This window comes from Thermocatellispora tengchongensis, assembly GCF_014202315.1.
Lineage (GTDB): Bacteria > Actinomycetota > Actinomycetes > Streptosporangiales > Streptosporangiaceae > Thermocatellispora > Thermocatellispora tengchongensis.
In genome coordinates this window covers 1-230,686 of sequence record NZ_JACHGN010000013.1, presented here as the reverse complement: position 1 = coordinate 230,686, position 230,686 = coordinate 1, and the positions used below count along the sequence as shown (strand labels likewise).

General features: G+C 72.2%; 166 protein-coding genes, 3 tRNA genes and 11 pseudogenes. 66 read left to right on the top strand and 114 right to left on the bottom strand.

All coding sequences use genetic code 11. From position 1 onward, the window contains the following. Positions 1-44 precede the first annotated feature (44 nt). Positions 45-458: a hypothetical protein gene (locus HNP84_RS28980; RefSeq protein ID WP_185053106.1), complete on the top strand. Its 414-nt coding sequence runs from the start codon at positions 45-47 to the stop codon at positions 456-458. An 8-nt stretch (positions 459-466) separates the two neighbouring features. Here HNP84_RS28980 and HNP84_RS28975 read toward each other — a convergent pair whose 3' ends face one another. Beyond that, positions 467-718, bottom strand: coding sequence for a hypothetical protein (locus tag HNP84_RS28975; RefSeq protein WP_185053105.1), 252 nt, complete (start codon positions 716-718; stop codon positions 467-469). A gap of 185 nt (positions 719-903) precedes the next feature. Between HNP84_RS28975 and HNP84_RS28970 the strand changes: the two genes are divergently transcribed. Then, positions 904-1,137: a Flp family type IVb pilin gene (locus HNP84_RS28970; RefSeq protein ID WP_246518833.1), complete on the top strand. Its 234-nt coding sequence runs from the start codon at positions 904-906 to the stop codon at positions 1,135-1,137. 71 nt (positions 1,138-1,208) lie between these two features. On the opposite strand, the gene HNP84_RS28965 is transcribed toward HNP84_RS28970, so the two are convergent. Then, positions 1,209-1,583 carry a hypothetical protein gene (locus tag HNP84_RS28965; protein ID WP_185053104.1) on the bottom strand — a complete coding sequence of 125 codons (375 nt, stop codon included), beginning with the start codon at positions 1,581-1,583 and terminating at the stop codon, positions 1,209-1,211. Positions 1,584-1,907: 324 nt separating this feature from the next. Here HNP84_RS28965 and HNP84_RS51355 point away from each other — a divergent pair, with 324 nt between their 5' ends. Next, on the top strand, positions 1,908-2,681 hold the full coding sequence (locus tag HNP84_RS51355) for a transposase (protein ID WP_221336876.1): 774 nt from the start codon (positions 1,908-1,910) through the stop codon (positions 2,679-2,681). Between the two features lie 226 nt (positions 2,682-2,907). Here the strand turns inward: HNP84_RS51355 and HNP84_RS28950 are convergent. Further along, positions 2,908-2,982 (bottom strand) — tRNA-Val (locus HNP84_RS28950). 551 nt (positions 2,983-3,533) lie between these two features. On the opposite strand from HNP84_RS28950, the gene HNP84_RS28945 reads away from it, so the two are divergent. Further along, positions 3,534-3,950, top strand: a complete 417-nt coding sequence (locus HNP84_RS28945) for an SsgA family sporulation/cell division regulator (protein ID WP_185053103.1) — start codon at positions 3,534-3,536, stop codon at positions 3,948-3,950. On the opposite strand, the gene HNP84_RS28940 is transcribed toward HNP84_RS28945, so the two are convergent. Then, positions 3,947-4,576: a DUF305 domain-containing protein gene (locus tag HNP84_RS28940; RefSeq protein WP_246518832.1), complete on the bottom strand. Its 630-nt coding sequence runs from the start codon at positions 4,574-4,576 to the stop codon at positions 3,947-3,949. The two genes, HNP84_RS28945 and HNP84_RS28940, sit on opposite strands and share 4 nt — an antisense overlap. An 85-nt stretch (positions 4,577-4,661) precedes the next feature. On the opposite strand from HNP84_RS28940, the gene HNP84_RS28935 reads away from it, so the two are divergent. Continuing rightward, positions 4,662-6,080, top strand: a complete 1,419-nt coding sequence (locus tag HNP84_RS28935; protein ID WP_246518830.1) for an LVIVD repeat-containing protein — start codon at positions 4,662-4,664, stop codon at positions 6,078-6,080. A gap of 3 nt (positions 6,081-6,083) precedes the next feature. Here HNP84_RS28935 and HNP84_RS28930 read toward each other — a convergent pair whose 3' ends face one another. The 3 genes from HNP84_RS28930 to hutH all read right to left on the bottom strand — a co-directional run bounded on the left by HNP84_RS28930 (position 6,084) and on the right by hutH (position 9,586). Further along, positions 6,084-6,914: an aminotransferase class IV gene (locus tag HNP84_RS28930; protein WP_185053100.1), complete on the bottom strand. Its 831-nt coding sequence runs from the start codon at positions 6,912-6,914 to the stop codon at positions 6,084-6,086. Between the two features lie 16 nt (positions 6,915-6,930). After that, complete coding sequence (locus HNP84_RS28925) at positions 6,931-7,938, bottom strand: chorismate-binding protein (RefSeq protein ID WP_185053099.1); 1,008 nt, start codon at positions 7,936-7,938, stop codon at positions 6,931-6,933. A gap of 100 nt (positions 7,939-8,038) precedes the next feature. Beyond that, positions 8,039-9,586: a histidine ammonia-lyase gene (gene hutH / locus HNP84_RS28920; RefSeq protein WP_185053185.1), complete on the bottom strand. Its 1,548-nt coding sequence runs from the start codon at positions 9,584-9,586 to the stop codon at positions 8,039-8,041. 315 nt (positions 9,587-9,901) lie between these two features. Here hutH and HNP84_RS28915 point away from each other — a divergent pair. Next, a tRNA-Gly gene (locus HNP84_RS28915) sits at positions 9,902-9,974 on the top strand. Between the two features lie 69 nt (positions 9,975-10,043). Then, a tRNA-Val gene (locus HNP84_RS28910) sits at positions 10,044-10,115 on the top strand. A gap of 420 nt (positions 10,116-10,535) precedes the next feature. On the opposite strand, the gene HNP84_RS28905 is transcribed toward HNP84_RS28910, so the two are convergent. Together HNP84_RS28905 and HNP84_RS28900 are read right to left on the bottom strand one after the other, a co-directional pair. Beyond that, the gene (locus tag HNP84_RS28905) at positions 10,536-11,477 is read right to left on the bottom strand and encodes a tyrosine-type recombinase/integrase (protein WP_185053098.1); all 942 of its coding nucleotides are present in this window, start codon (positions 11,475-11,477) and stop codon (positions 10,536-10,538) included. A 91-nt stretch (positions 11,478-11,568) separates the two neighbouring features. Then, positions 11,569-11,778, bottom strand: a complete 210-nt coding sequence (locus HNP84_RS28900; RefSeq protein ID WP_246518828.1) for a helix-turn-helix domain-containing protein — start codon at positions 11,776-11,778, stop codon at positions 11,569-11,571. Positions 11,779-12,703: 925 nt separating this feature from the next. Here HNP84_RS28900 and HNP84_RS28895 point away from each other — a divergent pair. The 3 genes from HNP84_RS28895 (at position 12,704) to HNP84_RS28885 (ending at position 15,217) form a co-directional block, all read left to right on the top strand. Continuing rightward, the gene (locus HNP84_RS28895) at positions 12,704-13,045 is read left to right on the top strand and encodes a hypothetical protein (RefSeq protein WP_185053096.1); all 342 of its coding nucleotides are present in this window, start codon (positions 12,704-12,706) and stop codon (positions 13,043-13,045) included. Between the two features lie 687 nt (positions 13,046-13,732). Continuing rightward, positions 13,733-14,194: an Atu4866 domain-containing protein gene (locus HNP84_RS28890; RefSeq protein WP_312925906.1), complete on the top strand. Its 462-nt coding sequence runs from the start codon at positions 13,733-13,735 to the stop codon at positions 14,192-14,194. 66 nt (positions 14,195-14,260) lie between these two features. Continuing rightward, on the top strand, positions 14,261-15,217 hold the full coding sequence (locus tag HNP84_RS28885; protein WP_185053095.1) for a phosphotriesterase family protein: 957 nt from the start codon (positions 14,261-14,263) through the stop codon (positions 15,215-15,217). Between the two features lie 134 nt (positions 15,218-15,351). On the opposite strand, the pseudogene HNP84_RS53595 reads toward HNP84_RS28885, so the two are convergent. Beyond that, positions 15,352-15,495 (bottom strand): annotated as a pseudogene (locus HNP84_RS53595) (LuxR family transcriptional regulator); the annotation flags it as partial. Positions 15,496-16,084: 589 nt separating this feature from the next. On the opposite strand from HNP84_RS53595, the pseudogene HNP84_RS28875 reads away from it, so the two are divergent. Continuing rightward, a pseudogene (locus HNP84_RS28875) lies at positions 16,085-17,107 on the top strand (IS256 family transposase); the annotation flags it as partial. A gap of 450 nt (positions 17,108-17,557) precedes the next feature. Here HNP84_RS28875 and HNP84_RS28870 read toward each other — a convergent pair. Further along, complete coding sequence (locus HNP84_RS28870; RefSeq protein WP_185053093.1) at positions 17,558-18,298, bottom strand: SDR family oxidoreductase; 741 nt, start codon at positions 18,296-18,298, stop codon at positions 17,558-17,560. A gap of 99 nt (positions 18,299-18,397) precedes the next feature. Here HNP84_RS28870 and HNP84_RS28865 point away from each other — a divergent pair, with 99 nt between their 5' ends. From HNP84_RS28865 to HNP84_RS28855, 3 genes are all read left to right on the top strand, one after another. Further along, the gene (locus tag HNP84_RS28865; protein ID WP_185053092.1) at positions 18,398-18,949 is read left to right on the top strand and encodes a TetR/AcrR family transcriptional regulator; all 552 of its coding nucleotides are present in this window, start codon (positions 18,398-18,400) and stop codon (positions 18,947-18,949) included. A 272-nt stretch (positions 18,950-19,221) separates the two neighbouring features. Next, positions 19,222-19,620 (top strand): zinc-binding dehydrogenase, encoded by a 399-nt coding sequence (locus HNP84_RS55300; RefSeq protein WP_221336875.1) that lies wholly within the window; start codon positions 19,222-19,224, stop codon positions 19,618-19,620. 111 nt (positions 19,621-19,731) lie between these two features. Next, a complete protein-coding gene (locus tag HNP84_RS28855; protein ID WP_185053091.1) occupies positions 19,732-20,883 on the top strand; it encodes an alpha/beta hydrolase family protein in 1,152 nt (383 codons plus the stop codon). Between the two features lie 348 nt (positions 20,884-21,231). Here HNP84_RS28855 and HNP84_RS28850 read toward each other — a convergent pair whose 3' ends face one another. Beyond that, positions 21,232-22,101, bottom strand: coding sequence for a helix-turn-helix domain-containing protein (locus tag HNP84_RS28850; protein WP_185053090.1), 870 nt, complete (start codon positions 22,099-22,101; stop codon positions 21,232-21,234). A gap of 234 nt (positions 22,102-22,335) precedes the next feature. On the opposite strand from HNP84_RS28850, the gene HNP84_RS28845 reads away from it, so the two are divergent. Continuing rightward, positions 22,336-23,253 carry an alpha/beta hydrolase gene (locus tag HNP84_RS28845; protein WP_185053089.1) on the top strand — a complete coding sequence of 306 codons (918 nt, stop codon included), beginning with the start codon at positions 22,336-22,338 and terminating at the stop codon, positions 23,251-23,253. Between the two features lie 10 nt (positions 23,254-23,263). Here HNP84_RS28845 and HNP84_RS57070 read toward each other — a convergent pair whose 3' ends face one another. Next, positions 23,264-24,757: an amidohydrolase family protein gene (locus HNP84_RS57070; protein ID WP_425586094.1), complete on the bottom strand. Its 1,494-nt coding sequence runs from the start codon at positions 24,755-24,757 to the stop codon at positions 23,264-23,266. Between the two features lie 206 nt (positions 24,758-24,963). On the opposite strand from HNP84_RS57070, the gene HNP84_RS51350 reads away from it, so the two are divergent. After that, positions 24,964-25,113: a helix-turn-helix domain-containing protein gene (locus tag HNP84_RS51350; protein ID WP_221336874.1), complete on the top strand. Its 150-nt coding sequence runs from the start codon at positions 24,964-24,966 to the stop codon at positions 25,111-25,113. A gap of 383 nt (positions 25,114-25,496) precedes the next feature. Here the strand turns inward: HNP84_RS51350 and HNP84_RS51345 are convergent, their stop codons facing one another. The 3 genes and pseudogenes from HNP84_RS51345 to HNP84_RS28825 all read right to left on the bottom strand — a co-directional run bounded on the left by HNP84_RS51345 (position 25,497) and on the right by HNP84_RS28825 (position 27,024). Next, positions 25,497-25,700: a hypothetical protein gene (locus tag HNP84_RS51345; RefSeq protein ID WP_221336873.1), complete on the bottom strand. Its 204-nt coding sequence runs from the start codon at positions 25,698-25,700 to the stop codon at positions 25,497-25,499. Positions 25,701-25,905: 205 nt separating this feature from the next. Then, positions 25,906-26,079: pseudogene (locus HNP84_RS57065) on the bottom strand (zinc finger domain-containing protein); the annotation flags it as partial. A 147-nt stretch (positions 26,080-26,226) separates the two neighbouring features. Continuing rightward, positions 26,227-27,024 carry a TetR/AcrR family transcriptional regulator gene (locus tag HNP84_RS28825; RefSeq protein ID WP_185053088.1) on the bottom strand — a complete coding sequence of 266 codons (798 nt, stop codon included), beginning with the start codon at positions 27,022-27,024 and terminating at the stop codon, positions 26,227-26,229. Between the two features lie 152 nt (positions 27,025-27,176). Between HNP84_RS28825 and HNP84_RS28820 the strand changes: the two genes are divergently transcribed. After that, entirely contained in the window at positions 27,177-27,506 is a 330-nt protein-coding gene (locus HNP84_RS28820) for a putative quinol monooxygenase (RefSeq protein WP_185053087.1), read from the top strand. A gap of 392 nt (positions 27,507-27,898) precedes the next feature. On the opposite strand, the pseudogene HNP84_RS28815 reads toward HNP84_RS28820, so the two are convergent. From HNP84_RS28815 to HNP84_RS28790, 6 genes and pseudogenes are all read right to left on the bottom strand, one after another. After that, positions 27,899-28,559: pseudogene (locus HNP84_RS28815) on the bottom strand (response regulator transcription factor). Positions 28,560-28,694: 135 nt separating this feature from the next. Continuing rightward, positions 28,695-28,811: pseudogene (locus HNP84_RS56275) on the bottom strand (response regulator transcription factor); the annotation flags it as partial. Between the two features lie 203 nt (positions 28,812-29,014). Beyond that, on the bottom strand, positions 29,015-30,277 hold the full coding sequence (locus HNP84_RS55295) for a histidine kinase (RefSeq protein WP_281396292.1): 1,263 nt from the start codon (positions 30,275-30,277) through the stop codon (positions 29,015-29,017). 71 nt (positions 30,278-30,348) lie between these two features. Then, positions 30,349-31,818: a DUF1349 domain-containing protein gene (locus tag HNP84_RS28800; protein ID WP_185053086.1), complete on the bottom strand. Its 1,470-nt coding sequence runs from the start codon at positions 31,816-31,818 to the stop codon at positions 30,349-30,351. A 377-nt stretch (positions 31,819-32,195) separates the two neighbouring features. Further along, positions 32,196-32,465 carry a hypothetical protein gene (locus tag HNP84_RS28795; protein ID WP_185053085.1) on the bottom strand — a complete coding sequence of 90 codons (270 nt, stop codon included), beginning with the start codon at positions 32,463-32,465 and terminating at the stop codon, positions 32,196-32,198. Positions 32,466-32,491: 26 nt separating this feature from the next. Then, positions 32,492-33,223 carry a hypothetical protein gene (locus HNP84_RS28790; protein WP_185053084.1) on the bottom strand — a complete coding sequence of 244 codons (732 nt, stop codon included), beginning with the start codon at positions 33,221-33,223 and terminating at the stop codon, positions 32,492-32,494. A gap of 258 nt (positions 33,224-33,481) precedes the next feature. Between HNP84_RS28790 and HNP84_RS28785 the strand changes: the two genes are divergently transcribed. From HNP84_RS28785 to HNP84_RS55290, 3 genes are all read left to right on the top strand, one after another. After that, positions 33,482-34,306, top strand: coding sequence for a sulfite exporter TauE/SafE family protein (locus HNP84_RS28785; protein ID WP_185053083.1), 825 nt, complete (start codon positions 33,482-33,484; stop codon positions 34,304-34,306). 162 nt (positions 34,307-34,468) lie between these two features. Further along, positions 34,469-35,170: an SAM-dependent methyltransferase gene (locus HNP84_RS28780; RefSeq protein ID WP_185053082.1), complete on the top strand. Its 702-nt coding sequence runs from the start codon at positions 34,469-34,471 to the stop codon at positions 35,168-35,170. Positions 35,171-35,757: 587 nt separating this feature from the next. Further along, the gene (locus tag HNP84_RS55290; RefSeq protein WP_281396291.1) at positions 35,758-35,892 is read left to right on the top strand and encodes a hypothetical protein; all 135 of its coding nucleotides are present in this window, start codon (positions 35,758-35,760) and stop codon (positions 35,890-35,892) included. A 312-nt stretch (positions 35,893-36,204) separates the two neighbouring features. Here HNP84_RS55290 and HNP84_RS28775 read toward each other — a convergent pair whose 3' ends face one another. Further along, entirely contained in the window at positions 36,205-36,666 is a 462-nt protein-coding gene (locus HNP84_RS28775; RefSeq protein WP_185053081.1) for a MarR family winged helix-turn-helix transcriptional regulator, read from the bottom strand. Next, entirely contained in the window at positions 36,663-37,109 is a 447-nt protein-coding gene (locus tag HNP84_RS28770) for a nuclear transport factor 2 family protein (protein ID WP_185053080.1), read from the bottom strand. Before HNP84_RS28770 ends, HNP84_RS28775 begins: the two co-directional genes overlap by 4 nt. 267 nt (positions 37,110-37,376) lie before the next feature. Between HNP84_RS28770 and HNP84_RS28765 the strand changes: the two genes are divergently transcribed. The 3 genes from HNP84_RS28765 (at position 37,377) to HNP84_RS56770 (ending at position 39,881) form a co-directional block, all read left to right on the top strand. Then, the gene (locus tag HNP84_RS28765; protein ID WP_185053079.1) at positions 37,377-37,922 is read left to right on the top strand and encodes a TetR/AcrR family transcriptional regulator; all 546 of its coding nucleotides are present in this window, start codon (positions 37,377-37,379) and stop codon (positions 37,920-37,922) included. Between the two features lie 107 nt (positions 37,923-38,029). Continuing rightward, a complete protein-coding gene (locus tag HNP84_RS28760; protein WP_185053078.1) occupies positions 38,030-39,454 on the top strand; it encodes an MFS transporter in 1,425 nt (474 codons plus the stop codon). A 205-nt stretch (positions 39,455-39,659) separates the two neighbouring features. After that, positions 39,660-39,881: a mycothiol transferase gene (locus HNP84_RS56770; RefSeq protein ID WP_221336871.1), complete on the top strand. Its 222-nt coding sequence runs from the start codon at positions 39,660-39,662 to the stop codon at positions 39,879-39,881. An 87-nt stretch (positions 39,882-39,968) separates the two neighbouring features. Here the strand turns inward: HNP84_RS56770 and mca are convergent. Beyond that, positions 39,969-40,839, bottom strand: a pseudogene (mca, locus tag HNP84_RS28750) (mycothiol conjugate amidase Mca). Between mca and HNP84_RS28745 the strand changes: the two are divergent. Beyond that, the gene (locus HNP84_RS28745; protein WP_185053077.1) at positions 40,822-41,400 is read left to right on the top strand and encodes a TetR family transcriptional regulator; all 579 of its coding nucleotides are present in this window, start codon (positions 40,822-40,824) and stop codon (positions 41,398-41,400) included. The pseudogene mca and the gene HNP84_RS28745 sit on opposite strands and share 18 nt — an antisense overlap. 79 nt (positions 41,401-41,479) lie before the next feature. Here the strand turns inward: HNP84_RS28745 and HNP84_RS28740 are convergent, their stop codons facing one another. From HNP84_RS28740 to HNP84_RS28730, 3 genes are all read right to left on the bottom strand, one after another. After that, positions 41,480-41,914, bottom strand: coding sequence for a hypothetical protein (locus tag HNP84_RS28740; RefSeq protein WP_185053076.1), 435 nt, complete (start codon positions 41,912-41,914; stop codon positions 41,480-41,482). Positions 41,915-42,190: 276 nt separating this feature from the next. Further along, entirely contained in the window at positions 42,191-43,477 is a 1,287-nt protein-coding gene (aspS, locus tag HNP84_RS28735) for an aspartate--tRNA(Asn) ligase (RefSeq protein WP_185053075.1), read from the bottom strand. Between the two features lie 325 nt (positions 43,478-43,802). Next, on the bottom strand, positions 43,803-44,450 hold the full coding sequence (locus HNP84_RS28730) for a TetR/AcrR family transcriptional regulator (protein WP_185053074.1): 648 nt from the start codon (positions 44,448-44,450) through the stop codon (positions 43,803-43,805). 143 nt (positions 44,451-44,593) lie between these two features. Here HNP84_RS28730 and HNP84_RS28725 point away from each other — a divergent pair, with 143 nt between their 5' ends. The 4 genes from HNP84_RS28725 to HNP84_RS28710 are packed head-to-tail and all read left to right on the top strand — an operon-like array spanning position 44,594 to position 49,164. Beyond that, positions 44,594-46,117, top strand: coding sequence for a class I adenylate-forming enzyme family protein (locus tag HNP84_RS28725; RefSeq protein ID WP_185053073.1), 1,524 nt, complete (start codon positions 44,594-44,596; stop codon positions 46,115-46,117). Between the two features lie 26 nt (positions 46,118-46,143). After that, the gene (locus HNP84_RS28720; protein ID WP_185053072.1) at positions 46,144-47,403 is read left to right on the top strand and encodes an MFS transporter; all 1,260 of its coding nucleotides are present in this window, start codon (positions 46,144-46,146) and stop codon (positions 47,401-47,403) included. Beyond that, positions 47,400-48,344: a fumarylacetoacetate hydrolase family protein gene (locus HNP84_RS28715; RefSeq protein WP_185053071.1), complete on the top strand. Its 945-nt coding sequence runs from the start codon at positions 47,400-47,402 to the stop codon at positions 48,342-48,344. The genes HNP84_RS28720 and HNP84_RS28715 overlap by 4 nt, the downstream gene beginning before the upstream one ends. A gap of 19 nt (positions 48,345-48,363) precedes the next feature. Further along, on the top strand, positions 48,364-49,164 hold the full coding sequence (locus HNP84_RS28710; RefSeq protein ID WP_185053070.1) for a cyclase family protein: 801 nt from the start codon (positions 48,364-48,366) through the stop codon (positions 49,162-49,164). Between the two features lie 32 nt (positions 49,165-49,196). On the opposite strand, the gene HNP84_RS28705 is transcribed toward HNP84_RS28710, so the two are convergent. After that, the gene (locus HNP84_RS28705; protein ID WP_185053069.1) at positions 49,197-49,820 is read right to left on the bottom strand and encodes a hypothetical protein; all 624 of its coding nucleotides are present in this window, start codon (positions 49,818-49,820) and stop codon (positions 49,197-49,199) included. A gap of 607 nt (positions 49,821-50,427) precedes the next feature. On the opposite strand from HNP84_RS28705, the gene HNP84_RS28700 reads away from it, so the two are divergent. The 3 genes from HNP84_RS28700 to HNP84_RS28690 all read left to right on the top strand — a co-directional run bounded on the left by HNP84_RS28700 (position 50,428) and on the right by HNP84_RS28690 (position 53,207). Beyond that, positions 50,428-51,387 (top strand): cation diffusion facilitator family transporter, encoded by a 960-nt coding sequence (locus HNP84_RS28700; protein ID WP_312925895.1) that lies wholly within the window; start codon positions 50,428-50,430, stop codon positions 51,385-51,387. 582 nt (positions 51,388-51,969) lie between these two features. Then, a complete protein-coding gene (locus tag HNP84_RS28695) occupies positions 51,970-52,878 on the top strand; it encodes an aldo/keto reductase (protein WP_185053068.1) in 909 nt (302 codons plus the stop codon). Next, positions 52,860-53,207, top strand: coding sequence for a site-specific integrase (locus HNP84_RS28690; protein WP_185053067.1), 348 nt, complete (start codon positions 52,860-52,862; stop codon positions 53,205-53,207). Before HNP84_RS28695 ends, HNP84_RS28690 begins: the two co-directional genes overlap by 19 nt. Here the strand turns inward: HNP84_RS28690 and HNP84_RS28685 are convergent. Further along, positions 53,192-54,190: an NAD(P)/FAD-dependent oxidoreductase gene (locus tag HNP84_RS28685; RefSeq protein WP_185053066.1), complete on the bottom strand. Its 999-nt coding sequence runs from the start codon at positions 54,188-54,190 to the stop codon at positions 53,192-53,194. The genes HNP84_RS28690 and HNP84_RS28685 overlap by 16 nt on opposite strands. 167 nt (positions 54,191-54,357) lie before the next feature. On the opposite strand from HNP84_RS28685, the gene HNP84_RS28680 reads away from it, so the two are divergent. Then, positions 54,358-55,266: an MBL fold metallo-hydrolase gene (locus HNP84_RS28680; RefSeq protein ID WP_185053065.1), complete on the top strand. Its 909-nt coding sequence runs from the start codon at positions 54,358-54,360 to the stop codon at positions 55,264-55,266. A gap of 320 nt (positions 55,267-55,586) precedes the next feature. Here HNP84_RS28680 and HNP84_RS28675 read toward each other — a convergent pair whose 3' ends face one another. Together HNP84_RS28675 and HNP84_RS56265 are read right to left on the bottom strand one after the other, a co-directional pair. After that, a complete protein-coding gene (locus HNP84_RS28675; protein ID WP_185053064.1) occupies positions 55,587-56,432 on the bottom strand; it encodes a sugar phosphate isomerase/epimerase family protein in 846 nt (281 codons plus the stop codon). Between the two features lie 58 nt (positions 56,433-56,490). Next, positions 56,491-58,044, bottom strand: coding sequence for a GMC family oxidoreductase (locus HNP84_RS56265; protein ID WP_312925891.1), 1,554 nt, complete (start codon positions 58,042-58,044; stop codon positions 56,491-56,493). A gap of 270 nt (positions 58,045-58,314) precedes the next feature. Between HNP84_RS56265 and HNP84_RS56260 the strand changes: the two genes are divergently transcribed. Continuing rightward, positions 58,315-58,839: a CHRD domain-containing protein gene (locus HNP84_RS56260; RefSeq protein WP_185053062.1), complete on the top strand. Its 525-nt coding sequence runs from the start codon at positions 58,315-58,317 to the stop codon at positions 58,837-58,839. 25 nt (positions 58,840-58,864) lie between these two features. On the opposite strand, the gene HNP84_RS28660 is transcribed toward HNP84_RS56260, so the two are convergent. From HNP84_RS28660 to HNP84_RS28650, 3 genes are read right to left on the bottom strand one after another with little or no spacing between them, the layout of a single operon-like run. Further along, positions 58,865-59,440, bottom strand: coding sequence for a TetR/AcrR family transcriptional regulator (locus tag HNP84_RS28660; RefSeq protein WP_185053061.1), 576 nt, complete (start codon positions 59,438-59,440; stop codon positions 58,865-58,867). Between the two features lie 28 nt (positions 59,441-59,468). Then, the gene (locus HNP84_RS28655) at positions 59,469-60,860 is read right to left on the bottom strand and encodes an amidase (RefSeq protein ID WP_185053060.1); all 1,392 of its coding nucleotides are present in this window, start codon (positions 60,858-60,860) and stop codon (positions 59,469-59,471) included. After that, on the bottom strand, positions 60,847-61,050 hold the full coding sequence (locus HNP84_RS28650) for a hypothetical protein (protein ID WP_185053059.1): 204 nt from the start codon (positions 61,048-61,050) through the stop codon (positions 60,847-60,849). Before HNP84_RS28650 ends, HNP84_RS28655 begins: the two co-directional genes overlap by 14 nt. Before the next feature lie 105 nt (positions 61,051-61,155). Here HNP84_RS28650 and HNP84_RS28645 point away from each other — a divergent pair, with 105 nt between their 5' ends. Next, the gene (locus tag HNP84_RS28645; protein ID WP_185053058.1) at positions 61,156-62,076 is read left to right on the top strand and encodes an MBL fold metallo-hydrolase; all 921 of its coding nucleotides are present in this window, start codon (positions 61,156-61,158) and stop codon (positions 62,074-62,076) included. A 401-nt stretch (positions 62,077-62,477) separates the two neighbouring features. After that, positions 62,478-63,302 carry an alpha/beta fold hydrolase gene (locus HNP84_RS28640; RefSeq protein ID WP_185053057.1) on the top strand — a complete coding sequence of 275 codons (825 nt, stop codon included), beginning with the start codon at positions 62,478-62,480 and terminating at the stop codon, positions 63,300-63,302. Positions 63,303-63,590: 288 nt separating this feature from the next. Here HNP84_RS28640 and HNP84_RS28635 read toward each other — a convergent pair whose 3' ends face one another. The 4 genes from HNP84_RS28635 to HNP84_RS28620 all read right to left on the bottom strand — a co-directional run bounded on the left by HNP84_RS28635 (position 63,591) and on the right by HNP84_RS28620 (position 68,049). Beyond that, the gene (locus HNP84_RS28635) at positions 63,591-64,310 is read right to left on the bottom strand and encodes a hypothetical protein (RefSeq protein WP_185053056.1); all 720 of its coding nucleotides are present in this window, start codon (positions 64,308-64,310) and stop codon (positions 63,591-63,593) included. 349 nt (positions 64,311-64,659) lie between these two features. Continuing rightward, the gene (locus tag HNP84_RS28630) at positions 64,660-65,481 is read right to left on the bottom strand and encodes a cyclase family protein (RefSeq protein ID WP_185053055.1); all 822 of its coding nucleotides are present in this window, start codon (positions 65,479-65,481) and stop codon (positions 64,660-64,662) included. 16 nt (positions 65,482-65,497) lie between these two features. Continuing rightward, positions 65,498-66,784 carry an MFS transporter gene (locus tag HNP84_RS28625; protein WP_185053054.1) on the bottom strand — a complete coding sequence of 429 codons (1,287 nt, stop codon included), beginning with the start codon at positions 66,782-66,784 and terminating at the stop codon, positions 65,498-65,500. Further along, positions 66,781-68,049 carry a M20 metallopeptidase family protein gene (locus HNP84_RS28620; protein ID WP_185053053.1) on the bottom strand — a complete coding sequence of 423 codons (1,269 nt, stop codon included), beginning with the start codon at positions 68,047-68,049 and terminating at the stop codon, positions 66,781-66,783. Before HNP84_RS28620 ends, HNP84_RS28625 begins: the two co-directional genes overlap by 4 nt. 109 nt (positions 68,050-68,158) lie before the next feature. Between HNP84_RS28620 and HNP84_RS28615 the strand changes: the two genes are divergently transcribed. Next, the gene (locus HNP84_RS28615; protein WP_185053052.1) at positions 68,159-69,190 is read left to right on the top strand and encodes an Lrp/AsnC family transcriptional regulator; all 1,032 of its coding nucleotides are present in this window, start codon (positions 68,159-68,161) and stop codon (positions 69,188-69,190) included. A gap of 965 nt (positions 69,191-70,155) precedes the next feature. Then, on the top strand, positions 70,156-70,950 hold the full coding sequence (locus HNP84_RS56255) for a GNAT family N-acetyltransferase (protein WP_185053051.1): 795 nt from the start codon (positions 70,156-70,158) through the stop codon (positions 70,948-70,950). Between the two features lie 210 nt (positions 70,951-71,160). Here HNP84_RS56255 and HNP84_RS28605 read toward each other — a convergent pair whose 3' ends face one another. Further along, positions 71,161-71,481, bottom strand: a complete 321-nt coding sequence (locus HNP84_RS28605) for an SCO4225 family membrane protein (RefSeq protein WP_185053050.1) — start codon at positions 71,479-71,481, stop codon at positions 71,161-71,163. A 198-nt stretch (positions 71,482-71,679) separates the two neighbouring features. Then, the gene (locus HNP84_RS28600; protein ID WP_221336869.1) at positions 71,680-73,008 is read right to left on the bottom strand and encodes a M14 family zinc carboxypeptidase; all 1,329 of its coding nucleotides are present in this window, start codon (positions 73,006-73,008) and stop codon (positions 71,680-71,682) included. Between the two features lie 32 nt (positions 73,009-73,040). On the opposite strand from HNP84_RS28600, the gene HNP84_RS28595 reads away from it, so the two are divergent. After that, on the top strand, positions 73,041-73,649 hold the full coding sequence (locus HNP84_RS28595) for a TetR/AcrR family transcriptional regulator (RefSeq protein ID WP_185053049.1): 609 nt from the start codon (positions 73,041-73,043) through the stop codon (positions 73,647-73,649). Positions 73,650-74,150: 501 nt separating this feature from the next. Here the strand turns inward: HNP84_RS28595 and HNP84_RS56765 are convergent. Further along, positions 74,151-74,363 (bottom strand): annotated as a pseudogene (locus HNP84_RS56765) (AbgT family transporter); the annotation flags it as partial. A gap of 48 nt (positions 74,364-74,411) precedes the next feature. Beyond that, entirely contained in the window at positions 74,412-75,428 is a 1,017-nt protein-coding gene (locus tag HNP84_RS28585) for an Lrp/AsnC family transcriptional regulator (protein ID WP_185053048.1), read from the bottom strand. 306 nt (positions 75,429-75,734) lie between these two features. On the opposite strand from HNP84_RS28585, the gene HNP84_RS56250 reads away from it, so the two are divergent. Both HNP84_RS56250 and HNP84_RS51335 read left to right on the top strand, forming a co-directional pair. Continuing rightward, complete coding sequence (locus HNP84_RS56250) at positions 75,735-76,136, top strand: amidohydrolase family protein (protein ID WP_221336868.1); 402 nt, start codon at positions 75,735-75,737, stop codon at positions 76,134-76,136. After that, entirely contained in the window at positions 76,133-76,288 is a 156-nt protein-coding gene (locus tag HNP84_RS51335; RefSeq protein ID WP_221336867.1) for a hypothetical protein, read from the top strand. Before HNP84_RS56250 ends, HNP84_RS51335 begins: the two co-directional genes overlap by 4 nt. 793 nt (positions 76,289-77,081) lie before the next feature. On the opposite strand, the gene HNP84_RS28575 is transcribed toward HNP84_RS51335, so the two are convergent. Next, positions 77,082-78,746 (bottom strand): long-chain fatty acid--CoA ligase, encoded by a 1,665-nt coding sequence (locus tag HNP84_RS28575; protein WP_221336866.1) that lies wholly within the window; start codon positions 78,744-78,746, stop codon positions 77,082-77,084. A gap of 797 nt (positions 78,747-79,543) precedes the next feature. On the opposite strand from HNP84_RS28575, the gene HNP84_RS28570 reads away from it, so the two are divergent. Further along, positions 79,544-80,059, top strand: coding sequence for a hypothetical protein (locus HNP84_RS28570; RefSeq protein WP_185053047.1), 516 nt, complete (start codon positions 79,544-79,546; stop codon positions 80,057-80,059). A gap of 39 nt (positions 80,060-80,098) precedes the next feature. Here the strand turns inward: HNP84_RS28570 and HNP84_RS28565 are convergent. From HNP84_RS28565 to HNP84_RS28540, 7 genes and pseudogenes are all read right to left on the bottom strand, one after another. After that, positions 80,099-80,498: pseudogene (locus HNP84_RS28565) on the bottom strand (helix-turn-helix domain-containing protein); the annotation flags it as partial. Positions 80,499-80,639: 141 nt separating this feature from the next. Next, a pseudogene (locus HNP84_RS56760) lies at positions 80,640-80,750 on the bottom strand (IS110 family transposase); the annotation flags it as partial. Positions 80,751-80,823: 73 nt separating this feature from the next. Next, positions 80,824-80,985, bottom strand: a pseudogene (locus tag HNP84_RS56755) (hypothetical protein); the annotation flags it as partial. Positions 80,986-81,061: 76 nt separating this feature from the next. Further along, a complete protein-coding gene (locus tag HNP84_RS28555; protein ID WP_185053046.1) occupies positions 81,062-83,347 on the bottom strand; it encodes a sensor histidine kinase in 2,286 nt (761 codons plus the stop codon). A gap of 206 nt (positions 83,348-83,553) precedes the next feature. Next, positions 83,554-83,778 (bottom strand): hypothetical protein, encoded by a 225-nt coding sequence (locus HNP84_RS28550; protein ID WP_185053045.1) that lies wholly within the window; start codon positions 83,776-83,778, stop codon positions 83,554-83,556. Positions 83,779-83,921: 143 nt separating this feature from the next. Further along, complete coding sequence (locus HNP84_RS56245; RefSeq protein ID WP_185053044.1) at positions 83,922-85,457, bottom strand: SagB family peptide dehydrogenase; 1,536 nt, start codon at positions 85,455-85,457, stop codon at positions 83,922-83,924. Between the two features lie 7 nt (positions 85,458-85,464). After that, positions 85,465-87,717 carry a TOMM precursor leader peptide-binding protein gene (locus HNP84_RS28540; protein WP_312925883.1) on the bottom strand — a complete coding sequence of 751 codons (2,253 nt, stop codon included), beginning with the start codon at positions 87,715-87,717 and terminating at the stop codon, positions 85,465-85,467. Positions 87,718-88,008: 291 nt separating this feature from the next. Between HNP84_RS28540 and HNP84_RS28535 the strand changes: the two genes are divergently transcribed. Genes HNP84_RS28535 through HNP84_RS28520 form a run of 4 tightly spaced genes read left to right on the top strand, consistent with a single transcriptional unit; the run spans position 88,009 to position 92,923 of the window. Then, the gene (locus HNP84_RS28535) at positions 88,009-89,664 is read left to right on the top strand and encodes an AMP-binding protein (protein ID WP_185053042.1); all 1,656 of its coding nucleotides are present in this window, start codon (positions 88,009-88,011) and stop codon (positions 89,662-89,664) included. A 10-nt stretch (positions 89,665-89,674) separates the two neighbouring features. Then, positions 89,675-90,826 (top strand): acyl-CoA dehydrogenase family protein, encoded by a 1,152-nt coding sequence (locus HNP84_RS28530; RefSeq protein ID WP_185053041.1) that lies wholly within the window; start codon positions 89,675-89,677, stop codon positions 90,824-90,826. Positions 90,827-90,843: 17 nt separating this feature from the next. Continuing rightward, positions 90,844-92,403 (top strand): aldehyde dehydrogenase family protein, encoded by a 1,560-nt coding sequence (locus tag HNP84_RS28525; RefSeq protein WP_185053040.1) that lies wholly within the window; start codon positions 90,844-90,846, stop codon positions 92,401-92,403. A 19-nt stretch (positions 92,404-92,422) separates the two neighbouring features. After that, positions 92,423-92,923 carry a type II toxin-antitoxin system RatA family toxin gene (locus tag HNP84_RS28520; protein ID WP_185053039.1) on the top strand — a complete coding sequence of 167 codons (501 nt, stop codon included), beginning with the start codon at positions 92,423-92,425 and terminating at the stop codon, positions 92,921-92,923. Between the two features lie 494 nt (positions 92,924-93,417). Here HNP84_RS28520 and HNP84_RS28515 read toward each other — a convergent pair whose 3' ends face one another. The 20 genes from HNP84_RS28515 to HNP84_RS28420 all read right to left on the bottom strand — a co-directional run bounded on the left by HNP84_RS28515 (position 93,418) and on the right by HNP84_RS28420 (position 115,010). Beyond that, complete coding sequence (locus HNP84_RS28515; RefSeq protein ID WP_185053038.1) at positions 93,418-94,032, bottom strand: response regulator transcription factor; 615 nt, start codon at positions 94,030-94,032, stop codon at positions 93,418-93,420. Positions 94,033-94,162: 130 nt separating this feature from the next. Then, entirely contained in the window at positions 94,163-96,751 is a 2,589-nt protein-coding gene (locus HNP84_RS28510; protein WP_185053037.1) for a glycoside hydrolase family 3 protein, read from the bottom strand. Further along, positions 96,748-97,473 (bottom strand): PIG-L deacetylase family protein, encoded by a 726-nt coding sequence (locus HNP84_RS28505; RefSeq protein ID WP_185053036.1) that lies wholly within the window; start codon positions 97,471-97,473, stop codon positions 96,748-96,750. Before HNP84_RS28505 ends, HNP84_RS28510 begins: the two co-directional genes overlap by 4 nt. Next, entirely contained in the window at positions 97,466-98,371 is a 906-nt protein-coding gene (locus tag HNP84_RS28500) for a glycosyltransferase (RefSeq protein ID WP_185053035.1), read from the bottom strand. The genes HNP84_RS28505 and HNP84_RS28500 overlap by 8 nt, the downstream gene beginning before the upstream one ends. Beyond that, positions 98,368-99,567: a sugar efflux transporter gene (locus tag HNP84_RS28495; RefSeq protein WP_185053034.1), complete on the bottom strand. Its 1,200-nt coding sequence runs from the start codon at positions 99,565-99,567 to the stop codon at positions 98,368-98,370. Before HNP84_RS28495 ends, HNP84_RS28500 begins: the two co-directional genes overlap by 4 nt. Before the next feature lie 39 nt (positions 99,568-99,606). After that, a complete protein-coding gene (locus HNP84_RS28490; RefSeq protein WP_185053033.1) occupies positions 99,607-101,136 on the bottom strand; it encodes a flavin-containing monooxygenase in 1,530 nt (509 codons plus the stop codon). A 17-nt stretch (positions 101,137-101,153) separates the two neighbouring features. Then, positions 101,154-102,290 carry a radical SAM protein gene (locus HNP84_RS28485; protein WP_185053032.1) on the bottom strand — a complete coding sequence of 379 codons (1,137 nt, stop codon included), beginning with the start codon at positions 102,288-102,290 and terminating at the stop codon, positions 101,154-101,156. Further along, on the bottom strand, positions 102,287-103,501 hold the full coding sequence (locus tag HNP84_RS28480) for a glycosyltransferase family 2 protein (protein ID WP_185053030.1): 1,215 nt from the start codon (positions 103,499-103,501) through the stop codon (positions 102,287-102,289). Before HNP84_RS28480 ends, HNP84_RS28485 begins: the two co-directional genes overlap by 4 nt. 105 nt (positions 103,502-103,606) lie before the next feature. Beyond that, complete coding sequence (locus HNP84_RS28475) at positions 103,607-104,875, bottom strand: sulfate adenylyltransferase subunit 1 (protein WP_221336899.1); 1,269 nt, start codon at positions 104,873-104,875, stop codon at positions 103,607-103,609. Then, a complete protein-coding gene (gene cysD, locus HNP84_RS28470; RefSeq protein WP_185053181.1) occupies positions 104,872-105,783 on the bottom strand; it encodes a sulfate adenylyltransferase subunit CysD in 912 nt (303 codons plus the stop codon). The genes HNP84_RS28475 and cysD overlap by 4 nt, the downstream gene beginning before the upstream one ends. Positions 105,784-105,788: 5 nt before the next feature. Then, positions 105,789-106,571 carry an SDR family NAD(P)-dependent oxidoreductase gene (locus HNP84_RS28465; protein WP_185053026.1) on the bottom strand — a complete coding sequence of 261 codons (783 nt, stop codon included), beginning with the start codon at positions 106,569-106,571 and terminating at the stop codon, positions 105,789-105,791. Continuing rightward, a complete protein-coding gene (locus HNP84_RS28460; protein WP_185053024.1) occupies positions 106,556-107,614 on the bottom strand; it encodes a sulfotransferase in 1,059 nt (352 codons plus the stop codon). The genes HNP84_RS28465 and HNP84_RS28460 overlap by 16 nt, the downstream gene beginning before the upstream one ends. After that, complete coding sequence (locus HNP84_RS28455; protein WP_185053022.1) at positions 107,611-108,543, bottom strand: family 3 encapsulin nanocompartment shell protein; 933 nt, start codon at positions 108,541-108,543, stop codon at positions 107,611-107,613. Before HNP84_RS28455 ends, HNP84_RS28460 begins: the two co-directional genes overlap by 4 nt. After that, positions 108,540-109,463 carry a transketolase family protein gene (locus HNP84_RS28450; RefSeq protein ID WP_185053021.1) on the bottom strand — a complete coding sequence of 308 codons (924 nt, stop codon included), beginning with the start codon at positions 109,461-109,463 and terminating at the stop codon, positions 108,540-108,542. The genes HNP84_RS28455 and HNP84_RS28450 overlap by 4 nt, the downstream gene beginning before the upstream one ends. Continuing rightward, positions 109,460-110,233 (bottom strand): thiamine pyrophosphate-binding protein, encoded by a 774-nt coding sequence (locus tag HNP84_RS28445; protein ID WP_185053020.1) that lies wholly within the window; start codon positions 110,231-110,233, stop codon positions 109,460-109,462. Before HNP84_RS28445 ends, HNP84_RS28450 begins: the two co-directional genes overlap by 4 nt. Further along, positions 110,230-112,152 (bottom strand): M20/M25/M40 family metallo-hydrolase, encoded by a 1,923-nt coding sequence (locus HNP84_RS28440; RefSeq protein WP_185053018.1) that lies wholly within the window; start codon positions 112,150-112,152, stop codon positions 110,230-110,232. Before HNP84_RS28440 ends, HNP84_RS28445 begins: the two co-directional genes overlap by 4 nt. Beyond that, positions 112,143-113,180 (bottom strand): N-acetyl-gamma-glutamyl-phosphate reductase, encoded by a 1,038-nt coding sequence (argC, locus tag HNP84_RS28435; RefSeq protein WP_185053016.1) that lies wholly within the window; start codon positions 113,178-113,180, stop codon positions 112,143-112,145. The genes HNP84_RS28440 and argC overlap by 10 nt, the downstream gene beginning before the upstream one ends. After that, complete coding sequence (locus HNP84_RS28430) at positions 113,177-114,082, bottom strand: RimK family alpha-L-glutamate ligase (protein WP_312925877.1); 906 nt, start codon at positions 114,080-114,082, stop codon at positions 113,177-113,179. Before HNP84_RS28430 ends, argC begins: the two co-directional genes overlap by 4 nt. Continuing rightward, positions 114,075-114,260: a lysine biosynthesis protein LysW gene (locus HNP84_RS28425; protein ID WP_185053014.1), complete on the bottom strand. Its 186-nt coding sequence runs from the start codon at positions 114,258-114,260 to the stop codon at positions 114,075-114,077. Before HNP84_RS28425 ends, HNP84_RS28430 begins: the two co-directional genes overlap by 8 nt. Before the next feature lie 36 nt (positions 114,261-114,296). Continuing rightward, entirely contained in the window at positions 114,297-115,010 is a 714-nt protein-coding gene (locus HNP84_RS28420; protein WP_185053012.1) for a 2OG-Fe dioxygenase family protein, read from the bottom strand. A 291-nt stretch (positions 115,011-115,301) separates the two neighbouring features. Between HNP84_RS28420 and HNP84_RS28415 the strand changes: the two genes are divergently transcribed. Then, positions 115,302-118,037, top strand: a complete 2,736-nt coding sequence (locus HNP84_RS28415) for a helix-turn-helix transcriptional regulator (protein WP_185053011.1) — start codon at positions 115,302-115,304, stop codon at positions 118,035-118,037. 413 nt (positions 118,038-118,450) lie between these two features. Here the strand turns inward: HNP84_RS28415 and HNP84_RS28410 are convergent, their stop codons facing one another. From HNP84_RS28410 to HNP84_RS28385, 6 genes are all read right to left on the bottom strand, one after another. Beyond that, on the bottom strand, positions 118,451-119,356 hold the full coding sequence (locus HNP84_RS28410; protein WP_185053009.1) for an alpha/beta hydrolase: 906 nt from the start codon (positions 119,354-119,356) through the stop codon (positions 118,451-118,453). Between the two features lie 47 nt (positions 119,357-119,403). Then, complete coding sequence (locus HNP84_RS28405; RefSeq protein WP_185053008.1) at positions 119,404-120,633, bottom strand: acetyl-CoA acetyltransferase; 1,230 nt, start codon at positions 120,631-120,633, stop codon at positions 119,404-119,406. Between the two features lie 88 nt (positions 120,634-120,721). Further along, positions 120,722-121,714, bottom strand: a complete 993-nt coding sequence (locus HNP84_RS28400; RefSeq protein WP_185053006.1) for an amidohydrolase family protein — start codon at positions 121,712-121,714, stop codon at positions 120,722-120,724. Further along, positions 121,711-123,303, bottom strand: coding sequence for an AMP-binding protein (locus HNP84_RS28395; RefSeq protein ID WP_312925874.1), 1,593 nt, complete (start codon positions 123,301-123,303; stop codon positions 121,711-121,713). The genes HNP84_RS28400 and HNP84_RS28395 overlap by 4 nt, the downstream gene beginning before the upstream one ends. After that, positions 123,300-124,163, bottom strand: a complete 864-nt coding sequence (locus tag HNP84_RS28390; protein ID WP_185053005.1) for an SDR family NAD(P)-dependent oxidoreductase — start codon at positions 124,161-124,163, stop codon at positions 123,300-123,302. The genes HNP84_RS28395 and HNP84_RS28390 overlap by 4 nt, the downstream gene beginning before the upstream one ends. Beyond that, entirely contained in the window at positions 124,160-124,909 is a 750-nt protein-coding gene (locus tag HNP84_RS28385) for an SDR family NAD(P)-dependent oxidoreductase (RefSeq protein ID WP_185053004.1), read from the bottom strand. Before HNP84_RS28385 ends, HNP84_RS28390 begins: the two co-directional genes overlap by 4 nt. An 84-nt stretch (positions 124,910-124,993) precedes the next feature. Between HNP84_RS28385 and HNP84_RS28380 the strand changes: the two genes are divergently transcribed. Next, positions 124,994-125,614 (top strand): QsdR family transcriptional regulator, encoded by a 621-nt coding sequence (locus HNP84_RS28380; protein WP_185053002.1) that lies wholly within the window; start codon positions 124,994-124,996, stop codon positions 125,612-125,614. Positions 125,615-125,709: 95 nt separating this feature from the next. Here the strand turns inward: HNP84_RS28380 and HNP84_RS28375 are convergent, their stop codons facing one another. The 7 genes from HNP84_RS28375 to HNP84_RS28345 all read right to left on the bottom strand — a co-directional run bounded on the left by HNP84_RS28375 (position 125,710) and on the right by HNP84_RS28345 (position 137,010). Then, positions 125,710-126,540 (bottom strand): MBL fold metallo-hydrolase, encoded by an 831-nt coding sequence (locus tag HNP84_RS28375; RefSeq protein WP_185053001.1) that lies wholly within the window; start codon positions 126,538-126,540, stop codon positions 125,710-125,712. 260 nt (positions 126,541-126,800) lie between these two features. Next, positions 126,801-129,380, bottom strand: a complete 2,580-nt coding sequence (locus tag HNP84_RS28370) for a GH116 family glycosyl-hydrolase (protein WP_185052999.1) — start codon at positions 129,378-129,380, stop codon at positions 126,801-126,803. 87 nt (positions 129,381-129,467) lie between these two features. Then, positions 129,468-131,489 (bottom strand): CocE/NonD family hydrolase, encoded by a 2,022-nt coding sequence (locus HNP84_RS28365; protein ID WP_185052997.1) that lies wholly within the window; start codon positions 131,487-131,489, stop codon positions 129,468-129,470. Beyond that, complete coding sequence (locus tag HNP84_RS28360) at positions 131,486-132,523, bottom strand: oligopeptide/dipeptide ABC transporter ATP-binding protein (protein WP_221336863.1); 1,038 nt, start codon at positions 132,521-132,523, stop codon at positions 131,486-131,488. The genes HNP84_RS28365 and HNP84_RS28360 overlap by 4 nt, the downstream gene beginning before the upstream one ends. Positions 132,524-132,546: 23 nt before the next feature. Continuing rightward, on the bottom strand, positions 132,547-134,493 hold the full coding sequence (locus tag HNP84_RS28355) for a dipeptide/oligopeptide/nickel ABC transporter permease/ATP-binding protein (RefSeq protein WP_185052994.1): 1,947 nt from the start codon (positions 134,491-134,493) through the stop codon (positions 132,547-132,549). Beyond that, positions 134,490-135,431, bottom strand: coding sequence for an ABC transporter permease (locus tag HNP84_RS28350; RefSeq protein WP_185052992.1), 942 nt, complete (start codon positions 135,429-135,431; stop codon positions 134,490-134,492). The genes HNP84_RS28355 and HNP84_RS28350 overlap by 4 nt, the downstream gene beginning before the upstream one ends. 25 nt (positions 135,432-135,456) lie before the next feature. Then, positions 135,457-137,010: an ABC transporter substrate-binding protein gene (locus HNP84_RS28345; protein ID WP_185052990.1), complete on the bottom strand. Its 1,554-nt coding sequence runs from the start codon at positions 137,008-137,010 to the stop codon at positions 135,457-135,459. A 137-nt stretch (positions 137,011-137,147) separates the two neighbouring features. On the opposite strand from HNP84_RS28345, the gene HNP84_RS28340 reads away from it, so the two are divergent. After that, entirely contained in the window at positions 137,148-138,137 is a 990-nt protein-coding gene (locus tag HNP84_RS28340; RefSeq protein ID WP_185052989.1) for a LacI family DNA-binding transcriptional regulator, read from the top strand. 6 nt (positions 138,138-138,143) lie between these two features. Here the strand turns inward: HNP84_RS28340 and HNP84_RS28335 are convergent, their stop codons facing one another. From HNP84_RS28335 to HNP84_RS28310, 7 genes and pseudogenes are all read right to left on the bottom strand, one after another. Next, complete coding sequence (locus tag HNP84_RS28335) at positions 138,144-139,322, bottom strand: CaiB/BaiF CoA transferase family protein (protein ID WP_185052988.1); 1,179 nt, start codon at positions 139,320-139,322, stop codon at positions 138,144-138,146. Further along, a complete protein-coding gene (locus HNP84_RS28330; protein WP_185052986.1) occupies positions 139,319-140,461 on the bottom strand; it encodes an acyl-CoA dehydrogenase family protein in 1,143 nt (380 codons plus the stop codon). The genes HNP84_RS28335 and HNP84_RS28330 overlap by 4 nt, the downstream gene beginning before the upstream one ends. Before the next feature lie 102 nt (positions 140,462-140,563). Beyond that, positions 140,564-142,240, bottom strand: coding sequence for a long-chain-fatty-acid--CoA ligase (locus HNP84_RS28325; protein ID WP_185052984.1), 1,677 nt, complete (start codon positions 142,238-142,240; stop codon positions 140,564-140,566). Between the two features lie 64 nt (positions 142,241-142,304). Next, positions 142,305-142,652, bottom strand: coding sequence for a hypothetical protein (locus tag HNP84_RS56240; protein WP_312925945.1), 348 nt, complete (start codon positions 142,650-142,652; stop codon positions 142,305-142,307). 111 nt (positions 142,653-142,763) lie between these two features. Next, positions 142,764-143,434: pseudogene (locus HNP84_RS56235) on the bottom strand (thiolase family protein); the annotation flags it as partial. Positions 143,435-143,606: 172 nt separating this feature from the next. After that, positions 143,607-144,500, bottom strand: coding sequence for an SMP-30/gluconolactonase/LRE family protein (locus HNP84_RS28315; protein ID WP_185052983.1), 894 nt, complete (start codon positions 144,498-144,500; stop codon positions 143,607-143,609). A gap of 318 nt (positions 144,501-144,818) precedes the next feature. Beyond that, a complete protein-coding gene (locus tag HNP84_RS28310) occupies positions 144,819-145,481 on the bottom strand; it encodes a TetR/AcrR family transcriptional regulator (RefSeq protein ID WP_185052981.1) in 663 nt (220 codons plus the stop codon). Positions 145,482-145,637: 156 nt separating this feature from the next. Between HNP84_RS28310 and HNP84_RS28305 the strand changes: the two genes are divergently transcribed. Continuing rightward, positions 145,638-146,684, top strand: a complete 1,047-nt coding sequence (locus HNP84_RS28305; RefSeq protein ID WP_185052980.1) for an LLM class flavin-dependent oxidoreductase — start codon at positions 145,638-145,640, stop codon at positions 146,682-146,684. 174 nt (positions 146,685-146,858) lie between these two features. On the opposite strand, the gene HNP84_RS28300 is transcribed toward HNP84_RS28305, so the two are convergent. The 5 genes from HNP84_RS28300 to HNP84_RS28280 all read right to left on the bottom strand — a co-directional run bounded on the left by HNP84_RS28300 (position 146,859) and on the right by HNP84_RS28280 (position 152,440). Then, positions 146,859-148,376 carry an AMP-binding protein gene (locus HNP84_RS28300; RefSeq protein ID WP_221336862.1) on the bottom strand — a complete coding sequence of 506 codons (1,518 nt, stop codon included), beginning with the start codon at positions 148,374-148,376 and terminating at the stop codon, positions 146,859-146,861. Between the two features lie 132 nt (positions 148,377-148,508). Then, complete coding sequence (locus HNP84_RS28295; protein WP_185052979.1) at positions 148,509-149,699, bottom strand: lipid-transfer protein; 1,191 nt, start codon at positions 149,697-149,699, stop codon at positions 148,509-148,511. A gap of 380 nt (positions 149,700-150,079) precedes the next feature. Then, positions 150,080-151,255, bottom strand: coding sequence for a TetR/AcrR family transcriptional regulator (locus HNP84_RS56230; RefSeq protein ID WP_185052978.1), 1,176 nt, complete (start codon positions 151,253-151,255; stop codon positions 150,080-150,082). Between the two features lie 155 nt (positions 151,256-151,410). Then, positions 151,411-152,199 (bottom strand): enoyl-CoA hydratase/isomerase family protein, encoded by a 789-nt coding sequence (locus HNP84_RS28285; protein ID WP_221336861.1) that lies wholly within the window; start codon positions 152,197-152,199, stop codon positions 151,411-151,413. Between the two features lie 34 nt (positions 152,200-152,233). Beyond that, positions 152,234-152,440, bottom strand: coding sequence for a Clp protease/crotonase-like domain-containing protein (locus HNP84_RS28280; protein WP_185052977.1), 207 nt, complete (start codon positions 152,438-152,440; stop codon positions 152,234-152,236). Between the two features lie 684 nt (positions 152,441-153,124). Between HNP84_RS28280 and HNP84_RS28275 the strand changes: the two genes are divergently transcribed. Genes HNP84_RS28275 through HNP84_RS28250 form a run of 6 tightly spaced genes read left to right on the top strand, consistent with a single transcriptional unit; the run spans position 153,125 to position 159,041 of the window. After that, the gene (locus HNP84_RS28275) at positions 153,125-154,384 is read left to right on the top strand and encodes an ABC transporter substrate-binding protein (protein WP_185052976.1); all 1,260 of its coding nucleotides are present in this window, start codon (positions 153,125-153,127) and stop codon (positions 154,382-154,384) included. Positions 154,385-154,394: 10 nt separating this feature from the next. Further along, a complete protein-coding gene (locus HNP84_RS28270; RefSeq protein ID WP_185052975.1) occupies positions 154,395-155,183 on the top strand; it encodes an ABC transporter ATP-binding protein in 789 nt (262 codons plus the stop codon). Then, positions 155,180-155,890, top strand: a complete 711-nt coding sequence (locus HNP84_RS28265) for an ABC transporter ATP-binding protein (RefSeq protein ID WP_185052974.1) — start codon at positions 155,180-155,182, stop codon at positions 155,888-155,890. The genes HNP84_RS28270 and HNP84_RS28265 overlap by 4 nt, the downstream gene beginning before the upstream one ends. A 10-nt stretch (positions 155,891-155,900) precedes the next feature. Further along, complete coding sequence (locus HNP84_RS28260; RefSeq protein ID WP_221336860.1) at positions 155,901-156,785, top strand: branched-chain amino acid ABC transporter permease; 885 nt, start codon at positions 155,901-155,903, stop codon at positions 156,783-156,785. Continuing rightward, positions 156,782-157,801 carry a branched-chain amino acid ABC transporter permease gene (locus HNP84_RS28255; protein ID WP_185052973.1) on the top strand — a complete coding sequence of 340 codons (1,020 nt, stop codon included), beginning with the start codon at positions 156,782-156,784 and terminating at the stop codon, positions 157,799-157,801. Before HNP84_RS28260 ends, HNP84_RS28255 begins: the two co-directional genes overlap by 4 nt. A gap of 22 nt (positions 157,802-157,823) precedes the next feature. Continuing rightward, complete coding sequence (locus HNP84_RS28250) at positions 157,824-159,041, top strand: thiolase domain-containing protein (RefSeq protein ID WP_221336859.1); 1,218 nt, start codon at positions 157,824-157,826, stop codon at positions 159,039-159,041. A 51-nt stretch (positions 159,042-159,092) separates the two neighbouring features. Here HNP84_RS28250 and HNP84_RS28245 read toward each other — a convergent pair whose 3' ends face one another. Genes HNP84_RS28245 through HNP84_RS28235 form a run of 3 tightly spaced genes read right to left on the bottom strand, consistent with a single transcriptional unit; the run spans position 159,093 to position 162,277 of the window. Next, positions 159,093-159,905 (bottom strand): SDR family NAD(P)-dependent oxidoreductase, encoded by an 813-nt coding sequence (locus HNP84_RS28245; protein WP_185052972.1) that lies wholly within the window; start codon positions 159,903-159,905, stop codon positions 159,093-159,095. A gap of 10 nt (positions 159,906-159,915) precedes the next feature. After that, positions 159,916-160,746: an enoyl-CoA hydratase/isomerase family protein gene (locus HNP84_RS28240; RefSeq protein WP_185052971.1), complete on the bottom strand. Its 831-nt coding sequence runs from the start codon at positions 160,744-160,746 to the stop codon at positions 159,916-159,918. Position 160,747: 1 nt separating this feature from the next. Continuing rightward, positions 160,748-162,277 carry an AMP-binding protein gene (locus HNP84_RS28235; RefSeq protein WP_185052970.1) on the bottom strand — a complete coding sequence of 510 codons (1,530 nt, stop codon included), beginning with the start codon at positions 162,275-162,277 and terminating at the stop codon, positions 160,748-160,750. A gap of 544 nt (positions 162,278-162,821) precedes the next feature. On the opposite strand from HNP84_RS28235, the gene HNP84_RS28230 reads away from it, so the two are divergent. The 4 genes from HNP84_RS28230 to HNP84_RS28215 all read left to right on the top strand — a co-directional run bounded on the left by HNP84_RS28230 (position 162,822) and on the right by HNP84_RS28215 (position 166,729). Then, positions 162,822-163,145 carry a hypothetical protein gene (locus HNP84_RS28230; protein ID WP_185052969.1) on the top strand — a complete coding sequence of 108 codons (324 nt, stop codon included), beginning with the start codon at positions 162,822-162,824 and terminating at the stop codon, positions 163,143-163,145. Positions 163,146-163,284: 139 nt separating this feature from the next. After that, a complete protein-coding gene (gene rox / locus HNP84_RS28225; RefSeq protein ID WP_185052968.1) occupies positions 163,285-164,832 on the top strand; it encodes a rifampin monooxygenase in 1,548 nt (515 codons plus the stop codon). 186 nt (positions 164,833-165,018) lie between these two features. Continuing rightward, positions 165,019-165,519 (top strand): DoxX family protein, encoded by a 501-nt coding sequence (locus HNP84_RS28220; protein WP_185052967.1) that lies wholly within the window; start codon positions 165,019-165,021, stop codon positions 165,517-165,519. After that, a complete protein-coding gene (locus HNP84_RS28215) occupies positions 165,509-166,729 on the top strand; it encodes a trypsin-like peptidase domain-containing protein (protein ID WP_185052966.1) in 1,221 nt (406 codons plus the stop codon). Before HNP84_RS28220 ends, HNP84_RS28215 begins: the two co-directional genes overlap by 11 nt. Positions 166,730-166,779: 50 nt before the next feature. Here HNP84_RS28215 and HNP84_RS28210 read toward each other — a convergent pair whose 3' ends face one another. Then, the gene (locus tag HNP84_RS28210) at positions 166,780-169,614 is read right to left on the bottom strand and encodes a helix-turn-helix transcriptional regulator (RefSeq protein ID WP_221336858.1); all 2,835 of its coding nucleotides are present in this window, start codon (positions 169,612-169,614) and stop codon (positions 166,780-166,782) included. Between the two features lie 419 nt (positions 169,615-170,033). Between HNP84_RS28210 and HNP84_RS28205 the strand changes: the two genes are divergently transcribed. Beyond that, complete coding sequence (locus HNP84_RS28205; RefSeq protein WP_185052964.1) at positions 170,034-171,467, top strand: carboxymuconolactone decarboxylase family protein; 1,434 nt, start codon at positions 170,034-170,036, stop codon at positions 171,465-171,467. Positions 171,468-171,601: 134 nt separating this feature from the next. Here HNP84_RS28205 and HNP84_RS28200 read toward each other — a convergent pair whose 3' ends face one another. After that, positions 171,602-189,415, bottom strand: coding sequence for a type I polyketide synthase (locus HNP84_RS28200; RefSeq protein WP_221336857.1), 17,814 nt, complete (start codon positions 189,413-189,415; stop codon positions 171,602-171,604). A 510-nt stretch (positions 189,416-189,925) separates the two neighbouring features. Further along, the gene (locus HNP84_RS28195; protein WP_376771970.1) at positions 189,926-190,156 is read right to left on the bottom strand and encodes a hypothetical protein; all 231 of its coding nucleotides are present in this window, start codon (positions 190,154-190,156) and stop codon (positions 189,926-189,928) included. Positions 190,157-190,616: 460 nt separating this feature from the next. Between HNP84_RS28195 and HNP84_RS28190 the strand changes: the two genes are divergently transcribed. After that, a complete protein-coding gene (locus HNP84_RS28190; RefSeq protein WP_185052962.1) occupies positions 190,617-193,007 on the top strand; it encodes a hypothetical protein in 2,391 nt (796 codons plus the stop codon). 144 nt (positions 193,008-193,151) lie between these two features. Continuing rightward, a complete protein-coding gene (locus HNP84_RS28185) occupies positions 193,152-193,856 on the top strand; it encodes an HAD family hydrolase (protein WP_185052961.1) in 705 nt (234 codons plus the stop codon). Between the two features lie 64 nt (positions 193,857-193,920). Here HNP84_RS28185 and HNP84_RS28180 read toward each other — a convergent pair whose 3' ends face one another. From HNP84_RS28180 to HNP84_RS28170, 3 genes are all read right to left on the bottom strand, one after another. After that, complete coding sequence (locus HNP84_RS28180) at positions 193,921-197,412, bottom strand: serine/threonine-protein kinase (protein WP_185052960.1); 3,492 nt, start codon at positions 197,410-197,412, stop codon at positions 193,921-193,923. 77 nt (positions 197,413-197,489) lie between these two features. Then, a complete protein-coding gene (rfbA, locus tag HNP84_RS28175) occupies positions 197,490-198,362 on the bottom strand; it encodes a glucose-1-phosphate thymidylyltransferase RfbA (RefSeq protein WP_185052959.1) in 873 nt (290 codons plus the stop codon). A 41-nt stretch (positions 198,363-198,403) separates the two neighbouring features. Continuing rightward, positions 198,404-204,805, bottom strand: coding sequence for a type I polyketide synthase (locus HNP84_RS28170; RefSeq protein ID WP_221336856.1), 6,402 nt, complete (start codon positions 204,803-204,805; stop codon positions 198,404-198,406). Between the two features lie 356 nt (positions 204,806-205,161). Between HNP84_RS28170 and HNP84_RS28165 the strand changes: the two genes are divergently transcribed. From HNP84_RS28165 to HNP84_RS28155, 3 genes are read left to right on the top strand one after another with little or no spacing between them, the layout of a single operon-like run. Then, a complete protein-coding gene (locus HNP84_RS28165; protein WP_185052957.1) occupies positions 205,162-206,247 on the top strand; it encodes an arylcarboxylate reductase in 1,086 nt (361 codons plus the stop codon). A 31-nt stretch (positions 206,248-206,278) separates the two neighbouring features. After that, positions 206,279-207,913: an HAL/PAL/TAL family ammonia-lyase gene (locus HNP84_RS28160; protein ID WP_185052956.1), complete on the top strand. Its 1,635-nt coding sequence runs from the start codon at positions 206,279-206,281 to the stop codon at positions 207,911-207,913. 52 nt (positions 207,914-207,965) lie between these two features. Further along, positions 207,966-208,922, top strand: a complete 957-nt coding sequence (locus tag HNP84_RS28155; protein WP_185052955.1) for an NAD-dependent epimerase/dehydratase family protein — start codon at positions 207,966-207,968, stop codon at positions 208,920-208,922. Positions 208,923-209,013: 91 nt separating this feature from the next. Here the strand turns inward: HNP84_RS28155 and HNP84_RS28150 are convergent, their stop codons facing one another. Both HNP84_RS28150 and HNP84_RS28145 read right to left on the bottom strand, forming a co-directional pair. Beyond that, the gene (locus tag HNP84_RS28150; RefSeq protein WP_185052954.1) at positions 209,014-209,733 is read right to left on the bottom strand and encodes a class I SAM-dependent DNA methyltransferase; all 720 of its coding nucleotides are present in this window, start codon (positions 209,731-209,733) and stop codon (positions 209,014-209,016) included. Positions 209,734-209,759: 26 nt separating this feature from the next. Continuing rightward, positions 209,760-211,031, bottom strand: a complete 1,272-nt coding sequence (locus tag HNP84_RS28145) for an activator-dependent family glycosyltransferase (RefSeq protein WP_185052953.1) — start codon at positions 211,029-211,031, stop codon at positions 209,760-209,762. Between the two features lie 145 nt (positions 211,032-211,176). On the opposite strand from HNP84_RS28145, the gene HNP84_RS28140 reads away from it, so the two are divergent. Further along, positions 211,177-212,394, top strand: coding sequence for a class I SAM-dependent methyltransferase (locus HNP84_RS28140; protein WP_185052952.1), 1,218 nt, complete (start codon positions 211,177-211,179; stop codon positions 212,392-212,394). Positions 212,395-212,491: 97 nt separating this feature from the next. On the opposite strand, the gene HNP84_RS28135 is transcribed toward HNP84_RS28140, so the two are convergent. From HNP84_RS28135 to HNP84_RS28085, 7 genes are all read right to left on the bottom strand, one after another. Beyond that, positions 212,492-213,361, bottom strand: coding sequence for an ACP S-malonyltransferase (locus HNP84_RS28135; RefSeq protein WP_185052951.1), 870 nt, complete (start codon positions 213,359-213,361; stop codon positions 212,492-212,494). Between the two features lie 94 nt (positions 213,362-213,455). Continuing rightward, on the bottom strand, positions 213,456-213,653 hold the full coding sequence (locus HNP84_RS28130) for a DUF5988 family protein (protein ID WP_185052950.1): 198 nt from the start codon (positions 213,651-213,653) through the stop codon (positions 213,456-213,458). A gap of 24 nt (positions 213,654-213,677) precedes the next feature. Beyond that, positions 213,678-214,580 carry a class I SAM-dependent methyltransferase gene (locus HNP84_RS28125; RefSeq protein WP_185052949.1) on the bottom strand — a complete coding sequence of 301 codons (903 nt, stop codon included), beginning with the start codon at positions 214,578-214,580 and terminating at the stop codon, positions 213,678-213,680. 126 nt (positions 214,581-214,706) lie between these two features. Further along, entirely contained in the window at positions 214,707-215,963 is a 1,257-nt protein-coding gene (locus tag HNP84_RS28120) for a cytochrome P450 family protein (RefSeq protein WP_246518815.1), read from the bottom strand. A 4-nt stretch (positions 215,964-215,967) separates the two neighbouring features. Beyond that, the gene (locus HNP84_RS28115; RefSeq protein WP_185052948.1) at positions 215,968-216,360 is read right to left on the bottom strand and encodes a nuclear transport factor 2 family protein; all 393 of its coding nucleotides are present in this window, start codon (positions 216,358-216,360) and stop codon (positions 215,968-215,970) included. Between the two features lie 57 nt (positions 216,361-216,417). Further along, positions 216,418-222,618: a type I polyketide synthase gene (locus tag HNP84_RS53530; RefSeq protein ID WP_246518813.1), complete on the bottom strand. Its 6,201-nt coding sequence runs from the start codon at positions 222,616-222,618 to the stop codon at positions 216,418-216,420. 61 nt (positions 222,619-222,679) lie between these two features. Beyond that, positions 222,680-230,674, bottom strand: a complete 7,995-nt coding sequence (locus HNP84_RS28085) for a type I polyketide synthase (protein WP_246518811.1) — start codon at positions 230,672-230,674, stop codon at positions 222,680-222,682. Between the last annotated feature and the right edge of the window lie 12 nt (positions 230,675-230,686).

Here is a 230,686-nt window from a genome sequence, read left to right as displayed (position 1 = left end):
CGCTTGCGGTGGGCCCCGCCCATGATCCGGCATGGCTTCGGGAGGTGGGTATCGTCGAGGTGGCCCGGGTGTGGGGCGCGGCGGTGCCGTACATGGACGACGACCTCAGCGCCGCCACCGCCGTACGTCTGACGGAACAGCGGCTGCGGCAGTTGCATCCACACGCGATGGAGCACTACGACCGGCTACGTGCCACGGGCCTGGATCACACCCGGGCCATGTTGCGGGCGGCGCCGTTCTTCACCCGTGACCCGAACGTCCGTACCGGCCACCCCGCACCGTCGCGGGCGGCGCTGGAATCGGCCTCCGCCGACCCGGCCGAGGCCGCACGCCTGGCCCAGAGCGACTTCCCGCACCACATACGCCAATCGCTACATACCACGGTGACCGTGGACACCAGCACGATCGCAAGCCGTACCCCGGTTGAGCCTCAGGCCCAGCCACGCCGGTCGCGGTAGCGACGCGGTCAGCGGACGAGCCGGGCCTTCGCCTGCGCCATGGTCGCCGTGGGCAGGCGATCGCCCACCCAGTGGTGCGGCGCCTGCGGCCCGTCGAGGCCGGCGATACGACCTTCGGCGTCCACCTCGCACGTCAGGCCGGTCGGCCACGGTGCAAGCATCAGGCCCAGCACGAGGCATTCGGCCCCGGCCGCGACGGCCCGGCGTAGGTCCTCCACCTCTTCCCCGGGTGCGGCCATCACGAAGGTCCACTGGGGCATCGCCGGGACGGCGTGTTCCCGCTCGCCTCGGTGGTCATCACCCGGACGCCTCGGGCACCCCCGGCACACACGCGGTGGAGCTCCAGATTCCGCCCCGGTTTCACGATCTCCTCACGACCAGGTGGATCACAATTTGCTGATCGAACGTCGCCATCAGTGATCACACCGTCTTGCGAGGACGTGAAATGCGGAAGCCGATCATGCTGGAGCACCCATGGATCATCTACCTGCGGGCCTGCCTGGCCGTGCGCACGCATCGCGCCCGCACAGCCCCGACACGCGGCGCCTCCGCCGTGGAGTGGGCGATCATCACCGCGATCATCGCCGGTGTCGCGCTGGGCCTGGCCACGCTGATCAGCACACTCGTCGAGCAGAAGCAGGCCGACATCCAAAGCCGGCTCGGCGGCACCGAACCCTGACCATCGTCGCATCGGCGGCCTCCCGGTAACACGGGAGGCCGCCAGTGGAGTGATCGTCGCCGGAGTGCAGGTCAGCGGCCACCGGGCCAGACCGCGGCTTTGCAACCGGTCCAGTTGACACGGTTCCCGCCGACGCGCCCGTGACAGAGCTTGAAGACCTTGACCGAACCGAAGAGGGAGGTGTCGGTGGCGCATCCGCCCTGGGGCGCCACCACCTCGAAGGAGTCGCGGGCGTCCAGAGAGTTGTCGTTGTGCCAGACCGCCTTGTACGCGAGGTCGTCCTTCCGCCCGTCGCACACTTTGATCATCGACCGATCGGCCGGCACCGTCACACTGCCGTGCCCGTGAGTATCGCTCCAGCCGGCGCCTCTCGTCGGCGCCGTCGCCGCGAAGACCAGGTTCAGGCCCGTGGCCACCATCGCGATCACTCCGCCGGCTCGGGTCACGCGTCCCCCCTAATTCGTTTCACGCCGTCACACGGTCAGAACGCATAGTAATCAACCGGTGACGGTTCGCATGTGGGGCGGGAGATTTCTTCTTGGCAGCCCCGCAAGCCCTGACCCTTATGGCTGCTCGTGTCGCAGAGATCACGAGTGATGCTTCCATGGCATTCCTCGCTCGTGAGCGGGCCACTAAACGCCAACACCTTTACGTTGTAGATTCATAAAGGCGTTCAGAGGGCAGGGTTATATGGCCTGGCCTGGGAGTGAGCCGGCATACGGTCGTTGCGGTGACAGCTCCGGTGCATGAGGTATCCCGATGGTGGTGGCGTGACCGCCGAGCAGCGATTACGCCGCGAGCAGGTGCGGCTGCGGGCGGCCGACCGCTTCGCCGAAGCCGCCGGTGATGCCCAGGTCGCGCGAGAGTTCCGGGTGTCACGCATACCGGCCAACCGGTGTCGGCGGGCGCTGGAGACCGGCGGACGCGAGGCATTGGTCTTCAAAGGCCCGGGCGGGGCGGGGCGCAGGCTGGACGACGCCCAGCTCGCGCGCCTGGAACAGGCCCTGACCGAAGGGCCGATGGTCTACGGCTGGGACGACCAGTGCTGGACCCTCGCCCGGATCGCCGACGTGATCCAGCACCTGTTCAAGGTCGGCTACACCGTGGCCGGGGTCTGTTCCCCGCTGCACCGGCTCGGCTGGAGTCGGCAGGCCCCTCCCGCCGGGCCTCCGTGGACGCAAAGGGGAACGCCGGGGTTCGCCGAGGCCGGCTATGCCGCGTTGTTCGATGCCGCCCATCAGCAGCTCAGCGGGGCGCTGGTGGTGGTGTGGGACAACCTGAACACCCACAGCTCCGCCGAGATGAGGCGGCTGATCGCCGCACATCCCTGGCTGACGGTCTTCTACCTGCCCGCCTACATCCCCGAGCTGAACCCGGTCGAGGGGGTGTGGGCGCACGCGAAGAAGAGCCTGGCCAACCTCGCCATGCGCACCATCGACCAGCTGATCGCCTTGGTGAGAGACCGGCTCAAGCGCATGCGGTACCGACCGGCGCTGATCGTCGGCTTCCCGGCCAAGACCGGCCTGGATTTCCAACCCCCGTAACCCCAGCCATGAAGTCTCTCTAGCCGCGATGAACGTGGTCAGGTCTCGGCCTGCTGGCGCAGGGGAAGGCCGGTCAGTTGAACATTCCGGACCGGCGGGACCGCGGCGAGGGTGTCGTGACGGTCCGGCGGGGTGGGTGACGGCCGGTCCCACGGTCCAACGACGGTCCAGACACTGCAAAGGCCGGTCGCCTGGGTGGCGAACCGGCCTCTGACCTGCGAGAATCTGGTGGGCGATACTGGGATCGAACCAGTGACCTCTTCGGTGTGAACGAAGCGCTCTCCCGCTGAGCTAATCGCCCTGGTGTGCGGCCCCTTGCGGTGCCGACGGGAAAACCATACCGCACTTCGGGGGGTGGTGGCGAAGCGACGATCGAGAGGGGCGCGGGGCGATGGTCGGGTGGCGGTCGGGAGTGGGCCTGGGCGGCGGTCGGGAGGGGGCCTGAGCGGAGGCGGTGGGGGTTAGTTGGGGGGAATGGTCGCGGATGCGCACGGGGGGAGGGTCGGGTGTCATAGCATCGTGCTGACCCGCGGTGACACGATAGGAACGGAGCTGAGAGCATTCGTCCAGGGACGTCCAGCAGGGAGGGCCGCGCGGGTCCAGCGGCGATCTTCTGCGGGAGGGCCCGGACGAGCCGTAGTGACACGCAAAACCCCGGCGAACACGGGCCTTTCGGTGGTGTTTGACCAGGTAGGGACCCGAATGTCCCGCTGTGATGTGCGTTACAGAAGGGCCTGTAGGCGGAATTCTTCCTACAGGTTTCTTCGTTCCGCGTCATAGCTCAGGACGAAGTCCGTCAGAGCAGTGAAAGCCCCGATGAGGGGACCCGACGACGTAAAGGTTTGGCTGACGATGAACAGCACCACCGTCTCTGCCGAGCTGGGCCTTCGGCTTGTGGTCCCCGACCGTACCACCGTCCCCCTGCTCGCAGGTCTGAGCTACACGGCGGAAGATCCGTATGCGATCCGGATGGCCTTCCATGTGGGGAACGACGAACCGGTCGAGTGGATCTTCGCCCGCGAGTTGCTCACTGTCGGCATCGTGCGACGTGTCGGCGACGGCGACGTGCAGGTGTGGCCGGCGCGGGCCGATGGGGAGCGTACGCTGCACATCAGCTTGACGTCCCCGTTCGGTCAGGCCCTGTTCGAGGTGCCGCTGGCGCCGCTGACCGAGTTCCTGCACCGCACGTACGAGCTGGTGCCCGCAGGGCGCGAGACCGACTTCATGGATCTCGACTCCGAGCTGACGAACATGCTGTGGAGCTCCTAGCCGTCCGTTGATCCCCCTGCCAGGCGGGTCATCCTGGAGATCTCGATGGCCTGGGACGACAGTACGTCCCGGGCCATGAGGCGCATGCGCCTGTCGGCGCCCTCCGCTACCTCGGTCTTGGCCATCGCGAGGGCGCCCCGGTGATGGGCGATCATCAGCTCCAGGAACAGCCTGTCGAAGGACTCTCCCCTGGCCGCCCTGAGCCGGTTCATCTGCGCCAGCGTGGCCATGCCGTACCGGCCCCGCATCTCCTCGTGGGCGTGCGCTCCGGGGACGGGGCGGCCCAGGGCGGTCAGCCAGGCCGACATCGCCTCGATCTCGGGCTGCTGGGAGACCGTGATCCGTTCGGCCAGGGCCAGGATCGCGGTGTCGGTGGTGCGGTCGCCGGCCAGGGCCGCCATCTCCAGGGCCTGGCGGTGGTGGGGGATCATCGACTCGGCGAAGGTGACGTCGGCGGCCGTGGGACGCGCCTCCGACTCGCCCAGGCGCTCCCCCGGCGCCGCCGTACGCCCGGCCTCACCGGGGCCCGCGGGCAGGTTCAGCGGCGCGTCAGAGCCGGCGGTGAGGGGCGCGGGGGCGTCCTGCTGCTGGGTGCAGCCCGTCGCCGTGACGACGATCGCCGCCATAACTGTGACCAAATACCGCCACGTTCGCATGTTCCCCGACATAGCTTCCATACTGGGGCACAACCATGCCGACTATGGGGGGAACTTGAGCAGGTCAGGATGGATCGGAGCGGCGGTCGCGGCCGTGGTGCTGGGGCTGGCCGGGTGCAGCGCGCCGGCGGAGCGGGCGGGCGGCGAGCCCGCGGCGGCCGGGTCGGCCGCGCCCACCACCGCCGGGGAGAACTCGCCGCCGGCCGCGGACGAGGTGAGGAGCAGCGAGAACGTACGGCTGGTCACGAACGTGCCGCTGTCGGCGCCGTTCGACGGCGAGGAGTCTTGGGGGACAGACCTCGCGTTTCAGGATAAATACGCGTATGTCGGCAACTACGATGGCTTCACCATCCACGACATCAGCGACCCCACCAAGCCCGTCACCGTGAGCCGTACGCTGTGCCCCGGCGGCCAGAACGACATCTCCGTGAGCGGCAACCTGCTCTTCCTGTCCATCGACGACCCGCGCACCGACGAGACCTGCGCGAGCAAGCCCGCCCAGGGCTTCGGCGAGAACGCCTGGGAGGGCATCCGGATCTTCGACATCAGCGACAAGGCGCACCCGAAGTACGTCTCCTCCGTCGCCACCGCCTGCGGCTCGCACACCCACTCCATGGTGCCGGGCAAGGACGGCCAGACCCTCTACCTGTACGTCTCCTCTCCCGGCCCCGAGCCGGAGTCCACGACCTGCACTCCCCCGCACAACACGATCTCCATCGTGGAGGTCCCCCTGGCCGACCCCGCCCGCTCGCGGGTCGTGAACGAGCCGGTGGTGTTCAACACCGCGCAGAAGGACGCCGACGCGGGCTTCGGCGGCTGCCACGACGTCACGGCGTACCCGGAGAAGAACCTGGCCGCCGGGGCGTGCTTCGGCGACGGCGTGCTGCTGGACATCAGCGACCCGGTCAGGCCGGTGGTGCTGCAGCAGATCAACGACGAGGAGAACTTCTCGATCTGGCACTCGGCCACGTTCAACGACGACGCCACCAAGGTGGTCTTCACCGACGAGCTGGGCGGCGGCACCGCGGCGACCTGCGACAGCGGCACGCCGCGCACCAAGGGCGCCAACGCGATCTACGACCTGAAGGACAACCGGCTCACGCTGCGGTCCTACTTCAAGATCCCGCGCGAGCAGACCTCGACCGAGAACTGCGTGGCGCACAACGGCTCGCTGATCCCGGTCAAGGGCAAGGACCTGATGGTCCAGGCGTGGTACCAGGGCGGGATCTCGATCTGGGACTTCACCGACTCCGACAACCCCCGCGAGATCGGGTACTTCGAGCGCGGGCCGCTGTCGGGCACCGGGCTCGGCGGCTCGTGGTCGGCGTACTACTACAACGGCTACATCTACTCCAGCGACATCACCAAGGGCCTGGACGTGATCGAGATCAACGACCCGCTGACCGATCCGGCCAAGCAGGTCAAGCTGGACGCGTTCAACGTCCAGACCCAGGTGTCCTACGGCGGCAGGTGACCGTCACGGGTCGAGGTCGGACGCGCTGCGCTCGGCGAAGACCTGCATGGCCTTGGCGGTGATCGGGCCCGGGGCGACCGGGAGGGCGGTGTCGTCCACCAGCCGGATCGGCTGGATGTCACGCGTGGTGGAGGTCAGGAATGCCTCCTCCGCGTCGTACAGGACCGACAGCGGCACGTCCTCCTCGGTGCCGCCGCACCACTCCAGGGTGAGCGCGCGGGTCACCCCGGCCAGGCAGCCGGAGGCGAGGGTCGGGGTGACCAGGCGGCCCCCCTTGACCACGAAGATGTTGCTGCCGGTGCCCTCGCACAGGTTGCCGGCCAGGTTGCCGAAGATCGCCTCACCGCCGCCGCGCTGCTTGGCGTAGGCCAGGGCCTTGGCGTTGTCGCCGTACGAGGTGCTCTTGACCCCGGCCAGCGCGCCGCGCTCGTTGCGCGGCCAGGGGACGACGGTGACGTCGGCGGTGGCCGGGAACGGCTTCTGCTCGCCGACGATCACGATCGCGGTGCAGCCCTCGTCGCCGCGGTCGGAGCCGAGCGGCCCCGGGCCGCTGGTGTAGGTGACGCGGACGCGGCCGAGCGGCCAGCGGGGCGCGGCGGCCAGGCAGGCGCGTACGCCGTCGGCGATGGCCTCGGTGTCGGGTTCGGGCAGGTCCATGCGCTGCGCGGAGAGCCGGAGCCGGTCCAGGTGGCGGGTCAGCGCGAAGGACTCGCCGTTGACGCATTTGATCGTCTCGAACACGCCGTCTCCGACCATCAGGCCGTGGTCGAACACCGAGACGACGGCCTCTGCGGGATCGAGCAGGCGCCCGTTGACCCAGACCGGTACGTTCATCTGTCTCCTCCTATGGTTACACGCCCCCGTACGAGGCGAGCGAGATGAGCCTGGCCGCCTTGAGTTCGGTCTCATGCCACTCACGGCGGGGGTCGGAGCCCCACGTGATGCCCGCCCCCGTGCCGAACCGGATCAGGTGGTCCTCGATCCAGAAGGTGCGGATGCCCACCGCCAGCGATGCCACCCGCCGGTCGGCGTCGACCCAGCCCACGGCACCACAGTACGGCCCCCGGGGCGCTGGTTCGAGCTCATCGATGATCCGCAGCGCGGATGATTTCGGCGCGCCGGTCACCGAGCCCGGCGGGAACGTGGCCGCGAACAGGTCCGGCCACCCGTGTCCGGCGGCCAGGCGGGCGCGTACGGTCGAGACCAGGTGCACCAGGCCCGGGTGCTTCTCGACCGCGCACAGCTCGGGCACGCTCACCGAGCCGACCTCCGCGACCCGGCCGAGGTCGTTGCGGACCAGGTCCACGATCATGACGTTCTCGGCGTGGTCCTTCTCCAGCAGGTCGGCGGCCGTGGCGCCGGTGCCCTTGATCGGGCGCGACTCGATCACGTCGCCGGTGCGCGAAAGGTACAGCTCCGGCGACGCGGACACCACGGCCGTCCCGGGCAGGCTGACGGTGGCCGCGTACGGCGCCGGGTTGCCCTGGGCGAGGAGCGCGGCCAGCGCCGCCGGATCGGCGCCCGGCCCCGGCCGGAGAGGGGCGGTCAGGACGCGGCACAGGTTGGCCTGGTAGACCTCCCCCTGCTCGATGTACGCCCGGATGCGCTCCACCCCGGCCTCGTACGCGGCCTGGTCCAGGGAGGTCCGCCAGTCCTCGGGCGCCGGCCCGTGCCAGGGGGCCGCCGGACGGGGCAGCGGCGCCCGGCGTACGTGGTCGAAGCGGGCGCAGGTGATCTCGCCCTCGTAGGTGGCCACGACCGCCCACCACCCGGAGCCGTCGAGCGCGGCCGGGTCGGTGGTGATGTCGCGCAGCCCGGTCGCCAGGACGCCGCCGACATGGGCGAAACTGTGGTGCACACGGCTATTGTCCCGCTTTGGAGGCGGCGGGCTACGCGGCGTACCGCCACCCCAGGCTCAGGCCGTCTTGCCTTCGGCCGGGAGGACCGCCTGCTCCGGCTCAGGCAAGCGGCCCGGTGACGGACTCGGCGGCGGCGACGAGCGTACCGTCGGCGACCTGCCGTACCACCGACTCGATCTCCGGGGCCAGGAAGCGGTCGGGCCCGGGGCCCGGCACCTCCTGCCGGATCGCGGCGATGACCGCGCCGGTCGCGGGGGCGGGGGCGCTCGGGGCGCGCAGTTCGATGCCGCGGGCCGCGGTGACCAGTTCCACGGCGAGGACGCGGGTCAGCCCGTCGATCGCCCGGCGCAGCTTGCGCGCGGCCGACCAGCCCATCGACACGTGGTCCTCCTGCATCGCCGAACTCGGGATGGAGTCCACGCTCGCCGGCACCGCCAGGCGCTTGAGCTCCGAGACGATCGCGGCCTGGGTGTACTGGGCGATCATGTGCCCGGAGTCGACCCCGGGGTCGTCGGCCAGGAACGCGGGCAGCCCATGGTTGCGCGCGACGTCCAGGAACCGGTCGGTGCGCCGCTCGGACATCGAGGCGAGGTCGGCGACCGCGATGGCCAGGAAGTCCAGCACGTACGCCACGGGCGCGCCGTGGAAGTTGCCGTTGGACTCCACCCGCCCGTCCTCCAGCACCACCGGGTTGTCGATCGCCGAGCACAGCTCGCGCATGGCGACGCTGGCGGCGTGCGACATGGTGTCCCTGGCGGCCCCGGCGACCTGGGGCGCGCAGCGCAGCGAGTAGGCGTCCTGGACCAGGGTGCAGGAGCCGTCGCGGTGCCCGGCCATGATCCCCGAGCCCGCGAGCAGCGTACGCAGGTTGGCGGCGCTCGCCGCCTGCCCGGGGTGGGGCCGCAGCGCCTGCAGGTCGGCGGCGAACACCCGGTCGGTGCCGAGCAGCCCTTCCACGCTCATGGCGGCGGCGATGTCGGCGGTCTTGAGCAGCCGGGCCAGGTCGTCCAGGGCCAGGATCAGCATCCCGAGCATGCCCTCGGTGCCGTTGATCAGCGCCAGGCCCTCCTTGGCGGCGAACTCGACCGGCTCGATCCCGGCCCGCTTCATCGCCTCCCCGGCCTCGACCCGGGCCCCGCCGGCGTCGGTGACCACGCCCTCGCCCATGATCGTAAGCGCGACGTGGGAGAGCGGGGCGAGGTCGCCGGAGCAGCCCAGGCTCCCGTACTCGTGCACGACCGGGGTGATGCGCGCGTTCAGCAGGGCCTCCAGCACCCGCGCGGTCGCGGGCCGGATGCCGGTGTGGCCGGTGGCGAGCGTACGCAGGCGCAGCAGCATCATGGCCCGTACGACCTCGGTCTCGACCTCCGGGCCCGACCCGGCGGCGTGCGAGCGGATCAGCGAGCGCTGCAGCCGGGCCCGCAGCGGCGGCTCGATGTGCCGCGAGGCGAGCGCCCCGAACCCGGTCGAGACGCCGTACGCCGGGGTGGGGCTCTCGGCGAGCTCCTCCACCCGCGAGCGCGCAGCCGTCATGGCGGCGACGGCGTCGTCACTCAACCGGACGGCCGCGCCACCACGGGCTACCCTGACCACATCCTCGAAGCTCAGCGGCTCCGGCCCGACGCTCACGACCCCGTTGTCGCGCATGTCCTCGATCACTTTCTCGATGAGTAACCCTCGTACTGCATGCTAGCCCCTTACCGCATCGGCCCGCGCCGGACGCTTACCCCCCGCGGCCCTCCCTACCCTCCCCTCCCCGGCCGACCGGGGCCACACCCCCGGCGATGATCCCCCCGCCGCCGGCCGTCTCCGGGCACGCGGGCACGAACCGCCGTCACACCAGCTCAGCGCCCCTCCCCCGCCCTCCGCCGAAGCGTTCCCGGCTAATCAGTTTGGGCCCGAGCCCCGAATTCGCTAAAGTTCTCTACGTGAGGCCGAGGCGAAAGCCAAGCGGCCGGCAACGCGGACGTGGCTCAGTTGGTAGAGCATCACCTTGCCAAGGTGAGGGTCGCGGGTTCGAATCCCGTCGTCCGCTCGGCGAACCAACACTCCCCGGGCCCCGCCCACCGGAGTGCCCGCAGCCCTGACCCGGGCCGCGGAACAGGGGCGATTAGCTCAGTGGGAGAGCGCTACCTTGACACGGTAGAGGTCACTGGTTCAATCCCAGTATCGCCCACCCCTCTTTCCCCAGGTCAACGGCCTGGGGATCTTTGTTTTCTCGATCGTTGACCATGGAAGTGGGAGCAAATCGGGAGCAAACTGCTCCCGGAAGATCGCTGCCCGACCCTCGCACGGGTAGAGGTCACGCGCCGCTCCCTACCGGAGTTCCGGTCGCGATCGCCTCCAGGCAGGCGAAGCGGGAGCATGCGCAGGTCCTGGCGCTCCACCTGCTCACCGGGCCGCCTTCCGCATCCGCTCCCAGTACCGCTGCAGGCCCTTCACCAGCCGCGTCCGCATCACCTCGGTGACATGGCTGTAGCGTCCGGAAATGCCCTTCATGCGGTGCCCCATCCGCTCACACGCCAGGACATCGGGCACGTCGAGCTCGTCCAGGATCGTCTTGTGATCGTGGCGCAGCCCATGGAAGACCGCCCCCCTACAGGATCGGCGGGACCGGCTCCTCCGCCGTGGGGTATCCGTCGCAGGCCGGGCGACGCCAGATGCGGCGGCAGAAGTTTGATCGCCGCAGCACTCCCCCATCGGCCGCGGTGAACACCCGATCACCACTTCCGCCCTCGATCACCACACTGAGCATGTCGACCAGGAACGGCGGCAGATCAATGCGACGTGCCGCCGCCGAGCTTTTCGGCGGTCCCAGCCACACCTGCGTCCCCACCTCGTGTAACGCCCCCACATCGGGGTCGATACGCAGGTAGCCGTCCTCCAGATGGCAGTTGACCGGGGCCAGGCCGGCCAACTCGCCCCACCGCATGCCGGTGTAGGCGGCGGTGAGCACCATGGTCGCCGGGCCGTCCCCATGGTCGCTGCGGATGCGCTCGGCGATGGCCACCACGTGCCGCCCGTCCGGAACCGGCCGGGTACGCCGCTTGACTCCGCGGTGCACGTGCGGGCTGGCGTTCAGGCGCAGCCCTTGGATCGGGTTGATGGCCAGCATCCGTTCCTCCACCGCCGCGGTCAGCAGCACCGACAGCAACGTGATGATCCCGCTGACCGTGGCCGGGGCGTACCGGTCGCCCAGCTGGCCGGCCCACTGCTTGACCGCCAGGCGGGCGATGCCGTCCAAGGTGACCTCACCGAAGGCGGGCAGGATGTGGTGGTCCAGGTAGTGGTCGTACTTGGCGGTGGTCGAGGGCGCCACCCGGTGCGCCTTCCGCCATTGGGCGGCCCACTCGGCCAGGTTGATCCGGCCGGCGGACGGGTCGATGAACATTCCGCGCCGCTGATCGGTGTCCAGCGCCTCGGCCGCGGCCAGGGCCTGTTTCTTGGTGCGGTACTTGTCGGGGGTGGTGTTCACCTCGCCGTTGGCGTCGCGCCAGCGCACGCGATACCAGGGGCCCCGCTTTTCCGCCCATGCCATGGTGATGTCCTCCTGTCGTCGCTCTGATCACGACCCGTGCTCAGGTAGTGCACGGGTGCCGGGGAATGCACGCTCGCGTGCGGCGGGCGGCTCAAGTCGGGCCGGGCTCGGCAGGCCGGGCTCCGGCGGCGATGATCGCATCCAGGTCGGCGTGGGAGAAGCGCAGGTGCTTGCCGAGGAAGATGCAGGGAATGGTCCGCTCGGCGGCCTTGCGGCGCAGCCAGGACGGCTTGACGCCCAGCAGGTGGGCGGCCGCTTCGGGGGTGTACAGCAGCCGGCTCTGGTCGGCGTTCGTGCTCATGATCGGGATCGGCGGCATCGGATGGACGTGATGTGCTGCTGCATCGTTACCTCCTGCTCGACAGCTCGGCCTGAGCCGCGATCACGCGCCATTGCACCGGCGGGCGATGGTGACCGCTACCTACCAACAGCAGCCGGCACGCCCCGGCCGGGACAAACGATCAACGGGCTAGGGCGCGACGTGGGCGCGCGATTGGCAAGGGGCTTCCATCGCGCCACTCCGCCACGCCCTTGAAAGGAACGTGCGGTCTGGGCGACGGCAGGCGCGTTGCTCAGCCGGAGTGTGGGACGAGCGACAAAGCGATGAGCGGACTTTAAATGGATGAAACGCCCTGACACAATACGGGCCATCCGAGGGCGGGACCTTGACAAGGGGAAGCGGATGGACGCTTTCAATCTGCTATCGCTGGTGATCCTGATCAAGCACCTTCCTTATGCCCCTCCGTTATCCCCTCAACGCCTCGACCGAAGACAAATGGGCTGAAGCCGAACGCGACGCGTCGACGCAACCCCGCCACCTAAACCATCGGCACCGCCCTGGACAAAGCCCGACAGGTCACCCCACCCTGGAGGGCTTCACGCGTATGGTGATCGAGGAATTCAAGCAAAGGGCTGGGCATGGCGGGTGATGGTGCGCCGAACCGATGCCAGCGGCGTCGTCCACATCTGGATCCGCCGCAACGGCCTGCAGATCAGCCGACATACCGGAGGCCCCCCAACTGACCCCTTCGAACAAACCGACGGCAACGAAGTCGAGCACATCACCGCAGGGCAGGAGCCTCCGGCGCTGTCGCCCCACTCCCCCAAACGGGGGCTTCCGCGGTCGGAGCGACATCCTGACGGTCCGTTTCCTGGGAAAGGGGGAGCGGGATGAGCTTTGAAGCGCTCGTCTACTGGTTTCTGCTGGCCTGTCTGGGCTGATCCTGGTGGGGGCCGCGTATGCGGCGGTCACGAACCGCTCGGTACGGGTGGAGGAGGTCGGCGGGCGGCTGAAGTACTCCTGGGATGAGCCGGAGAAGGTGTGGCGGGTGGGGGTGCTGCCCCGCGATCCGACGCAAGAACAGCAGATCACGGCCGCACGCCCGCAAGTCGCCAAGTGGGCCGAGGAGGCATCCCAGCGCCCCGGAGTGGAATACGCGTGGATCAGCCGTCCCGCCCGGAAAGAGGGGTATGTGGACGTGTGGCTGTGGCACAGCGGGTACCTCAACCGCAGGGAGAAGCACAAGCACGCCGCGTGGTTCCCTGAGGACGCCCGCGACCAAGAGTGACCCGCCCGGCTTCGGCGAAAACCCTCGCAGATGTGATGTGAGCCGATCGCGCCTTGCGCCCCGGACAAGCCGCCAGGTCTCGCCCGCGGAGAGCAACGGCAGCCGTTGCGGTCGAGTGACCGCCTCTGCCGGTCTCCGGTGCTCTCCGTGGTCCGGGGCTGTATCCCGCCGCAGGCAGGAGATACAGCCGGGGTGTCTTTCATGGGCGGCCCCCGGCGGCCAGGTCGGTCGTTCTGCCGGCCGTCGTGCCGCAGCCTGGGTGCAGCGCTCCCAGGAGAGCCGCGGCCTTCTTCCCGCCGTCGCCCTCGTCGAGGGTAGGACCTATGAGAGGCGTGTCCACCATGTTCACCTTCCTGCCGAAGGCCGGCCGCCGCCGGTGGATTCTGCTACCGGTCGTGCTGGTCGTCGGCCTCGCGGTCCCTTCACCACACCCGCGTCCGGCCGGTCAGCCTTCGGCCGGCACGGTCGCACGAGGAGCACAACAGATGACAAGAGGCGATGCCTTCGATGCCGTGGTGGTCATCGACGCCACTGTCCACGTCACACCGTCACAGACCGTACGGGGCGACCTGTGGGCCGAGGGCGGAAGGATCACGCACGTCGGTCTACGCGGGAAGGGGTCCCCTCCGGCCCGGGCCCGGGTGATCGAACGGCGCGTCCGTCGTTCCGCTGCTTGTGGACTCCGCGGTGCACGCACGCCCGGAGGACCAGCGCGGCGTCTACGACCTGACCCCTGGCAACCCGGCGACCTTCGCCGTCACCCGCGAACGCGTGAGCGCGTCACGGATCAGGCAGATGCTGGTCCTCCAGCCGCACGACCTGCTCGCCGTCGTCGTCTCCGGACAGGTCGAGGCGTGGCAGGGCGAACCCACCCGTGCCGCCGGGACCCCCATCCCCGGCGACCGGCCTCAGAGATGGCACGGCGTCTGGGTCGACGACTCGCGGGAGCTGGAGCAGCACCTGCTCCCCGACGGCCGGTACACCGAGACCCGCCACGGCCGGACCGATGCCTACACGGGCAGATACTGGGTCCGCGACGACCGCATCACCTACCTCGACGACACCGGGTTCTGGGCCTTCGGCGAACTGATCGACGGAGTGCTCCACCACGCCGGGTTCGTCATGCGCAAACGACCGATCTCCGGATGAAGGCTCGGACCTTGACAGGATCGGGCCCGCATCCGATGTTGATCGCTGAACAACGAGAGGAGCACCGTGGCCACGATTCCCACCGCGGCCAGCACCATCGACAGCGCCGAGATGGGCAGGACCCTCGCCCACGAGCACGTGTTCGTGCTCGGGACCGAATACCAGCAGAACTATCAGGACTGGGATGAGGAAACACGTGTGGCCGAGGCCGTCACGGCTCTGGCCGAGCTGAAGTCGCTCGGCATCGACAGCATCCTCGACCCGACGGTGCTCGGGCTCGGGCGGTACGTGCCGCGCGTGCGGCGCATCGCCGAGCAGGTGGACCTCAACATCGTGGTCGCGACCGGGCTCTACACCTACTCCGACCTGCCGTTCCAGTTTCACTACAACGGTCCCGGCCTCCTGTTCGACATGCCCGAACCGCTCACCGAGCTGTTCGTCAAGGACCTGACCGAGGGGATCGGGGACACGGGGGTCCGGGCCGCGTTCCTCAAGTGCGCGATCGAGACGCCCGGCCTGACGCCCGGGGTGGAGCGCGTCCTTCGGGCGGTGGGCCAGGCGCATGTGCGCACCGGCGCTCCGGTCATGGTGCACACCAACCCGCACACGCAGTCCGGGCTGGTGGCCCAGCGGGTGCTCGCCGAGGAGGGCGTGGATCTGTCGAAGGTAGTGCTCGCGCACTGCGGCGACTCGACCGACGTCGATCACCTGACCGAGCTCGCCGACGCCGGCTCGCTGCTGGGCATGGACCGCTTCGGGCTCGACGAGCTGCTGCCGTTCGAGCAGCGGGTGGACACGATCGTGCGGCTGGTCGAGCGCGGGTACGGCGACCACATGGTGATCGCGCACGACGCCTCGTGCTATATCGACTGGTACACGCCGCAGGACGCCGCGAGAGTGGCTCCGCGCTGGCACTTCCGGCACATCAGCGAGGACGTCCTGCCGGCGCTGAAGGCGCGCGGGTTGTCCGACGATGACGTGGACACGCTTCTCGTCGCGAACCTGCGGCGGCTGTTCGAGTAGGCCCGCTCGGCTACGAGAGGCGCACGGACCTGAGCTCGCGGCGGGAGGCGATGCCCAGCTTGCCGAAGATGTTGCGCAGGTGCGCGTACGATGGTGCGCGGGCTCAGGAAGAGTTGCGCCGCGACCTCCCTGGAGGTCGCCCCGGCGGCCACGAGCCGCGCAATGCGCAGCTCCTGCGGCGTCAGGGCATCGGCCGGCTGCGCCGCCCGCTTGCGCGGCTGCTCGCCGGTGGCCCGCAGCTCGCGGGCGGCGCGTTCGGCGAACGCCTCCACGCCCATGCCCGAGAGCATCTCGTAAGCGGTGCGGAGCTGTCCTCGGGCGTCCTGGCGCCGGCGCCGTGGCTGCGGGTGCCCTCGATCGCCCAGACCACGGCCGGGCCGGGCGCGTGCTGGGTGCCCAGCGCATCAGCCGTGCATAGCCGTCGGCGTCGGCGGTGACGGTGATGGCGGCCGGCTCGCCGCCGACCGGGTTCACCAGGCAGGCGCTGTGGCTATCGCGGTGGGTGTCGACTCCGACGATGGCATCTGCCCACTCCGACAGCATCGGCATGTGCGGCTCCCTTGTGTCCGTGTGGAGATTCCGTGTGGAGATGGGGGTGGCCTGGGCGAAGTCACCCACGCGGACACATCTGTGAGGAGTCACACCAGCGGCGGACAGGCTTCTGATCAAGTCAGCGAGGGGAGAACCCGGCCGGTATCGGCGAGCCTGAGGACACGTCACGCGCAAGGCACGCCCAAGGCGGCCAGATCCTTCGAGAGTCACCCAAGATCGCCGATACCAAGCCTGTCAGCGCTTCGCCTCAAGCGCCAGCACCAGACTCACAGATCCTTCGAGTAGCAAAGATCAAGATTCGAAGGGAACCAGGCGATGGCCGCAGACCCCAGTGTGACGCCCGAGCAGTGGCCGGCGAAGCGGATCGAGACCGGCGAGCCGGATCTGTTGCGATCCATGGTGAAGACCATGGCCGAGGCGTTGATGTCGGCCGAAGCCGACACCCTCTGCGGAGCCGGCTATGGCGAGCGCAGCGACGAGCGGACCAACTCCCGCAACGGCTACCGCAAGCGCGAGTGGGACACTCGCGCGGGCTCGATAGAGCTGGCCATCCCCAAACTCCGCTCCGGCTCCTACTTCCCCCACTGGCTGCTGGAGCGTCGGCGGCGGGCCGAGCAGGCGCTGATCAGCCTGATCGCGACCAGCTATCTGCTCGGGGTCTCGACCCGGCGGGTGGACAAGCCGGTAGAGCAGCTCGGCATCGAGCACATCTCCAAAAGTCAGGTCTCGCAGATGGCCAAGGTGCTGGATGAGCAGGTCGAGGCGTTCCGCACCCGCGCGCTGGACGCCGGCCCCTGCACCTTCGTGTGGCTGGACGCGCTGACACAGAAGGTCCGCGAAGGCGGCCGCATCATCAACGTGCACGTCCTCGTCGCGACCGCCGTCAACGCCGACGGACGGCGCGAGATCCTCGGCCTGGAGGTCACCAGCGCCGAAGACGGCGCGGGCTGGCCGGCCTTCCTGCGCGGCCTGGTCGCCCGCGGCCTGTCCGGCGTGCAACTGGTCATCTCCGACTGCCACGCCGGACTCGTCGCGGCGATCGGTGCCACGCTGGCCGGCGCGGCCTGGCGAAGGTGTCGCAGTCACTACCTGCGCAACCTGTTGACCTGTGTGAACAAGTCCGCCCAGCCGTTCGTGGCCCCCCTGGTGCGCACCATCTTCGACCAGCCTGATGCCGCCTCGGTGCGGACCCGGCACGCCTGGGTCGTGCAGACCCTGGAGGCCAAGCATCCGGCTGCGGCCGAGCACCTGGACGCCGCCCGGGAAGACCTGATCGCCTTCGCCGCCTTCCCCCGCGAGATCTGGACCCAGATCTGGTCCAATAACCCGCAAGAACGGCGCCAACCGGCGGCCTCGGGGTGAGGGCGGCGTTGACGGCGGCCCGGTCGTGGTCCAGCCCGCGGGTGAAGGCGTGCAGGTCAGGAGCTTCGCCGTGTCTTCCGGCGACTCCACCGGGAAGCGGTGGCTGCCCAGGTCGACGAGCACGATGTCGAGCCGGTCACCGTAGCGGCCGAGCGCGTCCTGCGTGATGAGGTCACGGATCGCGAACACGGTGATCGGCTGCTCGCCGACGTCGCGACCAGCCGCTTCTCCGGTGACGTCGTGGTCCCCGACACCGGAAGCCTCCGCGAGGACCTGGAACGCTTTGCGTACGACCTCGCCAATGACCTCAGCGACCCGGACACTCTCGCGCGCGAATCGGCCCGGCACCACAGCAGGGAGCGCGCCTCGCACCGGTCTGCGCGAGTTGTGCGCGGGGCTTGCCTCGGGACGGACGGGGCGGCCGGCTCAGTTCTGGGTCGTCGGGCGGATGACGATCTCGCCGATCTCCACGTCACGCGGCTGTTCGATGGCGAAGGCGACGGCGCGGGCGACGGCTTCCGGCGCGATGGCGTACCGGTCCATGTTGCGCTGGATCTCCTCGCGGAGCTCGGGGTCGTCGATGGAGCCGGCGAGTTCTGTACGCACGTAGCCCGGCGAGACCGCCGTCGTCCGCAGCACACCGTCGGTCGACTCCTGCCGCAGCCCTTCCAGGAGGGTACGCACGGCGTTCTTGGTCGCGGCGTAGACCGCCATCGTGGGTGTGATCTTCAGACCGGCGGTCGACACGGTGGTCACCAGGTGGCCCTCCCCCTGCGCGCGGAACACCGGCAGCGCGGCGGCGATGCCGTGCAGCACGCCGCGCAGGTTGACGTCGATCATCGCCGACCAGCCGGCCACGTCGAGGTCGGCCACGGGGCCGATCTTGCTGATGCCGGCGTTGCCCACGAGCACGTCGAGCCGCCCGAACTCCGTCACGGCCAGGCCGACGAGCCGTTCGAGGTCGTCGCGGGCGGTGACGTCCACGGCGCGGGTGACGGCGCGCCCGCCGCGGTCGCGGATCTGCCGGGCGATCTCGTCGAGCCGCTCCGCCCGCCGCGCGCCGAGCACGACGGCGGCGCCCCGCTCGGCGAGCAGGCGGGCGGTGGCCTCGCCGATCCCGCTGCTCGCCCCGGTGATGGCCACGACCTTGCCTCTGATGGCTGACATGAGAATCTCCTCCGCGATAAAGTGGACACGTGTCCGCTTAGCTGTTCCCATCGTACCGGACACGTGTCCGCTTAGCTGATCTCGTCATACAGAGGACCGATGAACGCACCCCGCCGCCGAGCCGACGCCGCCGAGAACCGCGCCCGGATCCTCCAGGCCGCGCGAGAGGTCGTCGCGAACGCGGAGGAGGTGAGGCTCAACGAGATCGCGAAACGGGCCGGCGTCGGCCAGGGCACCCTCTACCGCCACTTCCCGACCCGGGAAGCCCTGCTCGCCGAGGTCTACCGCAAGGACGTGGACGACCTCGTGGCCGCCGCACCGGGACTGCTCGCCGAGCACGCGCCGCTGCCCGCCCTGGCCCGCTGGCTGGACCGGGTGGCCGAGTACGCGAAGGTCAAGCGCGGGGTGTTCGCGGCCGTCGAGGCGGGGCTGTGGCAGGACCTGTCCGCGCACAGCCTCGGCCCGATCGGCGAGACGCTGTCCACGTTCCTCGACGCGGGCAAGGCCGAGGGCACCATCCGCCCCGACATCGACGCCTGCGACGTCATCCTGCTCCTCGGCTACCTGACCCGACTGGAGCCCGCGGAGTGGGACGCCCGCGCCCACCGCCTCCTGCACGTCATCCTTGACGGCCTGCGCCATCACGCCTGAGCTCGCGCCACCAGCTCAGGGACACGTGCCTGGCGCAGGCGCCACCGCGCCCGTAGCAGACCACACAGGCGTGGCGGCAGCGACGGGCTCCCGGCCTCGGACGGCGGCCCGGCGACGACCAGGTCGGTAGCACTCGGCGAGGTTCTGGTGATGTTCGCCGACGCGACCGCGGTGCGGGGGCGGCGAGCATGAACGCGTGTCCCCGCAAAGGGGCCTGACAGCCGAACACGCCGAGTGGGGCAGGTTAGGGACGTCCGGCCCGCCGCCGGCCGATGGGAAGGAGTCTTGCCGATGACAACGCAGATGAACGCGGTCGCCGCGCCCACGGTGTGCGCCGGGTACACGGCCTGGGCCGGCATCCGCCGGGCCGATGCCCGGCCAGGGCCCGGGTCGCCATCGTCGGTGTCGGCGGGATCGGCGGGATCGGCCACTTCGCCATCCAGTTCGCCAAGGCTGCCGGGTACCACGTGATCGCGGTGACCGCCAGCGCGGGCAAGCACGCGCCGGCCCGCGAGCTGGGCGCCGACGACGTCGTCGCCGGCGGTGCGGCGCTGAAGGAGGTCGGCTGGAGCGCGTCAACGACGCCTATCCGCGGGTTTCCTCCGGTCAGGTGCGGTTCAAGGCCGTCGTCACGTTCTGACCGGCACCCCGGTGGCCAACAGCAACCGTAACCGGAAGTCCGCCTGGGTCCGCGATGCAAGCCGACTGGTGCCGATTACGACCGCCTATGTGGGCCAATGCGTTCGGTTAGCCTATCCGCTTAGTTGTGAGGGAAATCGTTCATGTGTGACACAGCGCCATGCATAGAGGAATGTTCGAAGCCAAGGAATGGGACGTTCACCCGGCGGGCGGCCCTGATCGGCACCGCGGCGATCGCGGCGAGCGCCGCCGTCGCCGAGCCCGCGCAGGCGAGCCCCACGGGCCCGCACGGGCGCGGAACGGTCACCCTGACCTCGTACGCCGATGCGGGCAACATCCCGGTCAGCGAGCCGAACCAGGTCCTCACCTTCGGCCCGATCGCGTTCGAGGTGCCGGGCCGTCCGGTGCCGCTGGAGATCAAGGTCAACGTCCCCGCGGTCGGCGGGAACCTGCCGATCATCCTGATGTCGCACGGTCACGGCGCCTCGAATTTCCTGTCGTCGCTGCGCGGATACGGCCCGCTCGTCGACTTCTGGACCGCGCACGGTTTCGTGGTCATCCAGCCCACCCACCTCGACTCCACCGTGTTGGGGCTGCGCGACACCGACCACCCCGAGGCGCCACTGTTCTGGAAGACCCGTGCTCAGGACATGAGCTTCATCCTCGATCACCTCGACGAGATCGAGGCCGCCGTTCCCGGCCTGGGACGCTCGGCGTTCATGACCGGCCGCGGTCCTTCGGGTCGCACTCGCCTCGACCGCAGGCGGGTGGCGGTCGTCGGGCATTCGCTGGGCGGGCACACCGCCGCGATGCTGCTCGGTATGAGGACCGCCGACCCGGCCGACGGCAGCCGCGTGCATCTGCCCGACGCCCGGATCAAGGCCGGTGTCATCCTCGCCGCGCCCGGTGTCGCCGACGAGCACACCAACCAGGAGATGCTCGACCGTTACCCGGTCAACAAGTTCACCGATTTCAGCACGATGACCGCGCCGGCGCTGGTGGTCGCGGGGGACAGGGACCTCAACCCGAGGTTCTCCACCCGGCTCAGCTACCGCTGGGACGCGTACACGCTGGCCCCCGGCCCCAAGACGTTGCTGATGATGCACGGCGCGGAGCACATCCTCGGCGGCATCTCCGGCTATGACGCGGCGGAGACCTCCGATGAGAACCCGGCGCGGGTCGCCGTGCTCCGCGCCATGGCCTGGGCGTATTTGCGCTCGCAGCTCTACCCGGGCGATCCGGCCTGGCAGCACGCGGTCGCGGCGCTCGATATCGGCTCTGTCGAATCCAAGTAGGCCGCAGGAGCCGGCGGCCGGCAGTAGCGGCGACCGGTGAGCGGTCCGGGAACCGGAATCTGCGAAATCGTTCGATACCAAGGTGTCGTGCCGCAGATCGGCCCCTGTCCCAGCCGCCGACTTCATCCGGAAGGGGCAACGGGCCCGCCGGCACCAGGCCGGCGGGCCCGTTGTGAACGATCGCGTACCGGTGTGCGTGTCGCCTCTCGGCGAAGGGCGCAACGCGGCTCCAGCCGAACGGTAGTCCGCGAAGGCAATAGGTGAGGCCGGGGACACTGGGCACACCCGTGCGGTCTTCCCGGCCTGGGCCGGGTTGGACGGCCTGCCGCCTCGGAGCGAGGCGAGCCGCTAATCGTCCGCGACGGGGTGGTCGGTGGCTGGTGCGGCCCGTGAGGCGAGGAGGCGCAGACGGTCGTGGCTGAGGGTGCCGGGCTCGGCGGTCAGGGTGATGAGCTGCTGGTCGGGATCGTCGGTGGAGGTGAGGAAGGACCAGTCGAGGGTGAGCGGGCCGACAACCGGATGGTTCAGCGTCTTGGTGCCCGATCCCTGGGGGGCGACGCGGTGGGCGCCCCACCAGCGCCGGAAGTCGGAGTCGTGCAGCGACAACTCACCCACCAGTTCGGCCAGCCGCGGATCTTTCGGATCGCGGGCGGCCTCCATGCGCAGTTGGGCCACGGTCATCTGCGCCACCCATTCCCAGTCCGGGTACAGCGCTCTGATGGCCGGTTCGCAGAAGACCAGCCGCACGAAGTTGCGCTTCTTCTCCGGGATCCGCGCGAAGTCGGTGAACAGGGCGGCCGCCATGGCGTTCCAGGCGAGGATGTCCGTGCGGCGCCCCAGGACGACGGCCGGTGTGGTGGACAGGTCGTCCAGCAGGCGCTGCAGCTGCGGCTGGACCTTCTGCGTGGCGCGCCGACGCGGCCGGGCGGCGTCCCGACCGGACAGTTCGAACATGTAGGCGCGCTCACCGTCGTCGAGCCGGAGGACCCGCGCGAGGGTGTCCAGCACCGGTTCGGAGGCGTGGCGGCGGCCCTGCTCCAGGCGCATGTAGTAGTCGGGGCTGATCGACGCCAGCAACGCCACCTCCTCGCGGCGCAGGCCCTGGACCCTGCGCCTGCCGGCGGTATCAGGCAACCCCACGTCGGCCGGGCTCAGCTGTGTGCGCCGCGCCTTCAGGAAGGCGCCCAGTTCGCTGCGGTGGGCGTTGCTGCTGCTCATGGATACAAGTCTTACAGCCGGCCGGGCCTGCGACAGTGGGCCTGCCGTGTCCCAGGACCGCGGTGTCCGGGGACAGAAGACGCCCCTTACCCGCCCGCGTACCGCGTGCGAGTGTCGGTGACGTGGCCGGCGGACGGACCGCCCGGAGGACGAAGCCCCGCTGGAGGTCCCGCTGGAGGGATCCGCGCCGTCGCGGTCACAGCGCTTCCCCATCTGCGTCAGGAGACACCCACCGTGAAGACCAGCGTCACCTTCCCCAGCAACGCCCTCGACCTCGCCGGGATTCTCTTCACCCCCGACGACCACGTGGACGGCCGGCTGCCGGCCGTCGTCATCTCCCATCCGGGAGGCGGTGTGAAGGAGCAGAGCCCGAGCGTCTACACCGAGCGTCTGGCCCGCGCGGGATTCGCCGCGCTCGTGTTCGACGCCGCCTACCAGGGCGAGAGCGAGGGCGAGCCGCGCGGCATGGAAAACCCGTTCCAGCGCGCCGAGGACGTCAAGTCCGCCGTGACCTACCTGACCACCCGAGACGACATCGATCCGGACCGTATCGGAGCACTGGGCATCTGCGCGTCCGGCGGCTACGTCCCCTACGCCGCGCAGACCGATCACCGCATCAAGAGCGTGGCCACGGTCAGCGCCGTGGACATGGGCTCGGTGATCCGTGAAGGACTGGGCCGCACCCAGGACCCTGCGATCCTCAAGGCCCTGCTCGACCAAGCCGGTGCGGCGCGCACCGCCGAGGCACGTGGCGCGGCCCCGGAGATGGTGGCATGGATTCCCGACAACGCCGAGGAACTGCTGGCGACCGCCACCAGGCAGTTCCGCGAGACGTTCGAGTTCTACCGCACCCCGCGCGGCCACCACCCTCGTGCGGTCCAGGGCTGGGTGCTGCGCAGCGTCGACCAGCTCGCCCAGTACGACTCGTACGCGATGATCGAGCTGATCTCGCCCCGCCCCCTGCTGATGATCGTCGGTTCCGAGGCGGAGAGCGCCTACTTCAGCCGGGAAGCGATCGAGCGGGCGGCCGAGCCCAAGGAACTGGTCGTCATCGACGGCGCCACGCACATCGACCTGTACGACAAGGACGAATACGTCACCCGCGCCGTCGCCAAGCTCGCCGAGTTCTTCGGCAAGCACCTGGCCGGATGAACCACCCGGCCTACGCGCTGACAACGGGGAGGGTTACCTGGTGGTGGCGTTCAGGACGTGCGCGCGCGAGGCCTGCACCTCGTTGCGCAAAGCGGGCAGGTCGACGCCGAGGACGTGGCCGTTCCACTTGCGGGGTTCGCCGTTGACGAGGACGGCGCTGATGTTGCGGGCGTCGGAGCCCAGGACCACAGTGCCGACAGGGTCGTTGAGCGGCATGTTGTTGAGGGCTTCCGCCTGGATGATCTGGAGGTCGGCCTTCTTGCCGGGGGTGAGTGAACCGGTCATGCTCTCCAGTCCGTTGGTGCGGGCGCCCTGACGGGTTGCGAAGTCCAGTACGTCGTGAGTGGTGATCCGGGAGGGCGGCCGGCCGGTGCCGTAGGAGGCGTTGACGGCGCATCCGCTGGATGGCGTGCAGGGCTCGCATCTGGGTGAACATGTCGCTGGCCAGGGCGACTTCGACGTCGATGCTCAGACCGGGGCGGATGCCGGCCGACAGCGCCTCGTCCACTGCGGGGATTGCCGTCTCCAGCCCGATCTGCGCGTCGGAGGTGGGGGCCAGCGCCACTGTGGTGCCCGTTGCCGCCATGGTCTTCCACGCCTCGGTGGTCAGGCCGGTGGCGTGGATGAGGGTGACGCCGGGGTTGAGGATGCCCTCCTCGGCCCAACGCAGTACGGCCTCCGAGGAGGACGTACCGAAGACGGCGTCGACGCTTACGCCGATGCCCAGGTCCTGGGCCACGCGGGCGAGGTCGGGGCCGTAGGCGAGAGCAGGCCCGGCGATCTCGTCCGTGGCCAGGGCCGCCACGCGCAGTGTGAGCAACTGGTCATCGCTGCTGAAGTACTGGCTCTTGAGCCGCCTCAAGTCGCTCGGCCACTGGCGGTCCCAGTCGCCGAAGTGCGGACCCATCGAGGCGTGCACGCCGCGGATGCCGGTGTCGAGGAGGGCCTGGATGGCGGCGTCGGAGTGCTCGGCCGAGCGGGAGTTGTGGGAGAAGTCGAGCATGCAGGTGATGCCACTGTCGATCGCGGTCAGCGCGGCGAGCTTGGTGCCGATGTACATGTCCTCAGGCCGGTACGCACGGGCGTATCCGGCCAAGGTGGCCATGACGTAACCGGCGAGGTCGTCGACGTCCGGCATGATCCGTCGCAGCTGGGCCTCCCAGGCGTGCCGGTGGGTGTCTATGAATCCCGGCGCGACAATCGTGCCGGCGGATTCGACCACGACGGCGTCGTCCGCGCTCAGCGCGGGTCCGACCGCGGCGATCGTATCGCCCTCGACGAGCAGGTCGCCGCGGTCCAGGACGCCTAGAGCCGGGTCCATGGTCACGATCGTCGCACCGGTGAACAGGATGCGCCGCCGAGGGTCCGCGGAGCGGCGCTGGAGCCGCTCCAATACGGCAGCACTGGTGGTGTCGTCGGCATTCATGAGGGGTCCTCTTCTTCGTACGTCCGCGGTCACCCACATGCCCACCACATCGGCGGCGTCCTCGGTGGCCTTCGCCATGGTGGACTCCTTCCATCATCAGTGCGGATCCGTCCCGCACCACCGAGTCTGCGCAGGTCGGTGACCATCGACCAGGACGCGTGCTGCCTGGGTGGGACACACCCAGGCGGCATGCCGCCCCGCGGCATAGCCTGAAGACATGCCTGACAACCATCTGGGAGACTTCCTTCGCGCGCCGGGCGGGCCTGCTCCCGCAGGACGTCGGTATGGCCGGCTACGGCATGCGCAGAGTCACCGGGCTGCGCCGTGAGGAGGTCGCCGTCCTGGCCGGTGTCAACGCCGGCTACTACACCCGCCTCGAACAGGGCCGCGAACGCTCCGATGACGAGCAGGCTCTGCGGGTGTGGCCGGCCTGATGAGCGGTCGGCCGCCACGCCACGGCACGGTGCGGTGCGGTCGGCGGGGGCGGCACCGCTGGATGAGGTCGGCGTCGGCGGTGAGGCGGGCGGAGGTCTCTTCGCCGAGACGGTACGAAGCGGCCGAGGCCGGCCAGGTGCTGGTGGCGGCTCCTGGCCTGGAGCTCGGGCGGTGCGTCCGGCTTGCGCGAGGTGCTGGAGCGCTGAATGACACAGCTGATGCAGGATCCACCCTTGGCGGTGCGGGTCGAGCCATGCGGAGGCGGTCTTGAACAGGTATTCGGCACGCGGGTACGGGTGTCATAAACGGACGTGTCACCAGCCGCGTCGTGGTGCACCAGGTCCACGACCAGGTCGCGGCCGGCGATCGGGGAGCTGACATCTCACGTCCGGCCGTCCCAGGGCCTTGACGGGGCCCGGGGCGGTCCGTTCGCGGCGGTCTGCTGGTCGTGGTCGCGCAGCATGCGCAGGACGGTCGCGGCCGAGGGGTGACGGCCCTTCTTCTTGCCGCTGGTGATGACGAGCCGGGCGGCGGTGTCCCGCAGGCCGAGGTCCTGGTCGCGCAGGTGCAGGGCCATGGGCAGCATGTGCTCGCCGGTGACGCGGCGCCGACGATGGCCTTGCCGCGGGCGCGGGCGGATTGTCGAGCCGGGTGTCCAGGGACCGGCGGACGGTGGAGGCGCGGGCGTGGCCGATCCGCGCGTGCCCGCACGGTCCGGCGTCGGCCGCGACCGGGCGGGGCAGTTCGATCCATGGTGTGCCCGGCTCGCGGATGGCCGGGGCCGGGACGTTGAGCGCCTTGGCGAACGCGGGCACGAGCCGGAAGCGGGCGGTGTGGCACTGGACGGCGGCCTTGCCCTTGCCGGCCCGGCAGGGAGAGCCGGCCGGGGCGGCACATGAGGTCATCGGGCAGGCGTGGGCCTCCACGCGGAGGAAGTCGTCGTCGTGCACCCGGAAGTGTTCCATGAGACCGTTTCAGACGGCCACCCGTTCGCACCGGCTCATGAAACAGGGTTCGCCCTGGACGTGCCCGGCCGGAAGCCCCGTTTCATCGGTGTCCACTTATGAAACAAGCCTCGACAGCCATGATCATCCGATGGGGCGGCACGCTAGTTACATAGCTCCGTGACGTCTTTGCGACACGTGGGAAACCGACGCGTTCGGATCGGAGGCCGACGGGGCGGGTACGCGGCGGCGTGCGTCGGCGAGCAGAGTGTGCATGGCGTTGCGGAAGATCTCCGCCTGTAGCGGGCCGATGAAGGCGGTGTGCCCAAACACCTCCAGGACCACGAGGCCGTGCAGGTGGCCCCAAAGGCTGATGAAGAGGGCGGCGGCCTGCGGCGGAAGTCCGCCGGCCGCCTCGGGCGGCAACTGTGCGAGGTGAGCGCGTAGCTCGGGGCTCAGCGGCGGCAACTCGGTGCGGGCCAGTTGCTCTTGCGTGAACACTCCGAACAACTCGCGGAGGAAGAGCGCCGCGATCCTGCGGGGACCGGCGGTCGTGCGGCCGTCGGCGGGCGCCTGATAGTGGAGGAGCGGCGTTCCGTAGATGAGCTGGAAGCGTGCGGGGTGGTCGAGCCCCCAACGCCGGAATGCCTCCGCGGCGATGACGAACCTCGGCAGGTCGCCATCCGGTGGCGCCGTGTCGAGCGCCGATGCGACGGCGTCGGCGAGCTCGTGGTAGGCCTCGCTGATCAGTGCTGTGATCAGCTCGTCGCGACTGGGGAAGTAGTGGTAGAGCGCCTGCACCGTCATGTCGAGGCTGCGCGCGACCGATCGCAGGGACAGGCCGGAGGGGCCGTGCAGCGCGATTTGCTCCTGCGCCGCATCGAGGATCTCGCGGATCGCGGCGGCCCGCCGGCGCCGGCGGAGCGGTGCCGGGCCGGCGACAGAGGCCGCGGGGTCGTCCGTCATGGAGACACCCTACTGTCTGCCTGACACTGTTAGATAAATTTGGCACTACCAAGCCCGGACGGATGTCGTTAGCGTCCTGTCTCGGCCGCCTCCGGCTGCACCGCGCGGGCCGTGACCGAGAACCGAGACTACTAGTCATCCCTGGAGAAACTGTGCTTCTGAGCGTCGTCAAGTTCACCGTGCGCCCCGAGCAGGACGCGGCGTGGCTCTCGCTGATCGAGGACTTCACCAAGGCCACCCGGGCGGAGCCGGGCAATGTCCTGATCGAGTGGTCCAAGAGCGTGGATGACCCGCACCGCTATGTGGTGATCGAGGGCTACACCAACCCCGAGGCGTTGGCCGCGCACACGGACTCTGAGCACTTCAGGACGACGATGGCCGCACTGCTGGACATGACCGCCGGCGCTCCCGAGATGCTCAACGCCCACAGCGGGCACGACGGCTGGAGCCCGATTCTGGCGGCCGACCCGCCCCAGCGGTGAGCAGCCGAAGCTCCCCGGGCGCGCCCGACACGGTGTTCTCGGCGGCACTCGGGTCCCGAGGTCGCGGATAGGGCCGGGCGCGAGGTCGGACATGGACAAGGTGTAGGTGCCGTGGACGCCGCGGTGGGAGTGGATGCTTGTCCCTTTCTCCCGTACTTGGTCTGCCCCCGAACAGGCCCCGCAGCACAGCGCACCCACCCATCTCAAGCGGCACCGGGTCGGGCGGTTCAGGGTGCCAGCCCCAGCTCACGTAGCTGCGCGGGCCGCAGCGGCCGCCAACCGCTGGTGTCGAGCCTGGCCAGCTCCGCGACGCGATCACTGTTTCCACAGGCGATCGCTCGCAAAGTCCCTCAAAAACCTGCGCACGGTGCAGCGGACGGAGCCCGCGCGGACTATCCGGTGCTGCTCTTGAGGTAGGTCAGCACGGCGAGTACCCGGCGGTTGGTGTCGTCGGTGGGTGGCAGGTCCAGCTTGGCGAAAATGTTGCCGGTGTGTTTGCCCACGGCGGTCTCGGTGATGGTGAGCAACTGGGCGATGGCGGATGTTCGAGTGGCCTTCCGCGATGAGCGCCAGTACCTCGCGCTCGCGGGGAGACAGCCGGGCGAGCGGGTCGCGATGGCGGCGCAGGAGCAGGCGTACCACCTGAGGGGCGACCACGGTCCCTCCGGCGGCCACCTGCCTCAGTGTGGCGACGAACTCCGCCACGTCTACCACCCGATCCTTGAGCAGGTAGCCCACGCCACGCCCGCCGCCGGAGTCGAGCAACTCGGCGGCATACTCGTGCTGGACGTACTGGCTGAGTACGACGACGGCCAGGCTGGGGTCGCGGCGCCGCGGTTCGACTGCGGCGCGCAACCCCTCATCCTGGTAATTCGGAGGCATCCGGATATCGGTCACCACGAGGTCCGGTGCGTGCTCGGCGACGGTCCGGCAGAGCGCATCGGCGTCGCCGACCGCGGCGACGACATCGAAGCCGAATCGCGCCAGCAGGCCGGCCGGCCCTTCCCGGAGCAGGATCCCGTCCTCAGCCAGGACTAGAAGTAGGCGGTCCACTCGATATGGTCGGGCAGGCGGCGGCGACCGGTCAGCGTGGCATGCGGCCGCGCGGATGACCAGACCCGACTCGTAGGCGGCGACCACCGCCTGGGTTCGGTCGCGCAGGCCGAGCTTGTTCAGGACCCGGCTGACGTGGGTCTTCACGGTCTCCTCTGTGACGGTGAGGCGGGCCGCGATCTCGGGGTTGGACAAGCCCTCGGCGACCAGGCGCAGGACCTCGGTCTCGCGGGGCGTCAGGTCGGTGAGCACGGCGGTCTCCCGCTGGGGACGCTGCCGGGCGAACTCGCTGATCAGCCGGCGGGTGACCGTCGGGGCCAGCAGGGCCTCGCCCGCGGCGATCACGCGCACGGCGTCGAACAGGCGCTCGGCCGTGACGTCCTTCGGCAGGAACCCGGCGGCCCCGGCGCGCGGGGCGTCGTAGACGTACTCGTCGAGGTCGAAGGTCGTGAGGATCAGGACCCGGGGCCGCCCTCCAGCCGCCGGGTGGCCTCGATGCCGTCCATGACCGGCATGCGGATGTCCATCAGCACGACGTCCGGCTTGAGCTCGGCGCACATCCGGACCACCTCGGCTCCGTCCTGGGCCGTCCCCGGCTCGCCGCCGGCGGCCAGCGCTCGCTCGCGCATACCGGTCAGGCCGTGGCCCTCCGCGCCGGATGGGCCGGGCCCGTCGTCGCTGATCACCAGCTCGAGCGCCTCGGACGTATAGCGCAGCTCGACGTCCACGGCCGCACCCGGCGCGTGCCGGCGTGCGTTGGTGAGCGCCTCCTGGACGATGCGGTAGGCGGCCAGTTCCACGCCCGGGTCGAGGGGGGCCGGCTCGCCGGTCGTGATCAGGCGGATGTCGTCGCCGCCGACCTCGCGCGCCTCCTCGACCAGCCGGGCGAGCTCGCCCAGGCCGGGCTGCGGCTCGCGCACGGCGACGACGGCCTCGGCGTCCTCGCGAAGCACGCCGAGCAGCCGGCGCATCTCGGTCAGCGCGGCCCGTGCCGTGTCGCCGATGCGTTTGAGCCGCTCCGCGCCCTCCTCCGGCATGCCGGGCGTGGCCAGGCGGGCGGTCTCCGCCTGAACCACGACCATGGAGATGTGATGGGCCACCACGTCGTGGAGCTCGCCCGCGATCCGGGCACGCTCGCCGCGTGCCAGGTGCTCCAGCCGGGTGTCCGCGATGATCTGCTTCTCGGCCGTGATCTGCTCGGTCTCCCGGCGGGTACGCCACCCGATCCCGGCGAGGGCCGCCGCGGGGGCCAGCACGCCCGGCAGCACGCTCATGAAGCGCAGATGATCGTTGACGGCTTCGAGCGGAACCGGGGGAGGCGCCTGCGGGGCCGCGCCGACGGGGACGGGATCGGTCACGGTGGCCGTGCCGATCAGCGCCAAGAGAGCGAACGGCAGCGACAGCACGATCGCCATGACCCGCGATCCGCCGCGTCCCAGCAGGAAGAGGACGATGAGCTGGGCGACCAGCGCGCCGGAGGTGAGCGTCTGGAAGGCGGCGACCGTCAGCGTGTTGACCGCGGTCATCGCGACCGCCGCGGCGACGGGCTGCTTGCGCACGATGGCGAGCGGGAGCGTACCCGCCAGCGCGAGCACGATGAAGGCGACGACGTACACGGCCCGGTCGGGCGGCGGCACCTCCCGCTGCGCCCGGAAGATCGCCTCCGCCACTCCGACCAGGACAAGGCCGATGGACGCCCATCTGATCCATCGCTCCATGCGGGCCATTCTCGCGGCCCCGGCCACGGCCCACATCCCCGGCACGGGGGATCCGCGATCCCCCGTGTCAGCTACGCCCGGTGAAGCGCCCCTCGGCGGGTGAGCGTCGCCGCCCACAGGGCCAGCGCGGCATAAGCGCACAGCACCCCGAAGCCGGCCCACGGCGACAGCGGGAAGTAGCCCGTGATCGGCAGGTAGAAGGCCTGCACGTGCGCGTACTCGCGTACGCTCTGCTGGACCGCGAAACCCGCCGCGGGCGTGAACGCCAGCAGCCACTCCCCCACGCCCGCGAACGCCAGGACGTAGGGCAGGAAGACCACCGTCACGGCCGCCACGATCGCCACGACGGCCCGCTTGATCAGCGCGCCGAGCGCCAGGGACAGCACCGCGACGGCGGCGAACAACAGGCCGGTCCCGACGATCACCTGCAGATATGCCGGCAGGCCGACAGGGACTGGATGGATGCCCTTGGGCGGCAGCATCGCCAGGCTCGCCGGCACCACGACGGCGGCGGGGATCACTCCGGCGAGGAAGGCCACCGTGCCGATCACCACGGACTTGGCCGCGAGATCGGCGCCATGCCGGCGGATCGGCCCGTGCCTGTAGTCGGCGGTCACGAACGTGACCGCCACGACGATCATCACGATCAGTCCCGCGAGCCCGCCGAGGAGCGTCCTTTCGATGGGCTGTCCGTCCACGCTGGGCGCGATGTCGCCGACCCCCGTCACGGTGAACGTGTCACCCGCGCGGGTGAAGGCCCCCGGGTGGTGCGGTGTCACGCCGTCGAGCTCCATCGTGACGCCGATGTCGTCGGGCTTCCAGGCGCCGCCTCGCGGGCTGACCTGGTCGAAGACGGCGGTGGCCTCGGAGAATCGCGACTCGGGCCCTCCTCCGGACATCGTCAGCGCGCCCGGTGAGGCGACGAACAGCCCGATCTCCACCGTCTCCGGCAATCCGTCGAGTCGTGCCTTCCCCACCTCGGTCCACTGCCTGCCGTCGGCCGACTCGAACCCGGTGAGCGTGTCACCGGCACGAGTCAGTCGCAGCCAGCGCGGATGGCCGCCGGCCGAGCCTGCGGTGTCCTCGGTGAAGTTGTGCTGCATCCGCACCCCGTGCCGAGCGGTCACCATGACGGCCGCGTACTGCGAGCCCTGCTTGACGCCGTCCTTGACCATGACGCCCGCCTTCGCCCACGGCACGACGCCCGGAACGGGCACGGGCCCGCCTCCCGTGCCGGGTGGCGGAGGCTCCTTGATCCGTCCTGTCATCGAATTCACTCGGGCGGTGATGCTGCCGTCGCCCCGCAGCGGCTGATGGACGAAGAAGAACCTGTCCTCCACGGCCTGTCCGCCGGGTCCGAGGACGGGCTGCGGACAGGGCTCCTCGATGACCTCGCGCTTCGCGATGTCGAACTTTCCACACGTGGCCCGGACGGTCGCGGCGAGCGTCAGCCCCGACGCCAGCACGATCAGCGCCGCGGCCACCGCGCCGATCACCCGGCCGCGACTCGTCCTGAACCTGGTCCATTCCGCGCGTATCACGACGCCGGCTCCGTGGCAGCCGCCCGTTGCGGCGTCAGGTGGGAGATCGGGGCGTCGAAGGCGGGCCCGCCCAGTTCGATCGTTGTTGTCATGGCGGGCACACTAGGCAGCCGGCCCGGCGGAAGCGTCACGCCGCCGAGCCATCTTCCGCGTCCCTGATGTCAGGGACGCGGATCCCTCGCCGGAGGGACGGCGCCCCGCCGGCCGGCCCGGCTGATCGGTCCGCACGGCGCGGGGCCGGCTGGACTCTCCCCCCGTGGGAGGCTTCATGCTACTCCTGGCGATCCTGGTGGCCGGTCAGGGAAGTGGCGGGAGGGGGACGGTGCGGACCTCATCGCCTTTGCCGTGCAGGCGCAGGTGCCCGGTGCGGGCGGTGATCAGCACGTCGGCGACCTCCAACTGGGCGCATTCTTCCACCCAGGCCCCGGCGTACAGCATGGTGGCCACGATCGCGCGGTCCCGGGCGCCGCGGCGGCCAGGGCCTGGTTGATGGTGGCCGGGGCGGCCTTGGCGATCATCAGGTGCCGGCACCAGGCGGTGACGGCGGCCTCGGCGCAGACGACGTCGGTGAAGGCGTCCTCGTGCTCGGCCCCGTCGGTCTGCAGCCAGGTGACGTACGCGTCGGCCTGCCGCTTGTAGGCGGTCACGGTGCGGGGGGCGAGCTTGCACCGCTTCAGGCGCCGGTGCGCCGCGGCCAGGGCATCGCAGGCGGCGGCCGCGGCGTCGCCGGCGGGGTGGAGCGGGACGACGGGCACGCCCATCGGGCGTCGTCCGCCTCGATGCCCAGGGCGTCCTGGATCGCGGTGTCGCGCAGGTAGCGATCGTAGGCGGCGGCGGTCGTCTGGTCGGCGGCGGCCAGGTCGAGCTGGGTGCGGCCGTCGATGGCCAGCGGCCCGCGCCTGCCCGCCCAGGTCACGGCCGGGCGCGCGTCGGCGTCCAGGAGGGTGATGGCCGGCTCGTCCTCGATCAAGGTGTCGCTGTCCTGCATGTAGGCGCCGACGCGGACGGTGATGCGCTCGACCGTCGCGTCACCCAGGTCCTGGCGCGTCTCCACCACGGACGCCTCCAGGGCGGCCAGCTCGGCCGGGCCGGCGGCGGCGGCGCGGACGTGGCGGGCGTACCCGGCGGCCTTGTAGGCGGCGGTGTCGACCTCGCGCTGCTCCGCGATGTCGCCGATGTGCGCGGCGCGGGCGGCCTGACCGGCGAAGGTGAGGGCCTTGAGGAGCGTCCACATGGCCTCGGTGTAGCCGTCGCCGGAGCCGTGGTCATCGCGGGCGTCGTAGCTGTCGTTCATCGCCGGGCCCAGGGCGGTGCTCATCTGCTCGATCAGGTGCTGGATGGCGGGCAGAGCGCCCATGAGGCGGGGCCCGGGGCGGGGCGTCGTGGTGGGGGTGGTCGCGCTCACGGGCAACCCGCCTTCTTATCCGCTGAGTTTCGCCCCGGGTTCCGGCGCCCCGGCGACGGCATTATCAGCTGCGGGCGATGACGGCCGCCTCACCACGGGTGTCCCGTCTCATCTCACATGAGGCACGTCTCACCGATCATGGTGTATTCGCTCAGTTGCCTCATGATCGGTGAGACGCATCCACCGGCCTCGCGCGGAGTCGTCGGGCCGGGCCGTGAGTAGGGTGCGAGCGCGAGGTGCAAAGGAGCGTGGTTGCCCATGGCCCCGAACGACGACAGCGTGTCCGCTCGTGCAGCGCGCCCGCTGCCGCCGGCCTTCGCTGCTGGGGCGGCAGTGGGCGTGCTGGGCGGGATGATCGGCCTGGGCGGGGCGGAGTTCCGGCTGCCGTTGTTGATCAGTGTGTTCGGGTTCGCCGCCTTGTCGGCGGTCATCATGAACAAGGCCATGAGTCTGGTCGTGGTACTGACTGCGCTGCCCGCCCGTCTGGCCGCTGTCCCTCTCACTGACCTGGGCGCACACTGGACGATTGCGGTCAACCTGCTGGCCGGAAGCCTGATCGGTGCCTGGGCCGGCGCGTCGTGGGCGGTGCGGATGCGTAGCGCCACCCTGTATCGGGTGCTGGCGGTCTTGATGGTGGGCATGGCCGGAGCCCTGGTGCTCACCCACACCAGCGCCCTGGGCACTCTGACCCTACCCGGCCCGGTGCAGACGGCCGCCGGAGTGGCGGCGGGGTTCGGCATCGGTGTGGTCGCCGCGATCATGGGGGTGGCCGGCGGGGAGCTGTTGATCCCCACGATCGTGCTGCTGTACGTCGTGGACATCAAGACCGCGGGCAGCCTATCTCTACTGGTGTCCTTGCCCACGATGCTGGTGGCCTTCGCCCGCTACAGCCGCGATGGCAGCTTCGCCGTGCTGGGCGCCAGCCTACGCTTCGTGGCGGTCATGGTCGCGGGCTCCATCATCGGCGCCCTGCTGGGCGGCCTGCTGCTCGGCGTAATCCCCGACCTCGTCCTCATCCCCGCTCTCGCCGCCATCCTGCTGATCTCCGCAGTGAAGGTAGCCCGGCATGCCTCGCCGAGATGAACAGGAGCGGTACCCTGCGTCTCATCCAATCTGAGGCACCGCAGGTCATGGCGTTTCCATGCCTCAAGTTCGATGAGACGGAGCAACGGGTCCGCCACCCGGCCATCCGCCTCCAGCCCATACCGGAGGAGGCCGGACCACTGACCATCCGCCCTCTCCTGCTTGCGCTTCTCAGCCAGGTCCCGCAGGGCCGAGACATCGCCGGCGTCGGCGGCGGCACGGGCCAGCCGCTCGGCCTCCTCCCGATCCCCCGCCTCCTCGCGCATCCTGGCCAGCCGCCAGTTCCTGGACATCGGCACCGGGCTACCGACCGCCGACAACACCCACGAGGTCGCGCAGCGGATCGCACCGGAATCGCGGATCGTCTACGTCGACAACGACCCGCTCGTACTGGTCCACGCCCAGGCTCTGCTGGTCAGCGCCCCGGAAGGGGTCACCGACTACATCGAGGCCGACGTGCGCGAGCCTGAGGTGATCCTGCGCGGCGCGGCGTCCGACCTGGACTTCGACCAGCCGATCGCGCTGATGATGCTGGGCATCATGGGACAGATCTCCGATGGGGACGATCCCAAAGGGCTGATCGACCGGCTGATGGCCGCCCTGGCGCCGGGTAGTGACCTGGCGCTCAGCGACGGCGTCAACACCAATCCGGCGCTGAACGCGGCGATCAAGGCGTACAACGCCAGATCGGCTAACACCTACCATGTGCGCTCGCCGGAGCAGTTGGCGGGCTTTTTCGAGGGGCTGGATCTGGTCGAACCCGGCGTGGTGGTGACGTCGAGGTGGCGGCCGGACCCGGTGGAGGTGGGCAAGGTGCCGGAGGACCAGGAGGCCGCCATGGGCGGGGTCGCCCGCAAGGCGTGATCTATCCTCCCCACGCCAGGCGCGACCACCGAGCACGGTCACCCGCGGTGCCACGCGGGTAAGGGGCACGCCCGGTCATGCGGATGTCCCTTCAGGCCCGTACTCGCGCAGCAGCAGCGACAGCAGGTCGATGCCGAGCGGGATGTCCATGGCGATCGTCTTCGTCCAGGTCGCGCTGGCCGAGTCCGTCGTGCTGGTGAACGTGCGCGAGAACCCGATCAGCGCTCCCCGCGGTGGCGTCGTTCAACAGCGTTCATGATGAACCCCGCCTGAGGAGGAGCCCGCGCGGGCCGTTCGCCGGCGGGATGGTGGCGGATGTTGAACGCCACGCGACCCGGCCTCCTACAGCAGCACTCATGACCTCGGTATCAACTCACGACCAGCGCCACGACCCCCTCCCCGCTATGGTGACGTAGCGGCAGATTCGATCACGCGTGCGAATGGGCCGAACCCGTACGACGACGCCGCGTTCCCGGTAACGGTCCCGTCGCTGGTCGTCTACACGCCGCCGGGGGAGCTGTTCGAGCGCGGTGTACCTGCTCGCATGGCGCCGCTCCGCGGGGCAGTGGGAGTGCCTGGTGACGTGGGTGGACACGACCCGAACGGAGTCGGGCGCGATCCATCAGAAGCGGGTCGAGTGGGTGCCCGACGATGAGCTGAAGACGATGCGCGCCGAGAAGCTGCGACGCCGGTACAAGGCAGTGCCGCGTTTCGAGCAGTGACCGCATGACGCATTGTCGCGTGTCGCAAGTGTGCGGTTCGCTCCTGACCAGGGAAAGCGCGTCACCAGACGCTAACCGACCTTGTCACAGGGTGCCTGAGCCATGCCATTAACCAGCGGAAATATGCTGTGGCCCAATCCGTGGCACCGAACATCACCCCTATCCCCTACCGTGTCCTTGATTGCTGAAGTTGGCAGTTGCTCACGTTCGTTGTCATGAAGTTGGCAAGTGATCGGCGATCTTGACATGTTGATCATCGCCGCGCGATAGGGACTCGTGCCGGGCGTCGCCTGGGCCCGGCGGTTCCCGCGGTCATCCCGAGCGGGCCGAGCGCTTGCGCGGGGCGGCGGAGCGGGCCGGCCGGGCGCGCATGTGGTCGCGTACGCGGGTCATGATGTCGCCGAGCCGGTGCAGGTCGTCGTCGGGCAAGGGCTCGAACAGCAGGCGGCGGGAGAGCTCGACGTGGCCGGGGAGGATGCGGAGGAACAGGTCGAGCCCGGCTTGAGTGAGCGTGACCAGGGTGGCACGGTCGTCGTCGGGATCGGGCCCGCGCCTGATCAGCCCTGCTTTCTCCAGTAGCCCGGCCTGGCAGGTCAGGCCGCTGCGGCTGTAGACGACACCGTCGGCCAGTTGCGTCATGGTCAGCGACCCCGGCCCGGCCCTTGTGGCGTCCTTCCCGGCCGCGAGCGGCTGCCTGGAACCGGTGCCCTGCGCCTCGGTTCCAGGCACCACGCCGCCGACATCGATGGCCGAGGATGGAGGCCGTCCGATCACTTGGAGACGGTCTCCGGGGTCAGGAGCGGATTCCAGTAGTCGACGTAGCGGCTGATCTTCCCGTCCCTGGTCTCGACGACGGAGATGTAGGTCTGCTCGATCGGTCGGCCGGTCTGGACGAGCCTTCCGACGCTGTTGAACTCGGCGATGACCAGTGAGGGGTCGATCGTCTCGTGGAATCGCAGGTTGACGAACTCGACGTCGAAGGTCGCCGGGAACACCTTGATGTACTCGGCGAGGTTCGCCCGGCCCACGATCTTCTTCTCGTACCCCTCGGCGTCCGGCGCGTAGGGGTGCTCCAGGACGCCGTCCTCGGTGAAGAGCTCCGCCCACTCGTCGGTGCGGCCGGACGAAAGCAGGTCGAGATGATCCCGGAAGACCTGCTGCGCCCGCGCCCGGATGCGGTCGGCGTCGGTGGCCTCGATGGTGGCTCGATCGGTCATGGCGACAGATGTCCCTTCACTCTCGATCATCTTGCTGTTGAGGAAGAGGCAAGTAAGCAGCGAATCGCTTAGTTGCCTTCGGCGCGCTCGACCGCGCCGAGATAGAAGTAATTAATCACTCGCATCCTGGGAGCGTCAAGTCGCGCACATCGAAGGGCGGACCCCGGGCGGAGGGCGCCCTCCATGACCCGATCGCAGGCCATCGCCGGGGCAGAGGAGGAGGGCCGCCGGTTTGACGCCCCGCGATGGAAGTGGTTAATTAATTCCATGACGACGAGGGAGCGGCAGCGCTCGACCGCGGAGGAGCGGCGGGCCACGGTGATGCGTACGGCGATCAGCACCTTCGCCGAGCGCGGGTACTACGGCACGTCCACCATGGAGGTGGCCAAGGCCGCGGGCATCTCGCAGGGCTACCTGTACCGGCTGTTCCCCGACAAGGAGGCGCTGTTCGCCGCGGTGGTCGACTACTGCTCCAAGCGGCTGCTGGAGGCGGCGGCGGCCACGATCAGCTCCGTCCGGAGCACCGATCCGGAGGTGATCCTCAAGGCGCTCGCGTCGTCCTACGGCGACGTGGTCGCCGACCGGGAGCTCCTCATGATCCTCATGCACGGCAACTGCGCCGCCGGCGAGCCGGTCATCGGCGAGGCCGTACGCGCCTGCTACGCCAAGCAGGTCGAGTACATCAGGGCCGCCTCAGGCGCCTCCGACGAGCAGATCCGCCGCTACTTCGCCGACTCCCTGCTCGCCAACGTGGTGCTCGCCGCGGGGATCGGCACCGTGGACGCCCCCTGGGCGCGCACCCTGCGCGGCTAGAGCCGCGACCGCGCCCTCCCGACCCCGTCCCATCCTGTATGGCCGCTTCGGCGGCCTCTCTTTTGACTATTTTTGTAAGCGGTCAACCAATTACCTGGAGGCATGTGATGCCGAAACAGCGCGGGACCGGGGCCCTGCTGGCCCTGCTCGCGTTCGCGCAGTTCATCAGCGCGGTCGACTACAACATCGTCTACGTGGCGCTGCCGGAGATCGGCGACGCGGTGGGCTTCGACGCGCACAGCCTGCAGTGGGTGATCAGCGCCTACGCGGTCGCCTTCGGCGGCTTCCTCCTGCTGGGCGGCAGGGCGGCCGACCTGCTCGGCCACCGGCGCATGTTCACCACCGCGCTCGTGCTGTACGGCCTGTCGTCCCTCGCCGGCGGGCTGGCCGAGGACCCCGGGCCGCTGGTGGCCGCCCGTGCGGTGCAGGGGCTCGGCGGCGCGCTCCTGCTGCCGGCCACGCTCTCCCTCATCAACACGACCTTCGCCGAGGGCGCCGAGCGCAACCGCGCCCTCGCGGCGTGGGGCGGCGCCGGGGCCGTCGGGCTCGCGCTGGGCTCGCTGCTGGGCGGCGTACTGACCAACTACCTGGGCTGGGAGTCGGTCTTCTTCGTCAACGTGCCGCTGGCGCTCGGCGCCACCGCGGTGGCCTTCGGCGTCATCCCCAAGGACCCGCCGCGGGAACGAGGGCGCGGCTTCGATCTCGCCGGCGCGCTCACCGCCACCGTCGGGTTCAGCGCGCTGGTCTTCGGCCTGGTCCAGGGGCCGGAAGCCGGCTGGGGCTCCGCCCAGACCCTCGTGGCACTCGCCGGCAGCGCCCTGCTGATCGGCGCCTTCCTCGCCATCGAGGCCCGTACGGCGCACCCGCTCATGCCGCTGCGCCTGTTCCGGAACCGCAGCCTGGTCACGGCGATGGGCGTCACCTTCGTCTTCATGGGCACCTTCGGGTCCCAGTACTACTTCTTCACGGTGTACCTGCAGAACGCGCACCACTACAGCGCCATGGCCACCGGCCTGGCCTTCCTGCCGTCCGCGCTGATGGGCATGGCCGGCTCGCGGGTGAGCGAAAGACTGCTCGCGGCCACCGGTGTCCGCAACACCATCGTCATCGGCCTCCTGCTGGGCGCCGCGGGCATGACCCTGCTCGCCCTCGCGATGTCGCCCTCCGGCGGGTACCCGGCACTGCTTCCCGGCATCGTCGCGATCAGCCTGGGGCAGGGCATCGCCTGGACCGCCATGTTCGCCGCGGCGGCCACCGGAGTGGACGCCCGGCACCAGGGAATCGCCTCGGCCATGGCCTCGACGACGCAGCAGATCGGCGGCGCGGTCGGTCTGGCCGTCCTGATCGCCGTCGCCACCTCGGGTCTTGACACCGCGACCGGCCCCGCCTTGGTCCCCGGCCTGCGCACCGCCGGGTTCACCGCCGCGGCCCTCACCCTGGCCGGTGTTGCCATCGCCCTTACCCTGCGCCGCCCGGCCCGGCAGACGGCGGCTCGCCCCACCGAGGCGAAGACTCCGGCACGCGTCCCCTGACGATCTCGCCCACCCTCGCCCGCCGTCCGTGCACTCCGGTCCGCCACCGCGCCACGATCCTGGTGACGCCGGTGGCGGAGTCCCGGATGATCACTTGCGTCGCCGGGCCACCGCTCAGCATCGTGAGCACGGTGAGCGACGTGCCCGAGCGGTGGAGCCAGGCCACCGTCTACCCCGACATGTGGGTGGACCCCGACGAAGAGCCGTGGCGGAGCAGGCGCTGGTCGACGCGGCGTTCGCCGATCTCGCTCGTGAACAGGCGGCGACCGATGCGGCGCTGGAGGGGTATCCGGACCTGGGCACGCGAGTGGGCCGCGACGGCATCGCCGTCCGGGAGTTGTGGGTGCACCGGATCGAGGAGTACGCCCGCCACTGCGGGCACGCCGACCTGCTGCGCGAATGCATCGACGGCCGGGTGGGGCAGTAGCGGGGAAAGCCGGCAACGGCGGGAACACCGTCCGTCGCGATCCGCCGCAGGGATCACCGCGCGACCCGAGGCCGGGCGCGGCGACGGTCATGTGCCTGCCCCAGGGACGAGCGCCGCCGGCGGTTCGGGCCGCACCCCGGCGAACAGGTCGTTCTCGGGAAGGGATACCTCCACGTGGGAACGCGCGAGGTAGTAGTCTTCGGTGGGCCACACCTCGCGTTCGATGTCGCGGTCGTGGAGCATAAATCCGGCGTTCGGGTCGATCTGTGGCGTGCGCCAGCAGTGCCCGGTCCCGTAGCGGGAAGTAGTCGGCGCAGGGCACCCGGGTGGTGAACTCCGGTGCCGGAACGTCGTCACCGAACCCGGCGAGCACGGCCTCCATGCCGGAGGCGATGCCACGCGCCGTCATGCCGTCGCGCAACGCCTGGAACCACGCCCTGGACAAAGCGCCGTGATAGTAGAGCTTGAGCGGCCGCCATGGTCGTCCTGCCGCGGGAAACCGGCCGGCATCGCCCGCCGCTTCGAACGCCGCGACGGTCACTTCATGCGTTCTGATGTGATCGGGGTGCGGGTAGCCGCCGGTCTCGTCGTAGGTGACCACCACATGTGGGCGGAACCGGCGCATCAGCGCCACGAGCCGTCCGGCCGCCTCCTCCAGCGGTGTGGCGGCGAAGCAGCCGTCCGGCAGCGGTTCGCCGTCGGCGGGCAGCCCGGAGTCGGCGAAGCCCAGGAACCGCTGCCGGACACCGAGGATCTCGCGGGCGGCGGCCATCTCGGCGCGCCGGATCTCGGCGAGGTTGTCGCGCACGCCGGGCCGGTCCATGGCGGGGTTGAGCACCGTGCCGCGTTCGCCGCCGGTGCAGGTGACCACCAGGACGTCCACGCCCTCGGCGGCGTACTTGGCGAGTGTCGCCGCGCCATTGCTCGACTCGTCGTCGGGATGGGCGTGGACGCTCATCAGGACGGCTTCGAGGCGGTGACCATCGCCGAGATCGCGGCCGCCGCCCAGGTGGCCAAGATGACCGTCACCAACTACTTCCCGCGTAAGGAAGACCTCGCCCTCGACTTCCACGAGACCTTCACCGCGAGCCTGGCCCGTACCGTCGCCTCCCGGCGCGAGGGAGAATCCGCGCTGGCCGCCCTGCGCCGCGAGTACCTTGCCGCCGTCGAGCGGCACGACGCCGTGGCCGGCTTCTCCAGCCCGGCGTTCGCCCAGATGATCGCCGCCAGCCCCACCCTCAACGCCCGGCTGCGCGAACTGCACGACCAGCGTGAGGACACCCTGGCCCACGTGCTCGCCACCGAGACCGGGGCGGCTCCGGGCGACCTCACCCCCAGGGCCGCGGCCGCTCTGCTGGCCGCCGCCCACCGCACCCTGTTCCAGCACGTGATGGACCTGGTCGTGGCGGGCCAGACCCACCAGCAGATCGCCACCACCATGAGCCGGGCGGCCGGCCAGGTCTTCGGACTGCTGGAACCGTCCCTGGCCCACTACGCCGTACGCCAGGCCCGGCGGTAGCGTCGAGCCCCGCCGGGCCGTGTTGTGCGGACCGCCTGCCTGCGCGCGCCGGGGTGACGGCCCGCGCACGGCCGGCCGATCAGAAGACGTCCACCCAAGGGCCGCACTTCAGGCGGTGGTGGACACCGCTGCACACCTTGATGTCGAAGTCCTTCTGGAACTCGAAGTCCTTGATGTAGTAATCGGGGGCGGTGGTCTTCGCGGACCAGGTCTCGAATTTCCCGGTGTCGTCGAAATAGCGGAACTTCACCGTGGTATACGCGCTGCCGCGGTGCCGGTCGTACAGGAGCCCTCCGAAGTAGTAGTCGCCGCCCCTCTTGACCCAGTGCCCCTTGAAGTATCCACGCCTGTCGGGCGCGTGGTAGGTGAACTTCTTTCCCCAGGTGGCCGTGGCCCCCGCCTGAGCATCCGAGACGGCCTGGGTCGTCACGGCCGCCTGGGCCGGGGCCATGGCCGCGAGCGGCCCCAGGGCCACTCCTCCCGCGACGATGGCGCCCGCGAGCATCTTCCGCATGTTCGTCTCCCCTTTTTGTGGACTGCCGGGCGTTGGCCCGCCCCCGTGTTCCGAATCCACATCCTTCGACAGCCCTTATCGGGCGGGAGTTCGCCCGGAAATTGCGGCGAATATCACAGAACCCGAGGCCCGGGCATGGCGCACCGGCGGCTACCGGCCCAAACAGGCCCGCGGCGCCCCGTGCCGCGGGCCTATTTCACCCGGACTGTTTCGTCGCGCAAATTCCCGCCGCCGGAATGCCGGCCGCCCCGGCGAAGTACGGGCCGGGCGGCGCGGTCACGGAGTGAGACGGTGCAGGTCGCGCGGGAACAGGGTGGTCTGGCGCACGTTGGCGGCGCCGGTCACCCGGGAGGTCCAGCGTTCCAGGCCGATGGCGAAGCCGCCGTGCGGCGGCATGCCGTGGGCGAACGCGGCCAGATATCCCTGGTACGCCCGCGGGTCCTCGCCCCGCTCGGCGAGTGCGGCCAGATAGTCGGCGTGGCGATGCAGCCGCTGGCCTCCCGTCACCAGTTCCAGGCCCCGGAAGAGCAGGTCGAAGCTGCGCGAGTACGCCGGGCGGGCCGGGTCGGGATGGGTGTAGAACGGGCGCTTGACCATCGGATACCCGGTGACGAACAGGAACTCCGAGCCATGTTCGCGCAGCGCCCACTCGCCGAGCCGGCGTTCGTGGGCGGGCGCCAGGTCGGGCTCACCGCGGGGATCCTCGCCGGTGTGCCGGGCGAGCAGGTCCTGCGCCTCGGTGAAGTCGATCGCCGGGATCTCCTCCGGGACCTTCGGCACGTCGATGCCCAGGAGGGCGACCGCGTTCACGGCGCGTTCGGCGACGGCGGCGTGCATGCCGGCCAGCGCGCGGGTGAGCACCGCCATGACGTCGCGATGGTCGTGGATGAAGCCCAGCTCGGCGTCCAGGCTGGTGTACTGCGCCAGATGCCGGGCGGTGTCGTGCGGCTCGGCCCGGAAGACCGGCCCGACCTCGTACACCCGCTCGAACACCCCGACCAGGGTCTGCTTGAAGAACTGCGGGGACTGGGCCAGGAACGCGGGCCTGCCGAAGTAGTCGATGCCGAAGACGTTGGCCCCCGACTCCGTCGCCGAGCCCACGATCTTCGGGGTGGACGTCTCGACGAAGCCGAGTCCGTCGAGTGCGGCCCGGAACCCGGCGACCCCGGCGGCCGCGATCTCGAACGGCGCCCGGAGCCGGGGATGCCGCAACGCCACAGGAGCGTGGTCGAGGATCGTGGGCAGAGCGCCGGAGACGACCGGCCGGTACAGGTCGAACGGCGGCGGCTGCACCGGCTCGGACAGTACGTCGATCACCGGGTCGACCAGCTCCGCCCCGCCGGGGGCCTGTGGATTGGCGGCCACAGTGCCGGTGACCTCGACCACGGTCTCCTCCGCCAGGTGGACGGGGCGCCGCAGCACGATCTGGGCGAGTGCGGAGCGGTCCCTGATCACCAGGAACGACACCGATTTGAGTTCGCGGCGGCGGTGCAGCCAGCCGGCGAGGCGGACACGGTCGCCGACGTGCGCGGGCAGGTCGGCGGCCAGGATACGAGAGATCATCACACTCCTCGTGGAATATGAGCGATCCCTTGGGAGTGCGGGGGAGAAGGGTGCTCCCGGTGCCACCGCACTTTCGCCGCCGCCGAGACGGCGGCCTCGTCAAGGCCCGGTCACGGGGGCCGGCCGGCGGGGCATTGGGCGATCTCGCCGTTCCTCCCCGCACTCGGGAGGGTCTTCGTTCCGGGGCGCGAGACCGCCTTCGCAGCTACCGGCGGCTCTCTGACCCGCGTGATCCCGGACCTACTCGTCTCCGTCAACGCGTTGCCGCCCAGTGTACGACGATCACCGCTCCCGGCGCACCGTCCCCGCCTGCGGCCGGGGAGCATCACGGGGCGAGGGCGCCGTCGAGCACGGTGCCGAGCAGCGCGGCGAGTTCCTCTCCGAGGTCGAAGGGGGCGGGCTCGGTCTCGATCCATCGCATGACCGCGGAGAAGTAGCCCAGCGCGAGAAGCCTGCCGACCCGGTGGGGGTCGGCCGGCGGCCGGAGCCGCGCGCCGGCCTCCACCACGAGGTCGGCGAGGTCGCGCGCGAGCGGATGGGCGACGAACACGTCGGTGTTCTGCAGCGTCGGCGGCAGGATGGCGGACGTCTCGGCGCGGGTCTCGTGGTTGAGCTCCGCGAGCGCGGCGAGGTAGCCGCCGAGCAGTTCGCGTACGGGGCGCCCCGCGAGGTCGGCGTCGCCGAACGAGCGCGCCGCCCGCTGCCTGCGCCGCAGCGTCCACTCCTCCAGGAACAGCACCTTGCGGGGGAAGTGGTTGAACACCGTCGTCCGCGCCAGGCCGGAGCGCGCGGCGATGTCGTCCATCGAGGTCTCCTCGAACCCCCGCTCGACGAACAGGGCGATGGCCGCCTGGAACACGCGATCTCGCCGTTCGTTGCGCTTGCGGGTGCGCCGGGTGAGCGGCGGGGCCGTGGCGGCGTCGGCGCCGCCCGCCGCGAGCTCCCGGATCGTGGCGCCGGTCTGAAGATTCATCACGCCCAGTAGACCACACCCGCCCACGAAGTTGTACTCGGGTCTTGCTTCGTGCGCCCGCCGTCGTTTACCGTCGCGTTTCACAAAGTTGTACTCCGGTACGGCTTCGTTGTGATCGGCCAGAACGAACGAAAGGTCGCACGATGGCGACTGCACCGATCCGGCACGACGCGCACACCCTGCTCGCACGCCATGCGGAGACCGATCCTTCGGCACCGTTCCTGCTGTTCGAGGACGAGTCGGGGCGGATCACCGAGATCTCCTACGGCCGGCAGGTACGCCGCGCCGAGGCGACCGCGGCGTTCCTCGCCCGGCACGGCGTGGGCGCCGGTGACCGCGTCCACCTGATGACGGCGAACCGGCCCGAGTTCCTCGACCTGCTGTTCGGCTGCGCCCGCCTCGGCGCGGTGCTCGTCCCGGTGAACCCCCTCTCGGCCGTCGAAGAGGTCGCCCACCAGGTCGCCGACTCGCGCGCGGTGGTGTCGGTCACCGAGCCCGCCTTGCGGGAGACCGTCGCCGCCGCGGCGGAAGGGCTCCCGGTGCTCACCACGGAGGACCTTGTGACCGGACGGCCGGAGGCCGGGCCACCGGCCGCTCCGCGACCGCGGCCGGGGCTCGCCGCGATCATGTTCACCTCCGGCACGACCAGCCGCCCCAAGGGAGTGCGTGTCAGCCACGCCAACTACGTGAGAGTCGGCACCGCGATGCGCGAGCACCTGCGCGTCACCGCGGCCGACCGATGGCTGGTCACCCTCCCGCTCTTCCACGCGAACGCCCAGTACTACTGCGTGATGTCCGCGCTCGTGGCGGGCGCGTCGGTGGCCCTCACCGCGCGGTTCTCGGCGAGCCGATGGCCGCGCCAGGTCCGCACGCTGCGGCCCACCCTGGCGAGCCTGTTCGCGGCCCCGGTACGCATGGTGCTGGCGCGGTCCGAACCGGACCCGGCGGACGCCGACAACGACCTGCGGCTCGTGCTGTTCGCGCAGAACCTCGCCGACGCCCAGGCCCGCGAGTTCGAGGCCCGCTTCGGCGCCCCCCTGGTCCAGCTCTACGGGATGACCGAGACGGTGCTGCCGCCGTTCGTCAATCCGCTCGACGAGCGGCGGCGATGGGATTCGATCGGGCTGCCCCTGCCCGGCGTCCGGGTCCGCGTCGTCGACTCCGACGGCCGGCCGGTGCCCGCCGGGGTGCCCGGCGAACTGCAGGTCGGCGGGGTGCCCGGCGTGGACGTCACCGACGGCTACGACGGCCGTCCCGAGGAGAGCGCCGCCCTCCTCGCCGGCGGCTGGCTGCGCACCGGCGACCTCGTCCGGCTCGACGCCGAGGGCCGTGCCTACTTCGTCGACCGGGCCAAGGACATGGTCAAACGATCGGGCGAGAACGTCGCCGCGAGCGAGGTGGAACGGGTGCTCAACGAGCATCCCGACGTGCTGGAGTCGGCGGTCCACGGCATCCCCGATCCCGTCCACGACGAGGCGATCGTCGCGCACGTCGTGCCCCTGCCGGGACGCCGGCCGGACCCCGGCGACATTCTCGCCTGGTGCCGGGACCGGCTCGCCCGGTTCAAGGTCCCCGGCCACGTCGTGGTCCGCGACGAGCTGCCCAGAACCAGCGTCGGCAAGATCCGCAAGGACGTGCTCCGCGCGGAGATCCTGTCCACCCCCTGATCCCTCCGCCCCGACGGGAGAAATCCATGACCACAGAGCCGTTCCACCCGGCGCCGCTCGGCGCCGGCGCGGAGTTCCGCCGCCACTGGCGGGCCCTGACCGCGGCGACCGTCGGCATCGGGGCCGGCGTCGCCGTCCTGCCCTTCTACACCAACGGGCTGTTCGTCCCCGAGCTCGAGGCCGAGTTCGGCTGGACCCGCGCCCAGCTCTCCGCACTCCAGCTCGCCGGCTCCACGATCACGATCCTGACCGCCCCGCTCGTCGGCATGGTCGTGGACCGCCTCGGCGTGCGGCTGCCCGCCACGATCTCCATGGGAGCGCTCGGCCTGGCCTACTTCCTGCTGTCGGCGAGCGGGCCGTCGTTCCTCGGCTACCTCGCGATCTGGGTGCTGATGTACCTGCTCGCGGCGGCGTCGACCGCGGTCTCGTTCACCCGGACCGTCAACGAGCGCTTCGACCGCGGGCGGGGCCTCGCGCTCGGCATCGCCCTGGGCGGGGCCGGGCTCGTCGCGTTCGTCGTGCCCCAGCTCCTCGGCGCGCGGATCGCGGAGAACTGGCGCTCCGGCTACCAGATCCTGGGTGCCGCCGTGCTCGCCGCCGCACTGGTCGTACTGCTCCTGATGCCCAGGCGCGGCGCCGGGACCACGACCGCGCCTGCGGCCCGCGAGCGCATCGCCCCGGTCCTGCGCGGCGCGTTGTTCGCCCGCCTCGCGCTGGCGTTCCTCGCGCTGGCGCTGGCCGTCGGCGGGATGACCGTGCACCTGGTGCCGATGCTGCGTGACGCGGGCGTCAGCACGGCCTCCGCCGCCACGACCGCCGGGCTGGTCGGCATCGCGGTGATCGTCGGCCGCGTCGGGGTGGGCCTGCTCGTGGACCGGCTCTTCGCCCCCCGCGTCGCCGCCGCCGTACTGCTCCTCGCCGCGCTCGGGTACGTCGCCCTGCTGGCCGGCGGCCCGGCGCTGGCCGCGGCCGCCGCGGTCGGGGTGGGCCTCGCGCTCGGCGCCGAAGTCGACCTCATCGGCTACCTCACCGCCAGGTACTACGGTCTGGCCCGGTACAGCCGGATGTTCGGCGTCTTCTACGCGGTGTTCATGCTCGGCGTCGGCGCGAGCCCGCTGATGATGGCCTGGCTGCTCGCGGTCACCGGCGGCTACACGGCGCCGCTGCTGGTCGCCGTCGCGCTCCTGGCGCTCGCGGCGGCGCTACTGCTCAGCGCCCCCCGGTTCCCGTCCTCGTCCCCGGCACCGGAGCGCTCCATCACCACCATCGAAGGGATGCACTCGTGAAGTGGGTGACCTACGACGCCGGCTCCGGGCCGCGGACCGGCATCCTGGACGGCCCGACCGTGCGCGGGCTCGGCGCCGGCGTGACCCTGCTGTCGCTCCTCGGCGATGACGGCGAGCGCCTGGCCGAGGCCGGCGCCGCCGCCCGTACCGCCCCCACCGAGGTCCGGCCGCTCGACGAGGTACGGCTGCTCGCGCCCATCCCGCGGCCCCCCTCGATCCGCGACGGCCTGTGCTTCCTCGACCACCTGCGCGGCTGCTACCGGGCGATGGGCCGCGGCGGGGAGCTTCATCCGGCCTGGTCCCAGACCCCCGCCTTCTACTTCGGCAACCCCGCGGCGGTCGTCGGGCCGTACGACGACGTGCCGATCGCCCCCGGCTGCGAGCTGTTCGACTTCGAGCTGGAGATCGGCGCCGTCATCGGCCGCGGCGGCCGGGATCTGCATCCGGACACCGCCGAGGAGCACATCGTCGGCTACACCTTCTACAACGACTGGACGGCCCGCGACCACCAGTTGCGCGACATGGCGCAGGGGATCGGGATGGGTAAGGCCAAGGACAGCGCGATCACCCTCGGCCCCGCCCTGGTCACCGCCGACGAGCTGGAACCGTACCGGAGCGATGGCCGGCTCCACCTGGAGGTGTCCGCCACCGTCAACGGCAGGGAGGTCTCGCGCGGCACCCTGGCCGCGATGGACTGGACGTTCGGTGAGCTGCTGGCCTACCTCTCCAGGGGGACCGACCTGCTGCCGGGCGACGTGATCGGGTCCGGCACCGTCCCCGGCGGCTGCCTGCTGGAGCATGTCGACACCCCGGACATGGCCGGATTCTCCGGCTGGTTGCGGCCGGGCGACGTCGTCTCACTCCAGGGACCCGCGTTGGGACACACCCGCCAGACCGTCCGCCCGGCGCCGCCGATGATCCCGCTGCGGACCGGCTGCTGACCACGTGAAGGAGATGCCCATGCCCACTCTCGTCGACCTGACGCGCACCATGGACCCGGAGAACCGGGCCCGCGTCCACGAGTCCTTCAAGGCGCTGGAGACCGTGATCGCCCCGCGGATCCAGTACCTCAGCCCCGAGTCCGGCGGCCTGGAGCGGATGATGTCCATCTTCGGCTGCCAAGCCTCCGACCTCCCCGACGGGGAGGGCTGGGGGGAGGACATGCTGACCGAGATGAACACCCACTGCGGCACCCACGTCGACGCCCCCCTGCACAGCGGACGGCTGATCGAGGGCAAGCCCGCCCGTACGATCAGCGACATCTCCCTCGACGAGCTGTTCCGCCCCGGCATGGTCCTGGACGTCCGCCGCTGGGTGAAGCCGGGGGCCGCGATCCCGATCGAGGGCCTCCAAGCGGCGATCGAGGCGACCGGCCGGGAGATCCAGGACGGCGACGCGGTCCTCATCCGCACCGGCCAGGAGCGCTACACCATGGCCGACGCCGAGTACTACAACTACCCGGGCATGACCGGCGACGGCACGCGCTTCCTCACCTCCCTGGGCGCCTCCATCCTGGGCACCGACGCCCTCGCCTGGGACCGTCCCTTCCCGGTCATGCGCAGGGCCTTCGAGGAGACCGGCGACCCCGCCCAGATCTGGGACGGACACTTCGCGATCCGCGACAAGGAGGCGTTCATCGTCCAGCAGTTGACGAACCTCGCCGCCCTGCCGCCGACCGGATTCACCGTCGGCTTCTTCCCGCTCAAGCTCCCCCGCACCAGCGCGGCCCCCGCCCGGGTGGTGGCCTTCCTCGGCGACTGACCGGCTCGGATCGAGACGAGCCCTCCAGGGCCCTAGTCGTCGCCGGAGCCGGAGATGTGTTCGTCGTACGCGCGTTCATACGCATAGTGTTCGGACGTCTCGGGAACGAGCAGCAACGTGATGTCCTCGTCGCGGGCGAGCGAGATCGTCTTCTTGGTGAAGTAGTCGCCACGCCAGGCCCACCCTTCCAGGAGCTGCGCCCTCGGAGTGGGGGTGTCGAGATCGAATCCCAGCTTGATGATGTCGTCATCGGCACCGCCGGGAGGGCTGTAGAACAGTGTGCCGGAGAAGGGTGGGCCGCACGTGGCGTCTGCCACCATGTTGACGATCCTCACCTTTTTGTCGTTGTTGCCGCGCAGGACCACCTTGATGAGACTGTCCTCGGCGACGCCCTGCCGCCGGAACCAGGCTTCGGCCTGCTCTTCCGTCATGGCGTTGAGCGCCGCGAGCTGCCCGCCGTCCAAATGCACCGGATCGCGTAACGCCCGCGTCGGATCCCTGGGTATCGCGTCGGTCTCCACGGAGACCAGGTCCACGACGATCGGCGGCTCCGCGGGCCTGGAGGGCGTCGGCGTGGCCGGCGGCGCGCTCGCCTCCGGCCCGAACGGCCGTTGAATGACGAATATCAGCATCGCCACCAATACCGGCGTCAGCACCGCGCCGCCGGTCCACCTCGCCGCGGGATGCCGCCACCATCTCGGGGGCTTCACCTCATGGCGGCGATTCGGCGGGCGAGAAGGTCGGGCCATGAGAAGGACGCCCCCTCTCGATCGGAATCGTCCACGGCGATAATCTCACAGCCGCTCCCCCGCCCCATTCGGGTTACCTGTACGTGACCTTCTCCGGTCCGCCTCCGGCGCGGCGGCGGCTCATGAAGATCGGCCGCGCTCCCGATCGGCGCCACCGTCGACCCGGCCGGGCGCCCGGAAACGGAATGCACCTGCCCACATTCCCTTGATGAAGTCGCTCCGCTGTTGCGAATCACACGCAACAATGCCACGCCAATAAATAGCCGGACGCCGCGACAAATGACCGGGTTCCGCGATTTGCATAATCGCCGAATTATGGATTTAACTCAGATATAGGTGACCGGAATGACGGCGCGAGGCGCCGGGCGCGCGCCCTGTCCCCTGACGGCGATCGGATGCGGAATGAAGCGAGCGGATGAGCACGCCACGGCCGGCAATGGACACGGGTATGGGCACGGGCACGGACACGGGCACGGCCACGGGGGGGCCGGGACGGCGTGGGTTGCCGGCCCGGGTGCGCCATCTGTTCACGCCGCACTCGCACGACGCCGCCGACTCGGTGGACGACGCGCTGGAGGCGAGCGGCGAGGGCATCCGGGCGCTGAAGATCAGCCTGGTCGGCCTGGGCGTCACCGCGTCGCTACAGGCCGGCATCGTCGCGATCAGCGGCTCGGTGGCCCTGCTCGCCGACACCGTGCACAATTTCGCCGACGCTCTCACGGCGGTGCCGCTGTGGTTCGCCTTCGTCCTGGGGCGCCGCGCCGCGACCAGGCGCTACACCTACGGCTACGGGCGCGCCGAGGACATCGCGGGCGTGTTCATCGTGCTGACCATCGCCGCCTCGGCCGCGGTCGCCGGGTACGAGTCCGTCCGCAGGCTGCTCGATCCACAGGAGGTGGCGAACGTCGGCTGGGTGATGGCCGCCGGGGTGGTCGGTTTCGCCGGCAACGAGCTGGTGGCCGTCTACCGGATCCGGGTCGGCCGCCGCATCGGGTCGGCCGCGCTGGTGGCCGACGGCCTGCACGCCCGGACGGACGGGCTCACCTCCCTCGCGGTGGTGTTCGGCGCGGGCGGGGTGGCCCTGGGCCTCCCCTGGGCCGACCCGGTCGTCGGGCTGATCATCTGCGCCGCCATCGTCATGGTGCTCACCCGGGCGGCCAAGGAGATCTACTGGCGGCTGATGGACGGGGTGGATCCGGCGCTGATCTCCCGGGCCGAGGACCTGCTGTCCCGGGTCCCCGGCGTGACGGGCGTCGACACCGTACGCATGCGCTGGGTCGGGCATCGGCTGCGTTCGGAGGTCGCCATCCGCGCCACCGGCGAGTTGTCCTTCGCCGAGGCCCACGAGGTCGCCGACCGGGCCCGGGACGCGCTGCTGACGGGCGTGCCCAAACTGGTCGACGTGCTGGTCCACGTCGGCCCTCCGTCCAGCGGCGCGCCGGCCGCGGACACCGCCCTGTCGAACGGCCGCTGATTCGCCGCGGTCCCGCACGCGCCGGGGCGGCGGTCCCGCTCCCCGCCGGGCCTCATCGGGACGCCCGGCGGGCGGGGTCCGGGCGGACTGGAACGTCGTGGTGCGGCGCAGGCGGAAGCCGAGCTTCTCGTACAGGCGGATGGCGTCGGTGTCGTCGCGTTCCTACGGCTTGACTTGACCATGGCGGCCACGCTCGGCGAGCGCCCCCGGACGCCCGACGCCACGACAGTGATCGTGCCCAGCGGGATGCCCCCGCAGACCGCGATGGCGATCTCGGTGGGATGCCAGGGGCGCCCAAGTTGATGCCGAACATGCGCCGGCGGCGATGCATGAGACGGGCGAGGCCCGCGGCGCACCATCTTCGGTACATCGTCCGTGCCCGGCTCGCCGTCCGACGCGGGGCTCTCCTTGTCTCCCGGACTGGGATGCCCACTGGCACGGCCGGCGTCTCCGTGGGCGTCCAGAGGGTCACGAGCTGATCAGGGTCGAGGTGGAGGCGGGCTGTCGGCTGTCGGCGGCACGGAGTCAAGAGGCCCGTCGTCACCGCCCCGCGCCGGCGGCCGCCACCACCACCGAGTCACGATGTTCGACACCGCCGACTCCTACGGGGGCGGGCGCTCGGAGGAGTGGCTGGGCCGGTGGCTGTCGGATCGGGGCGTGCGTGACCAGGTCGTGGTGGCGACGAAGGTGGGCAAGCCGGTGGGCGATGGCGCGGGGCTGTCGGAGCGGCACATCCGCCGGCAGGTGGAAGTGAGCCTGCGGCGGCTGCGTACCGACCACCTCGACCTCTATCTCACTCACGTGCACGATCCCGGCACGCCCGTCGAGGAGACGGTGACCGCGTTCGACCGCCTCGCGCGTGAGGGGAAGATCCGGCACTACGGCATGAGCAACTGCACCGGCACGCACTTCCGCCCGGTGGTGGAGGCGGCCGACCGGCTCGGCGTGACGCGGCCGATCAACGTCCAGGACGACTACAACCTGCTCAACCGCGCCGCCGAAAGCGACGTCATGGTCGCGTGCTCCGGCAGCGGGGCCGGCTTCACCGCCTTCAGCCCGCTCGCGGGCGGTCTGCTGACCGGGAAACACCGTGCGGGCACTCCGGCGGGGTCCCGGCTGGACCTTCTGCCCGGCTGGTACGCCGAGCACGACGAAGGACATCTCACGCGCGGGATCGCTCGGCTGGTGGAGGCGGCGGAGGATTACGATCTGCCGCCCGCGGCCTTGGCCCTGGCCTGGGTGCCGGCTGAGCCGGCGGTCATCTCGGCGCTGGTGGCGCCGCGCTCACCCAGTTCGCCACTCTCCTCGCAGCGATGGAGGTGCGGCTCACGGCCGGAGAACGCGACCGGATCGCCTCCTTCTGAACGCTCGCCGACGTGCCCGCCACGATCAGCCTGCGTGAGGACGTCGTGCGCAGATTCGCGCAATTCACCGGCGCCTATCCCTGGCAATGGTCGCCAGAGCACGTTCACTTGTGGATCACGCACCTGACCGTCGAACTGCGCCGTGCACACACGACGATCCGTGGATATCATGCCGCGCTGCGGTGCTTCTGCGACTGCGTGACCGCGCTTCACCAGGGGTGGACGAGGGAGTGCCAGGACCGCTTAGGCAGCGTTCCCGTGCAGATCTGTCTGGACGAGCGTGCGGCGGACGCACTCGCCGGTCCGGGGCGGCGGCCGATGACCCGCGAGGAGGTCCAGCGCTTCCTCGACTACACCGACGACCAGATGGGACAGACGCTACGGCAGGGAAACAAGGGTGCGCCGGCCCGCTGTCGGGACGCCCCCTTGTTCAAGGTCGTCTACGCGTGGGGCTGAGCGGCTCTGAGGCGTCCGCGCTGGACGTCGGCGACTTCCAGCCGCATGCCGACACGCCTCTCGCCCTTGATGTGCGCGTCGATCTCGGCGATCCGGTGGTGGTCCCAGCCGCGCAGTCCTTCGTAGAAGGGCGCGGCGCCGGCCACCAGGTACTCGCTGAAGACCAGGGTCAGCTTGACGGGATCCGCAGTGGAAACGGTGTCGAGCGCGTCCCGCAGCAGGGTGGCCTGCAGCAGGCCCATGGCCAGCCCCTGGCCGAAGGTCGGATTCGTGCTGGCCCAGGCGTCGCCGATCGCGAGCAGACCGGTGACCACGGGCTTTCCGTCGGCGACCAGGTCGCGTCGCCTGGCCGGGCCGGATGACACGAACCCGGCCCCTGCCCGGTCCTCGGTGTCCTGGACGGGCCCGAGCTCGGCGAGCAGCTTGAAGATCTGCGACTTACGGCCGGTCGCGTCCACGACCAGGTCGGCCTTCAGCACCTCTCCGTCGCCGGTCTGGACGCCGGTCACGTGGGGCACGCCCGGAAGGCACGCCTGTCCGGGCAGCAGCCGGGTCACTGCCACGCCCCGCCGCACGGTGACGCCGGCAGTACGGTCGGCCGCGGCGGCCAGCACGGACTCCAGTAGCGGCCGGCGGGCGCCCAGGGTGTCGTAACGCGCGTCCCCGTCCTGCCTGCCACCGCCGCCGGGCAGAATCGCCGCCGCGGCGATCATGTTGTGCCGCAGCGCGCCTGCCGTCTCCAGCCCGGCCACCACTTCGGGCAGTTCCGTTTCCAGCAGGATCCTCCCCCGCGGCATCATGAGGTGCGGCAGCCGGAGCCGGCTCACGCCCGGCCGCTCCCACGACGTCCATGCCTGCTCCCCCCGTGCGGGCGGTCTGGCGGGGTCGCGTTCCAGGACGGTAACCTGATGGCCGCGCACGGCCAGCAGCATCGCGGCGGACAGGCCGGGGGCCCGGCTCCGATGATGATTACGTTCATGCATGCCGGCACTGTCCCTGCGGTGACCGATCGTCCACCAGGCCATGCGCTGCCCACTTTCTGACCGCCCCGATCCATATCGGGTCGGCTCCGGTCAGGAACCGGACTGTGAAGTGGACGGTGATCGCCTGGATCATGTATTGGCAGATGTTCGGACAGGAGGAATGAGTGATGAAGCTGCATGACATCGTGCCGGGGGTCTTCGCCTGGGTGCAGCCGGATGGCACGTGGTGGGTGAACAACGCCGGGGCTGTGGTGGGCGACGGCGAAGTGTTCGTGATCGACACGTGTGCGAGCGAGGCTCGTACCCGCCGGTTCCTGAACGCGGTGGCGGAGGCGACCGGCGGCGCGCCCGTGCGCATGGCGGTCAACACCCACCAGCACGGGGACCACTCCTACGGAAACAGCCTGCTGCCGGAGGAGACGGTGATTTTCGGGCACGTGGCCACGCGGGCGGCGCTGGTGGCCGATCCGTACATCGACGGGTGCCCGCCGGTGTGGAGTCCGGTGCCCAACTGGGGAAACGTGACGCGCAGGCCGCCGTCCGCCGTCTTCGAGGACGAGATGACCGTCCACCTCGGCGAGCGGCGGATCGAGCTGCGCCACCCGGGGCATTCGGCGCACACCCCTGGTGACGTGGTGGCCTGGCTGCCGGAGGAGCGGGTGCTGTTCGCCGGTGACCTGCTGTTCAACGGGCTCACGCCGATGCTGTTGATGGGGTCGGTGGAGGGGGCGCTGCGGTCGCTGGAGTGGCTGGCGGACTTCGAGCCCGAGCACGTCGTGCCAGGGCACGGGCCGCTCGCGTCGGCCGGTGACCTGCCGGAGGTGCTGGCCGCCCATGAGCGGTACTACCGGTTCGTACTCGCCGTCGCGCGCAAGGGGCGGGAGAAGGGGCTGGCTCCGCTGGACGCCGCGCGGGAAGCCGACCTGGGGGAGTTCGCCGCGTGGGCGGACGCCGAGCGCCTCGTGCTCAACCTGCACCGGGCCTACGCCGAGGCCGACGGTGGCGAGGTGAACGTCATCGCCGCCTTCGCGGATGCCCTCACCTGGCACGGCGGCCCCCTGCCGACATCGCTCTGACGGCGGGCGATCCCGGTGCCGCACGGCGAGGACGGCGTCATTCAGGGTGATCCGGAAGCGCTGGGCCCGCCGTACGTGGGCTGCGGCGTGCCGTCCTCGGCCACGGCGATGGCCTAGGCCGCGATGCAGCACGTCTTCCAGGCGGAGGACATCCCGGTCAACTCGGCGCGCTCGCCGGGCACGTCCTCGGCCGCTTCGGCTGCACGGTGATCGCCCTGACCGGCTCCGTGGGCACGACGACGACCAAGGACCTGCCGGCCCAGGTGCTCGAACGGCACGCGCCGCCGATCTCGGCTGGACCGGCTGGGCTTACGTCGTGCTCAGGCGGACAGACAGGCCGCACCTCCGGCGTACGCTCGACGGGCCAGCTCAGGCAGGGGCAGCGTCTGCGACTCTGTGGAGATCACCTCGACTCCCCAGGGGCCGTCATAGCCAAGTCGCCTGATCGCCTCCACGTAGCCCCGGAGATCGAACACGCCCTCGCCCGGCATGAGTCGTCCGGTGGCCGCTTCCAGGAGGAGGTTGGGCAGGTTCCGGGCCGAGCCGTCACTCAGTTCGACATGAACCACGCACCTGGACGGCAGGTTCAGCAGCTCGGCCGGGGCGACGCCCAGCTTCCCCAGATGCCAGGTGTCCAGGATGACGCCCGCGTTGTCCGCGCCGGCGGCCTCGACGAGCCGCACCGCCTGGTCCAGTGTGGCGACGGCGGGATCGAAGCAGGTGAGTTCGTAGCCGATCAGCGCCGAGTGCCGCCGGTAGGCCCTCTCGCACAGTGCGGCGTACTGCTCGGCGAGGCGATCCGGCTCGCACGGGCGGCCGAACATGTTGCCCACCTTGATGTGCCGGGCGTCCAGCTCGGCCGCCGCCTCGAACAGCATGTCCTCCCGCGCCTGCGCAGACTTCCTGTCCTGTCCCTTGGGCAGGAACCAGTCGGTGAGGAACTCCAGCTCCAGCACCTCGAGACCGGCGTCGTCGAAGATGCGCTTGATGTCCTCCAGGCTGCGTCGCTCAAGCTGATGCTCCAGGTCGGCATGCCACAGGCCCACACCACCCAGGCCGGCCCTGGCGGCCTCGGTGCATCGATCGTGCCAGTCAAGACGGCTCCACTCCCGTACGCCGAGCTCGACGGGGCCCGCCAAGGCGCCCAGGATGGGGTTGTCAGCCATACGTGCCTCCTATGGTGTTCTTCAGCGTGTCAGGTGTGTCAGGCGTTACAGGCCGTGATCAGACGTCATGGCGGATCAGGTCGGCGGCGCGTTCGGCGAGCGCCACGACCACGGCCTGCGGGTGGCCGCGGTTGATCACCGGCATGACGGAAGCGTCCACCACGCGCAGTCCGTCGAGGCCACGCACCCGCAGCCGGGAGTCGACCACCTCGCCGATGGCGCAGGTGCCCGACGGATGGAAGATGGTGGTGACGTGGTCACGCGCGTAGCGAGCCAGCTCGTCCGGGTCGGTGGTGTCGCGCCAGGGTGCCATCGGTCCCTCGACGTACGGCTTCAGCGCGGGGGCGGAGAGAATGTCCCTGGCGATGGTCAGGCCGGTGACAATGCGTGACAGATCCTCGGGGGCGGTGAGGTAGCCCGGGTCGATGATCGGCTGCTGGTCCGGGTCCGGGCCGGCGGGGCGCAGGCTCCCCCGGCTCTGCGGCCGCAGCAGGACTACGGTCAGCATGAGCCCATGACCGGGCGGGCCGTCAGGGAAGTGGGGGCCATGCGCGCCGGGCATGAAGACGAGCTCCAGATCGGGTGCGTCCAGCTCGGGCGTGCTGCGGACGAATGCCACCGCTTCCCCGCCGTTCGAGCTGAGCAGCCCGCGGCGGTCCTGTTGCCACAGCGCCAGTTGCTCGGGAGCCTGGGCACCCAGCAGCGTCACCGGCTGGGGGCAGTGGACGTACACCGGGCAGGTCGGGTGGTCGTGCAGGTTGGCGCCGACGCCGGCCAGCTCGTGCCGCTGTGGGATCCGTGCGGTGGCCAGGACGTCGGCCGGTCCGATGCCAGAGAGCACCAGCAAGTGTGGCGAGCCGATCGCGCCCGCGCTCAGCAGCACTTCGCCGCGGGCGTGGGCGGTGTGCGGTTGCCCGTCCTCGGTGCGGTAGCGCACGCCCGTGGCCCGCGTGCCGTCCAGGGTGACCTTGTGCGCGGTGCCTCGGGTCACGACGGTGAGGTTGGGCCGGTCGGCGGCGGGGCGGAGGTAGGCATCGGCGACGCTCCATCGCTCGCCCTGGTGCTGGTTGACGGGCGTCTGCGCGAAGCCCGTGTTGTCGGCCTCGTTCAGATCGGCCAGGCGGCGCAACCCGCGCTGTGCGCACGCCTCCAGGAAGGCGGCCGTGGCCACGTTCGGGTCGCACAGGTCGGAGATCCAGATCGGGCCGTCCGTGCCGTACGGGCCGGTCTCACCGTTGGCGGCGATCCGGCGTTCGGCGCGGCGGAAGTACGGCTCCATCACCTCGTACGTCCAGCCTGCCTCGCCGTCCTGGGGCCAGTCGTCGAAGTCCGCGCGGTGGCCGCGTACCCACATCTGGGCGTTGATGGAGGAGCTGCCGCCCAGCACCCGGCCGTGAGGAAGGTAGACGCTGCGCCCGCCCAGTCCGGCCTGCGGCGTGGTGTGGTGCGGCCACGAGTGCGGGCCGAGAATCAGCCGGGACCACGCGATGGGCAGCTTGACGGCCGGATCGTCGTCCTCCGTCCCCGCCTCGATCAGCAGGACGCGGCATGAGGGGTCGGCGCTGAGCCGGTTCGCGAGCACGCAGCCTGCCGAGCCCGCACCGACGATCACGTAATCGTAAGTGCTCTCATCGGACACCGGGTCTGTCCCTTCTCTCGGAACGTCGTGACGTGCCGGCCGGCACGCGCGTCAAGGCAGGTCGCCGCTGTGGCCACCTGACAGCCCATCCGCTGCTCATTCGGCGTCCGGTGCCGGTCGGAGCCGGAGTGGCATCCGGTGGCGTCTGCTTCCTCACCCTCGCCGGCCTGCGCGCCCTGGACGGGGCCGGCCGGGCGCGTGATGGGACGCACACCGGTCAGCGAATGATCTGTTGGGTGAACAGTGGAACGGCGGACCGTCTCCCAGGCGCGCGATCCCCCGCGCGCCGACGCTAGGAGGATTTCCGATGACCGTGTTCACCGTGTCGAGGACCATCGCCGCGGCCGCCGCCGCGGCCCTGGCCTGCGGTGTGCTGGCGGCGCCTGTCGAAGCTCAGTCGGACGTGTATCTGGCTGCGACCCTGGTCGGCGCGAACGAGGTGGGCAAGGGCGACAAGAACGGCAGGGCTGTCGCCTACATCCACATCAAGAGCGGCAAGGTCGAGTACGCCATCCGCTGGCAAGACGTGCGGCTCCCACTGCCTTCCACATCCACCAGGGCAAGGAGGGCAAGAACGGGCCGGTCAAGATCCCGTTCTTCGGCCGGAAGCTGCCCTCCGGGCTCAACGCCGTGGCCGGGATCGTCCGCTCCGACGCGGGCCTGCTGGCCGACATCGCCAAGTCGCCGAAGAAGTGGTACGCCAATCTGCACACCGGCGAGTTCCCGGACGGCGCGGTGCGCGGCCAGCTCGGCAAGGGCGGCTGGTGACCACCTGAGTGAGACCGGAGGCCGCTCAGGGGGCGGGCGGCAGGACGCTTCGCGCGAGGTCGTCGGCGTACTGCGGGCTCAGCCCGTCAGGCCGGAACAGGATGCGGTACGTCATCGGCGCGACCACACGGTCCATGACCGTCTCGACGCCGGGCACGGCCTCGCCCCGCCGCCGGGCCCGGTCGAGGATGACCTCGATCTGGCCGGCGGCGTAGGCGGAGCACTGGCCGGCGTTCGAGCCGTCCGGGTCGCCGAGCAGCGCGTCGCGGAGGTAGGCCCGGCCTGTCGCCGAGCCCATCTCGTCGAGGAACTGCGTGGCCCAGGCCGACAGGTCGGCGCGCAGGTCGCCGTGGTCCTCCGGCGGCGACTCCGGGCGCAGCCGCTCGACCGCCACGTCCGACAGCAGCTCGTGCAGGTCGCCCCAGCGCCGGTAGATGGTGGAGGGGGTGACGCCGGCCCTGGCCGCGATGGCCGGCACCGTCAGCGCCCCGCGCCCCTGCTCGGCCTCCAGCTCCCGGACGGCGGCGTGCACGGCCTGCTGCACCCGGGCGCTGCGCCCGCCGGGGCGGACCGCCGGCTTGGACCTGGCCCTGGAACTCATGCCCGCATCTTAATGCGAATAATTTGCGTCAAGCGGCCACCGGCGCCACGGTCCCGGCGCGGCCCAGGGCCTGCTCGCAGACCTGGCCGACGCTCAGCAGCAGGCTCTCGCTCAGCGCCCGCCCCAGCAGTTGCAGGCCGATGGGCAGGCCCGCCTCGTCGTGCCCGGCGGGCAGGGTCAGCGCCGGCACGCCGGTGATGTTGGCCGGGGCGCTGAGCCGGACGTAGGCGTCGGAGACGGCCTCCACCGTGCCGTCGGGCCAGGGCGCGCTCTCCTGCCCTGCGGGCACGGCGGTCATCGGGGTGGCGGGCGCGGCGATCAGGTCCACCCGCTCGAACAGCTCCGTCCAGGCCTGACGCATGAGCGAGCGAGCCCGCCGCGCCCGCACGTGGTCGGCCGCCGGGATCAGCGCACCGGCCTCCAGCAGGACGCGCACGTCCGGCGCGTACAGCTCGGGGGAGGAGCGCAGGGTCCTCTCGTGGTACGCGGTGGCCTCCGGCACCATCAGCCCCCACTGGGTGGCCTGGACGAAGCCGGAGTAGGGGATCTCGACCTCGACGAGCCGGGCCCCGAGCTGCTCCATGCGCCCGATGGCGGCTCGCACGGCGGCCTCCACCTGGGGATCGACGTGCTCGAAGTAGTGGTTGACCGGCACCCCGACCCGCAGTCCCCGCAGGTCCTCGCGCGGCTCCGGCCGGAACGCGGCGCCGGGCAGGCTCGCCGGATCCCTGGGATCGTGGCCCGCCAGCGCGGGCAGCACGAGCGCGGCGTCCGCCACGGTACGGGTGATCGGCCCGACGTGGTCGAGCGACCACGACAGGGGCACGACCCCGTGCCGGGAGATCAGGCCGTAGGTCGGCTTGAGCCCGACGACGCCGTTGAGCGCGGCGGGCACGCGGACGGAGCCGCCGGTGTCCGTGCCCAGCGCGAACAGCGCCGTTCCCGCCGCCACGGCCACCGCCGAGCCGCCGCTCGACCCGCCGGCGATGCGGCCCGGGTCCCAGGCGTTGCGCGTCTGCGGCGTCGTCAGCCCGTACGCGAACTCGTGCGTGTGCGTCTTGCCCACCAGGATCGCACCCGCCTCGGACAGGCGGGCGGCCACGGCGCTGTCGGCGTCGGCGAGATGCCCCTGCCTGACCTGGGAGCCGGCCCCCGTGGGCAGCCCGGCCACGTCGATGAGGTCCTTCAGCCCGAACGGGATGCCGTGCAGCGGCCCGCGATACCGGCCGGCGGCGATCTCGCGCTCGGCCTCGGCGGCCGAGGCCCGCGCGGTCCCGGCGATCACGGTCGCGTACGCGTGCAGCGTGCCGTCCACGGCGTCGAGGCGGGCGAGCACGGCGTCGGTCAGCTCCACCGGGGACACCTCGCGCCGCGCGACGGCGGCGGACGCCTCGGCGACGGTCAGCTCAGCCGGCGACATCGGCGCTCTCCCATCCGGCAGGCAGGACGCCGGGGGCGGTCTCGCCGAGGTCGAGCTCGCGCAGGGTGCTCACGACGGCGCGGATGTGGTCGGCGGTGGCGGCCACGACCGCGTGGCGCTCCCGCGCCAGCGGCAGCCCGGCCCGGTCCGCCCAGCGGGCGGCCTCCTGGGCGGTGAGGCTCGGAGTCATCTGGACCTTCCTCACTAAAGCCAAAATTTCGCTTTAAGGGAGCATAGGAGGGTACGGTCACTAACGCAAACACTTAGCTTTAACGCGCCAACGGAAGGGACGCCCATGCCCACGCCCACCTGGATCGCCGGTGACCTCGTCATCCAGCGCATCGACGAGACGGAGCTGCCCCCGCAGACCGGCCCCTGGCTGCTCCCGGACGCCACCCCCGACGTGGTGACCGGCGAGCCGTGGCTGCGGCCCGACTTCGCCGACGCCGACGGCGTCCTGCGCCTGACCACGCACAGCTTCGCCGTCACGGCCGGCGGCCTGCGCGTGCTCGTCGACACGGGCATCGGCAACGGCAAGACCCGCGCCAACCCCGCCTGGCACGACCTCGACACCCCGTACCTGAGCCGCCTGGCCGCCGCCGGCCACGCCCCCGAGGACATCGACCTCGTCGTCCTCACCCACCTGCACACCGACCACGTCGGATGGAACACGCGCGCCGACGGCACCGGCTGGACGCCCACCTTCCCCAACGCCCGGTACGTCACCGCACGAGCGGAATGGGACTACTGGGCGTCGGCCGACCTGGACGAGCCCCGCAGGGCCATGTTCCGCGACTCCGTCCACCCCATCAGGGACGCCGGGCTGCTGGACCTCGCCGACGTGCCCCCGCAGGGCGTGGAGCTCGCTCCAGGCGTACGGCTCCTCCCCACGCCGGGCCACACCCCGGGGCACGTCGCGGTGGCCCTCGGCGATGGCGCCGCGGTGATCACCGGCGACTGCGTGCACCACCCCGTGCAGCTCCGCCATCCCGCCATCACGAGCTGCGTGGACATCGACCCGCGGCAGGCGGTCGAGAGCCGGCGGCGACTGCTCGCCTCGCTGGCCGGCACGGGCACGCTGCTGCTCGGCAGCCACTTCCCCGCGCCCACCGGCGGCCTGGTGGAACGGGACGGCGAGTCCTTCCGGCTCGTCCCCGGGGACGACCACCACGTGGCGTTCATCGTCAGTCGGCCGGTTGGGGAGGCGGCTGTCTGACCGCCTTCGGAGGGAACGGCGGTGACGCCGTCCAGTCCGAGCCGGGCCGCGACGGCGGTGTCATGGAAGGCAGCCGTCTGGAAGGGCCCCGGTCCCAGGGCCCTGGCGGTCAGCGCGAAGGTCCGGCCGAGGCGCCCGCGCCGAGCAGGCAGACCCGGTAGGCGCGCGGATCACAGTCAAAGCCGCGGGTGGCCGGCAGCGGGGTTGCCTCGCCGGTGCCACACCCAGATCCACCAGCCGCCCGCACGACGCCATGCCGTGCTCACCTCAATAGCCGCTCAGCGCATGAGGTGTGCCGCGTGGTGGCGATCAGTTCTTGGGCAGCGGATGGTCTGTGAGATGGGCGCTCGAAACTGCCACGTTGGCACTCACCACCGCAGGACTACGGCAGGAGTTGCGCCATGCGTGTCAACGTCAACGGAATAGGTCTCGAGGTCCAGGTCAGCGGGGAAGGCCCGGCGGTCTTGCTCGTGCACGGTTACCCGGACACCCATGCCCTCTGGCGCCATCAGGTCGCCGCGCTCAACGCGGCCGGGTACCGCACGATAGCTCCAGACCTGCGTGGCTTCGGGGCCTCCGACAAGCCGAAGGACCTGGCGGCGTACGACCTCGGCGAGCATGTCGCCGACCTGCTGAACCTCCTTGATCACTTCGAGGTCGAGCGGGCCCACCTGGTGGGCCACGACTGGGGAGCGTCCATCACCCAACTGGTGGCGGCCACCGCGCCCGACCGGATCTCAAGCCTCTCCCTGCTGTCGGTCGGCCATCTCAGCGCCGGCGGTCCCGCGGCGGGCATCGACCAGCTCGCGAAGTTCTGGTACATGCTGCTGTTCCAGTTCCAGGACGTCGCCGAGCAGTGGCTGGCCCACGGCGACTTAACCGGTCTGCGCATGTGGGCGGCCACCCACCCCGACCTGGAGGAGGTGGTGACCCGCATGCGCGACCCCGAGGCGCTCACCTCCGGTATCGCCATCTACCGCAGGAACGTCCCCCCTCAGGCGTTCATCCCCGGAACCCTCCAGGCCCCGCCCATCAAGGTGCCGACCATGGGCGTGTGGAGCAGCGGCGACGTCTACCTCACCGAGGAGGCGATGGTCTGCAGCGCCCCGTACATCGACGCGCCCTGGCGTTATGAGCGGCTGGAGGACGCGGGCCACTGGATGCAGCTCGACCAGCCGGAGAAGGTCAACGAGTTGCTGCTGGACTTCATCGCGTCGCTTCGCTGAACGGCGCCCGGTGTCGGCAGGGGCCAGGCGAACCGGCCCCGGCAGCCCGGCGAGCGCGGACCAGTCGAGGGAGGTGGGCACTCGTTCACAGCGGCGCGGTCGCGCTGCTCGGTTGTCCGGGCGCGCTGCTCCGCCGCCCACAGCAGGTCATGCGCACGCCGGTCATCCTCATCCCGCGCCGGTCGCTTGCGGCCGGCCTCGTGTTCACGTTCGCCGACTGCCCGATCCCGCTTCTCGGCCGAGTGATCACGTTGCTGGGCGGCCTGGTCCCGGCCGCGAGCGCGGCCGTCAGAGCATCTTGACGACGACCGTGGCGAGCAGGCCGGCGGCGTACGCGATCGTGTAGTACCGCAGGATCGGTGCGTGCCGCCGGCGCCACAGCAGGCCGGCGGCGAGCACCGCGACGATCACGACGACGTACAGATCGGCCCCGATCTGCTCGAACCCCAGGTTGGCCGTGATGCCCGCGGCGACGAACAGCGCGTTCACCGTAAACAGGATGTTGTCGGCGACGGTCAGCGGCCGGGTCGTCGCCGGCGAGGTCCCGGCGAACATCACCACCAGGTTGAGCAGGATGAACCCCGCGAAGAACAGATGATGCGAAAACACGTCGTCGTGGAAGCCGATCACACGACAGGGCTCGCCAAGGTTGTCGGCCTGAGCGCAGAACCGGGTGTTCAGGTAGTTGGTGACCTCGTGGTCGCCGTAGCCGGCAGCCCACAGATACAAGCCGACGACGAAGGTGACGCGCAACGCTGTCTGTGACTCCGCCGACAGGCCGGCATCCCCTTCCAACCGCTGCAGCAGCAGGTAGTACTGAACTGCCGCAGCGAGGGCGAGCAGCAGGTTGTTGACCTCGACGCAGCGCAGGAACCCGTTCGGCGCGGCGAAGCCCAGTGCGAGATCACCGCGGCGGTTCACGGACACCAGCACGATCAGCAGTGACTGCAGGCCGAGAAGGACGTGCAGGCGACGGTGGCCGCTCAAAGCCTGCCGCGCCATGGACATGGCCGCCCCCGGCTCAGTGCCGAGGACCGGCCGTCGGGCCGGCCTTGCTCATCGGCGTGGCGCAGGTGAGTCGCAGTGCGATGTACGTCGTCACGTGCTGGACAGCGCTCGCGAGCCGAGATACCGCCACGGTCAGCACAGAAGTTCTCCTCTCGATCACGCCCGGTCCTGCGTGACGAGGCGCGATCGCACCGTCGGCCGGGCTCCTGCACGAACGTCGGGACACAGGCTGTCCAACCGGCAGCCCATCCGGTGACCACTTACCGATCATCTGCGGTTCGGTCACCGAACGGAGACGAACGATGACGAGAGGGCTGCGCGCTTGACGACGTCCTACAGTGACGCGGCCTTACGAGGCATCCCTGTCCGTCCCGCCGTCCAACACGGCCAGAGGGCGGACGGGAGCACCTGTCGCGCCCACGACGGGGAGCGGCGCGCACACGAAGAAGAACTCCGTGACACCGCTCGCGGCGAGGGCCTCCAGGTTCATCACCTCGATGAGGTTGATGCCTCGCTCCACCAGGAGAATGCGGTGCACGGGCAGCATCGAGTGGCCGGTCTCCGCCTCGATGCGCTCCAGGGCGATGGTGTCGCCGCCGACGGCGCGTACGCCACGCTCGGCGAGCCAGCTCGCGCTGTCGGGAACCAGCCCCGGTACCCCGGTGCCGGTCCCGACGTACGCGGAGGGGTCGTGCCACAGTTGCGGCCAGCCGGTGCGGATCAGCGCGACGTCGCCTGGTCGCGGCTCCACGCCGGTCGCCACCAGGTCCGCCTCGGTGACGGCCTCCGCGGGGCCGAGCCGGGTGACCTGCCGCAGGCGCGGGATGTCGAAGAGCACCCCCCGGCACACCATGGGAGGGACCTGGTCGATCCCGTGGACGTGGTACCGCCCGCCGGTCACGGCTGTCGCGGCTTCGACGCCGCCGTACATCAAGCCGTCGGCGGCGACGTGGCACAGAGCGTCCATGTGGGTGCCGACGTGCCCGCCGAGCACGATCAGCTCGGCGGAGCCGGTGATGCCGTCGGGGCGCGGCGGCCCGTCCCCGTGCCGCTGGGTCAGCGCAAAGTGGAAGCCCGGGTGGGTCGGCGAGCACGGCATGCCCGCCTGGAGGGGTTGCGCGAGGTCGATGACGGTCGGTTGGCCCTGCGCGAGGATGTCCAGTATTCGCATGTGATTTCCCGTGTCCTCAGCTCAGATCCTTGGCCCGGGTCTCCGGCAGCGTGAGGGCCGCCACGGCGGAGACGAGGAGCATGAGCACGACGTACGCGGTGAACACCGATCTGCCGAGGTGCTCGCCGATCCATGTTTGCAGATAGGGCGCAGTGCCGCCGAAGAGGGCGACCGCGACGGAGTAGGGCACCGCGAGGCCGAGCGTGCGGATCCTGGTCGGGAACATCTCGGCGTACACGGCGGGCAGGATCGCCACGCCCGCGCCGATGAAGATCATGGCGGCGGCCATGGCGAGGCCGAGCTGCCACGCGCTGTCACGGACGAACGCCTGCAGGGGGAACAGCAACACGGCGGTGCCCACTGTGGAGACGAGGAGCACCGGCTTTCGACCAACGCGGTCGGACCATCGGCCCCACAAGGGCATGACGGCCATGAACAGCACGCTGGCGCACACACTCGCCAGCAGGGCCGCGCTGGAGGGAATGCCCAGCGAGCTGATCGCGTAGGCGGGGGCGGAGACGACCCACGCGTAGTACACCACGGTGAACCCGACCGACAGGCCGACCACCCGCAGCGCCTGCTTGCGGTGCCGCATGATGTCCCGCCACAAGTCAGGCCGTTCGGACTGCTCGCGCTGGTGCGTGGTGTACGTCTCGCTCTCCACCATCGTGCGGCGCATGTAGAAGGCGACCACGCCCAGTAGTCCTCCCAGGAGGAACGGGATTCGCCAGCCAAAGTCGCTCATCTGTTGTGGCGTGAGCGTGAGTGACAGTATGAGTCCCAGCAGCACGCCCATGGTGTTGCCGAAGACACTGGCGATGTAGATCAGGCTCGACCACTGTCCGCGCCGCTCGGCGGGCGCCGACTCCGACAGGTAGGTCTGCGCCGACGGCAGCTCGCCGCCGCATGCCAGACCTTGCACGACCCGCGCCAGCAACAGGATCAGCGACGCCCACGCCCCGATGGCGGCGTAGGTCGGGGCGATGCCGATCACCAGGCTCCCTGCCGCGATGCCGCCCACGGTCAGCGACATGGTGAGCCGTCGGCCGGCGCGGTCGGCGAGCCAGCCGAACAGGAGCCCACCGGCCGGCCTGGCGACGAACCCGGCCGCGAACACGGCCAGGCCGGACAGCATCGCCGACAGTTCGTCGCCCTGGTCGAAGAACTGGGTGGCGAAGAACGGCACGAAGATCGCGTAGATGCCCCAGTCGTACCACTCCAGCGCGTGCCCGAGCCCGGTGCCGACGAGCACCCTCTTGCGGACGTCGGGGGAGGTCAGGGGGGCGGTGGTGACGTCGGTCACGACAGATCCTCCCGGCGGTCGAGTCGGCGCCGAGCGAGCTCGGCGAGCAGGGCGGCCCCGCTGGGCAGCACCGCGTCGTCGAACACGGCACGCGGGCTGTGATTGAACGGTGCCTTCTCCGGATCGGCCCCGGGAGGCAGAGCACTCAGTGCGAGCATGGCTCCAGGTACCTCGGCCAGCACCCTGGAGAAGTCCTCCGACCCCGCGATGGGATGTTCCAAGGCGACGTGCCGCGGGCCGTCGAAGGTCTCGGCGATCACGTCACGGGCGAACGCGGTCTCCGCAGGGTCGTTGACGGTCGGCGGCCGCTCCGGGATGTACTCCACCTCGGCATCGACACCGTGCGCGTCGGCGATGCCGGTCAGCATCCGGGGGACGAGCTCGCCAACGCGAGCGGCTGTGCCGGCGGAGAAACTGCGGATCGTCGCCTCGAACCGGGCGGTTTCCGGGATGACGTTGCGCCGGGTGCCCGCCTTGACCACACCCACGGTCAGCACGACCGGGTCGAAGACGTCGAAGCGCCGGGTGACCATCGTCTGCAGGGCCGTGATCATCTCGGCCGCCGCCACGACGGGGTCCTGCGCGCGGTGCGGCGTCGAACCGTGGCCTCCCTCGCCGCGCACCGTCACCAGCAGCGACGCCGACGCCGCCAGCATCGTCCCCGCCCGGCTGGCGAAGCTTCCCGCCGCAGCGAACGCCGGGAAGACGTGCAGCGCGTACGCCGCCTCGGCACGGGCTCCGGCCGCGTCGAGCACGCCCTCGTCGATCATGGCTCGGGCGCCCTCCCAGCCTTCCTCGCCGGGTTGGAACATGAACACCACGTCGCCAGCGACGCGCTCCCGGTGCGCGCAGAGCAGCCGCGCGGCGCCGACCAGCATCGCGGTGTGCAGGTCATGCCCGCAGGCGTGCATCGCGCCGTCCACCGTCGAGGCGTAGGGCAAGCCGGTCGCCTCCTGCACGGGCAACGCGTCCATGTCGCCGCGCAGCAACACCGCTCTGCCACCAGCCCCCGCACGGTCCTTACCCGCTCTGTTCGCGCCCGTTCCGGACGTGCGTCCCGCCGGCTCGCCGTGGCCGCGCAGGACCGCAGTCACCGACGTCGTCCGGCGGCCCGTCGTGATCTCCAGCGGCAGCCCCGCCAGCGCCGCCAGCACCTTCTCCTGCGTACGCGGCAAACGCAGCCCGATCTCCGGCTCCCGATGCAGCTCGCGCCGCAGCCGGACCAGGTCGTCCGCCATGTCCAGGGCATCCTCGACCAGCGACAACCCACACACCTCCCTGAATCACCAACCGCATATGAGTGTGCGATCCCGACCGCTGCAAGCCGGAAAATCGTATGATTCGCGCATCATGAGCGGAAAGAGAGGCTGATTCGTGCATCCGGGCGACCTCGACGAGCGCGACCTCGAACTGCTGCACGGCCTGCAGATCGCACCCCGTGTCGGCTGGGCGGAGGCGGCCCGCATCCTCGGCGCCACCCCGGCCACCCTGGCGGCGCGATGGCGGCGGTTGCGCTCGGCCGGCCTCGCCTGGGTCACCGCGCATCCCGGCGGCGACTACAGCCGTGTCGTCCTGGCCTTGATCGAGGTCGACTGCCTGCCGGGCGCGCGTGCCGAGGTCGTGCGTGCCATGTGCCGCGACCCGCGCGCGGTCACCGTGGAGGAGTCCACCCGCGGCCGCGATCTCCTGCTCACCGTCATGACCCCCGACCTCGCCGCCATGACCGCCTTCACCCTCGACGATCTGGACCGGTTGCCCGGCGTCGAAAGACAGCGCACCTACCTGGTCACCGCCGTGCACCGGGACGGCAGCGCCTGGCGGCTGAACGCGCTCAGCCGGGCGCAACAGCAGGCTTTCGCCGCCGCGGCAGCGAGGACGCGACCGGTCCCCGGCGTCACTCCGCCGCCGAACGCCGGACCTCTGATCGAGGCGCTCGCGCGCGACGGCCGCCGCACCGCCGCCGATCTGGCCGTGCTCACCGGCCGAAACCACGCGACCGCGCGCCGCCAGCTCGGCCGCCTGCTGGCCTCCGGCTTGCTGTCGATCCGCTGCGAGGTCACTCAGTCGGTCTCCGGCTCCCCCATCAGCTGTACGTGGAGGGGCCGGGTCCCCGCTGCCGAGCACGAGCGTACTGTCGCCGCGATCGCCACCCTGCCAGAGCTGAAGATGTGCGTGTCCACGACCGGGGACACCAACATAGCGTTCACGGTATGGACTCGGTCGGTGCCCGATCTGCTGCGGCTCGAGCACCTCATTGGCGAGAAGCTCCCAGGGTTCCGGCTGTACGAAAGCGGCGTCAACCTGCGTACCCCCAAACGCATGGGGTGGCTGCTGGACGCCGCGGGCCATGCGACCGGGGAGGTGGTGCCTCCTGTCACCGGCAGCCCGAATGGACGAACCATCTAAGGTGTGCGCGTACCAGCAACCTCCCCTGGTTCAGGCCCGGCGCATGTTCGCGCCAGGGTGGAAAAGGAATGGTGCTGTTCGACCACTGCGCGCTACCGACGTGACGAGGCAGGTCTGCCGGTGCCGACGACTACGGCGAAGCAGCATGATCGCGACGCGAAGGTACGGATGCCGGCCGCTCATTTCACAGGTCTATCTTTGTCCACCATGCTGTGGCGCCGATCAGCCGGTCGGCCACGCCCGAGCTGACGGCTACGTTCTGTGGACAAGTCCACACAACAGCGCGGCCATACCGGACAAAACCCAGCTCCACTGGCCGTTATGGTGGGGGCGTGTCATCTACAGGGGTGCCTGGCAGACTGGGACAGCGTTTGCACGCCGCACGCGAGAGGAGGAGCTGTCCCTCTTCGTTTCCGCGCTGTACGGCGGCGGGCCGAGCCTGCTGTACGTGCACGGCCCGGGGGGCTAGGCTGCGGCGCCGTAACCCTCGCCGCCGCCGCGGCGACCACCGGGCTCAGCACCCACCCCACCGCACTCGCCGCTCGCCTCCGGCAACGGCCGCACGGCCGCCCCATCCTGCGGTACCCAGGACGGCGCCGAGTACATGTTCTACGAGGCAGGGCCCCGCCTGCAGGGCCGCATCCCGCATCGCCCGCGCCGTCCCGCCTGACCCATGCGCTCTACGGCCGGCACCACGCCGGCCGTAGGGCGCGCTTCACCTTTCCTAGGCGACCGCAGACCGCCCGCGCTACCGCCACCGGGGACCTGGTCGTAGCACTGCTGCCTGACCGCGACGCAGGCTCTGACGCGCTCGAACGAACTCCGATGCACTTGATGACAGCAGCCTTGCAGGCTCCCAGAGGGGATGAGCAGAAGTCGGTCGGATAACGGCCTGGGGAGTGGGCGGGCCGCTCGCCGAGCATGGCCGCTGTTCCACCGTCCATATGAGAAGGAGAGGTGCGGTCGTGACCACCGCAGATGTGGCGACGGACGTGGACCGGCAACTGGCCAACGCGCGGGAGTACTGGCTGGGGTGGGGTGTCGCCGACCGGTCGGACGAGGAGCTGGTGCTGTATCGCAGTGGTGTGCTCCACCCGCAGCTGAACGGTGTGCTGCGAGTCGGATCCGGCATCGCGCTGGAGGAGGCCGTCGCGCAGGCAGAGCAACGGCTCGCGGGAGTGCAGTGGATGTGGTGGGTCGGCCCGGACAGCCGTCCGGACCTCGCCGGCCACCTGCTGGTCATGGGGGCGACCGAGATAGAGACCATGCCGATCATGGCGGTGCCGCTGGAGAGCGACTTTGACGTCGAGGTGCCTCGAGAACTCACGGTCGAGGAGATGACCGAGCCGCAGGGACTTCTGGCATGGGTGAAGGTTTACGCCTCGTCCTTCGGCGTCACGCCGGACCAGCTCGGCGGCGTGCTGGAGGCGGAGCGTGGCCGCCCGGACGAGGCAGGCAGCTTCGTACGCTTCGCCGCCCGCTGGAACGACCGTCTCGTGGGCACGTCGGCGCTGCTGGTGCGGCACGACGTCGGCGGCGTCTACGTCGTGACGACCGCTGAGGACTTCAGAAGGCGCGGCATCGCGACGGCCCTGACCGCGGCGGCCCTGCGCGAGGCCCGTTGGCGCGGGCTGCCGGTTGCCACCCTGCAGGCGAGCGCGGAGGGCGAGCCGGTCTATCGCCGAATGGGCTTCCAGACGGTGGCGGGCTACCGGATGTTCGCCCCGGGCCCCCTGTCGTCAGCGTCCCGGATCGCTTGAAAAGGGCACCTCAGCGGCGGTTCCGGGCGCTGACCGGGCCAGGCCGCACGTTCGCGGGCCGTCCACCATGCCCAGGCGGGGGCGGCGGGGCTTGACCGCCGAGAATTCCTGACGACTTCGCCCCTCGACGAGGACGAGACGACACGAGCCTTCGCCGCGAAGTGTCCGGCTCCCGTGAGCCGGACACTCGGCAAGCGTGTGGGATGACCGTCAATCGCGCCCTGCCGCCACACCGGCAGGGCGCTTCTTGCCCCGCACGATGTAGTACAGCAGGCCACCCTGGAACAACCCGATACCCGTGAGCAGGGAAGCCTGGCTGAAGGGCAGCCCTTCCAGCGAGAGCAGCGTCGCCACCCACGACAGCGGCATCGTCACGAAGATCAGCCACACACCGACCGTGCCATCGTTGTCCGGCAAGCGGACGGACACCTCAACAAAGACCCGCACTCCGATGACGAGCGCGAGGTACAACCCGCTGACCACGAACGCCAGCCTGCCGCGCCGGTACTTGCTCCTGCCAAGAGAACCCATGAGACACCACTTTCAGCGACAACGACCTGCCGGGACACCCTGACAGGAGCAACCGTCCGATCAACAGGTCAAAGTGCACGCAACCGTGTTCAACGCTCGGCCGAACGCCACCACCTGTCGGCCCCCACCTCGGCCGCCTCACACCAGCCTGGTGGCCGCAGTGATATCACCCACGTCCCGGGCTGATCGACAAGATCATCAGTTCACGTCACGCTGCCGCAGATGCGCGGCAGCTGTGAGGATGGCACCGAGCTGCACGGCCACCATCCTGCGTGGCTCGATGGGCGGCCCAGGATGGTCGGCCTCGGCCTGTCCGTACCAGTCCTCGAAACGCTCGTCCAGCATCCGGCGACTGCGCCGGATCGCAGGTGTGAGATTGCCTGCGGCCAGCTCGGCGTCGAGCATACGGAGGAACACACCGAGCAGCCGCAACCGCTGCAGGTGCAGCGCCTGGCGGTGGGAGAACTCCTCGGCGACCGTGGCCACTCGGCCGAGCCGCACTGCCGCTGGCGCCTCCTCTTCGATCGCAGCGAGCTTGCGGAAGGTCTCCAACGCGCTCTCGGTCGAGCGGCGAAACGGTGAGTGCACCGTCAGATCGCCGGCGACGGCTCGCATGCTTTCCTGCATCGTCTCGACCAGTTCGCGCCTGGCCGCTGCTCCTTCCGCGATGACCTCGCCGAGCGTACGCCCTGCCGCACTTTGATCGGCCACCCGTTCGTCGGCCCAGGACGGCACCTCGGTGACCAGATGCAGGGCCCCGAACCTGCCGGCGTAATCGGCACTGCTGCCACCCGCCAGGAAGGCGCGGCCCACCCGAGCCCCGTCGGGGGTCAGGAAGACGGCGGGCGCGATCGGCTCCGCGCCGGGCAGCTCCGGCTCGCCATGATGCAGCGGCAGGCCCTCCACGGCGGGCAGCCGGGACAGCCGTTCAGCCAGCACGTTGTCGCGGCGGTTGAGGTAGAAGAACGCCCCCTGGTACTCGCCGTTGTGCAGCGAGCAGACCAGCGACGGGCGCACGTCGTCCATCAGACGCATCAGCGCGACCGTCTCCGGCAGCGGGCGGTCGAACCGGTAGTCGCCGCTGACCAGCGGGAACGTCCACTCCACCTGATCTGCCAGGTCGGGTCGGTAGAAGTGTTCGACGTAGGCGCGGCGGTCGCCGGGACGACCGTACCAGCCTTCGTTCAGGCGGGCGCCGTCCGGATCCGCGCACGCCACGAAGTGCCAGCGCAGGCCGAGATCGGCCCGCAACCCGGCGTCCTGACAGAGCAGCTCGATCAGGGCGGTGACGGTCAAGGCACCGACGGGCTCGTTGGGGTGCGGACCGGCGATGACGACGGCGTCGGTGGAGCCGTCTCCGACGGTCAGCACACGCAGCGGCTCGCCCAGGCGTGAGGTGCCGATGACACGTAGCTTGACCAGCCCCGCATGTGCGGCTGCGAGCCGATCGAGCTCGGCCTGCAAGGCGTCTACCGGCGGGAACACCTCGCGGCGAGGAACCTGGCTCATGTACTGCGCAATATCCATAATCAGCTTACGCTAATAATAAGGTTATGAGAATGACAAGGGCGGAGGCAAAGGAACGTAACCGGCGGGCACTTCTCGACGCCGCCCGCCGGATCGTCGCCAGGGACGGTCACCAGGCCAGGCTGGAGGACATCGCCGAGCAGGCCGAGGTCACCACCGGCGCGATCTATTCGCTGTTCGGCAGCAAGGCCGGCCTGCTGATGGAGTTGCTCACCGACTACCTCGGCCCGCACTACGAGGCCCTGGAGCAGTTCGTCCCCGCAGGCCACGACGTGACCGAAGCGGTGGAATCCTTCGCGCGCCACTACCGCCGGCTGTGCGACCAGCCGAACGCGTTGCACCACCTGTCCTTCGAGCTCAACCTTCAGGACTTGGCGCTACGCGACCCCGAGTTGCGACCGAGACTCGCCGCCTCCGTACGGGCACACGAACAACGGCTTGCCGCCCTGTTCACCGGGAGACGACACAGCGGGGCTCCGCTCACACAGAGGCAGGCGGAACGCTTGGCCATCGCGCTGCGCGCCCTCATGGCAGGCCTCAGCCAAGGTGTCATCCTCGGACTGACACAAACGCTCTCGGAACAGTACTTCGCCGACACCGCTCGGGCCCTGACCACCGCGGACGTCCTCGGGCCGCCCTGAACGGAAGACCGCCCCCTGGAGAATCGGCGGTACGGGTTCGTCTGCCGTCGGCCGGACGTCGCAGGCCGGGCGCCAGATACGGCGGCAGAAGTTCGAGCCCCGCAGCACTCCCCCGTCGGCGGCGGTGAACACCCGGCCGCCGTCTCCGCCGTCGATGACCCCGGCGAGGAGGACGATCAGGAACGGCGGCAGATCGATCCGGCGCACCGCGGCCGGACTCTTCGGCGGCCCCAGCCACACCTGCCTCCCCACCTCGTGCACGCTCCCACCTCCGGGTCGATCCGCGGGTAGCCGTCCTCCAGACGACAGTTGGCCGGGGCCAGACCGGCCTGTTCGCCCCACCGCATGCCGGTGTAGGCGGCGGTGAGCACCATGGTCGCCGGACCGTCCGCGGGCAGGATGTGGTGGTCCAGGTAGTGGTCGTACTTGGCGGTGGTCCGAGGGCGCCACCCGGTGCGCCTTCCGCCACTGGGCGGCCCATTCGGCCTGCACCAGGGCTGGGACGACCAGGATCGCGGCATCGGACATCACGTGTCCCTGGCAGGCGACGAACGCCACCACGTACGGGACCAGCGCCCGGGGAACCCGGGAGAACAGCAGGCGCACCGCGGCCTCGACGGCGCCCGTGCCCTGGACCACCGCCAGGCCCAAGGTGACGATGACGACCGCGCCGAGCGCCGGGAAGCCGGTGAAGTTCGGGACGAGGTTGTCCAGAAACGTGCACGAGGCCCTCGCCGGAGAGGAGGTTGCGCACGGGCTGGGTCAACAGACGGAGGCCGGAGCGGTCCACGGGTCGATGGGCAGGGCGTCGACCGCTCGCCCTGAGCGATCCAGGATGCGGCCGTACAGCTTCTCCTGGCGCAGCACGACGTTCCGGTCCATGATCCTGGCGTAGGGGGCGTCCTGCAGGATCCCGGTGATGTGCTCATGCAGGTCGGCCACGTGCCTCAGGCCGATGGTGAGCAGCAGGTTGCGCTCGTCGGCCACGGCGGCGCAGGTGCGGACCTCCGGTCGCCGTCCCAGGACCCTGCCGGCCTCCTCGATCCGCGCGTCGGGCACGTTGAGCCACAGCACCGCGGAACTGGGCCAGCCGAGCAGGGTCCGGGCGACGTCGCAGCGGAAGGCGAGCTCGCGGCGGGCCATCAACGCCGTCAGCCGCCGCTGCACGGTGCGCGCCGACAGCCCCACCCGCTCGCCGACCTCGGCGCAGGTGCGCCGGCCGTCGGTGCTGAGCTCACGGAACAGGGCACGGTCGGACGGGCCGAAGGGCCGGGCCCGCTCCCCCGATCGCTGCGGGTAGGCCTCGCGCAGCCGGCGGACCTGCTCCTTGTTGAGCGCGTGCAGCCGCCAGCGGCCGGTCGCGAACAGGCGGGTCACGAAGTGGCTGCGGATCCTGGTCACGCCCCGCACCGCGGGCAGGTCGACCAGCGACAGGCCGGACATGGTGGCGAAGTCCGACGCCACAAGGACCACGAAGAGATCGTGCGTGCCGGCCACGTGCTGGACGGTCACGGCGCAGTCCCAGCGGGCCAGGGTCGCGGCGATGGCCGCGTTCGCGCCCGGTTCACACTGCACCTCGACGACCGCGACGCACAACTGGTCGAGTTCGTGCGGGCCGAGGGTCACCGACACCCAGGCCATCCCGCTCTCGCGCAGCCGCGCCCACCGCCGCGCCGCCGTGACCGGGTCGATGCCCAGGACCTGTCCGATCAACGTCCAGGACGCCCGCGGGTTGACCTGCAGCGCGTCGAGCAGCTCCAAGTCATCTTCACTCAGCATGACTGTCCTTTTCCGGACCCGGAGGAGGTCTGTTTGTCTGTTTGCTGCAGGATCTGGCCGCTGATTATCAATTCTGGCACTGTTCGGCGCAAGGCCGGCGCCTGGCCGAAGGCGCGGCGAAGGGATCGCGCGCAGCAGGGAGATCGTTCAGGTGGATCCGGGCCGCAACTTCTACGACCTCGTTCTTTGGGGAGGTCGGGTCATCGACCCCGAGACCGCTCTGGACGCCCTGGGACATGTCGCGGTGAACGACGGGTACACAGCCGCCGTCTCCGCCGAGCCGCTGCACGGCCGCCGCGTATCGACGTGTCCGGCCAGGTGGTCGCCCCGGGCTTCATCGACCTGCACAGTCACGCGCTGACCCCGATGTCGATGCGGCTGCAGGCACTCGACGGCGTGACGACCGCGCTCGAACTCGAAGGCGGCGCCGTCTCGCTGCGGCAGGCCTACCGCAGCGCGGCCGAGGAAGGACGCCCCATCAACTACGGATACTCGGCCTCCTGGGCGGCGGCGCGGATGAGCGTGCTGGACGGGCTGGACGGGCTGGAAGCGGAGTCGGTGGCCGGTGACATGGCAGCGCATCTGGCCGGTCCGCGCTGGAACACCCCGGGTAGCGCCGATGACACCGGCCGCACTCTGGACATCCCTAGAAGTCGAGCTTCACTACGGCGCCCTGGGCATCGGCGTACCCCTACGGCGCCTCCATGACCGCCATCAGCGCCGCCTTCCTGCACCCGGACAACCTGCCCAGGCTCGGCATCCCCCCGTCCCACATCACCTACCCCCCACCGGCGAGCGCCCCGCCACGGCCGCCCGGCTACGTGAACTGCAGGCCGCCGATCCCGGCGCCATGGCGCTGATCCGCTACCTGGACGAAGGCCTCCGAGGAGGAGCGGCAACTCCTGCACCGCGCCCTGCTTTTCGACGACACGATGATCCCCTTCGACGCGATCGCCGTCCGCGGGCCCGCCGGCCTCGTGCCGGCGAACTCCGCCTGGCCGCCACCCGCCGGCGCGCGCACACATTCCCGCAGCACCGGCACGTTCGCGCGCACCCTGCGGGTCTTCGTCCGGGAGCTCGGACTGCTGCCGCTGACCGAAGCGATCAGGCGCCGCTCGCTGCTGCCCACCCAAGTGCTGGAGAACACCGCCTCGGTCGCCCGCCGCAAGGGCCGCGTGCAACCCGGCGCGGACGCCGACCTGGTCGTCTTCGACCCGCCACCGTCACCGACAACTCCACCTACGCCGACCCGGCACGCCCCTCGACCGGGTTCCGGCACGTGCTGGTCAACGGCACCTTCGTCGTCCAGGACGGTGAGATCGACCCGGCCGCGCTGCCCGGCCGGCCGCTGCTGGGAGATGACGGCTGAACGATCTGCGCGCCCACCTCGAACACGGCGCTCGTCGGCTTGATCCTAGTCAGCAAGATGCGCCGAAGAGTCGGCGAGCACCAGGCATGAGCGCATTCCCGGTCCGCGCACCGCGGCGGGCTTTGGAGCCGATGACCCGCACCCCACCGGCGCCTCCGCAGGTCCTTGCATTGCGCCTGAGCAGACGCCGCGCAAAGGGGCTGGCGATGCCGACCGCCAGCCCCTTCAGCCCCATGCGGCCGCCGCTGCGGGGGTTAGCTAGCGCACCCCGTGGCGGCCACGCGCTACAGCACGGTGACGTCCAGTTCCCCGTCCGCGTACTGAGCGCGCAGGATCTTCTTGTCGAACTTGCCGACCGACGTCTTGGGAACGGCCTGGACGAAGGCCCAGCGCTCCGGCAACTGCCACTTGGCGATCCGCTCGGCAAGGAAGCCCTTCAGCGTCTGGAGATCTGTGGTCGAGCCTTCCTTGAGCACCAGCGTCGCCAGCGGCCGCTCGCCCCATTTCTCGTCCGGCACGGCGACGACGGCCGCCTCGGCGACATCGGGGTGGGCCATGAGCGCGTTCTCCAGCTCCACGCTGGAGATCCACTCGCCGCCGGACTTGATGACGTCCTTGGCCCGATCGGTCAAGGTCAGGTAGCCGTCGGGGCTGATCACACCGACATCGCCGGTCTTGAGCCAGCCGTCGGAACTGAATTTGTCCTCGGGGCGGAAATTCGCACCGCTGGCGCCGCCGTAGTACGAGCCGGTGATCCACGGGCCCCGCACCTCCAGTTCCCCGACCGATTCGCCGGTCCATGGCAAGACGTCTCCGTCCGGGCCGACCAGCCGCGCCTCCACACCGGCGGGGAAACGGCCTTGCGTGATGCGGTAGGGCCACTCCTGTTCGCTGCTCAGCCCGGCCGGCGGGTGCGCCATCGTCCCCAGTGGCGAGGTCTCGGTCATGCCCCAGGCTTGGCACAGGCGCACGCCCAGCTTGTCGTAGGCCTCCATGAGCGAGGGCGGACAGGCCGAGCCGCCGATGGCCACCTGCCTCAGCGAGCGGAGATCCCGCGGATTGGCGCTCACCTCGGCCAGCAGCCCTTGCCAGATCGTCGGGACGGCGGCGGCGTGGGTGGGCTTCTCCCGCTCGATCATGTCGGCGAGCGCCGCAGGCTGCAGGAAACGATCCGGCATCAACATGTTCGCGCCGGTCATGAAGGCGGCGTGCGGCAGCCCCCAGGCGTTCACATGGAACTGGGGAACCACCACGAGGGTGGTGTCCCCGCTGGTCAGGCCCATCGACTCGGCCATGTTGACCTGCATGGAGTGCAGGTAGACGGAGCGGTGCGAGTAGACGACCCCCTTGGGATCTCCAGTGGTGCCGGAGGTGTAGCACAGTGCGGCCGGGGCGCGCTCATCCAGCTCAGGCCAGTCGAACGTGGCCGGGCGGCCGGTAAGGAGCTCCTCGTAGTCGTGCACCTGCACCGGGACGTCGGCAAGCAGGGAACGATCGCCGGGGCCGGAGACCACGATGTGCTCGACGGTCGGAAGATGAGGCACGAGCGGCGCGAGCAGCGGCAGGACCGAGCCGTTGACGATCACTACCCGGTCGGCGGCGTGATTGACGATCCAGATCAGCTGCTCGGTCGGGAGCCGGAGGTTGAGGGTGTGCAGCACGGCTCCCATGGCCGGGATGGCGAAGTAGGCTTCGACGTGCTCGGCGTTGTTCCACATGAGCGTGGCCACACGCTGGTCGCCGTCGACGCCGAGCTCGTGGCGCAGGGCGTCGGCCAGACGGGCTGCTCGCCGACCGACCTCGGCGAAACTGCGGCGCCGGGGTTGCGGCTCGCCGGTCCAGGTGATGACCTGCGATCTACCGTGGACGGTCATTCCGTGCTGAAGGATTCGGGTCACGCTCAGCGGTACATCCTGCATGGTCGCGAGCACTGGTTCGGGGTGCGTCATGTGGGTCTCCCGGGGGCCTGAAAGGCTGTGGGCGTCGGACAGGCTGCTTCGCCGGCTCCTGGCATCGCGAGCTCAGCGAATCACGAGGGTGCCAGAAGCGATGCTGAGCACTTCGCCCGGGAAGGAAAGCGACTTTCAGCGGTTCGCCCACGCCGGAATAGGTCAGCGAATCCTCTGCACGGGTACCCACCGCATCCCGCCTCCTCGACCCGGGATCAGGCCTCGCCCGTCGGGGATCCTGACCGCGTTACAAGCGCGGGCGGACGCGGCCGGGCCGATCGGCTGGGATGTCGGCGTCGACTCCACCACCTGCCGGGCGCACCAGTACGCGGCCGAGGCGCGGAAAAGGGGGATCCGCAGGCCGAGCCGCCGGGTGGGGCGAGCGACGAGCCGGCCGATCATGGGCTGGGGCGCCTTCGCGGCGGTTTGACCACCAAGCTCCGCCTGGCCTCCAAGGGGCCGCTCTCACGCGAGAAGCTGTCGCCGGCGCAGTGGGCTCGACTGGAGGCCGAGTTGCGCCGCGTTCCGCTCGCGCGGTCTTGGGAAACGGATCGGGAGCAATCTCGTCACCGCGCCCCAGGCCGACTCAACCAGCCATTCCCGCGTCCGTGGGAGCACCTTTTGGAAAAGCCATAATCTTAGACACGAAGCAAAATCCCCTTACGACGCTTTGAACTTGCTGTACAGCCCGTACGGTCGTGTCGTGCCCTGCGCGCCACCGCAGGCCCTGTCCGGCCTCAAAACCGTCACTGGTGCAGCATGCCGTGATAGGTAGGTGAATCCTGGTGTCGCATCGCATGACTCTCCTGGCGGTCATCGCCATCTGCGCGGCCGTGACCGTCGTGTCGATCGTCGCGCTTGTCCTGGTATTCGCGCCGCCCCCTACGGAGCGCAGAGCGGCCGCCCAGCCTGCCCCAGACGACCCGGGCCTCCAGGAGCAGATCCAGCGCCCCGTGCAGGCGGCAGCCCAAGCGGCGTTGGACCTCTACACCAGCGGCAACTACGGCGAGTTCTGGGGCCTTTGGTCCGCCGATTCACAAGAATCCGTCAGACGCGAGAACTACGTACGTAGGTTCGAGCTATGCAAGCCACTCACCGAGGGCCTGCCCTTCGTGATCCGAGGCGTCAACCAGCAGGGCGACGTGGCAAAGGTGGAGGCTAACCGGATGAGCTCCACCTTCAGCTTCGAGTTTCATTACGAAGACGGCGCGTGGCGGTATGTCCCTCCCGCGGATGCTATCGCCAGTTATGCCAAGCCGGTCGAGGAGCAGGTCGCTAGAGAGCAAGCAGCGGGCGCCTGCGCCCAGCGGTGATCGCGTCAGTCGGGGGATGGAGCACGCCCCACGACATGCACCGGCCGGATCGGCGAGGTCCTGAGCGTTCACGCCGTGGCGTTCGTGCTCGCCAGAGTAGTACGGCCGCCCATCCGCCGGCCGGTTGATGGGGATCAGGGTGCCGTCGAGGATGGCGTAGGCCAAGCGGGTGGCCCGTACGACCGCGGCGTGCACGTCGTCGGCGAGTGCGGCGAGCAGGTCGACGGTCTTCCGGGACGTAGCGCCAGGCGGTCGTGGTGCCGATCTCGAATCCGGCGGCCAGGCGGGCGTAGGTGTCGCCTTGCGTAAAGCGCGCCAGTACCAACAGGGCCTGCCGGGCGGGGGTTCAGGCGCCGCCGGCGGCAGCGACGATGGGAGCGGTGCCCGCAGGTCAGGTCGGGATCAGGGGGTGATTGGACAGCGAGATCGCGGCAGGGATGCTCCTATGGAGGTCAAGCGGGCAGTTGGCGATCGCTTGAGGTAGTGGCGGGCGGCACCAGAACGCGATAGTCCTCTCGGGCGACGTACCGCTTGAGAGAACAGGCCGTCCTTGGTGCGACGGGTCACGTAGTCGCGGGTGCGCGGAGGTTGGCCTGCGGTCGCCACCGCGGTTGAGGAGATTGCGGTCAGAGGAGGCCGGTAGCGGAGCAACCCCGCAGAGCATGGCGAAGGCGGCCTCCGAGCGCAATCGGTCGGCCTGGCCGGGTCATCCCGCTGGAGATTCGGCACGACGAGTTCACCGTGGACATCCCGCGCTTGGTGAATACCCACACGACCTGCTCGGGCGCGGAGCCGGCGTCGGTCGCGAGGTACATGCCGCACACCGTGCCGGGCATGCCGGGCACGGCGGCCGCGTCCGCGAAGCCGTACTTCTCCACGAGCAGCACGCTCTTGCCGGCCTCCGCCGCCACCGGTGCCGCGGCCACCCCCGCCGCGCCAACATCCTGGTGACCGACATATTCGTATGACTCACGCGGTGGGGCCGCGGCGGTGCGCTTGCGCTCACGGCGCCGGTGAAGGGGATGGCGTGAGCGGGGCTTCGGCGGTGACGTGGAACCAGCCGTCACGGTCGATGCCCGCGCTCAACCGGCCATCGACGGCCTGCAGCCGCGTGCTCAGATTGCCCAGACCGTTACCCCCGTCGATCGGGGCGGGAGCATCACGATCCACACCGTCATTGGCCACCCGTAAACGCACCACACCATCCGCGACAGTGGCACGGATCGTCACGTTCTGGGCCTTGCTGTGCCGCAGGACGTTCGTGATCGCCTCACGCAACACCGTCGCCAGAACGGTCTCCACACCGGCAGGCAGGCCGGGAGTGGAGACCTCCGCACGCACCTCGATGCCCGCGGCGGCCAAAATGGACTGAGCCGACTGCACCTCCACACCCAGCGACATCGCACGATAGCCATCGGCCACCGTACGCACATCCGCCAGCGCCTGCCGCGCCATGGTCAGAATGTCGGTGACCTCCTCGCGCGCCCGATGCGGCTGAGCAGGCAGCAACCGGTAGGTCAGCTCACTCTTCAACGTGATCGCCGACAGGCTGTACCCCAGCAGATCATGCAGATCCCGGGCCACCCGCAGCCGCTCCCGCGTCACCGCCATACGCGCCAGCCCGTCCCGCGCGGCGTACAACTCGGCCACAAGAGTGGACAGCGAACTGATCCCGTACACCACCAGGCCGGTGAGCAGGCTGGACACCGGCAGGTAGATCAGGTAGCGGATCGAGACGCCCGCGGCGAGGGACAGGATGAGCACGCTGGCCCCGATCGCGGCGTACAGCGCCCACCTGACTCGGTCGCGCACCGCGAGCAGGACCGACCCGCTCAGGAAGCCCACCATGGAGCCCCAGGGCCGGTCGAGCCACAGCAGGGGCAGGTAGCTGAGCAGCGCCTGCGCGGCCAGGCTGAGCAGCCTGCGCCGACCGGGCCAGTTCCGCGGGCCGCGAAAGGAGTGGAGGATCTGCAGCGCGAAGCCGGCGGCGAGGCAGGCGAGGACCCCGAGCGCCTGGGCCGGGCTGGGGCCGATGTCCAGCACGTTGATGTACATGATCAGCGCGTAGCCCGCCAGCACCACCAGGGTGACGGTGAACGCCAGGCGCGGACGCCACATGCCGGAGTCGCCGTTGCCGCCGAGCGCGTCCGCGCCGGGGAGCGGGAGCAGCCGCCTCAGCCGGCTTCGCGGCGTGGCCGCCGGGGAACCGGCCTGCTCGGGCCGCCCGGTCGTGAGCGGGGCTTCGGCGGTGACGTGGAACCAGCCGTCGCTATCGATGCCCGCGCTCAACCGGCCATCGACGGCCTGCAGCCGCGTGCTCAGATTGCCCAGACCGTTACCCCCGTCGATCGGGGCGGGAGCATCACGATCCACACCGTCATTGGCCACACGTAAACGCACCACACCACCGGCGACATCGGCACGGATCATCACGTTCTGCGCCTTGCTGTGCCGCAGGACGTTCGTGATCGCCTCACGCAACACCGTCGCCAGAACGGTCTCCACACCGACAGGCAGGCCGGGAGTGGAGACCTCCGCCCGCACCTCGATGCCCGCGGCCGCCAAAATGGACTGAGCCGACTGCACCTCCACACCCAGCGACATCGCACGATACCCATCGGCCACCGTACGCACATCCGCCAGCGCCTGCCGGGCCACGGTGAGAATGTCGGTGACCTCCTCGCGCGCCCGATGCGGCTGGGCAGGCAGCAACCGGTAGGTCAGCTCACTCTTCAACGTGATCGCCGACAGGCTGTACCCCAGCAGATCATGCAGATCCCGCGCCACCCGCAGCCGCTCCCGCGTCACCGCCATACGCGCCAGCCCGTCCCGCGCGGCGTACAACTCGGCCACAAGAGTGGACAGCGAACTGATCCCGTACACCACCAGGCCGGTGAGCATCGTGAAGCCGACGCCGTAGGCGAGCATCACCGGGGTCATGTCGTACGCGGCCAGGGCCGGCACTATCGCGGCGGCGACGGCGAGGTACAGCGGCCACTTCGCCCGCCCCTGCACCGCGAGCAGCACCGATCCGCCCAGGAAGCCGAGCATCCCGCCCCACGCGCCGCCGACCCACAAGAACGGCAGGTAGCTCGCCAGCGCCTGGAGCGACAGCGATGCCACCCTGGTGCGAACCGGCCACTGCCACGGCCGGCCCAGGGAGTGGAACAGTTGCAGTGAGAAGACCACGAAAAGGCACACGGCGAACCCGGTGAGCCGGGCGGGCCCCGGGTTCGCCGCGAGAACGTTGATGACCGTGACGAGGGCGTCGCCCGCCAGTATCGCCACCGTGACGGGCAGTATCCAGTGCGAGGTCCGCGCCTCGCCGTCCGCGGCGCCGCAGCCCTGGGGCTCCGGCCGCCGAGTCCGCCTCCGCCATATTCGTACGATCAGGCTATCCATGAACCTTCGGTCCGGGCGACAAATGGGAACGCTCCCATCATGCTGTACCGGGACACGGTATGCGAGTGCCGCCCGGCCGGTGGCGATGCCGCTCAGGCGGCGCAGTAGGTGGGCAGCGCCAAGGCCGAGCCAGGCCATTCAAGCTCTTCGATGACCAGATCGGCCATTTCCGGCCACTCCGGCTCCGGCCCGCTTTCCGCCCAGGTTGACCAAAGGGTCGGCTCGGAGGTCGGATTCGGCCCCGCGGCGCCGGTCTCGGGCCATGACCGGACAACGGAGCCGGTGTACAGGTCATTGTCGATCGTGCTGCTCGGCATTGCCTTCCTCCTGTTCTCTGGTCACGAATTCCGCGAAGTTCCGATTCGATTATGCGCATGATCTGCGCCGGCAAAAAGCCCGTGCGTCACGTATCGGCCGTGAAAACCTCATGCCCGCGGGCGAGTGGGAATAATGGGAGGGGTCAGCGGCCGTTCCCGCGCAGCAGTTCGGCGGCGAGCTCCGCCCAGGCCGGGTCGTTGGCCGGGCGCAGGCCGGCCGACGCCCCGGGCGGCTCCTCGGCCCAGCGGCCGAGCGCGAAGCCGCCGACGCACGACTCGGTGCGCCAGTCGGTGCCCAGCACGCGTGCCGTCGCCTCGATGTCGGTCACGCCGAGCGCGCACCCCGCCAGGCCGATCGCCGCGCTCACCAGGTAGAGCGTCTGGATCAGCGCGCCGGTGTTCTTCAGCACCAGCGCGTAGCCCGGCCCGGCGTACTTCCACGACACCCGGCGGAACCGCGCGGTGATCAGGATGAGTACCGGCGGCGCGGTGGTCAGCCGCGCCGGCATCCACCCGCGCCAGGCGAGATCGCACAGGTCGGCGGGGTCGGCGCCGATGGGCGTCAGCAGGTGGCCCATCGGGTCGTAGTGGTACACGCCGTCGCGGATGCCGGGGCATCCGCTGATCGCCGGGTACAGCTCCAGCTCGTAGGTCGCGTCGATGCTCGCGTACGGCCGGTCGCTGGCCGGGCCGTCGCCGGGCGCGCCGCCGACCAGCGCCCGCACCCGCGCCGCGCGGTACAGCACCTCGCCGAGCTGCCCCACGGTGAGCGGCCCCGTGCCGAAGCGGCGGGCGGGGCGGTGCCCCTCGATGGCGGCCGTGAGCGGCGGGTCGGTGGCGATGAGCCGCTTCCAGTCCGGCCGGGGCAGCCGGACGCACGCGCCCGGCGCGGCCGGCTTGGTGACCGGCTCGACCGTCCAGGACTCCCCCATCGGGTACGTGGCGCCGAAGTCGCGGTCGTGCCGCCCCAGGGTGGAGCGGATGTGGAACATCAGGTCCTGCGGCAGCCAGGTGACCAGCGCGGGATCGGTGTCCTCGGCGAACTCGGGCGGGCGGCTCCGCTCCCCCGGCTCCCCCGGCTCCCCCGGCTCGGCCTGCACCACCATGCCGGCCGCCACCAGGTACGACAGCGCCTCCGCCGCGGGCATGGGGGACGGCAACGCGGCCGCCACGGCCGGCGGCGCGATGGGGTGGCTCAGCGCGGCGATCAGCCAGACCGCCTCGGCGCGGTGGAACACCACGCGGTGCAGCGACAGCGGCGACTCCATCCAGTAGGCGCCCTCCTCCGCGCGCAGCACGGCGAAGCGGGACATGCGCACGGGCCGTACCGGCGACAGGGGCGCGGGGCGGAGGCGGGCCTCACGGCTCAGCGGCACCACCGAGATCAGCGGGCGCTCCTGATCCAGCCCGAGGGTGCGGACCACGAGGTGCTGCAGCCGGTCGAGCAGCCGGTCCAGCTCGGCGCGCTCACAGGGATCGCTGACGGCGTTGTCCAGCGAGACAGGCCCCAGGCTCATGCGCCGCAGCGCCTCCACCACGCCGGGGGCGGGGTGCGGCAGGACCTCCTCGCCCCAGCGGCTGTCAAGGATCACGACGTCCCTGGCGGCGTCGGCCTCCACGTGCACGTCCTCGCGCAGGGACCACAGCGGGAACCGCCCGTCTTTCTCCTGGCCGTTCACGGGAGCATCACAGGAACATCGGCACGGGGTTGATGTCCTCGTAGGGCGTGGGCGCGTCCAGGCGGCCGAGCGCGACGGGCACGTCGTACAGGCGCCCGGGGGCGAATCTGGCCCAGAAGTGCCGCAGTCCGGGCACGACGACCTTGACCACGGGAAGGCCCACGTCGGGGCGGGTCTGGTCGAGCACGAGCACCTCCAGCCCCTTGCCCGCGGCCAGCGCCGTGATGTGGGCCAGGTCCTCCCGCAGGTCTCCCCTTGGGGTGTGGGGGTGGCTCGCCGGCGTCGTCTCGGCCTGGCCCGGGTCGGGCAGCAGGTACGGATGCCCGCGCACGGTCGCGCGCCGCCACCACTCCAGCAGGCCGGGATCGTCGGTCGCGTACGGCCGTCCGCCCGGCCCGCCCAGCGCGACGGACAGGATCTGGCCCAGCTCGGCCAGGGCTCGGCGCAGCGCCACCCGGGGGTCGAAGTGGGCGCCGAAGCCGAACACGATGTCCTCGGGGCCGCCCGCGACGCGGCGCGAGACGGCGCCGATCACCGGGATGCCGAAGTCGGAGGTGAGGTCCAGCGCCCACACCTCGCGCCCGAGCGCGGCCAGCCCGCGCCGCACCTCGCCGAGCCACGGGTCGGCGAAGGAGTCCAGCGCCACGCCGGGCTGGCGGGTGCGGTTGTACCACCACAGGGCCACCGCGTCGCGCTCCACCAGTTCGAGGAAGCCCTGCAGGATGGCGTCCTCCAGGCTGGCGCCCGCGGCGGCGCCGTTGGAGTCGGCGCGGACGGAGGCCGCGCCGGTGCAGCGGCGGTAGTAGAGCAGGTCGGTGGGCAGGTAGCGGTGCCGCGATCCGGTGAGCGACCACACCGGCGTCCACTCGATCGGCTCGCGCTCGTCGAAGGGTGCCGGCACGTGCTGGAACGGCGGGTGGGCGGCGTTCCAGCGGTCGCGGTCGCGGAACTGGCGCGGGTGGAACAACTGGCAGTCGCCGGGGTGGACGGCCGCCTCGCCGATCCCCCGGTAGGTGTCGAGCACGGCGGGCTCGTCGCCGCAGCGCGTCCCGCTGTACCGCTCCACGGCCTCGCACAGCGCGCTCACCCTGGCCTCCAGGTCGGTGACGCCCTTGCCGCCCGCCTGGGCGCGCAACCCGGCCCGCGCGGCGGCCAGGCCGGCCACCGGCAGCGCCAGGTTGGGGCCGGCCAGGTAGCAGTGCAGGAAGGACGGGCTGCGCGGGTCGCGGGTGACGGCGCGGACGATCCCGGTGACCGGGTCGGCGAGCCGGCCGTACCGGGCCCAGACCTCCTCCGCGTGCAGGGCCCGCTCGCCGGTGCCGCCCCGCGCCCGCTTGGGCCGGGACGCCGGCCGTACGGGCTCCAGCACGTGTCGCGCCACCAGACCGGGGTCGCCGCATGCGGGGCACTGCGGGCGCCGGTCCACCGGGTGGTGCCGGCCGGTCATGGTGAGCGTGTCCAGCGTCCACACCGCGTCCTGGCCCGGGTGCCGCTGCCCCGCCGCCCACTTGGCGGCCTCCAGGACCGCGGCGAGCAGCCCGAGGCCGCGGGTCAGCGCGAGCGAGGTCTCGGGCGGAGGGGCGGACGACAGCCGGGCGCCGGCCCGGCGCCGGCCGCTCAGCCTGTGCTCCAGACAGGCCCAGCACGGGCCGGAGCCGGGGCGGAACACCGGCCCGGCCCACACCTCCGCGCCGCCCGGCTTGGCGAGCAGCCAGGGCCGACCGTCGGCCAGTCTGCGGGCGTTCACCTCCGCGAGCGCCGGGTCGAGGTAGTCGTCGCACACGACGAGCACGAGACCGCCGGGCTCGGCTTCGGCCTCCGGCTCGGCGTCCAGTCCCGCGGCCCGGCAGGCGGCCAGCACGGCGCCGATGTCGGCCCCGCCCAGGGCCAGGACGCGCACCGCCGCGCCGGCGAGCCGCGCCGGGGCCCGGCTGCCGTCGAGCCCGGCCAGGTCCCAGTACGCCTCCGCCGCCGCGTCGGCCGGACGCTCCTCGGCGCGGTAGCCGATCAGGTTGGCCCGCGCCAGCCGGTCGAGCGCCTGCTCGATCTGGGCCGGGGTCATATGGCGGGACGCCTGCTCGCACACCTGCGCGAGATCGCGGCTGCCGTCGAGGAGCGGGGCCAGCACGTGCGCGGACCGGCCCGACAGCGCGGTCGTGCCGCCCGCGGACACCAGGTAGACCGCCTCGCCGGGGACGATCTGGGGGCGGAGATGGCTCTTGAAGCCGATGCGCGGAGCCCGAGGCGTCGCCGTTTCCACGATGAAAGCCCCTTCCATGCCGTCTGGAGGGCCGCCCGGGAGCGCGCGGGTGGTCGCGGGGGGTGCGAGCGGCCCGGCGCATGGCATTATGCGGCCTCGCGCATCGGCGGGAAAAGGTTCCCGCTCACCTTCCCGGCGTGAATTCTTAATACCGCGCCCGTGACGAGGTCAGTGGCCCGCTCCCGGCATTTCCGGCCACACTTGAAACGCCGCCGCGGCGGAGATTCACCCGAGCTCCTTTCGCCGCGCGTCATCCTGCCGGAAATAGTGCCTCTACGGAGGGAGCGGAACATGGCTCCTGTGCTCGATACGATCGGCGGTCGTTTCAAGGCCGAGGGGTTCTGGCGCGACCGCACCGCCGTGGACGACCTGCGGGACGCCGTCGCGCGCTTTCCCGGGCGTACGGCGGTGGTGTGCTGGCACGCGGACGGCCGCGAGCCCGACCGCCTCACCTACGCCGAGCTGGCCGAGCGGACCGAGCGGCTGGCCGCGGCCCTGTACGGCCTCGGCGTGCGCCGCGGCGACGTGGTGAGCATCCAGTTGCCGAACTCCTGGCAGCTCGTGGCGCTGTGCCTGGCGTGCGCCCGGGTGGGCGCGGTCGCCGGGCCGATCGCGACGATCATGCGCCGCCGCGAAGTCGAGTTCATGACCCGGCTCACCCGCAGCCCGCTCTACATCGGCCCGGTGGAGCTGCGCGGCCACTCCTTCGCCGACATGAGCGCCGAGGTGGCCCGCGCCGTGCCCACGCTGCGCCGCCGGGTGCTGCTCGGCGCGGCCGGGACCACCGCGGGGGCAGACGCCGACGTGCTCGACCTCGACCGCGACCTGCTCGGCCGCGCCTGGGAGCAGGAGGTGCCGGCGGGCGCGCTGGACGCCTGCGAGGCCCGGCCCGGCGACCTGGCGCAGGTGATGTTCACCTCCGGCACGACCGGCGAGCCCAAGGGCGTCATGCACAGCCACAACACGCTGGGCGCGATCAACCGGGCGCAGATCGAGGCGCTGCGCCTGACCTCCGACGAGGTCACCGCCATGGGCTCGCCCACGACCCTGCAGGCCGGGTACACCTGGAACTTCCTCATGCCGCTGATGCTCGGCGCCACGGCCGTCCAGATCGACTCCTGGGACCCCGGCCTGATGCTGCGCGTCATGGAGCGGGAGCGGGTCACCTTCTTCTACGGCCCGCCGCCGTTCCTCATGGACCTCATCCGGGCGCAGCAGGAGGACCCCAAGGACCTGTCCGCCCTCGCGGCCTTCGCCACCGGCAGCGCCCCCGTGCCGCCCGTGCTCGTCGAGCAGGCCCGCGACGTGCTCGGCTGCCGCGTGTACGCCCTGTGGGGCATGACCGAGAACGGCGCCGTGACCATCACCAGGCCCGAGGACCCGCCGATGCGGGCCGCCGAGAGCGACGGCACTCCGGTCGCCGGCATGGAGGTCCGCATCGTGGACGAGGAGACCGGCCTGCCCGTCGCCCCCGGCGCCACCGGCCTGCTCCAGGTGCGCGGCGCCGGCCAATGCCTCGGCTACTTCCGCCGCGAGGAGCTGTACGCCGAGTCGCTCACCGCCGACGGCTGGTTCGACACCGGCGACCTGGCCAGGGACGACGGCCACGGCGGCATCCGCATCGCCGGCCGGGTCAAGGACGTGATCTCCCGGGGCGGCGTGAAGATCCCCGTGGTGGAGGTGGAGGCGGCGCTGCTGCGCCACCCCGCGATCCGCGACATCGCGGTCGTCGGCCTGCCGGACGACCGGCTGGGCGAGCGGGCCTGCGCGGTGATCGTACCCGAAGGCACCCCGCCCACCCTGGAGGACCTGCGAACACACCTGGCGGAGCTGGACATGGCCAAGCAGTACTGGCCCGAGCGGATGGAGGTCGTGGACGCGCTGCCGCGCACCCCCTCGGGCAAGGTGCAGAAGTTCGTGCTGCGCGACCGGCTGGGCGGGGAGTGAGGCGGGCGTCATGGACTTCCTCTTCACCCCCGAGCAGGAGGCGCTGGCCGAGAAGGTCCGCACCTACGTCGCCGAGCGCCTGGCGCCGGCCGCCGCGCGCGCCGACCGGGAGGGCGGGTTCCCGCCGGAGCTGTTCGCCGAGCTGGCGGCCGAAGGACTGTTCGGCCTGCGCATCCCCGCCGAGTACGGCGGGATGGGACTGGACGCGGTCAGCACCGGCGTCGTCATCGAGGAGCTGGCGCGCGGCGACGTCACCGCCTGCTACGCCGTGCTGAACACCGCCCTGGTGGGCGGGGTGCTCACCGCGAACGGCGGCGAGGAGATGCGGGCGCGCTGGCTGCCCCCGATGGCGCGCGGCGAGGCCGTCGTCGCGGTCTGCATGACCGAGCCCGGCCACGGCACCGACGCGGCGGCGCTGGAGCTGCGGGCCGAGCCCGACGGCGACGGGTGGCGGCTGTCCGGCGAGAAGACCTCCATCATGCTCGGCGCGTACGCCACCCACGGCCTGGTCTTCGCCCGCACGGGGGAGTTGGCCGAGCGCGCCCGCGGCGTGACGGCCTTCTACACCCCGCTGGACGACGCCCACGTGGCCCGTACGACGCTGCCCAGCCTCGGCAGCAGGGCCGGGGGCAGGGCGAGGCTGGTCTTCGACGGGCTGCGGGTCGGCCCCGAGCACGTCGTCGGCGGCACCGGGCTGGGCTTCGCCCAGGGCATGCGCGGCTTCGACTACTCGCGGGCGCTGATCGCGCTCATCGCGGTGGGCGCGGCGAGCGTCACCGTCTCCGACGCGCTCGCGCACGCCCGCGAGCGCGAGGCGTTCGGCCTTCCGCTCAGCCGCTTCCAGGGCGTGGCGTTCCCGCTGGTGGAGCACGCCACCTACCTGCACGCCGCCCGCCTGCTCGCCTACGAGGCCCTGTGGCGCAACGACGCCGGGCTCGGCCACCGTGTCGAGGCCAACATGGCCAAGTGGTGGGCGCCGAAGACCGCGGCCGAGGCCGCCCACCAGGCGTTGCTCACGCTCGGGCACTACGGCTGGTCGGAGGACGGCCCGGTGGCGCGGCGGCTGCGCGACGTCATCGGCACGCAGCTCGCCGACGGCACGGCCGCGGCGACCAAGCTGGTCATCGCCCGCGAGCTCCTCGGCCGCGAGCACGCTCCCTGATCACTGGAGACCGTCTCATGCGCGAGTTCCTTTCCTACGTGGGCGGGCGCGACATCGACGCGGCCGAGCACATCTACACCGTCTCGGCCCGCGCCGTCCTGGAGGACCCCCCGGGCGCCCTGCGGCTGAAGCGCGCGCTGGAGCGCGGCGAGATCGACCCGGCCTCGGCCGGCCCGCAGGTGGCGGGCCGGTGTGCGGTGGCCGATCCGGGCACCGTACAGGCCGCGCTCGCCGCCGCGGCCTCGGCGGCGCGCGAGTGGGGCGCCAGCCCGCTGGACGTGCGGCTGCGGCTGGGCGAGGTGATCCGCAAGCGCCTGGCCGAGACCCGGCGCGAGTTCGTCGAGATCATGATCGCGGAGGGGCGGACGCGCACGCTGTCGGAGTGGGAGGTAGACGGCCTGCTCGACATCGTCAGCCCCGAGACGCTGAGCTGGTGCGCCGAGCTGCTGCGGCGTGACTTCCGCCACGGGGCGAAGCGCATCTCGATGCGGCGCAAGCCCGACGGTGTGGTGTGCGTCGCGCCGCCGCAGAACGCTCCGCACTCCAACGCCGTCTACGGCGCCGCCGCCCTGCTGTCGGGCAACGCGGTCGTGGTGCGCGCGCCCCGCAGCATCCCCCTCGGCGTCATGTACGCCGTGCGGGAGATCCTCGCCCCGGCCCTGGAGGAGGTCGGGGCGCCGCCCGGCGCGCTCAACGTCGTGTGCGGGCCGCCGATGATGGCCGAGTGGCTGGCCAGCGAGCACGTCAACGACGTCATCTACTTCGGCGGCACGGAGAAGGGGCTGGCGTTCCAGCGCGACTGCGTCGCCGCGGGCAAGAAGCCCGTCCTGGAGCTGGCCGGCAACGACTGCGCCGTGGTGTGGCGCGACGCCGACCTCGACCTCGCGGCCGGCGCGCTGGTGGAGGCGTTCAACGCCTCCGGCCAGATCTGCAACGTCCCCAACCAGGTGGTCGTCCACCCGGCGGTGGCCGACGATCTGATCGAGCGGCTGAGGGCCGCCGCGGCCCGCATCCGGCCCGGCTACCCGGACGAGGAGGGCGTCGTGCTCACCCCGGTCCTGGCCGCCGACGGCTTCTACGCCTTCGCCGCCGACGCCCTGCGCAAGGGCGCCCGGCTGGTGTGCGGCGGGCGGCGCCTGGAGGTGGACGGCACCCCCTCTGACACCGGGCCGTTCATCGAGCCGGCCGTGGTGCGCGTGGACGGCCTCGCCTCGGCCCGCGAGGTGGAAGCGGTGCGCAGCGAGACGTTCTTCCCGCTGCTGCCCGTGGTGGTGCCCGAGCCCGGCCGCCCCGACGGGCAACTGCTCGACGACGTGCTCGCCTTCGTCGACGGCAACGCGTACGGGCTGCGCAACTCGCTGTGGACGGCGGACGAGGGCGTCGCCGAGCGGTTCGCCCGCGAGGTGCGCAACGGCGGCGTGCTCAAGGTCAACGACGCCTCGCACTGCGGGTTCGCCCCGTACATGCCCTCCCATGGCGGCACCGGGCTGACCGGCGGCGTGTTCGGCGAGGCGAGCTACATGATGATCCGCACGACCCACCTCCAGGGCATATCCATGGCGCCGGCCCGGGGCTGAGACAAGAAGGGATCGGAAGATGCGAACGGTCGGTGTGCGGGCCCACGTCCCGCTGAACGCGAGTGACGCGCTGGCCCGCCTGCGCGACGGCTCCTGGCGGACGCGGCTCCCCGGCGACGTGGTGTCGGTGCGCGACGCCGGGGACGCGGAGGAGTGGACGGTCCGCTTCGGCCGCGGCGCCGTACGCTGGCGCCAGCGCGAGGCCGGCGCGGAGCCGTCGGCCGTCGCCTTCGAGCAGGTGGACGGCGACTTCGCCAAGCTCTCGGTCACCTGGACCTGCGAGCCCGCCCCCAGCACGGCCTGCCAGGTGAACTTCGAGGCCCGTTTCGACCTGGGGGTGCCGATGCACGACCGGGTCTTCGAACCCCTCCTGGCCCGCGCACTCGCCCGCGCCGCCCGCGCCGTCCTGACCGCCGCCTACAGCCAGGCCGAGATCGAGGAGTCCCCCGCCACCGTCCCCGACCCCGAACGCGAAGTGCTCCAGGCGATCGCCACACACCACTCCCCGGCTAGCCCCTGACGCACCCCGGAAGCGGAAACGCCACCCCAAGGCAGGCGGGCAAACACCCCCGATCCGGTAAGCGGGCAGACATCCCCGGTAAGCGGGCGAACACCCCCGGTCCGGTAAGTGGGTTGTGGTGGCTTGGGCGCGGCCGTGATCTGGAGGAGGAGCGGCGGGAGCGAAGCGACCAGAGCGACGACGGAAGATCACGGCCTGAAAAGCGCCCAAGCCCCGCGCGTGCGAAGCACGCGCCATGAACACAGCGGCTTGGGCGCGGCCGTGATCTGGAGGAGGAGCGGCAGGGAGCGAAGCGACCAGAGCGACGACGGAAGATCACGGCCTGAAAAGCGCCCAAGCCCGCGTATTGCGAAGCACGCGCCATGAACACAGCGGCTTGGGCGCGGCCGTGATCTGGAGGAGGAGCGGCAGGGAGCGAAGCGACCAGAGCGACGACGGAAGATCACGGCCTGAAAAGCGCCCAAGCCCGCGTATTGCGAAGCAATCGCAATAAACTACGTGACCCACCCTGCCTCGGTGGCGATGCGGATGGCGTCGATGCGGTTGCGCGCGTTGAGCTTCATGACGATGGACGTCAGGTAGTTGCGTACCGTGCCGACCGACAGGTGGAGGTTGGCGGCGATCTCGGGGGCCTCGGCGCCCTGGGCCGCCATCCTGAGCACCTGCAGCTCCCGCTCGGTCAGCGGGTTGTCGCCCACGTCCCAGGCGCTGAAGGCGAGCTGGGGGTCGATGTACCGCTTGCCCGCCGCGACGTCGCGTACGGCCTCGGCGAGGTGGTCGGGCGGGGCGTCCTTGAGCAGGAAGCCGGAGACGTGGGCGGCCAGCGCCCTGCGTACGGTGCCCGGCCGGCCGAGGCTGGTGAGGATGAGCGTGCGGCACGAGGGCAGTTCCTTGTGCAGCAGCTCCGCCGCGGTCAGGCCGTCCAGTCCCGGCAGGTCGATGTCGATGATCGCGACATCGGGCCGGTGCTCCAGCGCGGCCGGCACGATCTCGTCGCCGCGCTCGGCCTGGGCCACGACGGTGAGGTCGGGCTCGAGTTCGAGTAGGGCTACAAGCGCCCCGCGCACCATGTGGACGTCCTCCGCCAGGAGGATCTTGAGGGTGAGCACCTGCCTGCGCCCCGTTCGGCTCCGCTCGACCTTGGTTGACGGCAGAATCCTAAGTGTCCCGACGGGGAAAAGTCAGCAATTGACAGAAGGGCGAGAAAGGTCACCTTTCTCGCCCTTGCCGGAGTCACCGTCAGCCGGTCAGCCAGCGCACCTCCCCGACGTCCAGGACCGCCCGGCCCTCGGTGTAGAGCATGAACGGCACGTCCACGTGCCGCAGGTCCAGGCCGATGCGCGCCAGCTCCGCCAGCGGCACCTCCATGGTGGTCCACACGCCCTCGGGAAGCGCGCGCAGCGACGGCGCCAGGTTCAGGCCGGGCTGTGCCGGATAGTCGTCGTGGCAGGCAAGGTACAGCGGCAGGTCCGGGGCCTGGACCACCCGCACGTCGAAGGCCAGGCGGCCGCCCGCCTCCAGGTAGCCGCGCAGGTCGCGGGGGCGCTGATCGGGGTCCTGCGCGTAGACGAAGGCGACGTGGCCCTTGAAGCGCAGCGAGAGCGCGCCGGGCCTGCCCGGGTCGCCCACGGGCTCGGCCCGCACCACCAGCGTGTCGGTGGGCCTGTCCGCGAAGATGTCCTGCCGCGACCAGGTGTTGTGCCCGCCGATGCGCATCGTGTACGCCCCGCCGGAGCCGGAGCCGAGAATCCACAGCGGGCCGGAGACGGGCGGCGCGGGCGGGGGCGCGGGCTCCTCCTCCAGCGGCAGCGGCCCGGGGGAGGCCGCCTCGCCGCGATCGCGTAGCGACAGCCCGAAGCCGTAGGGGAACAGCGGCTCGTGCTCCCCCTCCGGGGCCTGCTCCTCCGCGGGCACCCGGTAGCCGGGAATGTGCGGCGGGACGCGGTTCACGCTCATCGAGCGCCTGCCGCGCGGCCAGCTCACGGGCAGCCGCCCCTGGAAGTCGTACGGGCCGGCGAACAGCACGTCGGTGATCCCGGCCGCCTCCGTGCCCGGCAGCCAGGCCACCGCGAAGGCGTCGGACAGGTTGATCTCCTCGGTGACGTACAGCGGGCGCCCGGTGAACATGACCGTCACCACGCGGGTCCCGGCCTCGCGCAGCCTGCGCAGGGTGGCCAGGTCGCGCGCGTACGACTGCTTGAGCCGGGCGTACTCCAGCGTGCCCCACGGCTTGATGGTGCCCCGCATCTCGGCGTACGCGTCCTCGCCGATGGCGACCACCGCCACGTCGAAGCGGGCCGGGTCCGTGTGCTCCAGGTAGGGGTCCACGTGGCAGCGGTCCCGGCCGACGACCGAGGCCACCGCCGTGGCGAGCGTCGTGGCGCCGGGCAGGTCGGACGGCTCGACGTCGTCGCCCTGCCAGCTCAGCGTCCAGCCGCCGGCCTGCTTGCGGATGTCGTCGGCGGCGCTGCCGGTCACCAGCACCCGCGCGGACGGCGGCAGCGGCAGGACGCCGCCCGCGTTCTTCAGCAGCACCAGGGACTTGCGCACCGCCTCGCGGGCCAGGGCGCGATGGTCCTCGCAGCCGAGCACCGGCGCCTGGCCGGCCAGCGACCGCTCGCGGGGCCTGGGCTTGTGCCACAGGCCCGCCCGCATCTTGACCCGCAGCATCCGCCGGACCGCGTCGTCGATGCGCTCCATGGGGATGACCCCCGACAGCACCTGCTCGCGCGCCGTGTGGTAGACCGACTGCCAGGCCGTGCGGCCCGCGACCATCAGCACGTCCATGCCGGCGTTGATGGCGTACCCGGCGTCCCCGATCGTGCACCCGGCCACCTCGGCGTGCGCGTCCCAGTCGCTGATCACGATGCCGTCGAAGCCCATCGCGCCCTTCAGCACGTCGGTCAGCAGGTAGCGGCTGCCGCAGATCTTGTGGTTGTACGCCGTCTGCCGGCCCGGGGTGTGGTCGTAGTTGGCCGGGTGGTCCCAGCCGCTGAAGGAGGCCATGACCGCCTGGGCGCCGGCCTCGATCCCGGAGACGAACCCCATCGCGTGAATGTTGCGCAGCACGTCCTCCTCGCACCGGGCGGTGCCGCGGTCCACCCCGTCCACGGTCGCGCCGTCGCCGACCCAGTGCTTGACGGTGGAGATGACGTGCAGGTCGCCCGCCAGGCCCTCCGGGCCGCCCTGCAGCCCGGCCACCATCTCGCGGGCGTAGGCGTACACGATCTCCGGGTCCTCGGAGTAGCCCTCGTAGTAGCGTCCCCAGCGGCGGTCGCGCGGCGTGGTGACCGTGGGGGCGAAGGTCCAGTCCATGCCGGTCGCGGCGATCTCCCGCGCGGTGGCCTCGCCGATCCTGCGCACCAGGCCGGGGTCGCGGGCCGCGCCCAGGCCGATGTTGTGCGGGAAGATCGTGGCGCCGTGCACGTTGTTGTGGCCGTGCACCGCGTCGGTGGCCCACATGAACGGCACCCGGAACGGGCGGTCCCGGTAGGCGTCCTCGACGGCCTCCCAGAAGGTGTCCACGGTCTCCACCCACTCCTTGACCGTGGCGTGCCTGTTCCCGCCGGGCCAGATGCCGGCGCCGTTGAGCGCCGAGCCGATCTTGTAGTCGCGGGCGTCCCGCGGGGTCAGCTCGGCCAGCTCCGGCTGGATCATCTGGCCGAGCTTCTCCTCCAGCGTCATCTGGGCGAGGATGCCCTCGACGCGCTCCTCCAGCTCCGGGTCGGGCGGGAACGCCGAGCGCACGCGCGGCCACTCCGGCAGGTAGGGCAGCGCGCCGCCGCGCTCACCGCTCGACGCACTGTGCTCATCGCTCCGCTCGCTCATGCCCCCTCCCCCGGCTCGTCGATCCAGAACTCCTCGGTGCGCTTGGCGCGCAGCCGTTCGAGGAAGGGCGCGGGCACCACCGTGCGCCGCTGGGCCGGGGAGAACAGGGTCACCTGGGTGCGATGCTCCTCCAGCGCGGCGAGCTTGCGCTCCACCCACGGCGAGATGTCCAGGCTCACCAGGCGTTCGGTGGGCGAGGCCGCGCGCTCCGGGGCGATCCGGTTGGTGAAGGCGAAGGCGGCCTCGGTGTCCTCGTCCCACACCACGTACTTGCGCAGCCGCGGCGCCAAGCCCAGCTCGGTCAGGCAGTCCACGACGCCCTCGCCGGTCAGGCGGTGGTCGGCGTTCAGCTCGCGCACGTCGTGCGGAAGGTAGACCTCCGCCACGTCGGCGTGCTCGGCGAGCAGGCGGCGCACCTGCGCGCGGAAGGTGTCCAGCGAGGCGGCGAGCAAGGTGTCGGTGTGGCCGAGGAAACGCAGGTCGGCGGGGTCCACGCCGAGCGCCTTGGCCGCCGACTCGGCCTCCCTGCGCCGGATGGCCGCGAGCTCCCCCGGCGTGGGATCGCGCTCGATGCCGAGCACGGCGCTGTGCGATCGCGACCCGTCGGTGGCGAAGACGATCAGGACCCGGGCGCCCGCGGCGACCTTGCCCGCGATGGCGCCGCCGCAGGCGATGACCTCGTCGTCGGGGTGCGGCGCGAAGACGATCACCTTCTCACGCATGCTCCACCGCCCGTCCCGCCAGGTACTCCTCGCACGAGGGCAGGCCGCGCTCGCGGATGATGTCGTTGATCACGAAGAAGTGGTTGTCGACCAGAAGCCGAGTGATCGGCGTGCCGTACTTCTCGGCGATGTACTTGTAGTTGATGACCGCGTTGGCGATGTTGTCCTTGAACACCTTGGGATGCGGGTAGTGGATGGAGGCCGCGTCGCGGCTGAGCACGAACCGCGCCCCGGCGCGGTGCAGCCGGTAGGCCAGCTCGACGTCCTCCCCGCCCCAGCGGACGAACCACTCGTCGAACCCGCCGATCTCGCGCAGCAGGCCGGTCGGCGCCGAGACGTTGCAGCACCAGTAGACCAGCCACGGCGCGGGCAGGTCGTGGAACTCGTCGGTGTAACGGGCGTAGAACTCCTCGCGGATGTCCAGCCACTGGCCCCTGTCGCGGAGCAGGGCGATGGTGGCGTCGGGGTCGTGCACGTCGATGACCCGCCGCATCTGCGCGGCGTCCTCGTTGTCCTCGTTGAAGCAGTAGACGTAGCCGATCGCCGCCACCGGGCCCGGCCAGGCCGCATGCGCGGCGAGGTGAGCCTCCAGGCAGCCGGAGGAGAGCAGGACACCGGAGTCCACCATCACGCACACCTCGCCGCGGGCGTGCCGGATGCCGACGTTGCGGGCCTTGGCCAGCCGGTAGCCCTCGTCCTCCTGGTAGAAGTAGCGCAGGTCGAGGCGGTCGGCGAACGACCGTACCACGTCGGCGGTGTCGTCGCCCGACCCGTCGTCCGACACCAGCACCTCGAAGCGGCCGGCGGGGAGGGTCTGGCGGGTCAGGGAGCGCAGCGTGTGCGCGAGCAGCTCGGCCCTGTTGTACGTCGGGATGACGACGCTGCATGCGATGGTCATGTCTCTCTCCAGAAGGCGACGGCGAAGAACGCGAGCGCCGACAGGGCGGCGCAGGCCCAGAAGACGTTGGTGAAGCCGACGTACTGGGCGACGCTTCCGGCGGCGATGCCGCCGAGGAACATGCCGGTCTTGAACGCGCCGGAGTACAGCGAGGAGGCGACGCCGGGCCGGTCGGGCATCGCGTTCTGCAGGACGGTGACCGGGATGCTGAGGGCGATGGCGCACCAGATGGCGTTGGGCACCTGCAGCAACAGCAGCGCGAGCTCGGTCCTGGCGAACGGCATGGCGCAGAAGAACAGCACCGCGCACGCGGCGGCGCCGGTGATCACGCGCCAGTGGCCGATGCGGTCGGCCTTGGCGCCGATGTAGACCATCGCGGGGATCTCCAGCGCCGAGGCGAGCCCGAGCACCAGGCCGGTGAAGCCCTCGTCCATGCCCAGGTCCTTGGTGATGTACAGCGCGATGTCGAACTGGTACATCGCGTTGACGGCCAGCAGCAGGACGATCGCGACGAGCAGGACCCTGACCTTCGGGGTCAGGCCGGCGAACGGGTTGCCCGTCCTCCGCTCCGGCGCCGCGCCGGGTTCGCCGACGGGCCGCGGGGCCGCGTCGGGCAGCCCCAGGAAGCAGATCAGCCCGCCGGCGAAGTAGAGCACGGCCGCGACGGCGTACATCGTCTCGAAGCCGCGCAGGGCGATCAGTCCGAACGCCAGGGGCGGGCCGACGATCCAGCCCAGCGAGGTCACCGAGCGCAGGGCGGAGTTGAAGAAGGTGGCGTTGTGGCCCTGCTGCTCGGCCAGCTCCCTGGTGAAGGCGTACAACTGCGGGAAGGTGGCGCCGCCGATCCCGAACATGACCGCGGTGGTGGCCAGGAGCAGCCAGTAGTCGCGCAGGAACAGGTAGGACAGCGCGCCGGCCGCGGCGAACATCGAGCAGACGCCCAGTACGATCCTGCGGCTCCCGACCCGGTCGGACAGCACTCCGACCGCCAGGTCGGAGCTGATCTCGGCCACCGCGCGCCCGGCCACGAACGCGCCGATCATGATGGGGGTGGCGTGCACGGCGTCGGACAGGAAGAGGCTGACGGTGGGCACCACCATCGCCCCGCCGACGCCGATCGCCGCGGTGGCGGTGGCGAGCCGGGTGACGGCGCCGTCCAAGAAGATCCGCAGGCCGCTGGTTCTGGTGGAATACACATCGCCTCCTGGAAGGGTGGGGGACGGGACAGCACCCGCTCAGAGCCGCTGGCGGTAGGGCAGCCATGGGGCGATGCGCCGCGACGGCGGCACGCGCCGCGCCCCGAGGTGGTCGGCCGCGTCGATCTGCCCCGCCGACAGCAGCGCGTCCCGCGCCCGCTCCGGGAGCCAGGCCAGGACGCGCCGCTTCAGCGCGGTCAGGTCGAACAGGCCGTCGCCGGGCGCGGGCAGGCCGGCCCGCGCCCCGGGCCGCAGGTTCGCCGGCACCACGGTGGCCGACACCAGGCGCCAGTAGCCGGCGAAGTGGGTGGCGGGGTCGGGCAGCGCCCCGCTGCGCAGGCCGATCCTGATCGTCTCCAGCCAGCAGTCGTAGTAGCGCCTGCGGTGCGGCGCGCCCATGTGCCGCGCGCACCAGGCGGCCATCTCCTCGCGGCCGGGCAGCTCGGCCTTGCCCGACAGCACGGCCAGCGCCCAGCCGGCGATGGCCTCGAAGTACGGGCAGGCCGTGCCGAACGCGTCGGTGTCCACCGGCGTGTTGACCACGACCATCGTCGGGTCGCGGTACCAGAAGAAGTGCTCGTACAGCTCCTCGTGGCGCAGGCCCGCGACGAACCCGTAGTCGGGCATCTCGTAGCCCAGGCACAGGATCACCGCGTCGTACCTGCCGCGCGTCCCGTCGGCGAACACGACGTGGCCGTCGTCGGCGAAGTGGTCGAAGGCCGCCCTGGCCCGCACCTCGCCCCGGTACACATGCGGCACGATCTTCTCGTTGACGTGCACCGCGCCGTGGAAGCCGGTGCCCGGCAGCAGCCCCGTGGCCCGGTACATGCGCATGTACTCCGGCAGCAGCGTGTCCAGCCAGGCCAGGTAGCCGGCGTAGGGCAGCTCTTCCAGGGCGACCCTGCCGATGTAGGAGAACAGCATGTCGTTGGCGACGCCGCCGCAGTCGCGCGGCAGGAACAGTTGCCTGCGGCGTACCGACCAGTCGACCGCCGCGGCGTGGCCGGCCAGCTCGCAGGCGATGTCGGCCCCGCTCACCCCGCCGCCCGCGACCAGCACGCGCAGGCCGCGGAAGGCGTCGGGGCGGCGGTATTCCTTGGCGGTGAGCACGCGCACGCCCTGTGGGGGGCGCGCGGCCCCGGGGGGCACCCGAGGCCGCCACAGCTCGCCACTGGCCACCATGACCGCGTCGAACCGCGCGGTGACCGGCACGCCCCTGTGCACGGCCGTGACCCACCACTCGCCGTCGCGCTTGGCGACCCGGGTCACCTCGTGCCCGAACCGGATGAGCGGCGTCACCGCGAACCGGTCGGCGTAGGCGCGCAGGTACGCGTGCATCTCGGCGACGGTGAGAAAGTCGCCGCCCCCGTCCGGGGCGAAGTCGGAGAAGGGGAAGCCGTGGCGCGAGGTCTGCATCCTGACCCCCTCGTACGCCCCCAGGGACGCCGGGTTCCAGATGCCGCCCAGGTCGCCGTGCCGCTCGAACACCACGGGGTCGTGCCCGGCCTCCAGCGCCTGCTTGGCGCTGGTGAGCCCCGCGGGCCCCGCTCCGATCACCGCTATACGCATCCCGCACCCCCGGCCGGCTAGATGAAGGGGTCGAAGTCGTCGAGCAGTTCCACCGGACGCCCCCGGCGCGGCAGCGCGGCGATGTCCAGGTTGGCGCGGTGCCGCGCGCAGTGGAACCGGCAGTCCGCGCGGGGGTTCACGACGGTGGTGTCGGCCTTGGCCCACATCTCCGCGAAGGACATCGCGTTGATGTCGCCGATCTTGGCCTTCTCGTTGCCCCGGTGGTAGGGGCAGACGTACACGCCGTTCGGCGTCACCGTGGTCCGCAGCTCGGCGACGTGGCAGGTGGAGTACTCCTTGGGCTGCACCGGGTCCAGGTCGTGGTGCACCGCCTCCCAGTTGGAGGAGCCGAGCAGGTGGAACGAGCCGTCCTCCAGCTCGCGCAGCCGGGCGAGCTGCTCCTCCACCAGGGCGATGTCGGCGGGCGACTGGTTGACCGTGAAGTGGTTCTCATCGAGCATCGCCTTGAGCTCGAAGTAGTCGCAGCCCAGCTCCTTGGCCAGCCGCCCGGCGGCGTACACCTCGTGGTAGTTGGTCTCGGTCACCGCGCCCGCCGCGTCGCGGCGCTGCATGAGCAGGAACGAGTAGCCGAGCGCGCCGCGCTTGCGCTCGGCGAGCGCCCGCATGTTGTCCAGGATCAGCGGGAAGACGCTCGTCTTGCGGCGGCTGGGCCGGAACCGGTCGTAGGTCTCCATCGTGGCGGCGTCCACCGACACCCGCGTCCATGAGACCATCTCGGCGATCTCGTCCAGGTAGCGGCCGATGAGCGTGCCGTTGGTGACCAGCCCGACCTGGACACCGGCCTGGTGCAGGACGGTGATGACGTCGCCGATCGAGCGGTGCATGAGCGGCTCGCCGCCGCCGATGAGGATCACCGCCCTGACGCCGGAGCCGGCCAGCTCGTGGGCGAGCTCCACGATGCGGTCGCGGGAGAGCCCGCCCTTGTGCAGCACGCCCGCGCTGATGCACTCCGGGCAGGCCAGGTCGCACAGCGTGGTCGGGTCGAGATCGACCACCACCGGCGCGGCCGGCCGGCGCCCGTGCGCGACCGCCTCCACGCTGGGGTAGATCGAGCGCTGGTACAGCTTGCCCACCAGGTCGAGGTTGCGCTCGATCCTGTCGGTGCCCAAAGTGCGCACCTGGGTGAGGGTCATGCCGCCTCTCCCTCCTGCGCGCACTCCGCGGCGAAGCGGTCGATGCGGCCGATCGGCTCCTCCGGCTTCCAGCTCAGCGGCGGGATGTGGGCGTTGACCAGCTCGCCGTCCTCGCGCAGCGCCGAGGCCGGAGGGTGGCGCAGGTGCAGCAGCGGGTCGTCGTAGCTGTCGTAGGCGTTGGCGAAGTCGAAGCGGTAGTTGAAGTCGATGTCCTCACCGCCCCAGCCCTCGTACCGCTCGTCCATGCCGTGGATGCGGTGGAAGGCGGCGGCGCGCACCCACAGCGAGCAGCCGGGGCCGCGGCGCAGCGTGAAGCCGCGCAGGCGGTCCAGATCGGGCTCGGCGGCGCGGTCCCACAGCCGCTCCCTGATCGCCCGCCCGCTGGAGGGGGTGTCCAGGCACAGCATGTTGCGGTAGGTGAGGTGGCCCATGGTGCCCGGCCGCTCGAACCGGACGGCGTTGCGCCGTACGAAGTCGCGGTCGGCGAGCACGTCGGCGTCCAGGATCGAGATCACCTCGCTGCGGCCGGGAGAGTGCACCACGCCGACGTTGACCGTCCACGACTTGTTGAAGGTGCTCGCCTTGGGGGCGAACAGGTAGTTGTCCGTGTAGGGCCGGATGACGTCCCGCCAGCGGGGCACGGAGTCCGACTCCACGACCGTGACCTGGTAGCGGTCGCGGGGGAAGGACTGGTCGCGCAGCGACTGCAGGCAGGCCAGCAGGTTGCGCAGCCGCGCGCCGCCGGTGTCGCGGTCGCGGAACGGGATCACGACCAGCACCTCGGGGTCGGCGCCCGCCGGCAGGCCGGGCCCTGGCGGCAGGGCTCGCAGGTCGTCGGCCGTGACCGTGGGCTCATCGCGGGTGTAGCGGGCGCCGATGTGGTAGCCCAGGCGGTTGTTGCACTCCGACTCCCACGCCAGGTCGAAGATCGCGCGGGTGGCGGGGCCCTGCCGCTCCGGCGCCGTCAGCGCCTCGTGCAGGGCGGCGTGCAGTTCGGGATCGCCGGGGTCGTCGTGCAGGGCGCGGCCCAGCGAGCTGATGACGGGATCGGCGGCGGTGGTCACCGCCTCCACCACGGCCGAGGTGTACGGGCGGGCGCACTCCCAGTAGTACAGGCCCGAGCTGGGCGCGTCGGGATCGGCGGCCACCACGATGGAGTGGACCACGGCGGTGGCGAGGATATCGGGATCAGAGGGTCGCAGGCTTGGCATCGCCAGTTCCTTCCGGTGTCAGGGGAGGCCGCGCGCCACCTCGAAAGCCTAGGAACGGCGGCGGCGGCGGGGGATGCGCGGCGCTACTCCATTCGCGCCGCGCGGTTACTCAACTGGTACGGCGGAGCCGGTGATCATGCCGGCGCCGACCGTCTGGTTGCTCGCCTCGTCGATGAGGATGAGCCCGCCGGTGAGCCGGTTGCGGGAGTAGGGGTCGCAGAACAGCGGGCGGGCGGCGCGCAGGCGCACCCTGCCGATCTCGTTGCGGCGCAGCTCGCCCACGCCCCGCTCCCGGTGCAGGGTGTGCACGTCCAGCCGGTAGCGCAGGTCGCGCACCAGCGCCCGCGCCGTACGGGTGGTGTGCTTGACCAGCAGCGTGGCGCCCGTGCGCATCGGCCGCTCGCCCATCCAGCACACCATCAGGTCGAGGTCCTGGACGGCCGCGGGCGCGTTGTGCGGGCGGCACAGCATGTCGCCGCGGGACACGTCGATGTCGTCGGCCAGCCGCACGGTGACCGACATGGGCGGGAACGCCTCGGCCAGCGGCCCGTCCATGGTGTCGATGCCCGCCACGCGGGTGGTGATCCCGGAGGGCAGGTGCAGCACCTCGTCGCCGGGGCGCAGTGTGCCGCCCGCGAGCTGCCCGGCGTAGCCCCGGTAGTCGCGGTGGGCGCCCGAGCGCGGCCTGATCGCGTACTGCACCGGGAAGCGCAGGTCGACCAGGTTGCGGTCGGAGGCGATGTGCACGGTCTCCAGCAGGTGCAGCAGCGGGCCGCCCTCGTACCACGGCATCTCGGGCGAGCGGGTGACGACGTTGTCGCCGTGGAGCGCCGAGATCGGCACGAACGTCACGTGGGAGGTGGGGAGCTTGGCGGCGAACGCGGTGAACTCGGCGGTGATCCGCTCGAAGACCTCCCGGCTGTAGCCGACCAGGTCCATCTTGTTGACGCACACCACGATGTGCGGCACGCCGAGGAGGCCGAGCAGCACCGCGTGCCTGCGGCTCTGGTCCGTCAGCCCCTTGGTCGCGTCCACCAGCACGATGGCCAGGTCGGCGGTCGCCGCGCCGGTCACCATGTTGCGGGTGTACTGCAGGTGGCCGGGGGTGTCGGCGATGATGAACTTGCGCTTCGGCGTGGCGAAGTAGCGGTAGGCGACGTTGATGGTGATGCCCTGCTCGCGCTCGGCGCGCAGCCCGTCGGTCAGCAGGGCGAGGTCGATGCGGTCGTCGCCGCGGGCCAGGCTGGCCCGCTCCACCGCGTCGAGCTGGTCCTGGAAGATCGATTTGGAGTCGTACAGCAGGCGGCCGACGAGCGTGCTCTTGCCGTCGTCGACCGAGCCCGCGGTCGCGAACCGGAGAATGTCCATGGTCAGAAGTAGCCCTCCCGCTTGCGGTCCTCCATGGCCGCCTCGCCGGCGCGGTCGTCGGCCCTGGTGGCGCCGCGCTCGGTGATCCGGGTGGCGGCGATCTCCTTGATGACCGACTCGACGTCGCCCGCGGTGGAGGAGATCGCGCCGGTGCACGTCATGTCGCCCACCGTGCGAAAGCGCACCGTCGCCTCGTACACCGGCTCGTTCGGGCCCGGCGTCAGGTACGGGTTCTCGGCCAGGAGCATGCCGTCGCGCTCGAACACCCGCCGCCGGTGGGCGAAGTAGATCGAGGGCACCTCCAGCCCTTCGCGGGCGATGTACCGCCACACGTCCAGCTCGGTCCAGTTGGACAGCGGGAACACCCGGATGTGCTCGCCCGGCCGGATGCGGGTGTTGAACAGGTTCCACAGCTCGGGCCGCTGGTTCTTGGGGTCCCACTGCCCGAACTCGTCGCGGAAGGAGAAGATCCGCTCCTTGGCGCGCGCCTTGTCCTCGTCCCTGCGGGCGCCGCCGAACACCGCGTCGAAGCGGTGCTCGGCGATGGCGTCGAGCAGCGTGGTGGTCTGCAGCCGGTTGCGGCTCGGCCACCTGCCGCCGGGCTCGCTCACCCGGCCGGCGTCGATGGACGCCTGCACCGACGCGACGATGAGCCGGACGCCGATCTCGGCTGCCCGCCGGTCCCGGTAGGCGAGCACCTCGGGGAAGTTGTGGCCGGTGTCCACGTGGACGGCCGGGAAGGGGATCGGCGCGGGCCAGAACGCCTTCTCGGCGATCCGCAGCATCACGATGGAGTCCTTGCCGCCGGAGAACAGCAGCGCCGGGCGCTCGAACTCGGCGGCCACCTCGCGGACGATGTGGATCGCCTCCGATTCCAGCGCCTCCAGGTGGGAGAGCTGGTAGCCGGTCGCCATCTCGGTCACCCCAGCCCTCGCGTGTTGCCGCCGTCGGCCACCAGCACCGTGCCGGTGACGAAGGACGCCTGCTCCCCGGCCAGGAACGCGGCGATCGCGCCGAAGTCCTCCGGGTCGCCGACCGTGCCGAGCGGGATCTCCGCGGTGATCTCCTTCAGCGCGGTCTCCTTGTCGGGGGCCGGGTGCGCCTCCAGGAACGTCTCGAACGCGGGGGTGCGGTGGCAGCCCGGGGCCAGCACGTTCACCGTGACGCCGCTCGCGCCCAGGGCGTGGACCAGCCCCTTGGCGAAGCCGAGCAGGCCCAGCCGGGCCGAGGCGGACAGGGCCGTGCCGGGCAGGGGCTGCCGCACCGCCTCGGAGGTGATCATCAGGATGCGGCCCCAGCCCGCGGCCCTCAGGTGGGGCAGCGCGGCCAGCGCCGTGGTGACGTGCGGCAGCATGGAGCCCTCCAGCGCCTCCCGGTACTGGCCGGGGGTGAAGGCGTCGGCCGGGCCGTGCGGCACCCCGCCCGAGTTGGTCACCACCACGTGCAGGGCGCCGAGCTCCGCGGCGGTGCGCTCCACCCAGGCGGTGACGGCGTCGTCGTCGCGCAGGTCCACGGGGGTGCTCAGCACCTTGCCGGGGCCCGCGGCGTCGACCTCGGCGTGGGCGCGGGCCAGCCGGCCGGGGTCGCGGGCGGCGATGGACACGTGGGCGCCCTCGCGGGCCAGGGCGCGGGCCACGCCGAGCCCCAGCCCGCTGCTCGCCGCGGCGACCAGGGCGACCCGCCCGGTCAGTCCGAGGTCCATCCCAGTTTCTCCTTTCCGATCGCGTTGTTTCCGATCGTGTTGCTTCCGGCCGCGCCGCCTCCGATCGCGCCGCCTCCGATCGCGCCGCCTCCGATCGCGCCGTCTCCGGCCGAGGTGGGCGCCAGCGGGTAGCGGTAGCGGCGCAGCAGGGGCAGCGCGAGCGCGGTCGCGGTCACCCTGTGCCGGCGCGGCAGCTCGGTGCGCCAGCGCTCGTCCGGGCGGATCGCCACCTCGCCGTGCCGGAGCCGGTCCGGGTTGCCGGTTACGGTGTGGTTCACGCCGAGGCGGACGATCCCCGCCCCGTCCACCGGCGGCGCGTCGTCCAGCCCGGCGAAACCGATCACCCGGGCGAGCGTCTCGGCCGGGCGGCGGGCCAGATCCTCGTGGCGCACCCGCAGGTAGCGCTCCGGGAAGGCGGCGCCGACCAGCTCGGAGGCCAGGTTGAACGCCGTCCAGTAGGCGGTGCTCGCCGCCGGGCCCATCGGCGAGATGTACTGCTTGCCGCGGTGGTAGGACAGCGCGGTGGCGCGCGGGTCGCGTACCACGTGCAGCACCCGCACATCCAGGTCAGCGCGGCCGAGCAGCGCCGCCGCCTCGGCGGGGTACTTGGAGCCGTCCACCACCAGCCGCTCCCCGCCGCGGGCGGCCAGCTCGCGGTACAGGCCGGCCATCCGGTCCAGCACGCCCGAGACCGGGGCGGGCGCGGCGCCCGCCCTGGCCTCGGCCAGCCTGGCCGGAGTGTGCCGGGTGCGCAGCAGGCGGCGCTGCGCGGCGGTCATCCGGCGGGCCAGCGCCTCAGGCTCGCCGGACGGCTCGCCGGTCGCGGCGAAGGCCAGCACCGACGACCACAGCGGGCAGGCGCGGACCTGCTCGCCGCAGCCGCAGACCGAGTTGGTGCCGGTGCGCAGCACCCCGTTGCGCCACAGGTAGTGCAGCTCGCCCGCGTGCAGGACGCCGGGCAGCTCGTTGAGCACGTTGCCCACCAGGGTGCTGCCGCTGCGCAGCCAGCCGGTGATGTAGAGCACTCTCGGCCGGTCGGTCATCCCCGCTCGTCCTCCTCTCCCGGAGGCGACAGCAGCAGGAAGTGCTGGGGCAGGTGCACGGCCAGGCCGACGCGGGCGGAGGCGCGTACGACGTCCTCGCCGCCGGGGCCGGCGTTCCTGCGCAGCGTGAGGGCGGACTCGCCCGGGTCGAGCAGCGTGACCGCGGCGCGGAAGTCGCCGAGCAGCGCCTTGCCGCGCGGCATCATCCGGGTGCGGGCCACCCTGATGCCCACCTCGTTCAGCCTGGCGAGCGTGCCGTCGCGCACCAGCCGCCAGTACAGCTCGGGGTGGGCCACGATCCCGTCGCAGGACCCGCCGGTGTCCTCGACCCGCGCGGCTGCGGCGGTCAGCGACGCGCCCACGTCCTCGCCCAGCACGCCGGTGCGGATGTCGGGCAGGGTGAGCAGGCCGCCGATCCGGCCGTCGGCGGTGCCGTGCAGCAGCGACTCGTTCTCCACCACGCCCATGCGGACCAGGACGCGGTAGTCGACGAACGCCGCCAGCAGGGCGGGCTCGCCGAGCAGGCCCTTGGGCAGCGGGACCTCGACCACCAGGTCGGTCAGCTCGGCGTGCTGGACGCTCGGCCCGAAGCCCGACTCCGGCGTGCTGGCGTAGGTGTGGCCCGGGACGTCCATGCCGGGCTGCGGCGCCTCCCACACGTACGCGGTGGGCCGGTCGCTGACGCTGGCCACCTTCAGCAGGTGACGCACGGTGTAGCGGGGCCGGGTGGCGAACAGCGGGAACGCCGAGGGCAGGTACCCGCGGATCGGGACGGTGACGTCGCCGCCGTCGCCGTCGCGGGCGACCGCCCAGGCGAACTCCTCGCCGGGGCTGCGCCGGGTGAGCGCCGGGTCCGACAGGGTCTGGCGGGTCACCTCGGCGATGGCGTTCGCCTGGCCGGCGTTCGTCTGGCTGTGAATCGTCGTCATGTCGCTCCCTGGGTGAGGGTGGGGGTGAGGCTCGCCGCGGTCAGCACCGCCTCGGCGGTGAGCCCGAGCGCGGCGAGGGTCTCGTCGTGGTCGCCGCCCTCCGAAAGCCATGAGGTCCCCGCGTTGACGCTGAGCACCTCGTGGCCGGGCAGCAGCAGCGCGAGGGTGGAGGCGACGCCGCCCGCGCCCCGGTGCTCCTCGACCACGACGATTCGCCGGGCCGAGGCCGCCAGCTCGCCGGCCGCCTGCGCCAGGCTCTCGGCGTCCACCCAGCACAGGTGGGCGTGGGAGAGGTCCGGGCGCTCCCGCGTCGCGGCCGAGCACAGCCCGGCCGGCTTCTCGCCGATCGACACCAGGCAGGCGGGACCGTCGCCGCGGTGGACCCAGCCCACCTCGCCGGGGCCCGCGGGCGGGAACGGGGCCTCGTACGGCTCGTTGCGCGCCAGCCGCACGTAGCAGGGGCGGTCCTGCGCGGCGGCGGACCTGATGACGGCGCGGGTCTCGGCCTCGCCGCACGGGACCGCGATCCGCACGCCGGGCAGGCTCTGCACGACGGCCAGGTCCTCCAGGCCGTGGTGGGTGGGGCCGAACCAGCCGCCGGACGCGCCGCCGTACGGGCAGACCAGGACGACGGGGGCGCCCTGGTAGCCCAGGCCCAGCTTGACGCTCTCGGCGGCGCGCCAGGTGCCGAAGGCGGCGAAGGTGCTCAGGAACGGGCGCAGCCCGGCCGAGGCCAGCCCGGTCGCGATGTCGACCGCGGCGGCCTCGGCGATGCCCAGGTTGAGGAACCGCTCGGGGAAGCGCCTGGCGAAGGGATGGCCGGCGCCGCCGAGGTCGGCCTCCAGGCACACGATGCGCGGGTCGCCGGCCGCGAGCGCGGTCAGCTCCTCCTTGTACGCCTCGCGCCCGCTGAGCGTCATCGCGCCACCGCCTTCCACTGCCGGGCCCTGGCCGGGCTGATCTTCACGTAGTGGGAGGCGGCCTTGCCCTCCACGGCCGGCACGCCTTTGCCCTTCACGGTGGCGGCGAGCACTGCCGTGGGCCGCTCCCGCGGGACCAGCACGTCCATCAGCTTCTCGATGTCGTGGCCGTCGATCTCGATCACCTCCAGGCCGAAGGCGGCCAGCCGCTCGGGCAGACGGGTCAGCGGCGAGATGTCGGCGACGGGGCCGTCGTTCTGGCCGCCGTTGACGTCCACCACGACGGTGAGCCCGCCGATGCGCTTGGCCTGGACGATCTGCAGGGTCTCCCACACCAGGCCCTCCTGCAGCTCGCCGTCGCCGACGACGGCGATGGCGCCGCCGGGCGCGCCGAGCAGGCGCCGCGACAGCGCCCAGCCGGCCGCGTACGCCAGCCCGTGGCCCAGGCTGCCGGTCGGGAAGCGCACGCCGGGCACCTTCGGCGAGGGGTGCCCGGTATACGGCGCGCCCGCCTTGCCGTAGAGCGGCGCGGGGTCCTCGGCGATGACGCCGACCTGGTGCAGCACCGCGTACAGCGCGGCGGCGGCGTGGCCCTTGCTCAAGACCACCTCCACGCCGGGCCTGTCCTGTGCCACCGTGTAGGCGGCGACCAGGATGTCCAGCACCGACAGGCTGCCGCCGAGGTGGCAGCCCACGCCGCTCGCGGCCATGTCCACCACCGACCGGCGGGCGCGCAGGGCGCGCTCACGGGCCAGGTCGATCGGGTTCATCTCTCCTCCCCCACCGTCGCGGCCTGCAGCGGGGCGCCGTCGCGCAGCCAGCGCCGTACGGCCTCGCCGAGCACCGCGACGGCCAGCCGGTACTCGGCGGCGTCCAGGCGCTCGTGCGGGGTGTGGTCCAGCGAGGCGTCGCCCGGCCCGTAGGCCACCATCGGCACCCCCTGCCAGGTCGTGGCCAGGGTGTTCATGTCGCTGCTGCCCTTCTTGGCCAGCATCCGGGGGGACGCGCCGGTCACGGCGCGCGCCGCGCGGATGAACGCCTTGACCAGCGGGCTGGTCCTCGGGGTGGCGACGGCCGGGGTCTGCAGGATCATCTCGACCTCGACCGGGGCGGGCGCCGCGCGGCGCAGCGCCTCGGCCACCTCGGCCGTGCGCAGGCCCGGCGGCACCCGTACGTCGATGACCGCCTCGCCCGTCTGCAGCCCGTCGCGGCTGCCGGCGCGCAGGCCGAGCACCGCGAAGAGCGTGTCGGCGCCCAGGCCCGCGATCGCGGCCTCCGCCGCGGCGACGGCGTCGGCGACGCGGCTGGCGGCGGTCCTGGCGGCCTTGCCCGCGGTGTGCGCGGTGGGCTGCGCGATGCCGAGGCGGGCCTTGCACACCCCGTGGTAGCCGACGGTCAGCGCGGTGGCCCCGCTCGGCTCGCCGACGATCACGGCGTCGGCGGGGTAGTGGTCGCGTACGTAGAACGCGCCCGCGGCGGTGCGCTCCTCCTCGACGGTGCCGACGACCCGTACGGTCGCGTCGCCGGGCACCTCCAGGGCGGCCAGGGTGTCCAGGAACGCCGCCAGGCTGCCCTTGGCGTCCACGCAGCCCCGCCCGGTGATCGTCTCGTCGTCCCAGCGGGCCGGCCACAGGTGCGGCACCGTGTCCATGTGCCCGAGCAGCAGCAGCCGCCGGGGGCCGGAGCCGCGCGTGGCCACCAGATTGCCCGCCGGGTCGATGTGCGCGTCGATGCCGTGGGCGGCGCACCAGCCGGCGAGGTACTCCGCCAGCTCGCGCTCGTCGCCGGAGACCGAGGCCAGCTCGACCATCCTGGCCGGCAGCTCCAGGTCGGGCGCGGGGGCGGGGGCCCGCCAGAAGCGGGTGCCGCCGCGGGCGTCCACGGTGTGCGGGCCGGTGATGGCGATGTCGGGGGTGCCGGACAGCGCCAGCTCGGCGGCGCGCACCTTCTGCCGCATCCTGCCCCCGGCGTAGGCCATGCCCTGGCCCGCCGTGGCGTGCGGGAGCGTGCTGGTGGGGTCGCGGGGGTCGGTGAGCAGGCCCGCCGTGCCCGTCACCAGGCGCAGGTGGTCGGCGCGGAGCGCCACGGCCGCCTCGGCGGCCAGCACGTCGGCGTCCACGTTCAGCGCCGCGCCCCCGTCGGTGGCCGCCACCGGCGGCGACAGGCACACCACGTCGAAGGCGTCCAGCAGCTCCGCCAGGCGTGCGGCGTCCACCTGGGCGACCGTGCCCGCGCGGTGGTCGCGCACGAAGCGCTGCCTGCCGCCGTCCACCGCGCGGATCGGGCCGTTGGGCGTGGCGGTGACCAGCCCCTCGACCCGCCCGGTGGCGGCGAACACCGACAGCCCGCGACCGCCCAGCTCCTGGCGCACCCGGGGCAGGGTGATCTGCTCGTAGGCGTCGATGATGTGCTGCATCTCGTCCGGCGGGCAGTAGCGCACCTCGTCGCCGCCGCGCAGGACCAGCGTCCTGACCGGCCGGCCGATGAGCGCGTAGTGCAGCGAGATGTCGGCCGCGCCGCCGGTGACCACCAGCAACCGGGCGCCGCGGGCGCGCAGCTCGGCCAGCTCGTCGTAGACCCGGGCGTGGCGCAGGGTCGAGCTGCCCAGCTTGACGACGTACAGCGCGCGGTACGGGTTGACCTCCTTGAGCGCGGTCGCGCCGTACCCGGGGGCGTCGGTCACGGCCATGGTCCCACCTCCGGCAGGCCGAGCGTCTCCTCAAGACCGAAGACGCGGTTCATCGCCTGTACGGCCTGGCCCGCGCCGCCCTTGATCAGGTTGTCCAGGGCGGCGACGGTCACGCAGCGGGAGCCCTCGACCGACAGCCCGACCTCGGCCGTGTTGCTGCCGACGACGGTCTTGAGCATGGGGAACGTCATCGGGGAGCGCCCGCCCGCGACGCGTACGAACGGGGCGTCGGCATAGGCCCTGGCGAAGGCCCGGCGCACCTCGCCGGCCTCCACGCCGGGCCGCAGCCAGGTGTACGCCGTCGCGAACACCCCGCGCGAGACCGGCAGGCTGAACGCGGAGAACTGCAGGTCGGGCTTGACGCCGGTCAGGGTGCCCAGCGCCTGCCCGATCTCCGGCGCGTGCCGGTGGCCGTGCAGGCGGTGCACGCGCAGGTTGCCGTACCGCAGCGCCGGGTGCTCCGCGCTGCCCGCGCCGCCGCCGCTCGATCCGGTCTTGGCGTCCACGACCGCCCTCGGCTCCACCAGCCCGTCCGCGAACAGCGGGTACAGGGCGTACAGGCCGGCGACGGCCATGCATCCGGGCAGGTTGACCACCGGCTCGCTCGGCCTGGGGCCGAACTCGGGCACGTAGTAGGGGATCGGCTGGCGCCAGCCGCCGGCCGACTCGGGGTAGTGCTCGGCGATCTCGGCCGGGTCGCGCAGCCGATAGTCCCCCGCGAGGTTCAGCACCAGGTCGGCCTGGCCGCTGACCTCGTCGAGCACGCCGGGCAGCACGCCGTTGGGCAGGCAGGAGAACGCCACGTCCACCTTGGACACCTTGGACAGCTCCTCCAGGCCGCGCAGCCGCCGCCCGGCCAGCCGGGAGTTGCGCAGCCCGGACACCACCTGGCCGAGCGGCCTGCCCGCGTGCTGCTGTGAGGACATGAACGCCACCTCGGCCTGGGGATGGCCGGAGAGCAGCCGGATCAGCTCGGCGCCGATGAAGCCGCTCGCGCCCAGCACCGCGACCCTCATCCGCTCGCTCATGCCGCCATGTCCTTCCGCTCGGTGAGCCGCCCGGCGCGCTCCTCCTCGATGGCCGAGCGGACGAAGCGGGCCAGGAGCGCGGGGATGTCGACGCCGTGGACCGGCACCGACTTGGCGAACTCGGGGTTGGTGTTGACCTCCAGCACGTACAGGCGGCCGGTCTCGGCGGACTCCACCAGGTCGATCCCGTAGAACCCGGGCCCGAACAGGGCGACGACCCGCGAGCACAGCTCGGCCGACCGGTGCGACAGCGGGATCGGCTCGATGCCGCCGCCCAGGTGGGTGTTGGTCCGCAGGTCCTGGCTGACCTGCCGGTAGGCGACGACCGGGCGGTCGCCGACGACGATCACCCGCTCGTTGAAGCCGGGCTTGGGCACGTGCTCCTGCACGATCACCGGGAAGGAGCGCTCGCCCGGGTCCACCGCCTCCCAGCCGCCGCTCCAGGCCGCCAGCTCCGCGGGGGTGGTGACGCGTACGACGCCCCGGCCCCACGAGCCGCTGACCGGCTTGATCACGGCGTCGCCGCCGAGCGCCTCGACCTGCTCGCGCACCTGGTCGGCGGAGAAGGCGATCCGCGTTTCGGGGTGCGGGACGCCCGCGCGGGCGAAGGCGAATGCCTGCAGGTCCTTCGACAGGCACAGTCGCACGGCGTGCGGGGTGTTGAGCGTGGGGACTCCGGCGTGCTCGAACCGGTCCGACATTCCCCGGAGCTCACGGTGGGAGAGGTTGCGCAGGATGACCAGCCGGGGCGCGAGCGCCCCGTCGTTGAGGAACGCGGTGGTGTGCCGGGGCTTCACCGCCCGCGCGGTCAGACCGGCCGCGCGGAGCGCCTGGAGGAGCATCCGCTCCTCCAGGCGCGTGATCGTGACGGAGACCAGCACGTCCGCGCGGGGCTCACTCACCCCAGTCCTCCTCGATCTCCGGCGCGAGGTCCAGCTTGACGACCGGGGCGACGTCGAGCACCTCGTGCTCCTGGCCGCAGCCGCGGCAGGTGAGGATGTCGCCCAGCTCGGCCTCGGCGGGCACGTGGATCTCCGTCTCGCACTGCAGGCACGCGGGAGCGGCCGTGGTGTTCGCCATGGGAACTCCTCGAAGTGGTGTGATGTGACAGAGTGGTTACTCGCGGTCGAAATCGACGATCATCATGTCCCGCACGGCCCTGGGCCCGCCGCTGGGGCTGATCGGGGTGACCTCGTGCTCCATCAGGCGGTCGTCGATCACGATGGTCTGCATCGGCTCGGTGAGCGTGGTCTCCGCCTCCGGCCGGCCGGCGCCCTTGCGGTAGACGCGGCTGACGCCGCCGGCGCAGTGCTCCCGGTTGATCAGATGCATGATCACGTAGTCGTGGCCGTCGCTGTGGCGGCCCTCGGGGGCCGGGGCGGAGGTCTCGTCCCCGGTGGCCAGGATGCGGATCATGTGCACGGTGATCCGCCAGGTGGGGGCGTCCCCCTCCAGCCGCCTGACCAGCCCGAGGTCGTGCTCCAGGGCGGAGCGGAAGCAGATGTTGTCGTAGGTCTCGGCGGTGATGGGGGCGAAGGTGCGGGCGTGGCCGCCGTACACCGAGTTGATCTCGGCGCTCTGGAAGAAGGCGCCGTGCGGCGCCCGTTCCATCGTGACCCCCGCGCCCGTGCCGCCGCGGGCCAGCAGGTGGCCGATCCGCCGGTGCCGCGTGGTGCCGTGGCTCCTGAGCACGTAGCGGTCGGCCGGAAGGTCCTCCCAGTGCTTGGCGAACTCGTTCCATTCACTGGCGACGGAAATGGGCAGCCGGCCCAGGGCCCACCCATTCTCCGCGATCTCTTCCCTGCGTGGGGTGATTTCTGTGACGCGCATTGAGCTGCTTTCTCTCGATGGGATCGCCGTGCCAGAAATGGCGGAAACTCGTCCGCGTCCCACGGTAAGCTCCGCAGCGCCGGCGATTAACCCCCGGCAATGCTCTGTTCGCCCAGGTGGGGCTACTCAACGCGCCCAGGAGCATTACTCACGATCCATCGGCGTGAGCGGCTAAGAGAATGGGATGTGACGGATTCACATGGACCGGGTGACCAGCGCACTGGCCTCCCCGCGCGACCGAAAAGACAATTGTTTTCGACAATCGCATTCGACGGCATCATGAGAGGCACCATGTTGCTGGAAGCCGCGCCCGTGCCCGACGAGCGCACCCCGCTGTACGTGCCGCGGTCCTGGGTCGCGATGGCCGAGCTGGGACGGGCGTTCGTCGGCAGGAGGACCGAGCTCGGCCGCATCGCCGCGGCCATGCGGCACCCCGACCTGTCGGGCGCCGCGCTGATCGGCGAGGGCGGCGTCGGCAAGAGCCGCCTGCTCACCGAGGCGGTGCGGCAGGTGTGCCGGCGACACCACTTCGTCGTGTGCGCCGCCGCCTGTCAGGCCACCTCCTCCGTGCCCTTCGGCGCCTTCGCGCAACACCTGCCGCCGGAGTTCACCGGCACCGCGTTCAACGGCGGCTCGCTGCGCCTCGCGGCCGACGCGCTGATCGGCCGCGCCGGCGGACGCAAGCCCGTCCTGGTGATCGACGACGTCCACCTGCTAGACCCGGCCTCCCTGGCGCTGGCCTTCCAGATGGCCCGCAGGCACGAGGCGTTCGTGCTGGCCGCCACCCACAGCGCCGAGGCCGTCCCCGACCCCATCACCGGCCTGTGGACCAGCGGCATGGCCGAGTGGATCGAGGTGCGCCCCTTCAGCCGTGAGGAGGTCGGAGAGGTGCTGGAGCACGCCCTCGGCGGCCCCGCCGAGGGCATGCTCGTCCAGCGCTGCTGGGAGGCCACCGGCGGCAAGGCGTTCCTGCTCCGCGAGCTGGTCGCCGCCATGCTGGAGACCGGGACGCTCGCCCCCGCCGACGGCGTGTGGCGCGCGAGCGGCCCCTTCCCCGTGACCCTCCGCCTGGCCGGCGTGGTGGACAGGCGGCTCGCCGGCCTCGGCGACGACTGCCGCAGGGTGCTGGAGCTGCTGGCGTTCGGCGGGCCGCTCAGCCCCGACGTGCCGGCCCGGCTGGTGTCCCGCCCCGCCGTGGAGGCCGTCGAGGCGCTCGGCATCGTGGAGGTGACGCGGCTCGGCGACCGCGAGCAGGCGCGCCTGACCCCCTCCCTGTACGGCGAGGTGCTGCGCGCCCGCACTCCCCGGCTGCGGGCGCGCCGGGTGCGCGAGGAGCTGGCCGCCGCCTTGGAGGCCGGCCCGCACGCCCGCGAGGACCTGCGCAGGGTCGTGGCGTGGCGGCTGGAGAACGGGGTGCGTCCGCCCGCCGAGAGCGTCGTCGCCGCGATGAGGGACGCCTGGGCGCACCTGGACCACGAGCTGAGCGCCGAGCTGGCCGCCCACGCCGTCGCGGCCGGGCAGGGCACGCGGGCCGCCGAGCCCCTCGGCTACGGGCTGATGTTCCTCGGCCGCGCCCGCGAAGCCGAGGAGCGGCTCGCCCGCCTGCCGCGCCCGGCCGCCGAGCGGGACCGGGCGCGCCTGGCCTGCGTCCGCGCGTTCAACCTGGCCTTCGGCCTCGACAGCGTACGCGCGGCGCGGGCGCTGCTGCACTCAGCGCTGCGCGACGTCGCCGGCGTGGAGTCCCGCGCCGAGCCGGCCGCCGTGCTGGCCCTGCTGGACGTCGCCACAGGGCGATGCCGTGCCGGAGCCGGCCTCGCCGAGAAGGTCATGGCGGAGGCGCCGCACGACTCGCGGGCCCACTGCGTCGCCGAGGTCGCCCGCGCGGTCGCCTTGGCGTTCCTGCGCCCGCCGGAGGAGAGCTTCCCCGCGCTGGAGCGGGCCCGCGAGCCGGCGCTGCGCCACCAGGCCGAGCTGCCCTGGCTGGAGTTCTTCCTGGAGCTGGGCTGGGTGCACGCCTGCCTGCTCACCGGCGACTTCCCACGGGCGCAGGCGCGCGCCGCCGCGGCGTACGACCGGGCGGTGGAGCGCCGCTTCCCCTTCGCCATCGCCTGGTTCTGCCTGCTGCGCGCGCTGGCCGCCAGGGCCCGCGGCGAGCTGCGCGAGCAGCTCCACCGCTGCCGCGAGGGCGTCGCCATCGCCCGCGAGCTCGGCAACCGCGGCCTGCTGGCCCTCCTGCTCGGGCAGCTCGCCCACGGCCTGGCGCTGTCCGGGCAGACCGCGGCGGCGCGCGAGGCGCTGGCCGAGGCCGACGAGCCGGCCCAGCGGTCGCTGTGGCTGCTCCAGCCCTGGACCGAGCTGGCCCGGTCCTGGGTCGCGGCGGCCGGCGGCTCCCCCGGCGCCTCCGCCATCGCCGAGAGGGCCGCGGCGCTGGCCCGCGAGTCGGGCGCCGCCGGCTTTGAGTCCCTCGCCCTGCACGAGGTGGCCAGGCTGGGCGAACCCGGGCACGTCCTGGACCGTCTCGGCGAGCTGGCCGGGCGGGCCGGCGGGGACGCGGCACCGCAGTACGCCGCGCACGCCGCGGCCCTGGTCACGGGTGACGGCGACGCCCTCGCCGCCTCCTCGGCCGGCCTGGAGCGGCTCGGCAGCCCCCTGCTCGCCGCCGAGGCGGCGGCCGAGGAGGCCAACCGCCACCGCGCGGCCGGGAACCTGGCCGCCGCCGCGGCCGCCGCGGCCCGCGCGCTGCGCCTGGCCGGGCCGGACGGTGCCCGCACTCCCGCGCTTGAGGCCCTGGAGCGCCCCCGGCTCACCCGCAGGGAGCGTGAGATCGCCGAGCTGGCCGCCGCAGGCATGTCCAGCAAGGAGATCAGCCTCCGTTTCGTGCTGTCCGTGCGCACGGTGGAGAACCACCTGCAGCGCGTCTACCGCAAGCTGGGCATCGGCGACCGCGCGGAGCTGGCGTCGCTGCTCGACCTCTTCCACCCCGGCTCCCACCCCGCCTCCGGCGGCGACATGAACAGGGCGGCGTGATGTACCTCGGTCTTCTCTCCCTGGTCGAATGGACGATACGTGCCCGCCGGGACCAGTTCCCTCCCGGCTTCCCTCCCGGCGCGCGCCGGCGGCGGCAGATCGAAACCCCCCGGCCGCGACGGTCCGGGAAGGCCCCGGACCCCGACCTCCGCACGCCGTCGGGACGGCGCCTGCCCTTCTGACGTTCACAGCGCGCCGGGCGGCCGGGGACGAACAGACATCCGCGTGGTGTGCCTGCGTCGTCACCCTGACCGGGACCGGCCCCCTGGGCGCGTAGTGGCATGGTGCGGGGGCCGGGCGGCCCGGCGCTCAGCGTGACCCGTCCCGCTCTTGGACGAGGACGCGGCGGGCGGGTCACGGCGTCGGGGCGCGGACGTGGTGCGGGACACCATTCGGGCCCCGGCCTGGTCCGGTCACAGCCCCAGATGAACTCGCAACCAGGCGGCCATCCGCCGGATCGCCGCGTCCGCCTCGGGAGCGCGGCCCGCCAGGAAGGCGAAGGAGTGCTGCATCTCCGGCACGATCTCGCAGTGAGCGTCCACCCCCGCGTCGCGCGCGTTCTTCACGAAGCGTTCCGTGTCGCTCACCAGCGTCTCGTGCGCACCGGTGTAGATCAGCGTCGGCGGGAAGCCGCGGAGGTCGGCGTACAGGGGGTTGGCCAGGGGCGTGTCGGGCGGTGTCGCGCCCAGGAAGGCCGCCCGCATCGTTTCCAGGATCGGCCGCTGTACGACCGCGTCGAGGTGGGCGAGGGTGTCGAACGTCTCGCCCGTCAGCTCCATGTCGTACCAGGGCGACATCGGCATCACGGCCGCGGGCATCGGGTCTCCCGCCTCGCGCAGCGCGAGCGCCATGCCGGTGCACAGATTGCCACCGGCCGAATGCCCGACGCTGGCGATGTGCGCGGGCTCGAACCCCTGGTCCAGCAGCCAGCGGAAGGCCGCGACCGACGCGTTGATCTGGGCCGGGAACGGGTTCTCCGGGGCGAGCGGGAAGTCCAGGACCAGCGCCCGGGTGCCGGCCGCCTTCGCGATGTGCCCGGCCATCTTGCGGTCGGTGTACATCGAGCACACCATGAAGCCGCCCCCGTGATGGTGGATGAGCACGCGATCGTCGGCCCGCCCGTCGGGAAGACACCAGATCGCAGGGGTTCCTCCCGCGTCGACCTCGGCATAGCTCACGCCCTCGGGCTCCGGGGTCACTCGATGCAGCTCCTCGAAGAGCGTTCTCATCGCCGCGAGGTCCATGTCCGGCCGTGCCGCCGAGCGCTCCGACAGCGACTGGTACATCGACCGCAGCGCGTCGGCTTCCTGACTGGCCATGCCATTGTTTCCTTTCCTTACGGCTCGTCGCGGGCCACCCGTCGGACTCAGGTGCCGATGACGAAGCCGACGACCGTGGTGAAGCTGCCGCCGATGTTGAGCGTGGCGGCGGTGGTCGCGCCGTCGATCTGGTAATCGCCGGCAGTGCCGGTGACCTGGCGCTGGGCGTCCAGGACCATGCGAACGCCGGTCGCGCCGACCGGGTGGCCGAGGCCGATGAGACCGCCGGAGGGGTTGACCGGCAGGCGGCCCTCTCGGGTGATGACGTCGTCCTCAACGGCCTGCCAGGCGGCGCCGGGCTCGGTGATGCCGAAGTGGTCGATCGCGACGTACTCGGTGATCGTGAAGCAGTCGTGGGTCTCGATGACGTCGAGGTCCCCCGGGCCTGCGAGCCCCGCGCGGGCGTAGGCGTCGGTGATGGCGCGCCGCAGGTGCGGGAAGAGGTACTTCTGCGTCGCCCCGAGGCGCAGTTTCTCGGCGAGCAGGATCGGGGCGCCGCGGTGTCCCCACCCCCGCACCCGGGCCACCGACGACAGGGCGATGCCGCGCTCGCGGGCCCACCGGCGGGCGAAGGGCTCGCCGGCCAGGACCACAGCGGCGGCCCCGTCGGTGATCCTGCCGCAGTCCTGCTTGCGCAGCATCCCGGCGACCACGGGGTTCAGCGTGTCGTCGCAGGTGAAGGCGCCGGGTTCGAAGGTCCAGGAGCGGGTCTGGGCTCGGGGGTTGCGCTTGGCGTTGCCGAGGTTCACCTCGGCGATCCGGGCCAGGTGCGGATAGGCCAAGCCGTGACGTTCGGCGTAGGCGTCGGCGATGTCGCTGAACTGGCCGGGCCATGGCAGCCGGTCGTCGGTGACCTCGCGCTCGTGCCATGCGGCGATGCCCATGCGGCGGGCGGCGGTCTGGCCGCCGACGTGACGCATGATCTCGGCGCCGACGACGAGGGCGCAGTCGTAGCGTCCGGCTTGGAGTTCGGCCATGGCGGCCAGGACGCCGATCGACCCGGAGGCGCAGGCGGCCTCGTGCCGGGAGGTGGGCAGGTCGGCCCACTCGGGGTACAGGCGGTTGACGAAGCCGCCCAGTTGCGCCTGGTGGTTGAACACCTCCCCGGCGAAGTTGGTCACGTGGGCCGTCTGGACGGCCGCCGGGTCGAGGCGGGTGCGTTCAAGGGCGCCGGCGACCGTGTACGCCATCAGGTCGTGCAGGCCGCCGCCACCCGTGGTCCAGCTGTCGCGGAAGTCGCTCTGCTCGCCGCCCAGGACGAAGATCGGTGTCGTCATCGCCGGCTCCTGCCGAAGGGGAGCGACCGCATGGCGGCCGCGATGTCGCCGGGGACGCCGTGCGCCCGCGTCCGGTGGCCTTGACGGATCACACCGCCCTCCTCTCCCCCGCCAGAGCCCCGGGGCTCTCGTGACCAGCGGGGACGGTGAGCGCCGCGGCGGCGTTGTCGTGGAGCCAGCGGCGCACGGTGCTCGAAGGCAGATCCAGGCTCGCCACCTCCTCGGCGAGTTCGCCGACGCTTCGGCCGTGCGCCCACTCCACCGATCCGAAGAGGACCTTGTCCCTGATCGTGGTGCGCCCGTAGGCGAACAGCGGCTCCCAACCGGAGCCCGGCAGGGCCATGTGGCGGGCTCGGTAGGTGGAGAATTCGAGGTAGACGTTGGGGTGCCGCTGGCAGACGGCCACCGTTTCCAGCACCCACGGCCATCCGCCGTGGCCGCAGATGATCGTGAGATCCGGATGGGTCCGGGCGATCACGTCGATGTGCCGCCATGTGCAGGTGTCCACCGCGCTGACGGGCGACAGGTTGTGCCCGACGTGGAGCCAGAGCGGAACCCCGAGGCGGGCGGCCGTCTCATAGACCGAACGGCTCGCGGCGGACAGGGGGTCGGCGTCGTCCATGAAGTGGACGAGGGTTCCGCCGGACATGCCGAGCTCGCGTACGCACCGGGTCAGCTCGCGGGCCGCGGCGGCGCCATGGCGCAGGTCGAGCCCGGCCCAGGCGCGCAGCCGATCCGGATGACGCGCCGCGAAGGCGGCGAGCCGGTCGTTGCCGGCGGGTGACGCGGCGGGCGCCCCGAGGAGGATCTGGTGGCGGACGCCCTGCTCCGCCAGCCGGGCCACGTGGTCGTCCGGGTCGGTCCCGAGACGTCCGGTGGCGGCCAGGTGGCGTGCCAGTGCCTCCGGTCCGCGCCGCGCCACTCGCCGGTACTCCTCGGCGGAGATCCCCGCCATGGACGCGAAGCGGCGCTCGAAGACCCGAAGGTAGTGGGGGGCACGCCGGGCGAAGCCGAGAAGGTACTCCTCCCAGCCCTCGTCGTCGAACACGATCCCGGCGACGTCGATGACCGGGCCGGTCATCGCGTCAGCCTTTCCCGCTTGACGGCCAGGCCGTGCACCTCGCGGTCCCAGGTGTCCTCGGTGAGGCCCTGCCGCCTGAGCCGGTGTTTCTCGATCTTCGAGGTCGGGGTTCTGGGCAACTCGGCGGTGACTCTGACATAGCGGGGGATCATGAAGTGCGGTAGCCGGGCCCGGCAGTGCTCGTGCAGCTCGGCCGGGTCGATGAGGGCGTCGTCGACGGGGGCGACGACGAGCAGGATCTCGTCCTCGCCGTGCTCGCTGGGCACCGCGACGGCGGCTGCCTCGCGCACGGCGGGGTGCTCCAGCACCGCGGTCTCCACCTCGAAGGAGGAGATGTTCTCCCCGCGGCGGCGGATCGCGTCCTTGAGCCGGTCCACGAAGACGAAGTCACCGCGTTCGTCCCGCCGGAACGCGTCGCCGGTGTGGAACCAGCCGTTCCGCCAGGCGCGGGCGGTGGCCTCGGGCATGTCGTGGTAGCCGTGCGTCATCGCCCAGGGCCGGGCGGTACGCACGATCAGCTCGCCGGCCGCGCCGGGCGGAACCTCGCGGTCGTGCTCGTCGACGAGCCTGACCTCCACGCCCGGTCGCGGCTTTCCGCACGTGCCCCTGGGCGGGTTCGGGGCGGCGGAGACGAGCGGGCAGCTCGTCTCGGTCATGTTGAACATGGTCCTGATCTCGACGCCGAAGCGCTGGGAGAACGCCTCGGCGTCCTCGCTGACCGGGATCATGAACACGGTGCGCAGCGGGTGGGCGGTGTCGTCCGGCGACGGCGGCCGGCCCCGCAGGAAGGACGCCATCGCGCCGAGCAGCGTGACGGCGGTGGTGCCGGTGCGCCGGATCTCGGGCCAGAACGCGTCGGTGCGGAACCCTTCCACGAGCGCGATCGACCCGCCGAGCACGAGCGCTCCGGTCACGCCGATCGTGCCGCCCGCGTGGAACAGCGGCAGGTTGACCATGTAGCGGTCGTGCTCGTCGAGCACGCCGCCGAAGGCCGCCATCGCCGCGGACCACACGTGGACGTACGAGCTGAGCACGCCCTTGCTGGGGCCGGTCGTGCCCGAGGTGTAGATGATCGCGTAGGTGTCCCAGGGCTGGGCGGGGCAGTCCTCCGCCGCCGGCCCGGCGGCGTCGAGTTCCTCGGGGGTCAGGACGAGTTCCGGACGGGCGGTGGCCAGGCCGTCGAGCCGCTCGGCGAGCCGGGGATGGACGACCATGAGCCGCGCGCCGGAGTTGGTGAGCACGTGCTCCAGCAACCGTCCCCGGTAGGCGGTGTTGAGCGGGACGTAGACGGCCCCGAGCTGGTTGACGGCAAGCCAGGTGCGCAACGCGTCGGCGCCGTTGGGCTGCCAGGAGAGCACGCGGTCGCCGGGTGCCACGCCCCGCGCGCGCAGCGCGCCCGCCGTGTCCAGCACGACCTGCCATGCCTCGGCGTACGTCCAGCGCTCCCCGCCCTCGAAGACGGCGAACTCGCGGTCGGGGGTGGCCACGGCGCGCCGCCGAAGCAGCCGGGGCAGCACGCAGGCATCCGCGTCCGGTATGTCGTGGTCGTCGGGCGCCATCGGCTCGGCGCGCGTGATCGGGCCGGTCACGACGCGACCAGGTGCGATCGGCGGGAGTGCGCCGTCCACTCGGGGGCGCCCGGCACCCGATGGTCGGTGCTGAACCAGCGTGGCAGGCCGTGCAGGGTCTGGCCGCCGTCGATGAGCAGGCTGGTCCCGGTGATGAAGGCGGCGTCGTCGCCGGCGAGGAACGCCACGGCCGCGGCCACATCCTCGGCGTGGCCCGACCTGCCGAGCGGCGTCTCGGCGTGGATCAGCTCGCGGGTGGCGTCGTCGGACAGCAGGCCGTCGGTCATCGGGGTGTGGATGACCCCGGGCATGATCGTGTTGACTCTGATCCGGTGTGAGCCGAGTTCGGCGGCGGCCACCCTGGCCAGCATGAGGACCCCCGCCTTGGCGGCGGCGTAGGCGCCGAACAGGTCGGTCGGATAGCTGGAGGCGGTGGAGCCGATGACGACCACGCTGCCGCCGTTGCCACAGGCGGCCATTCGGGCGGCGGCGGCCCGCAGCACCAGGAAGGTCCCGGTCAGGTTGACGTCCAGGTGCCGCTGCCAGGTCTCCAGGGGCAGCGAGAGGATCTCGCCGTAGCGGCCGTATCCGGCGGCCAGGACGGCGATGTCCAGGCGCGGCAGGCGGCCGAGATGCTCGGCCTCCAGACGCGAGACGTCGTGGGGATCGGACTGGTCGAAGACGGCGACCGTGCACTTCCCCGGCGCCCCCGCGCCCTCGATCCGCTCGCGGGCCCGGGCCAGGCCCGAGGCGTCGCGGTCGGCGAGGATCACGTCGGCTCCCCCCATGGCGAGCCGATGGGCCGCGGCCGCGCCGATGCCGCCGGCCGCGCCGGTGACGAGGGCGACCCGGCCGTGAACACCTTCGCTGGGCGTGCTCATGCCCGCACCATCCCTCCGTCGATGAACAGGGCCTGACCTGTGATGTAGCCGGCCTCGTCGGAGGCCAGCCAGGCCACGGCGTGCGCGACCTCGTCGGCCTCGCCGAACCGGGGCAAGGGGAGTTTGGCCACCTGGCGCTCGCCCAGGAGGGCGAGGTCGCCGTGTGCCGTCATGTCGGTACGGATGAATCCGGGGCACACCGCGTTGGCCCGGATCCCCCGCCGCCCGAGTTCGACGGCGAGCGAACGGGTCAGCGTGAGCAGCCCGCCCTTGGACGCGTCGTAGGCGATCTGGCCGGAGAAGCCGGTGACCGCGACCGAGCACACGTTCACGATCGCCCCGCTCCCGCCGGCCGCCAGATGCGGGGCCGCCATCCGCGCGAGCTCGAACGGCGCGGTGAGATTGACGTCGAGCACCCGCCGCCACTCCGTCGCGGTGTGGCGGTCCAGGGACGCCCGGTGCTCGATCCCGGCGTTGTTGACCAGAGCGTCGAGCCGGCCCATACGGGAGACGGTCTGCGTGACCAGCGTGTGCGCGGCTCGGGGGTCGGCGACGTCGGCCGGGACGGCGATGGCCTCCGCGCCCGCGTCGCGTACCTCGCGGGCGACGGTCTCGGCGGCGACGGCATCGACGTCGTTGACCGCGACGGCGAACCCCGCGCGGGCGAAGCGATGCGCGATGGCGCGTCCGATCCCGCGCCCACCTCCTGTGACGAGGACGCCACGGGGCCTGTTCTCGGTGTTCATGAACCCTCCATCGGCGATGGATGTGACAGTATTCCGAAGTGTCATATAGGTCAACAGATTCGGGATATGTCCTACAATGGCGTCATGACATCAGTGCCCATGTCCCCCGCGTACGCGGCGGCGCTCGCGGAGAGCGAGGGCGAGCGGCCCCAGCGCAAGGCGACACCGGCCGACGCGTTCCACCTGGCCCGGCAGTGGTTCCTGCTGGGCAGGCGGATCGACATGAACGCGCTGGCCACCGAGCTCGGCGTGTCACGCAACACGCTCTACCGCTGGACGGGCGACCGGGAGCGCCTGATCGCCGACGTGATGTGGTCGATCGCGGCCCGCAGCATCGAGCACGGCAGGCAGCGGGCCTCCGGCCGGGGCGCGGACCGGATCATCCAGGTGCTCGATTACGTCGCCGACGGCGTGAGCCATGCGCCCTATATGCAGAAGTTCCTGGAAAGCGAGCCCGCCCTCGCATTCCGGCTGATCACCAGCAGGGAAGCCGGAGTGCAGTCCCGCACGGTCGCCGCCATCGCCGCGCTCATCCGAGAGGAGGAGGCATCCGGAGGATTCCACTCGGAGGTGGACGCCGACACGCTCGCCTACGCGCTGACCCGCATGATCGAGGCGTTCGTCTACAACGACACCTTCACCGGCATCGAAGCCCGGCCCGACGCCTTCAGCACGATCGTCCGCCTCCTGCTGAGACAGCCCTGACCGGAGCGCGGTTTCGGGGTCGGACGCCTGATTCAGGACGGGTGGTTCCGCAGCCGAGGCGACCCCCGCGTACCAGGTGTGCCGCACACCGATCGCTAGCGGGGCGCCCCGTCGCGCTCGCTTCTCCGGGCGAGGCGCTGGGCCTGCCCGTCGTGCACGTCGCCCACCCACTCCCAGCCGGGCTTGGCCGACGGGCCGATCCGCGGGTCGCCGACATCCTGCTTGTCACGCAGGGCCTGCACGTACGCCCGATCTTGTGCGATCCGTGCGCGCATCTGATCAGCTCCGCCGGCGGAGCCGTGACCCGGAATGAAGACATCGACGTCGCTCGCCACGCCCTCGAACAGTCGCAGCGCGGCGAGGTAGTCCTCGATCGGGTCGGCGGCGCTCAGATCGAGCATCGGAATCAAGACATCAGAGAGCATGTCGCCGGCGACGAGAACCCCGCGCTCCTCGATCAACAGCGCCGCGTGGCCCTGGGCGTGCGCCTGATGCTCGATGACCCGCACGTTCGGGCCGTCCCAGGGAATCTGCGCAGTCCCGGCGGGCAGCCCGGTGATGAGGCCGAACAGGTCCAGCGGTATCTCCTCGGCGATCTCCGGCGGCAACCCCTCGGCGACGCGGGCCTTCCAGTCCGCGTCCGACAGCAGGTCTCGCATGTCAGCCGCGCAGCGGGCCGTGCCGTAACGGGGCGCTTCGCCGAACCTGGCGTCCCAGAGCACGTGATCCCAATCAGGATGCGTCGAGGCGCCCGCCACAACCGCCTGCCCCAGATCGGACAGGTCGTTCGCGAGGCAGGCCATTTCGCCGCCCGTTGTTCCGGGGTCGATGAGCAACACGCCGGCCCGGCCCTGCACGACGACGGTGTTGTTCTGAAGTAACTCGCTCTGGTGGATCAGCACACCCTCTGCGACCTGTCTCAGCACGAGCTCGCCTCCTTGCATCCCGCATGGCGTAACGATGCGTCGTGACGCCTTGCTCGAACGATCGCTGCCCGAGCAGGTCGAGCTCGACCGGCACATCATAGTCGTCGAACAGCGGCCCGCAGCGGTGCAGATCGGCCGGGAACAGCGATCCGGTGCCCCCGAGCCGCACCCGGCAAGTACCGATCACATCGGCCGCGAGCGGCGCCGTCGCCGTGGCGGACGCCTGTGGCCGGGCAGGGCCTCACGTCCTGGGGCCGGTATCACCGTGGCCACACCACGCGCAGCGCCTCGCCGGGCGTCACCGTCGTGGGACCGAGACGAAGGCACAGCGTGCCGCCGGCGACGGAGACCTCGACCGGTAGATCGCGGCCCGCGAGCGTGGCGGTCGCCCCGTCCCGGGCCGTCCGCGAAGGCAGGGCCAGTTCGCCGAGGGCGAGGCGTCCGCCCTTGACGTCGAGCTCGAACCCGCTCGACCCCAAGGTGAAGACGCCCCAGCCGGTCGCGGTGCTGAAGAAGCACGAGAACGGGTCGTCCCCGCCTCGTGGGGCGAAGCCGAGGCGGCCCCTCCTCCCGTCGTACGTGAAACCCGAGTAGGCCGGCAGCAAGGCCCAGCTCGACATCGATCGGACGTAGTGGTTCCCGGCCTCGACCTCGTTCCAGGGGTTGCGCCGCCGGCCGTCGTGCCGGGCGCGCACGGCCCGGACGATCGTGAGCCCCTCCTCGACGAGTCCTTCGTAGATCAGGTGGGCGGCCACCTGATACTCGACGCCGGTCCACACCTGGTCGGCGAAGTAGAAGGGCACGTCGGGACGGTCGTTCTCGGGCCAGGTGCACAGGACCAGGCCGCCTTCGTCCTGGAGCGCGTACGTCTGGTGGAACAGCGGGCGGTCGCCGAGGCGGGGAAGGAAGTTGGACGAGTAGATCGCGCGCAGGGCCGATCGGGCCCGGCCGGGCGGGACGACGTGCCCCAGACCGGCGACATGCGCCAGGAACTGACCGAGCAACTGGTCGGACAAGCACCCCGACCCGTGTTGGTAGATCCGCTGTTCGCCATCGGGGATCTTCTGCTCGTAGTAGGCGCCGTTCCACATCACCTCGTCCATGCGCCGGCCGCAGGCCCGCGCCAGCAGCCGGTACCGAGTGGCGTCGTCCGCCTCGCCCATCTCCTCGGCGAGACGTGCGCCGGCTTCGAGTGCCGCGACGAACATGACATTGGCGAGCGGGTTGGGTCCGTGGAACTCGATGTCGTAGGTGTTGTGCTGCTCGGCCTCCAGCAGCCCGTCGCCATCGCGGTCCCAGTACGAGATGGCGAACTCCAGGGCGCGCCGAGCCCCCGGCCACAGTTCACGCGCCAGGTCACGATCTCCTGAAAGGTTCCAGTCGCGATAGAGGCGGACGATGCTGCCCAACTGGCCGTCGACAGCGGGCAGCATGTCCCATGGCGGCGCGTCGAAGACCGTGTTCGTGCGGAACCGCATCCGCCCGTCCGCGTCGGTCTCGGCGAGGAACTCCGTGCGGCGCATGCTGTGTTCGAGATCGGGAAACAGGAACGCGGCGGTCTGGGCGTAGTTCCAGACGTGCGTGCAGTTCCCCTCGCAGGACCCGTTGTCCTCGAAGGTGCCCTCCCAGGTGAGGAAGGTCCCGCCCTCGATCCGGAAGCACGTCGTGCTGCGGATCGCGGCGACGTTCGAGGCGACCGCGTCCTTGATCTCCTCGGGGAGGGTGCTGCCGAACAGGCTCGCGTGGAACGTCCTGGTCGCCCGCTCAAGGCGGGGCAGTTCGCGGGCCAGATGGCCGGCGACCTCCCACGCGTCCCGGTGCCTGGTCGCGTAGTGGTTCCGGACGATCTCGTCCAGGTGCGGGTCGTCGCGGATCACCTGCCCGTCCCAGCCCTTCCTCCGGTTCGGTAGGTGCCAGGTCAGGAAGAACGTGAAGGTCGCCGAGGCCCCCGGCGCGACCACCTGGGCCGAGGCGAGGGAGCCCACGCAGAGCAGCGGCGGTTCAGCGGCCAGTCCGTGGGACGGCGGCATGGGGTAGGCGCCGCCGGGGCTCAGGCGTCCGTCCGACGTGAGGTCCTGCCAGAGCTCGCTGAGCTCGGCCCCGCGGGGCGCCGTCCAGCGGGTCTTCGCCGTGACGTCCGGATCGGTGGTCGCGAGCGCCATCGTTCCGTGCCTCAGGTCGGTTTCCGGCAGTGAGGAGCGCATGAAGATGCCCTGTAGCGCCCCCTGCTGCCGGAACTCGTTGTGCGGTTCGCCGTGGATCCGGGGCGCGATCCCGTGGTCGTACCCGTCGAACCCGATCGCGTTGGCGACCGAGCCGGCCACCGTGACCTCTGCCCACGTCTCGTGACGGTTCGTGATCCGATACCTGAGGACGGCCGCCGGCAAGCCGGAGTCCTCGCAGTCCAGCGGGACGAGGGGCGTGAACGCTTCGAGCCGCGCTTCGGCCCGGACGCTGTCGTCGACGAGGTCCACCCAGACGAACGGGTACTCTCCCCGCATCCTCGACTCGCGAAATCGCGGCAGGCCGGCGGCGTCATAGGCGTTGATGCCGCTCGGCCGTTCGAACGGCGGCTGGAGCCACGACTCCAGCACCCGGGTGTCCGGCCGGCCGCCGTCCGGCTTCACCCGCAACGCGAAGAAGCTGTACGGCAGGCGCTCGATGATCTGCGGCTTGTAGGACAGTTGCCAGTCCCGCAGGTCGCCCCGCGCACCGATGCACACGTTGCCGGTTCCGATGCCGCCGAGGGGGAAGGCGGCGGCGAGCGAATCGCCCCTGATCTCCCGGCTCGCCCCGGAGGGACCGCCGTCGTGGACTGCCGGGCCGGCCGCGTCAGGCATCGCGCCCCGCCTCGGCGCGCCGGCGGTCGCGGATGACAAGGCGCTGGAGCTTCCCGCTCGGTGTCTTCGGGGCGGATCGGTCATGGTTCATTCGTCTGCTCCCTGCTGGGTCTCCTGCTTCCCGGTCGCGTGCGTCCAGGTGCGGTCATAGAGACGTCTCCCCTTCCAGGTCACCGAGGCGCGGATCGTCGTGGCGTCGGCGTCACGGACAAGGGAGGTGGCGACGTGTCCGACGGGCTCGCCCTCGATCGAGTGGCGAATCTCGACGCTGGTGCCGGCCACGAGCTCGGCGTCGCCGGCCCCGCCCGGCCCCACCGACGCGCGGACGTGCTTCGTCTGGCTCAGGTAGGACTGTTCGCCCGGCGTCACTCCGTCGGCCCGCGTCCGCAGGACCACGGTGACCCGGTCCGAGAGCTGATCGCGGCCGATGAACCACTGGTCGCGGATCGGCGCCGCCTGCTCGCCGGCCGGTGTGCCGGCCCGCGGGACGGCGGCTCGCGGCGGCTCGGCGGGCAGAACCGGAAGGTCGACGGCAATGTCCTCGACGACGACCGGCCCGGCATCCGGGCCGGAGATCGGCCAGAGCCGTGGGAAGTCCGCCGACGAGACCGTGATGCGAAGGCGGTGACCGGCAGGGAGTTCGTAGCACGTCGCCCGGAACGTCACCTCAACGGGCCCGGCAGCCTCACCCGGGGCTGCGGCCCCGGTGCCCGGGACCGAGTCTCCCGCCGTGATCAACGTGGACGAGCCGTGCTCGTCCACGTCGAGCAGTTTCACGACCACGGGACGGAGGATGGGGCGCGCGGCGATCCGGACCGTCGGCCGGCCTGCGATCAGGAGCGGGCGGTTCCACGGCCCGCTGGTGACGGCGAATGACCGCGCGTCGTCGGCGCGTTGGTCGCGCGGCAGGCCGAAGCCGGTCGTCGGGGCCCACCAGAGGCCGCTCAGGGCTCCGATGGTCGGGTCGGTCGTATCCCCCTTGCCGGTGCGCCGGAGCACGGCCGCCGGCGTGGACTCCTGCGTGGACGCCTGCTCTCCGCCGGAGTGCCGCAGCGTGACCGTCTCGGACTCCGGCGGCCACTGGTCCAGCTCCACCCACCGGGGATCGGCGCCCTGGATGAAGGCCGTGACCCCGGCAGGTGCCTCCGGCCGGGCCACGTCGCCCCGCAGCCATCGGTCCCACCACCGCAAGGCGATGTCGTTGAAGTCGACCGCCTCGAACGGCGACTCGTTCGGCAGCGTGTGCATCCAGGGGCCCGCCAGCAGTGCCTTGGTGCCCCGCAGCCGCTCGAAGGCCCGGATCTGCGAGTCGCAGAACAGGTCGCGCCACCCGCTGACGCACAGCGCCGGAACCTCGATGTCCTCGACCGCGATCTCGCGCCGGCGCCACTCGGGATCGTCGGCACCGCGCTCGACGATGTCCACCAGGAAGGGCACCGGGTCCGAACCGAGCCGATCCAGCCAGCGTCGCTCCGCCGCGGGGCTCAGGTCGTCGAGCGGCGGCATCACCAGTGCCGCGAGCGTGTCGAGACCCCAGATGGCCTGGCCGGCGAACACGCCGGGACGTCCGCCGGGATGCACGAAGTCCGGCCCCGGGGCGACCATGGCGGACGCCGTGAGAATCGCGGCGAGCGCGGGGGGCCGGCGCGACGCCGTCCGCATCGCGGTGATCCCGCCATAGGAGATGCCCCACATGCCGATGCGCCCCGTGCACCACGGCTGATCGGCCGCCCATGCGATCACCGCGAGCCCGTCATCGCTCTCGCCGGGGTCGAACGGCGCCCTCGGCCGTCCCTCGGAGGTCCCATAGCCCCGGAAGTCGACGAGGACGCCGGCGTATCCGCGGCTCGCGAGCCAGCGGAGCGCGGGCCCGCCGCCGATCCCGGCAGCGCCCTCCTTGAGGTAGGGCAACAGCGTGACCAGCGCGGGTACCGGCTCGTCGGTGACGGGGAGGTATACGTCCGCACCGAGGGTGACCTCCGGATCGGAGGTCGGGATCCGCACGCCCCGCCGTACCTCGACCGCGAACGGCCCGTCCGTTCCGGGCCGTGCCCCGTGGCCGGTCCCGTCGTCGCCGAAGGCCGGCACCGGAGTCTCGTACGTCGTCATGAGCCGGAACCTCCGGTAGTCGTCTCGCACTGCTGTGGGGACAAAGGGCCGGCCAGGTTCATGTCGCCCTGCCGGAGGCAGGCGACGTCGGCGCCGGCGTGCGAGCGGCGCATCGGCGGCCTCTCGCGCGTGCACGCGTCGATCCGGTACGCGCACCGGGCCGCGAAGGAGCATCCGCCGGTCGAGACGGAGGTGTCCGGCCGTTCCTCGCCCGCCTTCAGGCGGCCCTGGCGGCGGGCCCGCTGGAGGGCTGGGTCGGGAACGGGTTCGGCGTCGAGCAGCGCCCTGGTGTACGGATGCGCCGGTTCGCGGCAGACGAGACCGGCCGGCCCCGACTCCATCACCCTTCCGCGATACATCACCGTGACCCGGTCCGCGAGGTGGCGTACGACCGAGAGGTTGTGCGCGATGAAGAGGTAGGAGAGTCCTTCTTCCTCGCGCAGGTCGGCGAGCAGGTTCAGGATCTGCGCCTGGACGGAGAGGTCCAGCGCGCTGACCGGCTCGTCGCACACGACGAGAGCGGGCCGGGCGATCAGGGCGCGGGCGATGGCGAGGCGTTGCCGCTGGCCGCCGGAGAACTGCCGCGGGTAGCGGTCGAAGGCCTCCTCCGGAAGGCCGACTCTGGTGAGCATCTGGCGGACCCGGGTCAGGAGGCCGGGGTCACGGGGGCGGCGGCCCCGTGTCAGCGGCTCCGCGAGACTGTGGCCGACCTTGATCGTCGGGTTGAAGCAACTGTACGGGTCCTGGAAGATCGCTTGGACGGTACGGCTGATCAACGCCCGTGACCGTCTGCTGCCGGCCGTGACGTCGATGCCCGACAGGCGGATGGTGCCCGCGGTCACCCGGGTGAGCCCCAGTACGGCTCGCCCGACCGTGGACTTCCCGGAACCGGACTCGCCGACGAGCGCGTGCACCTCGCCGCGGCCGATCTCCAGGCTGACGGCGTCCGCGGCGACGACGGGGCCGGAGCCACGGCGTCCCGGGTACTCCACGGTGATCCGGTCGACCTGCAGGAGAGGTGCGGCTTGCGACACCGGGTCCCTCCCTGTCGCGGAGATCATGCGGTCACGGCTCCCTTCGGTCCCGGAATGCGTTCGTCATGGACGCACCGGCTCAGATGACCGGGTCCGGTCGTCGCCATCCCGATCGCGTGGGTCACGCACCGGGAGTCGGCGAAGCCGCAGCGGGGCGCGAACTGGCAGCCCGGCTCACGCCGGTCGGGTGACGGGACGCGTCCGGGGATGGTGGGCAGGCGGCGCCGTCCTTCGGATGCCTGGGGGTTCGCCGCCAGCAGGCCGCGCGTGTACGGGTGCCGGGGGTTCGCGAACAGCTCCTCGGTCGAGGACGACTCGACGACCTCTCCCGCGTACATGACGACGGCGCGGTCGCACAGATCGGCGACGACGCCCCAGTCGTGCGTGATGAGCAGGATGCTCATCCGCATGTCCTGCTGGAGCCGGCGCAGGAGGTCGAGCACGTCCGCCTGAACCGTCACGTCCAGGGCCGTGGTGGGCTCGTCGGCGATCAGGAGCCTGGGCCTTCCGGCGAGGGCCATGGCGATGGCCACGCGCTGGGCCATCCCGCCCGAGAGCTGGTGGGGATAGCGGCGTGCCACGCTCCCGGGGTCGGGCAGGCGGACCATTTCGAGCAGCTCGATGACGCACGCCCGCGCCTGCGTGCGCGAGATCCCCCGGTGCCGGCGGACGGCCTCGCTCAACTGGCTCCCGACGCGGAAGCACGGGTCGAGGGCGGTCATGGGCTGCTGGGAGATCATCGCCATGTGCCTGCCCCGCATCCGGCCCAGCACCCGCTTGTCACCACCGGCGACGTCCTGGCCGTCCATCATGATCCGACCGCCGGTGAGGTGGACCCCTGCGGGGAGGACCCCCAGCGTGGCGAGCGCGGTCATCGTCTTGCCACAGCCGGACTCTCCGACCAGGCCGACCGTCTCTCCCGGGAGCACTTCGAGATGGACGTCCCGCAAGAGGTGGGCGCCGCCGGCCGCGAGGTTGAGGCCCTCGATCCGCAGGGCGGGGCTGAGGCTCCGGGACGGCTCGGGCCGCGCGGGCGTGGGCCCGCTCGCCGGTGCCGGGGCGGCGGGGGCCGGGACGCCGCCGCCGGGCGAGGCCGCCGACGAGCCCGGCCGCGTGGCGGCCCAGTGGTCGCTCAGCGTGTCGCGGATCGCGTCACCGAGCAGCGCGAAGGCCAGGATCGTGGCGCCGATCGCCACCCCGCTCGGGAGGAGGAGCCACGGGCTCTGCTGCATGACTCCCGCGGCCTCGGCGATCATGCCGCCCCACGTGGGAGCGGGTGGTTGCGCGCCGAGCCCGAGGTAGCTCAGGCCGGTCTGGACGAGAAGGGCCCCACCCGCGATCAGGGAGAGCTGGACGATGACCGGTCCCGCGACGCGTGGCAGCACGTGGCGGAGGATGATGCGGCGCTTCGGCACGCCCGCGACGCGCGCCGCGGCGACGTAGACCTCCTCCCTGACGCTCAGCGTCGCACTCCGTGTCACTCGGCTGATCCCGGCCGCGGCGAGCACACCGAAGGTGACCATTGCGGCCGGCATGCTGCTGTGGAAGACCGCCAGCACCGACAGCACGATGATGACCACCGGCATGGCGAGCAGCAGGTCGACGGCCGCGCCGATGGCGCGGTCGGTCCAGCCGCCGAGGAAGCCCCCCACGACGCCCGCGGTGACTCCGATGACCGCCGCGGTCACGGTCGCCTCGGCGACGCCCAGGAGCGAAGGCAGGCCCCCCGCGAGCAGCCGGCTGAGGACATCGCGGCCCAGGGTGTCCGTCCCCAGCCAGTGCCCGGCGCCGGGCGAGGCCCTGACCGACGAGAGGTCCTGTGCGAGGGGGTCGTAGGGGGTGAGCCACGGGGCGAGGATCGACGCGAGCACCAGGACGCCCAGGAACCCACAGGACAGCCATGCCCTCGGCTGGTGGGCGAAGCGAGCGACGAGCCCCGGTGCCTCGCTCGGGGAGCGGACGAGCCTCATGCGGTCCTCACCTTCGGGTTGAGCCAGCCGTACGCCAGGTCGACCAGGAGGTTCACCGCGATCGTGATGAGGGTGAAGTACACCGCGATGCCGGCGATGACCGGAAGGTCGTGCTGCTGGGTGGCCTGCACGGCCAGGCCGCCCAGCCCGGGGAGGACGAAGACGTTCTCCACGAACACCGTTCCGCTCAACGCGCCGACGAGGATGACGCCGAGAACCGTCAGGATCGGCGCCGCCGCGTTCCTGAGGGCGTGCTTCAGGACGATCGATCTGCGGCTGAAGCCGTTCGCCTCCATGGTCCGGATGAAGTCCTGGCCGAGCACGTCGAGCATGGCGTCGCGTGTCTGTCTGGCCACCTGCGTGATCCCGGCCAGGGCGAGGGCCACGACGGGTAGCACGAGCGCCCGCAGCCATCCGGACACCGACTCGCCGGCGTGCACATACCCCGTGGCGGGAAGCAGGCCCAGCCAGACGCTGAAGATCGAGACGAGGACGAGCGCGAGCCAGAAGGAGGGCAGCGCGAGCCCGGCGACCGACAGGACGTCCAGGGATCTCGCGATCCAGCCCCCGCGCACGGCGCTGACGGTCCCGAAGGCGACTCCCACCAGCGCGCACACCAGGGTCGTGCCGGCCACCAGGGACAGTGTGGCCGGCAACCTCGCGTTCAGTGCCTGCACGACCGGCTCTCCGCTGAAGACCGAGTCGCCGAGGTCGCCGCGGACCGCGCCGGTGAGCCATCTGCGGTATTGGTCCCACACGGGCTCGTCGAGGTGGAGCTCGTCTCGAAGCGCGGCGTATTGCTCGGGTGAGCCGCTCACCCCCAGGATCGCCCGGGCCGCGTCGCCCGGGACCAGCGATCCCAGGACGAAGGTCAGCGCCGACACGATCAGGAGCAGCGGAACCGAGATCCCGGCCCGGCGCACGATGAGGTTCAGCACGATGGGCTCCTCTCGATGGTCGCCGTCACGACGGCCGGAAGTTCAGCGGGTAGGGGATCTGCTCCGCTCCGGTGGTCTCGACCCCGGTGACACCGTCGCCCACGTAGTAGAGGGTGTCGGTGCGGACGACCGGGACGAACCAGGCCAGGTCGACGATCCGCGCCTGCATCCGCCGGTAGAGCTCGCCGCTCTCCTCCGCAGGGGCCGCGGCGGCGCGGCGGACCAGATCGGCGACCTGCTCGTCGATCACGCCGAACGGGTTCCCGACGCCACCGGGCAGGAACAGGGCGCCGGCTTGTATGAACGCCGGCTGCCCGCCCCACGGCGTGGTGAAGGCGCAGAACTTCTTGCTGGTCAGCTTCGAGACGAAGTCGTTGAACGTCGGCGCCGTCGTGACGTCGAGTTCGACGCCGACCTTGCTCAGGTACGCGCCCACCGCCTGCACGAGCTGGGCGTCGGGTCCCTGGGTGACGACGACGCTGATGCTGACGCCGCCCTTGTGGCCTGAGGACGCGAGGAGCTCCTTCGCCTTCTCCGGGTCGTAGGGGTACCTGCTCTCCAGGGCGGGGTCGTAGTTGTCCCAGCCCTCCGACTGCGGCTGGACGGTGGGCCCGCCGTACTTCCCCAGCAGTGCGCGGGCGATGGCCCGGCGGTCGATGGCGTGGTTCAACGCCTGGCGCACGCTCTGGTCGCCCAGCGCGGGGCACACCTCGCCGGAGCGGTCCATCAGGAACAGCCCGTTCCAGCCCGCGGGCGAGGTGAGCACCTTGAGCCCGGCGGCTTCGGCCTTGTCCGCCGTTGACGCGTCGCCCTGCGCCACGTCCACCTGGCCGGTCTGCATCGCACCCAGCAGCGCGCTCGGGTTCGCGATGACCCGGAACACGATCTTGTCCCACTTGACCGCCGGCGGGTTCCAGTACTTCGGGTTGGGGACCAGCGTGAAGTGGTCGCCGATCACCGTCGCGCCCTTGTCGAGCAGGTACGGCCCGGCGCCGAAGGTGTCGGCGCCGAGCTGCGCGGGGTTCTCGGTCGCCTTGGGGTTGATGACGGCGCCGGCGAGGTAGTCCTGGCTGAGGAGCTGCGGCAGGACCGGGTTGGGCGCCGAGAGGTCGAGGCGCACCTTGGTCGCCGAGAGGGCCTTCGCCGTCTTGACCGCGGCGAGGGTCGCGGCCGGCGGGCCGTTGGCGCCCTTGAAGTACGTGATCGACTTCGCCACGGCCTCGGCATCCAACGGCGTTCCGTCGGCGAAGGTCACGCCCTCGCGGATCGTCAGCTCGAAGCGGGTGTTGCCGGAGCCGACGTACGACCAGTCGGTGGCGATGCCGGGGCTCAGGCTCCCGTCGGGGTTCTTCACGATCAGCGTGTCGTACGCCAGTGCGATGAGCTGGCTCGCTCCGGTGTTCGTCTTCGCCGGATCCAGGCTGAGTGGTTGCTGGACGAGCCCGATGGTCAGGGTGTCGCCGGACGACTCCCCCGGGTCGCCCGAGCACGCGCCCGCCGCCAGCGCGGCGGCGGCGAGGACGATGACGAGATTGCCGAGCCGCAGGCCGCGTGTCGTGCGGCGAACGATCCGAACCATCGGGAACCTCCAGAATCGAAGTGCTTCGATCGAAGGTAGTGCTGCATGTCCTGTCGGTCAACAGCATGTAAACTCCACGTCGGGACCGAGAACCCCGCTACCGTTGGCTTCGTCGAAGCACTTCGACAGGAGGCGTTGTGACGACCATCTACCAGGTCGCCGAGCGGGCGGGCGTCAGCATCTCCACGGTGTCGCTCGCGCTCAACTCACCGGAGCGGGTCCGGGCCGCCACACTCCAACGAGTGCTCGCCGCGGCCGACGAACTCGGGTTCGTCCCCAAGGCCGACGCGGCGAGCCGGGCCCGCCGGGGCATAGGCCGGATCGGCGTGGTAGCGCCGTTCACGTCGTACAGCTCCTTCAGCCGCCGGCTCAACGGGGCCATGCAGGCCGTGAACGAGCACCCGGCGGAACTGGTGGTCTACGACCAGGAGTCCGCGGCGATCGCTTCTCCCCGGCTCGCGAGCCTCCCGCTCACCAAGCGCCTCGACGGCCTCATCGTGATGGCGCTGCCGCTGGACGACGCGGCCGCCAGACGGCTGATCAACCATCGCCTGCCGACCGTCCTGGTCGACATCACCCACCCCGACTTCAGCAGCGTGTCCATCGACGACGCGGCGGGCGGCCGGCTCGCGGCCAGGCATCTGCTCGAACGCGGCCACCGCGAGATCGGCTACATCCAGGAGCACAAGATCCCCACCCAGCTCCGCCTGCCGCCCGAAGGACGCCTGACCGGCTTCCGTGACGAGCTCGCCGCGCACGGCGTGGCCCTGCCCGCGAGCCGGGTGCGGACGGTGAGCCACGACGTGCGCTCCGCGGCCGCCGCGGCGGCCGAGCTGCTGGACCAGAATCCCCGGCCGACAGCGATCTTCGCCTTCGACGACCAGATCGCCGTCGGCGCGCTGCGGGCCGCTCACGAACGGGGCCTCCGCGTCCCCGACGACCTGGCGGTCGTCGGGTTCGACGACGATGAGCTCGCGGAATGCGTGGGCCTGACCACGATCCGCCAGCCCCTGGAGGAGTCGGGCAGAGCGGCGGTGAACACCCTGCTCGCCGAGATCGCCGACCCTCAGCGCCCCAAGCAGCGCGTGACGCTCGGTCTCAGCCTGGTGCGGCGAGAGACGACATAGGCGCCGTCATGCCTCCCAATCGGTGAGGACGGATTCGGTGCCGGCGCCGTCTGGAAGGGATCGGGGCGGCGCTGGGGGTGTGCGGGAGAACCGGGGGGCCGGCGCCGGCTGGGGGACGCCGTCGACCTCGATGATGGTGCGGCGGGCGGCGATGTGCGGGTGCGCGGCGACCTCCTCCAGAGTCAGCACCGGTGTCACGCAGGCGTCCGTGCCGGCGAAGACGCGGGCCCAATGGTCGCGGGGCTGCGTACGGAAGGTGGCGGCGAACCGGGCGCGCAGCGTCGGCCAGCCCTCGCGGTCCATCTGGCCGGGGAGGTCGGCCGGGTCGAGGCCGAGGCCGGCCAGCAGCGCGGAGTAGAACCGGGGTTCGAGCGCGCCGACGGCGACGTAGCGGCCGTCGCGGCACCGGTAGGTGTCGTAGAAGGGGGCGCCGCCGTCGAGCAGGTTGGCGCCGCGGCGGGTCTGCCACTGCCCCACGCCGGTCAGCGCCCACAGGACCTGTCCGAGGACGCTGACGCCGTCGACCATCGCGCAGTCGATCACCTGCCCCTCACCCGACCGCCCCCGCTCCCACAGGGCGGCGAGAACGCCGGTGAGGAGCATCATGGAGCCGCCGCCGTAGTCGCCGACGAGGTTCAGCGGCGGCACGGGGCGTCCGTCCGGGGGTCCGATGGCGTGCAGGACGCCGGTGAGGCTGAGGTAGTTGATGTCGTGGCCGGCGCGCCGTGCCAGCGGGCCGGTCTGGCCCCACCCGGTCATGCGCGCGTAGACGAGCCGGTGGTTGGCGCGGCGGCACTCGTCCGGGCCGACGCCGAGGCGTTCGGCGACCCCGGGCCGGAACCCTTCGAGCAGCACGTCGGCCCTGGCGGCCAGCCGCCGTACGATGTCGCGGCCGGCGGGCGTCTTCAGATCGGCGTGCACCGACCGGCGTCCGCGCAGCAGGTGGTCCGGCCGGCCGGCGGCGAGGTCCAGCCCACCGGACGGCCGTTCGACGCGTACGACGTCGGCGCCCAGATCCGCGAGGATCATCGCGGCGTGCGGGACGGGGCCGATCGCGGCGAGTTCGACGACGCGTAACCCGGTGAGCGGCCCCTGCCCGGCCGCGGCGGGCACGGGCTGCGGGGCGGCGTTCGGACGGGCGTGCCGGGCCGCGCCCGAGCCGGTCGGGATGTGTGTGCCGGTCATAGCGATCGGGCGATCAGTTCTTTCATGATTTCGTTGGTGCCGCCGTAGATCCTCTGGACGCGGGCGCCGGCGTACATCCGGGCGATCGGGTATTCGGTGATGTAGCCGTAGCCGCCGAAGATCTGCAGGCAGCGATCGATGATCTCCGACTGTTTGTCCGTGGCCAGGTACTTGGCCATGGAGGCGGTCGCCATGTCGAGGGCGCCGTCGAGATGGCGCATGATGCAGTGGTCGACGAACGTGCGCAGCGCGAGCGCTTCGGTGCGGCATTCGGCGAGCACGAACCGGGTGTTCTGAAAGGCCAGCAACTGCTGTCCGAACGCGGTGCGGGTCTTGGCGTATTCGACGGCGAGGTCGACGGCGTGTTCGGCGGCGGCGACGGCGCTCACGGCGATGGTCAGCCGCTCCTGGGGCAGTTGCGCCATCAACTGGCCGAAGCCCTGGCCCTCCTCGCCGAGCAGGTTGGCGACCGGCACCCGCATGTCGGTGAAGGACAGCTCGCGGGTGTCCTGGCCGTGTTGCCCGATCTTGCTGAGGACGCGGCCGCGGTGGAAGCCCCGCAGTCCCCGGGTCTCGGCGACGATCAGCGACAGCCCCTTGCCGCCGCGCTCCTCGCCGGTGCGCGCCGCGATGATCAGCAGATCGCAGTGGGTGCCGTTGGTGATGAAGGTCTTCGACCCGTTGATCACGTAGTGGTCGCCGTCGCGGACGGCGGTGGTGCGGATGGCCTGCAGATCACTGCCGGCGCCGGGTTCGGTCATGGCGATGGCGCCGACGAGCTCGCCCCGGGCCATGCCCGGCAGCCAGCGCCGTTTCTGTTCCTCGGACCCGTAGGCGTTGATGTAGTGGGCCACGATCGTGCTGTGCACGTTGTAGGCCCAGCAGTCGTCGGCGATGCGGGCCTGCTCCTCGATGACGACGGCCTCGTGCGCGAAGGTCCCGCCGCCGCCTCCGTACCGTTCCGGGCAACTGATGCACAACAGCCCGATCGCGCCCGCCGCGTTCCAGAACTCGCGGTCCACGGCGTGCTGCCGTGACCACAGATCCTGGTTCGGTTCCAGCTCCTTGGCCAGGAACCGGCGGGTGAGGTCGCGCAACTCGTCCAGGTCGTCGGTCATCCATGGCGAGCGGTAGCTCATCGGTCTCTCTTTCTGCGGCCGGTGAGGGTGGGACGGCGCTTGGCGCGGAACGCCCGTACGTCTTCGCGCGGATCCGCGGCGCCGAGGAGGCTGCCGGGCATGTCAGGCATCTCCGCTTCCGGAGATGTAGTGGTCTCGGTACTGGGCGCGCAGCCGCCTCTTGTCGATCTTGCCGACGCTGGTGCGGGCGATCTCCTCGACGAACAGCACCGACTCCGGAAGCTGCCAGGAGGCGAAGCGCGGGGCGAGATGGTCGCGCACCTCCTGCTCGCTGAGCGTCCGGCCGGGTTCGGTCACCACCAGCGCGACCGGGCGTTCCTGCCATCTGGGGTGGGGCACGCCGACGACCGCGGCCTCGGCGACGGCGGGGTGGGCCACGATGGCGTTCTCCAGGTCGATCGAGGAGATCCATTCGCCGCCGCTCTTGATGACGTCCTTCATCCGGTCGGTCAGCTTGAGGTAGCCGTGTTCGTCGATGGTTCCGGCGTCGCCGCTGCGCCAGTAGCCGTCGGCGGTGAACCGGTCGTCCGAGTCGGGCAGATCGTGGTAGCGGGCGGTGATCCAGGGGCCGCGCACGCAGACCTCGCCGACGCTGACGCCGTCGTGCGGCTGATCGCGGCCGTCCTGGTCCCGCAGCACGACGTCGACGCCGGTGAGCGGCAGCCCCTGTTTGCGCCGCAGGTCCCACAGTTCCTCGGGGTCGAGGTCGCTTTTCAGGCTCCGCTTCCACCGGTTCACCGCGATCAACGGCGTCGTCTCGGTCGCGCCGTAGCCGTGGATGACGTCGGCTCCGGTGGCCTCGTGGAATCCCCGCATCAGCGTGAGCGGTGGCTCGGCGGAACCGGCCAGCAGCCGGGTCCGGCTGAAATCCGGACGCAGGCCGTGCGCGCGGATGTGGTCGAGCATCGGCTGGAAGATCACCGGCGCGCCGTTGGCGATGGTGACCCCCTCGTCCATCATCGCGGTGATCAGCGGGCCGGTGTCCTCGGCGACGTAGCGGCCCGGGAGCACCAGCTTGCCGCCGGTGAGGGTCGCCGCCTGCGGCAGGCCCCAGCACTGGGCGTGGAACATGGGCGTGATGAGCATCGTGCAGTCATCGAGCGTCATGCCCAGGGCGGCGGCCTCGGCCATCGCGTGCAGATAGATCGCCCGGTGGGAGTAGTAGACGCCCTTCGGACGGCCGGTCGTGCCGGTGGTGTAGCAGGCGCTGTAGGCCGAGCGCTCGTCGACGACGGGCCAGTCGGCGACCGGCGTCGCGGCGGCGAGCAGGTCCTCGTAGTGGTGGACGGGCCGCAGCGTGGTCTCGATCCGATCCAGCGGCCGGTCGGTCAGCACGATCCAGCCCTTGACGCCGCTGACCCGTGATGCGATGGATTCGGCCAGCGGCAGCAGCGACTCATCGACCGCGATGAGCGAGGCGCCGCTGTGGCCGACGACCCAGGCGATGTCCTCCGCGGCCAGCCGCAGGTTCATCTGCAGCATCACCGCCGCCAGACCCGGTATCGCCCAGTACAGCTCGAAGTGGCGGCGGCCGTTCCAGTCCAGGACGCCGACGCGGTCACCGGGCGACACCCCCAGCGCGCGCAGGGCGTCGGCGGCCCGGCAGACGCGCTCGTAACAGTCGGCGTAGCCGTAGCGCTCCCAGCCGCCGTCCGGGAGCCGGTAGACGATCTGCTGGTCCCCGTGGGTACGGGCGGCGTGGCGGATGAGGGTGGTGGTGTTGAGCTGGTAGTCGTCACCCATCGTCGAGGGGTGGCCGCGGACGATCTGTCGTGTCATGCCGGATCTCCCGTCACCGCGGCACCATAGGTACGGTCGATGAACTCCATGGCGGTGTCCCTGGTCAGAGGCGTTCGATGACGGTGGCGTTGGCCATCCCGCCGCCTTCGCAGACGACGACCAGCCCGTACCGCGCCTGCGTGCGGCCGAGTTCGTACACCAGGTCGGTCAGCAGGCGCGCGCCGGTCGATCCGAGCGGGTGGCCGATGGCGATCGAGCCACCGTTGACGTTGAGCCTGTCGGCGCCGACCCCGAACTCCTTGGCGAAGATCAGCGGTATGGGGGCGAACGCCTCGTTGACCTCGATGCGGTCGATGTCGCCGATCGACAGCCCCGCCTGGCCGAGCGCCTTGCGGGCGGCGGGCAGGATGGCGGTGAACTGCAGGATCGGGTCGTCGGCCGCGACCGCCATCGCGCGGATCACCGCTTTGGGCCGCAGGCCCGCCGCTTCGGCGGCGCCGCGTTCGGCCACCAGGACGGCGGCGGCGCCGTCGCTGATCTGCGAGGCGTTTCCGGCGGTGATCAAGCCGTCCTCGGCGAACACCGGCTTCAGGGCGGCCATCTTCGCCGGATCGACGGCGGAGCGGATGCCTCGTCGCGGGTGATCAGCCCGGAGGCGTCCTCGCCGCCATCGGGGGTGATCGGGACGAGCTGGCGGGCGAACGCGCCCGCCACGGTCGCGGCGTGGGCGCGGCCGTGGCTTTCGGCGCTGTAGTCGTCGAGTTCGCCGCGGGTCAGGCCCCAGCGCCGGGCCACCAGCTCCGCCGACGGGCCCTGGGCGCGGAGGTTGCCGTCGTAACGGGCCAGCGCGCGCCGGCCGTACCAGGGGCCCAAGCCGCCGGCGGGATTGAACAGGGGGCCGAGATCGACCCGGGACATGGATTCGACGCCGCAGCCGATGGCGAAGTCGTACTCGCCGCTGCGGACGGCCTGGGCGGCGAAGTGCACCGCCTGCTGACCCGAGCCGCACTGGCGGTCGATGGTGGTGGCCGCCACCCGCTCGGGGAGCCCGGCGCCGAGGGCCGCCCAGCGGCTGACGTTTCCGGCCTGCTCTCCGTGCTGCAGGACGCAGCCGGTGATGACGTCGGCGATCCGCGCGGGGTCCACGCCGCTGCGGGCGACGAGGGTGCGCAGCGTGTGCGCCAGCAGGTCGGTGGGGTGCCATGCCGCCAGGACGCCGTTGCGCCTGCCCACGGGGGTTCGGACGGCATCGACGATCACTGCTTCTCTCGTGCTCACGAAAACCCTTCACAAATCGCCGGCTCGGAGGAGGGATGCGACCGGTGCTCCCGCGCGCCGGAGCGCGGCGGATCGGGTGCCCGGGGCGTGACGTGCGGCCCCCTCGCGAGGCGTGGTACCGAGCGGTCTACGCGGTTCCACGCGCGGGCACCTCCACCCGGACCGCCAGAATGGTGGCCTCGCGGGCGTTCTTGCGTGCCTCTTCGTGGAAATCCGGTGCCGCGCAGACGAACAGCGTGCGGCCGTCCTCGCCGCCGAGCGCGCAGGCGAAGACCGCGGTGCCCGGCGTGATCTCGTCGAGGATCTCACCGCCCTCGCGCAGGCGGACGACGCGACCGCCCACGGCGTCGGCGACCCACAGCGCGCCCTCGGCGTCCAGGGCGGCCCCGTCGCCGGCGACGGCGAGCTGACCGAGCACCTTCGGGATCTCGGTCTCGGTGGGCAGGTCACCGAACCTCGCCCACTCGCGCCGATGAGCGAGCGTGCCGTCGTCGCCGATGTCGAAGGCCGTGATCCGGTTCCCAAAGGTCTCGTTGACCAGCAGGACCTGGTCGTCGGTGATGACGCTGCCGTTGGGGAACCACAGCTCCCCCGCCGCCTCGGTGACGGTTCCGTCGGGATCGACCCGCAGGAGACCGGTGGGCTTCAGCGGCTCCCCTCCCATGAGGTCGAAGCCGAAGTCACCGACGAAGGCGCGCCCATGGCGATCGACGACCATGTCGTTGAGATGGCCGCCCGCCTTGTCCCACAGGTCGGCATGGGTCGCCAGCGTGCCGTCGGCCTCGCGGCGCAGCAGCTTCCGGTCGCGCATCGAGACGATCAGCAGGCGCCCGTCGGGAAGCCAGCCGAGCCCGGACGGCTGCCCGGCGACCTCGGCCTCGACGCGCAGCTCGCGGCCATCCTCCGCCGCCGACAGCACCTGATGGGTGTACATGTCGGAGAACCACAGCCGCCCCTGGTGCCAGCGCGGCCCCTCGGTGTACGAGAACCCGGTCAAGACGGTGGTGATGTCGCGACTCATCTTCGCCCTCCACTGGACGGTTGCGCGGCGCGGACGTTGCGCGTGAGCCCTCGGGGTGAACCCTGTCGCGCCGGCCGGTGACGCCACACGCCCCGGCGAGGTTCCCGCCTCGTGAACCCGCATCGCAACTTACTAAGCGCATAGTAACTAGCGGGCAGGCGATGTCAATGGGGGCGTCGGGTGTTCGTCCCCGCCCTGCCCACGCGAACCGCCGCAGGGGGCAGGGCGCGAAAAGGCGCCGGGCGGCACCGGGCGCAGCCGGAGTCGCCCGGCGCCTGGCGGCCGCCGGGGGCGGAGTGGCGCCGAGGGAAGGCGGGGCTATCGCACGCCGAGCATGCGCAGGGCGAGCCCCGCGTAGACCTCGGCGAGTTTGTCGGGCGAGTCGGCGCCGTCGAGCCGGTACCAGCGCACGAGATCGACGCCGAGCGACAAGATGGCCCGGACGACCCGGTTGACGTCGTCGACGTCGAACACGCCGGCGGCGACGCCCCGTGACACCGCGAACCGGAACACGTCGGTGATGCCTTTGCGCACCGCGATGATCTGCCGGTAGTGCTCCGGCGTCAGGGCGGTCAGCTCGAACTGGCACACGCGCGCCACGGTGTGATGGCGGGCGTGCCAGCCGACCAGGCCGCGGACGAGGTCGGCCATCGCGGTGACCGGGTCGCGGTCCGCGCCGTCGCGCGCCGCCTGAGGGCCCAGCGCCTCCAGCGCGCGCTGGTGCCCGATGCGCATGATCGCGAACAGCGCCTCCTCCTTGGAGGGGAAGTGCACGTACAGCGCCGCCGTGCTCAACCCCGCGCCGGTGCCGATGTCGCGCGTCGTGGTGGCCTCGAACCCCTTCTCGGCGAAGCACGCCACCGCCGAGGTCAGCAGGCTCCGCGCGACGGGCGGGTACTCCGAGCCCCAGAACTCCTCATCGGTCTCGTCGTCCACCAGCGCCGACGCCTGCGGCCGCGGTCTAGCCCGCCTGGCGGCCATGGCCCGCCCCCCTCACGACCGGTTGCCTGTTCATCAACCTCATTCTCGGTTACCGTCCCACCTTCGGTCCCGGGCGCCCTTGACAGAGATCCAGGGCGAAGTAATTATGCGCTTAGTAACTTTAGCACTGGGTCTACTCGACGAGGAGGCGCGGCCATGCGTAAGGGCATCGTGGTCACCGCGCACGTAGGGGTGGAGAAGCTCGCGGCGCAGGCCGAGGAGCTGGGCTTCAGCAGCTTCTGGGTGTACGACACCCCGATGCTTCACGGCGATCCGTTCATCGCCCTGGCCTTGTGCGCGAAGGCCACGAGCCGCATCAAGCTCGGCGTCGGGGTGACCTCACCGGCACTGCGGTCCGCCCCCGCGGCCGCCAATCACTTCGCCAGCCTCAACGCGCTGGCGCCGGGCCGGGTCATCTGCGGCATCGGGACCGGCAACACCGCGAGGCGCACCCTCGGCATGCTGCCGACCAAGATGGCCGAACTGGAACGTTTCACGGCGGCGCTCCAGGACCTGTGCTCGGGCCGGCCGACGCAGTACCGCGAGGGCGACCGGGTGCGCGAGGTCCAGTTCATGCACATCGGCCCCTACGTCAACACCACCGACCCGATCGAGTTCGTGGTGGCGGCGTTCGGTCTCAAAGCCTCCGCGATCGCCGGCCGCCGCGGGACCGGCGTGCTGTCGTTCGGTCTGCTCGACCCGGGTGCCTGGGCGGCGTTCACCCAGGAGCGCAGGAACGCCGCCCGCGCCGCGGGCCGGCCGGCCGAAGCGGACTCCTACGTGATGACCTCGATGCACGTCCTCGCCGAGGGAGAGGACCGCTACGGCGACGCCTCGCGTGACGCGATGGGACATATCGCGTTGTCACTGCTGGCCTTCGCCGCGGACAACCCGTCCTTCGCGGCGAATCTCTCCGAGGAGGAGAAGGACGCGGTGCAGCGGCTGCTGGCCCGGCGCGGCACCACCGCGACCTCCGACGAACGGCACAAGGTGCTGTATCGCAACTACCTGGGCCGCATCGCCCCGGAGGATCGCGACCTCGTCCTGCCCTCACTGGTCGACAAGCTCGGCCTCGTCGGCACCCCCGACGAGCTCACCGCCCGCATCGCGGAGATGGAGAAGTCGGGCGTCAACGAACTGGTCATCCAGCCGGTCGTGGATCCGGTCGCCGAGATGACCGAGTTCGCGAAACTCACCGTCTGACCCACCCACCCACCCGCCTGCCGGCCGGCAGATCGAGGAGGGCGTCGCCTGCTACCTCGCCGCCTGTCAACCGGCCCGGCCGCGCCGCCGATCGTCGGCGCCCGGGGCCGGAAGGGCTGCTCGCGCGCGGCGTCCATCAGAAGCGCCGCGGCGGATCCGCCCGTCCGGATGGCCTCAAGCGGTGCTCTTCAACGTCGCGTTGCTCGTCAATCTCGCGATCGCTTCGTCACGCATCAGGCTGCGTCGCACCTTGCCGGCGTCGTCGCGTAGCGGGGTGTCGATGAACTCGATGGACCGCGGGATCTTGTAGCGCACGATCTTGTCCGCCAGGAAGTCCAGCAGCTCCTGCGCCGTCGTCCCCTCCTCCGCCTGCACGAGCGCATGTACGCGCTGCCCGAGGTCATCATCGGGGATGCCGACCACCACCGTGGAAAGCACCTTGGGATGAGCGTCGAGCGCACTTTCGACTTCGGCCGGATAGATGTTCGCGCCACCACTGACGATCATGTCGATCCGGCGGTCGCTGATGTAGACGTAGCCGTCTTCATCCTTCCAGCCGAGGTCTCCGAGCGTCTCCCAGTCGCCGGTTCCCCGGGGCTCGGCGCCTATGTAGCGGTAGGTCGCGGGCGTGCCCTCCGGCCGCTTCATGAAGATCTCGCCCACGGTGCCCGCAGGGACCTCGTCGCCGTTGGCATCGAGGATCTTCATCTGCCCGATGACGGGGCGTCCCACGGACCCGCGATGCCGCAGCCACTCCTGTCCGGAGATCACGGCGACCGCCTGCATCTCGGTGCCGCCGTAGAGCTCCATGATCTTCTCCGGCCCCAGGCGATCGATCCACGCCTGCTTGAGCCACTCCGGGCACTTCGATGCCATGTGCCAGATGACCCGGATCGAGGAGAGGTCGTAGCGCTTACCCGCCTGGAGCACTCGGTGCATGCGGTGCAGCATGGTGGGCACGAGCATCAGCCAACTGACCCTGTACCTCTCGATCAGCCCCAGCAGTTCCTCGGCGTCGAACCTCTTCATGATCACGAGGTGTTGGCCGAGCAGCAGTCCGCCGATGGAGAACACCAGAGGCCCGTTGTGATAGAGCGGCCCCACCACGACCTGAACGTCGTCCGGGCGACTCCGGAACAGCAGGGCGTTCAGCGCCGGCGATCCCTCCGCCGGAGACCCTGCGACGATGATCTTGGGTCGTCCGGTGCTGCCACCTGACGTGGGCGCCTTCCAGGCCGGCGACACCACTTCCGGGAGAGGCTCGTCGCTGATCGTCTCGTCCGGCCGGTATCCGGTGGGCAGGCCCGCGAACCCGGGGTGGTCCGATTCCGCCACGCCCACCAGCAGCTTCGGGCCGGCCAGATCGACGATCGCCTTGCGCTCCGCGAGCGGCAGGCGGTAGGAGAGGGGCATCGGCACTCCCCCGACCTTGAGGGTGGCGAGGAACGCGACGAAGAAGTCGATCCCGTTCGGCAGCGCGATGGCGACGAAGTCGCCCAGGCCCACACCTTTCTCCGCGAAGGTCCGCGCGAGACGATTGGATCGCCGTTCGAGCTCGCCGCGGGTGACCGACTCCTCGCCGCAGGTGAGGGCGGGAGCGTCGGGCTCGGCTTCGGCCAGGCGACGCAGGGTGCGTACGAACGGCTCGGAGGGACTCTCGGCGAGGATCCGCTCCACCATCGCGGCGTCCATCTGGTGTTCTCCTTCGGGGGGTAGATCAGGGCTGCCGGGGAGGGACGGCGATCCCCTCGGGGACGTCAGCCCTCGAAGCCGCCGCCGGCCACGATGACCTGGCCCGAGACATAGAGCCTGCGAGTCGTCCCATCAGCCGTCCACCTTCTTGTACATGGTCACGACACAGGCTCCGCCCAGGCCGAGGTTGTGCTGCAACGCCACCTGGACGCCCTCCACCTGGCGTCCCCCGGCCTCGCCCCGCAACTGCCAGACGAGCTCGGCACACTGTGCGAGACCTGTCGCGCCCAGCGGGTGGCCCTTCGAGATCAGGCCGCCCGAGGGGTTGGTCACGACCCGGCCGCCGTAGGTGTTGTCGCCGGAGAGGACGAACCTCTCCGCGGTGCCCTCCGGCGTCAGGGCCAGAGCCTCGTAGGTGATGAACTCGTTGGTCGTGAAGCAGTCGTGCAGCTCGACGACCTTGACGTCCTCCGGACCGATGCCGCTCTGCTCATAGACGGCCTTCGACGCCGCGACCGTCATGTCGTAGCCGATCAGCTTCTTCATGTCGCCGTCGAAGGCGTCCGGGAAGTCCGTCGCCACGGCTTGGCCGGCGATGACGACGTCCGAGCGCAGACCGCGCCTGTTCGCGTACTCCTTCGAGACCACGACGGCGGCGGCGGCCCCGCAGGTGGGCGGACAGCACTGGAACCGGGTCAGCGGCCCGTAGATCCGAGGCGAGGCCAGGACCTCCTCGAAGGTCAGCGGGGCCCGGAAGATCGCGTACGGGTTGTTGGCGGCATGCTTTCGGGACTTGACCGTGATGTGCGCGAAGACCGACGGGTCCATGCCGTGGTCCTCTGCGTACTGCGCACCCGCGGCACCGAAGAACACGGCGGAACCCGCGGAGCGGTCGTCGGGAACGCCGCGGGCGGCGGCGACCCTCTCGAAGAAGGCGTCAAGAGTTCCGGGACGGTCCTGGAAGACGGGCTCCAGGGGACCCTTCGGCATCTGCTCGAAGCCGAGCGCGAGGGCGACGTCGGCCACCCCGGTGTCCACAGCCTGCCGCGCCAGGTAGAGCGCCGAGGAGCCCGAGGAGCAGTTGTTGTTCACGTTGAAGACGGGGATGCCCGTCTGACCGAGGTGATACAGCGCCTTCTGGCCAGAAGTCGAATCGCCGATCACATATCCGGCGTACGCCAGTTGGACGTCCTCGTACGCGAGCCCCGCGTCGGCAAGGGCGCGGCGGGCGGCCTCTGCGCCCATCTGGTCGTAGCTGTCGCTTGTGCCCGGCTTGACGAACGGAATCATTCCGACGCCGGCCACCACCACCCTGTCCGACACGGTCTTCTCCTGTCTCCGATCCCGGGCCCACTGATCCCAGGTCTAATTCGGCGCCTAATAACGGTTCACTTATGACGCGACGGTCCGTCACCACCGCCGGGGCGGACAGGCCACTCGCCCGGCTTTCTCCATGGACTCCCCCACGGCGGGGCGGTAGTGCAACCTTGGCGACAAGTGAAGCAAGATTTACTTCATAGGTCAAGCATGACGCCTGGACGAAGGATCGCAGTGATAGGCGCCGCCCATACGGCACGCCGAAGGTGAAGGCGCCGATGAAGGGCGGTGAGCGCCGGTTCACTTCTGTCCGGACAACGGCGGCAAGAGGCCGCGTGCCGAGATGACGGGTGTCGCCACGGTCGCCTCCTGGCGAGCCGGCGACGCTAGGGGGTGTCCGTCGCCGAGCGGTCGAACAGGATGGCGAGGACGAGCGCGGCGACGTTCTCCTGGAACGTCTCGATGCGAGTGAGCCTCGGGTTGCTGTAGAGGTCGGCGACGAGGAACAGCCCGAGCTGGACTCGCAGGCGGGCTCGGCGCGGGCTCATCTCCGGCCTGGCCTGCACCAGCAGGGTCACCCACTCGGCGATGTACTCACGCTGGAACGCCCTGACCGGCTCCTCCAGGTTGTACTGGCCCCTCGGGTCTTCGACGCTCGACGCCCAGTGCCGGGCCATCGCGACGTAGGAGCGAGTGAGCTTGCTTATCGCCTCGGCCGGATCGGTCGAGGTCGCCAGGGCATGGTCGAGGCCCAGCCAGAGGGCATGGGTGCCTCGGTCCAGAACGGCTCGGAGCAGATCCGCCTTGCTCTCGAAGTAGCTGTAGAGGTTCGGCCCGGTGACATCGACGGCGGCGCCGAGACTCGCCATCGAGGTGTCCTGGAACCCGCGCTCGCTGAACTGCTCGAAGGCCGCCAGCAGAAGACGCTCCCGCATCGAGTTCGGCAGCAGTCGTCGCGGCCTGCGGTCCACCACCGCACCCGTCGGCACAAGCTCGGCCGAGGTCAACGCCCGCAGTCCCGCGCGGACCGCGGGGACGCGCTCGGCCACCGGCGAGTGCAGCGCCTGGCGGCCTATGCACGAGATCATGGACTGCACGGACCAGACCAGCAGCTCCATCTGTCCCGGGTCGAGATCGGGCCGCCGGCCGCGCAGCGCCGGGGTCAGGCTCTCGTTCCACGTCCGCATCCGCCGCCTCAGGTCGCTCCGCTTCTCCTCGGGGAGATACCGGGTCTCGTGTGTCCACAGGTCGGAGAGGTAGGGACGGTCGATCACCAGCGCGATCACCTCCTCCACCGCGCTGTCGTAGTCGACGTGGCCGATCGGAACGTCGAGCCAGGAGAAGCTGTCCTCGATCACCCGCTCCAGCAGGACGGCCTTGTTCTCGAAGTGCCGGTACAGAGCGCCTGCGGTGATTCCCACCTGCTCGGCGATCAAGGCCATCGATACGTTGGGGTAACCCTTCTGGACGAAGAGGTCTCTGGCAGCGGTGAGGATCTGCCGCTTGCGGTCACGCGGACGTCGACGTGGACCGGAGGAGACTGAGGCGGCTGTTGACGTCACGGGATCACTCTAGTCGTCGCCTCCGGGAGACTCCCGCGCCTCGCGTCTCCATGGCGCGCGCTGACGTTCCGCTGCTCCGGCGGCGCCGCCCCTGACCGGCGCCGCGAGCGCGGCCCCGGCCGGGCGGGCACGGCGGCATCGCACTCTGGCGACGTTCACGTGTCAACGGCGGCGCCGAACCGGGGCCGGCGCTTGCCGACGAATGCGGCCGTCCCCTCCGACGCCTCCGCGCTCTGCGCCTGCGTTCGCAGGGCCAGCGCCTCGCGCCGAAGGGCGGCCTCGATGTCCGCCTCGGCCGCCTGACGGATCAGCGCCTTGGTGGCGGCCTGTGCGCGCGCCGGTCCGGCGAGCAGCGTCCGCACCAGTTCCTCGGTGACGGCGGCCAGCTCGGCGTCGGCCGCCACCTTGGCGACCAGGCCGAGCTCGGCGGCCTCATCGGCCGTCACCCGCTCGTTGAGGAGCGCGAGTCGCAGCACTCGGTGCAGCCCGAGCGTGTTCACGAGCAGGCTGGTGCCTCCGTCCACGCTCAGTCCGACCTTCGAGTAGCCGAGCGTGAAGGACGCCGACCGCGCCGCCACCACGAGATCGGCCGCGGCGACCAGCGGAAAGCCGGCTCCCGCCGCCACTCCCTGCACGCTGCACACGACGATGGCGTCGGAGCGCTGGATCTCACTGACCACCCGGTGCAGTGCGTCGGCGATGTCGTCGAGATCGTCCGGAAGGCGCTCCGACGCGGCCAGCACGGTCAGGTCGCCCCCTACGCAGAAGAACCGTCCGGCCGCCGAAAGGAGGATCACGCGGGCCCGGTCGTTCTTCGCCCGCCGCAACGCCCGCAGCATGGCCGCGTTCCAGGCTCCGTTGATCGGATTGCCCTGGTCGCCCCGCAGCATGACGATCCGGGCGAGTCCATCCTCGAAGCGATAACTCACCAGGTTCTCGGTCAAGGTCCCCCCTCCGCGTTGATCCGGTGACGTCGGCTCACGGGTGCCGGGAGAGGTCCCGGATGACGTCCAACCCCGACATCACGACGAGCCGGCCGTCACGTGCGAGGTTGGCGGCGTGGCCCAGGTTGTGCAGGCTCAGGGCGGACTCCAGCGCGACCGTCTGGCCCTGGGCGTCGAGCGACCGGTTGATGCTCTCCTTCGCCAGGCGCAGCCCGAACGTCGGGCGGGCGGCGATCTTCACCGCATCACAATAAGTGAATATGGATTCATTCATGGCGAGCCGCCGAACTCCTCGGCCAGCTCGTCCTCGCTCCAGGCGCGGTCCCGGTCGCGCGACTCGATCTCGCGCCAGGTCCGCTCGACCCCGGCGTGACCTCCGCGGGCGGCGCGTCGTCGGGCGTGCCGTCCGCCGCGCCACCGCTGTCAGTGACGACGCCGTTCGCGGCCGGCGTCGCGGATCGGAGAGCGTACTCGCGGCCCAGCCCTCTGCCGGCGCCCGCGATGACGGCCGTCCGGCCTTCGAGCGTTGCCATCCAGCCACTCCTCCGCCTTGCGGACCCGGCCGGGCCCGTGCGAGCGCCAATGTACGGACACCGGAGGGCTAAGTCAATCGCCATTAAGTGAGACGACACCGGCCGTCGATCCGTCGCGACGGCGCCTCGCATCAGATGGGCCGCCGGCGCCGCACTCCCCCGGACCCGGCTCCGGCGCCCGCGCACTCTCCGTCCGCCGCCGAGTGAAGTAAATGCCAAGCAAGCAGATCAGGCGTGCGATCGGTGCGGCCTTGCGTCAGTGGAGCCGCTCTCACGCCTACATATCCGGCATTCGCTGTGATGCTTGACATAGAAGGGTAAATCTGGATTCACTCTCCGTACGCCACGCCACGCCGCTCCGCGAAGGGCGCAGAACCCTGGAGGCAACCACCATGAATGTCCGATGGACCAAGTGGACGTCGCTGGCCGCCGCGGGCGCGCTCGGCTTCGCCGCCCTGACCGCCTGCGGAGCCGGGCGCGAGGCGGCCGGCGAGCAGGGCGGGTGCTCCCCCGGCATCACCGACACCGAGATCAAGATCGGGCAGAGCTCTCTGCAGTCCGGCCCCGGAGCGATCTACAAGTCGCTCGTCGACGCGTCGCATGCGGTCTTCGACGAGGTGAACGCGGCCGGCGGGGTGAAGATGGGCGACGGCAAGACCAGGAAGATCGAATACATCAGTCTTGACGACGGCTACGACCCCGCGCGCAGCGTGGTCAACGTCAGGCGTCTCGTCGAGCAGGACCGGGTGGCGGCCTTCTACTCCAACACGGGCACCTCGTCGATACAGGCCTACCTCGACTACACGACGAAGGCCGGAATCCCGCTGCTCCTGTCGGCGGGCAGTCCCTCCAATGACATGGTGGCGAAGTACCGCAGCGGCGAAGGCATGTTCGCGCTGAGCACCAACCCCACGGCCGCGTTCGAGAACAAGGTCATGGTCGAGGGCATCAGGGCGGGCGACCCCGCCGCGAAGATCGCCATCCTCTACTCCAACGAGGACACCGGCAAGGGGCAGTTGGAGAACGTCAGGAAGCTGGTCGAGGGCACCGGCCTCAGGATCGTCGGAGTGGAGTCCTACGAGACCACCGCGCCCACCATCGACTCCCAGGTCACCTCGTTGCGCGCGACGAACGCCGACGTGTTCCTGCACCTCGGCTCCGGAAGCTTGGTCACCATGGCGCTGAAGAAGATCAACGAGCTGGGCTGGCGGCCCGAGAAGTGGATCACCTCGGCCAACGTGGTGGTGCAGCTCATCGAGGCGGCGGGCGCGGGCGCGGGCGACGACCTCCACTCCATCTCCTGGCTCAAGAGCGGCAACATCGTCGGCGCCGACGCCGACCCGGCCATCCGGAAGTACGCCGCGTGGGCCAAGGAGCGCGGGGCCGATCCGAACGACAGCCTGTACTTCGCAGGCACCCTGACCGCGAACTTCCTGATCCAGGTTCTGCGGGCGACGAACGGCTGTACCAGCAAGGCGATCTACGACACGGCGCGCACGATGAAGCTCACCACCGACTTCGCGCTTCCGGGGATCACCATCGGAGCCAGTGAGACCGATCCGTCGTACGTGCGTCAGGCGGTCACGGTGACCTATGACGCGAGCCAGAAAGGTTGGGTCCCGGGTGACCGCGTCTACTCCATTGACAAGTGAGTCCGGTTCGATGCCCCGAGCCGGGCATCCCGCGGCCGGCACGCTCAAGGTCCGCGACGTCCGTCTTCGGTTCGGTGGCGTGGTCGCGCTGGACGGGCCCTCGTTCGAAGTCGCGCCTGGCGAAGTCTGCGGGCTGATCGGCCCGAACGGCGCCGGCAAGACCGCGCTGTTCAACTGCGTCAGCGGGCTCTACCGGCCCGACTCGGGCCGGATCGCCCTCGACGGGGTGGATCTTCTGTCGCTCCGTGCGGACCAGGTCGCCGGGGCCGGCGTGGCGAGGACGTTCCAGAACCTCGGGCTCTTCCCGGCGCAGAGCGTCCTGGAGAACGTGCTGGGCGGCGCCTACCACCGCACCCGGGCCGGATTCCTCGCGACCGGCCTCGGCCTCCCGCTGATGTGGCGGGAGGAGCGACGCGAACGCGAGCGGGCGCGCGGCGTGCTCGACTCGCTCGGCCTGGCCCACCTTGAGCGGCATCCGGCGTCGGGCCTCCCGCTGGGCACCTTGAAGCGCGTCGAGCTGGCACGCGCCCTCATGCTCCGGCCGCGCCTGCTCATGCTCGACGAGCCGGCGAACGGGCTCATCATCGAGGAGGTGCACGAGCTCGCGGAGGTCGTGCGCGGGCTCAGAACCGGCTACGGCTTCAGCGTCCTGCTGATCGAGCACCACATGGGCATGGTGATGTCCATCTGCGACCACCTGGTCGTGCTCAATCACGGGCAGAAGATCGCGGACGGTCCGCCCGACGAGGTGCGCAACGACCCGGCCGTCGTCGAAGCGTACCTGGGAGGGTCGGTGTGAGCCTGCTGACCGTCGAGAACCTCTGTGCCGGCTACGGCGGCCTCCGGGTCCTCTTCGACGTCTCGTTCGGCGTCGAGGAGGGGAACATCACGGTGATCCTCGGCGCCAACGGCGCCGGGAAGTCCACCCTGCTCCGCGCGCTCTCCGGGATGATCCCCGCGACGGGGACGGCCACCCTGGAAGGGCGGCGGGTCGTAGGGAGGGGGCGGCACAGGTCCGCCGCCCGGCTGGGCATCGGCCACGTCCCCGAAGGACGGGGCACCTTCGGCAGCCTGACCGTTGAGGAGAACCTCCGCGCCGGCGGCTACCACCGGCCACGCTCGGAGGTCGAGTCCTCGCTCGAAGGGTGGTACGAGTTCTTCCCCCGGCTCGGCGAGCGCCGCAGACAACTGGCGTCCGGTCTCAGCGGCGGCGAGCAGCAGATGCTCGCCATCGCACGGGCGCTCATGGGAAAACCCCGGCTTCTCCTGCTGGACGAGCCCTCCCTCGGCCTGTCCCCGAAGCTGACCGGCACGCTCTTCACCAGCCTGCGCGCGATCAAGGAGCGCCTTGACATGACGATCCTGCTCGTCGAACAGAACGCCCATCTCAGCCTCGAAATCGCCGACGACGCGCTGGTGATGTCCGCAGGACGGCTGGGCCCCAAGCAGTCCGCGGCCGAGTTGCGCCAAGACCAGCAGATCCAGCGCGCCTACCTCGGCGCATAGGAGTCAAGACGTGACCGTGCTCCTGCAACAGATACTCGACGGGCTGACGGCCGGTGTCCTGTACGCCGCCATCGCGCTCAGCCTCGTCCTGGTCTACCGGACCTCGAAGCTGGTGAACTTCGCCCAGGGCGAGCTGGCGACGTTCGGGGCGTTCCTGACGTGGCAGTTCCACGACTGGGGCCTGCCACTGTCGGTGGCGTTACCGGCCTCCGTCGCCGTTTCCTTCGTGGCGGGCGCGCTGATGGAGCGCACCCTGATCAGGCCGCTGCTCGAATCGTCCAACCACTTGGGCCTGTTCATCGTGTGCCTCGGCGTGCTGGTCACCCTCCTCCAGGTGGAGGCGTGGATCTGGGGCTATCAGGTCAAGGAGATGCCGAACGTCGCCGAGGGCCCTCCGATCGCGCTCGGGCCCACCATGATCAGCCGCCAGAATGTGGTCATCATCGCGGCCTGCGTGCTCATCGCGGTCGCGCTGTGGTTCCTCTTCCAGCGCACCAGGTTCGGGCTCGCGATGCGGGCGGCATCGGACAACACTCCGTCCGCCAACCTGCTCGGCCTCCCGGTCACCGCGACGCTCACGTTCAGCTGGGGGATCGCGGCCGTGATCGGCACGCTGATGGCGTCGCTCGTCGCGCCGAACCAGTTCCTCCAGCCGGGCATGCTGTTGCCCGTCCTGCTGTACTCGGTCGCCGCCGCCACCCTGGGCGGCCTCGACAGCCCGGTCGGCGCGATCGTCGGCGGCCTCGTCGTCGGGGTCGTCGAGAACCTCGCCGGCACCTACGTCCCGGGCATCGGCCAGGACTTCAAGCAGGCCGTCGCCTTCGCGATCATCATGATCGTGCTCCTGGCCCGCCCGCAGGGACTCTTCGGCTCGCGAACGGTGGTGCGCGTGTGAACAGGATCCTCCGGGCCGTGCACAAGCCGCGCCCGTCGCTGGAGCTCCCGGCGTGGCTGAGCCTGACCACCGGCGTCATCGTGCTGGGCTGCCTTCTCTACGCGCCCCTGATCTCGGCGCCCTACGCCAACACCCAGCGCGCGCTGGTCTGCGTCTACGCGGTCGTCGGCCTCGGCCTCCACCTCCTCACCGGCATGACCGGGCAGATCTCCCTCGGTCACGGGTTCTTCTTCGCCCTGGGCGCCTACGTCTCGGCGGTCCTGGCCGGCACCGCGGGCTGGCCCTACCTCCTCGCCATCCCGGTGGCCGCCGCCGTCGGCTGGGGTGTCGGCTTCGTGTTCGGTCTGCCCGCACTTCGCCTCTCGCCGCTCTCCCTCTCGGTGGTGACCCTGGCACTGGCGCTGATCACGCCCTCGCTGATCAAGCGATTCGACGACGTCACGCACGGCGCGCGGGGCATCGCGCTCGACATCGCGGCCCCACCCGCCTGGACGGGCCTGGATCGGGACCAATGGGTGTTCTACATCTGCCTGGCGGTGACGACACTGACCGGTGTCATGTGCCGGCTGCTCAGCCGGGGGCGCACCGGGCGAGCCATGCGGGGCCTGCGCGACAACGAGGCCGTCGCCACGACGATGGGCATCCGGCCCTCGACGACGAAGTCCTTCGTCTTCGCGACCAGCACGGCACTGGCGGCCGTGGCAGGTGTCCTCTACACCTACGTGACCCAGTTCGTCGCAGCGGACGCGTTCCACCTCACCCTCGCCATCGCCTTCCTGACGATGGTCGTCGTCGGCGGCCTGGGCTCCCTGCCCGGCGTGATCCTGGGCGCGATCTTCGTCGTCTACATGCCGTCCTGGACCGCCGAGATCAACGAATCCGCGTCCGGGCTGATGTACGGCGTCGCGCTGGTGGCCTTCATGTTCCTGATGCCGTACGGCGTCGCCGGACTGCTACGGGCCGTCGGCGGACCGCTGCTCCAGCGTCGCGAACAGAGAGCCGGGCAGCAGGAGTGACCGCTGCCGTCCGGCCGCGCACATGCCCACGTTGACGAAAGGTACGCGCATGACGCTCAGGGATGAATACGGCACGGAGGTCCGCATCGCCGGATGGGCGCACACGCGCTTCGGAAAGCGCGAGCCGACCCTCGAAGGGCTCATCGTCGAGGCGGCGAACGCGGCGGTACGCCACGCGGGCATCGAGGCCGGTGACGTGGACGAGATCGTGCTGGGCAACTTCAACGCCGGCATGAACGCGCTCGCGTTCCCCAGCTCCCTCGTGCTCCAGGCCGACGACGCGTTCCACGGCCTGCCCGCGACCCGCGTCGAGAACGCCTGCGCGTCGGGCTCCGCGGCAGTCCACACCGGCATTCGCTCGCTCCTCGCCGGCACGGCGCGGACGGTCCTCGTCGTCGGCGCCGAGAAGATGACCGAGCGGGACTCGGCAACCGTCGGTTCCGCGCTGCTCAGCGCCGACTACGAGCTCGCCGGCACGACCTCGACCAGTGGATTCGCCCGGTTGTTCGCCGACGTCGCGGATCACTACGCCGATCGCTACCAGGATCCGTCGTACACGCTGGCCGAGATCGCGGCCAAGAGCCATCGGCAAGGAGCGCTCAACCCGTACGCTCACCTCCGCAAGGAGCTCTCGGTGGAGTTCTGCGCCGAGGTGTCGGAGAAGAACCCCGTGGTGGCCGGCCGTCTGCGGCGAACGGATTGTTCGCCCGTGTCCGACGGCGCCGCCGCCATCGTGCTCACCGTGCCCGAGCGCCGGTCCCGCGACGCCCGCACCCGCGGCGTCCGATTCGACGGGGTCGGGCACTGCAACGACTTCCTGCCCGGACCGCGACGCGATCCGCTGGCCTTCGCCGGAACCGTCGGCGCCTGGCGTGCCGCACTGAAGATGGCCGGGGTCCAGCTCGGCGATCTGTCCTTCATCGAACTGCACGACTGCTTCACGATCGCCGAACTGGTCCTCTATGAGGCCCTGGGGCTGACTGCTCCCGGCGAAGGACACCGCGCGATCGCGGACGGCACCGTGCTGCCCGGGGGTGCGCTGCCGGTCAACGTCTCCGGTGGACTGAAGTCCAAGGGACACCCCGTGGGGGCCACCGGCGTTTCCCAGCACGTGATGGCGGCGATGCAACTGACCGGCACCGCGGGAGAGCTGCAACTGCCTTCGGCGGGCAAGGCGGCGGTCCACAACATGGGTGGCCTCGCGATCGCGAACTACGTGAGCGTCCTGAGCGCGCTCTGAACGGGAGCCGCGCCGGTCACCCGGCCCCATGGCGGCCGGGACGGCCCCGGGTCAGGGGCCACCGGCCACCTCCAGCACGTGGCCGCTCACGTAGTCGGAGTCGGGCGAGCACAGGAAGTAGATGGCGGCCGCCGCCTCGTCGGGCGTACCGGGCCGGCCGAGGGCCGCCGCCTTGGTCAGCGCCTCGAACTGACCGGGCGCCCAGGGCTTCACCGTCATGGCCGACGCCTCGCCCGAGTCGTCGGGCACGCCCGCGGTGAGCCTCGTACGGATCACGCCGAACGCGACCGCGTTCACGTTGACGGCGTACCTGCCCCATTCACGGGCGGCGGCGAGGGTCATGCCGATCACGCCGGCCTTCGCCGCCGAGTAGTGGACGGACCCGGCGACGCCGTCCACGCCGGCCATCGAGGAGACGTTGACGATCTTCCGCTGGCGGGGGTCGCCGCCGGGCCCTCCGTCTCGGAACTGGCGGACGAACTGGGCGCCGACGGCCCGCAGGAGCAGGTAGCCGGCGTCCAGGTTGATGGCGATCATCCGCTGCCAGCGCGCGAGGTCGATGTCGCGGATCGGCGCGACCTCGACCCAGCCCGCGTTGTTGACCAGGATGTCGATCCGGCCGAAGGTCGCCGCCGCCGCATCGACCAGCCGCCGCGACATCCCGGGGTCGGTCAGGTCGCCCGGCACCGCGAGGGCCTGCCGGCCGGCGCCGCCGATGATCTCAGCCGTTTCGCGGCACACCTGCTCGTCGATGTCGTTGACGATCACCGGTGCGCCCTCGCGGGCGAGACGGATCGCCGTAGCGCGGCCGACACCCCTGCCCGCTCCGGTGACGATGGCGACCTGCTGGTCGAGTGCCCCCACTGACGGCTCCTCACGCTTCCGGGCCGGCGGCGTGTCCGAGCCCGAACCGAGGCTCCCTGCCCTCCAGGAAGGCGCGCACGCCCTCCTCGAAGTCCCCGCCGCGCATGCATTCCATCTGGGCCGCTTCCTCCATGGCCATCACCGTCGCGAGATCGGTGACCTCGATCGCGCGGCCGAGCGTCTGTTTGGTCTTGCGCAGGGCCAGGGGCGCCACCCGGAGCATCTCTCCGGCCAGGTCGGTGGCGGTCTGCTCAAGCTCATCGGCTCCGCACACCGCGGAGACCAGCCCGGTCTGCAAGGCCCGTTCGGCGTTGATGAAGCGGCCGGTGTACATCAGCTCGCCGGCCACCGACAGTCCGACGATCCGCGGCAGAAAGTAGGACACGCCCATCTCACAGCCGGACACCCCGAGCCGGACGAAGGCGACGTTCATCGCGGCGTCCGGACCGGCGATCCGGATGTCGGCGGCCAGCGCGAAGGCGAAGCCTCCACCGCACGCCGGTCCGTCCACCAGGGCGATGATCGGCTGAGGGCAGGCGCGCATCGCGGTGATCACGTCGGGCAGGCCGACGTCGCCGCCGGTCATCTGGCCGGCGAAGCGGATGTCCAGGCCGGCGCAGAAGCCACGCCCCCGGCCGCGCAGGACGACCACCCTCACCGAGGGGTCGCGGGCCAGGCCGTCGAAGGTGTCGTACAGCTCCCGGACCATGCGCGGTGTGATCGCGTTGAGGCGCTCGGGCCGATCGAGGGTCACCCACAGGACCTCGCCACGCGGGTCGAGCTCGATGTCGGTCGTCGCCCGGCCCGCGACCGGCCGGGTTCCGCTCAGCTCCGCGGCCATGTCAGGCGTTCCCCTCGGCGGGCCGGTACTTCTCCTTCAGACGTCGCTTGAAGAGCTTGCCGGTGTCCTCGCGCGGCAGCCGCTCCTCGAACACCACGACCTTGGGCACCTTGTACCTGGCCAGGCTCCGCTGGACATGGCCGCGGACATCGTCCGCGGTGACCTTGGCGCCGGGTACGAGTTCGACGTGCGCGGCGAGGGACTCCCCCATCTCCGGGTCCGGGATCCCGAACACGGCGGCGTCCTTGACCCCCTCCAGTCTGAGCAGGCATGCCTCGATCTCGGCCGGGTAGATGTTCACACCCCCCGAGATCACCATGTCGTTGAGCCGGTCGCTGAGGTACAGGTAGCCGTCCTCGTCCACCCGTCCGACATCGCCGACGGTGATGAAACCGTCACCGCCGTCGATCTCGCGCCGTTTGGCGTCGTCGTTGAGGTAGGTGAAGTCGGGCCAGTAATCGGCGGGGCGCCCGTAGATCACCCCGGTCTCGCCGACAGGCAGCTCCTGCCTGTCCGGCCCGAGGATGCGGATGGCCGCACCACCGGCAGGCTTCCCCACGGTGCCGGGGTGGGCGAGCCACTCCTCGGTGGTGCACTGGACCCAGGCTCCGCCCTCGGAGCCGCCGTAGTACTCCTTGACGATCGGGCCGAACCAGTCGATCATCGCCCGCTTGACGTCCGGCGGGCATGGCGCGGCGGCGTGGACGACCGACTTGAGCGAGGAGACGTCGTACTTGTCGCGGACCTCCTTGGGGAGCCGAAGCATGCGCACGAACATCGTCGGCACCATCTGCACCGAATCCACGTGGTACCGATCGACCAGACGCAAGAACTCCTCGGCGTCGAACCTCGGCATGATGATGATGTTCATGCCGAGGGCGGCGGCGGAGATCATGTTGATGTTCGGGGCCGAGTGGTACAGCGGCGCGGGCAGCACGGTGGTGTAGCCCGGCTGGAGGCCGAACAGGTCGCTCAGCGAGCGCATCATGCCGGGCACCGCCTCGGGCCGGACGGGGTCACGCAGGATTCCCTTGGCGAGGCCGGTGGTCCCCGAGGTGTAGATCACCGCGAGTGGAGGGGCCTGGTCCGTCGCGACGGCCGGCTCGGTCTGGTCGATCAGGTCGTCCATGACCGGATGCCTCCCCGTCAGCGGAACGTCGCCGAGCCCGTAGACCTCGCGGATCTCCGCAGGGACCCCGGCCTCGACGATCCGCATGCCTGGGGGCATGTGGGCCTCGACCGCCGGGATGAGATCGCTGTGCACGACCGCGACCTTCGAGCCGGAGTCGGTGAGCAGGTGCTCAAGATCCGTGCCGGTCCAGTGCCAGTTCACCGGGACGGGCACCGCCCCGATCGCCGCCGCGCCGAGATTGGCCTCAAGGTAGGAGATCTCGTTGCGCATGACGATCGCGTAGCGGTCGCCGTGGCCGATGCCGAGGTCCTGCAGAGCGCCGGCGAACCGCGCGGCGCGGGCCCTGGCCTCGGAGAGCGGCCTGTGACGATTCCCGGAGCGAACGAATGGTTCATTCATCGCTGCAGCCCTTTCGCCGGCTGAGGGGTGGACGAAGTCGTGGTGATCGCCCCACGGACCTCGTGGAAGAAGAACGCGGAGCTTCGGCGCCGAGCCGCTCCACGTTGTCGCGGATGCCGGCTCGGCGCGCTCCACGAGGATCAGGCCACGGCCCGGGTGCGGACGACCCCGCGCGGCCCCGGCGCCATACGTCGCGATCGACGAACCTCTGCCCCTTCCGCAACGCGCGACGGGCGGTCACTCGCGCGGAGACGAGTTCCCGCGAAGGCGTACCACCCTAGATCACGACCATCATCGAATGAATACGCATATACATATTGCCCCATCGGCTAGCTGAAGACGGTCGAACAGGTGCTGATACCTGCTGCTCGAAGACGTTGACGGGGCGCGAGTCATGCCACACATGCTTATTCATCATTCACTTCATGTCAAGGGTGCCGCGGTCGTGCGCCACTCTGCGAGCCGCCGCCTCCCCGCAGCGCCGGCCCGGCGAGGCGGCAGGACCCGGAAGATCGAGGCAGATGATCGTCTTGGAGGTCCCGGGATGGAGCACCGAGAACGGCGCGACGATAACGACCAGGGCGAGCGCGATACCGTAACGGCTCGCGACCGCGGCCAGGCGCGAGCCCAGGCCGCGAGGAGCTGTGCGCTCGTCCAGCCCGTCCTCACCGCCCCCGCCCGGCAGCAGAAGCCGACCGACGACGACAAGCGGGGCCTCTACGGCACCATCGACATCGACACGGGCCGCCGGTCCGCCGTCGTCCTGTTCGCTCGATCACAGCGACCGCACGGGCCGGTTCGTGGTCGTGATCAGGTGGCCGGGAAAAGAGTGGACGAGGTGGCGCTCGGGCTTGTAGCTTGCGGTTGACCGTGACACCGCCCGAGGAGGTGAGACCCATGAACGCTGTATCGAAGTGGGTGCTCCCCCTTCCCGTCACGGCCGGGCGATCGAGGTAGGTGTCGCCGGGAGCGCCTCACCCCCAAGGCACTCCCGAAAGGCAACACCTATGCACTCTCAGCAGGTCACCGCCGAGCCGCCGTCGAACGACAGGATCGAGCGCGACTCCGGCGCGGGCGACGTCCCCGGAGCTCTCCGGGCGCCGGCCTCCGGCGCCGATCGCGCGCCCCTCGTCTACGATGTGATCATTGCCGGGTGCGGGCCGACCGGTGCGACGCTGGCCGCCGAACTGCGGCTGCACGATGTGCGGGTACTCGTTCTGGAGAAGGAGACCGAGCCCGCGTCGTTCGTCCGCATAGTCGGTCTGCATATCCGCAGTCTCGAACTGATGGCGATGCGCGGACTGCTGGATCGCCTCCTCCAGCGTGGAAGACGGCGTCCGGCCGCCGGCTTCTTCGCCGCCATCCCCAAACCCGCGCCCAAGGGCCTGGATTCGGCGTACGCCTATCTGCTGGGCATCCCGCAGCCGGTCATCGAGCATCTGCTCGAAGAGCATGCGATCGGACTGGGTGCGCAGGTCCGGCGCGGTTGCGCGGTCACCGGTTTCGAGCAGGACGACGAGGGTGTGACCGTCGAGCTGGCCGACGGGGAGCGACTGCGTTCGCGCTACCTCGTCGGCTGTGACGGCGGGCGGAGTACGGTGCGCAAACGGCTCGGTGTCGGCTTCCCCGGCGAGCCCTCGCGGACCGAGACGCTGATGGGCGAGATGGAAGTGGGCGTGCCGCCGGAGGAGATCGCCGCCAAGGTGACCGAGATCCGCGAGCCCCATCAGCGGTTCCAGCTCCGGCCCTTCGGCGAAGGAATCTACGGCGTCGTGGTCCCCGCCGCGGGAGTCGGCGACCGCGCGGAACCGCCCACCCTGGAGGATTTCCGACAACAGTTGCGCGCCATCGCCGGAACCGATTTCGGCGTGCACTCCCCGCGCTGGATGTCCCGCTTCGGGGATGCCACCCGGCTGGCCGAACGTTATCGGGCCGGGCGGGTGCTACTGGCCGGCGATGCGGCGCACATCCATCCACCCATCGGCGGACAGGGCCTCAACCTGGGCGTTCAGGACGCGTTCAACCTCGGCTGGAAACTGGCCGCACAGGTCCGCGGCTGGGCCCCGGAGACACTGCTGGACACCTACCAGGCCGAACGCCGTCCGGTCGCCGAGGACGTACTGGACAACACCCGCGCCCAGATGGAACTGCTGTCCCCCGAACCGGGCCCGCAGGCCGTGCGCAGGCTGCTCACCGAACTGATGGACTTCGAGGAGGTGAACCGCCATCTGATCGAGAAGATCACCGCGATCGGCGTCCGCTACGACTTCGGCGAAGGCCCCGGCCTGCTCGGCCGCCGCCTGCCGGACATCGACGTGAAAGCGGGCCGCCTCTACGATCTGCTGCGTCGCGGCCGCGGCCTGCTGCTGGACCGCACCGAACGCCTGACCGTCCGCGGCTGGTCGGACCGGGTCGATCACCTCGCGGATCCCACTGCGGACCTGGATGTCCCGTGCGTCCTGCTACGCCCCGACGGCCACGTCGCCTGGATCGGCGACGATCAGCAGGACCTGGACGACCACCTCTCCCGCTGGTTCGGCAAGCCCGCCGGCTGAAGGCCGGCGTCACGCCCGAGCCGGCCGCCCGCTTGCTGTTCGAGCGGGTCTCAGCCATCCATACCTCGGGGGTATAAGTCTCTACCCAGCCGATCCTTCCGCCCGGACGGGTGCCGATGGCTGCATTGGACGCGAGGGGGCGCGCAGCACGCCGGCGCCCCGTTCCCCATGAGAAGGAGAACGCCGATGACCGCGCACAACGCGCGATTCCTCAGTGACGACAGGCAACGCCTCGCATCCGACATCGGCCTGCTGCTGCTCCGCCTCGCGGTCGGCGCGGTCTTCATCGCGCACGGGTGGGGCGACGTGTCACAGCCGGGCGGCGCCGCGGCCAACACCGAGAACTACCGCGCCGCGGGCATCCCGCTGCCCGAGCTGAGCACCCTCTTCGGCGCCTACATGCAGCTCGTCGGAGGCGTCGTGGTCCTGTTCGGCGCGCTCACCCGGCTGATCTGCGCCGGATTCGCCGTGGTGATGGCCGGTGCGCTGATCTTCGTCCACGCCGGCGAGGGCCTGGTGATGGGCCAGGACGGCAGCGGCTCCGGGTTCGCCTTCATCATGCTGGCCGCCTCCCTCGCGCTGCTGGGCACCGGCGCCGGCCGTCTCAGCGTGGACCGGGTGCTGGCCGGACGTCTGCCCATCCGTCCCGGCCGTATCGCCCCTGTCGGACGCCCCAGTGACGCCTAGGCGGGCGGCGCCGCTCGCGGCGGTCCTGCTGCTGGCGGTGGCCGCGTGCACGGGCGGCGACGCCGGCACGGGCAGCGACGCCGGCACGGGCAGCGACGCCGGCACCACCGAACGGCCGGCCGCGACGCGTACCGGCGAGGACCTGCTCGCCCGGTTGCGCGATGGCGGCCTGACGATCGTCATCCGCCACGCCGCCACCGACCACTCCCGGCCGGACGCCCCCACGGTCGATCTGGACGACTGCGGGACGCAGCGCAACCTCTCCGCCGAGGGCCGCGCCGACGCGCAGGCGATCGGGGCCGGGATCCGGCGGCTGGCCGTCCCGATCGGAGAGGTCTGGGCCAGTCCCTACTGCCGCAGCAAGGACACCGCCGAGTTGGCCTTCGGCCGGTTCGAGGTGGTGCCCGGCCTGGAACGCCTGTACCCGGAACGGGACGAGCGGGCCGAGCAGCGCCTCAATCGGCTGATCGAGCGGCAGGCGCCCCGCGCGGGCGAACCGCATCTGGTCATCGCCGGGCACGGGGTGTATCCCGGCGTGCTGGCTCCCCCGGTCACCCTCGGCGAAGGCGAGGCGGCCCTGTACGCCCGCACGGGAGACGAGTTCACGCTGGCCGGCCGGATAAAGCCGGAGGACTGGGCCACGCTCGGCACGGCCGCCGGGAACCAGCGCGTTGCCCGGGTGGCGGACAGCGTGGTCTCGCTGAACGGGCCCGGCGGCGCCGGGTCGGCGTTCCGCGTCGCCGTACCCGGCATCCTGGTGACCAGCGCGCATCTGGTGGCCGGGGCGCGCGAGATCACCGTGGTACGGCCGGACGGCACCCCGCTCACCGCGCGGGTGCTGGGCAGCGACCCGTCCGTCGGCGTCGCCGCGCTACGGGTGAACGACTCCGGCCTGCCGCCGCTGCACTCCGGCTCCGGACTGGCCCAGGCGCGCCCCCAGGACCGGGCGTACGCCGTCGGCGCCTCGGGCGCGCTGATGGCCGGTTCCATCCGGGCCCTGAAGCAGCCGGTGACGGTGGCCGGCGGCGGCCAGGTTGCGGCGATCCGCATCGACACAGACCCGCCCGCGGGCAGCGCGGGCGGGCCGCTGGTCGATGAGAGCGGCTACGTGCTGGGCGTGCTCACCGCGACCACCGGCACGGACGGCGGCTTCGCGATCCCGGTCGACGTCGCGCGCGCCGCGGCGCTGGAGATCGTACGCGAGGGCTGAGTCCACCCGGCCCGCCCGTGGCCGGCCGGCGGCGGTACGGCTACGTACGCTCACGCGATGTTGCTGAACCGCGGGCCGAGCTTGGCCAGGAGGTCGACCCTGCGGTTCACGTTCAGCTTGCGGTAGACCCTGGTCAGGTGCTGCTCGACGGTGCTGACCGTGACGAACAGCTTCTTGGCGATCTGCCGGTTGGTGCTGCCCTGGGCCGCCAGCGCGGCGACCCGCCGCTCGGCTTCGCTCAGGGAGCTGAGGCCCCCCGCGCCGGTCTCGTCGGCGGCCTCGGCCACGACTTCGCCGACGTCGGGGAGCAGGCGTCGGCGCAGCGCGTCGGCCTGGCAGTCCGCGGCCAGGTCACGGGCCCGCCGGATGGTCATCCGGGTGCGCTGGACGTCGCCGAGGGAGCGGTGCGCCTCGCTGAGGTCGGCCAGGGTGTGGGCCAGCTCCAGGCGGTCTCCGCAGCCGCGGAGCATCTCGGCGGCCTCGCGCAGCAGCGACGGCCGCTGCGCGAGCGGGGCGACCGCGGCCAGTACGCGCAGCGCGGCTCCCTTGGCACGGCTCGGTTCCGGGCCCATCCGCGTGAGCTGGATCTCGGCCAGCTCGCGGGCCCGCTCCGGTCGGCCGAGCGCCAGGTGGGCGTGGGCCGCGAGGATGCGCCATGGCACGAGAGCGGGCAGGTCGAGGTTCCAGCGGGCCATCAGGTCCCCGCAGGCGGTGAAGTCGTCCAGGGCGGCCTGCGCCCGGCCGGTGGACAGGTAGTGGCCGGCGCGCGCCCGCAGGTAGTACAGGCCCCAGACGGTCCGGAACATCGCGTCCGGCACCGGCTGGTCGAGGTGCCGCTCGGCCTCGGCCGACTGGCCGCGTGCGGTGTGCGCCAGCACCGCGGTGCCCAGCGGGAGGCCGACCGTGCTCGCCCAGCTCTCGCGGGACATCATGCCCAGCGCGGCCTCGGCGTAGCGATGCGCGTCGGCCAGTTGGCCGGAGCGGAGCGCGATGTCGGCGCGTATCGCCAGCAGTGTCCCCCTCCAGGACCGCGCGTCGGCCACAGCGGCCTGGGCCAGCAGGCGGTCGGTCCACAGGGCCGCGACTTCGAGATGGTCGGCGCAGATGAGGATGGTCAGCGCCGCGGCGGGCAGGGCCGTCCCGCCATCGAGGAGCAGAGCACGCGGCAGGGCCCGCTCCGCCGTGACCGCCGCCGCGTCGTCCGGCCCGTCGGCCATCATGGTCTCCATGGCCTGTGCCAGCGCGTCCCGGGTGTTGATCACACCCTCGGCGCCGCGCCGGGGCTCCCGGGCGTGTTCCGGCTCCTCGCCGAGCAGGCCGGGGTGGGTGAACCGGGCCCACGCGGTGAGGAACCGGATCTCGGCGCTCTGTTCCGCGTCGGTCTCCAGCGCCGCGAGTCCGTCGAGCACTTCGGCCGCCTCCGCGGTACGCCCGAGCCAGAGAAGGCAGTGCGCGATGGTCACGCGCGGGCCCACGCTGAGCAGGCCGGTCCGGGCGGCGGCCGTGAGCTGCCTCAGCCGGTGGCCGGCGGCGGCCGGATCGGTGCGCCACTCCGCTTCGAGCAACGCGACCTTGAGCGCGGCCCGTTCCGCCTCGTCCGCCGCGCCGTCGTGGGCCAGCCGTAGCAGGACGACGGCCATCTCGGTGTCGCCGGTGGTGAGCGACTCCTCGGCGGCGGCGCGGAGCACCGGGCCCGCCCAGCCCGGCGCCTGCCCGGCCGCCAGCAGGTGCCGGGCGACCGGGAGCGGCGCCGCCCCTTCCTCGTAGAGGAGCCGGGCCGCGCGCAGGTGCAGGTCGGTCAGGGCCGCGGGCGGCAAGTGGTCGAGCACCGCCTGGCGGGCTTTCGGGTGCGGGAGCCGGCCGTCGCTCACCAGGCCGGCGCTCTCCAGACCGGACAGCGCCCGGCGGGCGGCCGCGGTCTCGACCTCGGCCAGGCGGGCGATCGTGATCGGGCCCGCCGGCGGGCGCTCGTCGAACAGCGCGGTGGCGGCCAGGACCCGCCGGATCACCGGATCGCAACGCTCCGCGTACCTGCCCACCGCGGAGGCGTAGGCGTGACCGGGCAGGACCTGCCCCTCCGGGTCCAGCGCGGGCTCCCCGGAGTCGCGAAGATCTGTGATCAGCGCCTGGGTCAGCAGCGGGTTGCCCCCCGTTGCCCGCTCGCAGGCGTCCACCAGCAGGTCGGCCGGCCGCTCGCCCAGGGCTTCGGCGAGCAGCTCGCCGATCCCGTGCCGGGACAGCGGCGCCAGCGCGAGGTGGTCGCCGGACGCCTGGTCCATCAGCTCGGCGTACGTCTCGGGATCGGCCGGCTCCGCCGGCTCGCTGCCGCTGACCACCACCAGGACGCGTGCGCTGCGGATGCGCCGGACCAGGTAGAGCAGGCAGTGCAGGGAGGCCGGGTCGGCATGGTGCAGGTCGTCGATCGTCAGGAGCAGCGGTGTCCGCTCGCCGGCGGCCAGCAACGCCGCGGTCGCGTTGTGCCGGATACGCGCCAGCCGTGCCGCGGGGACCGGCGATCCCCGGCCGTGGCGCACCGCGATGCTGTGCGCCTCGCGTACCAGCTCGGCCCGGCCGGCGGGGCCGATCGCGAGCGGCAGGTCGTGACTCAACTGGCCGACCAGGCTCAGCGGCAGCTCCCGTTCGCTGCGGGCGCCGGTGGCCCGCAGGACGTGGAAGCTCCCGGCGGCGTGCTCGGCGAACGCCCGCAGCAGCGAGGTCTTCCCGCTGGCGAACGGGCCGGTGACCGCCAGCAGCCGGCCGTTTCCGGCTTGACACTCCGTGAGCGCGGCCGTGAAGCCGGCAAGCTGCTCCTGCCGCTCGGCGAACACCCGCTTGGCTCCTTCCCCGAGGTCGCACTCGTCATCGACCGGCCGTTGCCCCGCCACTCTCCAGCGCGCCGCGAGCAGGGCGAACCGACGACTTCCAGCGGGCGATGGGGGCAGGGCGCTGGGGCCCAATTTAAGCCGCCCCATTCATGGTGATCTACGGTGATCCGGAAGTATTGGCGCTTGTTCATCTACAGTTCGCGTTTCAGGTCGTTGAACATGCGGCGCGACCTCCCTATAACAGGCGAGCAGCTCTCCGGTTGACACCGAGAACGGCGAATTCCTTGACCATGCAAGCACCGCACGCCAGGACATTCCAGCAGGCTTTACGTCCCGGACGGCGCAGGTGTTTCGGGGAAGCCGATCGATTGTCCCGGTCCAACCTCTATTTCAGGTTCTCCGGTTGTCCTTCCTTCACTCAATGCGACATCGTCGAAGGCGGGAAAACAGCAAAGGACACTCAAATGACAGCAAGCCAAGTGAGCAGGCATGTTTGGGCCGGCGTCGGCGATGACGGCCGGCAGGGCGGCAACCACGCTTTCCTGCCCAACGCGACGGAGAGTCTGCTGGTCAACGTGGCCCGGGACGAGTGGTCGACCCGCCGGTTGGCCGCCGCCCTCACCGCCGTGCTTCCGGGAGCCTCGGTCGGCCGGGTCGTGGTGACCGACGCGGCGTCGTACCGGACATGGGGGCATCGGGGCCTCGCCGAGGACGGGGCGGGACCCGCGTTCCTGGTCTCCGACCTGGTCGCCGCGGAGTTGCGCCGCCGTCCGGCGCCGCCGGCGGAGCTGGCCGGAGCCGAGGCGCTGCTGCCGGCGGCCGGCTTCGGCACCGGCGTCGAACTCCGGGCCGGGGGCACCGTCGTCGAGCTGATGGAGCTGGGGCCGGCCTTCGCCGACGGCAACACGGTGGTCTGGGTGCCGGAGGATCGGACACTGATCACCGGCGACGTGGTCTGCGCGGGCACCCATCCGGCCGCGTGGTCGGGTTCCCTGCCGGCGTGGCACGCCGCGTGCGAGCGGCTGGCCGCGTTGCGGCCCGCGGTGGTCGTTCCCGGGCACGGCCCGGTGACCGGCCACGCCGGGCTGATCGACTTCCGGGACTACCTGGAGCACCTCCTCACCGAGGTGGATGCGCGGTTCGCGCGGGGCATGCCCGTCGAGGAGGCCGCCGTGGACATCCCGCTCGGCGGTTGGTCGGAGTGGGCGCACCCGGAGAACCTGGCGGTCACCGTCGCCACCCGGTACCGCGAGCTGGGCGCCACGATGTCCGAGAGCGAGTCGGAGACCGTGGCCGCGGAGATCGCCGCCGGCCTGCGGCCGCGACCGCGCATCGCCCCGCTCCCGCCCGGGGAGCGCGATGCCCGGACCAGAATGGCGCTCGGCGTCGCCGACGGCGATTCGGCGATCTTCGAGTTCCACCGGGCCAACCTGCCGAACATCCACACGACCCTGGTCCGCCATCCCGATCTGTACGAGCAGACGGTGCCGATCGCCCGCGGTGTCGTCAGCGGCGTCCTGCCGCCGCGCGATCGGGAGCTCACCATCCTGCGCAGCGCGTGGCGGTGCGGCGCGGTCTATCAGTGGAGCCACCACCGGCACGTGGCGCTCGGCGTGGGACTGACCGAGGCCGAGATCGACCTGCTGTCGCACGACATCGACAAGGGCGCGTGGGCGCCGCACGAGGCCGCGGTGCTGAGCCTGGTGGACGAACTGAACGCCACCGCGGCGGTCACCGAGGAGACCTGGGCGGCCCTCGCCGCGCACTTCACGACCCAGCAGCTCATCGAGCTGGTCACGCTCGTCGGCGAGTACCACAAGGTGTCGTTCCAGTTGAACGCCTGGCGAGTGCCGGTGGAGGCGTGGGTGGGGCCGATCCGGCTCCCCAGCGGCTGGCCCGGCCTCCGGCCCTGATCCGGGCTCCGCAGCGGCTCACGGGTGCCGGGGGGATTTCCCGGCACCCGTTCTCATGGTGGTAGGGCTCATGGTGTTCGGGCTCGTGGTGGTAGGGCTCGTGGGTGCTCGGGCTCAGGGTGGTAGGGGCGCGGTCAGGGCAGCGTCCGCAGCCACTGGCGGATGGCGGCCACCGTCGCGTCCAGGTGCTCCTCCACCATGGTGAAGTGGTCGCCGGGCGCGTCGAGGGTCTCGTGGGCGTGGGCCACGGACGTGCGCCACTCCGCGTTCTCGTCGCCGCCGCCGATGCGGTCCGCCGGCCGTACGAGGAGGGTCGGGACCGCGGCGGCGGCCGGTCGCCAGCCGGCGAGGAGCCGCTCCATCCAGGCGAACGCCGACAACCGCACCCAGTCCAGACCGTCCACCACCTGTTCCCGCGCGTACAGGGCCCGCCAGAGGTCGCCGCGCAGCTCGCCGGCGGCGGCGCCGTCCAGGTAGTAGGTGTCCACCAGCACCAGGGCCCGGGGCGGGCGGCCGGTGGCGGCGAGCCGCCGGGCCACCTCGTCGGCGAGGATTCCTCCCGAGGAGACCCCGAGCAGCACGTACGGCTCGGCGCCGGCGCGGTCCGCGACCTCGGCGGCGAGCAGGTCGCACAGCACCTCACGCCCGGCCGGCAGGGGCTCCCCCTCGGCGTACCCGATGGGGGTCAGCGTGGACACCTGCCAGTCGGGGCCGAAGGCGGCCGGGAACGCGGCGTAGGCGTGCGGGCCGGTGATGGGCACGATGGAACCGATGCAGATCAGATGGGCGCCCGCGGCGCCGCCGAGCCGGACCACAGGGGGCCGCGGGTCCGCCTCCGCGACCGCGCCGAACTTCGGCCGCAGTTCCGCCACCCCCTGGAGCAGCGTCGCCGCGGCGGCGAGGTCGCCCGACTCGACGGCACGCCGGTGCAGCTCCGCGACCGGGTCCGCGGCCCGCCTGCCCTGCCCGGCCTCCACGGTACGGTCTGCGGCCGGCCCGCTCAGGTGCGCGGCGAGCGCGAGGGGCGTGGAATGCTCGTAGAAGGCGGCCGGAGAGAGCCGCCATCCGGTCTCGGACGCCAGCCGCTCGCGCAGCTGGACCAGGGCGAGTGAGTCGCAGCCCTGCGCCGTGAGATCCCGGTCCACCGCCACCGCCTCCGGGGTGAGATGACCCAGCACCGCCGCGACGTGCGCGCGGATCGACGCCAGGGCGCCGGCTTGGCGTTCCTCCCCGGTGAGCTCCGTCCAGCGGGCACGGGGACCGGGGGCCGGGGGAAGCTGCGTCCGCCCCGCGCCGGCGGCGCCGTCCGAGGCGCCACCGGTGGTGGCGGCGGGGGCGGGTATGGCGTACCCGCCCGGTGACGCCGGCCAGTAGCGCTCCCCCTCGAACGGGTACGTCGGCAGCTCGGCCCGGCCATGCGGCGTCCCGGGCGCCGGCAGGACGGCCGGCCAGTCGACCGGGACCCCGTGCACGTGCAGTTCGGCGAGCGCCGCGACGGCCGCGGCCACCTCGTCCCGGTCCCGGTGCTGGAGCGACGCGGTGACGATCGGCGTCCCGGCCGGGACACAGGTGCGGGCCAGGGGCGACAGCACGGCGTCCGGGCCGATCTCCAGGAACGCGCCGGCACCCGCCTCGCGCAGGCTGCCGATCGCGTCGGCGAAGCGCACGGTCTGGCGGGCCTGCCGCACCCAGTAGTCCGGGGAGGTCATCTCGTCCGGCCGGGCCGGGCGGCCGGTGACGCCGGAGACCAGCGCCATCTGCGGAGCGGCGTACCCGAGCCCGGCGATGGCGCGGCGGAAGTCGTCGAGCATCGGGTCGGCCAGCGGCGAGTGGAAGCCGTGCCTCACCCGCAGCGGGCGGACCCGGTGACCGTCCACCGCGATGGCCGCGACGAGGGGCTCGACCGCCTCCGGGGGCCCGGCGAGGACCACGGCGCCGGGGCCCTCGACGGCGGCGATGCCGATGCGGTCTTCGCGGCCGTCCAGCATCCGGCGCACTTCCTCCTCCGGCGCCTCGATCGCGACCATCACCCCGCGCGGCGACGCCGCCATGAGGCGGGCTCGCGCGTTGACCAGCCGCGCCGCGTCGGCGAGGCTGAACACGCCCGCGACATGCGCGGCGACGATCTCGCCCGTCGAGTGCCCGGCGAGCCGGCCGGGGCGCACGCCCCACGACTCGACCAGCCGGTACATCGCCGTCTCGACCGCGAACAGCAGCGGCTGGGCGTAAGCGGTGTCGTCGATCAGCGCGGCCTCGGGCGTACCGGCGGCGGCGAACAGCACGTCGCGCGGCGACGGGACGATCCCGTCGTCCAGGCAGTCCAGCGCCTCGTCCAGGGCCGCCGCGAACGCCGGGAACCGCTGGTACAGGCGGCGTCCCATGCCCGGCCGTTGCGCCCCGTCGCCGGTGAAGAGGAAGGCGGGCTCGCCGGTGGAGGCGGCCACCCCGGTGTACGCGTCCGGGGCGGGTTCCCCGGCGGCGAGCCGCGAGAGCGGCCCGGTGAAGCCGGCCAGGTCGTCGGCGACGATGGCCGCGCGGTGCTCGAACACCGCGCGGGTGGTGGCCAGCGCGTGCCCCACCGCCGCGATGTCCGCGCCCCGCCTCACCGAGGCGAGGAGCCGCTCGGCCTGGGCCCGCAGGGCCGCCGGCGAGCGGGCGGAGAGCAGCCACGGGACGTGCCCGGACGCGTCGCCCGGCGGCGGCCCGGCGGCGCCGCCCCCGTCATCCGGCTCCTCCAGGATGACGTGCGCGTTCGTGCCGCTGATCCCGAACGCGGAGACGCCGGCGCGGCGCGGCCTGCCGTGCCGGCGCCGCCAGGGCACGTCGGCGGTCAGCGGCACGACGGCGCCGGCGGACCAGTCGACGCGGGTGGACGGCACGCCGAAGTGCGGCATCCGGGGAAGAAGACCGTGCCGCATGGCGAGCACGGTGCGGATGACGCCGGCGACCCCGGCGGCCGCCTGCGTGTGCCCGATGTTGGCCTTGACCGTGCCGAGCCATACGGCGTCGGCCGGGTCCCGGTCGCGGCCGTAGACCGACAGCAGCGCCTGCGCCTCGATCGGGTCGCCGAGAGCCGTGCCGGTGCCGTGCGCCTCGACCGCGTCCACGTCGGCCGGGCCGAGGCCGGCGGCGGCGAGAGCCCGGCGGATCACCCGCCGCTGGGCGGGCCCGTTCGGGGCGGTGAGCCCGTTGGAGGCGCCGTCCTGGTTGACCGCGCTCCCCCGTATCGTCGCCAGGACGCGGTGCCCGTGCCGTCGCGCCTCGGAGAGCCGCTCGACCACGAGCACGCCGACGCCCTCGGCCCAGACCGTGCCGTCGGCGTCGTCGGAGAACGCCTTCACGCGGCCGTCGGCCGCCAGGCCGCGCTGGGCGCTGAACTCCAGGAACGACTCGGGGGTGGCCATGACGGTGACGCCGCCGACGATCGCCAGCCGGCACTCACCCGCCCGCAGCGACTGGCCCGCGAGATGCAGCGCCACCAGCGACGAGGAGCAGGCGGTGTCCACGGTCACCGCCGGGCCGCCGAATCCGAGGACGTAGGACAACCGGCCGGACGCGACGCTCGCGGCGCTGCCGGTGCCGAGGTAGCCCCGTAGCTCGTCGGAGCCCGCGAGCAGCGCCGGATAGTCCTGGCCGTTGGTCCCGACGAAGACGCCGACGTCCTGGCCCCGCCACGCCGTGGGGTCGATGCCCGCCCGCTCCAGCGCCTCCCAGCTCACTTCGAGCAGCAGCCGTTGCTGCGGGTCCATCGCCAGGGCCTCGCGCGGCCCGATGCCGAAGAAGGCGGCGTCGAACCGGCCGGGGTCGGCCAGGAAGCCCGCCCTGGCCGGTACGCCACGGTCGTGCAGCGCGCCGAGGTCCCACCCCCGGTCCGCGGGGAAGGCGGAGGCCGTGTCGGCGCCGTCCACGAGAACCCGCCACAGCGCCTCCGGGGAGTCCACGCCGCCGGGGAACCGGCACGCCATGCCCACGATCACGACCGGGTCCTCGGCCTGGTCGAGCGGCCGGGCCGGCCCGGCCAGGTCCTCCGCACGGTCGCCGTCGCCGCCGTCCAGCAGCTCGGCCAGGTGCGCGGCGAGGCGATCCGGTGTCGGGTGGTCGAAGATGAGCGTCGAGGGCAGCGCCAGCCCGGTCGCGGCGCCGAGCTCGTTGCGGAACTCGACGGCGGTCAGCGAGTCGAAGCCGAGATCCTTGAAGGGCCGCAGCATGCCGACCGCCGAGGCGTCCCGGTGGCCGAGCACCTTGGCGGCCCGGGAGCGGACGGTCTCGCGCAGTGCGGCGGCCCGTTCGGCGGCGGTCATGGCCGGCCACCGCTCCCGGAGCCCGCCGGAAGCCCGCCCGGCGACCGGCGCCGCCTCGCCGAGGGCGCGCACCCGCGGCAGCCCCGCGATCAGCGGGCTGGGGCGGACGCCGGCGACCGTTCCGGCGTACCGGGACCAGTCGATGTCGGCGACGGTCACCGCGGTCTCGTCCAGCTCCCATGCCCGGCGCAGTGCCACCAGCGCCGCCTCGGGCCGCATCGGGGACAGGCCGCTGCGGCGCAGCCGCGCCTCCACGGTCTCGCGCCCCGCCATCCCGCCCCCGGCCCACGGCCCCCAGGCCACCACGGTCGCGGTACGCCCGGCGGCGCGGCGGCGGTGGGCCAGCGCGTCCAGGTAGGCGTTGGCGGCGGCGTACCCGGCCTGACCGGCGCCGCCGACCGTGCCGGTGATCGAGGAGAAGAGCACGAAGGCGGCCAGGCCGAGGTGCGCGGTGGCGCGGTCCAGCACCTCCGCCGCGTCCACCTTGGCACGGAACGGGCCGGCGAGACGGTCCGGGGTGAGGGAGTCCACGATCCCGTCGTCGAGCGTTCCCGCCGCGTGCACCAGCGCCGTCAGCGGATGCTCGCCCGGGACCCGGGCCAGCAGGTTCGTCACGGCCTCCGCGTCGGCGGCGTCGGCGGCCACGAGGGTGACCCGGGCGCCCAGCGCGGCCAGCTCCGCCGCCAGCGCGGGGGAATCCGGCGCCGCCGCGCCGCCGCGGCTCACCAGCATCAGGTGCCGCGCTCCGGCGGCGGCGAGCCACCGGGCCACGTGCGTGCCGACCGCGCCTGTGCCGCCGGTGATGAGCGCGGTGCCCGGGACGGTGACGTCCCGTCGCCGCACGGCGGTCGCGGGCGTACGCGGGACGAGGCGGCGGCCGAAGACGCCGCCCGGCCGGACGGCCACTTGGTCCTCGCCGCCGGCGGCGGTGAGGACGGCGGCGAGACGCCCGGCGGTGAACGGGTCGAGTTCCGCCGGCAGGTCCACCAGGCCGCCCCAGCGGTGCGGCTGTTCCAGGGCTACGCTGCGCCCCAGACCCCAGAGCGCGGCCTGCGCCGGGTCGGCGGGCTCGCCGGGCTCGACCGCGACCGCGCCGCGGGTCAGGCACCACAGCGGGGCGTCGGCACCGGCGTCGCCCAGCGCCTGCACGAGGGTCAGCGTGGCGCCGGTCAGCTCCCGCGCGAGCTCGGGCGAGCCGGCGCCCGCCGTATCGCCGTCTCCGCCGGGACGGGGCGGCCCGTCCGAGCCGGGCGCGACGGCCGGCCCGATGGCGGACACGACCTGGGTCACCGGCCCGTGCTCGCGCAGCGTCTCCGCGAGCGCCTGCGCCAGGGCGGCCCGGCCCAGCCCCCGATCGTGTTCGAAGACGATCGTGTCGTCGCCGAGGGCGGCCAGCACCGCGCTCACCCGGGCCTCGGTGACGGTTCCCGCGGGAACGACCGCGAGGGTGCGCCCGGTGCGCGAGGGGCGGTCGCCCACCGTCAGCGGCTCCCAGTCGATCCCGTACCGCCAGCCGTCGGCGGCCGACTCGTCCCGCAGGCCGTCGCGCCACCGGCTCAGCGCCGGCAGCACCTGGTCCAGCGCGTCGCGGTCCACCCGCAGCTCGGCGGCGAGCGAGCGGCGGTCCTCCCGCTCGACGAGGCTCCACAGGGCGGAGTCCGCGGCGGACGGGGCGGCGCTCCCGGCCGCGGCGGACGGTTCCGGCCAGTACCGGCGCCGCTGGAAGGGGTAGGTCGGCAGAGCCCGCCGGCGTGCTCCGGTGCCGGCGAAGAACGCCGGCCAGTCGATGGGCACGCCGGCCACCTCCAGCCGGGCGAGCGCGGTGAGCAGGCTCACGTCCTCCGCTCGGTCACGGCGCAGTGCCGGCACGACATCCGTCCCGGGCGCGCCGGCGAGCACGTCGCGGGTCAGCGCCGACAGGACGCCGTCGGGGCCGATCTCCAGGAAGGTGCTCACGCCCTGCGCGTGCAGCACCCGGACGGCGTCGGCGAACCGGACCGGATGCCGGACGTGCCGTACCCAGTGCTCCGGCGAGCCGAGCTGCGCGTCGGTGGCCGCCTCGCCGGTGAGCGTCGAGATCAGCGGCAGCGAGGCCGGCCGGTACGCCAGCCGCTCCACCACCGACCGGAACGGCGCCAGCATCGGCTCCATCAGCGGCGAGTGGAAGGCGTGGCTGACCGTCAGCCGCTTGGTGCGGCGTCCGCGCGCCGCCCACTCGCCGGCCAGCGCCAGCACGGCCTCCTCCTCGCCGGCGAGCACGACCGAGGCGGGACCGTTGATCGCCGCGATGCCCACGCCGGGGCCGAGGTCGCCGGCCAGCTCGGCCTCGGCCGCCTCGACCGACACCATCGCCCCGCCACGGGGCAGCTCCCGCATCAGCCGGCCGCGGGCGGCGACCATGGCGCACGCGTCGTCGAGCGTCAGCACGCCGGCGACATGAGCGGCGGCGATCTCGCCGATCGAGTGCCCGGCGACGGCGTCGGGACGGACGCCCCAGGACTCGATCAACCGGAACAGCGCGACCTCAAGGGCGAACAGGGCCGGCTGCGCCCAGCCGGTGTCGTCGAGCAGCGCCGCGTCGGGGCCGCCCTCGGTCGCGAACAGCGCCCGCCGTACCGGGGTGTGCCGTTCGAGCCGGTCCAGGGCGTCGTCCAGCATGGTGGCGAAGGCGGGGTACGTGCGGTAGAGCCGCGCCCCCATGCCGACGCGCTGGCCGCCCTGTCCGGCGAAGAGCACCGCCAGCCTGGGCCGGGCGGCGACCTCGGTCTCCCCGGTCACGACACCCGGGTCGGGTTCGCCGGCGGCGAGCGCCGTCAGTGACCGCCGCAGCTCCGCGACGGGTCCGACGACGGCGGCCCGGTGCGGGAACCGCGACCGGCCGACGGCGAGCGTCCAGGCGATGTCCAGCGCGTCGCGGTCCGACCGTGGCGCGTCGGTGGCCAGCAGTCGCGCGGCCTGCTCCCGGACCGCCTCGGGGGTGCGGCCGGACAGCGGCCACACCAGCACCTCCGGCGCGGCGGGCACGTCCTCAGCAACGGCCGGGGGCGCCTGCTCGATGATCACGTGGGCGTTGGTGCCGCTGATCCCGAACGACGACACGCCGGCCCGGCGCGGCGCGCCGGTCTGGGGCCACGCGGCCGGCTCGGTGAGCAGGCCGACCGCGCCGCCCGACCAGTCGATGTGCGGGCTGGGCGCGTCGATGTGCAGCGTACGGGGGATCTCGCCGTGCCGCATGGCGAGCACCATCTTGATCACTCCGGCGACGCCGGCGGCCGCCTGGGTGTGGCCGATGTTGGATTTCACCGAGCCGAGCAGGAGCGGCCGCTCCCGGCGCTCGCCGTACGCGGCCAGCAGGGCGCCGGCCTCGATCGGGTCGCCGAGCCTGGTCCCGGTGCCGTGCGCCTCGACCACGTCCACCTGGTCCGGGGTCAGCCCGGCCGCGGCCAGAGCCTGCCGGATCACCCGCTGCTGGGCGCCGCCGTTCGGGGCGGTCATGCCGTTGGAGGCGCCGTCCTGGTTGACCGCCGTGCCCCGGACGACCGCGAGGATCGGGTAGCCCGCGCGCTCGGCCACCGAGCGGCGGGCGAGCACCAGCATGCCGGCGCCCTCGGCGAACCCGGTGCCGTCGGCCGCCGCCGCGAACGCCTTGCACCGGCCGTCGGCGGAGAGCCCGCCCTGCTTGGCGAACTCCATCAGCAGCATGGGGGTGGCCATGACGGTGACGCCGCCCGTCAGCGCCAGCGTGCACTCGCCGGCGCGCAGCGCCTGGACCGCGAGGTGCAGCGCGACCAGCGAGGACGAGCAGGCGGTGTCCACCGTGATCGCGGGCCCGTGCAGCCCCAGGGTGTAGGCCAGCCGCCCGGACAGGACGCTGGTGGTGGTGCCCGTCAACCGGAACCCGTCGATGCCGGCCGCCGACTCGGCCGGCATCGCGTCCAGGGCGGCGCCGTACTCCTGGGCTATCGCGCCGACGAAGATCCCCGTGTCGCTGCCGCGCAGCCCGGCGGGGTCGGCGCCGGCGCTCTCGATCGCCTCCCAGGTGGTCTCCAGCAGGACGCGCTGCTGCGGGTCCATGGCGAGCGCCTCGCGCGGCGAGATGCCGAAGAAGCCGGCGTCGAACCGGTCGGCGTCGTGCAGGAACCCGCCGCCCCGCCCGTGGAGGCGGGAGGTGTCCCAGCCGCGGTTGTCCGGGAAGCCGGAGGTGGCGTCGGCGCCCGCGGCGAGCAGCCGCCAGAACTCTTCGGGCGAGGCGACGCCGCCGGGCAACCGGCAGGCCATGCCGACGATGACGATCTGATCCTCGCCCTGATCCTCGCCGGCGCCGGCCGGCCTGGGCTCGGGTGGCGCCGGCTCCCCGGCCTCCTCCGGGTCCAGCCTGCCGAGGAGGAATTCGGCCAGCTCGTCCGGGGTCGGATGCTCGAACACCACCGTGGCCGGCAGCCGCAGCTCCAGCTCGGCCGAGAGCCGCTGCCGCAGCTCCACCGAGGTCAGGGAGTCGAAGCCGAGGTCCTTGAAGGTCCGGTCGGCGTCCACCTGGTCCGAGCCGGCGTGGCCGAGCACCACCGCGGCCTCCCGCTGGATCAGCGCGAGCAGCGACCGGCGGACCTCGTGCCGGGGCCGGCCGCGCAGCGCCCCCGCCCCGCCGATGGCGTCCCGTACGGACGGTGTGCGCTCCCGATCGTCTCCCCGGGCGGGCGCCGGCGACGCCTGCGGCGCGAGGTTCGCCGCGACGACATGGGCGGTGTCCGAACGGCAGGCGAGGTCGAGCAGCGCGGCCCCGGTGCCGGGCGAGATGGGGCGCAGTCCGGCGCGCCTGAGCCGGGCGGCGCCGGCGGCGTCCAGGGTGGCGCCCATGCCGATGTCCCACAGGCCCCAGGCGATCGAGGTCCCTGCCTGGCCGAGGCGCTGCCGGTGCTCGGCGAGCGCGTCGAGGAACGCGTTCGCGGCGGTGTAGTTGCCCTGGCCCGCGCCGCCGATCAGGCCGGTCGCGGACGAGTAGCAGATGAACGCGGAAAGGTCCGCGTCCCGCGTGAGCTCGTGCAGATGCCAGGCCGCGTCCAGCTTGGGGCGGAAGACCGTGTCGATCCGGTCCGGGGTCAGCCCCGCGGCCACGGCGTCGTCGAGCACGCCCGCCGTGTGCACGACCGCGCTCAGCGGCCGGTCGGCCGGTAGTCCGCCGAGCAGCCCGGCCACGTCCGCCCGTTCGCCCAGGTCGCACGCCACGACCTCCACCCGGGCACCGGCGGCGGCCAGTTCGGCGGCGAGCACGCCGGCCCCGGGCGCCGCGGGTCCGCGGCGGCTGGCCAGCAACAGGCGGCGTACGCCGTGGTGGCGGGCGAGATGCCCGGCCGCATGGGCCCCCAGGCCCCCCGTGCCCCCGGTCACCAGCACCGTGCCGTCGCCGTCCCAGGGCCGCGGGACGGTGAGGACCACCTTGCCGACGTGCCGGGCCTGGCTGACGTACCGGAACGCCTCCTCGGCGCGGCGGACGTCCCAGGCCCGCACCGGCGGGAGCCGGAGGGCGCCCTCGCGGAACAGGTCCAGCACCGCCGTCAGCATCGGCCGGATCTCGTCCGGCGGCAGCTCCAGCAGGTCGAACGCCGTGTACCGGACGTCGTGCCGGGCGGCGACCTCGCCGGCGGGCCGCAGGTCGGTCTTGCCGAGTTCGACGAAGCGGCCACCGGCACGGGTGAGGCGCAGCGAGGCGTCGACGAAGTCGCCGGCGAGCGCGTTGAGCACGACGTCCACGCCGCGCCCGCCGCGCACCGCCCGGAACTCGTCTTCGAAGCCGAGCGTACGGGAGGAGGCGATGTGGTCCTCGGCGACGCCGAGGGCCCGCACCCGGGCCCACTTGCCGGGACTGGCGGTGGCGAACACCTCGGCCCCGAGATGCCGCGCCAGCCCGACCGCGGCCATGCCCACGCCCCCGGCCGCCGCGTGGATCAGGACGGACTCCCCCGCCCGCAGGTTCGCGACCGTCACCAGGGCGTGGTAGGCGGTGAGGAATACGGCGGGGACGGCCGCCGCCTCCGCGAAGGACCAGCCGGGCGGCACGGCGGCGACGGCGCGGGCGTCGGCGACGGCGTGCGAGCCGATGGCGCCGGGGAAGAGGCCGAGCACCCGGTCACCGGGCGCGAACCCGGTCACGCCCGGGCCCGTCTCGCAGACCACGCCCGCGGCCTCCACGCCGAGTTCGCCGGCGTCGCCCGGGTACATGCCGAGCGCGTTGAGCACGTCCCGGAAGTTGATGCCGGCCGCCCGCACCGCGATGCGCACCTGGCCGGGCGCGAGCGGGGCGAGGGCGTCCGGGGCGGGTACGGCGCGCAGGTTGTCCAGGGCGCCCCTGCGGGCGAGGCCGAGCCGCCAGGGGCGGCCGTCCTCCGGAGGCGCGACGACGCCCGCCGGTGGCGGCGCGAGCCGAGGCGCCCGCAGCACCCCGGCGCGTATCGCCACCTGCGGCTCGCGAGCGCCGATGGCGGCCGTGAGCGGATCGCCCGTCCCCGGGAGGCCGTCCGGCCCCTTGATGTCGCCCGGCCATGGGAGGTCGCCCCCGGGGAGGTCGATGATCTGGAACCGGTCCGGGTGCTCGGCCTGCACGCCGCGCAGCAGTCCCCAGACCGCGGCGGCGGCCAGGTCGGGGGCGGGGTCGGCGGGGTCGGCGACGACGGCCCCCCGGGTGACGAACACGAGCCGGGCCGCGCCCGCCTCGGGGCCGGCCGGCGACGCCTGCACCTGGGCGAGGGCCCACGCGGTCGCCGTCCGCGCGGCGGCCGTCGGGTCGTCGCCGCCGGGCACCGCCACCGGCACCACGACCGCGTCGAGTCCCGGCGCGGCAGCCGCCGACCGGAGGTCGGGGTATCGCCCGGACGGTGGCAGGGAGGCGGCCAGCCCCCACGGGTCGGCCCCGGCGAGCGCCCACCGCACCGGTTCCGGCGCGGGCGGGGTGATGTCCGGCCAGGTCAGGTGCAGGAGCTCGCCGGGCGGGGCGACGGCCGTGGGAAGCGCCGGGGCCGGGCGCAGCACGAGGGATTCGGCGCTCATCACCGGACGGCCGGATTCGTCGGCGCAGACGATCGTGACGGCGCCGGGGCCGCCGGGGCCGCCGCGGCCGATCCGGGCCCGCAGGGCGGCCGCGCCTCGGGCGTGCAGCCGCACCCCGGTCCAGTTGAACGGCAGCCGGGCGGCCGTGCCGGGCCGGTCCAGGAGGGCCGTGGCCTGCAACACCGCGTCGAGCAGCGCCGGATGCAGCCCGAACCCGGCGGCGTCGGCGGCCACGGATTCCGGAAGCGCCGCCTCGACGAGGATGTCGCCGTCCAGCCGCCACGCCCGCGCCAGCCCCCGGAACGCCGGTCCGTACCCGAGCCCCCGCCCGGCCGAGTCGCGGTAGAAGCCGTCCAGGTCCAGCGGCTCCGCCCCCTCCGGCGGCCAGTCGAGCAGCCCGCCCGGCTCCGGGCCGCCCGGCGGGGCCAGGACGCCGGTGGCGTGGCGGGTCCACGGCGCGGTGTCGCCGGCGCGGGAGTAGACGCCGACAGGACGGCCGCCGTCGGCGCCGGGCGCGCCGACGACGAGTTGGACCGCGCTGCCCGTCCCCGCCGTCAGGGCGAGCGGCGCCTCGATGGTCAGCTCGGCCACCCGGTCGGCGCCGAGCTGCGCGCCCGCCCACCGGACCAGTTCCAGGAACGCGGTGCCGGGCAGGATCGGGGTCCCGTGCACGACGTGGTCGCCGAGCCAACCGGCCGCGTCGAGTGACAACCGCCCGAACCAGAGCCGGTCGCCGGTGGCCGGTACGTCGGTGAGCGCGGCGGCGGCGAGGAGCGGATGCGCGCCGCGTTCCAGGCCGGGCACCGCCGCCGTGGCCTCCGGGCGGCCCGCCGCCGACCAGAAGCGGCGCCGCTGGAACGGGTAGGTGGGCAACGGTATCCGGCGCCCGCCCCGGCCGCCGAGCACCTCGGACCACTCGACGGTGCCGCCGCGTACGTCCAGCTCGGCGAGGGCGGTGAGGATCGTCAGCGTCTCCCCCCGGTCCCGCCGCAGCGCCGGCACCATCGTCAGGCCGGCCGCGGCGCCGGCCTCCTCCTCGGCCTCCGGCAGGCAGTCGCGCCCGAGGGCGGTGAGCACGGCGTCGGGGCCCAGCTCGACGAACCGGCGCGCTCCGTCGCCGTGCAGGGTCCGCATGGCGTCGGCGAACCGCACCGGCTCGCGTACCTGCCGCACCCAGTAGCCGGGATCGGTCAGCTCCGTGGTGACGTGCCGTCCGGTCACCGTGGAGACGACGGGGACGGACGGCGCGGCGAACGTCAGGCCGCCCACCACCGCCGCGAAGGCGTCCAGCATGCCGTCCATGTGCGCCGAGTGGAACGCGTGGCTCACCCGCATCCGGCGGGTCCGGTGCCCCCGCGCCTCGGCGTCCGCGGCCAGGACGAGGACGGCGTCCAGGTCGCCGGAGACAACCACGGCGTCCGGGCCGTTGACCGCGGCGATCGACACGCCCGCGCCCAGCAGGGGGCGCACCTCCGCCTCGGCCGCCTGCACCGCGACCATCGCGCCGCCGTGCGGCAGGTCCTGCATCAGCCGGCCGCGGGCGGTCACCAGCCGCACCGCGTCTTCGAGGGAGAGGACGCCGGCGGCGTGCGCGACCGCGATCTCGCCCACGGAGTGTCCGGCCAGCACGTCCGGACGGACGCCCCAGGAGGTCAGGAGCCGGTGCAGTGCCACCTGCAGCGCGAACGTGGCCGGCTGGGCGTATCCGGTCATGTCGAGCAGCAGCGCGTCGGGCGATCCCGGCTCGGCGAACATCACCTGTCGCAGCGGCCGGTCCAGCTCCGGGCCGGCCAGGGCGAACACCTCGTCCATCGCCGCCGCGAAGACGGGGAACCGCCGGTACAACTCGGCGCCCATGCCGGGCCGTTGCGCCCCCTGGCCGGTGTGCAGCAGGCACAGCTTGCCGCTGGCGCCGCGGGCGACGCCGCGGACCACGCCGGGGGCGGCCGAGCCGCCGGCCAGCGCGTCGAGCCCGCCGCGCGCGCCCGCGAGGTCCGGTGCCAGGACGACCGCCCGGTGGGCGAACCGGGCCCGGGTGGTCGCCAGTGAGTACGCCAGGTCGAGCAGCCCGGGGCGGGGCGGCTCGTCCGCGAACCGGCCCAGCCGGGCGGCCTGGGCCTTCAGGGCGTCGGCCGTCTTCCCCGACACGACCAGGGGCACGACGTCCAGGCCGGCCCGCTCATCGACCTGCCCGACCGGCCCGACCGGCTCGTCCTGCCCGACCGGCTTGTCCTGCCCGACCGGCTCGTCCTGCCCGACCGGCTCGTCCTGCCCGACCGGCTGGTCCGGCTGGTCCGGCGCCTGTTCGAGGAGCACGTGCGCGTTGGTGCCGCTGATCCCGAACGACGACACCCCCGCGCGGCGGGGCGCGCCGGTCTCGGGCCACGCGGTGGCTTCGGTGAGCAGCCGCAGGCCGGAGCCCGCCCAGCTCACCCGGGACGTCGGGGCCGCGACGTGCAAGGTGCGCGGGGCCTCGCCGTGGCGCATCGCCTGAACCATCTTGATCACCCCGGCGACGCCGGCCGCCGCCTGGGTGTGCCCCACGTTCGACTTCAGCGACCCGAGGAGCAGGGGCCGGCCGGAGTCGCGTTCCCGGCCGTACACCCCGATCAGCGCCTCGGCCTCGACCGGGTCGCCGAGCCGGGTGCCGGTGCCGTGCGCCTCGACCACGTCGATGTCGGCCGCCCGCAGTCCGGCGTCCGCGAGAGCCTGCCGGATCACGGCCTGCTGCGCCGCGCCGTTCGGGGCCGTGAGCCCGTTCGAGGCGCCGTCCTGGTTCGTGGCGGTGCCGCGGACGACGGCGAGCACCTGGTGCCCGTCCCGGCGCGCCGCGGACAGCCGCTGCAGCACCAGCATGCCGGCGCCCTCGGCCCAGGCGGTGCCGTCCGCGTCGTCGGAGAACGACCGGCACCGGCCGCTCGGGGACAGCCCGCCCTGCCGGTGGAACTCCACGAACATCCCCGGCGTGGTCATCACGGTCACGCCGCCCGCCAGGGCCAGCTCGCACTCGCCGCCGCGCAGGGCCCGTACGGCCAGGTGCAGGGCGACCAACGAGGAGGAGCAGGCGGTGTCCACCGTCACCGCCGGCCCCTCCAGGCCGAGCTGGTACGCGACCCGGCCGGAGATCACTCCGCCCGAGGTGCCGGTCAGGGCGAACCCGTCCGACCCGGCACCCGCGGAGTGCTCCAGCGGCGGCCCGTAGTCCTGGTGCGTCGCGCCGACGAAGACCCCCGTACGGCTGCCGCGCAACGAGGCGATGTCGATGCCGGAGCTTTCCAGCGCCTCCCACGCCGTCTCCAGCACCACCCGCTGCTGCGGGTCCATGGCGGTCGCCTCGCGCGGGCTGATCCCGAAGAAGGCCGCGTCGAAGTCCGCCGCGCCGTCGAGGAACCCGCCCTCCCGCGAGGCGAGGTCCAGGCCCGCGAGGGACCAGCCGCGGTCGGCGGGGAAGGCCGAGATGGCGTCCCGGCCCTCGCTGACGAGCCGCCACAACCCGTCCGGCGAGTCCACCCCGCCGGGCAGCCGGCACGCCATGCCCACGATCACGATCGGGTCCTCGGCGTTCGCCTCGGGTGCCGCCGGGGCTCGGCCGCTCTCCCCGTCCGGGTCCGCGCCGGGCGAGCCCGGCGGGGGCGCGAGTTCGGCGAGCAGGTGGTCGGCGAGGCGGGCCGGCGTCGGGTGGCTGAAGACGAGCGAGGTGGGCACGCTGAGCCCGGTCGCGGCGGCCACCCGGTTGCGCAGCTCGATCGCGGTCACCGACTCGAACCCGAGGTCCTTGAAGGACAGGTCGGGATCGACCGCCTCGCCGCCGCCGCGTCCCAGCAGGACGGCGGACTCGCGGCGTACCCACTCCAGCACGGTCCGGCGGCGGTCGGAGTCGCCGGCCGCGGCGACCGCGCGGCGCAGCGGCGGCCCGGCGTCGTCCGGGTCCTGGCCGGCCGGCCGATCCGGGTCCGCGAGGGCGGGGCCGGGCGCCGGGGCCTCGCCGGCCGCCGCCAGCCAGTACGGCGCGCGCTGGAAGGGGTAGGTGGGCAGGGGAATCCGCCTTCCCCCGCCGGTGACCGGGCTCAGGTCCACCGTCACACCGCCGGCGTGCGCGGTGGCGATCGAGAGCAGCAACCGGCTCGGGCCGCCCTCGTCGCGCCGCAGCGACCCCACCGCGAGGACGGGCCCGTCTCCCTCGGCGGCGATCTCCTTGATCGCGGCGGTGGTCACCGGGTGCGGGCTGAGCTCCACGAACGCGCTGTGCCCCGCCGCGAGCAGCCCTCGGATCGCCAGGTCGAACCGCACGGTCTGCCGCAGGTTGCGGTACCAGTAGGCGGCGTCCAGCTCCTCGGTGCCGAGCCGCGCGCCGGTCACGGTGGAGTGGAACGGCACGTCCGGCGGGGAGGCGGTGACCGGTCCGAGAACCTCGGTCAGCCGCGCGGCGGCGGGCTCGATCAGCGGTGAGTGCGAGGCTATGTCGACGTTGACGAGCCGGGCCCACACTCCCTCGGCGGTCAGCTCGGCGTGCAGGCGGTGCACGACCTCGGTCTCGCCGGCGAGCACGACGGAGGCCGGGCCGTTCACCACCGCGACGGACAGCGCGTCGCCGTACCGGACCGCCCACCGCTCCGCCTCCGCGAGCGGCAGCGAGAGCGAGATCATCGCGCCGGTGCCGGCCGCCTCCTCGGCCAGCACCCGGCTGCGCAGCGCGATCAACCGGGCGGCTTCGGACGTGGAGAGCGCGCCCGCCACGCAGGCGGCGGCGATCTCGCCCTGGGAGTGCCCGACCACGGCGGCCGGTTCGACGCCGTACGAGCGCCAGACCTCCGCCAGCGACACCATCACCGCCCACAGCACCGGCTGCACCACGTCGATGCGGGCCAGCGCGTCCGCGTCGCCGAGCACCTCCGGCAACGACCAGCCGACGTGCGGGCCGAGGGCGTCGGCGCACTCCAGCATCCGGCGCCGGAACACCGGCGAGGCCGCCATCAGCTCCCGTCCCATGCCGGCCCACTGCGAGCCCTGGCCGGGAAAGACGAAGACCGGGCGCACATCGGCGGCGGCCGTCGCGGTCGCCGCTCCGGGATGGCCGTCGCCGGCCGCCACCGCCTCCAGGCCGTCCGCCAGCTCGGCCGGGTGGGCGCCGACGACGGCCGCCCGATGCGCGAACCGGGAGCGGCCCGCGTCGAGCGTGTGCGCCACGTCGAGCGGCCTGGCCTCGGGGTTGTCACGGAGGTACGCCGCGAGCCGGCGCGCCTGCGCGCGCATCGCCGCCTCGGAGCGCCCGGACACGATCAGCGGCAGGGCGGCCCGCGGGCCGGACCCGGCATCGCCGGGAGGCGCCGGAGGGGCCGCGAGCACGATGTGACAGTTCGTGCCGCCGACGCCGAACGACGACACGCCGGCCAGCAGGGGGTCCTGCGGTGCCGGCCAGTCCCGCCGGACGTCGGCGACCCGCAGCCGCCACTCCGAGAACGCGATCCGCGGGTTGGGCCGCGCGAAGTTGAGGCTGGGCGGGATCTCCCGGTGCGCGATCGCGAGCACGGTCTTGATCAGCCCGGTGATCCCGGCCGCGCCCTCAAGGTGCCCCACGTTGGTCTTCACCGAGCCCACCAGCAGCGGCCGGTCCACCGGCCGGCCCGCCGCGAAGACCATGCCGAGGGCCGCGGCCTCGATCGGGTCGCCCACCGGGGTGCCGGTGCCGTGCAGCTCGACGTACTGGACGCCCGCCGGATCGACCCCGGCGTCCCGGTACGCCGCGCGGAGCGTCGCCGCCTGCCCGGCGGCGCTCGGGGTGGTCTGGCCGCGGCTGGGCCCGTCACCGGCGAGGGCGCCACCGCGGATCACGCAGTACACGTGGTCGCCGTCCGCGAGCGCGGCGGGCAGGGGCTTGAGCAGCACCACGCCACCGCCCTCCCCCCGGACGTAGCCGTTGGCGCGGGCGTCGAACGTGAAGGACGCGCCGTCCGGGGACAGGCCGCCGAACCGGTCCACGACGACGGTCGACTCGGCGAGCAGGTTGAGGTTGACCCCGCCCGCCAGCGCGAGCGCCGACTCGCCCCGCCGCAGGCTCTGCACCGCCAGATGGACCGCGGCGAGGGACGACGACTGCCCGGTGTCCACCGTCAGGCTGGGTCCGGTGGCGCCGAGCAGATAGGAGACGCGGTTGGCGAGGAGGGCGCGGCTGACGCCGGCGAGCGTGTGCTGGTCGATCACCGCCGGGCCGTGCCGGTGGACCAGCTTGGCGTAGTCGTCCGCCATCGCCCCCGCGAAGACGCCGAGCGGCGTCGCGCGCAACGACTCCGGGACGATCCCGGCGTCCTCCAGCGCCTCCCAGCACAGTTCGAGCATGAGCCGCTGCTGGGGGTCCATCGCGCGGGCCTCGCGCGCGGTGAGCCCGAAGAACTCGGGGTCGAATCCCGCGACGTCGTCGAGGAACCCGCCCCGCCGCACGGCCACGCCGTCGCCCGGCCACCGTCCGGGCGGCGCCTCGGTGATCGCGTCGCCGCCGTCGCGCAGCAGGCGCCACAACGCCCGCGGGTCGGGCGCCCCCGGCAGACGGCAGGCGACTCCCACCACCGCGACGTCCACCCTGGCCGTCCCTTCCGCGGAAGACGACACGGCGGGATCACCAGGTAGATCCATGAGGGCTCCTAACGGGTGGCACCTGCGCCGTTGCGGATCGGGCCGTGTCCCTCCCCAGCGGAGACACAACCGGCGATCGACCGACCGCACCCGGCTTCGATGCGCTGCTCGGGTCACACGTCTGCCTGCGGGCGGCCCGACCGTACGACAGGCGCCGATGCCGGGACACCCCTAGCCAACCCCTCACCCGTACCGGCGAGATTGCACGGCGAAAGATCCGGGCGCTCCCCGCCCTCCCAGGAACCCCACCGCCGAGGCGGCCACCGCCCCCGCCCGCCCTGTCCGCGCGCACCGCCGTCATCTCCCCCGCCGCCCCTTCCAGGCATCGGACGCCGAACCGCCCCCGCCCGCCGCGGAGCCGATCACGCGGGCAGTGCGTCGTCCGGACGGTTCGGACGTGCCACCCCCTGCCCGATGTGGCCGCGTCGCGGCACCTCCGCGCGTGCCGTGGACCCCCGCGTTGTGCGGCAGCCAGATCTCGACGTCCTAGAGGCCGCCGGGCAGGTCGGTGAAGCGGAAGGTGCCCACGGGACTCGGCCGGTGCTCACTGGCCTCGGTGGTCATGTCGATGGTCAGGGTGTCGCCTCCGGTCGCCGTCGGCGCACTGGGCGCGGGCCCACGCGGGCAGCCGGTGCGGCAGCAGACCGCGTCCGTCCGCTCCAGGTCGAGCGCGCCGCGCAGGAGTTCGGCGGTGATGGGAATGGTGATCCAGTCCATGTGTCCGAGCCCGTTCCTGTGAGTTCTCGCCTGGTGCAGCAGGGCGTCGAGCGCGTCGGGGACCGGGCCCAGGTCTCCTCGGTGTTCATGGCACCTTGTGGCTCCCCTCTGCTCGGGACGCCATCCCTTGGCGCAGATGGAGCAGCGCCCGCCTGACATGCCCGGGCGCCAAGCCGGGTGGCGGTGAACAGGGCAGTGCGGCACAGGTCGAACGTTCGGGTCTGCGCCGCGGCGAAATCATGAACCGCGCCTTCGTGCCGCGCTGGAGTTTCGCTTTGTGAGAGGGCGGGAAAATCCCTGGTCGCCGGGCGTTCTGCCACGGTCTGCATGCGAATCGTGGCACCAGCGCGATGCGATACGGGCCCACGACCGCTTCCCTCCTCCCAGCATCCCATGTCGGAAAGACTTCGATGCCGGCGGACGAGCGAGCCCGCGCCGCCGCGCGAAAGGCAGGGACTTCATGCCCGAAGTGGAAACCAAAACCGATATCGACGACAAAGAAACGCGCTGCTCCGAGACGCAGTTCGAGAAAGAGAGCAGGGAGGAGACGGATTGGACCGTTTCCTCGTTCTACCGGCGCTCCCAGCCGGAGATCGACGCCATCCGCGAGGCCATCGCGCCGCTCGTGGACGCGGTGCGCGCCCGGACCGCGGACCTGCTGGCGCTCGACCTGCTGGACGCCTCGGCCCAGCCTCTGGGACCGTTGGCCGAGACCTTCACCGGGCCCACCGGCGACGAGCTCGCGCGGTTGGAGCGGCAACGGGCCGGCCAGCGCCTTCACGACATCGCGTTGCAACGGCGTAAGGGGCGCCTCATCAGCCGGGTCAGAGGGCTGGCCCTGATGCTGCCTGTGGTTCTCAGGCTCAGCGCGGCCGCGGGGACCGTGGTCGCGGTGCACGAGCATGTGGACGCGCTCAAGAACGGCCGACGTCCCCGCCGGCCCGGCTCCGGGACTCGCGGGACCTCCGAGCTGACCGAAGAGCAGAGGCAGAACGTCAAGGAGCAGATTGAGCGGTGGTGGGCGCTGCCGGATGAGCAGGTCTGGGCCCACGTGGCCGACATGTGCGATCGGCGCGCTCCGTCGCTGCAGTGCCAGGCGCTCCTGCTGAGCGAGATCAAGGCGTTGTCGGCGGAACCGGCCACGCCCTTCGAGTGGGCGAGCGGCGATGACAAGGCGGCGGTCGTGACCAGTTGCGTCCAGGCGTACGACGCTTTCCGCCCGCCCTCCGCAACGCCCAGGTCCAGAGCGCTGTACGAGCACATCGCTCGGTATGAGTACCAGGGGAGGCCGCTGCCGCGGACGGTCGCCGCGGACGTGGTGGAGCTCGCGGTGCACCAGATCATCGCGGACACGCGCCCTGCCCGCATGGGCCCGCGCCTGCACTTTCCGGAGCGGTCCGACATCGCCGAGACGCGCCTGTACGCCAGCAGGTACCTTGGGCAGGCCCGCCGCAACGGCATCCGCGTGTACCGCCACAGCGCGACCAGGCTCCGCGAGGCGCTGGAGCTCCGCTGCGGCCCGATACCGCTGATCGACCTCGACCAGGCCGAGGAGTGGATCGCCGGCCTGCCCGAGGACAACCGCGAGCGGCTGCGCGCGGAGAGAAACGCGGTTGTCGCCGCCTGGCGACGCGCTTTCCCGTTGCTGCCCGGCGAGCGGATCATCCGGGACGGGATGACGGCCCTGGCCGATCCCTGGCAGGGTAACGATGCGCACACCCTGGTCTACTCCCGGCGCACCGATCTGGGCGAGTTGGCGGTCGTGGCGCAGGGGACCCACATCGACCTCGACACCGGCGACTACGTCTGGACCCACCCGGCCTCACGCGCCACCTCCAGACCTTCCCTGAGCGCCGTGGAAGCCTTCGGCGTCGGGGGCGCGACGGTGGACATGGTCGAGGAGTGCATCAGCACCTTCAGCACGATCATGGCGGCCTGCGGCCCCGAAGGTCAGGTGGTAGGCGCCGTCGCGCTGGTGCTGAACACGATTTTGAAGGTCGCGTTCCCCGAGACCCAGGTCAATCTCCCCACGGTCATCGACCAGATCGTCAAGCAGGATCTCGCGCAACACAACATCGAGCAGGACATGACGCGTCTGCTGGCCTATACCGCGTGGATGAAGCACCAGGCCCAGGACGCCATCGCGAACCACTACGACTACCAGCAGGGCCAGGAGTACGACGAGACGCTGCAGAACATCAAGGACACCATCGAGCACGCCCTCGATCCCAGCAACCCGCTGCTGCAGTCGATCAGCGATCTCCAGTACGGCAAGTACCCCTGTGAACCGGAGTTCCAGATCATGGCCCTGCCGGTCTTCCTTCAGGGCGTCTCGATCCACCTCCTCTTCCTGCAGACCGCCATCCTGCTGTCCAACAACGCGACGACGTTCAAAACGTCGCGGACCGAAAGCCTGGTGAACACGGCGAAGGACTACCTGCAACACCTGCAGACCCAGCTTGACACCATCTCGTCGCGGTACGAGCACAGGATGGCCTGCAGAACCAGCCAGATCTACGACTTCTCGTACAGCGAGTGCTCCGGAGGGATGTGCACAGACGAGAAGGTCGTCTACTTCATCGACCTCTACGGAAGCGAATATCCGCAGCGCGACACGATAGAAATGCATGGCTGGGCCAACATCGCCGGGTGGGAGAGATGTGGTCATGCGAAGGGCGGCGGCTTCGACTGCCCTGACATGAAACCCGCACAGGCCGAATACTTCGCACAACTGGACGCCGACTTCCGGACCCACTACAACTTCGGCGCCAAGCGGGAGAGCGACCTGCGTGAGGCCATGAACATGCTTCAAGGCATCATCGACACCTACTCGCCCATGGTTTCGGCGTAGCCGGGTGGATAGTCCTCGCCAAGGGCGGGGCATGGGGCGTGATCGGGAGCCACCCCGAGTCTGCTCGGGGCATATCCGGTTCTGGCGGTCCGCGGATGTGCCGGTCGCCCGGTGGGATCGCGCGGCGGCGGGTAAGGAGTGGCCATGGTGGAATCGGGCGTGGCGCGGGTGCGTTGGGTGACCTTCGACTGTTACGGGACGCTGGTGGACTGGCGGCACGGCATCATGATCAGCGCGGAGTTGGTGGCCCCCGGCCACGGGGAGCGGCTGCTTGGCGCCTACGAGCGGCACGAGCCCCGGGTGCAGGAGGAGGCGCCGGGGATGCGCTACCGGCGGGTGCTGGCCGAGGCGTTCGGCCGGGCGTGCCGGGAGGTGGGGGTCGATGTGATCCCGGACGACCTCTCGGTGCCGGCCGCCACGCTCCCGTACTGGCGGGTCTACCCGGAGGTGACCGGCGAGCTGGGCGCGCTGCGCGAGGCGGGGTGGAACCTCGCGCTGCTGACCAACTGCGACCGTGACCTCGTGGCCGAGACCCTGCGCCGGCTGGCCGTGCCGTTCGACATGGTGGTGACCGCCGAGGACTCCGGCGCTTACAAGCCCGCGCCCGCCCACTTCGAGCGCTTCCGCGCCGCCCACCGGCCCGAGGCCGGACACTGGGTGCACGTGGCCCAGAGCTACTACCACGACATGCTTCCCGCCGCCCGGCTGGGCATCCCGCGGATCTGGATCAACCGCCGGGACGAGCGGCCCGATGATCCGTCGGTGGTGCCGGAGATCGCCCCGGACCTGGCCGGCCTGGCCGCCCGCGTGGCCAAGGTGGCGCAGGCCGCCCAGGGGCCCGCCTGGTGATCTCGTCTGCGGTGAGGGGGCGGTAGGCGGGCATCTGGTCCGGGGCGGGGAGCGACCGGTCCTGCTACCGGCAGATGGGCCGGTAGGGCACGGCGGGCAGGTAGCGAGCCCACTGCTGCCGCGACAGGGTGGTCCCGGCGCGTTCGCACACGGCCGCGGCCACCCGATCCGGGTCCACGGGGATCTCGTGGAGCATGTCGTCGGCCGCGACGTACAGGGTGCGGCCGTCGGCGCTGAACGTCATCGAGTCGAGGTACCTCGCCTCGTTGTTCACCTTGAAGGAGCCGCCGACGCGCCGGCCGGCCTCGGGGTCCCAGAGCTGGATGGTGCCGTCCTGGGTGAGGGTGACGAGCATGCCGCCGTCGGGCGAGAACGTCATCGTGCTGATCGTCCCGGCGGCGCGGGGCAGTGCGGGGCGGACCGGCGTCGGCCCGTGGACGTTCCACAGGGCGATGCGTCCGCTCTCGTCCTGGCCGACCGCCATGAGGCCCGTGCCGCTCAGGGCGGGGCCGCCGAAGTACGAGTCGTCGTAGCCGCGGCCGACCGGTTCGCCGGTGGTCACGTCGAGGAACCTGCCGCTCGCGGTGGCGAGCGTCTTGCCGTCGGCGGTGAACGGCCCCAGAGGGTACGTCGCGGTGCGATGGTCGTGCAGGACGCGTCCGGTGGCCGCGTCGTACACCACGACGCGGCTGTCGCCCATCTGTCCCGGCGGTCCCATGAGCAGGGCGATGATCCTGCCGTCGGGAGAGAACACCGCCGTGTGCGGCGGGTTCTCCCGCGGCGCGGGAACCGTCCAGAGCTGCTGGAGCGTCGTGAGGTCGATCAGCCTGACCCGGTGCGGCGACTCGGCGATGAGCAGTCGCGTGCCCGTCCGGTCGAAGCCCGTGGCCGTCAGGTGGCTCTCCGAGGTGATGGGGAACCGCGCGATCTCGCGGCGGCCGGGCAGGGCCAGGAGCCTGAGCTCTTGGTCCCAGGGGTCGTGCACCGCGGCCCAGCGCCCGTCGGGGCTGAGCACGGCCGGTCCCTCCATGGGCGTGGACGTGATGCGCGGGGCGAGGTCCACGGTCACCACGGCGTCGTCCATGAGATAGCGCAGGGTGGTGCCGCCGGGGTCGAGGCCGACGTCGGTGAGCTCGCCCTCGGCCCGGTAGGACAGCACGCTGCCGAAGTCGGCGAGCCGCCACACGCGCAGGTCACGGCCCGCGAAGGCGACCAGGTGACGGCCGTCGAAGCGCAGCCGGGCGCCGTCCTTCCCGCAGATGTCGCACGACCACTCCAGCGTCTCCTCGAAGCTGTCACTGCGCAGGCGGCCCGTGGCCGCGTCCAGGATCGCCACGCCCTCCTCTCCCACGCAGGCCAGGCTCCGGCCGTCCTCGCTGAAGGCCGCAAGCCACGGGCGGTCGCGGCAGGCGGCGTAGCGCCGTTGCCGGGTCAGGCCGGGCAGGGACAGCTCCTCGAACCGATCGCCGGTGAGCAGCAGGCGCTCGCCGGCCGGGTCGAGCAGGTGGGCGACGGCGCTCAGGGTCTCGGGCTCGTTGCGCGTGATCGCGCCGGTGGAGACGTCGAGGACGAAGTCGAGGAAGCCGGCGTAGCGCGCCACGAGGGTGGTCTCGTGCTCGCCGAACAGCACGTCCTTGGGCGCGTCGGTCCCCTGCGGGTGGTCCAGGTGGATCAGCCGCCGGCCGGAGGCGAGGTCCCAGACGGCGAGCTTGCGCCACGTTCTGACCGCCACCAGGCGGCCGCTCTTGCTGAGCACCGGGTTCTGCGCGAGGTCGCCGTCGAGCCCGAGCCGCGCCAGGCCGGCGGTTCGCCTGCCGGTGCGGACGTCGTACACGTTCAGGCCGTCCTCGCTGACGCTCACCAGCGTACGGCCGTCGCGGCTCAGCGCCCGGCTTGCCACGCCCCGGACCGGCGGGTCGCGGAACACCGCGGTCTCCCGCTGCTGGAGGGAGGCCGTCAGGCTGGAGCGGGTCTCGGGCTGGGAGGACACCCGCCAGGCCGCCACGCTCAGCAGCATCGCCGCGGTGGGGTCGATGGCGCGTATCCGGTCGGCCTCGGCCGCCGCCTGCTTGGCGGTCGCGATGTCGCGCTGCTCGGCCACCTCCTCGCGCTGCACCAGCACCATGCCGCTCGCGGCGAGCGCCGTGGCCAGCAGCACCGCCAGCGTCGCCGTGGTCAGCTTCCTCCGCCTGGCCCGCTTCTTGGTCAGCTCGGTGCAGGCCCGCAGGAAGTCGCGCTCGAACCGGGCCAGCGTCACATGGCGGCGGCCGGTGGCGGCCCAGCTCAGCGCCTGCTCCAGGCGGCTTCCCTGCAGCAGGTCGCCGTCGCGCCTGCCGTTGTCGTCCCAGTGCCGGGCCGCTTTGGTGATCTGGCCGAGCACGGCCAGCCCGTCGCGGTCGGCGTCCACCCATGTCCGCAGCCGGGGCCAGGCGCGCAGCAGCGCGGGCCGGGACAGGTGCGCGGAGTCGCCGTCGGCCACCACCACGTACGAGAAGACCTTCAGGATGCGGCGTATCGCCGCGGCGTCGTTCTCGGAGCGGCCGTCGAGCAGCTCGTCGTACGCGACGCGCCGGCAGCTCTCCCGGCCGTCCTCGCCGACCTCGACGAACCGCAGGAACACCTCGGCCGCCAGCTCGCGCTCCTCCGGGGAGAGCGCGCCGTAGGCGTCCTCCGCGATCGTGCCGAGCGCCGGGTCCTGTGAGCCGGGGCCTGTGATGTCCCGCGCGGTGCGGCTGCCCGCCGCCAGCAGGCCGCCGGTGTCGCTGCGGTCGCCGCTGACCAGCGCCAGCAGCAGATCGCGGGCCGTCGGGCGGGCGGCGGGATCCTTGTGCAGCGCCCCTGCCACGAGCGGGGCCAGCCGCGGCGGCAGCATGCCGAGGTCGGGCTGGTGCGACAGCACCCGGTGCATCACACCGCCCAGGTTCTCGGCCTCGAACGGATTGCCGCCCGTGGCCGCGAACACCATGGTCGCGCCCCAGGCGAAGACGTCGGCGGGTGCGCCCGCACGCTGCCCGGTGAGCACCTCGGGGGCCAGGTAGCCGGGGGTCCCCGAGACCTGCCCGGTCGTGGTCAGCGACATGTCGCGGGTGCGCGCGATGCCGAAGTCGATCACGCGCGGGCCGTCCGGGCCGAGCAGCACGTTGTCGGGTTTGAGGTCGCGGTGGATCACCCCCGCGTCGTGGATCGCGGTCAGCGCCGTGGCGACCGCCGTGGCCAGCCGATGCAGGTCGTCACCGGTGAACCGCCGCCCGGCGGCCACGGCCTGCCGCAGGCTCGGTCCCGGCACGTACTCCGAGACGATGTACGGCCGGCGCCCCTCCAGGTCGGCGGCCAGCACCCGGGCCGTGCAGAACGTCGCCACCCGCCTCGCGGCCGCCGCCTCCTTGGCGAAGCGGCCGCGCCCCTCGGCGTCGGCCTCATGCAGCACCTTCAGCGCGACCCGCCGTCCCCGGGGATCGTAGGCCTCGTAGACGACACCCTGCCCGCCGGAACCCAAGCGGCCGGCCAGCCAGTAGTCCCCGATCCGCTGCGGGTCTCCCGGGCTCAGCTTCTCCACGCCGAGTTGGATGCCGGCCGGCCCGCCGGGGTTCTCACCCGCCCTCCCGGAATCGGCACGGCTCGTGGCCCCGGCGGTCAGGCGAACGCCATGGCGGTCTCCATGACGTACCGGCCGTAGCTCGAATCCCGCATCTCGTGGCCGCGCTTGTAACAGGTGTCGGCGTCGATGAAACCGAGCCTGAGCGCGATCTCCTCCAGGCAGGCGACCCTGATGCCCTGCCTGCTCTCCAGGATCTGGACGTACTGGCTGGCCTCCAGCAGCGACTCGTGCGTGCCCGCGTCCAGCCAGGTGAAGCCGCGGCCGAGCTTGACCAGGTGCGCGCGTCTCTGCTCCACGTAGACGCGGTTCACGTCCGTGATCTCCAGCTCGCCCCGGGCGGAGGGCTTGATGCTCCGGGCGATCTCGACCACCTGGCCGTCGTAGAAGTACAGACCGGTGATCGCGTTGTCGGAGCGGGGCGCCAGCGGCTTCTCCTCCACCGAGATGATCGCGCCGGACTCGTCGAGCTCGGCCACGCCGTACCTGTCGGGGTCCTTCACCGGGTAGCCGAACAGCGTGCAGCCGTCCAGGTTCCGCTTGGCGGCCTTCAGCACCTCCGAGAAGCCCGCGCCGTGGAACAGGTTGTCGCCGAGCACCAGCGCGACCGGGCCGTCGCCCACGTGCGCGCCGCCGACCAGGATGCCGTCCGCGACGCCGCGCGGCTCGGCCTGCTCGGCGTAGCTGAGCGCGATGCCCAGGTGCGACCCGTCGCCGAGCAGGGCGGCGAGCGCCGGGAGCGCGCTGGGGGTGGAGATGACGAGGATGTCGCGGATCCCCGCCAGCATCAGCGTGGACAGCGGATAGTAGATCATGGGTTTGTCGTAGATGGGGAGGAGCTGTTTCGAGGTCCCCAGCGTCAGCGGGTGTAATCTCTTGCCGTTCCCGCCGGCGAGCACGATGCCTTTCACGTCACCTCCAGGCGCGTTGTGGGTGCGGCGTCGGCCGTCGATCAGTCCAGGACGGGCAGGGCCGGAGGGTCCTCCAGCTTGGACAGCAGGACGTGGAGGCGTTCTCGCAGCTCGGCGCGCAGGTCCTGCTCGGGGGCGGCGGCCGCGACGGCCTGTTCGAGTCCCTCCAGCTCGGACAGGATCGAGGCGGGGGCCGGGTCGTCGGCGCCGCATGTCGCCAGCAGGTGCGCGACCAGGGTCTCCGGCGTCGGGTTGTCGTAGATGTAGGACACCGGCAGCCGCAGGCCGGTGGCCGCGTTGAGGCGGTTGCGCAGCTCGACGGCGGTGAGCGAGTCGAAGCCGATGTCGAAGAAGCCGCGTTCCAGGTCGATCCCGGCGGTCGAGCGGTGGCCCAGGACGACCGCGACGTTGTCCACGACGATGCCGGTGACGATGCTCTCCCGCTCCTCCCGGGACCGGCCGGCGAGCATGGCCCGCAGATCGGGCTCCTCCTCCCGGACGGCCGCCGCCGTACGCCGGGCGGGCGCCGCGATCAGGTCGCGCAGCAGCGCGGGGACGCCCTCGTCGGCGGCGGTCTCGCGCCACCGGGCCAGGTCGAACCGGGCGGGCACCTGTACGCCGACGTCGGCGCGCAGGGCCGCGTCGAACAGCGCCAGGCCGTCCTCGGCGCTCAGCGCGGCCACGCCGCCGGCGCGCATGCGCGTCCGGTCGGCCTCGGTGAGGTGGGCGGTCATCCCGCTGGCGGGGGCCCAGATCCCCCAGGCCAGGGACAGGCCGGGCAGCCCCTCGGCCCTGCGGCGCTGGGCGAGGGCGTCCAGGAAGGCGTTGGCCGCCGCGTAGCCGGCCTGTCCGGGACCGCCGATCACGCCGGTGACGGAGGAGAACATGACGAACCAGGCCAGGTCGGCCGATCGGGTCAGCTCGTCCAGGTTGACCGCGCCGTCGATCTTGGGGCGGAGGACCCGGGCGAGCCTGGCCTCGTCCTGCGACAGCACCATGCCGTCGTCCAGGACGCCGGCGGCGTGGATCACCGCGGTCAGCCGCACATCCCGCAGCAGGGCGGCGAGCGCCGCCCGGTCGGCGACGTCGCACGCCTCCACCCGGACGTCGGCGCCCAGGTCCGCCAGGTCGTCCTCCACGCCCGGCGCGGCCTTGCCGGAGCGGGAGACCAGGAGCAGCCGCCGGGCCCCGTGCGCCGTGACCAGATGGCGGGCGAGGAGCCGGCCGAGCGTGCCCGTGCCGCCGGTGATCAGTACGGTGCCGTCGGGGTCGAGGGCGCGCGGCGTGCGCAGCACGATCTTGCCGACGTGCCCGGCCTGGCTCATCCAGCGCAGCACCCGGGGGGCCTGGCGGATGTCGGCCGTCGTGACGGGCGGAAGCGCCAGCGCGCCCTGCGCGAACAGGTCCATCACCCGTGCCAGCAGGCCGCCCATGCGGTCGAGATCCAGGGCGGCCGCGTCGAAGGAGACGTACTCGACGCCGGGGTGGCGGTCCGCCAGCTCGCCCGGGTCGCGCAGGTCGGTCTTGCCCATCTCGACGAGGCGGCCCCCGGGGCGCAGCAGGCCGAGGGAGGCGTCCACGAGCTCGCCCGCCAGGCAGTTGAGCACGACGTCCACCCCTTCCGGGGCGGCCCGGCGGAAGCGGCCGGCGAACTCCGCCGTCCGGGAGGAGGCGATCTCCTCCTGTGCCAGGCCCATCTCGCGCAGAACCGGCCACTTGCCCTCGCTCGCCGTGCCGAGGACCCGCGCGCCCGCCCACCGGGCCACCTGGACGGCGGCGGTGCCGACGCCGCCGGTCGCCGCGTGCACCACGACCGTCTCGCCCGCCGCCAGCCTGCCGAGGTCGATCAGCCCGTACAGCGCCGTCACGTACGCCACCGGGACCGCCGCCGCCTCCTCGAACGACCAGGCGTCCGGCATCTTCGCCAGCACCCTCTCGTCGGCCAGCGCCGCGGGGCCCCAGCACTCGCGCATGAAGCCCAGGACGTGGTCTCCCGGCCGCAGCCGGGTGACGCCCGGCCCCACCTCGGTCACGACGCCCGCCGCCTCGTTGCCCATGGCGCCGGGGTCGGGATACATGCCGAGCCCGACGAGGACGTCGCGGAAGTTCACGCCGGCCGCATGGACTTCGACGCGTACGTCGCCGTGGCCGAGCGGCCCGCGGTCGGCCTCGGCGGGCACGATCGTGACCGCCTCCAGGCTGCCGGGCGCCGTGGTGTCCACCCGCCAGCCGGTTCCGGGCGGCGGGATCAGCGCGACTCCGGAGGCGCCCGGGACGATCCGCTCCAGGCGGGGGGCGAGCGCGGCCCGGCCGCGTACGGCGATCTCGGGCTCGTCCTCGGCGGCGAGCACGCCCGCCCAGGGGACCGGCCCGCCGTCCACGTCGATGAGGCTCACCCTGCCGGGGGCCTCGGCCCGCACCGAGCGGAGCAGGCCCCACACCGCGGCCTGCACCGGGTCCGGGGGCGTCTCACGGGGGCGCGCGCCCTCGGGGCAGGAGACGGCGTCCCTGGTCACGACGACCAGACGGGTCTCGGCGTACCGGTCGTCTCGCAGCCAGCGCTGCACGGTCGCGAGCATCGTGGCGGCGGCGTCGCGCGCCGCGACCGCGGCGGAGACGGGGGCGGAGGCGGGCGCGGCATGTCCGGGGGCGGCGTCCTGAGGGGCCGCGGCGGTGTCCGCCGGGGCGCACACCACCAGCACGTCGGGGGCGCCGGTGACGGCGTCGAGGTCCGGGAAGCTCTCCACGCCCAGGCCGGCGCGGCGCAGGCCGGCGGCCACGCCGAGCGGATCGGGGCCGGCGACGACGCACCGGCCCGCGTCGGCGGGGCGGAGCGGGACCGGCGTCCAGTCCAGGTGGTAGGAGTCGTCGCGGGCGGCGGAGCCGGTGGCGCCGAGGTCGCCGAGGGCGACCGCCCGCAGTCCCAGCGAGTCGAGGACCGCCAGCGGCGCTCCTGCGGGGTCGCTCAGCTCGATCGAGGCCCCGCCGTCGTCCTTCGGCACGATGCGCACCCTCGCCGCCGACGCGCCCCCGGCGAGCACGGACAGCCCGGTGAAGGTGAACGGCAGCAACACGCGGCCCTCGGCGACCTCGCCGCCCACCTCCGCGAACCCCATGGCCTGGAGCGCGGCGTCCAGCAGCACCGGGTGCAGCACGAAGCGGCCGGCCTCCCCGCGCAGCTCCGGGGGAAGGGCGACCTCGGCGAACACCTCCTCGCCGCGCCGCCAGGCACCGCGCACGCCCTGGAAGGCGGGGCCGTACTCGTAGCCGGCGCCGGACATGTCCGCGTAGAAGTCCTGTACGGCGACGGGTTCCGCGCCCGGCGGCGGCCATGCGGCGGTCGCCTCGCCCGGTTCGCCCAGTTCGCCCGGGTCGGGCACGAGCGTGCCGGTGGCGTTGCAGGTCCACTCGCCGCCGCTCTCGGGCACGGCGTACACGGCCACGTCCCGGGCGCCGTCGGGGCCGGCGGCGCCCACGGCGACCTGGACGTGGACGCCGCCCTCGCCGGGCAGGATCAGCGGCGCCTGGAGGAGCAGCTCGGCGACACGCCCGCAGCCGGTCTCGTCCCCGGCGCGGACCACCAGCTCGGCGACGACGGCGCCGGGCACGACCGCGACGCCGCCCACCCGGTGGTCGCCCAGCCACGGCTGGGCGGTGAGGGAGAGCCGTCCCGTCAGCACGCACTCGCCCCGGCCCGGCAGGTCGATCCGGGCGGCCAGCAGGGGGTGCCCGGCGGGGACGAGCCCGGCCGAGGCCAGGTTCGCGTGGCCTCCGGCGGAGGGGTCGGGCCAGCACCGCTCGCGCTGGAAGGCGTACGTGGGCAGGGCGACCCGCCGCGGGCGTGTGCCGGCCAGGACGGCGTCCCAGTCGATCGCGGCGCCGGCGACGTGGGCGCCGGCCAGGCTGAGCATGAAGCGGCCGAGCCCGCCGTCGTCGCGGCGCAGGGTCTCCACGACGGCGGCGCGGGCCCGCTGCGCGAGGTCCTGCACGGCGGTGGTGAGCACGGGGTGCGGGCTCACCTCGACGAACAGCGCCGCCTTCTCGGCGAGCGCGGCGATGACCGGGGCGAACCGCACCGGTTCGCAGAGGTTGCGGTACCAGTAGTGCGCGTCCAGGCCGCCGGTGTCCAGGGGGCCGCCGGTGACCGTCGAGTGGAAGACGGCCGAGCTCGTCCGGGGCGCGATGCCGGCGAGGTCCGCCAGGAGCCGGTCACCGAGCCGGCGCACCTGCGGGCTGTGCGAGGCGTAGTTGACCGGTATCCGCCGGCCGCGCACGCCGCGCGCCTCGGCGCGGGCGAGCACGTCCTCAACGGCGCCGGGCGTGCCCGAGACCACCGTGGCGGAGGGGCCGTTGACGGCCGCGACGACGGCCTCCTCTCCCCACGGCCGCAGCAGCTCGCGGGTCTCGGCCTCCCCGAGCGCGAGCTGGGCCATCGCCCCGGCGCCCGCGAGCTCCAGCACGGCCTTGCTGCGCAGCGCGACCACCCGGGCGGCGTCGTCCAGCGACAGCGCGCCCGCCACGTACGCGGCGGCGATCTCGCCCTGCGAGTGGCCGACGACGACGTCGGGCCTGATCCCGGCCGACTCCCACATCCGGGCCAGGGCGACCATGACGGCGAACAGCGCGGGCTGGACGACGTCCACCCGCTCCAGGTCGCCCTCGCCGCGCAGCACCGCAGGCAGCGACCAGTCCACGTACGGCGCCAGCGCCGCCTCGCACTCCGCGACCGCGGCGGCGAACACCTCGCTCGACTCCAGCAGCGCGGCCCCCATGCCGGCCCACTGGGAGCCCTGGCCGGGGAAGACCATCACGATCTCGCCGGGGCGGGCGACCCCGGTCGTCACGCCGACCGCGGCCCGGCCCTCGGCGAGGGCGGCGAGCCCGCCGATCGCCTCGTCGCGGCCGGTGGCCAGGACGACGCCGCGGTGCTCCAGGGCGGCCCGCGTCCGCGCCAGGGACCAGCCGACGTCGGCGAGGCGCAGGGCGGGGTCGGCCTCCAGGAGCGCCCGCAGCCGCTCCGCCTGCGCCGCGAGCGCCTGCGCCGACCGGCCGGAGACCACGAGCGGCACCGGCCCGCCGCTGGCGACCAGGCCACGCGCCGTCTCGCCCCCGGCCTCCCCCGGCGCCGCACCGGGGGGCTGCTCGATGATGACGTGCGCGTTGGTGCCGCTGAGCCCGAAGGCGGACACGCCCGCCCTGCGCGGGGCTCCGTTCGCGGGCCACTCGCGGTGGTCGGTGAGCAGCCGCAGGGCCCCGGAGGACCAGTCGATGCGCGGCGAGGGCTCATCCACGTGCAGGGTCTTCGGCAGGACGCCGTGCTTCAGCGCCATGACCATCTTGATCACCCCGGCGACCCCGGCGGCGGCCTGGGTGTGGCCGAAGTTGGACTTCACCGAGCCGAGCCAGAGCGGCCGGGAGGCGTCCCTGCCCTCGCCGTAGACGGCGTTCAGCGCGGCCGCCTCGATCGGGTCTCCGACGAGGGTGCCCGTGCCGTGCGCCTCCACCACGTCCACGTCGGCGGGGACGAGCCGGGCGTTGGCCAGCGCCTGGCGGATCACCCGCCGCTGGGACCGGTCGCTCGGGGTCATCAGGCCGTTGGTCGCGCCGTCCTGGTTCATGGCGGAGCCGGGCACGACGGCCAGCACCTCGCGGCCGTTCCTGACCGCGTCCGACAGCCGCTCCACCAGCAGTATGCCGACGCCCTCGGCCCAGCCCATGCCGTCGGCGGCGGCGGAGAAGGGCTTGCAGCGCCCGTCCCTGGCCAGGGTGCCGGTCTGCGCGAAGCCGAGGAACGCCGCGGGGTAGGCCATCACGGTCACGCCGCCGGCGAGGGCGAGCGCGCAGTCGCGCTGGCGCAGCGCCTGGCAGGCCAGGTGCAGTGCGACCAGCGAGGACGAGCAGGCGGTGTCCACCGTCACCGCCGCCCCCTCCAAGCCGAGGATGTGCGCGACCCGGCCGGAGACGGCGCTGCTCATGCCGCCGGTCAGGCCCTCGCCCTGGGCGCCCTCCGGGACCTGGTCGTGGTACATGACGCCCATGTAGACGGCCGTCTCGCTGCCGCGCATCGAGCGGGGGTCGATCCCGGCCCGCTCGAACGCCTCCCAGGCGGTCTCCAGCGCGAGCCGCTGCTGCGGGTCCATCCCGGTGGCCTCGCGCGGCGAGATGCCGAAGAAGGCGGGGTCGAAGTCGGTGGCCCCGTCGAGGAAGCCGCCCTCCCGGCCGTAGTCGGTGCCGGCCAGGGCGGGATCGGCGTCGAACAGGGCGGCGGTGTCCCAGCCGCGGTCGGCCGGGAAGGGGGTCACCGCGTCCACGCCCGCCGACACCAGCCGCCACAGGTCCTCCGGGGAGCTCACCGCCCCGGGAAAGCGGCATGCCATTCCGACGATCGCGATCGGCTCGGCGGCCTCCTCCCGCCGGACGTCGTCGCGTGGCGCAGTGGTCAAGCCATATCCAGTCATGGTCGCTCCGAATCCGGCGCGCGCATGCGCAATGGCACGCGAAAGGCGAGATACACCGGGGACGATAATCACGGGCGGCGCCGCCGGTAACCCCTATGCCCGCGCCACGCCCCCGCCTGCCCGGACGCGGCCACGGCGGAGAACAGTAGGGGTGGCGGCGGGCGCCTAGGGGATGACCGCCCCGCTTTCCGATGAGTAGCTTGGTCATCGTCCACTCGTCTGCGAAATAACGCCGCCCCCTATTTCGATTGGCCGCGAAAGCCGCGCAATTGAAACGCAGACCGTCACTGCCGCTGGCGAGGAGCCGCACGGGGCGAGCGGCGCCGTCGGAGAGGAAGGGTATGGACGCTCAAGCGTACGACCGGTCGCTGATCGGCGACTGGCTCGGCCACGACCTGGACGCGTGGACGCGCCGCGTCGTGCGGCGCAACTTCCACCCGGACACCGGTGCGCCGTACTGGCTCAAGCGGGTCGCCGACCTCGGCTTCGATCCCCTGGAGATCGAGACGTTCGCCGACCTGGTGAACTTCGGCCCGTTCCCCCTGGAGATCCTGCGCACGATCGACCCGGCGGCGCTCGTGCCGCAGGCGGTGCCGCGTCCGCTGTCCGGCCGGGTGTGGGAGACCGGCGGCACGACCGGCAAGCCCTGCCGGGTGTTCCTGACCGACGACACGATCGCCGAGCGCGGCGAGTGGAAGCGGTGGGCCCTGGTCAAGGACGGGTTCGACGAGGGCCGCAACTGGCTGCAGGCGAGCCCGACGGGGCCGCACATCGTGGGCAACAGCATCTCCGAGATCACCGACCAGTACCCCTACGCCGGCCAGGTCCACACGATCGACATGGACCCGCGCTGGGTCAAGCGGATGATCAGGGCCGGGAACCTGCCGGTGGCCAACGAGTACACCGACCACCTCCTGGAGCAGATCATCCAGATCCTGGACACCCAGGAGATCCACTACCTGTGCACCACGCCCGCGCTGTTCCACCTGATGCTGACCAAGCACCGCGCGCACGCCGCGCGGCTCCAGGGCGTCGCCCTCGTCGGCACCCGGGTGACCCCGGAGATGTACGCCGACTTCGTGGACGTGCTCGGCTCGGGGGTGTGCGCGCTGTGGTACGGCAACACGCTCTACGGCATCGCGCCGATGCTTCCCCCCGAGGACGGGGGCGCGCTGCTGCCGCACGTGCCGCCGTACCCGCAGGTGCAGTTCACGGTGGTCGAGAAGCACGACTGGACGACCCCCGTGGAGTACGGCCAGGTGGGCCAGGTCAAGGTGACGATCCTGCAGGACGACCTGTTCCTGCCCAACATCCTGGAGCGCGACCAGGCCGTGCGGTTCGACACCGGCGACCGCTGGCCGAGCGACGGCGTCGCGAACGTCGGCCCGCTGTACGTCGCCCAGAACACGCCCGAGGACATCTACTAGCGCCGAGGGCGCAGGCCGACCGGGAGTCAGTGTGGAGATCTTCGTCGATAATGTGTGCCTGGACGGTGAGACGCTCACCGTCCAGGACGTCGTCCGCGTCTCCCGCCCGAGCGGGGGCACGGTCGCCGTGGACATCGCCGAGCCGTCGATCGCGGCGATGAAGGAAGCGGTCGTGCTCAAGCGCGAGCTGATCGACGCGCGCATCCCCATCTACGGGGTGACGACCGGGTTCGGGGACAGTTGCGCCCGTCAGATCGCCCCGGCGAAGGCGGCGGAGCTGCAGCGCAACCTGATCCTCTACCACCTGAACGGGGTCGGGACGACCGCCGCGCCGGACGTCACCAGGGCGACCATGCTCATCCGGGCGAACTGCCTGGTGCGGGGGCCGTCGGCGGTGCGGCCCGAGGTCGCGGCGACGCTGCTGCGCCACTTGCAGGCCGACATGCTGCCGCTGATCCCGGAGCAGGGGTCGCTCGGCGCGAGCGGCGACCTCGTGCCGCTGTGCTACGTGGCGGCGGCGCTGCTCGGCGAGGGGGACGTGCTGCACGAGGGCCGTACGCGGCCGGTGCTGGACGCCCTGCGCGAGGCGGGCATCGCCCCGCTGACGCTGGAGCCGAAGGAGGGCCTGGCCCTGATCAACGGGACGTCCTTCACCTCCGCTTTCGCCGCGCTGGCGGTCGCCGACGCGTGGGAGCTGGCGTTCGCGGCCGATCTGGCCAGCGCGATGACCTGCGAGGCGCTGCTCGGCAACACCTCGCACTTCAGCCCGTTCATCCACCACAACAAGCCGCATCCGGGCCAGGTGGCCAGCGCCGAGCTGATCTCCTCGCTGCTCGACGGCTCCCAGCTCACCACGAGCTACCAGGAGATCCTGGGGCACCGCATCCCCATCGGGGAGCGGACGTTCCTGGGCCTGTCCCAGCCGATCCAGGACAAGTACTCCGTGCGCTGCGCCCCGCACGTCATCGGCGTGCTGCGCGACTGCCTGGAGTGGGCGGAGCGGTGGGTCACCGTGGAGATCAACTCCTCCACGGACAACCCGCTGTTCGACGCCGGCGAGGGCGCGCTCCACCACGGCGGCAACTTCTACGCCGGGCACGTGGGGCACGCGATGGACAGCCTGAAGGTGGCCGTCGCGAGCGTGGCCGACCTGCTGGACCGGCAGATGGAGCTGGTGGTGGACGAGAAGTTCAACTCCGGCCTGACGCCCAACCTGATCCCGCGGGTCGAGGACGACCAGTGGGAGGCCGGGCTGCACCACGGCTTCAAGGGGATGCAGATCGCCGCCTCCGCCGTCACCGCCGAGGCTCTGAAGCACTCCTCGCCGGCCACGGTGTTCTCGCGCTCGACCGAGGCGCACAACCAGGACAAGGTCAGCATGGGCACCATCGCCGCCCGGGACGCGCGCACGATCATCGAGTGCACCCGCAACGTCGCGGCGATCCACCTGCTGGCCCTGGCCCAGGCGCTCGACCTGCGCGGCCCCGGGCTCGCCTCGCCGGCGGTGCGCACGGCGTACGAGCTGATCCGGGCGCACGCGCCGTTCGTGGCGGCCGACCGGCGCATGGACCGCGACATCCACGCCGTGGCCGAGCTGATCAAGACGGGCGCGCTGCGCCGGATCGTGAGCGAAGGGCTGCCGGCCGGCGAGCGCGTGCCGGGGTAGCCCTTCGGCGCCCGGGTGACCCTTTGGAGATCGTAAGACAGCGGGAGTTCGCATGCCCTTCGGCGGTAGGGTCATGGTGCTCGGCGGCACCGGTTTCGTCGGCCGTCACATCTGCGACGCGTTCGCGGCGGCGGGCGGCGAGGTGCTGGCGACCGGCCGGCGACCGCCGCCGGCCCGGTTCGCCCACCCGTTCCTGCGCCTGGACCTGTCCGCGCTCAGCGCGAGCGCCCTCGCCGCGACACTGGAGGAGGTGCGTCCCCGCGTCGTGGTGAACGCCGTCGGCAGCATCTGGAGCAAGACGGAGCCGGAGATGTGGCCGGCCGTGACGCTGCCGACCCTGTCGGTGGTGGAGGCGATGGGGCTGATGACCCACCGCCCCCGGCTGATCCACCTGGGGTCGGTCCTGGAGTACGGCTCCGGCGGCGCGGGCATGACCGTGGGCGCGCACACCGCGGCCGTCCCCACCAGCGAGTACGGCAAGGCCAAGCTGGCGGCCACCGAGGCGGTCGTGGCCGCGGCCAGGACGGGCGGCGTGGACGCGATGGTGCTGCGCGTCGCCAACTGCGCCGGCCCCGGGACCCCGCAGATCAGCCTGCTCGGCCAGGTGGCCGAGCACCTGCTCGCGGCGGCCGGCGGCGGGACCGCGACGGTGCGGCTCTCGCCGCTGCGCGCGCACCGCGACTACGTGGACGTGCGCGACGTGGCGGACGCGGTGGCGCTGGCCACGGCCGCGCCGGTGTGCGGGGAGGTCGTGGACATCGGGCGGGGCGAGGTCGTCGCCGTGCGCAGCCTGGTGCACCTGCTCATCGAGCTGAGCGGCATCCCGGCCAGGCTGCTGGAGGTCGAGGCCGGCCGGACCACCAAGGCCGGCTCGGACGAGGACTGGCTGCAGGTGGACATCAGCCGCGCGGCGGAACTGCTCGGCTGGCGTCCGCGGCGGACCCTGCGGGAGTCGGTGCGCGACTTCTGGCGCGAGCTGACCCTGGACGCCGAGGTCAGCCACCGCTGAAGCGGCCAGACGGCCTGAGACGACAGACGGCCTGAGACGACGACGTGAGCGCGCCGGGGAACCCCGGCGCGCTCACGCTGCTACAGGACCGCTACAGCGCCTCGCGGACGCCCACGAACAGGCCCCGGCCGCTCTGCGTGCCCGCCAGGTACTCGGGCTTCAGCCCGGCCCGGACGAAGGCGTCCTCGTACTGCTCCCTGGTGAACAGCATGGCCCGGTGCGTCTCGGTGAAGTGGCGCACGCCCACGCCCGGCTCGGCGACCAGGTAGTGCGCCTCCATCCGGGACGCGTCGCCGTCGCGGACGGTGTGCGTCACCCGCGCGATGGTACGGCCCTCGCCCTCCACGATCGCGCGCGAGACCGAGTCGTCCAGGAACGTCTCGGGGAACCACCACGGCTCCACCGCCACCACTCCCCCGGGCACGACGTGCGCCGCGAACCGCTCCAGCGCCCGGCGCAGCTCCGCCTGGGAGGCGACGTAGGCGATGGAGGCGAACAGGCAGGTGACGGCGTCGAAGGTGCGGCCGAGGTCGAAGTCGCGCATGTCGCCCCGGTGGAAGACGGCGCCGGGGTGGGCGGCGCGGGCGATCCGCAGCATGGGCTCGGACAGGTCGACGCCCTCGATGGTGCCGAAGTAGGCGCGGAACGGCTCGTAGTGGCCGCCGGTGCCGCAGGCGACGTCGAGCAGCGAGCGCGCGCCCGGGAAGCGGGCGAGGATCTGCTCGGCGACGTAGCGGGCCTCGCCCTCGTAGTCCTTGCCGCGGGCCCGGTGCTGCTGGTCGTAGATCGCGGCGGTGTCGGCTCCGTACACGGCGGGTCTCCTTCCGGCGCGCCGGGTCAGCCGCGCGCCACGCGGTGCTTGGCGGTCAGCGACTCCAGGACCGGCACGAGGTCCACGGGTCCGGGCAGTTCCTGGTTCTCCCGGCTGAGGGCCAGCGCGTTCTCCCGGTACGACGGGTCGGTGATGATGCGCTGGATGGCCTCGCGCAGTTCCCCCGGCGAGCGCCGCTCAGGCGGTATGCACATGCCGGCGCCGCGCCGGACCAGGTGGTCGCCGATGAGCACGGTGTCCCAGGTGTCGTCCGGGACGAGGAACTGGGGCACCCCGCGGGCCAGGGCGTTGCCGAAGGTGCCGAAGCCGCCGTGGTGCACGATGGCCGAGCTGGTCTGCAGGATCGTGTTCAGCGGTACGAAGTCGACCGTCTTGACGTTCGCGGGCACGCGGGCGGCCCGCCCGAGCTGGAGCGGGTCGAGCGTGGCGATCACCTCGACGTCGAGGCCCTCCACCGCCTCCAGCATCGCCGACAGGAAGCGCGACACGTCGCCCTCCAGCTCCCGCTTGGACAGGCCGAGGGTGAGCACGATGCGCGGCCGGTCCGGCTTCTCCAGCGCCCAGCCGGGGATCTCCGACGGCCCGTTGTAGTGGACGAACCGGATCGGCACGTACTCCAGGTCCACGGAGTACTGCAACCACTGCGGGGTGGGGTCGATCGTCCACTGCCCGGCGACCATCTCCTCATCGAAGCGCTGGCCGTACCGCCGGGCGCTGCGCCGCAGCCAGTCGCCGAGCGGGTCCTCGGTGAACTCCGACAACGGGTGGTCCAGGAAGCGCAGGAAGATCTTCCTGATCCGGCCGATCAGGTCGGGCCCCCACAGCATCCGGGCGTGCGCGGCCCCTACGGCGCGGGCGGCGATCGGCGCGGCGAACATCAGCGGGTCCCAGATCACCAGGTCGGGCTTCCACTCCCGGGCGAACGCCACCATGTCGTCGATCACCTTGTCGGTGTTGACCGTCTGGAACAGGTACGACCCGTAGGTGATGATGGGCAGCACGAAGTCCCAGGTCATCTTGCGCTCGTCGGGCTCGGCGATGTCCACCCACGCGCTCTGCCCCATGGCGGGGTCACGCGGCTCGCGGCGCATCGCCTCGTCCAGGTGGACCGGGCTGCCCAGGGGCACGGAGGGCAGGCCGGTCCCGGCGATCACGCCGGCCGCGTCCGGCGTGCTGGCCACGACGACCTCGTGCCCGGTCACGTGCATGGCCCACGCCAGCGGCACCATGTTGTACAGGTGCGTCTTCGCCGGCAGCGTCACGACCAGGACGCGCATTCCAGCCCCCTCCGATATCGCGAAAACCCTTGCCCCACGATTTGCGAGATAGGCCGAGCGTGTTTTATCCGGGCCGGGGCGTCAACCCCTAGCGGCCGTTCCACTAGGGGTTGCGTGCACCACCACGCGGAAATACGGTTTCGACATGCTCAATTGTCGTGTGTGCGGTGGGCCTGTCGAAGAATTCTTGGACTTCGGACAGCAGCCCCTGGCCAACGCGTTCCGCGAGGTCGGTCAGACCGATGACGAGTTCTTCTTCCGGCTGGCCGTGGGACTGTGCGGGTCCTGCACCATGGTCCAGCTCGTCGAAGAAGTCCCGCGCATTCGGATGTTCCATGACGCGTACCCGTATCATTCGTCGGGTTCGTCGGTCATGCGGAAACATTTCGACGCCACCGCGCGGCACTTCCTGGAGACGGAGCTGACCGGGCACGATCCGTTCATCGTCGAGCTCGGGTGCAACGACGGGATCATGTTGAAGGCCGTCGCCGAGGAGGGCGTCCGGCATCTGGGCGTGGAGCCCTGCGGCGGCGTGGCGGAGCTGGCGAAGGCGGCGGGGGTCCGGGTGATCTCCGAGTTCTTCCAGGACTCGACCGCGGCCGGCATCCGCGCGGCCGACGGGCCGGCCGACGTCATCTTCGCCGCCAACACGATCTCGCACATCCCCTACATGGAGTCCATCCTGTCCGGGGTGGACCGGCTGCTGAAGCCGGACGGCATCTTCGTCTTCGAGGACCCGTACCTCGGCGACATCGTCCGGCGCTCGGCGTTCGACCAGATCTACGACGAGCACTTCTACTTCTTCACCGCGCGTTCGGTGCGGGCGATGGCCGAGCGGCACGGGTTCGCGCTCGTGGACGTCGAGCGGCTGCCCGTGCACGGCGGCGAGGTCAGGTACACCCTGGCCAGGCAGGGCGCCCGGCACCCGACCGCGAGCGTCGCCGAGCTGCTGGCCGAGGAGGAGGAGCTGGGCCTGGGGCGCATGGAGACGCTGCGGGGGTTCGCGGCCAACGTCCGCAAGAACCGCGACGACCTCGTCGCCCTGCTGACCGACCTGCGCGCCCAGGGCCGCACCGTCATCGGGTACGGCGCCGCCGCCAAGAGCGCGACGGTGACGAACTACTGCGGGATCGGGCCCGACCTGGTGGCGTACGTGACCGACTCGACGGCGGCCAAGCAGGGCCGGCTCACCCCCGGCTCGCACCTGCCGGTGCGGCCCCCGTCGGCGTTCTCCGACCCGTACCCGGACTACGCGCTGCTGTTCGCCTGGAACCACGCCGAGGAGATCATGGCCAAGGAGCGGGCCTTCCACGAGGCGGGCGGCAAGTGGATCCTGTGGGTCCCCGAGGTGCGCATAGTGTGACGACTCCCCCTCCGGTACTTCTCCCCTCCGGCAACCGAACAGGACCGCCCTTTCGCAAGGGCGGTCCTGTTCCGGTTGCGCTCGCCGTACCGGGGGATCACCCCACCGCGTACTCGTCCAGGGTGGCGATGGCCTTCACGACGTCGTCCGGCGTGCGGACCTCCAGCACGTCGAACGGCCACTGCAGGAACTCCATCTGCGCCGGCGAGCCGGGGCCGGGTGCTATCGCCAGCCGGACGCCCTCCGTCTTCAGCCCGAGCCGCACGTTGTCCACCCACACCGGCTCGGTCAAGCAGCGTATGAAGATCCCGGCCAGTTGCTCGCCCTTCGTGATCGGCTCGCGCTGGAGCCCGCAGTAGATCGGCACCACCGGGTCGTGGAACGCGGTGGCCCGGACGAACGGCTCAAGGTGGTCGCGGATCGGCTTGTACCGGGGGCTGTGCACCGCGCCGTAGGTGTCGTACAGGCGCACCTGCTCCTTGCGCGGCATCCGGGCGGCGAGTTTCTCCAGGTCGTCCATGTAGCCGGAGACCGTGATGATGCGGTACGAGCCATCCGCGATCAGCCCGGAGTCGGCCGCGAGGTACACGTCGGGCCACTCGTCGCCGTAGAACCACTCGATCTCGGCGGGGCTGGTGCCCTCGGCGAAGGCGAGCTGGGCCAGGCCCTCCGTGCGTCCGCTGTCGTCGGTGCCGGGGGCCTCGGCGATCCGCCCGATCAGCGTGATGAGGTCCTTGCGGTCCACGCCACCGGCCGCCGCGGCGGCCGGCATGACGCCGGCGCAGTGGCCCGCCATCGCCTTGGGCTGCACGCCGGCCTCGGCGAGGATGTCCATGACGCCGAGCGAGACCACCATGTTGCGCAGCAGCGCGAAATAGAGGGGATCGCCCCGCCGCGACTCCATCGCGAGCAGTTCCCGGGCGTCCAGATCGACCCACCCGGCCGCCTGCTCGCACCACTCGCGCATGCTGGGATAGCGTTCATAGAATTCGAGGCCCTGCGGCTCGAGTGCCGCGCCGGCCTTGAAGAAGTAACCTAGGCTCACAACCAGTCCTCCGGGTTTATTCCGCTATTTTCGTCCGAGCCGTCCAGCGGAACGTCAGCGCGTTCTGGTCGCGGCGCTCGAAATGCTCGTACCCGCCCTGCCGTTCGATCTTTATCTTGCCGTCGGCGATTCTGTCCCGTTCGATGCGCAGCACGTTCGGCAGGTCCTCGGGACCGCCCTCCAAAATGATCTCCGCGAGGTTGTCAGAGTCCAACGCGCTCTCCTATCCAGCCGGCTGCTACGGTTTGCGGGCCGACACCAGGACGTAGTCGGTGTCCCTGATGTAGCCCTCGATCGCCTTGATGTGCCGCCACAGCACGTTGTGCCTGGCCGGGTCCACCGGCCCCCGGGAGTTCAGCTCCTCGAAGTGGCGGTTCATGTAGGCGAGCAGCGGCTTGTACACCTGGTCGGTGATCGTCCTCATCGTGACGTCGGTGAAGCCGGTCTTGACGAGCCGCTCCTCGTACTTCTCGCGCGTGTGCCAGTTGTCGGCGGGGACGACGAACCTGCGGCCCCGCTCCTCCAGCTTCTCCTGCTTGGTCTTGGCGCCGCTGACCCGGAGCGGGACGACGTCGGCGGTCGCCAGCACTCCGCCGGGGCGCAGCACCCGGAACGCCTCGCGGAAGAACGCCCGGCGGGTGTCGAAGTGGAAGGCCGACTCCAGGGCCACCACGCGGTCGAAGACGCCGTCGTCGAACGGCATGTCGGTCGCGGAGGCGACCCGCAGGTCGATCCGGTCGGCGAGCCCGCGCTCGCGCACCCGGGCCCGGGCGGCCTCGACCTGCTTGGGGGTGATGTTCAGCCCGACGATCTGCCGGACGTTCCTGGTCTCGGCCCAGTGCATGTCCTGGTCGGCGTAGCCGAAGCCGGCGTCGAGGACCCGGTCGCCCTCGGTCATGCCGGCCGCGTCGGCGAGGCGGTCGGCCAGCGCCTCGCAGGCGTCGTCGAGGTTGTCGCAGCCGGGCTCCCAGAAGCCCAGGTTGACGTACATGCTGCGTTCGGTGGGGAAGTGCTCCGGTTCGTACAGCGAGTAGTACCACCTGACCCGGCGCTCGGGTGAGGAGAGCATCATCCGCAGCCGGTGCGACATGGACAGCAGGCCGCCGCGTACTGATCTTCGGAGAACCGCGGTGTCTGACATTATCGGCTCCAGAGAGGGGACATGAGGCGCGTCGTGCTGGACAGTAGTTCCGCCCCTGCGCCCCCGGTACCCCTAGGACTTTGGGGTTGACCGGGGGTTTTCCGGGGGGTGGAAAGGGGCCGCGCGCTAGCGGAGGCGCGCGGCCGACAGGTGCACCGGGAGCCGGGCGAGCCGCCGGAAACCCGGGCGCGGCAGCCACTCCAGCTCCTGTTCCGGCACCGCGAGCGCGAGGTCGGGATAGGAGGCGAGGAGCGCGCCGAACCCGGCCTCGGCCTCCTGGCGGGCCAGGGCGGCCCCCAGGCAGTAGTGGGGGCCGTGGCCGAACCCGACGTGCTCCTCGCCCCGTCCCGGCTCGCGGGGACGGAGGACGTCGAACCTGTCGGGGTCGGGATACCGGGCCGGGTCGCGGTTGGCGCCCACGATCAGCGCCATCACCGCGTCGCCGGCCGCGACCCGCTCCCCGCCCAGCTCCAGGTCCTCGCGCGCGTAGCGGAGCCGGCCGTACAGGAGGGGGCCGCACCAGCGCTGGACCTCGTGGACGAGGTCGGGCAGCAGGCCGGGGTCCGCCCGGACCGCGGCGAGCTGGGCGGGGTGGGTGAGCAGGGCCACGGTGCCGTTGCCGATCAGGTGCGCGGTGGTCTCGTGCCCGGCGACGACGAGGCTGAGCACCATCGTGATCAGCTCGGTCTCGCTGAGCCGGTCCCCGCCCGCCTCCCGCGCCTCGATGAGCGCGTCGAGCAGCCGCCCGGCGGGCGCCGCGCGGCGGGCGTTGATCATCTCCCGGATGTGCCCGACCATCTCGCGCAGCGCGGCCCGCATGGCGACCGGTTCGGCGGACATCAGGCCGTGGCTCCAGCCGAGCCACAGGCTCCGCTCGCTCTCGGGCACGCCGACCAGGTCGCAGATGACCGTGATCGGCATCGGATAGGCGAAGTGCTCGATCAGGTCCACCGCGCCGTTCTCGGCGTGGTCGGGCAGCGCGGCCAGCAGGCGCTTGCAGGTCTCCTCGACGCGTGGCCGCATCTCGGTGATCCGCCGCACGGTGAACGCGCGGGAGACCAGCTTGCGCAGCCGGCTGTGGTCGGGCGGGTCGTGGTCGAGGATCGCCTCGGTGAGGTACGGGATGAGCTCCTCGTCCATGCCCATCGCGCGCATCGCGTCGCGGCGGGTGTCGGCGGCCCGGCCCCCCGGCACCGACGCCGGGTCCACGACGAAGCGCGGGTCGGCCAGGACTGCGCGCACCTCGGCGTCACGGGTGGCGAGCCAGATCTCCGAGCCCTCCAGATATCTGGCCCGCACCAGCGCGCCCTGCTCGCGCAGTCCGGCGATCGTGCCGTACGGGTCGGTGTGCAGGGCCGAGCGTGCCATGTCGAAGACGGTCATGCGGTCAGCCCGTCTCCAGGTCCTTGAAGCTCCAGAAGCTGCGCAGCTCGTCGATGAGCCCCTGCTCATTGACCAGGAACGTCACGATGCAGTTGATCTTGACATGGCTCTTGTTGGGATCCATGTAGTTGACCGAGTCGCAGGTGAGGGCCACGGCGACGCTGCGCCCGTCCTGCCCGGCGACCATCTTCTCGACGGTGTCCTGGATCTGGCAGTCGACCAGGTTGAACCGGAGGTACTCGCGCAGGGCCCGCTCGCCCTTGCGCGGCTCGTAGCCGATCGGGTCCTCCACGACGGCGTCGGGGGCGAGCATGGAGAACACGCCCTCCACGTCGCCGGCGTTCACCCGCTTGAAGTACTCGTTGATGATTTCCTTGCGTTCGATCTCGTCGAGCATGTCCATCCTCGGGTCTCGGAGTTCTCGGCCTGTGGGCAGAGGGCGGTCGGAAAGGGGTCAGTTGTCGGCGGAGCGGCCGACCCAGTAGTCGGCCCGCTGGAAGGCGTAGGTGGGCAGGCTCACCCAGGCCGCGCCGGTGCCGGCGTAGACGGCGGCCCAGTCGACGGTCCCGCCGCCGACGTACTTCTCGGCGAGCCCGGCGAGCTCCCCGGCCGGGGCGGGGCCGGGCTCGCCGCGCCCGATCTCGTCGAGCGCCGCGAGCAGCCCTTCGCGGTCCTCGGCGAGCGCGACCGCGCGGTGCTCGAAGACCGAGCGCGTGGTCGCCAGCGAGTACCCGACGTCCACCGGGTCCAGGGCCGGGTCGGCGGTCACGTGCTCGCGCAGCCGCCGCGCCTGGGCGCGCAGCGCCTGCGGCGACCGGGCCGACAGCGGCCAGGCCACCACGCCGCCGGCGGGCATGGACGGCGGCTCGCGGTCGGCGGGCTCGGCGGGCGGCTCTTCGAGGATGAAGTGGACCTTGGTGCCGCTGGCCCCGAACGAGGAGACCCCGGCCCGGCGGGGGCGCTCGCCCCGCGGCCACGGGCGGGCCTCGGCGAGCAGGGCGATGCCGCCGGACCAGTCCACGTCGTCCATCGGCCGCTCGGCGTGCAGGCTGCGCGGCAGCAGGCCGTTGCGGAGCGAGAGCACCGTCTTGATCACCGCGACCGCGCCGGAGCCGGCGTGCGGGTGGCCGAGGTTGGACTTCACCGTGCCCACCCACAGCGGCCGGCCGGGCTCGCGATCCCGCCCGTACGTCGCCAGGAGCGCCTGGGCCTCGATGCCGTCGCCGAGCGGGGAGCCGGTGCCGTGGGCCTCGACGGCGTCGACCTGGCCGGGCTCCAGCCCCGCGTTGGCGAGCGCCTGCCGGATGACCCGCTGCTGCGACCGGCCGCTCGGCGCGCTCAGCCCGTTGCTCTCGGCGCCGTTGTGGTTGAGCGCGGAGCCGCGGACGAGCGCCAGGACCCGGTGCCCGCGCCGGCGCGCCTCCGACAGGCGCTCCAGTACGAGCAGGCCGCCGCCCTCGCCCCAGCCGGTGCCGTCGGCGTCGGCCGAGAAGGACTTGCACCGGCCGTCCGCCGCCGCGCCGCCGAGCCCGAGGAAGGCCATGGGGTGGGCGAGGACGGTGATGCCGCCGGCGAGCGCGATGGAGCACTCGCCGCTGCGCAGGGCCTGGCAGGCCAGGTGCAGGGCGACCCCGGAGGAGGAGCACCCGGTGTCCACGCTGAGCGTCGGCCCCTCCAGCCCGAGCGTGTACGCGACCCGCGCCGAGGCGAAGGGCGGGCCGCTGCCCACGCCGAGGTACTGGGCGCTGGCTTCGGGCACCTGGCGGCCGTCGGCCACGTATCCCTGGTAGAAGGCGCCGAAGTAGACGCCGACCGGCTCGCCCTTGAGCGCGTGCGCGGCCAGCCCGGCGTCCTCGAACGCCTCCCACGACATCTCCAGCAGCAGCCGGTGCTGTGGGTCCATGACCAGGGCCTCCGCCTCGGATATGCCGAAGAAGCCCGCGTCGAAGCCGGCGGCGTTGGCGAGGTAGCCGGCCCGCCGCAGCATCGCCAGGCCCGGGACCTGGTACCTCGGGTGCAGCAGGTTGTCCAGGTCCCAGCCCCGGTCGCCGGGCGGGCCGGAGATCGCCTCGCCGCCGTCGCGGACCAGCCGCCACAGCTCGCCGGGCGTGTCGATGCCGCCGGGCAGCCGGCAGCTCATGCCGACGATCGCCACCGGGTCGTCGTCGTCCGCGGCCCGCGCCGGGGCCGCGACGAGGGCGCGCGGCGTGTCGGCCGGTTCGCCGAGCAGCTCGGCGCGCAGGTGGCGGACGAGCGCGGCCGGGGTCGGGTGGTCGAACACGAGCGTGGCGGGCAGGCGCAGGCCGGTGGCCGCGCTGATCCGGTTGCGCAGGTCCACGGCGGTCAGCGAGTCGAACCCGAGGTCGCGGAAGGCCCGGTCGGAGCCGATGGCGTCGGGCGAGCCGTGGCCGAGGACGGCCGCCGCGTGGCCGCGTACGACCTCGGCCAGCACGCGGTCACGCTCGGCCGCCGGAAGCGCGGTGAGCCGGGCCAGCAGCGGGGGCTGGGCGGGGGCCGTGCGGGCCTGCGTCCGCACCAGGTTCCGGTAGATCGGCGGCACCTCGTTGTCGCCGATGGCGGCCGCCAGCCGGGCCGGGTCGAACCGCATCGGCAGCGGGGACGGCTCGGCCCCCGCGCAGGCGGCGTCGAACAGCGCGAGCGCGTCGGCGGCGGTCATGGGGAGCATGCCGTAGCGGGACATGCGGGCCAGGTCGGCCTCGGCGAGGCTGCCCGACATGCCGCTCAGGTCGGCCCACAGGCCCCACGCCATCGACACGCCGGGCAGCCCGGCGGCCCGGCGCGAATGGGCGAGCGCGTTCAGGAACCCGTTGGCCGCGGCGTAGTTGCCCTGCCCGGCCGGGCCGAACACCCCGGCGGCGGAGGAGAACAGCGCGAAGACGCGCAGGCCGGCGTCCTTCGTGAGCTCGTGCAGGTGCACGGCCGCGTCCACCTTCGGCCGCAGGACGGCCGACAGCACCTCGGGGGTCATCGTCTCGACGAGCCCGTCCTCAAGGACGCCCGCGGCGTGCACGACGCCGGTGAGCGGGTGCTCGGCCGGGATGGCGGCGAGCACCGCGGCGAGCGCGTCGCGGTCGGCGGTGTCGCACGCCGCCATGGTCACCCGGGCGCCGAGCCCTTCCAGCTCCGAGCACAGCTCGGCGGCGCCGGGCGCGTCGGCTCCGCGGCGGCTCGCCAGCACGAGGTTCGCGACCTGGTGCCGGGTGACCAGGTGCCGGGCGACCAGCCCGCCGAGCGTGCCCGTGCCGCCGGTGACGAGGACCGTGCCGCCGGGCGCGAAGAGGTCGCCGTCGGGGGGCGTGGCCGGGGCGCGCTCCAGGCGCGGGGCGTGCAGGGTGCCGCCCCGCACGGCGAGGCGGGGCTCTCCGGGCGGCAGCGCGGCCGGGGGCGGGGGGACGTCGTCGTCCAGGTCGAGAAGCTGGAAGCGGCCGGGATGCTCGGACTGGGCGGCGGCGAGCAGGCCCCACACGGCGGCGCCGGGCAGGTCGGGCACGTCCTCCTCCGGACGTACGGCGACCGCGCCCCGGGTCAGGAACACCAGCCGCGACCGGGCGCACCGCTCGTCGGCGAGCCAGCGGTGGACCATGGCCAGAGCGTGCCGGGCGACCGCGTGCGTCCGCTCCGCCAGGTCGCCTTCCGGCTCGGCCGCGGCGCCCGCCCAGGCGAACACGACGTCCGGCATCTCCTCCAGGCCGTCCAGACCGGCGAGGTCGGCGAGGTCGGCGCACTCGGCCGACGTGAGCGGCGCGGCGCCGGAGACCGCCTCCAGCGGGGTCCAGCCGGTGCGGAACATCGAGGCCGCGCGCCGCTCCGCCTGCTCCTGCTCCGCCAGATCGGGCCAGTAGCGCTCGCGCTGGAAGGCGTACGTCGGGAGCTCGACGGTCCTGGCCCCGGCGAAGGACGCGCTCCAGTCGGCCTTGGCGCCGTGGGCGTGGGCGCGGGCGAGCGAGACGGCGAACCGGCCGGGGCCGCCGTCGTTCCTGCGCAGCGACTCAAGCGCCACGGCGGAGGCGCCGGCCGCCTCGATCGTCTCCTCGACGGCGCCGGTCAGCACCGGGTGCGGGCTCATCTCCACGAACAGGGCGTGCCCGCGCTCCAGCAGCAGCCCGATCGTCTCGGCGAAGCGGACCTGGCCGCGCAGGCTCTCGAACCAGTACCCGGCGCCGGCCGCGGTGCCGTCGAGCACGTCGCCGGTGGCCGTGGAGTAGAAGGGCACCTCGGTGGCCATGGGCCGCAGGCCGGACAGCTCCGCCACCAGGCGCTCCCGGATGCCCTCCACCAGGTGGCAGTGGCCGGGGTAGTCCATGGGCACCTGCCGGGCGCGTACGCCGTCGGCGGCGCACCGGGCGAGCAGTTCGGCCAGCGCCTCCGAGTCGCCCGACACGGCCGCCTGCCCCGGGCCGTTGACGGCGGCGATCTCGATCCGGCCGTCCCAGTCGGCGATCAGCGCGGCCACCTCCGCGGCCGGGCGCGAGACGGAGACGACGCCGCCCCGGCCGCACAGGTCCTCGGCGATGACGCGGCTGCGCCGCACGACGACCGTCGCGGCGTCGGCCAGTGAGAGCGCTCCGGCGACGCAGGCGGCGGCCAGCTCGCCCTGGGAGTGGCCGACGACGGCGGCGGGGTGGACTCCGCGGGCCCGCCACAGCCCGGCCAGCGAGACCATGATCGCGAACAGCGCGGGGTGGCCGACCTCCACGCGGTCCAGCGGCGGCGCGCCGGGCGCGCCGCGCAGCACGTCGGCGAGCGACCAGCCGGTCATCGGCTCGATGACGGCGGCGCACTCGGCCATGCGCTCGGCGAACTCCGGCACGGTCTCCCACAGCCGGGTTCCCATGCCCGCCCACTGCGAGCCCTGGCCGGGGAAGACGAACACGACCTTGCCGCGCCTGGCCGTGCCGGTGACGACGTTGGCGGCGGGCTCGGCGGCGGCGAGCGCGGCGAGCCCGGCCAGGGCCTCGTCCCGGTCGCCCGCCAGCACCACGCCACGGTGCTCCAGGAGCGAGCGGGTGGTGAGCAGGGAGTGGCCCACGTCGGCGAGCCGGTGGCCGGGCCGGGCGGCCAGGAAGGCGCGCAGCCGGTCCGCCTGGCCGCGCAGCGCCTGCTCGTTCCTGCCCGACACCACCAGCGGGACCGGCCCGGTGTCGAGCGCACCGGCCGGCGCGTCGGCGGGCTCGTCGGCGGGCTCGACGGCGGGCTCGACGGCGAGCTTGTCGGCGGGCTTGTCGGCAGGGGCGGCCGGGGCCTCTTCCAGGATGATGTGGGCGTTGGTGCCGCTGATGCCGAAGGCGGAGACGCCCGCGCGGCGAGGCTCGTCGCCGGCCCGCCACTCGACCGGCTCGTTCAGCAGTCGCACCGCGCCCGCCGACCAGTCGACCTGCGGGGTCGGCTCGGCGGCGTGGAGGGTGCGGGGCAACCGGCCGTTGCGCAGCGCCTCCACCATCTTGATGATCCCGGCCAGGCCGGACGCGGCCTGCGTGTGCCCGATGTTGGACTTGACCGAGCCGAGCCACAGCGGCCGGTCCCGGTCCCGCCCGTACACCTCCAGGAGCGCCTGCGCCTCGATCGGGTCGCCGAGCACCGTCCCCGACCCGTGCGCCTCGACCACGTCCACCTGGTCCGGCCGCACTCCGGCGTTCCGCAGCGCGGCCTTGATCACGCGCTGCTGGGCGGGGCCGTTCGGCGCGGTCAGGCCGCTGCTGGCGCCGTCCTGGTTGACGGCGGAGCCGCGGACGACGGCGAGGATCGAGCGGCCGTTGCGCTGGGCGTCCGACAGTCGTTCGAGCAGCACGACGGCCACGCCCTCGGACCAGCCGGTGCCGTCGGCCGCCGCGGAGAACGACTTGCACCGCCCGTCGGGCGCCAGGCCGCGCAGCCTGCTGAACCAGGCCAGCGCGCCGGTGCTCGGCAGCACCTGGGAGGCCGCGGCGACGGCCAGGGAGCACTCGTCGTTGCGCAGCGCCTGGCAGGCGAGATGGATCGCGACCAGCGAGGAGGAACAGGCGGTGTCGATCGTGACCGACGGCCCCTCCAGCCCGAACACGTACGAGATGCGACCGGAGGCGACGCTGGTCGCGCCGCCGGTCATCGCGTACCTCTCCAGCTCGGGATCGTTGACGTTCGCGGCGTAGCCGTTCTGGGTGACGCCGGCGAACACGCCGGTGCGCGAGCCGCGCATCGACGAGGGCGGCGTGCCCGCGCGTTCGAACGCCTCCCAGGTGCCCTCCAGCAGCAGCCGCTGCTGCGGGTCCATGGCCAGGGCCTCGCGCGGGGAGATGCCGAACAACTCCGCGTCGAAGTCGGCGACGTCCCTGATGAAGCCGCCCTCCCGGGAGTAGATCTTGCCGGGGGCGTCGGGGTCGGGGTCGTAGGCGGCGGACATGTCCCAGCCGCGATCGTCCGGCCAGGCCGAGATGGCGTCGCGGCCGGCGTCTACGAGTTCCCACAGCTCGCCGGGGGACCCGACGCCGCCGGGGAACCGGCAGGCCATGCCGACGATCGCGACCGGCTCCCCGACCGCGGCGGCCAGCCGCTGGTTCTGCCGCCTGAGCCGCTCGTTCTCGGTCAGCGCCGCGCGCAGCGCTTCGACTATCTGCTCCGTCTTGCCGGTCGGCGTGTCGCCGGTGGACATGGTCATGAGTCCGATCTCCTTCCGGAGATGTCGAGGCCCCGGTGGATGAGCTCGCCGGTGGACATGGTCATGAGTCGGATCCCCTTCCGGAGATGTCGAGAGCCCGGTCGATGAGCTCGTCCACGCCCATCACCGAGATCGCGGCTGCGTAGTCGTCCCGGCCGTTCCCGGCTCCCGCCAGGCCGAGCAGCGTGTCCAGCAGGCCCGCCGCGCGCAGGCGGCTCAGCGGTATCCGCGCCAGGGCCTCCCGCACCTCGGCCTCGCCGGGCTCGACGCCCCCGTCGCCGCCGTCGCCGAACGGGGCGGCGGGGGCGAGGTGGTCGCGCAGGTGCCCGGCGATGGCGGCCGGGGTCGGGAAGTCGAAGACGAGGGTGGCCGGGAGGCGGAGCCCGGTCGCGGCGCTCAGCCGGTTGCGGAGCTGCACCGCGCCCAGCGAGTCGATGCCGGCCTCCTGGATGGGCCGGTCGGCGTCCACGCTTCGGGCCGACGCGTGGCCGAGGACGATGCCGACGTGCGTGCAGACGAGGTCCAGCAGCAGGTCGGAGCAGTCGGCCGCGGACAGCCCGGCGAGCCGCTTGGCCAGCGCCGGCGCGGCCTGCGCCGCGGCGTCGGCGGCCCGGCGCAGCGGCGCGCGCACCAGCCGCCGGTAGACGACCGGCAGGAGCCCGGACGCGGCCCCCGAGCGCAGGGCGGCGAGGTCCAGCCGGATCGGTACGGCCAGCGGGCGGCCCGCGCGGCAGGCCAGGTCGAACAGCTCCATGCCCTCCTCGTCGGTGATCGGGAGGACCCCGTCGCCGGCCATGCGCCGCAGCGCTGCCTGGTCCATGTGGCGGGTCATGTCACCGGCCGACCGCCAGTAGCCCCAGGCCAGCGAGAGGGCGGGCAGGCCGGCCGCGCGGCGGTGCTGGGCGAGCGCGTCCAGGAAGGCGTTGGCGGCGGCGTAGTTGGCCTGGCCCGCGCTGCCCAGGACACCGGAGGCGGAGGAGTACAGCGCGAACAGCGCCAGATCGGCGCCGCGGGTCAGCTCGTGCAGGTTGACCGCGCCGTCGATCTTGGGGCGCAGCACGCGGCGCAGCCGCTCGGCGTCGAGGGTCTGGACGAGGCCGTCGTCGAGCGTCCCGGCCAGGTGGACCACGCCGGTCAGCGGGTGCTCGGCGGAGATGCCGGCGAGGAGCGCGGCGAGCCGGTCGCGGTCGGCGGCGTCGCAGGCCGCGACCGTCACGTGCGCGCCGAGCGCGGTGAGCTCCGCGGCGAGCTCGGCGGCTCCCGGCGCGTCCGGGCCGCGGCGCCCGGTGAGCAGCAGCCGGGTGACGCCGTGCCGGGTCACGAGATGCCGCGCCAGGACCGCCCCCAGCGCGCCGGTCCCGCCGGTGATCAGCACGGTTCCCCGGGTCAGGCCGGGGAGGGAGGCGTCCGGCTCCGGCTCCTCGGCGCGGTGCAGGCGCGGGGTGAGCACGGCGCCGTTCCTGATCGCGAGCTGCGGCTCGCCCGCGAGGCCGATCGCGCGGACGGCCTGCGCCCAGGCGCCCGCGCCGGCGTCGAGGTCGAGCAGGATCAGCCGCTCCGGGTGCTCGGCCTGAACCGCCCGGACGAGGCCCCACAGGGGGGCGTGCGCCAGGTTCGGGACCCGGTCGCCCGGCAGCGCGGCCACCGCGCCCTGGGTGACGAGCACCAGCCGGGAGGCGGCGAAGCGGCCGTCCGCGAGCCAGTCGCGGAGGGCGGCCAGGATCTCCGCCGTGACCTCGTACGCCGCCTCCGCGACGCCGGGGCCGGCGGGCGCGGGCGGCAGGGGCCAGACGACCAGGGCCGGGACGGCGGCCCCGGTGTCCACGGCCGCCCGCAGCCGCGCGATGTCCGGGTAGTGGCGGGCGGCCGGGGGAAGCGCCGCGCCGGCCTGGGTGGCGCCCGGCCTGCCGAGCACCACCCAGGGGCCTGGCGCGGGCGTGATCGACTCGGCGGGCACGGGTTCCCAGTCGAGCCGGAACCACGAGTCGTGCCGGCGGGGGTGGGCCGGGCCGGAGGTCCCGCCCGGCTCGGGGCCGAGCGTGACCGAGCCGGCGGCCAGCACCGGCGCGCCGGACATGTCGGCCGCCGCGACCGCGATCGTGTCGTCGGACGTCACCGTGACGCGGACCCGCAGGGCGGTGGCGCCGGCGGCGTGGACGGTGAGCCCGCGCCACTCGTACGGCCGGCGCGGCTCCTCCTCGCCCGCGAGCACGAGGTGGAGGGCCGCGTCGAGCAGGACCGGGTGGACGACGTGACGGGCGGCCTCCTCCCACGCCTCCTCGGGCAGGGCGACCTCGGCGAAGAGCTCGTCGCCGCGGTGCCAGGCGGCCCGCAGGCAGCCGGCCGCCGTGGGGTGCCCGGCCGCGTCCTCGTCCGGGCCGTCGCGGAAGTCGGCCACGGGCAGCGGCTCCGCGCCGGGGGGCGGCCATTCGGCCAGGTCGAAGCCGGGGTCGCCGGGGGCGGGGCCGGCCGTCGCGCTCGCGTGGCGGGTCCAGTCGCCGTCGTCGCCGGCGCGGGCGTACAGCTCGGCGCGCTGCCGGTCGTCCTCGCCCGGCGGGTGGAGCAGGACCTGCACCCGCAGGTGGCCGTCCTCGGGCATGGCGAGCGGCGCGGCGGGGACCACCTCGGCCAGGTGGGGACGGCCGGCGCCGGCGACCGCCGCGGCCAGCAGCTCCACCGCCAGCGTGGCCGGCGGCCCGGCACGGCGCCCGGCGAGCCAGGGCCGCTCGGCGGGTGACAGCCGCCCGGTGAGGAGCCGGCCGCCGCCGTCGCCGAGGTCCACGGCCGCGGCCAGGAGCGCGTGGCCGCCCGCGTCGAGGCCGAGCCCGGCGGCGTCTGCGACCGGTGCCGGGGTGAGCCAGTAGCGCTCGCGCTGGAACGGGTACGTGGGCAGGTCGAGCCGGCGTCCGGGCGGGACGACCGCCGCCCAGTCCACGCCCGCGCCCGCGACGTGGGCCTCGGCGAGCGCGGCCAGGAACCGGTCCGGGCCGCCCATGTCGCCGTGCAGGGTGGCCACGACGTGCGGATGCTCGATCGCGGGCGCCAGCATGGGGTGGCCGCTGACCTCGATGAACACGCCGAAGCCCGATGCGGCCAGCTCGACGGCGGCCTCGGCGAAGCGCACGGGCTCGCGCAGGTTGGCGTACCAGTAGGCGGGGTCGAGCTCGGCGCCGTGCACCCAGCCGCCGGTCACCGTGGACCACATCGGCAGCGTGGCCGGGCGGGGGCCGATCCCGGCGACGCCGTCCAGGAGCGCCTGCCGGGCCGGTTCGGCCTGCGGGCAGTGCGCGGCGTAGCCGGCGTCGATCCGCCGGGCGTGCTCCGGGTGGCAGGCGAGCAGGTCCTCGATGGCCGCGAGTTCCCCGGAGACGACGATCCGGGCGGGCCCGTTGACGGCGGCGACCGACAACCGGCCCGTCCACGGCGTGAGCACGTCCTCCACACGCTCGCGCGGCAGCCGGACCTCCGCCATCCCGCCGTGGCCGGCGAGGGTGGCGGCGACCGCGGCGCCGCGGGCGACGACGACGCGCGCGGCGTCGGGCAGCGACAGGACCCCGGCGACGTGGGCCGCCACGACCTCCCCCTGCCCGTGCCCCACCACGGCGCCGGGCACGACGCCGCACGCCCGCCACACCTCGGCCAGCGACACCATGACCGCGAACAGCACCGGCTCGGCGACCTCCACCCGGTCGAGCCCTTCCCCGCCCCGCAGCGCCTCGATCACCGACCAGCCGGTGAGGCCGGCCACGGCGGCGTCGCACTCGGCCATGGCGCGGGCGAAGACCGGCGAGGAGCCGAGCAGGTCCCGCGCCGGCCCGGCCCACCCCCGGCCCTGACCGGGGAAGACGAACACGACCCTGCCCACCCCGGACACCGACCCGGACAGCAGCCCCGAAACCGGTTCGGCCGCCTCCGCGGCGTCTACGCGGGCGAGCGCGGTCACCGCGTCGGCGCGGTCGCGGGCGAGCACCACGGCCCGCCGCTCCAGCGCCGGGCGGGTGGTGGCGAGCGACCAGGCCACGTCGCCCAGGTCGTGCCCGCCGTCGAGGAGCGCGGCGACCCGGCCGGCCTGCACCCGCATCGCCTCCGCCGAGCGGGCCGACAGCACGATGGGCGTCGGCCCGGCCGTCAGGACGGGTTCGCGGGCCGGCGGCTCCGCGGTCTCCTGCGGCGCCTGCTCCAGGATCACGTGCGCGTTGGTGCCGCTGATCCCGAACGCCGACACGCCCGCGCGGCGGGGCCCGTCGCCCGGCCAGGGCGTCGCCTGGGTGACGAGCTCGACCGATCCCGCCGACCAGTCCACGTGGGGCGTGGGCTCGTCCACGTGGAGCGTCCGGGGGACGACGCCGTGCCGCATCGCCAGCACCATCTTGATCACCCCGGCGACGCCGGACGCGGCGGCGGTGTGCCCGATGTTCGACTTCACCGAGCCGAGCAGCAGCGGGCGCGGACGGTCCTGGCCGTACGCGGCGATGAGGGCCTGCGCCTCGATCGGGTCGCCCAGGCGGGTGCCGGTGCCGTGCGCCTCCACCACGTCCACCTGCGCCGGCGCGAGCCCCGCGTCGGCGAGGGCCTGGCGCAGTACGCGCTGCTGGGCCGGCCCGTTGGGGGCGGTCAGGCCGTTCGACGCGCCGTCCTGGTTGACCGCCGTGCCGCGCACGACGGCGAGCACGCGGTGGCCGTTGCGCCGCGCGTCGGAAAGCCGCTCGACGAGCAGCATGCCGACGCCTTCGGCCCAGCCGATGCCGTCGGCCGCCGCGGCGAAGGGTTTGCAGCGGCCGTCGCGGGCCAGCCCGTCCTTCCGGGAGAACTCGGTGAAGCCCGAGGGCGTGGCCAGGACGGTGACGCCGCCGGCCAGGGCCAGCGAGCACTCGCCCGCGCGCAGCGCCTGTGCGGCGAGGTGCAACGCCACCAGCGAGGACGAGCACGCGGTGTCGATCGTCACGGCCGGTCCCTCGAACCCGAAGACGTACGCCGTCCGGCCGGAGATCACGCTGCCGACGTTGCCGAGCAGCGCGTACCCCTCGACGCCCATCTCCGCGGTGATGGCCGAGCCGTACCCGGAGCCGGAGGCGCCGACGAACACGCCGGTCCGGCTGCCCCGCAGCGTGGCCGGGTCGATCCCGGCCTGCTCCAGCAGCTCCCAGGAGACCTCCAGGACGAGCCGCTGCTGCGGGTCCATGGCCAGCGCCTCGCGCGCGGAGATGCCGAAGAACCCGGCGTCGAACTCGGCCGCGTCGTAGAGGAACCCGCCCTCGCGCACGTACGACGTGCCGGGCCGGCCCACCTCCGGGTCGAACAGCGCCGCGAGGTCCCAGCCGCGGTCGCCGGGGAACTCGCCGATGCCGTCGCCGCCGTTTTCGAGCAGCCGCCACAGGTCCTCCGGCGAGCCGGCGCCGCCGGGATAGCGGCAGGCCATGCCGACGATCGCCAGCGGCTCGCCGGCCTCGGGCGCGGCGGACGCGGCGCCGGGCGCAGGCACGGGCACGGCCTCGGCGGCCGTCCCGAACAGCTCGTCCCCGATCCACCGCGCCATCGCGGCCGGGGTCGGGTAGTCGAACACGAGCGTCGGCGGGACCCGCAGCCCGGTCGCGGCGGCCAGGCGGTCGCGCAGCTCGACCGCCATCAGCGAGTCGAAGCCCAGCTCGCGGAAGCTGCGCTCCAGATCCACCTCTCGGCCCGACTCGTGGCCCAGGACGGCCGCCGCCTCGGTGCGCACCAGCTCGGCGAGGAGCACGTCGCGCTCGCCGCCGGGCGCGGCGGCGAGCCGGGCGGCCAGGCCGGAGGGCGCGGCGCCCTCCGGCGGGGCGACGGCGGCGGCCGGTCGCGCCTCCGGCAGGTCGGCGAGGAGCGGGCTGGGCCGGACCGAGGTGAACCACGGGACGAACGTCTCCCAGTCCACGTGGGCGACGGCGGGGAAGCGCTCGCCCGACTCCACGGCCCATTCCATCGCCGCGACGGCGAGCTCGGGCCGCATCGCGATCAGGCCGCGGCGGCGCAGGTACTCCTCGCTCTCGCCCTGGGTTGCCATCCCGGCCTCGCCCCACGGACCCCACGCGACGGACGTGCCGGCCAGGCCGTGCGCCCGGCGCTCGTCGGCGAGCGCGTCGAGATAGGCGTTGCCGGCCGCGTACGCGCAGTGGCCGCCGCTCCCCCAGACCCCGGCGACGCTGGAGAACAGGATGAACGCGTCGAGCCCTGTGTCGCGGAACAGGGCGTCCAGGTTGGCCGCGCCCGCGACCTTCCCGGTGACGATGGCGGCGAAGTCGTCCAGGCCGGTCTCGGCGATCGTGCTCGCCTGCACGACCCCGGCCATGTGCGCCACGACCCGGATCGGCGGGCCGCCGGCCGTGACCTCGGCGACGAGCCGGGCGAGGGCGTCCCGGTCGGCGACGTCGCAGGCGGCGACGGTGACCCGGGCGCCCATCGCGGCCAGCTCGGCGGCCCGTTCGTCCGCTCCGGGGGCGTCGGCGCCGCGCCTGCTGGCGAGCACCACGTGCTCGGCCCCGCGCTCCACCAGCCACCGGGCGACGGCGGCCGCGATGCCGCCGCTGCCGCCGGTGATGAGGGCGGTGCCGGAGCAGCGCCAGGTCCCGCCGCCGGCGATCTGGGGCGCGCGGGCGAGGCGGCGCGCGTACACGCCGGACGGGCGGATCGCGACCTGGTCCTCGGCGCCGGCGAGCACCCCGCACAGCCGGGCGAGGGCGCGGGGGTCCGGCTCGGCGGGCAGGTCGGCGAGCCCGCCCCAGGCGCCGGGGAGTTCGAGGGCGGCGACCATGCCCATGCCCCAGACGCCGGCCTGGGCCGGTGCGGTCACCGGGTCCTGGGGGCCGGTGGAGACCGCGCCGCGCGTGACCGCCCAGATCCGCGCGCCGGGTGCGGCGTCGGCGCACGCCTGCACCAGGGCGAGGGTGGCGGCGAGCCCGGCGGGGACGGCCGGCGCGGCCGGGTGGGGCGTGTCGTCCAGGGCGAGCAGCGACAGGACGCCGGTCACGCCGCCGTGCTCGGCGGCGACCCGGCGCAGCGCCTCGGCCGTCGCCTCCCGGCCGGTCACGTCGATCCGGACCACCTGGGCGCCGCGCTCGGCGAGGGCGGCGCCGCAGCCGTCGCGGTCTCCGGCGACGACCCACACGCCCTGGAGGGCGGCGGGCTCATCGGGAACGCGGCGCCACGTGGGCTGGTAGCGCCAGGAGTCCACGGCCGCGCGGTCGCGGCGGTCGCGCCGCCAGGAGGACAGGGCGGGCAGCAGGTCGTCCAGGGGACGCCGGTCGGGCAGGCCCAGGACGGCCTGGATCTCGGCGGCGTCCTGCCGCTCGACCAGGTCCCAGAAGGCGTCGTCGTGGGCGTCGCCGGGCCGGGCGGCCGGGCTCGGGTCGGGGGTGAGCCAGAAGCGGCGCCGCTGGAAGGGGTAGGTGGGCAGGTCCACCGGCCGGCCGGGCTCCACGACCGCGGCCCAGTCGATGCCGGTGCCGGCCTCGGTGAGCCGGCCGGCCGCGCGCAGGAGGGAGGTCGTCTCGGGACGGTCCTTGCGCAGCGCGGCGACGGCGACGAGCGGCTCGCCGGGCGTGTCTCCGGTCGTGTCGGCGAGGGTGTCGGCGAGGGTGTCGGCGAGCATCGGGGTGAGCACGCCGTCGGGCCCGAGCTCCAGGAATCGCCGTACGCCGGTGCCGGCCAGCGTCCGCACGCCGTCGGCGAACCGGACCGGCTCGCGTACGTGCCGCACCCAGTACTCGGGGGTGGCGATCTCCTCCCCGGCGATCCGGCCGGTGAGGTTGGACACGACCGGGATCGCGGGGGCGTGGAAGGTGAGGCCGGCCAGCACGTCGCCGAACTCGGCCAGCATGGGCTCCATCCGTGCCGAGTGGAACGCGTGACTCACCCGCAACCGGCGCGTCTTGCACCCCCGCTCCGCGAACACCGCCGCGACCTTCAGCACCGCCTCCTCATCCCCCGACACCACCACCGACCGCGGCCCGTTCACCGCCGCGACCGACACACCCCCCTCCCCCGCGAGCACCGGCACGACCTCCTCCTCGGACGCGGCCACCGCCACCATCGCGCCGCCCTC

Coding starts and splice junctions, on each gene's coding strand:
- HNP84_RS28975 (WP_185053105.1), bottom strand. CDS start 718: ATGCCCCAGTGGACCTTCGTGATGGCCGCACCCGGGGAAGAGGTGGAG.
- HNP84_RS28345 (WP_185052990.1), bottom strand. CDS start 137,010: ATGGTTCGGATCGTTCGCCGCACGACACGCGGCCTGCGGCTCGGCAAT.
- HNP84_RS28455 (WP_185053022.1), bottom strand. CDS start 108,543: ATGACGACGATTCACAGCCAGACGAACGCCGGCCAGGCGAACGCCATC.
- HNP84_RS28365 (WP_185052997.1), bottom strand. CDS start 131,489: ATGACGACGTACGAGACTCCGGTGCCGGCCTTCGGCGACGACGGGACC.
- HNP84_RS28190 (WP_185052962.1), top strand. CDS start 190,617: ATGCCCGAAGTGGAAACCAAAACCGATATCGACGACAAAGAAACGCGC.
- HNP84_RS28640 (WP_185053057.1), top strand. CDS start 62,478: ATGCGTGTCAACGTCAACGGAATAGGTCTCGAGGTCCAGGTCAGCGGG.
- HNP84_RS28760 (WP_185053078.1), top strand. CDS start 38,030: ATGCCGAAACAGCGCGGGACCGGGGCCCTGCTGGCCCTGCTCGCGTTC.
- HNP84_RS28535 (WP_185053042.1), top strand. CDS start 88,009: ATGGCTCCTGTGCTCGATACGATCGGCGGTCGTTTCAAGGCCGAGGGG.
- HNP84_RS28940 (WP_246518832.1), bottom strand. CDS start 4,576: ATGGCGGCGATCGTCGTCACGGCGACGGGCTGCACCCAGCAGCAGGAC.
- HNP84_RS28125 (WP_185052949.1), bottom strand. CDS start 214,580: ATGTCAGACACCGCGGTTCTCCGAAGATCAGTACGCGGCGGCCTGCTG.
- HNP84_RS28420 (WP_185053012.1), bottom strand. CDS start 115,010: ATGCGCGTCACAGAAATCACCCCACGCAGGGAAGAGATCGCGGAGAAT.
- HNP84_RS28465 (WP_185053026.1), bottom strand. CDS start 106,571: ATGGACCTCGGACTGACCGGGCGGGTCGCCCTGGTCGCCGCGGCGAGC.
- HNP84_RS28930 (WP_185053100.1), bottom strand. CDS start 6,914: ATGAACGTACCGGTCTGGGTCAACGGGCGCCTGCTCGATCCCGCAGAG.
- HNP84_RS28440 (WP_185053018.1), bottom strand. CDS start 112,152: ATGGCCGTGACCGACGCCCCCGGGTACGGCGCGACCGCGCTCAAGGAG.
- HNP84_RS28325 (WP_185052984.1), bottom strand. CDS start 142,240: ATGACACGACAGATCGTCCGCGGCCACCCCTCGACGATGGGTGACGAC.
- HNP84_RS28575 (WP_221336866.1), bottom strand. CDS start 78,746: ATGACGCACCCCGAACCAGTGCTCGCGACCATGCAGGATGTACCGCTG.
- HNP84_RS55295 (WP_281396292.1), bottom strand. CDS start 30,277: ATGGAGCGATGGATCAGATGGGCGTCCATCGGCCTTGTCCTGGTCGGA.
- HNP84_RS28480 (WP_185053030.1), bottom strand. CDS start 103,501: ATGCCAAGCCTGCGACCCTCTGATCCCGATATCCTCGCCACCGCCGTG.
- HNP84_RS28135 (WP_185052951.1), bottom strand. CDS start 213,361: ATGCGCGAGTGGTGCGAGCAGGCGGCCGGGTGGGTCGATCTGGACGCC.
- HNP84_RS28235 (WP_185052970.1), bottom strand. CDS start 162,277: ATGAATGAACCATTCGTTCGCTCCGGGAATCGTCACAGGCCGCTCTCC.
- HNP84_RS28405 (WP_185053008.1), bottom strand. CDS start 120,633: ATGACGACACCGATCTTCGTCCTGGGCGGCGAGCAGAGCGACTTCCGC.
- HNP84_RS28520 (WP_185053039.1), top strand. CDS start 92,423: ATGCGAACGGTCGGTGTGCGGGCCCACGTCCCGCTGAACGCGAGTGAC.
- HNP84_RS28605 (WP_185053050.1), bottom strand. CDS start 71,481: ATGGGTTCTCTTGGCAGGAGCAAGTACCGGCGCGGCAGGCTGGCGTTC.
- cysD (WP_185053181.1), bottom strand. CDS start 105,783: ATGGCGACCGGCTACCAGCTCTCCCACCTGGAGGCGCTGGAATCGGAG.
- HNP84_RS28945 (WP_185053103.1), top strand. CDS start 3,534: ATGAACAGCACCACCGTCTCTGCCGAGCTGGGCCTTCGGCTTGTGGTC.
- HNP84_RS28185 (WP_185052961.1), top strand. CDS start 193,152: ATGGTGGAATCGGGCGTGGCGCGGGTGCGTTGGGTGACCTTCGACTGT.
- HNP84_RS28660 (WP_185053061.1), bottom strand. CDS start 59,440: ATGAGTTCCAGGGCCAGGTCCAAGCCGGCGGTCCGCCCCGGCGGGCGC.
- HNP84_RS28305 (WP_185052980.1), top strand. CDS start 145,638: ATGCGTAAGGGCATCGTGGTCACCGCGCACGTAGGGGTGGAGAAGCTC.
- HNP84_RS28650 (WP_185053059.1), bottom strand. CDS start 61,050: ATGACTCCGAGCCTCACCGCCCAGGAGGCCGCCCGCTGGGCGGACCGG.
- HNP84_RS28680 (WP_185053065.1), top strand. CDS start 54,358: ATGAAGCTGCATGACATCGTGCCGGGGGTCTTCGCCTGGGTGCAGCCG.
- HNP84_RS28970 (WP_246518833.1), top strand. CDS start 904: ATGCGGAAGCCGATCATGCTGGAGCACCCATGGATCATCTACCTGCGG.
- hutH (WP_185053185.1), bottom strand. CDS start 9,586: ATGCGCGACAACGGGGTCGTGAGCGTCGGGCCGGAGCCGCTGAGCTTC.
- HNP84_RS28740 (WP_185053076.1), bottom strand. CDS start 41,914: ATGCGGAAGATGCTCGCGGGCGCCATCGTCGCGGGAGGAGTGGCCCTG.
- HNP84_RS28250 (WP_221336859.1), top strand. CDS start 157,824: ATGCCCACGTTGACGAAAGGTACGCGCATGACGCTCAGGGATGAATAC.
- HNP84_RS28585 (WP_185053048.1), bottom strand. CDS start 75,428: ATGCTGAGTGAAGATGACTTGGAGCTGCTCGACGCGCTGCAGGTCAAC.
- HNP84_RS28460 (WP_185053024.1), bottom strand. CDS start 107,614: ATGACCGACCGGCCGAGAGTGCTCTACATCACCGGCTGGCTGCGCAGC.
- HNP84_RS51350 (WP_221336874.1), top strand. CDS start 24,964: ATGGCCGGCTACGGCATGCGCAGAGTCACCGGGCTGCGCCGTGAGGAG.
- HNP84_RS28720 (WP_185053072.1), top strand. CDS start 46,144: ATGACCACAGAGCCGTTCCACCCGGCGCCGCTCGGCGCCGGCGCGGAG.
- HNP84_RS28765 (WP_185053079.1), top strand. CDS start 37,377: ATGACGACGAGGGAGCGGCAGCGCTCGACCGCGGAGGAGCGGCGGGCC.
- HNP84_RS28165 (WP_185052957.1), top strand. CDS start 205,162: ATGGACGCTCAAGCGTACGACCGGTCGCTGATCGGCGACTGGCTCGGC.
- HNP84_RS28745 (WP_185053077.1), top strand. CDS start 40,822: ATGGGCGTGGACGCTCATCAGGACGGCTTCGAGGCGGTGACCATCGCC.
- HNP84_RS28725 (WP_185053073.1), top strand. CDS start 44,594: ATGGCGACTGCACCGATCCGGCACGACGCGCACACCCTGCTCGCACGC.
- HNP84_RS56240 (WP_312925945.1), bottom strand. CDS start 142,652: ATGGCGGTCGCGGCCGACGACCCGATCCTGCAGTTCACCGCCATCCTG.
- HNP84_RS28370 (WP_185052999.1), bottom strand. CDS start 129,380: ATGCCTGACGCGGCCGGCCCGGCAGTCCACGACGGCGGTCCCTCCGGG.
- HNP84_RS28085 (WP_246518811.1), bottom strand. CDS start 230,674: ATGGTGGCGGTGGCCGCGTCCGAGGAGGAGGTCGTGCCGGTGCTCGCG.
- HNP84_RS28525 (WP_185053040.1), top strand. CDS start 90,844: ATGCGCGAGTTCCTTTCCTACGTGGGCGGGCGCGACATCGACGCGGCC.
- HNP84_RS57070 (WP_425586094.1), bottom strand. CDS start 24,757: ATGGCGAAGGCCACCGAGGACGCCGCCGATGTGGTGGGCATGTGGGTG.
- HNP84_RS28385 (WP_185053004.1), bottom strand. CDS start 124,909: ATGAACACCGAGAACAGGCCCCGTGGCGTCCTCGTCACAGGAGGTGGG.
- HNP84_RS28445 (WP_185053020.1), bottom strand. CDS start 110,233: ATGAACCCGATCGACCTGGCCCGTGAGCGCGCCCTGCGCGCCCGCCGG.
- HNP84_RS28630 (WP_185053055.1), bottom strand. CDS start 65,481: ATGCGAATACTGGACATCCTCGCGCAGGGCCAACCGACCGTCATCGAC.
- HNP84_RS28230 (WP_185052969.1), top strand. CDS start 162,822: ATGGAGCACCGAGAACGGCGCGACGATAACGACCAGGGCGAGCGCGAT.
- HNP84_RS28635 (WP_185053056.1), bottom strand. CDS start 64,310: ATGTCCATGGCGCGGCAGGCTTTGAGCGGCCACCGTCGCCTGCACGTC.
- HNP84_RS28695 (WP_185053068.1), top strand. CDS start 51,970: ATGTTCGACACCGCCGACTCCTACGGGGGCGGGCGCTCGGAGGAGTGG.
- HNP84_RS28530 (WP_185053041.1), top strand. CDS start 89,675: ATGGACTTCCTCTTCACCCCCGAGCAGGAGGCGCTGGCCGAGAAGGTC.
- HNP84_RS28415 (WP_185053011.1), top strand. CDS start 115,302: ATGTTGCTGGAAGCCGCGCCCGTGCCCGACGAGCGCACCCCGCTGTAC.
- HNP84_RS55300 (WP_221336875.1), top strand. CDS start 19,222: ATGGGAAGGAGTCTTGCCGATGACAACGCAGATGAACGCGGTCGCCGC.
- HNP84_RS28355 (WP_185052994.1), bottom strand. CDS start 134,493: ATGAGGCTCGTCCGCTCCCCGAGCGAGGCACCGGGGCTCGTCGCTCGC.
- HNP84_RS28505 (WP_185053036.1), bottom strand. CDS start 97,473: ATGCGTGAGAAGGTGATCGTCTTCGCGCCGCACCCCGACGACGAGGTC.
- HNP84_RS28275 (WP_185052976.1), top strand. CDS start 153,125: ATGAATGTCCGATGGACCAAGTGGACGTCGCTGGCCGCCGCGGGCGCG.
- HNP84_RS28645 (WP_185053058.1), top strand. CDS start 61,156: ATGCCCACGCCCACCTGGATCGCCGGTGACCTCGTCATCCAGCGCATC.
- HNP84_RS28510 (WP_185053037.1), bottom strand. CDS start 96,751: ATGAGCGAGCGGAGCGATGAGCACAGTGCGTCGAGCGGTGAGCGCGGC.
- rox (WP_185052968.1), top strand. CDS start 163,285: ATGCACTCTCAGCAGGTCACCGCCGAGCCGCCGTCGAACGACAGGATC.
- HNP84_RS28730 (WP_185053074.1), bottom strand. CDS start 44,450: ATGAATCTTCAGACCGGCGCCACGATCCGGGAGCTCGCGGCGGGCGGC.
- HNP84_RS28270 (WP_185052975.1), top strand. CDS start 154,395: ATGCCCCGAGCCGGGCATCCCGCGGCCGGCACGCTCAAGGTCCGCGAC.
- HNP84_RS28410 (WP_185053009.1), bottom strand. CDS start 119,356: ATGGCCAGTCAGGAAGCCGACGCGCTGCGGTCGATGTACCAGTCGCTG.
- HNP84_RS28710 (WP_185053070.1), top strand. CDS start 48,364: ATGCCCACTCTCGTCGACCTGACGCGCACCATGGACCCGGAGAACCGG.
- HNP84_RS28400 (WP_185053006.1), bottom strand. CDS start 121,714: ATGACCGGCCCGGTCATCGACGTCGCCGGGATCGTGTTCGACGACGAG.
- HNP84_RS28570 (WP_185053047.1), top strand. CDS start 79,544: ATGACTCTCCTGGCGGTCATCGCCATCTGCGCGGCCGTGACCGTCGTG.
- HNP84_RS28900 (WP_246518828.1), bottom strand. CDS start 11,778: ATGAGCACGAACGCCGACCAGAGCCGGCTGCTGTACACCCCCGAAGCG.
- HNP84_RS28685 (WP_185053066.1), bottom strand. CDS start 54,190: ATGCATGAACGTAATCATCATCGGAGCCGGGCCCCCGGCCTGTCCGCC.
- HNP84_RS28310 (WP_185052981.1), bottom strand. CDS start 145,481: ATGGCCGCCAGGCGGGCTAGACCGCGGCCGCAGGCGTCGGCGCTGGTG.
- aspS (WP_185053075.1), bottom strand. CDS start 43,477: ATGATCTCTCGTATCCTGGCCGCCGACCTGCCCGCGCACGTCGGCGAC.
- HNP84_RS28330 (WP_185052986.1), bottom strand. CDS start 140,461: ATGAGCTACCGCTCGCCATGGATGACCGACGACCTGGACGAGTTGCGC.
- HNP84_RS28315 (WP_185052983.1), bottom strand. CDS start 144,500: ATGAGTCGCGACATCACCACCGTCTTGACCGGGTTCTCGTACACCGAG.
- HNP84_RS28115 (WP_185052948.1), bottom strand. CDS start 216,360: ATGCTCGACGAGATCGAACGCAAGGAAATCATCAACGAGTACTTCAAG.
- HNP84_RS28490 (WP_185053033.1), bottom strand. CDS start 101,136: ATGCGTATAGCGGTGATCGGAGCGGGGCCCGCGGGGCTCACCAGCGCC.
- HNP84_RS28155 (WP_185052955.1), top strand. CDS start 207,966: ATGCCCTTCGGCGGTAGGGTCATGGTGCTCGGCGGCACCGGTTTCGTC.
- HNP84_RS28850 (WP_185053090.1), bottom strand. CDS start 22,101: ATGAGCAGCAGCAACGCCCACCGCAGCGAACTGGGCGCCTTCCTGAAG.
- HNP84_RS28145 (WP_185052953.1), bottom strand. CDS start 211,031: ATGCGCGTCCTGGTCGTGACGCTGCCGGCGAAGACGCACCTGTACAAC.
- HNP84_RS28655 (WP_185053060.1), bottom strand. CDS start 60,860: ATGTCGCCGGCTGAGCTGACCGTCGCCGAGGCGTCCGCCGCCGTCGCG.
- HNP84_RS28865 (WP_185053092.1), top strand. CDS start 18,398: ATGAACGCACCCCGCCGCCGAGCCGACGCCGCCGAGAACCGCGCCCGG.
- HNP84_RS28870 (WP_185053093.1), bottom strand. CDS start 18,298: ATGTCAGCCATCAGAGGCAAGGTCGTGGCCATCACCGGGGCGAGCAGC.
- HNP84_RS51335 (WP_221336867.1), top strand. CDS start 76,133: ATGACCGCCATCAGCGCCGCCTTCCTGCACCCGGACAACCTGCCCAGG.
- HNP84_RS28485 (WP_185053032.1), bottom strand. CDS start 102,290: ATGACCCTCACCCAGGTGCGCACTTTGGGCACCGACAGGATCGAGCGC.
- HNP84_RS28335 (WP_185052988.1), bottom strand. CDS start 139,322: ATGACCGGCACACACATCCCGACCGGCTCGGGCGCGGCCCGGCACGCC.
- HNP84_RS28550 (WP_185053045.1), bottom strand. CDS start 83,778: ATGCCGAGCAGCACGATCGACAATGACCTGTACACCGGCTCCGTTGTC.
- HNP84_RS28425 (WP_185053014.1), bottom strand. CDS start 114,260: ATGGCGAACACCACGGCCGCTCCCGCGTGCCTGCAGTGCGAGACGGAG.
- HNP84_RS28220 (WP_185052967.1), top strand. CDS start 165,019: ATGACCGCGCACAACGCGCGATTCCTCAGTGACGACAGGCAACGCCTC.
- HNP84_RS28855 (WP_185053091.1), top strand. CDS start 19,732: ATGTGTGACACAGCGCCATGCATAGAGGAATGTTCGAAGCCAAGGAAT.
- HNP84_RS28140 (WP_185052952.1), top strand. CDS start 211,177: ATGCTCAATTGTCGTGTGTGCGGTGGGCCTGTCGAAGAATTCTTGGAC.
- HNP84_RS28240 (WP_185052971.1), bottom strand. CDS start 160,746: ATGGCCGCGGAGCTGAGCGGAACCCGGCCGGTCGCGGGCCGGGCGACG.
- HNP84_RS28675 (WP_185053064.1), bottom strand. CDS start 56,432: ATGGCTGACAACCCCATCCTGGGCGCCTTGGCGGGCCCCGTCGAGCTC.
- HNP84_RS28825 (WP_185053088.1), bottom strand. CDS start 27,024: ATGACGGACGACCCCGCGGCCTCTGTCGCCGGCCCGGCACCGCTCCGC.
- HNP84_RS28380 (WP_185053002.1), top strand. CDS start 124,994: ATGACATCAGTGCCCATGTCCCCCGCGTACGCGGCGGCGCTCGCGGAG.
- HNP84_RS28300 (WP_221336862.1), bottom strand. CDS start 148,376: ATGGACGCCGCGATGGTGGAGCGGATCCTCGCCGAGAGTCCCTCCGAG.
- HNP84_RS53530 (WP_246518813.1), bottom strand. CDS start 222,618: ATGACCATGTCCACCGGCGACACGCCGACCGGCAAGACGGAGCAGATA.
- argC (WP_185053016.1), bottom strand. CDS start 113,180: ATGAGCGAGCGGATGAGGGTCGCGGTGCTGGGCGCGAGCGGCTTCATC.
- HNP84_RS28905 (WP_185053098.1), bottom strand. CDS start 11,477: ATGGCATGGGCGGAAAAGCGGGGCCCCTGGTATCGCGTGCGCTGGCGC.
- HNP84_RS28500 (WP_185053035.1), bottom strand. CDS start 98,371: ATGACCATCGCATGCAGCGTCGTCATCCCGACGTACAACAGGGCCGAG.
- HNP84_RS28600 (WP_221336869.1), bottom strand. CDS start 73,008: ATGGATATTGCGCAGTACATGAGCCAGGTTCCTCGCCGCGAGGTGTTC.
- HNP84_RS28785 (WP_185053083.1), top strand. CDS start 33,482: ATGGCCCCGAACGACGACAGCGTGTCCGCTCGTGCAGCGCGCCCGCTG.
- HNP84_RS28195 (WP_376771970.1), bottom strand. CDS start 190,156: ATGGACTGGATCACCATTCCCATCACCGCCGAACTCCTGCGCGGCGCG.
- HNP84_RS28390 (WP_185053005.1), bottom strand. CDS start 124,163: ATGAGCACGCCCAGCGAAGGTGTTCACGGCCGGGTCGCCCTCGTCACC.
- HNP84_RS28450 (WP_185053021.1), bottom strand. CDS start 109,463: ATGACGCTCAGCGGGCGCGAGGCGTACAAGGAGGAGCTGACCGCGCTC.
- HNP84_RS51345 (WP_221336873.1), bottom strand. CDS start 25,700: ATGCTGCCCATGGCCCTGCACCTGCGCGACCAGGACCTCGGCCTGCGG.
- HNP84_RS28120 (WP_246518815.1), bottom strand. CDS start 215,963: ATGACCGTCTTCGACATGGCACGCTCGGCCCTGCACACCGACCCGTAC.
- HNP84_RS28770 (WP_185053080.1), bottom strand. CDS start 37,109: ATGACCGATCGAGCCACCATCGAGGCCACCGACGCCGACCGCATCCGG.
- HNP84_RS28595 (WP_185053049.1), top strand. CDS start 73,041: ATGACAAGGGCGGAGGCAAAGGAACGTAACCGGCGGGCACTTCTCGAC.